Annotated in this window: 178 protein-coding genes, 7 tRNA genes, 3 pseudogenes and 2 riboswitches; of the genes and pseudogenes, 109 read left to right on the top strand and 79 right to left on the bottom strand. The window is 65.1% G+C overall.

The window, feature by feature from the left end; genetic code table 11:
- Positions 1 to 53 precede the first annotated feature (53 nt).
- The 5 genes from DESPIGER_RS09240 (at position 54) to DESPIGER_RS09220 (ending at position 3,217) form a co-directional block, all read left to right on the top strand.
- Positions 54 to 129 (top strand) — tRNA-Val (locus tag DESPIGER_RS09240).
- 4 nt (positions 130 to 133) lie between these two features.
- Positions 134 to 210: transfer RNA gene (locus DESPIGER_RS09235), tRNA-Asp, on the top strand.
- 79 nt (positions 211 to 289) lie between these two features.
- Positions 290 to 366 (top strand) — tRNA-Asp (locus DESPIGER_RS09230).
- 153 nt (positions 367 to 519) lie between these two features.
- The gene (locus DESPIGER_RS09225) at positions 520 to 981 is read left to right on the top strand and encodes a CesT family type III secretion system chaperone (protein ID WP_072335901.1); all 462 of its coding nucleotides are present in this window, start codon (positions 520 to 522) and stop codon (positions 979 to 981) included.
- A gap of 25 nt (positions 982 to 1,006) precedes the next feature.
- Positions 1,007 to 3,217, top strand: coding sequence for a hypothetical protein (locus DESPIGER_RS09220; protein WP_072335898.1), 2,211 nt, complete (start codon positions 1,007 to 1,009; stop codon positions 3,215 to 3,217).
- A 198-nt stretch (positions 3,218 to 3,415) separates the two neighbouring features.
- Here DESPIGER_RS09220 and DESPIGER_RS09215 read toward each other — a convergent pair.
- Positions 3,416 to 3,492, bottom strand: a tRNA-Arg gene (locus DESPIGER_RS09215).
- Positions 3,493 to 3,808: 316 nt separating this feature from the next.
- Here DESPIGER_RS09215 and DESPIGER_RS09210 point away from each other — a divergent pair.
- A complete protein-coding gene (locus DESPIGER_RS09210; RefSeq protein WP_072335896.1) occupies positions 3,809 to 4,492 on the top strand; it encodes a metal-dependent hydrolase in 684 nt (227 codons plus the stop codon).
- Between the two features lie 171 nt (positions 4,493 to 4,663).
- On the opposite strand, the gene DESPIGER_RS09205 is transcribed toward DESPIGER_RS09210, so the two are convergent.
- The 3 genes from DESPIGER_RS09205 to DESPIGER_RS09195 all read right to left on the bottom strand — a co-directional run bounded on the left by DESPIGER_RS09205 (position 4,664) and on the right by DESPIGER_RS09195 (position 9,265).
- The gene (locus DESPIGER_RS09205; RefSeq protein ID WP_072335893.1) at positions 4,664 to 7,030 is read right to left on the bottom strand and encodes a long-chain-fatty-acid--CoA ligase; all 2,367 of its coding nucleotides are present in this window, start codon (positions 7,028 to 7,030) and stop codon (positions 4,664 to 4,666) included.
- Positions 7,031 to 7,165: 135 nt separating this feature from the next.
- On the bottom strand, positions 7,166 to 8,530 hold the full coding sequence (gene rimO, locus DESPIGER_RS09200; protein ID WP_269456889.1) for a 30S ribosomal protein S12 methylthiotransferase RimO: 1,365 nt from the start codon (positions 8,528 to 8,530) through the stop codon (positions 7,166 to 7,168).
- Between the two features lie 150 nt (positions 8,531 to 8,680).
- Positions 8,681 to 9,265: a hypothetical protein gene (locus tag DESPIGER_RS09195; protein WP_072335890.1), complete on the bottom strand. Its 585-nt coding sequence runs from the start codon at positions 9,263 to 9,265 to the stop codon at positions 8,681 to 8,683.
- Between the two features lie 171 nt (positions 9,266 to 9,436).
- Between DESPIGER_RS09195 and panC the strand changes: the two genes are divergently transcribed.
- The 6 genes from panC (at position 9,437) to DESPIGER_RS09165 (ending at position 17,975) form a co-directional block, all read left to right on the top strand.
- On the top strand, positions 9,437 to 10,285 hold the full coding sequence (gene panC / locus DESPIGER_RS09190) for a pantoate--beta-alanine ligase (protein ID WP_072335887.1): 849 nt from the start codon (positions 9,437 to 9,439) through the stop codon (positions 10,283 to 10,285).
- Between the two features lie 145 nt (positions 10,286 to 10,430).
- On the top strand, positions 10,431 to 11,603 hold the full coding sequence (gene metK, locus DESPIGER_RS09185; protein WP_072335884.1) for a methionine adenosyltransferase: 1,173 nt from the start codon (positions 10,431 to 10,433) through the stop codon (positions 11,601 to 11,603).
- Positions 11,604 to 11,937: 334 nt separating this feature from the next.
- A complete protein-coding gene (locus tag DESPIGER_RS09180) occupies positions 11,938 to 13,338 on the top strand; it encodes a Na+/H+ antiporter NhaC family protein (RefSeq protein WP_072335882.1) in 1,401 nt (466 codons plus the stop codon).
- Between the two features lies 1 nt (position 13,339).
- The gene (gene aroC / locus DESPIGER_RS09175) at positions 13,340 to 14,437 is read left to right on the top strand and encodes a chorismate synthase (RefSeq protein WP_072335879.1); all 1,098 of its coding nucleotides are present in this window, start codon (positions 13,340 to 13,342) and stop codon (positions 14,435 to 14,437) included.
- A gap of 95 nt (positions 14,438 to 14,532) precedes the next feature.
- The gene (locus DESPIGER_RS09170) at positions 14,533 to 16,830 is read left to right on the top strand and encodes an ATP-dependent RecD-like DNA helicase (protein ID WP_072335876.1); all 2,298 of its coding nucleotides are present in this window, start codon (positions 14,533 to 14,535) and stop codon (positions 16,828 to 16,830) included.
- 95 nt (positions 16,831 to 16,925) lie between these two features.
- Positions 16,926 to 17,975 carry an acyltransferase family protein gene (locus DESPIGER_RS09165; protein WP_072335873.1) on the top strand — a complete coding sequence of 350 codons (1,050 nt, stop codon included), beginning with the start codon at positions 16,926 to 16,928 and terminating at the stop codon, positions 17,973 to 17,975.
- Between the two features lie 543 nt (positions 17,976 to 18,518).
- On the opposite strand, the gene DESPIGER_RS09160 is transcribed toward DESPIGER_RS09165, so the two are convergent.
- On the bottom strand, positions 18,519 to 19,163 hold the full coding sequence (locus tag DESPIGER_RS09160) for a class I SAM-dependent methyltransferase (RefSeq protein WP_072335870.1): 645 nt from the start codon (positions 19,161 to 19,163) through the stop codon (positions 18,519 to 18,521).
- A gap of 106 nt (positions 19,164 to 19,269) precedes the next feature.
- On the opposite strand from DESPIGER_RS09160, the gene DESPIGER_RS09155 reads away from it, so the two are divergent.
- From DESPIGER_RS09155 to DESPIGER_RS09145, 3 genes are all read left to right on the top strand, one after another.
- Positions 19,270 to 20,262, top strand: a complete 993-nt coding sequence (locus DESPIGER_RS09155; RefSeq protein WP_072335867.1) for an ATP-binding protein — start codon at positions 19,270 to 19,272, stop codon at positions 20,260 to 20,262.
- Positions 20,263 to 20,465: 203 nt separating this feature from the next.
- The gene (locus tag DESPIGER_RS09150) at positions 20,466 to 21,827 is read left to right on the top strand and encodes a DUF2201 family putative metallopeptidase (protein ID WP_072335864.1); all 1,362 of its coding nucleotides are present in this window, start codon (positions 20,466 to 20,468) and stop codon (positions 21,825 to 21,827) included.
- A gap of 16 nt (positions 21,828 to 21,843) precedes the next feature.
- On the top strand, positions 21,844 to 22,365 hold the full coding sequence (locus DESPIGER_RS09145; protein WP_072335861.1) for a hypothetical protein: 522 nt from the start codon (positions 21,844 to 21,846) through the stop codon (positions 22,363 to 22,365).
- Between the two features lie 172 nt (positions 22,366 to 22,537).
- On the opposite strand, the gene DESPIGER_RS09140 is transcribed toward DESPIGER_RS09145, so the two are convergent.
- Entirely contained in the window at positions 22,538 to 23,446 is a 909-nt protein-coding gene (locus DESPIGER_RS09140; protein ID WP_072335859.1) for a LysR family transcriptional regulator, read from the bottom strand.
- A gap of 129 nt (positions 23,447 to 23,575) precedes the next feature.
- On the opposite strand from DESPIGER_RS09140, the gene DESPIGER_RS09135 reads away from it, so the two are divergent.
- Entirely contained in the window at positions 23,576 to 24,550 is a 975-nt protein-coding gene (locus DESPIGER_RS09135; RefSeq protein ID WP_072335856.1) for a DMT family transporter, read from the top strand.
- 198 nt (positions 24,551 to 24,748) lie between these two features.
- Here the strand turns inward: DESPIGER_RS09135 and ribB are convergent, their stop codons facing one another.
- Positions 24,749 to 25,405 (bottom strand): 3,4-dihydroxy-2-butanone-4-phosphate synthase, encoded by a 657-nt coding sequence (gene ribB / locus DESPIGER_RS09130; RefSeq protein WP_072335854.1) that lies wholly within the window; start codon positions 25,403 to 25,405, stop codon positions 24,749 to 24,751.
- Between the two features lie 120 nt (positions 25,406 to 25,525).
- Positions 25,526 to 25,680: riboswitch (FMN riboswitch) on the bottom strand.
- Positions 25,681 to 25,877: 197 nt separating this feature from the next.
- On the opposite strand from ribB, the gene DESPIGER_RS09125 reads away from it, so the two are divergent.
- Positions 25,878 to 26,414, top strand: coding sequence for an Hsp20/alpha crystallin family protein (locus DESPIGER_RS09125; RefSeq protein WP_072335851.1), 537 nt, complete (start codon positions 25,878 to 25,880; stop codon positions 26,412 to 26,414).
- A gap of 368 nt (positions 26,415 to 26,782) precedes the next feature.
- On the opposite strand, the gene serS is transcribed toward DESPIGER_RS09125, so the two are convergent.
- On the bottom strand, positions 26,783 to 28,060 hold the full coding sequence (gene serS / locus DESPIGER_RS09120; protein ID WP_072335848.1) for a serine--tRNA ligase: 1,278 nt from the start codon (positions 28,058 to 28,060) through the stop codon (positions 26,783 to 26,785).
- Positions 28,061 to 28,191: 131 nt separating this feature from the next.
- Between serS and DESPIGER_RS09115 the strand changes: the two genes are divergently transcribed.
- From DESPIGER_RS09115 to DESPIGER_RS09105, 3 genes are all read left to right on the top strand, one after another.
- Positions 28,192 to 28,794 (top strand): hypothetical protein, encoded by a 603-nt coding sequence (locus tag DESPIGER_RS09115; protein ID WP_072335845.1) that lies wholly within the window; start codon positions 28,192 to 28,194, stop codon positions 28,792 to 28,794.
- Positions 28,795 to 28,963: 169 nt separating this feature from the next.
- Positions 28,964 to 29,305, top strand: coding sequence for a hypothetical protein (locus DESPIGER_RS09110; protein ID WP_072337692.1), 342 nt, complete (start codon positions 28,964 to 28,966; stop codon positions 29,303 to 29,305).
- A 45-nt stretch (positions 29,306 to 29,350) separates the two neighbouring features.
- Positions 29,351 to 29,863, top strand: coding sequence for an adenine phosphoribosyltransferase (locus DESPIGER_RS09105; protein WP_072335842.1), 513 nt, complete (start codon positions 29,351 to 29,353; stop codon positions 29,861 to 29,863).
- 375 nt (positions 29,864 to 30,238) lie between these two features.
- Here DESPIGER_RS09105 and DESPIGER_RS09100 read toward each other — a convergent pair whose 3' ends face one another.
- Positions 30,239 to 31,261: an SDR family oxidoreductase gene (locus DESPIGER_RS09100; protein WP_072335839.1), complete on the bottom strand. Its 1,023-nt coding sequence runs from the start codon at positions 31,259 to 31,261 to the stop codon at positions 30,239 to 30,241.
- Between the two features lie 388 nt (positions 31,262 to 31,649).
- On the opposite strand from DESPIGER_RS09100, the gene DESPIGER_RS09095 reads away from it, so the two are divergent.
- On the top strand, positions 31,650 to 32,843 hold the full coding sequence (locus tag DESPIGER_RS09095; protein WP_072337690.1) for a glycosyltransferase family 4 protein: 1,194 nt from the start codon (positions 31,650 to 31,652) through the stop codon (positions 32,841 to 32,843).
- Between the two features lie 145 nt (positions 32,844 to 32,988).
- Positions 32,989 to 34,338, top strand: coding sequence for a sugar transferase (locus DESPIGER_RS09090; protein WP_072335836.1), 1,350 nt, complete (start codon positions 32,989 to 32,991; stop codon positions 34,336 to 34,338).
- A gap of 106 nt (positions 34,339 to 34,444) precedes the next feature.
- Here DESPIGER_RS09090 and DESPIGER_RS09085 read toward each other — a convergent pair whose 3' ends face one another.
- Positions 34,445 to 34,894 (bottom strand): Cd(II)/Pb(II)-responsive transcriptional regulator, encoded by a 450-nt coding sequence (locus DESPIGER_RS09085; protein ID WP_072335833.1) that lies wholly within the window; start codon positions 34,892 to 34,894, stop codon positions 34,445 to 34,447.
- Between the two features lie 547 nt (positions 34,895 to 35,441).
- Here DESPIGER_RS09085 and DESPIGER_RS09080 point away from each other — a divergent pair.
- Both DESPIGER_RS09080 and DESPIGER_RS09075 read left to right on the top strand, forming a co-directional pair.
- Complete coding sequence (locus DESPIGER_RS09080; RefSeq protein WP_231927666.1) at positions 35,442 to 37,784, top strand: heavy metal translocating P-type ATPase; 2,343 nt, start codon at positions 35,442 to 35,444, stop codon at positions 37,782 to 37,784.
- A gap of 29 nt (positions 37,785 to 37,813) precedes the next feature.
- Positions 37,814 to 38,932: a hypothetical protein gene (locus tag DESPIGER_RS09075; protein ID WP_083575360.1), complete on the top strand. Its 1,119-nt coding sequence runs from the start codon at positions 37,814 to 37,816 to the stop codon at positions 38,930 to 38,932.
- Between the two features lie 218 nt (positions 38,933 to 39,150).
- Here the strand turns inward: DESPIGER_RS09075 and mutL are convergent, their stop codons facing one another.
- On the bottom strand, positions 39,151 to 41,331 hold the full coding sequence (mutL, locus tag DESPIGER_RS09070; protein ID WP_072335828.1) for a DNA mismatch repair endonuclease MutL: 2,181 nt from the start codon (positions 41,329 to 41,331) through the stop codon (positions 39,151 to 39,153).
- Here mutL and DESPIGER_RS13350 point away from each other — a divergent pair.
- Positions 41,311 to 41,730 carry a hypothetical protein gene (locus DESPIGER_RS13350; RefSeq protein WP_231927557.1) on the top strand — a complete coding sequence of 140 codons (420 nt, stop codon included), beginning with the start codon at positions 41,311 to 41,313 and terminating at the stop codon, positions 41,728 to 41,730. The genes mutL and DESPIGER_RS13350 overlap by 21 nt on opposite strands.
- A gap of 334 nt (positions 41,731 to 42,064) precedes the next feature.
- Here DESPIGER_RS13350 and DESPIGER_RS09060 read toward each other — a convergent pair whose 3' ends face one another.
- Positions 42,065 to 42,979 carry a DMT family transporter gene (locus DESPIGER_RS09060; RefSeq protein WP_072335825.1) on the bottom strand — a complete coding sequence of 305 codons (915 nt, stop codon included), beginning with the start codon at positions 42,977 to 42,979 and terminating at the stop codon, positions 42,065 to 42,067.
- Between the two features lie 277 nt (positions 42,980 to 43,256).
- Here DESPIGER_RS09060 and DESPIGER_RS09055 point away from each other — a divergent pair, with 277 nt between their 5' ends.
- Together DESPIGER_RS09055 and DESPIGER_RS09045 are read left to right on the top strand one after the other, a co-directional pair.
- On the top strand, positions 43,257 to 44,399 hold the full coding sequence (locus DESPIGER_RS09055) for a DegT/DnrJ/EryC1/StrS family aminotransferase (RefSeq protein ID WP_072335822.1): 1,143 nt from the start codon (positions 43,257 to 43,259) through the stop codon (positions 44,397 to 44,399).
- Positions 44,400 to 44,493: 94 nt separating this feature from the next.
- Complete coding sequence (locus tag DESPIGER_RS09045; protein ID WP_162273860.1) at positions 44,494 to 45,948, top strand: glycosyltransferase family 2 protein; 1,455 nt, start codon at positions 44,494 to 44,496, stop codon at positions 45,946 to 45,948.
- 318 nt (positions 45,949 to 46,266) lie between these two features.
- Here DESPIGER_RS09045 and DESPIGER_RS09040 read toward each other — a convergent pair whose 3' ends face one another.
- From DESPIGER_RS09040 to DESPIGER_RS09030, 3 genes are all read right to left on the bottom strand, one after another.
- On the bottom strand, positions 46,267 to 46,527 hold the full coding sequence (locus DESPIGER_RS09040) for a hypothetical protein (RefSeq protein WP_006006945.1): 261 nt from the start codon (positions 46,525 to 46,527) through the stop codon (positions 46,267 to 46,269).
- A 110-nt stretch (positions 46,528 to 46,637) separates the two neighbouring features.
- Positions 46,638 to 48,077 (bottom strand): sigma-54-dependent transcriptional regulator, encoded by a 1,440-nt coding sequence (locus DESPIGER_RS09035; RefSeq protein WP_072335819.1) that lies wholly within the window; start codon positions 48,075 to 48,077, stop codon positions 46,638 to 46,640.
- Positions 48,078 to 48,366: 289 nt separating this feature from the next.
- Complete coding sequence (locus tag DESPIGER_RS09030; protein ID WP_072335816.1) at positions 48,367 to 50,709, bottom strand: hybrid sensor histidine kinase/response regulator; 2,343 nt, start codon at positions 50,707 to 50,709, stop codon at positions 48,367 to 48,369.
- Between the two features lie 314 nt (positions 50,710 to 51,023).
- Here DESPIGER_RS09030 and DESPIGER_RS09025 point away from each other — a divergent pair, with 314 nt between their 5' ends.
- The 3 genes from DESPIGER_RS09025 (at position 51,024) to DESPIGER_RS09015 (ending at position 54,002) form a co-directional block, all read left to right on the top strand.
- Positions 51,024 to 51,491 carry a NapC/NirT family cytochrome c gene (locus tag DESPIGER_RS09025; protein ID WP_072335813.1) on the top strand — a complete coding sequence of 156 codons (468 nt, stop codon included), beginning with the start codon at positions 51,024 to 51,026 and terminating at the stop codon, positions 51,489 to 51,491.
- A complete protein-coding gene (locus DESPIGER_RS09020) occupies positions 51,484 to 53,046 on the top strand; it encodes an ammonia-forming cytochrome c nitrite reductase subunit c552 (RefSeq protein ID WP_072335810.1) in 1,563 nt (520 codons plus the stop codon). The genes DESPIGER_RS09025 and DESPIGER_RS09020 overlap by 8 nt, the downstream gene beginning before the upstream one ends.
- Before the next feature lie 473 nt (positions 53,047 to 53,519).
- Positions 53,520 to 54,002 carry a C40 family peptidase gene (locus DESPIGER_RS09015; RefSeq protein ID WP_072335807.1) on the top strand — a complete coding sequence of 161 codons (483 nt, stop codon included), beginning with the start codon at positions 53,520 to 53,522 and terminating at the stop codon, positions 54,000 to 54,002.
- Positions 54,003 to 54,650: 648 nt separating this feature from the next.
- On the opposite strand, the gene DESPIGER_RS09010 is transcribed toward DESPIGER_RS09015, so the two are convergent.
- A complete protein-coding gene (locus DESPIGER_RS09010) occupies positions 54,651 to 55,466 on the bottom strand; it encodes a DsbA family protein (RefSeq protein WP_072335805.1) in 816 nt (271 codons plus the stop codon).
- 9 nt (positions 55,467 to 55,475) lie between these two features.
- Positions 55,476 to 55,877, bottom strand: coding sequence for a response regulator (locus DESPIGER_RS09005; RefSeq protein WP_072335802.1), 402 nt, complete (start codon positions 55,875 to 55,877; stop codon positions 55,476 to 55,478).
- Between the two features lie 277 nt (positions 55,878 to 56,154).
- Between DESPIGER_RS09005 and DESPIGER_RS09000 the strand changes: the two genes are divergently transcribed.
- On the top strand, positions 56,155 to 56,940 hold the full coding sequence (locus DESPIGER_RS09000) for a ParA family protein (RefSeq protein WP_072335800.1): 786 nt from the start codon (positions 56,155 to 56,157) through the stop codon (positions 56,938 to 56,940).
- A 128-nt stretch (positions 56,941 to 57,068) separates the two neighbouring features.
- Here DESPIGER_RS09000 and DESPIGER_RS08995 read toward each other — a convergent pair whose 3' ends face one another.
- Positions 57,069 to 57,470, bottom strand: a complete 402-nt coding sequence (locus tag DESPIGER_RS08995) for a hypothetical protein (protein ID WP_006006916.1) — start codon at positions 57,468 to 57,470, stop codon at positions 57,069 to 57,071.
- An 80-nt stretch (positions 57,471 to 57,550) separates the two neighbouring features.
- On the opposite strand from DESPIGER_RS08995, the gene DESPIGER_RS08990 reads away from it, so the two are divergent.
- The gene (locus DESPIGER_RS08990) at positions 57,551 to 58,564 is read left to right on the top strand and encodes a ParB/RepB/Spo0J family partition protein (protein WP_072335797.1); all 1,014 of its coding nucleotides are present in this window, start codon (positions 57,551 to 57,553) and stop codon (positions 58,562 to 58,564) included.
- A gap of 500 nt (positions 58,565 to 59,064) precedes the next feature.
- Here the strand turns inward: DESPIGER_RS08990 and DESPIGER_RS08985 are convergent, their stop codons facing one another.
- Both DESPIGER_RS08985 and DESPIGER_RS08980 read right to left on the bottom strand, forming a co-directional pair.
- Positions 59,065 to 60,582 carry a transcription antitermination factor NusB gene (locus DESPIGER_RS08985; RefSeq protein ID WP_083575356.1) on the bottom strand — a complete coding sequence of 506 codons (1,518 nt, stop codon included), beginning with the start codon at positions 60,580 to 60,582 and terminating at the stop codon, positions 59,065 to 59,067.
- A 5-nt stretch (positions 60,583 to 60,587) separates the two neighbouring features.
- Positions 60,588 to 61,433, bottom strand: a complete 846-nt coding sequence (locus tag DESPIGER_RS08980) for a DUF116 domain-containing protein (protein WP_072335794.1) — start codon at positions 61,431 to 61,433, stop codon at positions 60,588 to 60,590.
- A gap of 594 nt (positions 61,434 to 62,027) precedes the next feature.
- Between DESPIGER_RS08980 and DESPIGER_RS08975 the strand changes: the two genes are divergently transcribed.
- Positions 62,028 to 62,303, top strand: a complete 276-nt coding sequence (locus tag DESPIGER_RS08975) for a metal-sensing transcriptional repressor (protein ID WP_072335792.1) — start codon at positions 62,028 to 62,030, stop codon at positions 62,301 to 62,303.
- 184 nt (positions 62,304 to 62,487) lie between these two features.
- The gene (locus tag DESPIGER_RS08970; RefSeq protein ID WP_072335789.1) at positions 62,488 to 64,356 is read left to right on the top strand and encodes a heavy metal translocating P-type ATPase; all 1,869 of its coding nucleotides are present in this window, start codon (positions 62,488 to 62,490) and stop codon (positions 64,354 to 64,356) included.
- Positions 64,357 to 64,734: 378 nt separating this feature from the next.
- Here DESPIGER_RS08970 and fmt read toward each other — a convergent pair whose 3' ends face one another.
- The 11 genes from fmt to DESPIGER_RS08915 form a co-directional block, all read right to left on the bottom strand.
- Positions 64,735 to 65,724, bottom strand: coding sequence for a methionyl-tRNA formyltransferase (gene fmt, locus DESPIGER_RS08965; protein ID WP_072335786.1), 990 nt, complete (start codon positions 65,722 to 65,724; stop codon positions 64,735 to 64,737).
- Entirely contained in the window at positions 65,703 to 66,215 is a 513-nt protein-coding gene (def, locus tag DESPIGER_RS08960) for a peptide deformylase (RefSeq protein WP_072335783.1), read from the bottom strand. Before def ends, fmt begins: the two co-directional genes overlap by 22 nt.
- Positions 66,216 to 66,227: 12 nt before the next feature.
- Positions 66,228 to 68,084 carry an aspartate--tRNA ligase gene (aspS, locus tag DESPIGER_RS08955; protein ID WP_072335780.1) on the bottom strand — a complete coding sequence of 619 codons (1,857 nt, stop codon included), beginning with the start codon at positions 68,082 to 68,084 and terminating at the stop codon, positions 66,228 to 66,230.
- Positions 68,084 to 69,355 carry a histidine--tRNA ligase gene (hisS, locus tag DESPIGER_RS08950; RefSeq protein WP_072335777.1) on the bottom strand — a complete coding sequence of 424 codons (1,272 nt, stop codon included), beginning with the start codon at positions 69,353 to 69,355 and terminating at the stop codon, positions 68,084 to 68,086. The genes aspS and hisS overlap by 1 nt, the downstream gene beginning before the upstream one ends.
- A 15-nt stretch (positions 69,356 to 69,370) precedes the next feature.
- Positions 69,371 to 70,780: an amidophosphoribosyltransferase gene (purF, locus tag DESPIGER_RS08945; RefSeq protein WP_072335774.1), complete on the bottom strand. Its 1,410-nt coding sequence runs from the start codon at positions 70,778 to 70,780 to the stop codon at positions 69,371 to 69,373.
- Positions 70,781 to 71,116: 336 nt separating this feature from the next.
- Positions 71,117 to 73,672 carry a DNA gyrase subunit A gene (gyrA, locus tag DESPIGER_RS08940; RefSeq protein ID WP_072335771.1) on the bottom strand — a complete coding sequence of 852 codons (2,556 nt, stop codon included), beginning with the start codon at positions 73,670 to 73,672 and terminating at the stop codon, positions 71,117 to 71,119.
- A 102-nt stretch (positions 73,673 to 73,774) separates the two neighbouring features.
- Entirely contained in the window at positions 73,775 to 74,086 is a 312-nt protein-coding gene (locus tag DESPIGER_RS08935) for a hypothetical protein (protein WP_072335768.1), read from the bottom strand.
- Between the two features lie 18 nt (positions 74,087 to 74,104).
- Positions 74,105 to 76,504, bottom strand: coding sequence for a DNA topoisomerase (ATP-hydrolyzing) subunit B (gene gyrB / locus DESPIGER_RS08930; RefSeq protein WP_072335765.1), 2,400 nt, complete (start codon positions 76,502 to 76,504; stop codon positions 74,105 to 74,107).
- On the bottom strand, positions 76,504 to 77,658 hold the full coding sequence (dnaN, locus tag DESPIGER_RS08925) for a DNA polymerase III subunit beta (protein WP_072335763.1): 1,155 nt from the start codon (positions 77,656 to 77,658) through the stop codon (positions 76,504 to 76,506). The genes gyrB and dnaN overlap by 1 nt, the downstream gene beginning before the upstream one ends.
- A 102-nt stretch (positions 77,659 to 77,760) precedes the next feature.
- Positions 77,761 to 79,113: a helix-turn-helix domain-containing protein gene (locus DESPIGER_RS08920; protein WP_072335760.1), complete on the bottom strand. Its 1,353-nt coding sequence runs from the start codon at positions 79,111 to 79,113 to the stop codon at positions 77,761 to 77,763.
- A 287-nt stretch (positions 79,114 to 79,400) separates the two neighbouring features.
- A complete protein-coding gene (locus DESPIGER_RS08915; protein ID WP_162273859.1) occupies positions 79,401 to 80,636 on the bottom strand; it encodes an MFS transporter in 1,236 nt (411 codons plus the stop codon).
- 272 nt (positions 80,637 to 80,908) lie between these two features.
- Here DESPIGER_RS08915 and DESPIGER_RS08910 point away from each other — a divergent pair, with 272 nt between their 5' ends.
- On the top strand, positions 80,909 to 82,345 hold the full coding sequence (locus tag DESPIGER_RS08910; protein WP_072335752.1) for a M23 family metallopeptidase: 1,437 nt from the start codon (positions 80,909 to 80,911) through the stop codon (positions 82,343 to 82,345).
- A 280-nt stretch (positions 82,346 to 82,625) separates the two neighbouring features.
- On the opposite strand, the gene DESPIGER_RS08905 is transcribed toward DESPIGER_RS08910, so the two are convergent.
- From DESPIGER_RS08905 to larB, 3 genes are all read right to left on the bottom strand, one after another.
- The gene (locus DESPIGER_RS08905) at positions 82,626 to 85,166 is read right to left on the bottom strand and encodes a hypothetical protein (RefSeq protein ID WP_156831677.1); all 2,541 of its coding nucleotides are present in this window, start codon (positions 85,164 to 85,166) and stop codon (positions 82,626 to 82,628) included.
- A gap of 236 nt (positions 85,167 to 85,402) precedes the next feature.
- The gene (locus tag DESPIGER_RS08900) at positions 85,403 to 85,804 is read right to left on the bottom strand and encodes a type III secretion system chaperone (protein ID WP_072335746.1); all 402 of its coding nucleotides are present in this window, start codon (positions 85,802 to 85,804) and stop codon (positions 85,403 to 85,405) included.
- 340 nt (positions 85,805 to 86,144) lie between these two features.
- Entirely contained in the window at positions 86,145 to 86,921 is a 777-nt protein-coding gene (gene larB / locus DESPIGER_RS08895) for a nickel pincer cofactor biosynthesis protein LarB (protein WP_083575352.1), read from the bottom strand.
- A 154-nt stretch (positions 86,922 to 87,075) separates the two neighbouring features.
- On the opposite strand from larB, the gene DESPIGER_RS08890 reads away from it, so the two are divergent.
- The 4 genes from DESPIGER_RS08890 (at position 87,076) to DESPIGER_RS08875 (ending at position 95,538) form a co-directional block, all read left to right on the top strand.
- Entirely contained in the window at positions 87,076 to 89,028 is a 1,953-nt protein-coding gene (locus DESPIGER_RS08890) for a SurA N-terminal domain-containing protein (RefSeq protein ID WP_072335742.1), read from the top strand.
- A gap of 626 nt (positions 89,029 to 89,654) precedes the next feature.
- Positions 89,655 to 91,481: a glutamine--fructose-6-phosphate transaminase (isomerizing) gene (glmS, locus tag DESPIGER_RS08885; protein WP_072335739.1), complete on the top strand. Its 1,827-nt coding sequence runs from the start codon at positions 89,655 to 89,657 to the stop codon at positions 91,479 to 91,481.
- Between the two features lie 409 nt (positions 91,482 to 91,890).
- Positions 91,891 to 94,194, top strand: coding sequence for a hydratase (locus tag DESPIGER_RS08880; RefSeq protein ID WP_072335736.1), 2,304 nt, complete (start codon positions 91,891 to 91,893; stop codon positions 94,192 to 94,194).
- Positions 94,195 to 94,503: 309 nt separating this feature from the next.
- Positions 94,504 to 95,538 carry a PGN_0703 family putative restriction endonuclease gene (locus DESPIGER_RS08875; RefSeq protein WP_072335733.1) on the top strand — a complete coding sequence of 345 codons (1,035 nt, stop codon included), beginning with the start codon at positions 94,504 to 94,506 and terminating at the stop codon, positions 95,536 to 95,538.
- 83 nt (positions 95,539 to 95,621) lie between these two features.
- Here DESPIGER_RS08875 and gap read toward each other — a convergent pair whose 3' ends face one another.
- From gap to surE, 3 genes are all read right to left on the bottom strand, one after another.
- Complete coding sequence (gap, locus tag DESPIGER_RS08870; protein WP_072335730.1) at positions 95,622 to 96,623, bottom strand: type I glyceraldehyde-3-phosphate dehydrogenase; 1,002 nt, start codon at positions 96,621 to 96,623, stop codon at positions 95,622 to 95,624.
- A 68-nt stretch (positions 96,624 to 96,691) separates the two neighbouring features.
- On the bottom strand, positions 96,692 to 97,618 hold the full coding sequence (gene fba / locus DESPIGER_RS08865; RefSeq protein WP_072335727.1) for a class II fructose-1,6-bisphosphate aldolase: 927 nt from the start codon (positions 97,616 to 97,618) through the stop codon (positions 96,692 to 96,694).
- Positions 97,619 to 97,887: 269 nt separating this feature from the next.
- Positions 97,888 to 98,646, bottom strand: coding sequence for a 5'/3'-nucleotidase SurE (gene surE, locus DESPIGER_RS08860; protein WP_072335724.1), 759 nt, complete (start codon positions 98,644 to 98,646; stop codon positions 97,888 to 97,890).
- Positions 98,647 to 98,769: 123 nt separating this feature from the next.
- Between surE and DESPIGER_RS08855 the strand changes: the two genes are divergently transcribed.
- From DESPIGER_RS08855 to DESPIGER_RS08840, 4 genes are read left to right on the top strand one after another with little or no spacing between them, the layout of a single operon-like run.
- A complete protein-coding gene (locus tag DESPIGER_RS08855; RefSeq protein WP_072335721.1) occupies positions 98,770 to 99,807 on the top strand; it encodes a 3'-5' exoribonuclease YhaM family protein in 1,038 nt (345 codons plus the stop codon).
- Between the two features lie 7 nt (positions 99,808 to 99,814).
- On the top strand, positions 99,815 to 100,468 hold the full coding sequence (tmk, locus tag DESPIGER_RS08850) for a dTMP kinase (protein WP_072335717.1): 654 nt from the start codon (positions 99,815 to 99,817) through the stop codon (positions 100,466 to 100,468).
- Positions 100,469 to 100,485: 17 nt separating this feature from the next.
- Positions 100,486 to 100,830 carry a hypothetical protein gene (locus tag DESPIGER_RS08845; RefSeq protein ID WP_072335714.1) on the top strand — a complete coding sequence of 115 codons (345 nt, stop codon included), beginning with the start codon at positions 100,486 to 100,488 and terminating at the stop codon, positions 100,828 to 100,830.
- The gene (locus tag DESPIGER_RS08840) at positions 100,823 to 102,151 is read left to right on the top strand and encodes a histone deacetylase (protein ID WP_072335711.1); all 1,329 of its coding nucleotides are present in this window, start codon (positions 100,823 to 100,825) and stop codon (positions 102,149 to 102,151) included. The genes DESPIGER_RS08845 and DESPIGER_RS08840 overlap by 8 nt, the downstream gene beginning before the upstream one ends.
- 124 nt (positions 102,152 to 102,275) lie before the next feature.
- Here the strand turns inward: DESPIGER_RS08840 and DESPIGER_RS08835 are convergent, their stop codons facing one another.
- Both DESPIGER_RS08835 and sfsA read right to left on the bottom strand, forming a co-directional pair.
- Positions 102,276 to 103,556 (bottom strand): phenylacetate--CoA ligase family protein, encoded by a 1,281-nt coding sequence (locus DESPIGER_RS08835; RefSeq protein WP_072335708.1) that lies wholly within the window; start codon positions 103,554 to 103,556, stop codon positions 102,276 to 102,278.
- A gap of 266 nt (positions 103,557 to 103,822) precedes the next feature.
- A complete protein-coding gene (sfsA, locus tag DESPIGER_RS08830) occupies positions 103,823 to 104,611 on the bottom strand; it encodes a DNA/RNA nuclease SfsA (protein WP_083575351.1) in 789 nt (262 codons plus the stop codon).
- A gap of 140 nt (positions 104,612 to 104,751) precedes the next feature.
- On the opposite strand from sfsA, the gene DESPIGER_RS08825 reads away from it, so the two are divergent.
- Positions 104,752 to 105,930: a pyridoxal phosphate-dependent aminotransferase gene (locus DESPIGER_RS08825; protein ID WP_072335700.1), complete on the top strand. Its 1,179-nt coding sequence runs from the start codon at positions 104,752 to 104,754 to the stop codon at positions 105,928 to 105,930.
- Between the two features lie 131 nt (positions 105,931 to 106,061).
- Here DESPIGER_RS08825 and DESPIGER_RS12955 read toward each other — a convergent pair whose 3' ends face one another.
- The 4 genes from DESPIGER_RS12955 to DESPIGER_RS08820 form a co-directional block, all read right to left on the bottom strand.
- Positions 106,062 to 106,979: a hypothetical protein gene (locus tag DESPIGER_RS12955; RefSeq protein WP_156831676.1), complete on the bottom strand. Its 918-nt coding sequence runs from the start codon at positions 106,977 to 106,979 to the stop codon at positions 106,062 to 106,064.
- A 19-nt stretch (positions 106,980 to 106,998) separates the two neighbouring features.
- A complete protein-coding gene (locus DESPIGER_RS12950; RefSeq protein ID WP_156831675.1) occupies positions 106,999 to 107,541 on the bottom strand; it encodes a hypothetical protein in 543 nt (180 codons plus the stop codon).
- Positions 107,542 to 107,552: 11 nt separating this feature from the next.
- Complete coding sequence (locus DESPIGER_RS12945; RefSeq protein ID WP_156831674.1) at positions 107,553 to 108,170, bottom strand: hypothetical protein; 618 nt, start codon at positions 108,168 to 108,170, stop codon at positions 107,553 to 107,555.
- 387 nt (positions 108,171 to 108,557) lie between these two features.
- Entirely contained in the window at positions 108,558 to 110,669 is a 2,112-nt protein-coding gene (locus tag DESPIGER_RS08820; RefSeq protein ID WP_083575350.1) for an SNF2-related protein, read from the bottom strand.
- 205 nt (positions 110,670 to 110,874) lie between these two features.
- On the opposite strand from DESPIGER_RS08820, the gene thrC reads away from it, so the two are divergent.
- Complete coding sequence (thrC, locus tag DESPIGER_RS08815) at positions 110,875 to 112,284, top strand: threonine synthase (protein WP_072337681.1); 1,410 nt, start codon at positions 110,875 to 110,877, stop codon at positions 112,282 to 112,284.
- 77 nt (positions 112,285 to 112,361) lie between these two features.
- Here thrC and DESPIGER_RS08810 read toward each other — a convergent pair whose 3' ends face one another.
- Together DESPIGER_RS08810 and DESPIGER_RS08805 are read right to left on the bottom strand one after the other, a co-directional pair.
- Positions 112,362 to 114,062, bottom strand: a complete 1,701-nt coding sequence (locus DESPIGER_RS08810) for an AMP-binding protein (protein ID WP_072335694.1) — start codon at positions 114,060 to 114,062, stop codon at positions 112,362 to 112,364.
- A 68-nt stretch (positions 114,063 to 114,130) separates the two neighbouring features.
- The gene (locus DESPIGER_RS08805) at positions 114,131 to 114,703 is read right to left on the bottom strand and encodes a cupin domain-containing protein (protein WP_072335691.1); all 573 of its coding nucleotides are present in this window, start codon (positions 114,701 to 114,703) and stop codon (positions 114,131 to 114,133) included.
- Positions 114,704 to 114,838: 135 nt separating this feature from the next.
- On the opposite strand from DESPIGER_RS08805, the gene hypF reads away from it, so the two are divergent.
- The 9 genes from hypF to DESPIGER_RS08760 all read left to right on the top strand — a co-directional run bounded on the left by hypF (position 114,839) and on the right by DESPIGER_RS08760 (position 126,555).
- A complete protein-coding gene (gene hypF / locus DESPIGER_RS08800) occupies positions 114,839 to 117,379 on the top strand; it encodes a carbamoyltransferase HypF (RefSeq protein ID WP_072335688.1) in 2,541 nt (846 codons plus the stop codon).
- A gap of 164 nt (positions 117,380 to 117,543) precedes the next feature.
- Positions 117,544 to 117,619: transfer RNA gene (locus DESPIGER_RS08795), tRNA-Ala, on the top strand.
- 210 nt (positions 117,620 to 117,829) lie between these two features.
- Entirely contained in the window at positions 117,830 to 118,729 is a 900-nt protein-coding gene (locus tag DESPIGER_RS08790) for a hypothetical protein (RefSeq protein WP_231927556.1), read from the top strand.
- A gap of 122 nt (positions 118,730 to 118,851) precedes the next feature.
- Entirely contained in the window at positions 118,852 to 120,009 is a 1,158-nt protein-coding gene (locus DESPIGER_RS08785; protein ID WP_072337679.1) for an MFS transporter, read from the top strand.
- Positions 120,009 to 120,518, top strand: a complete 510-nt coding sequence (locus DESPIGER_RS08780) for a methylated-DNA--[protein]-cysteine S-methyltransferase (protein WP_072335683.1) — start codon at positions 120,009 to 120,011, stop codon at positions 120,516 to 120,518. Before DESPIGER_RS08785 ends, DESPIGER_RS08780 begins: the two co-directional genes overlap by 1 nt.
- Positions 120,519 to 120,682: 164 nt before the next feature.
- The gene (locus tag DESPIGER_RS08775) at positions 120,683 to 121,447 is read left to right on the top strand and encodes a response regulator transcription factor (RefSeq protein ID WP_083575349.1); all 765 of its coding nucleotides are present in this window, start codon (positions 120,683 to 120,685) and stop codon (positions 121,445 to 121,447) included.
- A 4-nt stretch (positions 121,448 to 121,451) separates the two neighbouring features.
- A complete protein-coding gene (locus DESPIGER_RS08770; protein WP_072335678.1) occupies positions 121,452 to 122,876 on the top strand; it encodes an ATP-binding protein in 1,425 nt (474 codons plus the stop codon).
- A 314-nt stretch (positions 122,877 to 123,190) separates the two neighbouring features.
- Complete coding sequence (gene glp / locus DESPIGER_RS08765; protein WP_072335675.1) at positions 123,191 to 124,471, top strand: gephyrin-like molybdotransferase Glp; 1,281 nt, start codon at positions 123,191 to 123,193, stop codon at positions 124,469 to 124,471.
- A gap of 131 nt (positions 124,472 to 124,602) precedes the next feature.
- Positions 124,603 to 126,555 carry a molybdopterin biosynthesis protein gene (locus tag DESPIGER_RS08760; protein WP_072335671.1) on the top strand — a complete coding sequence of 651 codons (1,953 nt, stop codon included), beginning with the start codon at positions 124,603 to 124,605 and terminating at the stop codon, positions 126,553 to 126,555.
- A gap of 115 nt (positions 126,556 to 126,670) precedes the next feature.
- Here DESPIGER_RS08760 and DESPIGER_RS08755 read toward each other — a convergent pair whose 3' ends face one another.
- From DESPIGER_RS08755 to DESPIGER_RS08730, 6 genes are read right to left on the bottom strand one after another with little or no spacing between them, the layout of a single operon-like run.
- Complete coding sequence (locus tag DESPIGER_RS08755; RefSeq protein WP_072335669.1) at positions 126,671 to 127,669, bottom strand: TRAP transporter substrate-binding protein; 999 nt, start codon at positions 127,667 to 127,669, stop codon at positions 126,671 to 126,673.
- Between the two features lie 17 nt (positions 127,670 to 127,686).
- The gene (locus DESPIGER_RS08750) at positions 127,687 to 128,985 is read right to left on the bottom strand and encodes a TRAP transporter large permease (RefSeq protein WP_072335666.1); all 1,299 of its coding nucleotides are present in this window, start codon (positions 128,983 to 128,985) and stop codon (positions 127,687 to 127,689) included.
- Positions 128,978 to 129,487, bottom strand: a complete 510-nt coding sequence (locus DESPIGER_RS08745) for a TRAP transporter small permease (protein ID WP_072335663.1) — start codon at positions 129,485 to 129,487, stop codon at positions 128,978 to 128,980. The genes DESPIGER_RS08750 and DESPIGER_RS08745 overlap by 8 nt, the downstream gene beginning before the upstream one ends.
- A gap of 51 nt (positions 129,488 to 129,538) precedes the next feature.
- Positions 129,539 to 131,842 carry a xanthine dehydrogenase family protein molybdopterin-binding subunit gene (locus DESPIGER_RS08740; RefSeq protein WP_072335661.1) on the bottom strand — a complete coding sequence of 768 codons (2,304 nt, stop codon included), beginning with the start codon at positions 131,840 to 131,842 and terminating at the stop codon, positions 129,539 to 129,541.
- Positions 131,843 to 131,844: 2 nt separating this feature from the next.
- On the bottom strand, positions 131,845 to 132,327 hold the full coding sequence (locus tag DESPIGER_RS08735) for a (2Fe-2S)-binding protein (RefSeq protein ID WP_072335658.1): 483 nt from the start codon (positions 132,325 to 132,327) through the stop codon (positions 131,845 to 131,847).
- A complete protein-coding gene (locus tag DESPIGER_RS08730) occupies positions 132,327 to 133,196 on the bottom strand; it encodes an FAD binding domain-containing protein (protein ID WP_083575348.1) in 870 nt (289 codons plus the stop codon). The genes DESPIGER_RS08735 and DESPIGER_RS08730 overlap by 1 nt, the downstream gene beginning before the upstream one ends.
- Positions 133,197 to 133,511: 315 nt before the next feature.
- On the opposite strand from DESPIGER_RS08730, the gene DESPIGER_RS08725 reads away from it, so the two are divergent.
- The 3 genes from DESPIGER_RS08725 to DESPIGER_RS08715 all read left to right on the top strand — a co-directional run bounded on the left by DESPIGER_RS08725 (position 133,512) and on the right by DESPIGER_RS08715 (position 135,355).
- Entirely contained in the window at positions 133,512 to 134,198 is a 687-nt protein-coding gene (locus tag DESPIGER_RS08725; RefSeq protein WP_072335655.1) for a FadR/GntR family transcriptional regulator, read from the top strand.
- 54 nt (positions 134,199 to 134,252) lie between these two features.
- On the top strand, positions 134,253 to 134,846 hold the full coding sequence (locus DESPIGER_RS08720; RefSeq protein ID WP_072335651.1) for a flavodoxin family protein: 594 nt from the start codon (positions 134,253 to 134,255) through the stop codon (positions 134,844 to 134,846).
- 62 nt (positions 134,847 to 134,908) lie between these two features.
- Positions 134,909 to 135,355, top strand: coding sequence for a YqaA family protein (locus tag DESPIGER_RS08715; protein ID WP_083575441.1), 447 nt, complete (start codon positions 134,909 to 134,911; stop codon positions 135,353 to 135,355).
- A 333-nt stretch (positions 135,356 to 135,688) separates the two neighbouring features.
- Here the strand turns inward: DESPIGER_RS08715 and DESPIGER_RS08710 are convergent, their stop codons facing one another.
- Positions 135,689 to 136,576, bottom strand: coding sequence for a sirohydrochlorin cobaltochelatase (locus DESPIGER_RS08710; protein ID WP_072335648.1), 888 nt, complete (start codon positions 136,574 to 136,576; stop codon positions 135,689 to 135,691).
- An 18-nt stretch (positions 136,577 to 136,594) separates the two neighbouring features.
- Positions 136,595 to 136,795, bottom strand: a riboswitch (cobalamin riboswitch).
- Positions 136,796 to 137,421: 626 nt separating this feature from the next.
- Between DESPIGER_RS08710 and DESPIGER_RS08705 the strand changes: the two genes are divergently transcribed.
- The 3 genes from DESPIGER_RS08705 (at position 137,422) to DESPIGER_RS08695 (ending at position 142,622) form a co-directional block, all read left to right on the top strand.
- Complete coding sequence (locus DESPIGER_RS08705; RefSeq protein ID WP_072337673.1) at positions 137,422 to 138,294, top strand: SAM-dependent methyltransferase; 873 nt, start codon at positions 137,422 to 137,424, stop codon at positions 138,292 to 138,294.
- 398 nt (positions 138,295 to 138,692) lie between these two features.
- Complete coding sequence (locus DESPIGER_RS08700; RefSeq protein WP_156831672.1) at positions 138,693 to 140,396, top strand: 30S ribosomal protein S1; 1,704 nt, start codon at positions 138,693 to 138,695, stop codon at positions 140,394 to 140,396.
- A gap of 222 nt (positions 140,397 to 140,618) precedes the next feature.
- Positions 140,619 to 142,622, top strand: coding sequence for an AsmA family protein (locus DESPIGER_RS08695; RefSeq protein ID WP_072335645.1), 2,004 nt, complete (start codon positions 140,619 to 140,621; stop codon positions 142,620 to 142,622).
- 400 nt (positions 142,623 to 143,022) lie between these two features.
- On the opposite strand, the gene plsY is transcribed toward DESPIGER_RS08695, so the two are convergent.
- Together plsY and DESPIGER_RS08685 are read right to left on the bottom strand one after the other, a co-directional pair.
- Positions 143,023 to 143,616 (bottom strand): glycerol-3-phosphate 1-O-acyltransferase PlsY, encoded by a 594-nt coding sequence (plsY, locus tag DESPIGER_RS08690; RefSeq protein WP_072335643.1) that lies wholly within the window; start codon positions 143,614 to 143,616, stop codon positions 143,023 to 143,025.
- Between the two features lie 212 nt (positions 143,617 to 143,828).
- A complete protein-coding gene (locus tag DESPIGER_RS08685) occupies positions 143,829 to 145,958 on the bottom strand; it encodes a ribonuclease catalytic domain-containing protein (RefSeq protein ID WP_072335640.1) in 2,130 nt (709 codons plus the stop codon).
- Between the two features lie 193 nt (positions 145,959 to 146,151).
- Here DESPIGER_RS08685 and DESPIGER_RS08680 point away from each other — a divergent pair, with 193 nt between their 5' ends.
- From DESPIGER_RS08680 to DESPIGER_RS12940, 16 genes and pseudogenes are all read left to right on the top strand, one after another.
- Complete coding sequence (locus DESPIGER_RS08680) at positions 146,152 to 147,978, top strand: cache domain-containing protein (RefSeq protein WP_072335638.1); 1,827 nt, start codon at positions 146,152 to 146,154, stop codon at positions 147,976 to 147,978.
- 97 nt (positions 147,979 to 148,075) lie between these two features.
- The gene (gene icd / locus DESPIGER_RS08675; RefSeq protein ID WP_072335635.1) at positions 148,076 to 149,218 is read left to right on the top strand and encodes an NADP-dependent isocitrate dehydrogenase; all 1,143 of its coding nucleotides are present in this window, start codon (positions 148,076 to 148,078) and stop codon (positions 149,216 to 149,218) included.
- Positions 149,219 to 149,350: 132 nt separating this feature from the next.
- On the top strand, positions 149,351 to 150,001 hold the full coding sequence (locus DESPIGER_RS08670; RefSeq protein WP_083575347.1) for a LysE family translocator: 651 nt from the start codon (positions 149,351 to 149,353) through the stop codon (positions 149,999 to 150,001).
- 36 nt (positions 150,002 to 150,037) lie between these two features.
- Entirely contained in the window at positions 150,038 to 150,910 is an 873-nt protein-coding gene (locus DESPIGER_RS08665; RefSeq protein ID WP_072335632.1) for a pyridoxamine kinase, read from the top strand.
- Between the two features lie 247 nt (positions 150,911 to 151,157).
- Positions 151,158 to 151,574, top strand: a complete 417-nt coding sequence (locus DESPIGER_RS08660; protein WP_072335629.1) for a DUF6981 domain-containing protein — start codon at positions 151,158 to 151,160, stop codon at positions 151,572 to 151,574.
- 28 nt (positions 151,575 to 151,602) lie between these two features.
- Positions 151,603 to 153,063, top strand: a complete 1,461-nt coding sequence (locus DESPIGER_RS08655; RefSeq protein WP_072335627.1) for a DUF6630 family protein — start codon at positions 151,603 to 151,605, stop codon at positions 153,061 to 153,063.
- A 573-nt stretch (positions 153,064 to 153,636) separates the two neighbouring features.
- Entirely contained in the window at positions 153,637 to 154,800 is a 1,164-nt protein-coding gene (locus DESPIGER_RS08650) for a tyrosine-type recombinase/integrase (protein WP_231927555.1), read from the top strand.
- Positions 154,801 to 154,867: 67 nt separating this feature from the next.
- Positions 154,868 to 156,328 (top strand): RNA-binding domain-containing protein, encoded by a 1,461-nt coding sequence (locus DESPIGER_RS08645; RefSeq protein WP_072335620.1) that lies wholly within the window; start codon positions 154,868 to 154,870, stop codon positions 156,326 to 156,328.
- Positions 156,325 to 157,206: a hypothetical protein gene (locus DESPIGER_RS08640; RefSeq protein WP_072335618.1), complete on the top strand. Its 882-nt coding sequence runs from the start codon at positions 156,325 to 156,327 to the stop codon at positions 157,204 to 157,206. The genes DESPIGER_RS08645 and DESPIGER_RS08640 overlap by 4 nt, the downstream gene beginning before the upstream one ends.
- 235 nt (positions 157,207 to 157,441) lie before the next feature.
- Positions 157,442 to 157,651, top strand: coding sequence for a helix-turn-helix transcriptional regulator (locus DESPIGER_RS08635; protein ID WP_072335615.1), 210 nt, complete (start codon positions 157,442 to 157,444; stop codon positions 157,649 to 157,651).
- Complete coding sequence (locus DESPIGER_RS08630) at positions 157,651 to 160,281, top strand: DUF927 domain-containing protein (RefSeq protein ID WP_072335612.1); 2,631 nt, start codon at positions 157,651 to 157,653, stop codon at positions 160,279 to 160,281. The genes DESPIGER_RS08635 and DESPIGER_RS08630 overlap by 1 nt, the downstream gene beginning before the upstream one ends.
- A 190-nt stretch (positions 160,282 to 160,471) precedes the next feature.
- Complete coding sequence (gene mobV / locus DESPIGER_RS08625) at positions 160,472 to 161,638, top strand: MobV family relaxase (protein WP_231927554.1); 1,167 nt, start codon at positions 160,472 to 160,474, stop codon at positions 161,636 to 161,638.
- 145 nt (positions 161,639 to 161,783) lie between these two features.
- A complete protein-coding gene (locus DESPIGER_RS08620; RefSeq protein ID WP_072335606.1) occupies positions 161,784 to 162,137 on the top strand; it encodes a protein MobC in 354 nt (117 codons plus the stop codon).
- A gap of 29 nt (positions 162,138 to 162,166) precedes the next feature.
- On the top strand, positions 162,167 to 162,781 hold the full coding sequence (locus DESPIGER_RS08615; RefSeq protein ID WP_072335603.1) for a recombinase family protein: 615 nt from the start codon (positions 162,167 to 162,169) through the stop codon (positions 162,779 to 162,781).
- 3 nt (positions 162,782 to 162,784) lie between these two features.
- Positions 162,785 to 163,138 (top strand): annotated as a pseudogene (locus tag DESPIGER_RS08610) (IS5 family transposase); the annotation flags it as partial.
- Positions 163,139 to 163,157: 19 nt separating this feature from the next.
- The gene (locus DESPIGER_RS12940; protein WP_144277378.1) at positions 163,158 to 163,292 is read left to right on the top strand and encodes an amidohydrolase family protein; all 135 of its coding nucleotides are present in this window, start codon (positions 163,158 to 163,160) and stop codon (positions 163,290 to 163,292) included.
- A 310-nt stretch (positions 163,293 to 163,602) separates the two neighbouring features.
- On the opposite strand, the gene DESPIGER_RS08600 is transcribed toward DESPIGER_RS12940, so the two are convergent.
- Positions 163,603 to 163,929, bottom strand: coding sequence for a DMT family transporter (locus DESPIGER_RS08600; RefSeq protein WP_072335596.1), 327 nt, complete (start codon positions 163,927 to 163,929; stop codon positions 163,603 to 163,605).
- 147 nt (positions 163,930 to 164,076) lie between these two features.
- On the bottom strand, positions 164,077 to 164,412 hold the full coding sequence (locus DESPIGER_RS13430; protein WP_072335593.1) for a transposase: 336 nt from the start codon (positions 164,410 to 164,412) through the stop codon (positions 164,077 to 164,079).
- Between the two features lie 48 nt (positions 164,413 to 164,460).
- On the opposite strand from DESPIGER_RS13430, the pseudogene DESPIGER_RS12650 reads away from it, so the two are divergent.
- Positions 164,461 to 165,211, top strand: a pseudogene (locus DESPIGER_RS12650) (IS5 family transposase).
- A 15-nt stretch (positions 165,212 to 165,226) separates the two neighbouring features.
- Here DESPIGER_RS12650 and DESPIGER_RS13340 read toward each other — a convergent pair.
- The 4 genes and pseudogenes from DESPIGER_RS13340 to DESPIGER_RS08565 form a co-directional block, all read right to left on the bottom strand.
- Positions 165,227 to 165,340 (bottom strand): annotated as a pseudogene (locus tag DESPIGER_RS13340) (IS5/IS1182 family transposase); the annotation flags it as partial.
- Positions 165,341 to 165,597: 257 nt separating this feature from the next.
- Positions 165,598 to 165,674, bottom strand: a tRNA-Met gene (locus tag DESPIGER_RS08575).
- A 158-nt stretch (positions 165,675 to 165,832) separates the two neighbouring features.
- Positions 165,833 to 167,074, bottom strand: a complete 1,242-nt coding sequence (locus DESPIGER_RS08570; RefSeq protein ID WP_072335590.1) for an MFS transporter — start codon at positions 167,072 to 167,074, stop codon at positions 165,833 to 165,835.
- Between the two features lie 22 nt (positions 167,075 to 167,096).
- Positions 167,097 to 168,455, bottom strand: coding sequence for an amidohydrolase (locus DESPIGER_RS08565; protein ID WP_072335587.1), 1,359 nt, complete (start codon positions 168,453 to 168,455; stop codon positions 167,097 to 167,099).
- A 119-nt stretch (positions 168,456 to 168,574) separates the two neighbouring features.
- On the opposite strand from DESPIGER_RS08565, the gene DESPIGER_RS08560 reads away from it, so the two are divergent.
- Positions 168,575 to 169,654 (top strand): CNNM domain-containing protein, encoded by a 1,080-nt coding sequence (locus DESPIGER_RS08560; protein WP_072335584.1) that lies wholly within the window; start codon positions 168,575 to 168,577, stop codon positions 169,652 to 169,654.
- A gap of 452 nt (positions 169,655 to 170,106) precedes the next feature.
- On the opposite strand, the gene cls is transcribed toward DESPIGER_RS08560, so the two are convergent.
- From cls to DESPIGER_RS08530, 6 genes are all read right to left on the bottom strand, one after another.
- On the bottom strand, positions 170,107 to 171,504 hold the full coding sequence (cls, locus tag DESPIGER_RS08555; RefSeq protein ID WP_156831669.1) for a cardiolipin synthase: 1,398 nt from the start codon (positions 171,502 to 171,504) through the stop codon (positions 170,107 to 170,109).
- Between the two features lie 36 nt (positions 171,505 to 171,540).
- Complete coding sequence (locus DESPIGER_RS08550) at positions 171,541 to 171,966, bottom strand: universal stress protein (RefSeq protein WP_173783294.1); 426 nt, start codon at positions 171,964 to 171,966, stop codon at positions 171,541 to 171,543.
- 155 nt (positions 171,967 to 172,121) lie between these two features.
- Positions 172,122 to 172,544, bottom strand: coding sequence for a universal stress protein (locus DESPIGER_RS08545; protein ID WP_072335578.1), 423 nt, complete (start codon positions 172,542 to 172,544; stop codon positions 172,122 to 172,124).
- 148 nt (positions 172,545 to 172,692) lie between these two features.
- Positions 172,693 to 177,894: a 7TM diverse intracellular signaling domain-containing protein gene (locus tag DESPIGER_RS08540; RefSeq protein ID WP_072335575.1), complete on the bottom strand. Its 5,202-nt coding sequence runs from the start codon at positions 177,892 to 177,894 to the stop codon at positions 172,693 to 172,695.
- A gap of 162 nt (positions 177,895 to 178,056) precedes the next feature.
- Positions 178,057 to 178,773: a tetratricopeptide repeat protein gene (locus DESPIGER_RS08535; RefSeq protein ID WP_072335572.1), complete on the bottom strand. Its 717-nt coding sequence runs from the start codon at positions 178,771 to 178,773 to the stop codon at positions 178,057 to 178,059.
- A gap of 156 nt (positions 178,774 to 178,929) precedes the next feature.
- Positions 178,930 to 180,273, bottom strand: coding sequence for an RNA methyltransferase (locus tag DESPIGER_RS08530; protein WP_072335569.1), 1,344 nt, complete (start codon positions 180,271 to 180,273; stop codon positions 178,930 to 178,932).
- Between the two features lie 245 nt (positions 180,274 to 180,518).
- Between DESPIGER_RS08530 and DESPIGER_RS08525 the strand changes: the two genes are divergently transcribed.
- The 3 genes from DESPIGER_RS08525 to purE all read left to right on the top strand — a co-directional run bounded on the left by DESPIGER_RS08525 (position 180,519) and on the right by purE (position 184,095).
- Entirely contained in the window at positions 180,519 to 182,147 is a 1,629-nt protein-coding gene (locus DESPIGER_RS08525) for an FG-GAP repeat domain-containing protein (RefSeq protein WP_072335566.1), read from the top strand.
- A gap of 111 nt (positions 182,148 to 182,258) precedes the next feature.
- Positions 182,259 to 183,560 (top strand): phosphoribosylamine--glycine ligase, encoded by a 1,302-nt coding sequence (gene purD / locus DESPIGER_RS08520; protein ID WP_072335563.1) that lies wholly within the window; start codon positions 182,259 to 182,261, stop codon positions 183,558 to 183,560.
- 34 nt (positions 183,561 to 183,594) lie between these two features.
- Complete coding sequence (purE, locus tag DESPIGER_RS08515) at positions 183,595 to 184,095, top strand: 5-(carboxyamino)imidazole ribonucleotide mutase (protein WP_072335560.1); 501 nt, start codon at positions 183,595 to 183,597, stop codon at positions 184,093 to 184,095.
- 553 nt (positions 184,096 to 184,648) lie between these two features.
- Here the strand turns inward: purE and DESPIGER_RS08510 are convergent.
- Complete coding sequence (locus tag DESPIGER_RS08510) at positions 184,649 to 185,362, bottom strand: DsbA family protein (protein WP_072337666.1); 714 nt, start codon at positions 185,360 to 185,362, stop codon at positions 184,649 to 184,651.
- Between the two features lie 155 nt (positions 185,363 to 185,517).
- Between DESPIGER_RS08510 and DESPIGER_RS08505 the strand changes: the two genes are divergently transcribed.
- A tRNA-Ala gene (locus DESPIGER_RS08505) sits at positions 185,518 to 185,593 on the top strand.
- Here DESPIGER_RS08505 and DESPIGER_RS13335 read toward each other — a convergent pair.
- A complete protein-coding gene (locus tag DESPIGER_RS13335; RefSeq protein WP_231927553.1) occupies positions 185,572 to 185,757 on the bottom strand; it encodes a hypothetical protein in 186 nt (61 codons plus the stop codon). The genes DESPIGER_RS08505 and DESPIGER_RS13335 overlap by 22 nt on opposite strands.
- Positions 185,758 to 186,188: 431 nt before the next feature.
- Between DESPIGER_RS13335 and DESPIGER_RS08500 the strand changes: the two genes are divergently transcribed.
- The 11 genes from DESPIGER_RS08500 to DESPIGER_RS08450 all read left to right on the top strand — a co-directional run bounded on the left by DESPIGER_RS08500 (position 186,189) and on the right by DESPIGER_RS08450 (position 195,273).
- Positions 186,189 to 186,602 (top strand): cytochrome c maturation protein CcmE, encoded by a 414-nt coding sequence (locus tag DESPIGER_RS08500; RefSeq protein ID WP_072335557.1) that lies wholly within the window; start codon positions 186,189 to 186,191, stop codon positions 186,600 to 186,602.
- A 110-nt stretch (positions 186,603 to 186,712) separates the two neighbouring features.
- Positions 186,713 to 188,656, top strand: coding sequence for a heme lyase CcmF/NrfE family subunit (locus DESPIGER_RS08495; RefSeq protein ID WP_072335554.1), 1,944 nt, complete (start codon positions 186,713 to 186,715; stop codon positions 188,654 to 188,656).
- 7 nt (positions 188,657 to 188,663) lie between these two features.
- Entirely contained in the window at positions 188,664 to 189,389 is a 726-nt protein-coding gene (ccmA, locus tag DESPIGER_RS08490) for a heme ABC exporter ATP-binding protein CcmA (RefSeq protein WP_072335551.1), read from the top strand.
- Complete coding sequence (locus DESPIGER_RS08485) at positions 189,386 to 190,063, top strand: heme exporter protein CcmB (RefSeq protein WP_072335549.1); 678 nt, start codon at positions 189,386 to 189,388, stop codon at positions 190,061 to 190,063. Before ccmA ends, DESPIGER_RS08485 begins: the two co-directional genes overlap by 4 nt.
- Positions 190,060 to 190,746, top strand: coding sequence for a cytochrome c biogenesis protein CcsA (gene ccsA, locus DESPIGER_RS08480; RefSeq protein ID WP_083575345.1), 687 nt, complete (start codon positions 190,060 to 190,062; stop codon positions 190,744 to 190,746). Before DESPIGER_RS08485 ends, ccsA begins: the two co-directional genes overlap by 4 nt.
- Positions 190,747 to 190,906: 160 nt before the next feature.
- On the top strand, positions 190,907 to 191,044 hold the full coding sequence (locus DESPIGER_RS08475; protein WP_006006716.1) for a CcmD family protein: 138 nt from the start codon (positions 190,907 to 190,909) through the stop codon (positions 191,042 to 191,044).
- On the top strand, positions 191,037 to 191,591 hold the full coding sequence (locus tag DESPIGER_RS08470) for a tetratricopeptide repeat protein (protein WP_072335543.1): 555 nt from the start codon (positions 191,037 to 191,039) through the stop codon (positions 191,589 to 191,591). Before DESPIGER_RS08475 ends, DESPIGER_RS08470 begins: the two co-directional genes overlap by 8 nt.
- 366 nt (positions 191,592 to 191,957) lie before the next feature.
- On the top strand, positions 191,958 to 192,944 hold the full coding sequence (locus DESPIGER_RS08465; RefSeq protein WP_072335540.1) for a TOBE domain-containing protein: 987 nt from the start codon (positions 191,958 to 191,960) through the stop codon (positions 192,942 to 192,944).
- Positions 192,945 to 193,010: 66 nt separating this feature from the next.
- Positions 193,011 to 193,832, top strand: coding sequence for a substrate-binding domain-containing protein (locus DESPIGER_RS08460; protein WP_072335537.1), 822 nt, complete (start codon positions 193,011 to 193,013; stop codon positions 193,830 to 193,832).
- A 98-nt stretch (positions 193,833 to 193,930) separates the two neighbouring features.
- Positions 193,931 to 194,626, top strand: a complete 696-nt coding sequence (locus tag DESPIGER_RS08455; RefSeq protein ID WP_072335534.1) for an ABC transporter permease — start codon at positions 193,931 to 193,933, stop codon at positions 194,624 to 194,626.
- Positions 194,623 to 195,273 (top strand): ATP-binding cassette domain-containing protein, encoded by a 651-nt coding sequence (locus DESPIGER_RS08450; protein WP_072335532.1) that lies wholly within the window; start codon positions 194,623 to 194,625, stop codon positions 195,271 to 195,273. Before DESPIGER_RS08455 ends, DESPIGER_RS08450 begins: the two co-directional genes overlap by 4 nt.
- A 340-nt stretch (positions 195,274 to 195,613) precedes the next feature.
- Here the strand turns inward: DESPIGER_RS08450 and DESPIGER_RS08445 are convergent, their stop codons facing one another.
- The 5 genes from DESPIGER_RS08445 to DESPIGER_RS08425 form a co-directional block, all read right to left on the bottom strand.
- Positions 195,614 to 198,607, bottom strand: a complete 2,994-nt coding sequence (locus tag DESPIGER_RS08445) for a hypothetical protein (RefSeq protein WP_072335530.1) — start codon at positions 198,605 to 198,607, stop codon at positions 195,614 to 195,616.
- A gap of 882 nt (positions 198,608 to 199,489) precedes the next feature.
- Complete coding sequence (locus DESPIGER_RS13425) at positions 199,490 to 199,948, bottom strand: IS5 family transposase (RefSeq protein WP_072335528.1); 459 nt, start codon at positions 199,946 to 199,948, stop codon at positions 199,490 to 199,492.
- Between the two features lie 53 nt (positions 199,949 to 200,001).
- Positions 200,002 to 201,372, bottom strand: a complete 1,371-nt coding sequence (locus DESPIGER_RS08435) for an autotransporter outer membrane beta-barrel domain-containing protein (RefSeq protein ID WP_072335526.1) — start codon at positions 201,370 to 201,372, stop codon at positions 200,002 to 200,004.
- Between the two features lie 451 nt (positions 201,373 to 201,823).
- Positions 201,824 to 202,045: a helix-turn-helix domain-containing protein gene (locus DESPIGER_RS08430; RefSeq protein WP_072335524.1), complete on the bottom strand. Its 222-nt coding sequence runs from the start codon at positions 202,043 to 202,045 to the stop codon at positions 201,824 to 201,826.
- 257 nt (positions 202,046 to 202,302) lie between these two features.
- Positions 202,303 to 202,908: a recombinase family protein gene (locus DESPIGER_RS08425; protein ID WP_072335521.1), complete on the bottom strand. Its 606-nt coding sequence runs from the start codon at positions 202,906 to 202,908 to the stop codon at positions 202,303 to 202,305.
- A 718-nt stretch (positions 202,909 to 203,626) separates the two neighbouring features.
- On the opposite strand from DESPIGER_RS08425, the gene DESPIGER_RS08420 reads away from it, so the two are divergent.
- The 3 genes from DESPIGER_RS08420 (at position 203,627) to DESPIGER_RS08410 (ending at position 206,653) form a co-directional block, all read left to right on the top strand.
- Positions 203,627 to 205,369, top strand: a complete 1,743-nt coding sequence (locus tag DESPIGER_RS08420; protein WP_072335518.1) for an aldehyde ferredoxin oxidoreductase C-terminal domain-containing protein — start codon at positions 203,627 to 203,629, stop codon at positions 205,367 to 205,369.
- 86 nt (positions 205,370 to 205,455) lie between these two features.
- A complete protein-coding gene (locus DESPIGER_RS08415; RefSeq protein ID WP_006006681.1) occupies positions 205,456 to 205,695 on the top strand; it encodes a MoaD/ThiS family protein in 240 nt (79 codons plus the stop codon).
- Positions 205,696 to 205,708: 13 nt separating this feature from the next.
- Positions 205,709 to 206,653: a HesA/MoeB/ThiF family protein gene (locus DESPIGER_RS08410; RefSeq protein WP_083575343.1), complete on the top strand. Its 945-nt coding sequence runs from the start codon at positions 205,709 to 205,711 to the stop codon at positions 206,651 to 206,653.
- A gap of 597 nt (positions 206,654 to 207,250) precedes the next feature.
- On the opposite strand, the gene DESPIGER_RS08405 is transcribed toward DESPIGER_RS08410, so the two are convergent.
- The 3 genes from DESPIGER_RS08405 to DESPIGER_RS08395 are packed head-to-tail and all read right to left on the bottom strand — an operon-like array spanning position 207,251 to position 210,653.
- Positions 207,251 to 208,474, bottom strand: coding sequence for a DNA polymerase IV (locus DESPIGER_RS08405; RefSeq protein ID WP_173783293.1), 1,224 nt, complete (start codon positions 208,472 to 208,474; stop codon positions 207,251 to 207,253).
- A gap of 41 nt (positions 208,475 to 208,515) precedes the next feature.
- Positions 208,516 to 210,234, bottom strand: coding sequence for a cation:proton antiporter (locus tag DESPIGER_RS08400; RefSeq protein ID WP_083575342.1), 1,719 nt, complete (start codon positions 210,232 to 210,234; stop codon positions 208,516 to 208,518).
- Positions 210,231 to 210,653: a secondary thiamine-phosphate synthase enzyme YjbQ gene (locus DESPIGER_RS08395; RefSeq protein WP_072335512.1), complete on the bottom strand. Its 423-nt coding sequence runs from the start codon at positions 210,651 to 210,653 to the stop codon at positions 210,231 to 210,233. Before DESPIGER_RS08395 ends, DESPIGER_RS08400 begins: the two co-directional genes overlap by 4 nt.
- A 263-nt stretch (positions 210,654 to 210,916) precedes the next feature.
- Between DESPIGER_RS08395 and sppA the strand changes: the two genes are divergently transcribed.
- Positions 210,917 to 212,011, top strand: a complete 1,095-nt coding sequence (gene sppA / locus DESPIGER_RS08390; RefSeq protein WP_083575341.1) for a signal peptide peptidase SppA — start codon at positions 210,917 to 210,919, stop codon at positions 212,009 to 212,011.
- 269 nt (positions 212,012 to 212,280) lie between these two features.
- Here sppA and DESPIGER_RS08385 read toward each other — a convergent pair whose 3' ends face one another.
- A complete protein-coding gene (locus DESPIGER_RS08385) occupies positions 212,281 to 213,051 on the bottom strand; it encodes a TlyA family RNA methyltransferase (RefSeq protein WP_072335509.1) in 771 nt (256 codons plus the stop codon).
- Positions 213,052 to 213,457: 406 nt separating this feature from the next.
- Between DESPIGER_RS08385 and rpmE the strand changes: the two genes are divergently transcribed.
- The 8 genes from rpmE (at position 213,458) to DESPIGER_RS08350 (ending at position 223,256) form a co-directional block, all read left to right on the top strand.
- Positions 213,458 to 213,670 (top strand): 50S ribosomal protein L31, encoded by a 213-nt coding sequence (rpmE, locus tag DESPIGER_RS08380; RefSeq protein WP_040369638.1) that lies wholly within the window; start codon positions 213,458 to 213,460, stop codon positions 213,668 to 213,670.
- A gap of 129 nt (positions 213,671 to 213,799) precedes the next feature.
- Positions 213,800 to 214,786, top strand: coding sequence for a DUF1385 domain-containing protein (locus DESPIGER_RS08375; protein WP_072335506.1), 987 nt, complete (start codon positions 213,800 to 213,802; stop codon positions 214,784 to 214,786).
- Positions 214,787 to 214,822: 36 nt separating this feature from the next.
- Positions 214,823 to 215,893, top strand: coding sequence for a peptide chain release factor 1 (prfA, locus tag DESPIGER_RS08370; protein ID WP_072335503.1), 1,071 nt, complete (start codon positions 214,823 to 214,825; stop codon positions 215,891 to 215,893).
- Positions 215,894 to 216,226: 333 nt separating this feature from the next.
- Positions 216,227 to 216,481, top strand: a complete 255-nt coding sequence (locus tag DESPIGER_RS12935) for a hypothetical protein (RefSeq protein ID WP_156831667.1) — start codon at positions 216,227 to 216,229, stop codon at positions 216,479 to 216,481.
- Entirely contained in the window at positions 216,474 to 218,114 is a 1,641-nt protein-coding gene (locus tag DESPIGER_RS08365; protein ID WP_072335500.1) for an FAD-binding protein, read from the top strand. The genes DESPIGER_RS12935 and DESPIGER_RS08365 overlap by 8 nt, the downstream gene beginning before the upstream one ends.
- Before the next feature lie 47 nt (positions 218,115 to 218,161).
- Complete coding sequence (locus DESPIGER_RS08360) at positions 218,162 to 219,847, top strand: FAD-dependent oxidoreductase (RefSeq protein WP_072335497.1); 1,686 nt, start codon at positions 218,162 to 218,164, stop codon at positions 219,845 to 219,847.
- A gap of 467 nt (positions 219,848 to 220,314) precedes the next feature.
- A complete protein-coding gene (locus tag DESPIGER_RS08355; RefSeq protein ID WP_072335493.1) occupies positions 220,315 to 221,613 on the top strand; it encodes an SLC13 family permease in 1,299 nt (432 codons plus the stop codon).
- A gap of 119 nt (positions 221,614 to 221,732) precedes the next feature.
- Positions 221,733 to 223,256, top strand: coding sequence for an outer membrane homotrimeric porin (locus DESPIGER_RS08350; RefSeq protein ID WP_072335490.1), 1,524 nt, complete (start codon positions 221,733 to 221,735; stop codon positions 223,254 to 223,256).
- Between the two features lie 48 nt (positions 223,257 to 223,304).
- On the opposite strand, the gene DESPIGER_RS08345 is transcribed toward DESPIGER_RS08350, so the two are convergent.
- Positions 223,305 to 224,210 carry a LysR family transcriptional regulator gene (locus tag DESPIGER_RS08345; RefSeq protein WP_331712409.1) on the bottom strand — a complete coding sequence of 302 codons (906 nt, stop codon included), beginning with the start codon at positions 224,208 to 224,210 and terminating at the stop codon, positions 223,305 to 223,307.
- 196 nt (positions 224,211 to 224,406) lie between these two features.
- Here DESPIGER_RS08345 and truB point away from each other — a divergent pair, with 196 nt between their 5' ends.
- The 4 genes from truB (at position 224,407) to DESPIGER_RS08325 (ending at position 229,031) form a co-directional block, all read left to right on the top strand.
- On the top strand, positions 224,407 to 225,333 hold the full coding sequence (gene truB, locus DESPIGER_RS08340) for a tRNA pseudouridine(55) synthase TruB (protein WP_072335487.1): 927 nt from the start codon (positions 224,407 to 224,409) through the stop codon (positions 225,331 to 225,333).
- Positions 225,334 to 225,358: 25 nt separating this feature from the next.
- On the top strand, positions 225,359 to 225,628 hold the full coding sequence (gene rpsO, locus DESPIGER_RS08335; protein WP_040369636.1) for a 30S ribosomal protein S15: 270 nt from the start codon (positions 225,359 to 225,361) through the stop codon (positions 225,626 to 225,628).
- Positions 225,629 to 225,800: 172 nt separating this feature from the next.
- Positions 225,801 to 228,026, top strand: a complete 2,226-nt coding sequence (pnp, locus tag DESPIGER_RS08330) for a polyribonucleotide nucleotidyltransferase (RefSeq protein ID WP_072335484.1) — start codon at positions 225,801 to 225,803, stop codon at positions 228,024 to 228,026.
- A 15-nt stretch (positions 228,027 to 228,041) separates the two neighbouring features.
- The gene (locus DESPIGER_RS08325) at positions 228,042 to 229,031 is read left to right on the top strand and encodes a hypothetical protein (RefSeq protein WP_072335482.1); all 990 of its coding nucleotides are present in this window, start codon (positions 228,042 to 228,044) and stop codon (positions 229,029 to 229,031) included.
- A 439-nt stretch (positions 229,032 to 229,470) separates the two neighbouring features.
- Here DESPIGER_RS08325 and DESPIGER_RS08320 read toward each other — a convergent pair whose 3' ends face one another.
- Positions 229,471 to 229,698: a hypothetical protein gene (locus DESPIGER_RS08320; RefSeq protein WP_072335479.1), complete on the bottom strand. Its 228-nt coding sequence runs from the start codon at positions 229,696 to 229,698 to the stop codon at positions 229,471 to 229,473.
- Positions 229,699 to 229,744: the final 46 nt, after the last annotated feature.

Here is a 229,744-nt window from a genome sequence, read left to right as displayed (position 1 = left end):
TTGACCCTGAGGGGAGTTTCCCGTACAAACACTTTTGTTCGAGAGGACAACACGGACAGTTAGCTCAGCTGGTAGAGCACCGCCTTCACACGGCGGGGGTCACAGGTTCAAGTCCTGTACTGTCCACCACTACGGAGCGGTAGTTAAGACGGTTATAACGCCGGCCTGTCACGCCGGAGGCCGAGGGTTCGAGTCCCTTCCGCTCCGCCATAATTGCGAGAAAAGCGCACTGTGCAAACGGTGCGCTTTTTTTGAGAAGAATACGGGATACTTTCCCGACTCCATATCTGGAGCGGTAGTTAAGACGGTTATAACGCCGGCCTGTCACGCCGGAGGCCGAGGGTTCGAGTCCCTTCCGCTCCGCCATAATCGCCCAAGGCGCCCTGCACATGCAGGGCGCCTTTTTTTGTTCCCGCCGCTCCGGCACGGCCGCCTGGCCGCGCGCGTCGGGCACGCCGCATGGACAGGGACAGCCTCCTGGTCTACCTTTTGCTATACCAGTAACAAAAAGGAGAGCATATGCATCCCATTGCCCATATCATTGCAAAATTTGGTGCCACTATCGGCATGGACGGCCTTGAGACCGAGAACGGCGTTTGCACGCTCCGTTTCGATGACGTGACGGTCACCCTGGAATGCGCCGAAAACGACGGCGCCCTGTACCTGTACAGCCGGGTATGCGGCCTGCCGGAAAGCGATGCCGACAAGCTGGCGCTCTATGGCCTGCTGCTGGAACTGGACAGCTTTTTCAAGGGCACGGACGGCGGCGTGCTGGGCATCGAGCCCCTGCTCGACGCCGTGACCTATACCCGCCGCCTGCCGCTGGAACAGCTGGACGAGAGCCTCCTCGACCGCCAGCTCGGCCGTCATGTGGACACGGTGGAGTCCCTGCGCGCTTCCATCGCGCAACTGAAGGAAGAGGCTGCCACGCCCCGGGCCGCCGGGGAAACAGACTGGAACGACGGCATGTTGAGAATCTGAAAGCTGCTGCCATAAAGGATTCGCCATGAAGATCAATGACCTGAACATCATCGCCCAACGGCTGGGTGCCTTCGGCAAGGAACATCTGGGAATCGATCACCGGGGACATACCGTCCCCACCACCTCCTCGCTGGGAGGCCGCATCGCCAGCTGGATACGCTCGCGCCACAGCGACACGGCCGCCCAGGCCAACCGTGACGTCATGACCGGGATCATCAATACCATCCGGCAGACCGACGATCTGGGCGACCGCTTCGCGGCCATCGCCCGGAAGAGCCTGGAAAGCAGGCTGGCTGCCGGGCGCCCCCTGAGCGGGCGTGACGCGGCCCGGGTGCTGCAGGACGTCATCCGCATCAAGACGACGGAAGACCAGGCCCGTCTGGAGACCCGGCTCATCAATGCCCGGGACCAGTTCCAGAAGCTCTGCGCCCCCCATGCCGACGGCTCGCCCTCGGATCTGGAAACGCAGATGGCCATGCGGCGGCAGCGCTTCGGCCTGCCCCCGGCCACGGCGGAGCAGCTCCAGGGCTACCGGGACGCCGCCCTGCGCGACCTGGAAGCCGGGGCCCGGCGCGCCGACCATTCGCTGACAGCGGCCGAAAGCCTGGACGCCCTTGGCGAGAGCGTCCGCATGCAGACCCTGAAGGAAGCCAAGGCCGGCATCGCGGCCATGGCGGAGCAGGTCGGCGGCGAGGGCCCCCACGGCTTCACGGCCCGTCTGGGCGCCGCCATGCGGACCAGGGGCCTTGTTGGCGACATCAGTCCCGCCACCCGCGATGTCCTGGTCCAGACCATCCATGACAAGCTCAGCGCCCGCTGCCTGAATGACAGCAACAACATGCACCAGCCCACGCTGGCGGAAGCCGCCACCGTGGCCGACAACATCATCAACAGTTTCGTGGCGGCCCTGGATACGGTGGAGCACGCCCGGGCCCTGCCCCGGGAGGCCAAGCGCATCCTGCAGGATGCGATCCTGCACGCCCCCCAGCCCGTGAACGCGGCCATGGCGCAGGCCATGTGCGATACCCTACAGGATACGGGCCAGTTCCTGCGCACCCTGACGCGGGGCGATGCCAGCCCCGCCGGACTGAAGAGGGACTTCGATGCCTACGCCCGGACCATGCACGCCGCCCTCACACAGGCTGACGGCAGTCTGCGTCCCGGCATCGGGGGCGGGCCGGAAGCCGGTCTGGTCCGCATCCTGACGGCTCAGGCAGCGTGCAGGATGCTGGATCTCGGCAATCTGGCCCCCCTGAGCAAGGACGAACTGGAGCATGTCCGGGAGCTCGACAAGCAGGGCCAGCCCCTTCCGCCTGATCTGGCCGGGCGCATCGCTGCCCGCAATGCCGCCGACTATGCGGTCCGCCGTGCCCTGGGCGGAGGTTCCCCCCTGCATGCCCTGCGCCGGGAACTTGCCGGGGAGGCCGACGCTGACCTGCGTTCCCGCAACAATCTCCTGCTCATGAACGCCCTGAATACCCTGGTCCATGCCACGGAAAACAGGGACTACGAGGATCTCCTCATCCGCGCTCCCGGCCTCGGCCAGATGCGCATGGCCGAGGCGCGCCGTTTCGTGCCCCAGGGCCTGGGCCTGACCCTGCCCGGGGGGCAGACCTTCGACATGGCCGCCGCCCGGCGGCAGGTGCTGGACGGCCTCAACGCCACCGTCCGGTCCACCCCTCCGGGCAACGGGGCTTCCGCCCTGTCCAGGCTGGATGAAGCCTCGCCCGAGCTCATCCGCAAGTGCAACTTCTTCTCCGACCAGTTCCTCAAGGACTTCGCCCGCAGCGGCATCACCGTCAACGGCCACAGGATCGGCGGCGGAGGCATCAGCCAGTATCCGCAACGGCTGGAACAGGAGCTGGACGCCCTCATCGCCATGTTCCCCTCCGCCGAAGAAGCCGGACGCGTCTGCAGCCCGCTGCATCAGGCCAGCGGCGCCGACATCCTGATGCTCCTCATGTCCGACCCGGCCACCGCCGCCGAGACCGTCCGCATCAACACCCTCCAGGGCAGGTCCCTCGCCAACAGCCTGCCCATCGAGGTCATCCGGCACCCTGACGGCTCGTACCGCGTCAACATCGAGTTCTGCTTCCAGAAGGCCGATGAGGGCCTGGGTCCCCTTGCCTCCTCCGGCATCAACGCGAGCGCCTCCTTCCTGCTGCCCAACGGCCGGGAACCGCTGCAGTTCCGCATCGAGGATCTCGACGTGCTGTTCAACACCCAGCTGGGCTAGCGGCACACATACCGGTGCCCGCACCGGGGCTGCCAACCTGCCCGCCTGAAAACGGAACGGGGCATCCACAAGCGGATGCCCCGTTTTTTGCCGGTCTGTGACGCTGCCTGCGGAGGAGCCCTGCTCCGGCCTGTGAGGCCCGGCCCGCAGGCACGAAAAAAGCCCCCGCGAGACATTCTCGTGAGGGCCTGAAATCTGTGGCGCGCCCGGCGAGATTCGAACTCACGGCCTTTGGCTCCGGAGGCCAACGCTCTATCCGACTGAGCTACGGGCGCACACGTGTCTTTCTAGGCAAAGGGCGTGCCGCTGTCAAGTCCCGCCCCGGGCCGTCCGCCGGGGCGACACCAGCGGCCGAGCCCCGTGCCCCGGCCTGTCAGGAAAAACGAAAAAGGAACCTCCCGCGCAGCGCCTCCGGGGGACGCATCCCGCCTCCCTTCCGCCGTCCGCCGGAGACAGCGCGGCGCCTGCCGGAAGCGGCAGCGCCACGGCGGTCCGCTTTTTCCGCGTGACAATCTCCTAGTCTGGCCCTATACTTTTGCTCCCGTTCCGGGCTTTCCGCCGCCCTGCGGCCCCCAAACAAGGAGAACAACCATGAGTCAGATCCTCTGGTACGGCCACTCGGCCTTCAATATCAGCTGTGGCGACACGCACGTCGTCGTGGACCCCTTCCTGACGCCCGCTTCCGGTGTCACCGCCGGCAGCATCGGCCCGGTGGATGTGGTGCTGGTCACCCATGACCATGCCGACCATGTGGGCGATACCGTCAGCATCTGCCAGAACACCAAGGCCATGCTGGGCGCCATCGTGGGCACGGCCCAGAAACTGGTGGACCTCGGCGTGCCGCCGTCCCGCCTGCTCAACGGCATCGGCTTCAACATGGGCGGCACCGTGGCCCATGCGGGCTTCGAGTTCACCATGACCCAGGCCTACCATTCCAGCGAGTCGGGCTCCCCGGCCGGCTACATCATCCGCACGCCTGACGGCAAGCACATCTATCATGCGGGCGATACCTGCATCTTCGCGGGCATGGAGCTGTGGGGCCGCCTCTACCCCCTCGACGTGGCCCTGCTGCCCATGGGCGGCGTCTTCACCATGGACGCCCGCCAGGCGGCCCTGGCCTGCAAGCTGCTGGGCTGCAAGCAGGTCATCCCCATGCACTGGGGCACCTTCCCGGTGCTGGCCAAGGACACGGAAGCCTTCAAGGCCGAGCTGGCCCGCGTGGCCCCCGGCTGCACCTGCATCGATCTGCTGCCCGGCCAGTCCGTGCAGATCTAGCGCTTCTTTTTTTGGGGGGGAGCCCCAGGGCCCCTTCCCCGGCGCGTCCCATCGGACAGAACAGCCCTTCCTGCCACGGCAGGAAGGGCTGTTCGCTTTTCCCAAAGCCGGGAACCGGACGTATCCGCCCGCAGGGATGCAGGGCGGGCCGCCTCCCGGCCATATCGCTTTTTACTTTTTCCCGTCGTCGCCCCTGCCGCGGGCCTTGTCCAGCAGTTCTCCGGCCTGCTGGCCCAGCTCACCGGCTTTGTCGCAGGCCTCATGCAGCAGCTCTCCGGCCTTCTGACGGGCCCCGCCCACCACTGCACCGCTCTGGCGGCGCAGCTCTCCGGCCTTCTGGCGGGCTTCCTCCACCATCTCTTCGGCCTGGCCGCGCAGGGAACCCATCTTTTCCCGGGCGTCTTCCAGCAGCTCGCCCGCCTGCTGGCCCAGTTCGCCCGCCCTGTCGCGCGCCTTGTCCACCATCTCGCCGCTCTGGCGGCGCAGTTCACCGGCTTTCTGGCGCGCTTCCTCCATCATCTCCCCGGCCTTGCCGCGAGCCTCGTCCAGCAGTTCGCCGGCCTTCTGGCGGGCCCCGCCCACCACTGCACCGCTCTGGCGGCGCAGCTCTCCGGCTTTCTGGCGGGCTTCCTCCACCATCTCTCCGGCCTGGCCGCGCAGGGAGCCCATCTTTTCCCGGGCGTCTTCCAGCAGCTCGCCCGCCTGCCGGCCCAGGGCCTGGGCACGGGTGGGCACCGCGGCGGGCCGGTCCGGCGTGGGCAGCAGGCGGTCCTCGTCGCCCTGCCCCCGGGCCACGCGCACGGCTTCCTCGTCACGCAGGATACGGCGCAGCACCTTGCCGATGAGGCTCTTGGGCAGTTCCTCGCGGAACTCGAAGAACTTGGGCACCTTGTAATTGGCCAGATGCGTCCGGCAGTGGGCCGTCAGCTCGGCCGTGGTCAGGGTCTCGCCGGGGCGGGGCACCACATAGGCCTTGAGCACTTCGCCGCGGGTGGGATGCTTGACGCCCACGGCCACGGCCTCGGCCACCTTGGGATGTTCGTACAGGACCTCGTCCACTTCGCGGGGGTAGACATTGTAGCCCCCCACGATGACCAGGTCCTTCTTGCGGTCCACGATGTAGTAATAGCCCTCTTCGTCATAATAGGCGATGTCGCCCGTATGCAGCCAGCCGTCGGCCAGGGTGGCGGCCGTCTCCTCGGGGCGGTTCCAGTAGCCCTGCATGACCTGCGGGCCGCGCACCAGCATCTCGCCTTCCTCATGGGGGCCCAGGACGCGGCTGCTGTCGTTGATGTCCACGATGCGGATCTCGGTATGGGGGAAGGCCACGCCGATGGAGCCTTCCTTCTGCGGGCCGTCCAGCGGATTGGCCGTGACGCAGGGCGAGGCTTCGGTCAGACCGAAACCTTCGGTGATGCTGGCATGGGTCATGCTCACCCAGCGGCGCAGGGCCTCGGTGGGGAACGGCGCCGAGCCGGAGACGCAGATCTCGATGCAGGTGAGGTCGTATTTCGTGATGTCCTTCTGCTGCATGAGCGACATGTAGACCGAAGGCGCTCCCACGAAGAAGGTGGGGCGGAAGCGGGCGATGGTCCGCAGCAGGTCGGCGGGCGTGTAGCGCGGCACCGGGATGGTGGTGGCCGCCAGGGCCGTGGGCAGGATGATGTTGCCCACCAGGCCGAAGACGTGGAAGAAGGGCATGATGCTCAGGAAGGACATGGGCTTGCAGTTTTCCCAGTCCATGTGCAGGATGGCCAGCAGCTGCTGCATCTGGGCCGAGAGGCAGGCATGGCCCAGCATGGCGCCCTTGGGCTGGCCGGAGGTGCCGCCCGTGTACTGGAGCAGGGCCAGGGCGTCACCGGGGTCCTCGTCGGTGGGCACGCTGAAGCGGCCGCGGACCTTGATGAAATCCTTCCAGCGCAGCACGTCCTGCCCGTAGGGCACCTGCGGCACCTGGCCCTCACGGCGGGCCTTGAGGCGGTACAGCCAGTTGAGCGGGAAGGCCAGGCCGTCGGCGATGCCCGTGACCACGACCAGGCGCAGGGGCAGGCGGTTGCGCAGGGGCTCGAGCTTGGCCCAGAGCAGATCCAGGGTCACCAGCACTTCGGCCCCGGCATCATTGAAATGGTGCAGCAGCTCCTTTTCCATGTAGAGCGGATTGGTCATCACCGCCACGGCCCCGGCCTTCATGATGCCCCAGAAGGCGATGACGGTCTGCGGGATGTTGGGCAGCATGACGGCCACCCGCTGGCCGGGCTTGACGCCGCGCAGGCGCAGGGCCTCGGCAAAGCGCTCCGCCGCCTCGTGCAGACGGCGGTAGGTCATCTGGAAATTCTGGAAACGGATGGCCAGACGGTCGCCGTGCGTCCGGGCGGCCCTGTCCAGCAGCGAGGCCAGATGCATGGGCCGGATGACGCATTCCGTGTCCTCGTGCCCCGCAAAATGCCGCCACCAGCCGGGGCGTTGTCCGTCGTCCAGGATATTTTCCGTGGCGCCGTCCAGGGGGCGGGCCGTTTCCGTCTGCGAAGGGGTAGTCATGCGCTGCTCCAGATGCATGCTGCAAGGGTTGGGCGTGGCGCACGGCGCCCACGTCGTCCTCCCCGGCCCGGAGACCGGGGGCCGTCATCGGCAGGGGCGCCGAAGCGCCCCTGCCGGACACCATTCAAAAAGGGATCAGGCCAGGGCTGTCAGATCGTAGGTGCTGCTCTCCACGATGTCGCCCTGCACCAGCGCACCGGGGGCCACACCCGGGCCGCTCACATAGGTGATGCCGTCCACTTCGGGCGCCTGGAACCAGACGCGGCCCACATGCAGGCCCGGCCATTCGTCATGGGGCGCGTCCACCAGCACCGGCATGGTCCGGCCCACCACTTCCTGCAACTGCTGCTCGCTGATGCCGGCCTGTATCTCCATGAGCGCGGCGCGGCGTTCCTCGCGTACTTCCACGGGCACCTGGTCGGGCATGGCCGCCGCGGGCGTGCCCTCCTCGGCCTGATAGGCGAAGACCCCCAGATGGCGGAAGCGTGTCTCCTCCACGAAACGGCACAGGGCCTGGAAATGTTCCTCGGTCTCGCCGGGATAGCCCACGATGAAGGTAGTGCGCAGGGCGGCCCCGGGCAGGGCCTCGCGCACGCGGTCCACCACGCGGCGGGGATCATGGGCGAAGGGGCGGCCCATGCGGGTCAGCACCTCGGGATGGGCGTGCTGCAGGGGGATGTCGAAGTAGGGCAGCAGCTGCGGCCCGGCCTCGCGCATGTAGCGCAGCAGTTCGGGCGTGACGCCGCTGGGGTAGAGGTAGAGCAGGCGCAGCCAGGTCAGGCGGTCCAGGGGCAGCAGCTCGTCCAGCAGTCGGGGCAGGCTCTGGGGCGTGTCGAAGTCGCTGCCCCACGAGGTCAGGTCCTGGGCCACCAGGACCAGTTCGCGCACCCCGCCGGCCAGCAGGCCGCGGGCCTCCTCGCGCAGGTCGGCGGCGGGCACCGAGCGCAGCGGGCCCCTGATGGAAGGGATGGTGCAGAAGGCGCACTTGTGGCGGCAGCCCTCGCCCACCTTGAGCCAGGCATAGGACGGGCCCGTGGAGAGCAGGCGGCCCGGCGCCGCGGGCGCGGCGGGCAGGCCCAGGGCCTCGCGCACCATGCCGGGCCAGTGCTCCAGCTCGCTGGTGGGCAGCCACAGGTCCACCTCGGGCAGGTCGGCGGCCAGATCCCTGACGCCGTAGCGCCCCACCATGCAGCCGGCCACGGCCAGCAGGGGGCGGCGCTTGCAGCGGCCCAGGCGCTCCACGGCATCGAGGACGGAGCGGATGGACTCGCGCACGGCAGGTTCGATGAAACCGCAGGTATTGATGAAGACCAGGCGTGCCCGGCCCATGTGTTCCACGCTGCGCACGGGCATGCCCAGCGAGCCCAGCAGATGCTCGGTATCCACACGGTTCTTGGGACAGCCCAGGCTCAGGGACCACACCGGCAAAGAGCCGGACGCACGGGCGCGCGTCAGGGGCGCGGCCGCTCCGGCTGCGGAAGAAAAGGAATGGACGGTCATGGGGACAGCCTATCCGTCTCTGTTTTTTTTGTCATCACAAATTGCGCGACAGGATTGCGCAGGCAACGGGACAGGCGGTGGCCCGGCAGGAGGCTCGCCGCCGTGAGGACGGCAGTGCCCCGGGGCCGGGAGCGGAGGGGGCGCGGCGGCTCAGAAGGCGTGGGCACGCCACGGCAGGGCCAGGAAGCGCAGGCTGTGCGGCTGGATGACCAGCAGCCTGCCCTGCTGCACGTCGGCACTGCGGGTCACGAAGCTCCCGCGCGGGATCAGCGTCACGGCCTCGTCTTCGTGGCTGCAGTCGAAAAGGTGCAGCAGGTCCCCCTCCATGCGGTCGGCGCAGGTCCAGTGCCGGTTCATGGGCGGCGTCTCGGGCGTCAGGTGCCGCAAAAAGCGGAACAGGATGCAACGTCCCTCGCCCGGGGCCAGCCAGGCCCGGCAGGCCTCCCACAGGGCCTCGGGCGCAACGGCCACGCCCTCGGCAAAGGGCTTTTCGATGCGCAGCGGGTAGCGCTGCCGGCGGGCCTGGAGCATGTCGTCCACCAGCTGCATGTAGTCCGTGTCCTGCTCCAGCACGGCCCGCAGGGCATCGGGCTTCCCGGCCAGGGAAAGCAGGGTCTCGTTGAGGATGTCGCGCGCCTTGAGCGTCTGGATGCCGTGGGTCAGGCGCAGGGCGTTGAGCACGGCATAGATGGCGCAAAACGTATCCAGTTTCCCCTGGAAAAAAGGTTTGGGCATACGAACCTCCGCATGCTGTTATGCCTGTTCCCCCCGGGCAAGGCAACCGGAAACGCCGGACAGGACAGAAGTTTTTTCGTCCCGGCCCGCCTGCGGGGCTTTTGCGGCTTTACAAGGCCTGCCGCAGCAGGTATAAGGGAATCCCCACTAACTATATCACCATACCTTGATATGCAGATATTCACCACTCCCCAAGATCTGGCGGCCCAGTGCCGCTCCTGGCACGCGGCCGGCGAGGACATCGCCCTTGTGCCCACCATGGGCTATTACCATGCCGGTCACGAGGCGCTCATGGACCAGGGCCGCGGCCTTGCCAAGCGTCTTGTGGTCAGCCTTTTCGTGAACCCCGCCCAGTTCGGCCCCAATGAAGACCTTGCGGCCTATCCGCGCGACATCGAGCGCGACACGCGGATCGCCGCCGCCCACGGCGCGGACGCCATCTTCATCCCCGAGCCCGCGTCCATGTACGCGGAAGACCACGCCACCTGGGTGGAGGTCCCGGCCCTTTCCCGCATCATGTGCGGCCTGAGCCGTCCCACCCATTTCCGCGGTGTGTGCACGGTGGTGCTGAAGCTGTTCATGCTCACCCAGGCCGACGTGGCCGTCTTCGGCCAGAAGGACTGGCAGCAGCAGGCCATCCTGCGCCGCATGGTGCGCGACCTCAACGTGCCGGTGCGTATCGAGACCTGTCCCATCGTGCGCGAGGAAGACGGCCTGGCCCTCTCCTCCCGCAATGTCTACCTCACCGAGGAAGAACGCCGCCAGGCCCCGTGGATCCACCGCGGCCTGCAGCTGGCCCGCGACATGGCCCAGAAGGGGCAGACCCACGCCAAGATCCTGCGCGAGGCCGCCCTCTGCACCTGGGCGGACCACCTGACCCTGGGCCGTCTGGACTATCTCAGCGTGGTGGACCCCGTGTCCATGGAGCCCCTGGACACCGTGGACGGCCCGGCCCTCATGGCCTGTGCCATCCGCATGGGCAAGGCCCGCCTGATCGACAACATCCTGCTCAGGGACTAGCGGACAGGCCAGCATGTTTTTTCGGCAGGGGCCGGCGCTGCTGCCTGGGCCCGGCTCCCTCATGCCTGCCGCCCCCACGGGCGGTGCAGGCGACCTGCGGCCCCAAGACGGCCGCGGGCCATACTGAACCATGGAGAACAGACCAATGCAAACCAAGGGCAAATATTTCTTCACCTCCGAGTCCGTGACCGAAGGCCATCCCGACAAGGTGGCGGACCAGATCTCCGACGCCGTCCTGGACACCCTGCTGGCCCAGGACCCCGATGCCCATGTGGCCTGCGAGACCCTGGTGACCACCGGCATGGCGGTCATCGCCGGCGAGATCAGCACCACGGGCTACGCCGACCTGCCCCACGTGGTGCGCGAGACCATCCGCGAGATCGGCTACACCAGCTCCGACATGGGCTTCGACGCCGACACCTGCGCCGTGATCTCCTCCATCGACCACCAGTCCCCGGACATCGCCCAGGGCGTGCTGCGTGCCGCTCCCGAAGACCAGGGCGCCGGTGACCAGGGCATGATGTTCGGCTTTGCCTGCAGCGAGACCCCCACCCTCATGCCCGCCCCCATCTTCTGGGCCCACCAGCTCTCCCAGCAGCTGACCAGGGTGCGCAAGGACGGCACCGTGCCCTTCTTCCGCCCCGACGGCAAGACCCAGGTCTCCTTCGAATACATGGACGGCAAGCCCGTGCGCATCAACAACGTGGTGGTCTCCACCCAGCACGCCGCCTCCGCCTCCCAGGCCGACATCATCGAAGCCGTGAAGAAGCACGTGATCCGTCCCGTGCTGGAGCCCTCCGGCTACTTTGATGAAAAGGACTGCGAGATCTTCATCAACACCACCGGCCGCTTCGTGGTGGGCGGCCCCATGGGCGACTGCGGCCTCACCGGCCGCAAGATCATCCAGGACACCTACGGCGGCAGCGGCCATCACGGCGGCGGCGCCTTCTCCGGCAAGGACCCCTCCAAGGTGGACCGTTCCGGCGCCTACATGGGCCGCTACATCGCCAAGAACGTGGTGGCCGCCGGTCTGGCCCCGGTGTGCGAAGTCCAGATCGCCTACTGCATCGGCGTGGCCGATCCGGTGAGCGTGCTGGTCTCCTCCCAGGGCACCAGCGACATCCCCGACGAAGTGCTGACCAGGGCCGTGCGTGAAGTCTTCGACATGCGCCCCTACTTCATCACCAAGCGTCTGGACCTCAAGCGTCCCATCTACTCCAAGACCTCCTGCTACGGCCACTTCGGCCGCGAGCTGCCCGAGTTCACCTGGGAAAAGACCGACGCCGTGGCCGACCTGCGCACCGCCGCCAAGGTCTAGTCCGCACGACTGATCCGAGATCGAAGGCCGGGGCTTCCCCGGCCTTTTTTGTATCCGCCGCCCGGTGTCCCGCCCTCCCGGGGCGGCCCATCCCGCGGCAGCTGCCGTGACGGCCGGGGAGCATGCACGCCCCGCCGCACCGCGCGCCGGGGCAGGCCGTGCCCTGTCCGGCCTGCAACTTGCAAGCCCTGTACGGATCACGTATATTGAGCGATTACGGATACCGTGACATCCGCCGCCGCGCCCGGCGCGCGGCACAGCCACCGACCCCCAAGGCAGGCGGGGCCCGCGGGCCTGCCGCCATCCCATCCACCTTTCCGCGTGCCGAGGCATCATGAACCCGCAAACCCACACGGCCCCGCAGGAACAGCCGGAAGCGCCGGCTTCCTTTGCCGCCATCCTGCCCCTGCTGCTCTTTTTGCTCATCTTCATCGGCACGGGCGTCAGCCTGAGCCTGACCGGCGTGGACATGGCCTTCTACCAGCTCTCCGCCACCGTGGCCATCCTGCCCGCCATCGCCCTGGCCCTGATGCAGGGCCGGGCCCGTCTGGCCAAGAAGATCACCATCTTCCTCACCGGCGTGGGCGAGATCAACATCATCACCATGTGCATGATCTACCTGCTGGCGGGCGGTTTCGCCGCCACGGCCACGGCCATCGGCAGTGTCGACGCCACGGTGAATTTCGGCCTTTCGCTGGTGCCCCCGGCCTTCATCCTGCCCGGCCTGTTCCTCATCGGCGCCTTCGTGTCCACGGCCATGGGCACCAGCATGGGCACCGTGGCCGCCATCACGCCCATCGCCCTGGGCGTGGCCGCCCAGACCAGCATCGAGGTGCCCGTGCTCATGGGCGTGGTGCTGGGCGGGGCCATGTTCGGCGACAACCTGTCCATGATCTCGGACACCACCATCGCCGCCACCCGCACCCAGGGCTGCGAGATGGGCGACAAGTTCCGCATGAACTTCCTCATCGTCCTGCCCGCCGCCCTGCTCACCGTGGCCCTGCTCTGGTTCTCGGCCTCGGGCGGCACCGAAGTGGCCCTGCACGACTTCGAGCTGGTCCGCGTCCTGCCCTACATGGCCGTGCTGGTGCTGGCCCTGACCGGGCTCAACGCCTTCATCGTCCTGGCCGCGGGCATTTTGCTCAGCGGTCTGGTGGGCCTGTTCTGCGGCATCCCCGGCGCTGAAGGCCAGATCGTGCCCTACAGCCTGCTCCGCTGGGGGCAGGACATCTACAAGGGCTTCACCGGCATGAACGAGATCATGGTCCTGTCCATGCTCATCGGCGGCCTGGGCGAGCTCATCCGCTACCACGGCGGCATCGCCTGGCTGCTGGCCCGCGTGGACGGCCTGGCCCGGCGCCTGGCCGGGAAAGACGGCCGCAAGGGCTCCTCACGGGTGGGGGAATCCTGCATCGCCCTGCTGGCCAGCCTGGCCGACATCTGCACGGCCAACAACACCGTGGCCATCATCCTCACCGGCGGCCTGGCCCGCGAGATCGCCCTCAAGAACGGCATCGACCCGCGCCGCAGCGCCAGCCTGCTGGACATCTTTTCCTGCGTCTTCCAGGGCCTGATCCCCTGGGCCGCCCAGCTGCTGCTGGCCGGTTCCCTGTCCAGGATCTCGCCGCTGGAGATCACCATCAACAACTGGTACTGCATGCTGCTGGCCGTGGCCGGCACCCTGGCCATCATCCTGGGCCTGCCCCGCGTCAAGGCCCGCAGTACGGAGGTCTGATATGGCGGGCAATTCCTTCGGGCGCATCCTGCGCCTCACTTCTTACGGCGAATCCCACGGGCCCGGCCTGGGCGGCGTGCTGGACGGCTGCCCCGCGGGCCTGCCCCTGGGCGAGGAAGACCTGCAGCGCGAGCTGGACCTGCGCAAGCCCGGACAGGGCGCCACGGCCACCAAACGCAAGGAATCCGATACCGTCCGCATCCTTTCCGGCGTGTTCCAGGGCCTGACCACGGGCACGCCCATCGCCTTCCACATCGCCAACGAGGACCAGCGCTCCCGCGATTACGGCAACCTGGCCCAGGTCTTCCGTCCCGGGCACGCGGACTGGGGCTTCTTCAAGAAGTTCCACGGCATCCGCGACTATCGCGGCGGCGGCCGCTCCTCCGGGCGCGAGACCGTGGCCCGCGTGGCGGCCGGGGCCATCGCCAAAAAGCTGCTGGCCACGCGCGGCATCCGGATCGTGGCCGGGGCCGTGGAGCTGGGCGGCATCGCCGTGCCCCCCGCAGCGTACGACCTGGACGCGGCCCTGTCCCGTCCTTTCTTCGCCGCCGCCGACAGCGTGGTCCCGCTCTGGGAAGAGCGCGTCGCCACGGCCCGTGCCGCCGGGGACACCCTGGGCGGCGTGGTGCAGGTGGTGGCCCGCAACGTGCCCGCCGGTCTGGGCGAGCCCTGCTTCGACAAGCTGGACGCCCGGCTGGCCTACGCCCTCATGGGCGTGGGCGCGGTCAAGGCCGTGGAGGTGGGCGAAGGCTTTGCCGCCGCGCGCCTCACCGGCTCGCAGAACAATGATCCCATGCTGCCCGGCGGCCGCTTTGCCAGCAACCATGCGGGCGGCATCCTGGGCGGCATCTCCAGCGGCCAGGACATCGTGCTGCGCGTGGGGGTCAAACCCATCGCCTCCATCGCGCAGGAACAGCGGACCATCGACGTCCACGACCAGCCCGCCACGGTGCGCATCGGCGGCCGTCACGACCTGGCGGCCATCCCGCGCATCGTGCCCGTGCTCACGGCCATGACCGCCCTGGTGCTGGCCGACGCCCTGCTGCTGCAGGAGCGCATGGCCGTCCTGCCCGTGCCCGACGGCGTGGACTGGTTTTGACCTGTGGCGGGGGCGGGAGCCCTTTTTCCCGCGGTAAAACGGTCTCCCTTCCCCCGCAAGCTCCCCATCCCTCCAAAAACCGCTTCCGGGCTGCCATGTCTGACGAACTCCCCCTGCTGCGCGATCCCGATGCCGCCGAACTCACCGGCACGCTGGAACGGGTGGTCTTCCACAACGAAGAGAACGGCTATACCGTGCTGCGCCTGCTGCCCGACAGGGCCCTGCCCGTGGAGGCCAGGGTCAAGGGCGCGCCCAGCCGCACGGTGAGCCGCGATCCCGTGACCTGCGTGGGCCACATGGTCAACCCGCAGGCCGGGGTGCAGCTGCGGGTCAGCGGCCGCTGGGTCAACAACGCGCGCTTCGGCCGCCAGCTGGCCTTCGACATGGCCGAGGAGATGCTGCCCGCCACCAGCGAGGGCATCCGCCTGTACCTGGCCTCGGGCCTCATCAAGGGCGTGGGCGAGGAGATGGCCGGGCGCATCGTGGCCGCCTTCGGCACGGACACCATCCGCGTGCTGGACGAAGAGCCAGAACGCCTGCTCAAGATCAAGGGCGTGGGCAAGAAGAGCTTCGAGAAGATCAGGGACAGCTGGGCCGAGCACCGGGGCATCCGCGACCTGCTGCTCTTTTTGCAGCCCCACGGCATCACGCCCGCCTATGCCGTGCGCATCTACCGCGCCTACGGCGGCGAGGCCCTCAACGTGGTGCGCGAGAACCCCTACCGTCTGGCCATGGACATCCGGGGCATCGGCTTCGTGACGGCCGACGCCGCGGCCCGCAAGCTGGGCTTTGCCGAGGATCATCCCCTGCGCATCCAGGCCGGGCTGCTCTATGTGCTGCAAAAGGCCACGGACGACGGCAACGTCTTCCTGCCCGAGGAGGAACTGCTGGACCAGGCCTGCCGGCAGCTGGACGTGGACCGCGACCTGGCCCGGCAGGCCGTGCTGGCCCTGGAGCAGGAAGAGCGCGTGGTGCGCGAGAGCCTGGACGAACTGCCCGGGCGCCTGCCCGCGGTCTTCCGCGAGGACGGCGACGAGGCGGAAGCGCCGGAAGTGGCCGTCTACCTGCGCCGCTACCATCATTATGAATCCAGGACGGCCTTCTATCTGCACCGTCTGCTGCACTCGCCCAAGGCCGTGCGCTTTGCCGAGCCCGACGCCCTGGTGGAGAAGGTCACGGAATCCCTGTCCATCAGCCTGGCCCCGGAACAGCTGGAGGCCGTGCGCACCGCGGCGCGCAGCAAGGTCATGGTGCTCACCGGCGGCCCCGGCACGGGCAAGACCACCATCATCAACGCCATCATCCGCCTGTTCGCCGAGGTCAAGGCCAGGATCCTGCTGGCCGCGCCCACGGGCCGCGCCGCCAAGCGCATGAGCGAGACCTCGGGCCGCGAGGCCCGCACCATCCACCGCCTGCTGGAATACAGCCCGCAGGAGGACGGCTTTGCCCGCAACGAGGACAACCCGCTGGCCTGCGGCCTGCTGGTGGTGGACGAGGCCTCCATGATGGACACCCTGCTCTTCTACCACCTGCTCAAGGCCGTGCCCCTGGGCGCCACCGTGGTGCTGGTGGGCGACGTGCACCAGCTGCCCTCCGTGGGGCCGGGCAACGTGCTGGCCGACATCATCGCCTCCGGGGCGGTGCCCGTGGTGGAGCTGACCGAGATCTTCCGCCAGTCGGCGGAAAGCGAGATCATCTGCAACGCCCACCTCATCAATAAGGGGCAGGTGCCCTCGCTGGAATCCAGCAGGGACAGGCTCTCGGATTTCTATTTCATCCACCAGAACGACCCGGAACGCGCCGCCGACATGGTGGTGGATCTGGTGCGCAACCACATCCCGCGCCGCTTCGGCCTGGACCCGGTCAACGACATCCAGGTGCTCACGCCCATGCACAAGGGGGCCGTGGGCGCGGCGCAGCTCAACCTGCGCCTGCAGGCCAGCCTCAACCCCAACGGGCTGGAAGTGCGGCGCGGCGACCGCAGCTTCCGCCTGCACGACAAGGTCATGCAGATCCGCAACAACTACGACAAGGACGTCTTCAACGGCGACGTGGGCCGCATCGTCTTCCTGGACGGCAAGGAACGGACCCTGAGCGTGCGCTATGACGACCGTGTGGTGCCCTATGACTTCGATGAGCTGGACGAGCTGACGCCCGCCTACGCCATCTCCATCCACAAGTCGCAGGGCTCGGAATACCCCGCCGTGGTCATCCCGCTGATGATGCAGCATTATGTGCTGCTGCAGCGCAACCTGGTCTACACCGGCGTCACGCGCGGCAAAAAGCTGGTGGTGCTGGTGGGCGAGAGCCGCGCCCTGCACATGGCCGTCAAGAACAACAGGACCCGCACCCGCCACACCCGCCTTGCCCTGCGCCTGCAGCCGTTGACATAGCCCGCCATCCGGTTTAGGAGGCAATAATCCTTATCTGCACGATAAGAATTTTCGCCACGCCTGCGCCGGGTATCCGGCCGGATCAAAGGTACTGCATGACGCAAAAGCACTATGACCTGACCTTCCACTATTTCAGGGCCTTCGCCATCGTCTCCGTCATGCTCACCCACATGTGGGTGGGCCCCGTCCTCGCGGGCAGCGAGGACGCCGCCAGGCTCCAGGACAGCCTGCGGTTATGCCTTTTCCACTCCGCCACCATCTACTTCGTGTTCATCTCCGGCTACCTGTTCGACTTCGTGAACCGCCGGAAAGGCCCGTTCTCCCCCCTGCGCTTCTACAAGTCCAAGATCGTCAACGTCTTCTGCCCCTATCTCGTCCTTTCGCTGCTCCTGCTGGCCGCGGGCTGGGTGTCCCACCACTGGTTCGGCTACGACATCCCCTTCATCAACGACGGCACGCCCGTGGCCTCCCCGGGGGACGTGCTGCGCTGTCTGGCCTACGGGTCGGCCAGTCTGGTGCCCTACTGGTACATCCCCTTCATCATGACCGTGTTCAGCGCCGGGCCGCTCATCTTCCATCTGCCCACCGGGCTGCTGCAAAAGATCCTGCTCCCGGCCGCCGTGCTGCCCCTGCTGGTGCCGCGCCTGCTGGTCTCGCCCCTGCGCAACCTCTGCTTTTTCGTGCCCATCTTCCTCATGGGCGTGTACTGCGCCCGCAACCGTGACGCCTGCATGGCCTTCATCCGCCGCCACCTCGGCGCCATCCGCGTGACGGCCGTCATGAGTTCCCTGCTCATCGTGGCCGACCATTACTTCGGCAGCTTCATGCCCAATATCGAAGGCGCCTACTATGTGCAGAAACTCTGCATCGGCTCCTGGGTGCTGGACCTGCTGGAAGGCATGGACAGAGAAGTGCCGGTCCTGGACTTCCTGGCCCGCTACAGCTTCCCGCTCTTCTTCCTGCACGCCATCTTCCAGGGCATCTTCCAGGCGCCCCTGTTCCAGGTGCTCGGCGCCGCGCTGCCCGGACAGGTCTTCACCATCGCCAACCTCACCGTGAGCGTGGAGATCGCCCTCTGCATCCTCTGCATCCTGGCCATCAAGAAAGTCATGGGCAAACGCTCGCGCTACCTCATCGGCGGCTAGGACACGAGCGCGCCCGCCACGGCCGCGGTACCGCGGGACGGCGCCCGCAACGCCGGAGCCACCGGAAGGGCGGGCCCGGCCCCCGTTTCCCGGCCATCACGGCACCGGCGACGGACACAAAAAGGGGGGACACTGTCCCCCCGCGCCGTTGCGTGTCGCGGCCAGCCCGCCGCGGCGCGGCCGCCATTTTCCCTGCGGCGGCCTCACGGCATGGGCCCCGGCGCCTCCTTCCCTATGCCGGGCGGATGCCGCCGGAAAGCTCCCATACCGCCGGGAACCGGACACCGGACGACCCGCAGGGCCCGTCCCCGTCTGTCTGCATCCCCTGCGGACAGCCGCCCGTGAAGGGGGCTTGCCGCAGCCGCGCCCATCTGAAAAAGCGCAGCGGGGAAGGATGGGACCTGGAGGGGAAAACCCTCTCGCGCGGGCGGCGACCAAAGGCGGCCGCAGGCCGTCCCCGTTAACGACGAAGGCGCGTTACGGGTACCGCAGCAAAGATGAGGGGGCCTTCCCCTGCCAAGCTGCGGCTCATGTCGGCACTCGCTAGCAGGCCTGGGCCCAGCCCGCCGGGAACACGTCCAGGGGCACGGGACGGCACAGATCGCAGGCGGGCTGCAGCCAGTGCAGGAGCACGCGGCCCTTGCCCCGCAAACGCAGGGGCGGCAGGCACAGCAGCCCGGCCCTGTCCGCCAGGGCGTTGAGCGTCTCCGCCGTGTGTCCGGCCGGTACGGGACCGCCGCTTTCCCGGCCGCCCGCGCACACCAGCACGCACTGGCCGCCGGGGCGCAGCAGGCGCCGGACCTCGCGCAGGCAGGCGGGCAGGTCCCCTGCCCAGAACGCGGGCTCGAACGCGGTGATGACGTGGAACATGGCCTCGGGGAACGGCAGGGCGGGGAGCGTGCCCCGGCAAACATGGACCCTGCCCCGGGCCACGTCATGGCGGTTGCGCGATATGGCCGCCCATACCGCCGCCGCGCTGGTGTCCACACCGTGGACCGTCCCCGCATACAGGGCCAGCTGGGCCAGGGCATGGCCGCCACCGCCCAGGTCCAGGACCACGTCGCGCGTCCGCAGCCGCAGGGAACGCGCGACCTCCCGGTGCACGGCAGCGTGGCCGCCCTGCTTCAGGTACAGCGAAAAACGCTCCCAGACGCCCCCGGGATGGATGATATGCCGCCGGATATCCATGCTTGCTGCTCCTTGCATGCGCCGCCCCGGAAAAGACTTGCCTTGCATGCCCTCCCCGTATATCCTAATTGAAAATGAAATTCAATTTATTTAAAAGGACCCCCGTATGAGACCCAGCCATGTCCGCGAGGCGCTGCACCATCTGGTGCGTATCCGTCAACCCGTGTTCCTCTGGGGCCCGCCCGGTGTGGGCAAGAGCCGGCTGGTGGCCGACGTGGCCCGCCGCCAGGGCCGCAGGCTCCACGACCTGCGCGCCGTGCTGCTGGACCCCGTGGACCTGCGCGGCCTGCCCCGCATCAGCGACGAGGGCATCACCTCCTGGTGCGTGCCGGAATTCCTGCCCCATCCGCAGGACACGGACGAAGGCATCCTCTTCCTGGACGAGCTCAACGCCGCGCCCCCGCTGGTACAGGCCGCCTGCTACCAGCTTGTCCTCGACCGGCGCGTGGGCCAGTACCGCCTGCCCGACGGCTGGGCCGTGGTGGCCGCCGGCAACCGCGAGAGCGACCGGGCCGTGACCTGCCGCATGCCCTCGGCCCTGGCCAACCGCATGGTGCATCTGGATGTGGAATGCCATGTGGACGACTGGCTGGACTGGGCCCGTGACAACGGCATCCGCGAGGACATCCAGGCTTTTTTGCGTTTCCGGCCGCGCCTGCTGCTCGACTTCGATCCCCGCTCGTCGGACAGGGCCTTCGCCTCGCCGCGCTCCTGGGAATTCGCCTCGCGCATCCTCGATGCCGCCCCGGAAGGCCCGCTGGAAGAAGAGCTGCTGGCCGGGACCATTGGCCAGGCGGCCGCGGCGGAGCTGAGCGGCTTTTTGCGGGAATGGCGCCATCTGCCCAGTGTGGAGAGCGTCCTCAGCGCTCCCGAAGAAGCCCCCGTGCCCGCTGACCCGGCCTCCCTCTACGCCCTGTGCGAGGCCCTGGCCCTGCGCACCGCGCCCGCCACCCTGGAGGCCCTGGCCGTCTATGCCGGACGTCTGCCCGCCGAGTTCGGCGTGCTGCTCATGCGCGATGCCGTCCGTCAGGATCCCGCCGTGGTGGAGAGCGAGCCCTTTGCCCGCTGGGCCCGCGACAACGCCGAGGTCCTGATGTGAACAGGGACGATCTTCCTGCCCTGCACCGAGCCCCCCTCTCCCGGGGCGTGCGTGTCCCCTCCTCCGTCAGCCGCCGGGATGCCGTCCCGACGACCGAAGACACCCGCTCCAAACCAGACGCCGCGGTATGCCCGCCTTCCCCGGAAACGCCCGGGACAGCAGGGCAGGGACCCCGGCCGGAACGCCCGTCCGCACCACAAGGTATGCGCCACGGCCTTGCGGCGGACGTTCCGACCACCCCTCTGGAACAGCGAGCCCTCACGGCCATGATCCGGGCCCGGGCGGCACTGGTGCTCCGGCAGCCCTTTTTCGGCTCCCTGGTCCTGCATCTGGACCTGAAAGCGGACAGCTCCTGCCGCCACCTCTGGACCGACGGCCGCACGCTGGCCTTCAACCCCGCCTGGGCGGCCACCCTGCCCCATGAACGGCTGGTGGGGGCCCAGGCCCACGAGGTCATGCATCTGGCCTGCGCCCACCATGTCCGGCGCGGCGGGCGCGATGCCCGGCTCTGGAACGAGGCCTGCGATGTGGTGGTGGATGCCCTGCTGCTCGATGCCGGCTTCCGGCTGCCGCAGGGCCATCTGGAACATCCCGAATACGCGGGGCTCAGCGTGGACGAGGTCTATGCCCGCCTGGCCGCCCTGCAGGACACGCCCCTGCACGGCGGCGCGCAGCAGCAGGCCGCCGGACGCAGGCCCCGGGAAAAGGGCTCCGGCCGGCAGGAGCATGACGGCCGGGAGCGGCAGGACGCCCCTCCTGCGGCCGCCCCCTCCCGTGAAGGGACGGCGGACGAGGCCGCCCCGGAAGCCGCGGGCAAGGCCCGTCCCGCCGGGCGCAAGCCGGAAAAAGGGCAGCCTGTCCCGTATTTTTCCGGTGAGGTCCGCGACCATCCCCTGCTGGAGGACGGCCAGGGAGACGCGCGCCACAAGGCGGAACAGGAGGCCGAACTGCGTCTGGAGCAGGCCCTGCAACGGGCGCGGCACATGGGACGCGAGCCCGCGGGCTTCAGCCGCCTGCTGCGCGGCGGCCGCCACGACGGCGGCACGGACTGGCGCGGCCTGTTGCGCCGCTTTCTGGAGAATTGCGCCCTCAACGACTACACCTGGAGCGCGCCCAACCGGCGTTACCTGCACCACGGCATCTACCTGCCCGGGCGGCAGGAACAGCGCATCCCGCAGCTGGCCGTGGCCGTGGACTGCTCGGGCTCGGTGGACGATGCCGCCCTGTCCCTGTTCTGCGAAGAACTGTCGTCCATCCTCGCGGCCTACGAGACGGAACTGGTGGTCATCTTCCACGACAGCCGCGTGCAGGCCGTGCAGACCTTCCGGCGGCAGGACCTGCCCCTGCACCTGCGCCCCGTGGGCGGCGGCGGCACGGACTTTAAGCCCGTGGGCCGCTGGCTGGACGACAACGGCCTGCGCCCGGCCTGCCTGCTCTGGTTCACGGATCTGGAATGTTCGTCCTTCCCCGACGAGCCCGCCTGCCCCCTGCTCTGGGCCGTCTGGGGACAGGGAGGGGAACGGCCCCCCTTCGGCGAGCTGCTGCGCCTGCCCGCCGGAGCCTGACCATCAAGGAGCCTGTATGCGGATCACCTGGAAAATAGAAAAAAAGCGCGGCAACCTGCGCCCTGTCCTGACCTATACCGTCACCCTGGAAGACTTTGAACGCGCGCTGGCCACACCGCCGCTGAGCATCACCTCGCTCATCCCCGAGCCGCCGGAATCCTGGCAGGAACACTGCTGGCCCGGGCAGCACGAACGGGCCGGGCGGGACGGCAGCGATGACCGGCCGCACTACCAGCTCTCCATCCCGTCCCACAAGGGGCGGCACGGCAGCCAGAGCCTGCGCCTGCCCTGGCGCGAGGACAACAGCTATCCCGAGGTGGAGGCCTCCTTCCGCCTGCTGCGCGAGGCCTTCGCCAGGGAAGTGGAACGGGCCGGGGCCAGCCGCCCCATGCATGAGGAGAACAGCCTTGAGCTGGGCGGCACCACTCTGCGCACCGTGGCCCCGGCCATCCTCGGCCAGCGCTTCCTGGAAGCCGCGGGCAAGGCCCAGGCAGGGGCTTGCACCGGCCAGGACAGGCGGATGCCGCACCGGCCGTGAAAGGCCTTCCCGGGGGACGGCCTTTCGCCATGCGGGCCCGCGTCCCGCCCGGACGCACACCACGGCCGGGGGCTCTGCGCCCTGTCCCGCGCCCCGCGCGGGCGGAAAGGCCCCCTGCCGGCCGGAAGGCACGAAGGCCCGCCCGGGACGGCGGCCCCGGCCGTCCCGGAGCTCAGGCCGCGTCCCCGGCCGTCGCCTCCTGGATGAGCATGTCGCGCAGGCGGCGTGCGGCCAGGCTCAGGGTGTGGCCGTCATATTCCAGCAGGCTGATGCTGCGCGGCGGGATCGTTCCCGTGATCCGCAGGGCGAACACCTCGCCGGCGTCCAGTGCCGCCCTGGCGGCCGGTTCCGGCAAAAAGCCGATGCCCAGGCCGTGCCGGGCCAGCTCCAGCACCAGGCCCGTGGTATCGGGTTCCATGGCCGGGACAAAATCCACGCCCCGCGCCTTGCACAGGCTTTCCAGAAATTCAAAGGTAAGGCTGCCCTGCTTGTGGCAGATGAACGGATGCCGCATCACCTCGTCCAGGGGCACGTCCCTGCCGCGCAGCCGGCCGAAGGCCGGCGAGGCCACGAAAACGTCCCGCAGCGGGCACAGGCATGTCTCCTTCAGGGCCCGGAAACCGCCGCCGGGCACGGCGGCCACGGCGAAGTCGATGGCCCCGGACTTGAGCTCCTCGATGGCCTGACGGGACGTACCGCCGAACAGCCGGAGCCGCACCCCCGGATACTGGGCATGAAAGCGGTCCAGCCGCGGCAGCAGCCAGTGGCGCAGCGCCGTCTCGCTGGCCCCCAGGGCGATGCTGCCCGACTGCAGGCCCACGGCCTGCTCCAGCTCTTCCCGGCCCCGGCGGAACTGCTCGCAGCCCGCCTCCACATGGGCATAGAACACGCGGCCTTCGGGCGTGAGCTCCACGCCGCGCCGGTTGCGGATGAACAGGCGGCAGCCCAGCTCGCGTTCCAGGGCCGCCATGGAGCGCGATACCGCGGGCTGGCTGGTGAACAGCATGGCCGCCGCCCGGCTGAAATTGCGGCAGCGCGCCACCTGGTAGAATATCCGGCAAAGCTCCCAGTTCAGCTCCATGCGCTCTCCTGTCATGCATTTTTGATATGGCTATGATATCAATTAAGCATTTTACCGTATCAGGACACCCTGCTATAGGCAAGCGCAGCACTTCTCCCGCAACCGTTTTCCAACCAGGGATCTTGAACGATGAACCGCGGATACATTTTCATTCTGCTTGCCACCGTCTTCTTCAGCTCCATGGAAGTGGCCCTGAAGACCGTGGCCCATGATTTCAACCCCATGCAGCTCACCTGCACCCGCTTCCTCGTGGGCGGGCTGCTGCTCATCCCCTTTGCCCTGCGCGGCCTGCGCCAGCACGGGGCACGGGTCACCGCCGCCGCGTGGAAAGGCTTTGCCGGGCTCGGCTTCGTGGGCCTGGTGGTGAGCATGATGCTCTACCAGATGTCCATCCTCTACGCCCCGGCCTCGGTGGTCAGCGTGCTGTTCAGCTGCAACCCCGTGCTGGTGCTGGCGTTTGCCTATCTCATCCTGCGCTCCGACATCCGGCCCCAGCACATCATGGCCCTGGTGGTGGAAGTGGCGGCCGCCGTCATCATCATCGACCCGCTGCACACCACGCTGGACCCCGCGGGCATCATCCTGGTGCTGCTCTCGGCCGCCACCTTCGCCCTGTATGCCGTGCTGGGCAAAAAACAGTGCGCCCGGTATTCCGGCGTGGCCGTCACCTGCTTCAGCTGTCTGGCCGCCAGCGCCGAGATGATCGTCCTCATGCTCGTCAGCCACATCCCCGCCGTGGCCGACGCCCTCCGGGCCGCCGGCCTGCCCATGTTCGCCGCCATGCCCTTCTTCAGCGGCTACACCACGGCCAACATCCTCAATGTGCTCTACATCTGCGTTTTCATCACCGCGGGCGGCTATGCCTGCTACTTCATGGGCATGGAGGCCACCTCCGCCATGCAGGGCTCGCTGGTCTTCTTCCTGAAGCCGGTGCTGGCGCCCATCCTTGCCATGCTGCTCCTCGGCGAGGAGATCCCCTGGAACATGTGGGCCGGCATCAGCCTCATGCTCGCGGCTTCCATCATCTCCATGATCCCCACATGGGAGGCCCTCATGGCCCTGCGCCCCTTCCTCCTGGACCGTCTCCTGCACCATCAGCACTGATCCGGCGGAGGCGATCCTCCTCCGTCCCGCCGCCATCCCGGGCCCGGGCATGAAAAAAGGACGCTGCACAGCGTCCTTTTTTTTCATACTTGCCCGGCCGGCCGCCGGCAGCGTTCTTTCCTGGTATGCATCGACTCCGGCCGGCGGCCACGGCAAGCCCTGTCCCGGGACAGGAAAAGGGGATCAGACGGCTGGGGCTCAGGCCCGGCCCTCCTGCCGTTCACGCCAGCGCACGATGTCCGCCACGGCCAGCAGGGGCAGGTCATGGGCACGGGCAAAGTCCGCCACCTGCGGCAGGCGCGCCATGGTGCCGTCATCGTTGGTCAGCTCGCACAGCACGCCGCAGGGCGGCAGGCCCGCCAGGGACATCAGGTCCACGGTGGCCTCGGTATGGCCGCGCCGCTCCAGCACGCCGCCGGGGCGGGCCCGCAGCGGGAACACATGGCCGGGATGGCGCAGGTCCCCGGGACGCGCGTCCTCGGCCACGGCGGCCTTGACGGTGGTCACCCTGTCGGCGGCGGAAACGCCGGTGGTCACGCCCTCGGCGGCCTCGATGGAGATGGTGAAAGCGGTCTGCTGGGTATTGGTGTTGCGGGCCACCATGGGCGGCAGGTCCAGGCGGGTGGCGCGCTCGTCAGTGAGGCACAGGCACACGATGCCGCTGCAATGCCGGATGAGGCGGGCCATCTGCGCGTTGGTCAGGCTGTGGGCGGGATAGATGAGGTCGCCTTCGTTCTCGCGGTCCTCGTCGTCCACCACCAGGACGCCCCGGCCCGCGCGCACGGATGCCAGGGCGCGTTCCATACGCGTTTCCCAATCACCAAAAGAAGCCAGGATATCGGGGGACTGATGCATCATCGTCTCCTTGGTCGGCCCGGACGGGCCGGAAGATGTGCATCAGGGCACGGCTGCCGTGCGCGCTGCGGGGCGGCCGCCAAGACCGTCCTTTTTTGCGCCCCACACGGCAGAAAAACGAACCGTTCTCTTTCATCCGGACTGTTACCGTCGGCTCCGGGATCTCACCGGTATCTGCTGACCCGCACCACGTTGCATGGTACGGCGCTCGCGGGCTCATGCGGAAAACCGCCATCACCGCCGGTGGGGACTTGCACCCCGCCCTGAGAATGCAGCCACCATACGCCCGCCTCCGGGGTTTGGCAATCCCCGGCCATGCGGGCCGGAGATCCTCTCCGTCTGCCGGGAGCGGGCCGAAGCGCGCGATGGCGTCTTTTCCCCGTTTGCTGAAAAAAGTTTTCCACAGCCTGTTGACAACAAGCCGTCCCATCTTACTTCTATGGCAACAAGAAAAATATCAGGAGGCATTGAAATGAGCCTTATCCGTGTATATCCCCAGCATTGGTTCTCTCCCCGCAACGCCCAGCAGCCCGAACAGAGCTTCCAGCCCCTGGATCGCCTGCATCATGATATCGACCGTCTGTTCAATGGTTTCTTCACCCCCGGCTGGCCGACCAGCCTGATGGACAAGCCGCAGGCCGACATCCGTCCCAGCCTGGACATCCACAGCGACGACAAGGCCTACACCATCCACATGGAAGTGCCCGGTGTGGATCCCGATGAAGTCAAGGTCGAAGTCCGTGACGGCATGCTGACCGTTGAAGGCGAAAAGAAGATGGAAAGCTGCGCCGCCCCCGCCGCCGAAGGCGAAAAGGCGGAAGCCAAGGAACCCGTCTGCCATGTGCAGGAACGCGTCTACGGCTCCTTCTGCCGCCAGATCGGCCTGGCGGAAGATGCTGATGTGGACAACATCAGCGCCAGCCACAAGAACGGCGTGCTGACCATCGTCATCCCCCGCAAACAGCCCGAAGCTCCTGCTGCCCGTTCCATCACGGTGCAGAAACAGTAATCCCCCCTCTTGAGGAACCCTCCACCGGCTCCCACTCCTCGGGGAGCCGGCCCGCCCGCAACGGGCGGGGCTCCACGGCCTGCCGCGCATGCGGCAGGCCGCTTTTTTTATGCGCGCGCCCACGGCTGGACGGGCATCCCCCTCCCATACTCCGGCGCCGGGCACGGCAGCCGGCAGGCCCGAAGCGCCAGACGGCCTTCCCCGCCGGGGCCCGGGCAGCGCCCCTTTCCCGCCCATCCCGGCCCCTTCGCAGGGCACGGCTGCCCGCTCCCCGAACACGCCCTCTGTGTTTTCCACGGCACGGGCACGAAAAAAGGCGGCATCCCGCGCAGGGACACCGCCTTGTCAGATTCGCTGTCGACTGTGGATCACTTCCTGCCCGCAGGCTCGATGACTTCCACGCCGTCCATGTAGGGCACCAGGGCCCTGGGCAGCACGATGCTGCCGTCCTTCTGCTGGCCGTTCTCCAGGATGGCGGCCATGGCGCGGCCGGTGGGCAGGCCGGAGCCGTTGAGGGTGTGGCAGTAGGCGCTCTTGCCGCCCCTGGGCTTGAAGCGGATGTCCGCACGGCGGGCCTGGAAATCGATGCAGTTGGAGCAGGAGGAGATCTCGCGGTAGGTGTTCTGGGCGGGCAGCCAGACTTCCAGGTCATAGGTCTTGGCGGAACCGAAGCCCATGTCGCCCGTGCACAGGGTGATGACGCGGTAGGGCAGCTCCAGCTTTTCCAGCAGGGTGCGGGCATGGCCCACCATGATCTCCAGCTGGTTGAAGCTGTCGTCAGGATGGGCGAAGCGCACCATCTCCACCTTGGTGAACTGGTGCAGGCGGATCAGGCCGCGCGTGTCCTTGCCAGCGGCGCCGGCCTCGGAACGGAAGCAGGGCGTGGCGGCACAGTAGGCGCGGGGCAGGTCGGCCTCGTCCAGCACCTCGCCGGCGTGGATGTTGGTCAGGGGCACCTCGGCGGTGGGGATGAGGTAGTAGTCCCAGGCGGGCATCTTGAAGAGGTCTTCCTCGAACTTGGGCAGCTGGCCCGTGCCGATCATGGTGGCGCGGTTGACCATGAAGGGAGGACAGACTTCGATGTAGTCCTCGTGCTTCACATGCTGGTCCAGGAAGAAATTGACCAGGGCGCGGTCCAGACGGGCGGCCCAGCCCATGTACAGGGCAAAGCGGCTGCCGGCCAGACGGGTGGCGCGCTCGAAATCCAGGGCGCCGCCGCCCAGCTCCCAGTGCTGGCGGATCTCGAAATCGAACTGGCGCGGCGTGCCCCAGCGGAGCACCTCCACGTTCTCGGTCTCGTCCTTGCCCACGGGCACGCTGGCGTCCGGGATGTTGGGCACGCCCATGAGCCAGTTTTCCACAGCGGCCTTGGCTTCGGCGGTCTGCACGTCCAGGGCCTTGATGCGGGCCGACAGGGCGCCCAGCTCTTCCATCATGTGGGAGGCGTCCCCGCCTTCACGCTTGATCTGGGCCACCTGGCGGGAGGCGGCGTTCTGCTGCTGTTTCAGGCTTTCCACTTCGGCCAGCAGCGCACGACGGCGGCCGTCCAGTTCGAGGAACTCGTCCACTTTCAGCGGCGACTGCCGGTCGGCCAGGGCCTTGGCCAGCACTTCGGGCTGTTTTTGCACCAGTTTGAGGTCGATCATAAAAACTCCTGCATAGCATGCGCAATGTGGAGGCCACGCTACCACGAGCCCCCAGACCTTGCAAGACAAGGACATTGCGTATATAAAAAGTCTCAAAACTTTTTAAAACATCTTTCCTGCGAGACCTTGCCATGAAATCCGCCCGTATCACACGCCTCCTCCCCCTGTCGCTGGCGCTCATGCTGGCCATGTTCCTGACTGCCTGCGGTCCCAGCAACACCGTGCGCCTGCTTTCGCCCGCGCCCGCGGTCAATCCCGTGCTGCCCGCCCCCAACGCCCCGCGCGTGACCGTGGTGCCCTTCACCGACAACCGCCAGGATACCACCAACCTCGGCGTGCGCCGTGACGGCAGCGCCTTCGTGGCCAGCGACGACGTGGCCCAGTGGGTGAGCCGCGGCCTGGCCGACGAGCTGCGCCGCCAGGGCGTGCAGGTCTCCTATGCCCTGGACGAGAACCAGGCCCGCAGCGGCAACCCCGACTACATCGTCACCGGTACCGTGGAACAGGCCTGGCTGCGTGAGGTCTCCGCCACCGAACTGGCCACCTCCATGCGCGCCACCTACCGCCTGGCCAGCCGTGACGGGAAGAAGATCAGCAAAGAGACCCTCAACTCCAGCCAGACCCGCAGCGGCATCCCCTCCAGCGGCGCCGCCGAAGAGATCATGATCAGCAGCCTGCGCGATCTGGTGCAGCCCATGGCCCGCAAGATCAAGGCCATCGTGGACGGCAAGTAAACAGGATATCCCGCGGGGCCCCTCCGGGGGCCCTTTGCGTTCCGGGCCCCGCCGCGCGCGGGGCCTTTCCTTTTTGGGGCACTTGTTCCAGAATGGATGCCTGTTCCGGCCGCCGGACGAACGCGCCCCTCCCGTCCGCCTGCCGCAATCCCTTTCCCCGGAGCCTGCTGTGCGCGATCCCCTGGTCAAGGCCTACGGCCATGTCTACCCTGTGACGCCCGCCCTGTACGCGGCGCTGGAGTCGGCCCTGCGCGACGCCCTCAACGAGGACGAGGACGTGCCCCTGCTCTGCCAGGAAGGCGACATGGCCCGCATCTCCATGGAAGGCGCCTACTTTCCCGAAGACGAGGTGGTGGCGGCCTTCCGCACCCATCTGACACCGGACATGCAGGGCAAGCTGGACGTGCTCGATATGGACGGCTGGCGCCTGACCCGGCATGTGTTCGCCGGCGGTCAGGTCAAAAGCAGCAGCGCGCCCCTGAACAATGTCCTGGACTATTCCGGCCATTGATGCCGGACATCCCCTTTTTTCCCGCTTTCCCCGCAAGGAGCCCGCATGGATATCGCCGCCTTCATCCGTCATGTCCCCGACTACCCCAAGCCCGGCATCCTGTTCTATGACATCACGCCCCTGCTGGCCTCGCCCGAGGCCTTCGGGGAGGTCATCGGACGAATGGCCGACGCGGCCCGGCCCCTGCGGCCCACCCGCGTCGTGGCTGCCGAAGCGCGGGGCTTTCTGTTCGCGGCGCCACTGGCCCAGCGTCTGGGCGTGGGCCTGGCCCCGGTGCGCAAGCCCGGCAAGCTGCCCTGTGCGGCCTTCGAGGTCAGCTATGACCTGGAATACGGTTCCAACACCCTGTGCCTGCACAAGGACGCCCTGGCCCCGGCAGACCGTGTCCTCATCGTGGATGACGTGCTGGCCACCGGCGGCACCGTGGACGCCATGATCCGTCTGGTGGGCCGGAGCGGCGCCACCGTGGCGGGCTGCTGCATGCTCATGGAGCTGGATGCCCTGGGCGGCCGCACGGTGCTGGGCGACATCCCCCTGTCCGTGCTGCTGCACGTGTAGCCGGGAGCTTTGTTTTTTTGTGGCAGCGTTGCTGCCTGACACAAGACCTTTATTTGAGGGGGCCCCCCCTCAGCATAGCTGCCGATGCCCGTAGCTTCCTCCATCGCAACGGGCACGGCCTGCGGCCGCCATCCGGTCGCTGCGGGCGCGAGAGGGGCTCCCCCCCTCAAACTCCCCCTCCCCAGCGTGCTTTATCCGACGTCCAGGCCCTTCTGCCCTGGCAGGAGGGCCTGGACGTTTCACATGGAACAGAAAAGGACGGCAGAGGGAGAAGATGCGGGGGCCCCTCCCCGCACGATCCATCCCCTGGAAGACAAAAGGCCCCCGACGCGAAAAACGCGTCGGGGGCCTTTGTCTCAAAAACGGAAGGAACGCCTACAGGTTGGCGGCGTACCAGTCGCCGGCCAGGCGCAGGCCGGTGCGCACGTCGAACTGGGGCTCATAGCCCAGCAGGGTGCGGGCGCGGGTGATGTCGGCCAGGGAGTGGCGCACGTCACCGGCACGGAAGTCGCGGTGCGTGGCCGTGGCCGTGGCGGCTTCGGGCATGTGGCGCACCACTTCCTCGCGGATGAGGTCGAACAGTTCGTTCAGGGTCGTGCGCTGGCCAAAGGCCACGTTGTAGACCTTGTTGCGGGCTTCGGCCGTGGCGAAGCTGGCCAGCAGGTTGGCCTGCACCACGTTGTCGATATAGCAGAAGTCGCGGCTGGTCTCGCCGTCGCCGTTGACGAAGACGGTCTCTTTCTTCAGCAGGCTGGCGAACCACTGGGGGATGACGGCGGCATAGGCGCCGTAGGGATCCTGACGCTGGCCGAAGACGTTGAAGTAACGCAGGCCCACGGTGGTGAAGCCATAGCAGCGGGCGAACACGTCGGCATAGAGCTCGTCCACGTACTTGGTCACGGCATAGGGCGACAGGGGATGGCCGATCTTGTCCTCCACCTTGGGCAGTTCGGGGGAATCGCCGTAGGTGGAGGAGGAGGCGGCGTAGACGAAGCTTTTCACGCCCGCATCACGCGCGGCCACCAGCATGTTGAGGTAACCGGTGATGTTGCAGCTGTTGGACAGGATGGGATCGTCGATGGAGCGCGGCACGGAACCCAGGGCGGCCTCGTGCAGCACATGATCCACGCCTTCGCAGGCCTTGCGGCAGGTATCCAGGTCACGGATGTCGCCTTCGATGAAGGTGAAGCGGCTCCAGGCTTCGGGGCCCACCAGGGCTTCCACCATGTCCAGGTTCTTCTGGTAGCCGGTGAGGAAGTTGTCCAGCCCCACCACGGTCTGCCCCAGCTTGAGCAGATGTTCCAGCAGGTTGGAGCCGATGAAGCCGGCAACGCCGGTCACCAGCCAGGTGGAGGGTTCGGCACGCATCTTTTCGCACAGTTGGATATAGGCGCTCATATAGCCTTCCTTAATAGAGGTCGTGATTGCCCGCCGGGAGGCCGCGAAAACGGGCGGGCCCGCCTTCGCGGCACAGACGGCGTGCTTTCCTTGTACGCTGTGCCGACGCCGCTGTCAAAAGACGGCGCCCGGCCCCCGGCAGGGGCTTTTTTCCGCATCCTGCCGGAATTGCGTTTTTTCGGCCGCATCCCGTGGCCGCCCGCAGGGCCCCTTTGCCTCTTTTCAGCGGCAAGGGATGCTGGTATAGCCCGTGAAGAGCCCACCAAACAGGAGGGCACCCCCAGAGGGCCCCTTCCGGCCCGGACAGGCGGGGATGCCGTTTTCCCCCAGGTCAGACAGCGCCCCATCACGGAGCGCGCCCGCCGGACAGATGGGCAAAGGATATGCCGTGAAAATATTCGTCCTGGGCAATCAGGCCCGCTCCACTTCCAATTTCTGGACCGTCCTCATGCGCCGGATGCGTGCCGCCGGGCATGAGGTGCTCTGCGCCGTGCCCGCGGGCGACGACGCCGCCGACGCCGCCATCCGCGCCATAGGGGAGGAGGATCCCTCCTTCCAGAAAGGTCCGGCCGTGCGCCTGTGCCATTATCCCCTGGACCGCAAGGGCCTCAACCCCCTGCGCGACATGGCCACCATGCACGCCCTGTACCGCCTGTTCAGGCAGGAAAAGCCGGACCTGCTCTTCGCCACCACCATCAAGCCCGTCATCTACGGCTGCATGGCGGCGCGTCTGGCGCGGGTGCCGCACATCTACGCCACCATCACCGGCCTGGGCTACGCCTTCGAGGCGGACACCTTTTTCAAGAAATGCGTCAACCGCCTGAGCATCGGCCTGTACCACTGCGCCCTTGCCGGGGCTGAAGGCGTGTTTTTCCAGAACCGCGACGACGCCGAGCTCTTCCGCACGGTCGGCATCCTGCGCCACGGCGCACGCGTGCTCATGGCGCGCGGCGGCACCGGTGTGGACATCCGCCGCTTTGCCGAAGCGCCCCTGCCGCCCCTGCCCGCCGGGGACTGCGCCCCCCAGGCGCGGGAGATCATCTTCCTGCTGGTGGGCCGCCTGCTGGAGGGCAAGGGCCTGCACGAATACGCCGCCGCGGCCAGGGAGCTGAAAACGCAGTACCCCGCCGCCCGCTTCCAGCTGCTGGGCCCGCCGGAACAGGGCCTGGGCAGTGTGGACCTGGCCCAGGTGCGCCGCTGGCAGGACGAAGGCAGCATCGAATATCTGGGCGAGACCCGCGACGTGCGCCCCTATGTGGCGGCCTGCCATGCGCTGGTGCTGCCCTCGTGGCGGGAAGGCACGCCCACGTCCATCATGGAGGGCATGAGCATGGGCCGTGCCGCCGTGGTCACGGACGTGCCCGGCTGCCGTGAAGTGATGGAAGACGGCGTGAACGGCTTCCTCTGCGCCGCCCACGATCCCCGTTCGCTGGCCGCCGCCATGCGCCGCTTTCTGGACGATCCCGGGCTGCTGGCCAGCATGGGGGCCGCCGGCCGGGAGCTGGCCTGCCGCGAATTCGACGCCGAGGTCGTGGCCGAAAAGATCCTGGTGGACATGCGCGTGCCCCGCGCAGCCGGATAACCGGGGAAACCACAGCGGGCCCGGAGCGGCCCGCTCCTGTCCCGGCCCTGCCGCCGGGACGGCTCGCGCCCACGGGGACAGCCCGCCCGCCGCATGCGGGCCGCACGGGCCTGTCCCGTCCCCTGTATGAAACAATGGAGAAACTATGATCAGCCGTTACCGCATGGCATTGATGCAGGTGGTGGACCTGTGCTGCATCCTGCTGGCCCTGGCCGTTTCGGGCATGGTGACCATCGCGCCCGACCTGAGCGTCTTTGACGACTATACCGGCGCGTCCCTGTTCACCATCTTCTTCTACCTGCTGTTCTTCTACATCCTCGATGCCTACAGCGTGGGCATGGAGGACTTCAAGGACACCCTGGGCCGCATCCTGGTGGCCTGCGTGCTGGGCATCATCAGCTCGGCCACGGCCTCCTTCGCCCTGGAGAACTGGCGCTTCGACCGCGTGACCGTGCTCCTGCTCTTCGCGCTCTCCTTCGTGTTCTGCCTGGGCTGGCGCTTCCTCTACTACCTCAATGCCGACAAGCTGACCCATCCCCTGCGCGTCCTGCTGGTGGGCGTGGACCGCGGCGGCAAGGTGCGCAAGCTGCTGGCCGAAGGCCTGCCCAAGGCCCGCATCCTGGGCTATGTGGGCGAAAAGGACCAGGATCCCGACGCCGGTGAATGCTTCGGCCCGCCCTTCATGGCCCTGGAAGCCGCCAGGCAGCACAATGCGACCATGATCGTGCTGCTGCCCGACGCCCCCATCGACGACGACATCGCCCACGACCTGCTGGAAGCCAAGCTGCACGGCGCCATGGTGGTGGACATCCGCACCTTCTACGAGCATGTGGTGCAGCGCCTGCCCCTTTCCCAGATCACCGAGGAATGGCTGCTGCAGACCGAAGGTTTCTCGCTCAACACCCGCGGCAGCCTGCGCCGCCTGAAGCGCGCCTTCGACCTGTTCCTGTCCCTGATGCTGCTCATCCCGGCCGCGCCCGTCATGCTCATCACCGCCCTGCTCATCCGTCTGGAATCGCCGGGCCCGGTCATCTACCGCCAGGACCGCGTGGGCCTGTATGAAAAGGAATTCACGGTCTACAAGTTCCGCTCCATGCGCACCGATGCCGAAAAGAACGGCGCCGTCTGGGCCGCCGCCAACGATGCCCGCGTGACCCGCGTGGGCAAGTTCATCCGCAAGGTGCGCATCGACGAGCTGCCCCAGATCTGGAACATCATCAAGGGCGACATGAGCTTCATCGGCCCCCGCCCCGAACGCATGACCTTCGTGAAACAGCTCAAGGAACACATCCCCTATTACAGCCTGCGCCATACCGTGAAGCCCGGCCTCACCGGCTGGGCCCAGGTCTGCTACCCCTACGGCGCCAATGAGGAAGATGCCCGCCACAAGCTGGAATACGACCTGTTCTATGTGAAGAACATCTCCATCCTGCTGGACATCCACATCATCTTCAAGACCGTGGGCGTGGTGCTCTTCCCCAAGGGCGCGCGCTAGGCCGGGCATCCCGGTACAAGGATGACGGGGCGGACCAGCGGCTGGTCCGCCCCGTTTTTTTCTTCCCGTCCGAATGCAGAGGGGCCGAAAGACGGCCCCGCGGGACTCAGGGATGCTCCTGCCCCGCGCGCCGCTGCCGCGCCTGGCAGTACAGGCAGTTCCCGCCGTCGATGAGGCTCTTCAGGATGCCGCAGCCCCCTTCCCGGCTGCCGTCGCATGTGTGGTACAGGGATTCAAGATGCGCCTTGAGGTGCTCAAGGTCCCGTATCTGCTGCTCCACCGCTTCGATATGCTTGCGGATGAGCGCGTTGATCCACTCGCAGCTGCCCGTGGGGTGGTCGCTGTACACCAGCAGGGTGCGGATCTCGTCCAGGCTCATGCCGTGCTGGCGGCAATGCCGGATGAAGCGCAGCCGCGCCATGTCCTCCTCCCCGTAGAGACGATAGTTCCGTTCCGTGCGTTCCGGGCGCTTCAGCAGCCCCTCCTTCTCATAGTAGCGGATGGTGACCACCTGGCAGCCGGTCATCTTTGCCAGCTCGCCTATCTTCACTTTCATGCGCGTCCTCCCTGTCCGATCTGTCCGGCCTGTCCGGGCCATGCCGGCAGCGGCCGGAAAAATTTTTTTCCCCGGGGCTTCCTTTCCTCTTGACCCTATAGCGACTATAGACCTTATGGTCCAGGTATAGCAAGAACGACAAGAGGACGCCGGACACCGGCATCCCCGTGGAGGAACGACCATGAGCAGTGACGCACTGTTTTTATGCCCCTGCGGTGCCTGGCACCCGCAAGGCTTCGTATGTGACAAGGTGGCCCGCGCCACCCCGCCCGCCGGTCACGAACACGCCGCCCGCGACGGCCACGGACATGAGTGCCACGGCCACAGCCATGCATGCTGCGACCATGACCACGGGCATGACGACCACGGGCACGACGGCTACCCGCCTGCCCATGCGGCAGACTGCCACGCGCACGAACACGAAAACGGCGGCCACGATGCGCACGCGCATGACGGCTGCTGCTGCGGCCATGACGCGCCCCAGGCCGTGGACTGGAGCACGCTGGCGGCCCCTTCCGCCACGCGTGCCGTGTACCGCATCCTCAACATGGACTGCCCCATGGAAGAGGCGCTCATCAGAAAAAAACTGGCCACCGTCCCGGGCATCACCGGGCTCGGCTTCAACCTCATGCAGCGTGTGCTCACCGTGGAGCACGAGCTCCCGTCCACGGCGTCCATCGAGGCTGCCCTGAAGGCCATCGACATGACGCCGGAACCGCTGGATGCCGCCGGCGGCGCCACGGCCGTCTTTTCGGTGGACGGCATGGACTGCCCCACGGAAGAACGCCTCATCCGCAAGGCCCTGGACGGCCTGCCGGGAGTGCTCGGCCTTGAGGTCGACCTGATGCAGCGCCATGTGCGCGTGCGGCACGAGCCCGCGGCCCTCCCGGCCATCACCGCCGCCCTGGAAGGCCTGGACATGGGCGCCCGGCTGCTGGAAGGGACGGCACGGCCCCAGGACGCCATCCCGGTCCCCCGCATCCCCTGGAAGCGGCTGGCCGTGGCCGGCGGCTTTGCCGCCCTGGCCGAGATCCTGGAGCTCATCCAGCACTGGGGGGCGCGGCCCTTTGGGCTCGACCCGGCCACCTGGAGCGTGGGCGGCTGGCCCGTGCTGACGCTCCTGCCCCTGTGCTGCGCCCTCATCGCCATCCTGCTGAGCGGCCTGACCACCTACCGCAAGGGCTGGCTGGCCGTCTCCAACCTCGACCTGAACATCAACGCCCTCATGTCCGTGGCCGTCACCGGGGCCGTGCTCATCGGGCAGTTCCCGGAAGCCGCCATGGTCATGGTGCTGTTCAATGTCTCGGAAGCCATCGAGGCCAAGGCCCTGGACAGGGCCCGCAACGCCATCAAGGACCTGCTGGCCCTGGCGCCCGATACGGCCACGGTGCTGCGTGAGGACGGCAGCTGGCAGGAAGCCGACATCCGCACGGTGGCCGTGGGCAGCCGCGTGCGCGTGCGCCCCGGCGAAAAGATCGCCCTGGACGGTCTGGTGCTGGACGGCCGTTCCCTGGTGGACCAGTCGCCCATCACCGGCGAGAGCATGCCGGTGGAAAAGAAGGCCGGGGACACGGTCTACGCCGGGACCCTCAACACCTCCGGCTCCTTCGAGTTCCAGGTGACCGCCGCGGCCACGGACACCACGCTGGCCCGCATCATCCATGCCGTGGAAGAGGCCCAGGGCAGCCGCGCCCCCATGCAGCGCTTTGTGGACACCTTCGCGCGCTATTACACCCCGGCCGTCTTCCTGGTGGCCCTGCTGGCCGCCGTGGTGCCGCCCCTGTTCCTGGGCAGCGCCTGGACGGACGCCATCTATACCGCCCTGGTCATCCTGGTCATCGGCTGCCCCTGCGCCCTGGTCATCTCCACGCCGGTGAGCATCGTCAGCGGCATGGCCGCCGCCACCCGCTACGGCATCCTCATCAAGGGCGGCATGTTCCTGGAACAGGGCAGACGCCTGGACTGCCTGGCCCTGGACAAGACCGGCACCCTCACCCACGGCAAGCCGCGCCAGACCGACTGCCTGTGCACCGGGCAGGAAGATGAGGCGGAAGTCCGCTCGCTGGCGGCCAGCCTGGCGGCCCGTTCCGACCATCCGGTTTCCGGCGCCATCGCCCAGGCCGCGGCGGAAGACCATATCCCCCTGCGGGACGTGGACGACTTCACGGCCCTGCCCGGTCAGGGCGTCAGCGGCGTCATGGACGGCCGGCGCTGGTACCTGGGCAACCGCCGCCTTGCGGCATCGCTGGGCCGGTGCCCGGCAGAGGTCGGGGAGCAGATCTCCCGGCTGGAACGGCAGGGCAAGACCGTGGTCGCGCTCGTGGGCGACGACGGCATCCAGGCCCTGCTGGCCGTGGCCGACACGCTCAAGGAAAGCAGCCTGGAAGCCGTCAGGGAACTGAAAAAACTGGGTGTGACCACGGTCATGCTCACCGGTGACAACGAACACACGGCGGCGGCCATCGCCCGCCAGGTGGGCGTGGACAGCTTCAAGGCCGGTCTGCTCCCGGCGGACAAGCTCGCCGTCATCGAGGAACTGGAAGCCCGGGGACACACGGTGGGCATGGTGGGCGACGGCATCAACGACGCCCCGGCGCTGGCCCGGGCCCATGTCGGTTTCGCCATGGCCGGCAACGGCACGGACACGGCCATCGAGACCGCCGACGTGGCGCTCATGGACGACGACCTGCGCAAGATCCCCCGCTTCATCCGCCTGTCCCGGGCCACCTTTGCCATCCTGGTGCAGAACATCACGCTGGCGCTGGGCGTCAAGGCGCTGTTCTTCGCCCTGACCTTCACCGGTCACGCCACCATGTGGATGGCCGTCTTCGCCGACGTGGGCACGGCCCTGCTGGTGGTGGCCAACGGCCTGCGGGCCATGCGGCAATAACCCCTCTCCCTTCATCAAGGAGCATAACCATGTCCCAACAAAAAACAGGTCTCATGTACGTTCCCGCCTCCGCCGCTTACAAGGCTGGCGATGGCTATCTCTGTATCCCTGCGGAATATTCTCCCTGGATAAGCACCACTGACTATTACGATACCCCGGAACGGGTGACGGAGGCCCATGCTTTGCTGGAGCGGTCTGGGCTTCTGGCAAAACTTGTCCCCATCGCACCCCGTCCGGCCACCCCGGAAGAGCTTACAGGCTTCCATTCCGCTGCCTATATCGAGAAGCTGCAACGCCTCAGTGCCGGTGAAGGCGGCCTTGTGGGCGAATATTGCCGGATCGGCCACGGCGGACTAGATGTCATAGCCCAGGCAGTGGGCGGCGACCTCGTGGCACTGGATGAGGTCATGGCGCGCCATGTCCGCAACGCCTTCTGCCTCCAGCGTCCTCCGGGAGCCCATGCGGAACGCGAAAGCGGCTTCGGCTTCTGCGTAGTGAACGATTTCAATATCCTCATCCAGCGCGCACGCGAAAAGTATGGCCTGAAACGGATCATGCTCATCGACTTCGACAATCACTACAAAAACGGTATTGAACAGGCCTGGTACGATACGGATGAAGTCCTCTACGCAGAAACGCACCAGAGTGGCGCCATGGCCGAAAATTGTGCGGCCGATAAAAACGCCGACCATATCGGCGAGGGAGCGGGACAAGGCTACAATGTGGTCATCCCCATGCCTTCCGGCTCCGGTGATGCCGCCTACATCAAGGCCTTTGAAGAAATCATCGTCCCTGTCGCCGACCAGTACAAACCGGAACTTGTCGTCCTTATCGCCGGCTTCGCGTCCAATATCTTCGACCCGCTGGGGCGTCAGCAAATAACCGCCAGAGGTTACGGCAAGCTGACGAAACTGGTGTGCGGCATCGCCGACCGCCACGCCGACGGGCGTCTGGTGGCTGTCCTGGAGGGCGGCAAAGGCAACTATATGTCCTTCTGCATCCTGAACGTGCTGGAGGCCATGAGCGGCGAAAAAACGGACGTTCCGGATCCCGTTGAGGGCCTGATCGTCCGTAACCATCTTACTCACGACCAGAACGTGGCCATAGAAAACGTCAAACATCTCCTGGCGCCCCACTGGCACCTGTGATGCCCGAGGCTCCCGCATGCATGACAGACCGGGACAGCCCCCTGAGGGACTGTCCCGGTCTTTTTCTTATCATATGGCACCTGGATGCCTGTTTTTACGGCACGGCCAGAAAGCTGCCGGGCGGGGACGAACCTGCCGTGCGGCGGGAGGCCGTCAGCACAGGAACGTGGCGTTCCCGCAGGTACGGGAGCGCTGCCGCGCACACAGGCCCGGAAGCCTCACTGCCGCCGCTTGAACAGTTTCTCCAGCGCCACGGCATCCCAGCGCAGGATGCTGGGACGGCCGTGGGGGCAGTATTCCCGCTCCGGCGTATGCAGCCACTGGCGCAGCAGGGCCGCGGCCTCGTCATCGGCCAGACGCTGCCCGGCCTTGATGGCGCCCTTGCAGGACAGGGAAATGAACATGGCACGGATGTCGTCCTTGCGGCCGGCCAGCACCTCGCGCAGGAATTCCCCGGCCTCGCTGCGGGACAGGGAGGGCGGGATGCCCCGGGCCAGCAGACGGCCGCCGGAGCAGGAGACATCGAAGCCCATGCGCTCCAGATTGTCCCGTACTTCCAGAAAGCGTTCCTCTTCCACCGGCTGCAGGGCCAGTTCCAGCGGCAGGGCCAGGCACTGGGCCGTGCCCGCGAAGGCCCCCTTGCGCAAGCGTTCGTAGAGCACACGCTCGTGCGCCGCGTGCTGGTCCAGCAGCATCAGGGCGCCGGAAGCATCACGCAGCACGAGGTAGGTCCCGGCCACCTGGCCCAGATAGGTCAGGTCGCCCACCACCAGCTCATGCCGTCCGGCGGCGCTCTCGTCCGTCACGTCGGTGCCGGTCCCGCAGACGGCATCCCCGGTCCCCGGCAGGCCCTCCGGCCCGCCCGTCTCCGGCACAGGGGCATGTTCCGCCAGGTTTTCGTCCGTGCTCTCCGGGGCCGTCACGGTCGCCGCATGTCCGGGCGGCATGGCCGAGCGGGCCGTCTGCCGGGCGCTCTCGAAAAATTCCTGCCTGTCGGCGGACAAGCGCCCCGTCCCCTCCGCATCCTCCGCGAAGGACGCGGCCGAAAACGCAGAAGGGGCCACGGCTTCCCGCAGGCCCGCGGGGGCCGTGCGCCCGGAAGCGAAGGCCGCCGCACTGCCGGGCGGTGACGGCATGACCGGGGCATCCGCCGTGTAGCCCGTGCCCGTCATGGCCCCGGGGACCGTGCTGCCGTCCGCATCGGGCCGCCGCACCTGCCACTGCCCCTCGTCTTCCCGCGTCCCGTCCTCCACATGCCGCATCAGGGGCGCGGCATCGGCACTGCCCCAGAAGCCCTGCGGGCGCGGGGGCAGGTCGTCCCACAGGCGGGACTGCGCCGCCACCGGACGGGCATCGTCGGCTTCGCGGGCCGCGTCCAGCACGCTTTCCACATCGCTGACCAGGGCCCCCTGCACGGCATGGAGCACGGCGGAAAAGACCGAGGACTCGTCCCGGAAACGGACTTCGCTCTTGGCCGGATGCACGTTGACATCCACCATATCGGGCGGCATATCCACAAAGAGCACCACCTGCGGGTAGTCCCGGCTGGTGATGCGGCCCTTGTAGGCCTCGCGCACGGCGGCCAGCAGGCGCTTGTCGCTGACGCTGCGGCCGTTGACATACAGCAGGATGCGGTCCCCGCGCTGCTGGCTCACCGACGGCAGGGCCGCCAGACCGCGGGCCCGGATGCCGTGGCGTTCGGCATCGAACGGCCGCAGGGCCTCCACCACCAGGCGCGGCCACAGCTGGGCCAGCCGGTCACGCAGGCCCTGTCCGGGCAAAAAGCGCAGGGCCTCGCGTTCCCCGGCCCTGAGGCTGAAGCCCACGTCGCAGCGGGCCAGGGCCAGACGCACCAGCCATTCCTGGGCCCGTTTGAGCTCCGTGGCCGGGGTCTTCAAAAACTTGAGCCGTGCGGGTATATTGGTGAACAGATCGCGCACTTCCACGATGGTGCCCCGGTGCAGGGCCGAAGGCTCCACCGCCAGCAGGCGGCCGAATTCCACCACGATGCGGCTGGCCTCCGTCGCGCCGTCGGCTCCGGCCACGGCGGACTCCATGCTGAAGCGGGCCACCGAGGCGATGCTCGGCAGGGCCTCGCCGCGGAACCCGTAGGACGCGATATGTTCCAGATCGTCCATGCTGGCGATCTTGCTGGTGGCGTGACGGGTCACGGCCAGCTCCAGTTCGCCGGGGGCGATGCCCGCACCGTCGTCCTGCACGCGGATGCAGCTCTGCCCGCCGTTCTCCAGGAACACGTCCACCCGTGTGGCCCCGGCATCCAGGCTGTTTTCCACCAGCTCCTTGACCACACTGGCCGGACGCTCCACCACCTCGCCGGCGGCGATCTGATTGCGCAACTCAGGCGGTAACAAACGAATATGACGAGATACTCCAGACATGCGGCCACTCTATCCGGCCGCCAGACGCAAGGCAAGCGCGCCCTCCGGCGCCCCCTCAACCGCAGACGTCCCCTGCTGCACGGCAGCCGTTCCCTGACCGCGCGGCAGGAAGACCCCCATACGGTCAACGTGCCCGTGCTGCCGCAGCCGGAAGCCTTCGACCCCGACATGCTCTATGTGGAGTGCGGCCATTGCGGCGCGCCCATCGTCTGGGAAAAGGGCCGTACCCGCCGCCTGCTGGCGGCCGTGGGCATCGACCCGCTGGAACTGGACGCCAGCTGCGTGCTCATCACCGATTCCTGCCCCCTGTGCGGCGGCAAGGGACGCTACACCATCCAGATCTACCGCATCAGCGCGGCCCGCAGCGGCCGTCACGTGTTCTACGCGGGCAATGCCTGATCCCTGTCACAGCCCCAAAACAGGACGCCCGTCTCCCCCGGGAGGCGGGCGTCCTGTCGTCCGGGTTTCCGGCGTGCGGGCCGCCTTGCCGCCCACCTGGCGATAACATGATCCTGCTGCCGGGATTCCTTCCTGCTGCCGCAGGCACACCACGCCCCCGCATCCCCGGCCTCACCGCAGTCCTGTCAAAGGGATGGGGGCTTTTGGGCCCCCCCTCGCGTCAGCAGCGGCCGAATAGCGGCCCAAAGGGCCGTGCCCGTCAGCGACGAAGGAGCGTTACGGGCATCGACAGCAGAGATGAGGGGGCCCCCTTCCCTCCAAATCCGAACAGCCCCTAACACCCCTCGCGCCGGCCTTTCCGGCCGCCCCACTGGCTGAGCAGCACCCCGGCCACCACCAGCCCCGAGGCCAGGTACTGGCCGGGCAGGAAGACCTCGCGCAGCAGGATGACGCCGCCGGCCAGGGTCAGGATGGGGATGAGGTTGGTATAGGCGGCGGCACCGGCGGCCGACAGGCGGCTGACCCCCACGTTGTAGAGCCCGTAGCCCCCCAGCGAGACCACCCCGCCCAGATAGGCCACGCTGGCCCAGGGGGCCCAGTCCGGCACCTCCACATGCAGCAGCACGGGCGTGTGATCCAGGGGCGCCAGCGCCAGCAGCCCGGCGAAAAAGCTCATGCCCACGAAGGACTGCACGGCCGTGATCTGCAGGGGCGCATAGGCGGCGGAAAGACGCCGGGCCAGCACGGTATACAGCGCGGCGCAGACCATGGCCAGCCCCTCGAGGAAATTGCCCAGCACGGGCGCCGTGGCGGTCTCGTCCACGGCCGACTGCAGGGAGAGCCAGACCACCCCGGCCACGGCCAGGGCAAAGCCTGCCCAGCCGCGCAGGCTGACCCGTTCCCCCAGCAGGCGCCAGGCCACCACGGCGGTGATGAGCGGCAGCAGGGAGATGACCATGCCCGCCTGCGAGGCCGTGGTCAGGCACAGGGCGCGGGTCTCCAGCAAAAAGTAGCAGCAGGGTTCGGCAAAGGCCATGAGCAGGAGCCAGCGCCACTGGCCCTTGCGGCGCAGGTCGCGCAGCAGCGTGCCCCACAGCGGCAGGAACAGCAGCGTGGCCACGCCCATGCGCCCGGCCATGACCGTGAACGGATCCAGCGCGCTGAGCGCGATGCGCAGGGCCACATAGGACGTGCTCCAGAAAACCATGGCCAGCAGCAGGGCCAGATGCGGCCAGATGCGAACCCACATGACGATATCTCCTTCTCGGTGGCCGCCGGAGGCGCGGCCTGTCCGGGCCTCCGTGCGTCGCCGCAGCATGCCAAAGCCGGGGCAAAAGGTCGAGCGAAAGGGCGGCCTGTCCGCGCGCATAGACAGGGTATCGCCCTGACAGCGACAGGCCGGGCAAGCCGCGCGCCGTGCACGGGAGCCCTCCACGCCTTGCTTGCCCCGCCGTACGATAGGGCGTATTGCAGAGTTCCGGGCTGCCCCTGCCCGTTACTTTTTCCATGAAACATGAGGATATGCCATGAGCATGCGTCTTTCCCGTTCCATCGTGGGCGAAGCCGAGGCCGAAGCCGTCCGTCGCGTCATCGTCGAGGACGGCTATCTGGGCATGGGACACGAGACCTGCCTGTTCGAGCAGGAACTGGCCGCCTATCTGGGCGTGGCGCCCGGACAGGTGGTGACCACCAACACGGGCACCGCCGCCCTGACCCTGGCCGTGGACGCCATCGCCCCGCGCGATGCCGCCCGCAAGCCGCAGATCCTGGTACCGTCCCTGACCTTCGTGGCCTCCTTCCAGGCCATCGTGGCCGCCGGCTGCGAACCCGTGGCCTGCGACGTGCTGGCCGGGACCGGCACCATCGACCTCGGGGACGCCGCCCGCCGCATCACGCCCGACACCCTGGCCATCATGCCCGTCCATTATGCCAGCAACCCCTGGCATCTGGACGAGGTCCATGCCTTCGCCAGGGAACACGGCCTGCGCGTCATCGAAGACGCCGCCCATGCCTTCGGCTGCCTGCATCACGGCCGCAAGATCGGCAGCTTCGGGGACGTGGTCTGTTTCAGCTTTGACGGCATCAAGAACATCACCTCCGGCGAGGGCGGCTGCGCCGTCTTCTTCAACGCCACGGAAGCCGGATATGCCGCCGATGCCCGCCTGCTCTCCGTGGAGGGCGACACCCGCTCCCGCTTTGCCGGTACCCGCACCTGGGACCCGGACGTGAAGCGCATCGGCTGGCGTTTCCACATGAGCAACATCATGGCCGCCATCGGCCGCGTGCAGCTTTCGCGTCTGGACGGGGAATTCATCCCGGCCCGCCGCGCCCTGGGCGACATCTACCGGCGGCGTCTGGCGGGACTTGAGGGCCTGCGCCTTCTGCAGACCGACCCGCAGGATTTCGTGGTGCCGCACATCGTCTGCGTGCGCGTGCTCGACGGCCGCAAGGACGAGCTCAAGGCCGCCCTCACCGCCGCGGGCATCCCGGTGGGCGTCCATTACAAGCCCAACCATCTGTTGAGCCTGTTCCGCCCCGCTCCGGGCTCCCTGCCCCTGCCCGTGACGGAGCAGCTCTACGGCGAACTGGTGACCCTGCCCATGCATCCCGGCCTGAGCGCCGCCGATGTGGAACACATCTGCGACGTCATCACGGCCACCCTGGCCTGACCTTTTCCGGTAACGGAGCCGCCGCAGGCGGCTCCGCCCGTCCGACCCCCTGCCGGTACAGGGCCATGCCCGGCGCATGCCATCCAAACATGCCATGACGATACTGTCCGAGACCACGGCCTTTGCCCGCAGCCTGCTGTCCCGTCCCCTGCTCCGTTTCGGCATGGTGGGCAGCAGCGCCACCCTCTGCTATCTCTGGGCCGGCCATCTGCTCGTCAGCTGGGCCCACTGGCCCGCCCCGGCGGCCCATGCCCTTGCCGGGCTGCTGGCCCTGCTGGCCGCCTATGCGGGGCATTGCTTCTGGACGTTCGACATCAGGGGCGGCGACCACGCCCGCATGCTGCCCCGCTTCGTTCTGGTACAGGGCGCGGGCCTCTGGCTGGGCGACCTGTTCGCCCGGGGGCTCGGCTGGTGCGGCGTCCCCCGCGGTCCAGCCCTGTCCGCCGCCTCCCTGGCGGCCCCGCTTTTCCTCTATCTGGCATGCCGACTCTGGGTCTTCCGGCCCGTACGCTCCATGAACCTGTCGTCCCCGTCATCACGAGGTACATCCATGCATCATGTCCCCACGTCCGAGGCCCCCGTGGTCTCCGTCATCATGAACTGCCTGAACAGCGCCGAACACCTGCAGGAGGCCCTGGACAGCCTGGCCGCCCAGACCTTCACCGATTTCGAGGTCATCTTCTGGGACAACGGCTCCACGGACAGCAGCCCGCGGATAGCCCGGGGCCATGCCGGGCTGGCCGGGCGACTGCGCTACTTTCGCGGTGAAGAGACCGTGCCCCTGGGCGCGGCCCGCAACCTGGCCATCGCGCAGAGCCGGGGGCGCCATGTGGCCTTCCTGGACTGCGACGACCTGTGGCGGCCCGAAAAACTGGCCCGTCAGGTGGCCTGCTTCGACGCCGATCCGCATGTGGGCCTGGTCTGCACCGATACCGAGATCTTCGACGGCAAGCATGTGCTGAAGCGCCTGTTCGCCGAATCCCGCCCCCAGCGCGGCAGGGCCTTTGCCGCCCTCATGGAACGGCAGTGGATCTCCATGTCCTCGGCTATGCTTTCCCGCACCGCCCTGGACAGCGTGGTCTGCCCGCCCGCCCGGGAGGGCGGCGCGCCGGTCTGGTTCGACGAGGGCCTCAACGTCTGCGAGGAGGCCGACCTCTTCTACCGCGTGGCCCACGACTGGGAACTGGACCATGTGGACGCGCCCCTGACCCTGTGGCGGGTGCACGGCAACAACACCACCTTCCGCAAATTCGGCCAGTTCGCGGACGAGACCCTGTACATCCTGGAAAAGCACCGCCGTCTCTGGCCCGGCTATGATGCGGCGCATCCCGAGCTGGTCAGCCTGCTGACGCGCCGCGCCGCCTTCCAGAAGGCCGTGAGCCTGTGGCGCGAAGGACGCGGCAGCGAGGCCCGCGCCGTCATCCGGCCCTGGCGTGACGGCTCGCGCAAATACCGTCTGTTCTGGTGGGCCAGCCATCTGCCCGGGGCCTGCTTCGACCTGGCCGCACGGCTGTATTTCGCCCTGCCGTCCGTGATCCGCCGCCGCTAGGGGCCATCTGAGACATCAGGCCCACCCGCCATGCGGGTGGGCCTTCGTTCCGGGCCGTAGCGCCCAGCAGGCCGACGCCCATAAAAAAAGACGGCGGGAACGCATCACGCGTTCCCGCCGTCTCCACATCGTACGGAAACAGATGGGGCCTGCCGCACACCCGGCTCCCACGGGACTTTTCCGGGGACGCACCCCCAGACCCGCACGCCTGTCATGCAGCGGACATGACGGCCATGCCGTCCTGTGCGGTGACCGGGAAACAGCGCGCCAACGCCCGCCGCCGGTCAGCGCCGGCCCGGCGTGCGTCCCGTGAAAACGCTATTCGTCGTCGTCCCAGGAAGACGTATCATCCACCAGCGTATAACCGCGGACCTGGATGTAGTTGACCTCGTCCACCTGCTCCAGCAGGCCGGTCACTTCCACGAGGGCGCTCACCTCATCGGCCAGATCGGCACCGGCGCCACGAGGGATGATGCGATATTCCACATCGTCCTGCACCACAGCCACACTGGCCTGCCGCGCATCGGCGGCACGGGGCACGGAACAGACATAGCCTTTCACGGTAATGGGATTGCTCATGCCTAGGTAATCCTTTCTCACAAAGCTGGGAAATGTCCCTTCTCCCCTTGTATCCGCTTTCCCGGCCTGCCGCAAGCCTTCGCGCGCCTTGCGGGCAGCCGCCTGCGGGCCTAGAAGCCGTATTTTTTCAGCAGCTCGTACCAGTGCCCGCGGGAGACCCCGGCCATGCGCGCCGCCGCCCTGGCGTCATCACCGCACAGGGCCCGTACCCTGGCCACATAATGCCGTTCCGCCTCCTGCCGCCAGCTGCGCAACGAGGGGAAGGCCCTCCCCTCCTCCGGCATGGGAGGGAAAAGGCTCCCGGCCGGCGCAGCGGCGGCGGGCAGCACTGAAGGGGCCTCCCCGCCGCCGGGCTCGTCCCCCGCCCCGCGCCCGCGTCCGGCCCGGCTGCGGGCCACGGCCACCCGCAGGCCCGTGGTCAGGTGCGCGGGCAGCAGCAGGGGCGCATGTTCCGCCGCAAGACAGGCCCGCTCCAGCGTGTGGAACAGCTCGCGCACATTGCCCGGCCAGTCGTATTCGCCCAGCATCTCCAGCAGCAGGGGGGAAAGCTCCTTCTCTTCCATGCCGTTGCGACGACAGCAGCGGGTGACCGCCTGCCGCGCCAGCAGGGGGATCTCGTCCCGGCGCCGGCGCAGGGGCGGGATCACGATGGTCATGCCCTGCAGGCGGTAGAGCAGGTCCTTGCGGAAGCGCCCGTCCTCGCTCATGGCCTCCAGATCCTGGTTGGTGGCCGCCACCAGGCGGAAATCGCTCTCCACCTCGCGCACCTCCCCCACGGGCCGGAAGCGGCGCAGTTCCAGCGCCCGCAAAAAAGCCCCCTGTATGCCCTGCGGCAGGTCGCCCACCTCGTCCAGGAAGAGCGTGCCCAGATGCGCCGCCCGCAACAGGCCCTCACTGGCCCGTTCCGCACCGGTGAAGGCCCCCCGGGCATGGCCGAACAGATGGCTCTCCACCAGCGTTTCCGGCAGGGAGGCGCAGTCCACGGCCACGAAAGGCCGCGAGGCCCTGTGGCTGTTGCGGTAGAGGGTACGGGCGAACAGCTCCTTGCCCACGCCGGTCTCGCCCAGCAGCAGGACGTTGACGTCGCTGTGCGCCGCCTGTTCCAGCTGGGCCAGCGCCGCCTGCATGGCCGGGCCGCGCCCCGCCACATGTCCCGGTTCCAGTTCCAGGCCCCTGCGCGAGCGCCGCCGGTCACGGGCCTCCAGCACATGGCTCAGGGTCTCTTCCACATCGCGCACCCGCACCGGCTTCATGAGAAAATCCCAGACACCGCCGCGCAGGGCCTTTTCCGCCGCATCGCCGTCGCCGTAGCCCGTGATGACCACGATGTCCGGCGCGTCGGGCAGGGAGGCCAGCTCCTGCTGCGCGTCCAGACCGTTGCCGTCGGGCAGGAGCATGTCCAGCAGGATGACGTCCACGCCCGCGGCCGCCAGACGCCGTCCTTCCTCCAGCGTGGCCGCGCACAGGGCCTCGTGCCCCAGACGGCGGCAGGCCACCTCCACCATGGTGCGCATCAGGTTCTCGTCATCCACTACCAGCACACGGGCCATCGTCGCCTCCCTGACCGGGCCTGTGGTCCCGGGCCTTCCCCTGTTGTCATCACTCCCGGGCACGGCGCAGGGGCGCGCCTGCTGCCCGGCATATCGTTGCCGCATCCCTGGGGTCCCCGGCCAGCGGGCCGGAGAAAGCAGCCTTCCGGCCTGCTGCCGCCCTGCTCCCCCGCCCGGACCGGCGCGCCCGGAAGCAGGCGGCCCGGGGCGATCCTCCGCCCGGCACGGCCGCCGCACATCCGCCCGCAGGCCGGACAGGGCGGCATCGTCCATCACGCAGGCCGCCGCATCACTCCTTTTCCCGCCGCAGGGCGTCCCCGGCGCGGGCCAGGGCCGCGGCACAGGCCGCCGCCAGAGGCTCCAGTCCCTCCGCGTTGTCCGGCGTGCCCGCCAGCACCTGGCGGGCCGCCTGTTCCAGGGCCGCCGCCCGAAGACGCAATTCCCCAAGGCAGAGCGTGGCCGCGGAATTCTTCAGGGCATGGGCCGCCCGGCGCAGGGCCTCCGCCGTCTGCGCCGCCGGGACCGCAGGATCGGCGGCCATTTTCCGGGCAGCGGCCAGATCCCCTTCCAGACGCGGCAGATCGTCCCGCAGGGCCGTGACCAGGGTACGCAGCAGCTCCCCGTCCTGATCCGCGGCCGCCAGCGCGGCCGCCCTGTCCCAGATGACGGGGGCGTCCTCCTCCGCGCCGCAGGGCAGCAGCGGCTCCTGCCGCCCGCCGCCGGGACAGCCGCGGGACACGTCCCGCAACGCGGCCAGCAGCATGGCCGGGGGCACCGGCTTGTCCAGCAGGGCCCGCACGCCCAAAGAGCGGAAGCGTGCCTCCTCGCCGGGGGCCAGACCGGCGGAATGGACGATCACCGCCTGTCGCCGGGGCGCGGCGCTCTGCCCGGCGCGGATGCGCTCCAGCACGGTCAGGCCGTCCATGCGGGGCATGCCGGCATCCAGCAGGATGACGTCCCAGGGCGCGGCGGCCAGCATGTCCAGGACCTGTTCCCCGTCGGCGGCCAGCCCCACGGTGCAGCCCCGCTCCCGCAAGCGCACCTCGAGCAGATAGCGGCCCGCGGCGTCATCATCGGCCACCAGCACGCGCAGGCCCCGCAACGGCCCTGCCGCGGCCGCCGGGGCCGTGGTGTCCCCCTTCGGCGGACAGGGGGCCCCGGATCGCGGGCCGGGGCCGCCATCCGCCATCTCCAGCCGCGCTTCCAGCGTGAACGTGCAGCCCTGCCCGGGACAGGAGCGCACCCGCACGTCCCCGCCCATGCGGCGGGCGATGGTGCGCACGATGTTCAGGCCCAGACCGGTGCCGGGCTTGCCGCCGGCGGCACTGCCCCGCCGGAAGCTCTCAAAGACCGTCTTTTCCTCGCCGGGCTCCAGCCCGGGCCCGCTGTCCCGGACGTCCAGCCGCAGCAGGAAGGCGCCGGAGGCCAGACGTTCCCCGCCCGCCTCCACCTCTATGCGGCCCTGTTCCGTGAATTTGACGGCATTGCTCACCAGATTGCCCAGGGCCTGCCGCAGGCGGAAGCTGTCACCGCGGACCTGCCGGGGCAGCTGCGGCGCCAGATGCAGCGCCAGCTCCAGCCCCTTGCCCTCCGCCGCCGGCCTGTACAGATCCGCGCAGGCCCGCAGGCAGGCGGGCAGGTCGAAGGTCCGGCAGCGCAGGCGCACCTCCCCCTGCTCCAGCGAGGCGTGGTCGGTGATGTCGTCCACCATTTCCAGCAGGGCCCCGCAGGCCCGGCGCAGATAGGCCAGGGCCGTCTGCCGCTGCGCCGTCCCGCAGTCCCGGCGGCCGAGCAGGTCGCCCATGCCCAGCATGGCCGCCAGCGGGGTGCGCATGTCGTGGCTGAGGCGCCCCATGAAGGCGCTCTTGAGGCGGCTCTTCTCCTCGGCCCGCAGACGCCGCAGGGTCAGGTTGCTGGTGATGCCGCCCACGGCCAGCACCCCGGTCAGGGCCAGCAGGCCGTAGAGCAGGCCCAGCTCCCGCTGCTTCCGCTCCAGATCCCGCACATAGGCGGCGGCATCCATGCTGATGCTGATGCCGCCCAGCATGTCCCCTTCCCTGTGGCCCTGATGGCAGCGCAGGCAGCTCTCCTGCGCGGCCAGCGTCCTGAGCAGGCGCAGACGGCCCTGCGGCAGGCAGTCCTCGCCGCTGAAGAAGACCTGCCCGCCCCGCGTGGCCGTGGCCAGTATCCGCCGCTCCCAGTCATCGGCCCGGTTGCCCGGCCGCAGGGGGGCCTGGCCCACGATGGCCAGCCGGAAGCCTGGCTCGGTGAGACGTTCGGCCATCTGGCGGCTCATGTAGGCGGGATTCATGAGCACCAGCGTCCGCCCGTCGGCGGTCTGCAGGGTCCTGTCCTTTTCCGGCAGCCAGGGATTGGGCTCGCCGTACGCGCTCAGGGGCACATAGACTCCGCCGTGGCCCGCGTTCCAGTCACGGGCATCCATGAGCTGGTGGGCCGTGGCCGCCAGGCGGGTATGGCAGAGCTCCAGCAGATGGGCCTGCTCGCCCCGGATGGCGTGGCGGTACAGGCCAAGGGTCAGGACCAGCCAGGCGGCACTGGCCAGCACGGGCAAGAGCCAGCGCCGCCAGCAGCCGGGCCCGCCGGACGGCAGGGCGCGCACGGGGTCGGACATGCTTCCTCCGCCGGCCCGCCCGGGCACGCCGGTGCATCCCGACGGCGGAAACAGGGCCGGAGTTGTCATATTTTTCTGAAAATCTGTCTTTTTTTTCTGAAAACCACAAGCCCCCTGCCAGGAACAGAAAATAACGATTTTTTATAACATAGCGGTAAAAAAGGAAAAATATAAATATCCCCGCACCGCTCCACACTGGCACGGCCCTTGCTCTTTTTGGAACAAACGCCGGAGGGGACCGGCGTCAAGCTCACGATCGTCTCCCCTGCTCCCTGGTGCGGGACAGGGGACGATGCCAACGAAGGAGGCTCTTTATGGGTACACCCCGCACAGGACCCTGGCTCAAAGTCTTTCTGGGTGGTCTGGCAGCGGGCGCGGCACTGCTGGCCGTGATGGCCTTTGCCATGGTCTCGACGGACCAGCGGCCGTTCTGCGCCAGCTGCCACATCATGCAGGAGGCCGCCGTGACGCACAAGCTGTCCACGCATGCCAGGCTCGCCTGCAACGAATGCCACGCCCCGCACAACCTGCTGGCCAAGCTGCCGTTCAAGGCACAGGAAGGACTGCGCGACTTCATGGGCAACGTGTCCGGCAAGGACATCCCCCGCCCGCTCAGCGCGCGCACCCGCGACGTGGTCAACGAAAATTGCAAGGCCTGCCACTTTGCCACCAACAGCGAGGTGGCCAGCATGGACGCCAAGCCCTATTGCGTGGACTGCCACCGCAACATGGCCCACATGCGCCACAAGCCCATCAGCACAAGGACGGTTGCTTATGACTAATCGACTCTTCGGCCTCACCCTTGCGGTCGCGGCCCTGCTGGCGCTGCCCCTGCTGGGCGGCTGCCAGGACGTGGACACCGAACTGAAGGCCCCGGAATACAAGACCGGCCTGCCCGCGGGCGAGACCCGCATCTCGGCCTACAAGGAGGCCTTCCCGCATCAGTACGCCTCGTACCAGAAAAACAACGAGACGTCCGTCATGACCGAGTACAAGGGTTCGGTGCCCTTCCACAAGAACGACGACGTGAACCCCCTGCCCAAGGGCTACAAGCACGCCCAGCCCTATCTGAAGAACCTCTGGCTGGGCTATCCCTTCATGTACGAATACAACGAGGCCCGCGGCCACACCTACGCCGTCAAGGACTTCGTCAACATCGACCGCATCAACCGCTATGCGGAAAAGGGCGGCCTGCCCGCCACCTGCTGGAACTGCAAGACCCCCAAGATGATGGAGTGGATCGGCAAGTACGGTGACGCCTTCTGGAGCAAGGACGTGAACACCTTCCGCGGCAAGGACGCCATCAGCGAGATGGACGAGACCATCGGCTGCAGCAACTGCCACGATCCGGCCACCATGGAACTGCGCCCCTACTCCGAACCGCTCAAGGACTGGCTGAAGCGCTCCGGCAAGGACTGGAACAAGCTCTCCCGCAACGAGAAGCGCAGCCTGGTCTGCGCCCAGTGCCATGTGGAATACTACTTCACCCACAAGGACAACGGGCCCGCGGGCCGTCCCGTCTTCCCCTGGGACAAGGGCTTCGGCCCCGGCGACATGTATGAATACTACAAGAGCCACGGTCCCAAGCAGGCCGACGGCAGCAGCGCGCCCTTCACCGACTGGGTGCACGCGGCCTCCAAGGTGCCCATGATCAAGATGCAGCACCCCGAGTACGAGACCTTCATCGACGGCCCCCACGGCGCCGCCGGCGTCTCCTGCGCGGACTGCCACATGCCCTACCAGCGTGTGGACGGCAAGAAGGTCTCCAGCCACTGGATGACCTCGCCCCTCAAGGATCCCGAGCTGCGCGCCTGCCGCCAGTGCCATGCCGACAAGACCGCCGACTACCTGCGCGGCCGCGTGCTCTACACCCAGGAGAAGACCTTCAGGCAGCTGCTCAAGGCCCAGGAAGAATCCGTGCGCGCCCACGAGGCCGTGCGCCTGGCCAACGCGGTGCCCGCCGAACAGCGCGCCGCCAACTATGACAGCCTCATGGCCGAGGCCCGCGAGATGGTCCGCAAGGGCCAGCTCTACTGGGACTATGTGTCCGCCGAGAACAGCGTGGGCTTCCATAACCCCGCCAAGGCCCTGGACACCCTCATGAGCTCCGTGGAGTTCAGCAACAAGGCCGTGGCCCTGGCCGAACAGGCCACCGGCTACAGCATCAGCCCCGCCCTGGCCGGGGACATCAAGCAGATCGTGCCGCCCATCCTGAACATGAGCCGCAAGCTGCAGCAGGATGCCGACTTCCTGCAGCAGCATCCCTGGACGCGGCTCCTGCCCGTGCTGCCCAAGGCCGAGCAGGTGTGGGACGGTCAGGAACGGATCGCCCGCTAACAGGGCACGCCCCGGGCGGGGCCCCGCAGCGCGCCCCGTGCCCGTGCCGCCTGACGGCATGGGGGCACACCCTCCACAGGACAGCCACCGGGAACGCCGGGGAGCCCCGCTCCCCGGCATATCCGGCGGCACATGCCCCCGCCATGCACGCCCGGCACAGCCGGACCATCCTCCCCATCGGGGCCCCGCAAGGGGCCCCTTTTTTTATCCCCTGCCACAGCCATATGGCGGCCCGATGGCGTGGAAACTTTGACGCCCGCCCCATTTCATGCGAAAAGGATGACAGTTTTTTGTCTGCTTCGGCGGGACTCCATGATGTTCCTTTGAATGACATCCACCTGTTTTTTCTTGCTATTTATAAAATTTCCCCAAAGAGTGCTTTTCTGGCCCGGTATTTGCTTTGCATCTGGAAAACAGTGTTTCCGACGGCCATCTCCACGCCGTGACTTTCAAACTTTCAGGCAGAGCGGATCATGAGAACCTATCGCCGTCTTCTTCAGATATTCTTTCTGGCCCTGATCCTGGGCAGCGCATCGGGCTGTGCCATGTTCCAGCCGGCCGATCCCGGCTACAACAATCCCCAGCGGGCCCAGAACATCGTGCGCACGGCCTCCAGCCAGGAAGGCAAGCAATACCGCATGGGCGGGGCCTCCCCTTCCCGCGGGTTCGACTGCTCGGGCCTCATCTGGTGGGCCTACCGCCAGAACGGCCTCAAGGTCCCGCGCGTGACCGTGGACCAGGCGCGGGCCGGGTATGCCGTGCCCAAGAGCGCGCCCCGGCCCGGCGACATCATGGTCTTCAGGACCAGCAGCGGCCCCCGCGGTCTGCACACCGGCATCTATGCGGGCAACAATACCTTCATCCACAGCCCCAGCCGCGGCAAGACCGTACGCCGGGAGAACATGGAGCCCTACTGGGGCGACAGGCTCATCGCGGTACGCCGCATCGTCATCTGAGCCCCTTTTGCGGGAAAGGATGCCAAAAAGCGCGGTCGCCCGCGCTTTTTTCATGCCATTTTTCCGGGCAACGGCCCGGCAGGCCCATTTTTTCCACAGGCCCGCCGTTTTCCCCCTGCGGACACGCGGGCCGGCATCTTGCCATCAGCGTTTTTTTGACGTAGCGTTGCAGTGAGATTTCCCCCTTCCAGCACAGCTGATCTTGACGGGCGTTTCGCCACGCCCGGCCTTCACATAAAGGGCAGCCTCCGGGCTGTCCTTTGCCTTGTCCGCCCCTGTGCATCTGCCGCCCGTCCTTTGTCCTGTCCCGGCCGTTCCGGTCGCGCCGCGGCGGCACGCGCTGCCCGCCCGCCGCAATGAGGGCGATATCCCGGGCCGCGACAAGGCGGACCTTCCTGCCGTCGCATTCCCCCAGGCCCCGCCCCGGCAAAAGACGGCCGCCGCATGCGGGAGCGTGCCATCCTCCTGTCCTTCCTGCGGGGCGGACACGTCCCGGCACCGGCACCCGGGCCGACGCCCAGGGATCCCCCCGCAGCGGATGGCCCTCCGTCCCGCGCCTCAGGCGCTCAACCGGCTAGAGCCATGGATAAAAAAAGACCGGCGGCGGGGCATCCCGCAACCGGTCTTCGTACAGTCTCGCGACCAGAACTAGCGTGTCGCTTCCAGGGCGATGTCCACAGCCGCTTCGAACAAAGGCTCGGACAGGGCGCCCCGCACCATCAGGCCGTTGACCAGGAAACAGGGCGTGCCGTCGATCTTCAGCTTTTTGGCATCGTCCAGATCCTGGGCGATGATCCGGGCCGTCTTGTCGCTGGCGGCGTCCTTTTTCAGACGAGCCTTGTCCAGGCCCAGCCTGTCGCAGACCTCGTCCACGAACTTCTGGCCTTCCAGCAGCAGCCGGTCGCGGTCGGCGTACATGGCGTCATAGAACTTCCAGGCCTTGCTTTCGCTCTGCGCGGCCACGGCCACGAAGTAGCGGGCGGCCAGCATGCCCGGGCCCTGCTCGTCCAGCGGCATGTGCTTGTAGACCAGGCTGACGTTCTTGCCGTATTTTTTCATGACCTCGTCCAGCACGCGCGTGGCCTGCTGGCAATAATGGCAGGTGAAGTCCGAAAAGGCCACGATGCGCACCGGTGCCGCCGCATTGCCCTTGACCGGGCGGCCCGCCAGCGAGATCTGCTTTTGCGGCGTGTTCTTCACTTCCTTGTGCCACTGGGCTTCTAGGGCGGCCTTGCGGCGCGCATTGGCCCCCGCCTGGGCGATGTCCAGCACGTCTTCGCTATGGGAGCGCAGCACGTCCAGGACGATCTCGGGATGTTCGCGCAGCAGATCCTCCAGCATCTGCTTCAGGTTGGCGTCGGTGACGGTAGCGGCTCGGGCGGGCGTCGCGGGCATGACGGGGACCAGGCCCGCCGCCAGCAAAAGGACACCGCCCAGCACCAGAGGACGGAACAGTTTCTTCATGCAAAGATCCTATCGCGCCATGTCGCTTTCCGGCCCTTCCAGCCGGCTCTGCATGGCGGCATCTTCGATTTTGAACAGGAGTTCATCAAAATCGACAGGTTTCATCAGGTAGCCGAAAGCGCCTTCGCTCATGGCCTGCACGGCAAGCTGCATGTCCGCATGGCCGGAAAGCAGGATCACCTGGGCGGTGGGCCACTGCTCCACGATGACCTTCAGGGCGGCGATGCCGTCCATATTGGGCATCTTCACGTCCATGACGACGATGGGGAAAGGCTGTTCGCGCATGGCGTCCACGGCCTGCTGGCCGTCCGCCGCCGTGGCGCACTGGTAGCCGCGCCGTACAAGACGCTTGGCCAGCAGGGCCGTCACTTCCTTTTCGTCATCCACCAGAAGAATGCGCGTATCAGCCATGGAACCAACTCCTTGTTGCAATGCGGCGCTGATTTTAGCCAGAAACGGAATCCGGGGCAAGAACCCTGCCCCGGACGGCACGGGGCGCGCCGGACGCCGCCATGCTGCCGGCCATGCCGGCATTTTTTTGTCACGGACGGTTCATGTCTTCCCATTTGCCGGGCTTTTCTTTATTTTGTTCCGCAGATGGCGGCCCCGGCAGAGGGGCCACACGTTTTGTTTGTTTCCCGTGAAACAGCTCCTCCTGTTTCCCGTGAAACACAGCCCGGAGGACAGCATGGCGCGCATCATTTCCATAGCCAACCAAAAAGGCGGCGTCGGCAAGACGACAACCGCCATCAACCTTTCCGCCGCACTGGCCGTCATGGAAAAGCGCGTGCTGCTGGTGGACTGTGACCCCCAGGCCAACAGCACCAGCGGTATCGGTATCGCCCAGGAAGACCTGCACCACGACCTCTACTCCACCTTCTACACGCCGGAGAACATCCACGAGAGCATCAGCAGCACCCGCACGCCCTTCCTTGACGTGCTGCCCGCCAGCACCAACCTGGTGGCCGTGGAACTGGAACTGGTGGACAAGATGGCCCGCGAGTTCTACCTGCGTGACTGCCTCGAACCGCTGGGCGCGGAGTACGATTACATCATCATCGACTGCCCGCCGTCCCTGGGCCTGCTGACCCTCAACGCCCTCTGCGCCTCGCAGGAACTGCTCATCCCCCTGCAGTGCGAATTTTTCGCCCTGGAAGGCATCGTCAAACTGCTGCAGACCTTCGAGCTGGTCAAAAAGCGGCTCAATCCCGGGCTGAACCTGCTGGGCGTGGTGCTGACCATGTACGATGCCCGCAACCGCCTGACCCGCGAAGTGCGCGACGAAGTGCAGCGCTGCTTCCCCGATCACCTCTTCGGGACGGTCATCCCGCGCAATGTGCGCCTTTCCGAAGCGCCCAGCCACGGCAAGTCCATCATCCACTACGACATCAAGTCCAAGGGCGCCGACGCCTACCTCAACCTTGCCAAGGAAGTGGCCCTGCGCGATCCCGCCCGCATGCCGCAGCCGCGCTAGACGGCCATGACGGCCGGTCTTTCCTGAAAAGCCGGGAGGCCCGCCGTCATGACCGGTATACGGGCATAAAAAAAGCCGGGCACAGCCCGGCAAAAAAACAGCGGCAACAAAAAGCACCGCCGGCAAAGCTAGTCAGGATTGTACGGCGTGCACTCCACAGCCATATGGTCGCGGAAATGCTTCTGGCGCACCGTGGACTGGCAGCTCTTGCAGCGGAAGACCAGCAGGCCGCCCAGATTGGCCGTGGTCAGATGGAACGGATGCGCGGGGTCGTTGCGCCAGTCGGCGGTATGGGCGCCGCAATGCGGACAGGTGACCTCGGGGCTGTACGGATAACGGAAATCCCAGAACTGGAGCAGGCGCTCGAAATCCGCCACAGGCTCGTCGTTCAGGTGTTCCAGGGGGGGCTCCATGGCCTTCAGGGCCTTGACGACGGCCGCCTCGCAATGCGACCACAGGGCGGCAGAAAGCTGCACCCCTTCCAGATTTCCCTGACGGTCGGTCAGGTACAGAAGATGCTTGTTGGACATGGTTTCCTCTGGTCAAAAGGTTTGGGGCAATCACTGTCGTAAAAAGTGCCGCCAGCACGGCATGATGTCAAGGAGAGAGCATGAGTAGCAAAGGTCTCGGCCGCGGCCTGGACGCCCTGTTGCGCCGTACGGACATGGGCGCCGCCCGGCAGGAAAAGAACGATACGCCGGAAAAAGAGACGGGAACGGAACACGCTCCCCTCCTGCTGCCCCTGTCCCATCTGCATGCCAATCCCAGCCAGCCGCGCCAGACCTTCGATGCCGAATCCCTGGCCGAACTGGCGGCCTCCATCCGTGAACAGGGCATCATCCAGCCCCTGCTGGTGCGCCCCCTGGCCGGCAGGCCCGGCCACTACCAGATCGTGGCCGGCGAACGCCGCTGGCGGGCCGCCCGTCAGGCGGGCCTCGGGCAGGTGCCCGTGCACGTGCGCGAGATGAGCGATGCCGAAGTCATGGCCGCCGCCCTCATCGAGAACCTGCAGCGCGAGGACCTCAACCCCCTGGAAGAGGCCCGGGCCCTGCAGCAGCTGCGCGAGACCCTCAAGCTGACGCAGGAGGCCCTGGCCGCCCGCCTGGGCAAGAGCCGCCCGGCCATCGCCAATGCCCTGCGCCTGCTCCAGCTCTCCCCCGCCGCGCAGGACGACCTCCATCACGGCCGCCTCAGCGCCGGCCATGCCCGCTGCCTGCTGGCCCTGGGCAACGACGACCATGCCCTGGCCGCCGCCGAGGTGCTGCGCAGCCATATCATCAGCGAGTCCCTGAGCGTGCGCCAGGCCGAAGAGGCCGTGGCCCTCTGGCGCGAAGAACAGCGCCTGCCCTGGACCGCCGCCAGCGGAGCCGCCCCGCAGCGGCCCGCCCCCTGCACGCGCAAAAAGCTGCCCCAGATCGCCGCCCTGCAAAAGCATCTTTGCGCCGCCCTGTCCTGCAAGGCCCGCGTCAGCGGCGACATGGAAAGCGGCCGCATCACCCTGCGCTACACCAGCCCCCAGGAGCTGGAGGCCCTGCTGGACCGCCTGCACTGCCGCATCCCCGAAGACGGGCCCGCCGGGGAAGCCATCGCGGCCCCGGTGGATGCCAAGACCCCCCGGCAGTAAGCCGGGAGGTAAAGAAAGATAATGGCGAGAGGGGAAGGGGCGTTTTTTGTAAAAACTGCCCCTTCCCCTCTCGCGCTCTCCCCATCCCTGAAAAAACTTTTCTTCTGGTCTGGTCGGAGGGTCCCCGCCGTTGTCTGAAAGACAGTGATTCCCTCCCTGTAAAAATGGGCAGGAACTCTTCCCACCAGAATGACCAAAAATAACAGGGGGCACGGTGTATCCGCTCAAGATACACCGTGCCCCCTGTTCGTAGCTTCCAGGTCAATCACACTGGAGATCCAGAATCCCCCCGGAGACCGGCAGCCAGGAGATACCCTGAGCGTTACCGGACTCCATCATCCCCCCTGATAAAGCGCGTTGGGAGGGGGATGGGGGGACTCTTGTGCGCTAGCCAGCGACCGAATAGCGGCCCCTTGGGGCCGTGCCCGTTGCGACGAAGGAAGCTACGGGCATCAACAGCAGAGATAGGGTCCCCCCTTCCCCCTCAAGAATCTTCTCTCCTACCCACGCCGCCGCAGGCGCGCGGCGAACATGCCTTCCAGCCAGGGGTGGTCGTGGGGCGTCTGCCACTGCACGAGGCGCTCCAGGCCGCTGTCTTCCGCCAGCAGCCAGTCCACGGCCTGCTCGTTCTCCAGCGGATGCAGGGTGCAGGTGATGTAGGCCAGCTCGGCGCCGGGCTCCAGACGCGCGGCCAGCGCCTTGAGGATGGCCCGTTGCAGCTCGGCGTGCCCGGCAAGGGCCGTCCGGGGGCGGCGGCGCAGGTCGGGACGGCGGGCCAGCACGCCCAGCCCGCTGCACGGCACATCGGCGATGATGCCGCCCTGCCAGCGGGAGACCGGCGGCCGGGAGGCATCGGCCAGGGCCAGATGCGGCAAAACAAGGCCCAGGCGGCGGCAATGGCCCGGCACCTGCCGCAGACGGGAGAAACTGCGGTCCGTGCACAGGCGCACATCGCCGCCCTGCTCCAGCAATTGCACGCTCTTGCCGCCATAACCGGCGCAGGCGTCCCAGACGGGCCGGCCACGGCCCAGCCAGTCTTCCAGGCCCAGCGCGGCCATCACTTCCTGCGAGGCCGCCGCCTGCTGCGAAAGGGCCCCCTGCTCCAGCAGCCGGGCCAGCGGCTCGCCCTGCACGGCGGCAGGCGTCTGCCCGGGCGCGAAGGCCACGCCCCAGCGCCCCACGGCCTGCGGCGCGGGACCGTCCGCCGGGACACAGGCCAGCAAGGCCTGTTTCAGGGCCCCGGCCTGCGGACGCGAGGCATTGACGCGCAACGCCTGCCAGGGACGCGCCCCGGAACGGGCCAGCAGAGCCCGGCAGGCCTCGTCACCATAGGCCTGCTGCCACAGGACCACCAGCCAGCGCGGCACGGCATGGAAGCGGGCCAGCCGCAGCTCTTCTTCCGGCAGGGGCAGGCCGCGCAGCTTGCGGGCCGCGGCCGCATCCTCGGCAAAAAACATCTCTTCATCCGCAGGCCCGGCATAGAAATCCGGCGCCTGGACGGCATCGCCCAGACGCTGCACGGAACGCAGGCTGCCGTTGACCACCCTGGCCAGCCCCGACCCGTAGAGCTGCCGGGCCAGATCCACGGCCGTATGCAGGACGGCATGGGCAGGCAGACGATCCAGAAACAGCAGGCCATAGGCCGCCACCGCCAGCAGACGCCGCAACGGCAGGGGCAGCTTGAGCGGCTGCCGCAGCACCTTGCCCAGCACGAAGGCCAGACGGTTCTCCATGCGCAGGGTGCCGTAAGCCAGCTCCGCCGCCAGATGCCGGTCACGCTCGGCAAGGCCGCCTTCCTGCCGCCGGGCCGTGTCCTCCAGCACCTGCTGCAGGGCCGCCTGTATGGTACAGCCCGCACTGAAGGCGCCGTCCAGCAGGCACAGGGCCCGCAGGGCCAGGGCCGGTGCCGCGGGCGGGAGCTGCCGCAGACGGCGGCTTTCCGTAAAATGGCCGCTGCCTTCCGCGGCAAAGACCTGAGCGGCCGTATCCCGGCCTGCTTTCCTTGTTGTTCCTATCATAAGTATCACTTTGAAATAAAATGATTATTTTTAGCATTATTTCCGGTCTCAGCACTGTCCTCAAGCCCCAGGAACAGGCGCACGGCCCCCTCCACGGCCGCAAGGGACACCAGCGTGTCCAGACAGGGGCCGCAGGGGCGCTGGTTGAGGATGCCGAAGACCGGCAGGGGGTAGCTGTCCTGGATGCCGGAGGTGAGGTCGCGTTCGCAGGCCACGGCGATGATCATGCGGGGCCGCGTCTGGACCACGATGCGACGGGCGATGGTACCGCCGGTGGCCAGTGCCAGATGGAAGCCGTAACGGTCCCTCAGCCGCAGCAGGCCGCCCACGGGGCATTGCCCGCAACGGCGGCACAGGTCCACATTATGGTTGAGCCGGTGCGGGCAGGCGCTGCGCTGGATGCAGTGCGGCAGCAGCAGGAGCAGGCGCTCCGGCCGCACGCGCGGACGGTCGGCCAGCACCAGCTCGTTGTTGACCTTGATGAAGGAATGCCGCACCCGCCTGCGCTCCATGCGCACCACCTTGGCCAGCAGCTCCATGAGCGGGAAGAACAGGCGGATGGTCACATGGCGCACGCTGCCCACCCCGGGGAGATAGCGCCCCGTGTAGACATGCCAGACAAGCGTGCCGCACATCCAGAGCAGGGCCAGGATGCCCGCCCCGCCCACCAGCATGCACAGCAGCGGCAGCCAGGTGAGGGTCTGGCCGTAGTCCGACCAGGGCAGGATGAGGAAGAAGGCCAGGGCCAGACAGGCCACACAGCAGGAAGCCAGCATGAGGCCGATGAAGATGCGCTTGCGCCCGCCGCCGTACTGGCTGGCGGGCAGGGAATAGGGAGACTTTCGCAGCATAGGACTCCAGTGCGAGCCCAAAACGGCCATACCGTCGAAATGGCCCGCAGATGCCCTGTACGGCATTTTTGCATATCAGCCATGCCGGGCATCAAAAAAAGAAAAAAAAGCGCTCATATGGCCCGCCATGACAGGGACCTTCAGGTCCTCCCCAAAAGGCTCGCCCTCACGGCGCGCAGCACTGCCATCCTACACCAAAGCCCGCCGGGACAACAGATGCCCCTTGCCGCCCCTCCCGGTGATGGACGCGGCCTGTCCCTGCCGCCATCCGTTCAGGGCAGGCGCGGCTCTTGTCCCCGGCCGCTCCCGGGGGATGGAGGTGCCTTCGAGCGACGCCCGGCCGGAGGCGTCCATGCAGCCCCTCAGGTTCCCGCACACAGAGGGGGAGGAACAGGCCCGGCGGCGGCCATGAGGGAAAAAGAGGCCATGCCGGACGCTCCCCGCCCCAGACGCATGGCCGCAGCCGGCGGCCTCGGGATGCGGACGGCAGGAACGTCGCAACAGGTCGGGAGCCGGAGCATGCCCCGGCCCCGTATCCGCCCTCCTCTTGACAGACGGCCCGCAATAATGTCCCCTGCCCTGAAAGGAGGACGTATGCGACAATGCATGGATGCGGAAAACCTGCACCGCCGGATGAGGAAGCTCATGGGCCAGTTGCAGGCCATCGACCAGATGATCGACAAGGATGTGCCCTGCGAGGACATCCTCATCCAGATCAACGCGGTCAAGGGCGCCCTGCACCGGGTGGGCCAGATCGTGCTGGAAGGCCATTTGCAGCACTGTGTGCGCGACGGCATCGAACACGGGGATGCCGACGCCACCATCGCGGCCTTTGCCAAGGCCGTGGAACATTTTTCCCGCCGCAGCTAGCCGGGCCCGCCCGGCTTTTTTTTGGGCCCCCGCTTGACTACCTATACCCCTATAGGTATTTTAGGGGCCAGTTCACTACCTTTCCACATCCCTCTGTCCCCGCGCCCCGTCCGCCGCTGCGTGCTCCACATCCCCTGCCCGGCCGCGGATTGCCCATGACGCCCCGGACAGACAAGGAGGCCCCATGCTGGCAGACGTCAAGGAATGGCTCAGGGAAGAACCCCGGCAGGCACTGGCCCTGGGCATCTCGGCAGTGGCCCTGATCCTGAGTTTTCTGGAAGTTGTCCCCGGTCCTGTGGACCCGGCCTGGCTGGCCGTGCTGCTGTGCGGCGTGCCCATCATCAAGGAAGGCGCCGAAGGCCTGTTCACGCGCTTCGACATCAAGGCCGACGTGCTGGTCTCCATGGCCCTGCTGGCGTCCGTCATCATCGGCGAGATCTTCGCCGCCGGTGAGGTGGCCTTCATCATGCAGCTGGGCGCCCTGCTGGAGGAACGCACCGTGGCCAAGGCCCGGGCGGGCATCGAGCGGCTGGTGCACCTGACCCCGCGCACGGCCCGGCGCCTGGACGGCACGGCCGAGAGCATCATCCCCGCCGAAGAAGTGCGCGTGGACGACCTGCTGCGCGTGCTGCCCGGCGAGACCATCCCCGTGGACGGCATCATCGTCAGCGGCCAGACGGCCATCGACCAGTCGGTCATGACCGGCGAGTCCCTGCCCGTGGACAAGGGCCCCGGCGATGCGGTGTCCAGCGGCACGGTGAACCAGTTCGGGGCTTTCGACATGCGCGCCGTCAAGGTGGGCGAGGACAGCTCCCTGCAGCGCATGATCCGCCTCGTGCAGTCCGCCGACGCGGGCAAGGCCCGCATCGTGAGCCTGGCCGACCGCTGGGCCACCTGGATCGTGGTCACGGCCCTGACCGCCGCTGCGGGCACCTGGATCGTGACAGGCGAAGTGCTGCGCGCCGTGACCATCCTGGTGGTCTTCTGCCCCTGCGCCCTGGTGCTGGCCACGCCCACGGCCATCATGGCTGCCATCGGCAATGCTACCCGCCACGGCGTGCTGGTCAAGGAAGGGGACGCGCTGGAGCGTCTGGCCCGCGTCAGGGTCGTGGCCTTCGACAAGACCGGTACCCTGACCCGGGGCACCCCCGGCGTGGTCCATGTGCACAGCGCCCTGCCCGAACTCGCGCCGCAGCGGCTGCATGTCCTGACCGCGGCCGCGGAGCGGCGCTCCGAACACCCGCTGGGCAAGGCCATCGTGCGGGACGCGGGCACCCGGGACATCCCCGAAGCCGAGGATTTCCGCATGCTGCCCGGGCGCGGTGTCTCCGCCCGTGTGGACGGCCATGCGCTGCTGGCGGGCAACCCTGCCCTGCTGCAGGACAACGGCATCGACCTGTCCCCCACGGACAGGGACGCGGCGCAGCGCGCCCTGGATGCGGGCCAGAGCCTCGTCTATGTGGCCCTGGACGGACGCTTTGCCGGTTTCATCGCCCTGGCCGACAGCCTGCGTGGCACGGCCGCCGCCACCCTGCAGGGACTGCGGGACGCGGGCGTGTCCACCATGCTGCTGACCGGCGACAACGAGGCCGCCGCCCGCAGCGTCAGCGCGGGACTGGCCCTGGACGGCGTGCGTGCCAACTGCCTGCCCGCCGACAAGCTGGCATGGATCGCGGACAGCCAGCGTCAGGAGCGGCCCGTCTGCATGATCGGTGACGGCATCAATGACGCGCCCGCCCTGAAGAAGGCCTTCGTGGGCGTGGCCATGGGCGGCATCGGCAGCGACATCGCCGTGGATGCCGCCGACATGGCCCTGGTGCATGACGACATCAGGGAACTGCCGCACATCTTCGCCCTGTCCCGGCGCATGATGCGCACCATCACCCTCAATCTGTCCTTCTCCATGATCCTCAATTTCGCGGCCATCTTCCTGGCCATGGGCGGCCTGCTCTCGCCGGTGCTGGGCGCCCTCGTCCACAATGCCGGTTCGGTGCTGGTCATCATCAATTCAGCACTGCTCCTGAACTGGCGGCACAAGACGGCCGGAAGGTAGGACTGGCACTGCTTTTCAGGGGGAAGGGGAACCCCTCTGCCAACGCGAGAGGGGTTCCCCTTCCCCCTGCCCCCATCCCTTCCCCAGCGCGTTTTATTCAGGGAAATATGATCCAAGGGGTGCCGCATCCTCCGCTGACGATCCACTCCCAAAATCCAGAGGTGGCTGCCGCAGACAGCAGCCACCCGCAGAAAAAACAGAAAGGCCGCTCCATCAGGAGCGGCCTTTCCTCTCTCTTTTCGGTCCATGTGCGCTGTCACTGCCCGCCGGTCAACGGCGGGGACGGGTGGCATCACCTGGATAACGTTTTTTCGGGGTTGGGGGCGTGGGGGAAGGGGCAGTTTTTACAAAAAACGCCCCTTCCCCCACAGAAAATATCTACTCGGCAAAAGGCACGGCCATGCCGCACACGCCATGCCGCGCCGGGCGCAGATGGCCGTTGACGAAGGCCGCGGCCTCCATGTCCTTGCGGCCCTGGGGGCGCACCACCAGCAGGCGGTACCAGCGGTCGGCACAGGCCACGCACAGCCCCTTCTTGTCCGTGCGCAAACTGCCGGGCCGCACACCGTCGCAGGGTTCGTCCACGCGGCCGGGCTGGAGCAGCAGGGGCAGCAGCTCGTCCTGCCCGTCGAAACGGGCCTGGAGCCGCGCGCCGGGCCAGGGCGTCACGCCGCGGATGCGGGCGTGGACCTCGGCGGCCGGACGATCCCAGTCGATATAGCCGTCTTCCTTGGTCAGCTTGGCGGCATAGGTGACGCGGCTCTCGTCCTGTTCCCGGGGCTGGGCGCTGCCGTCGCGGAGCTTATCCAGTACCGTGACCAGCAGCTCGCCCCCGGCTTCGGCCAGGGCGTCATGCAGGCTGCCCGCCGTATGCTCGCCGATGGGCACCTCGCACTGGGCATAGACCGGCCCGGCGTCGAGGGCAGGCACGATGCGCATGATGGACACGCCCGTCACGTCCCCGGGCTGCCAGTTCTCCATGACGGCGCGCTGGATGGGCGCGGCGCCGCGGTAACGCGGCAGCAGGGAGGTGTGGACGTTGAGGGTGTCCACCGTGGGGATGTCCAGCACGGCCTGCGGCAGGATGAGGCCGTAGGCGGCCACCACCAGCAGGTCGGGTTTGAGGGCGGCCAGCTCGTCCACCGCGCCTTCCTGACGGAAATTCAGGGGCTGGTGCACGGGCAGGCCCAGCTCCAGGGCCAGCTTTTTCACCGGCGAGGGCGTCAGCTTGTGGCCCCGGCCGGCGGGCCGGTCAGGCTGGGTATAGACGGCCACCACGTCGCCGCCGGGCCACCGGACCAGCCGCCGCAGCACGGCGGCGGCCAGGTCCGGGGTCCCCATGAAGACTATCCTTTGCGCTTGAGCCATTTCTTCACCCGGGTGTCGTACAGGGAACGGCGCAGGCGGCCGATGCGGTCGATGAAGAGGGTGCCGTCCAGATGGTCGGCCTCATGCTGGATGACGATGGCCGCAAAGCCGTCCAGGTCCTCTTCCACGATCTTGCCGTCCAGATCCATGTAACGCAGGTGCACGCGCTCGGCGCGCTGCACGTCGGCCCGGTAGTTGAGGGGCACGGAGAGGCAGCCTTCCTGACGGCTGAGCACGGTCTCCTCGCTCAGGGTCAGTTCGGGGTTGATGACGACCCGGGGCTGCTTCTCCTCGTCCTGCGCGGCGGGATCCATGACCAGCATGCGGATATTACGGCCCACCTGCGGCGCGGCCAGCCCCACGCCGGGGGCCTCGTACATGGTCTCCAGCATGTCGGCGGCCAGCTGGCGGATCTCGTCGGTGATCTCCGTCACGGGCACGCATTTTTCCTTCAGGCTGGCAGCGGGATAGGTCACAATATCCAGAATCATGGCATCCTCCCGCTAGGCCTGGGCGTTCTCGGCGGGTTTGGCGGCTTCCCTATCGGTCTCGCGCAGGCGCAGGCCCAGTTCACGCAGCTGACGCGCGGACACCGTGGAGGGCGCCTCGGTCATCAGGCAGGTGGCCTTCTGGGTCTTGGGGAAGGCGATGACGTCGCGGATGCTGGGCGCGCCGGAAAGCAGCATGACCAGACGGTCCAGACCAAAGGCCAGACCACCGTGCGGCGGCGCACCGTGCTCCAGGGCCTGGATGAGGAAGCCGAACTGGGCCTCGGCCTGCTCGGGCGTGAAGCCCAGGGCCTGGAACATGTGGCGCTGCACTTCGGCGGAGTGGATGCGGATGGAACCGCCGCCCACTTCGTTGCCGTTGAGCACCATGTCGTAGGCACGGGCCAGGGCGCGGGCCGGGTCGCTGTTCATGATCTCCAGATGACCGGGCGCGGGCGAGGTGAAGGGATGGTGGCAGGCCACATAGCGCTTTTCTTCCTCGCTGTATTCGAACAGCGGGAATTCCGTCACCCACAGGAAGTTGAAGGTGTTCTCGGGGATCAGGCCCAGCTGGTTGCCCAGGTGCACGCGCAGGTTGCCCAGGGCGGCGTTGACCATGGCGGGCTCGCCGGCCTGGAAGAAGACGATGTCGCCCACCTGGAGGTCCAGGGCCTCACGGATGCCGGCGCGTTCTTCTTCGGACAGGAACTTGGCGATGGGCGACTGCCACTCGTTTTCCTTGATCTTGATCCAGGCCAGGCCCATGGCGCCGTAGATCTTGACGAACTCGGTGTAGGCATCGATCTCCTTGCGGGTCATGGATTCGCCGCCGGGCACTTTCATGGCCTTGACCAGCTTGGCCTGGGCAAAGAGCTTGAAGCCGGAACCGCGCACAATGTCGGTGATGTCCACCAGCTCCAGACCGAAGCGGGTATCGGGCTTGTCCACACCGTAGCGGCGCATGGCTTCTTCGTACTTCATGCGCGGGAAGGGACGGGGGATGTCCATGCCCATGACGTCGTGGAACACGCGGGCCATGAGGTTTTCGGCCATGGTCATGACCTTTTCCTCGTCCACGAAGCTCATCTCGATATCCACCTGGGTGAATTCGGGCTGGCGGTCGGCGCGCAGGTCTTCGTCACGGAAGCAGCGCACGATCTGGAAGTAGCGGTCGAAACCGCCCACCATGAGCAGCTGCTTGAACAGCTGGGGCGACTGCGGCAGGGCGTAGAACTGGCCGGGGTTGAGACGGCTGGGCACCAGGAAGTCGCGGGCGCCTTCGGGCGTGGACTTGGTGAGCACCGGGGTCTCCACTTCCAGGAAGCCGTCGTCGTCCAGCTGGCGGCGGATGGCCTGGGCCACCTTGTGGCGCAGGCGCAGGTTGGCCTGCATGCGCGGACGGCGCAGGTCCAGATAACGCCAGGCCAGGCGCAGGTTCTCACCGGCGTCGCAGCGATCTTCGATGGCGAAGGGCGGGGTCTTGGAGGTGTTGAGCAGTTTCCACTCGTGCACCACCACTTCGATGGCACCGGTGACCAGGTTGGGGTTGGTCATGCCCTCGGGACGGGGACGCACCACGCCCTTGATGGCCAGCACGTATTCGGAACGCAGGATGTGCGCGTTCTCGTGCGCGGCGGGAGCGATATCAGGGCTGAAAACCACCTGGGTCAGGCCTTCACGGTCACGCAGGTCCACGAAGATGAGGCCGCCGTGGTCGCGGCGGTATTGCACCCAGCCCATGAGGCAGACCGTCTGTCCATCGTTGTCCAGGGTCAGCTGGCCGCAGGTGTGGCTGCGGGTCCAGTCGCCGAGGTCTTCGATGAACTTCTGGTGCTCCTGCTGCACGTCCAGGCTTTGCGTCTGTTCAGTCATTATTTTTTCCCATTGTCAGAATTGGCAGCAAGGAAGTCCGCCGCGGCATCCAGGGACAGGGTCTGCTGCTCACCGCTGTCCATGTCCTTGACGACCACGGCGCCGGCGGCCGCTTCATCGGGGCCCATGATGCAGCAGAAACGGGCATTGGACTTGCCCGCCTGGCGCATCAGGCCCTTGAAACCGGCGTCGCTGAAATTCATCTCGCCCGTGAGGCCCAGGCCGCGCAGGCGCTGCACCAGGCCGAAGCTCAGGTCGCGGCTCTGCGCGTCCATGGCCACGGCATAGAAATCCGGGCGGGGGGCTTCTTCGTCCCCGAGCATGAGGGCCAGGCGCTCCATGCCGCAGGCAAAGCCCACGCCGGGCACGTCTGGGCCGCCCACGCTCCTGACCAGGCCGTCATAACGGCCGCCACCGGCCACGGCGGCCTGCGCGCCGATGCTTCCGCTTACCACCTCGAAGGTGGTGCGGCAATAGTAGTCCAGACCGCGCACCAGACGGTGGTCGATCTCGTACGTGACCCCGGCGGCGTCCAGCAGGCGCAGCACGGTGTCGAAGTGTTCCTTGCACTCGGGGCAGTTGTAGTCCAGCAGGCGGGGCGCCGCGTCGGTGACGCAGCGGCATTTTTCCTGCTTGCAGTCCAGCACGCGCAGGGGGTTGGTCTCCATGCGGCGGGTGCAGTCCTCGCACAGCTGGTCACAGCAGTCCTGACGGTGCAGATAGTCCACCAGGGCCTGCTTGAACAGCGGGCGGCAGTGGGCGCAGCCCAGGGAGTTGAGCTTGAGCGTCAGGTCCTTGAGGCCCAGCGCGGTGAGGAAGCGCGTGAGCATGATGATCAGGTCCGCGTCGGCATAGGGGCTGTGGGAGCCCAGGCATTCGCAGTTGATCTGGTGGAACTGGCGCATGCGGCCCTTCTGGGGACGCTCGTAGCGGAACATGGGGCCGGTGGTGAACAGGCGGCTCACGGACTCGCGGCTGTAGCGGGCGTCTTCCACATAGGCGCGCATGACGCCGGCCGTGGCTTCGGGGCGCATGGTCATCATGCGGCCCTTGCGGTCCGGGAAGGTGAACATCTCTTTCTGCACCACATCGGTCTCTTCACCGATGGAGCGCTTGAACAGGTCGGTGTATTCCAGCACGGGGGTGCGCAGCTCCACGAAGCCGTAACGGCTGAAGATCTCGCGCGCGGTATTCTCCATGCGGGTGAACAGCGTGCTCTGCGGCGGATACATGTCCGCAAAGCCCTTGATACGATTAGCGATAACAGCCATGTGAAAAACCTCGGACTAACGGCTGCCGCAGCAGCCGCCGCATTCCAGACGGAGTTTGCCCGACTCGCGGCAGGGCACGGGATACTTGCCGTCGAAGCAGGCCAGGCAGTAGCTGTCGGACTGCATGACGGAGCGCAGCAGGCCGTCGATGCTCAGGTAATGCAGGGAATCCACGTCCAGCATCCTGGTGATCTCGGGCAGGCTGTATTTGGCCGCGATGAGCTCCCCGCGCGAGGCGAAGTCGATGCCGTAGAAGCAGGGGAACTTCACCGGCGGGCAGCTGATGCGGATGTGCACTTCCTTGGCGCCCAGCTCGCGCAGCTTCTTGACGCGGGTGATCATGGTGGTGCCGCGCACGATGGAGTCGTCCACGATGCAGATCTTTTTGCCTTCGATCATGGAGCGCACGGGATTGATCTTCACGCGCACGCCGAAGTTGCGCATGCTCTGCGTGGGCTGGATGAAGGTGCGGCCCACGTAGTGGTTGCGGATCATGGCGTGCTCGTAGGGCAGCTCGGCGCACTGGGCGAAGCCCACGGCCGAATAGACGCCGGAATCGGGGAAGGGCATGATGAAGTCCACGTCGGGGGTGGACTCGTGGGCCAGCTGCCAGCCCATCTGCTTGCGGCACTGGTAGACCTGCTCGCCGAAGACGAAGGAGTCGGGACGGGCGAAGTAGACCAGCTCGAAGATGCACTGGCGGGGACGTTCCGGCAGGGGGCCGCGCAGCTGTTCGCTGCGTTCGCCCTTGCCGTCCATGATCAGCATCTCGCCGGGCTGGATGGGCCGCTCGTAGTCGGCTTCCAGCAGGTCGAAGGCACAGGTCTCGGAGGCCAGCACCGGCGCGCCGTCCAGACGGCCCAGGGCCAGGGGATGGAAACCGTAGGGGTCGCGCACGGCCACCATGGTGCCGCCGGCGTAGACCAGCAGGCAGTAGGCGCCGCGCACGCGGGCGCAGGCTTCGCGGATGGCGTCCACCAGGTCATGCCCGCGCAGGGCGCGCACGATGAGGTGCATGAAGACTTCGGTATCGTTGGTGGTGCTGAAGATGGCGCCGTCGTTCTCCAGTTCCTCGCGCAGCTCCATGGTGTTCACCAGGTTGCCGTTGTGGGCGATGGCGATGTCCAGCCCCTTGTAGTGGGCCACGAAGGGCTGGGCGTTGCGTGCCGCGGAACGGCCCGTGGTGGAGTAACGCACATGGCCCAGAGCGATGGTGCCCGGCAGGGCCTGCAGGTTGGCTTCGGCGAAGACATCGGGCACCAGGCCCATGCCCTTGTGCTCGTGCAGCAGGCCTTTCTCGTCGATGGTGACGATGCCCGCGCTCTCCTGTCCGCGATGCTGCTGGGCGTACAGACCGAAATAGGTCAGGCGCGCCGCTTCCTCATGACCGTAGATACCCAAAAGACCACACTCGTGGCGAATCATAGCGTTTCCTCACTGCCAGCGCAAAATGCGTTGTTGTCTCCTCCGCCCTGCGGCGGGACCGTCTTCCCTCCCACCGCTCCGGGGCCGGCCTTGCAGCCAAGGCGGCCGGCCGGCGCACGGCGGTACAAAGGGCGTGTCATATAACGGCGGGCCGCGCAATGCAAGTCCGCGCCCGCGCCGCTCCTCCCCTGACGCCTGCCCTGTCCCGGACAGGGCCCCCGGAAGACGCGCGGCCGGGCCTCCCCCGCCTCGTGCCTGGCCGGGGCCGCTCCGGCGGCTGCCGCCGGGGACCGGAACCAAAGGGCGCGGCACCCCCGGGGGCGCCGCGCCGCATGTCTATTCGTTGCCGTCATCCGCTCCCGCTTCCGCAGGAGCGCTCTCCCGGGCTGCCGCCGCGCTTTCGGGCGCGTCGTCCCCCTCTTCCAGATCATCCATGCGGCTGCCGGTCTGGCCGCCTTCGTCCACACGGTCGAAGCCCACCACATGCGCGCCTTCGTCCAGGCGCACCAGCATGACGCCCATGGTGGCCCGCCCCTTGCTGCGCACATCGTCCACGCTGATGCGCACCACCTTGTTGGCCGAGGTCAGCATGATGAGGCCGTCATTGTCACGCACGGGCATGGCGCCCACCACGGGACCGGTCTTGGACGTGACCTTGAAGTTGATGATGCCCTTGCCGCCGCGCGACTGGAGGCGGTAGAGGTCCACGCGGGTGCGCTTGCCGAAGCCGTTGGCGGAAATGGACATGATCTCCGTGGTCTGGTCGTTCTCCTTGAGGATGACGCCGGCCACCACCACGTCCTGGCGGCGCAGGGCGATGCCCTTGACGCCCGTGGCCACGCGGCCCATGGGGCGCACGTCCTTGCAGGCGAAGCGGATGGAATAGCCGTCGGCCGTGGCCAGCACGATGTGGCTGTCCTCACGGATGGGCCGCACCACCACCAGCTCGTCGTCCTCGCGCAGGCCCACGGCCATGAGGCCGCTCTTGCGGCAGCGGGCATAGAGCGAGGCCGAGGAGCGCTTGACCATGCCGCGCCTGGTCACGAAGAGGAAGTACTTGTCCTCGGCGAACTCGCGCACGGCCAGCACCGTGGTGACCCACTCCCCTTCCTCCAGGGGCAGCAGGTTGTTGATGTGCACGCCCTTGGCCGTGCGGCTGCCCTCGGGCACCTGATGCACCTTGAGCTGGTGCATGCGGCCCTTGTTGGTGAACAGGCACAGGTACTGGTGGTTGGTGGTGGTCAAGAACTCCTGCACATAGTCGTCATCGGAGGTGTGCAGGGCCGCGATGCCCTTGCCGCCGCGCTTCTGCTGCTGGTAGTTCTCCAGGCTGGTGCGCTTCATGTAGCCGCGGCGCGACAGGGTGATGACCACTTCCTCGTCGGGGATGAGGTCCTCGATGTCGATGCCGCCCAGGGCGTCGGTGAGCACCTCGGTACGGCGCGGCGTGGCGAAGGTCTCGCGGATCTCGCGGATCTCGCGCTTGAGCTCGGAGCGCAGCACCTCGGGGTTCTCCAGCACGGACTTGAAGAACTCGATCTTTTCCAGCAGCTCGCGGTATTCGGCCATGAGCTCCTCGCGCTGCAGGCCGGTCAGGCGCTGCAGGCGCATGTCCAGGATGGCGCGGGCCTGCACCTCGGTGAGCTCGAAGCGCCGCATGAGGCCGGCGCGGGCCTCGTCCGGGCTGGCGGAGGCACGGATCAGGGCCACCACCTCGTCGATGTGGTCGATGGCGATGCGCAGGCCTTCCAGGATATGGGCGCGGGCCTCGGCCTTCTGCAGGTCGTAGCGGGTGCGGCGGATGACCACCTCGCGGCGGTGGTCCACGAAGCAGGACAGGGCCGTCTTGAGGTTGAGCAGCACGGGACGGTTGTCCACCACGGCCAGCATGTTGATGCCGAAGCTGGTCTCCAGCGGCGTGTACTTGTACAGGCTGTTGATGACGATGTCCGGGATGGTGCCGCGCTTCAGGTCGATGACCACGCGGATGCCCTTGCGGTCGGACTCGTCGCGCAGGTCGGAGATGCCGTCGATCTTGTGCTCATTGACCAGGCCGGCGATCTTCTCCACCAGCGAGGACTTGTTGAGGCCGAAGGGGATCTCGCGGATGACGATGGCCTGCAGGCCCTTCTTGCGCTCTTCCACTTCCAGGCGGCCGCGCACCTTCACGGTGCCGCGACCGGTGTGGTAGGCGTCGGACAGGCCCTTGCCCGCGTAGACGAAGCCGCGCGTGGGGAAGTCCGGGCCCTTGACCACGTCCATGAGGTCCGAGATGGTGCACTGGGGATCGTCCAGCAGCATCTGCAGGGCGTCGCACAGCTCGCCCAGGTTGTGGGGCGGGATGTTGGTGGCCATGCCCACGGCGATGCCCGACGAACCGTTGAGCAGCAGGTTGGGCACCTTGGTGGGCAGCACCGAGGGCTCCTGCAGGGTGTTGTCGTAGTTGGGCCGGAAGTCCACGGTCTCCTTGTCGATGTCGGCCAGGAACTCGCCGGCCAGGCGCGACATGCGCACTTCCGTGTAACGCATGGCGGCCGCGGCGTCGCCGTCGATGGAGCCGAAGTTGCCCTGCCCGTCCACCAGCGGGTCGCGCATGGAGAAATCCTGGGCCAGACGCACCAGGGCATCGTACACGGCGCTGTCGCCGTGGGGGTGGTACTTACCGATGACGTCACCGACGATGCGCGCCGATTTTTTGTGCGGACGGTTGTAACTGTTGGCCAGCTCGTACTGGGCGTACATGATGCGCCGGTGCACGGGCTTGAGGCCGTCGCGCGCGTCGGGGATGGCGCGCCCGATGATGACCGAAAGGGAATACTCCAGATAGGATTTGCGGAGTTCCTTCTCAATGCTGACTTGCGGCTGCTGTGTGCCGCTGTTCTGTTCAGACACGTTTGCCTCGCAGGTAAAATATCAGGTCGGGAGCGGGTCCCGTGTTCTTTCCCAAAGGGTGTGCCGGGGGAGCCGCCGGGCGGCCCCCGCCGGGGAACGTCCTCAGGCGGCCAGCCAGTACCTGCCCCAGAGCCAGACCAGCAGCAGCATGGTCCCCTCACCGAAGCAGACACGGATCACGGCGGGCAGGAGACGGCGCACGTCCCCCGCGCAGCGGGAGCTGGTGAAGATGAAAACGAAGATGTTGCTGAACAGCACCGCCATGGCCGCCGGATAGGCCAGGCTGTAGGCCCGGGGATAGCCTTCCAGCGAGATGGTCAGCCACAGGCACATGGCCGCGCAGACCAGCCAGCCGCAGACGGCGATGATGGAGCAGCCCAGGCAGCTCTTCCTTTCCTTGCCGGTATCCTGCATGCGTCGTCCCTCCGGCGGCTAGATGTCCAGATCCTGCACGCTCAGGGCGTTGCGTTCGATGAATTCGCGGCGGGGCTCCACCCGGTCGCCCATGAGTTCCTCGAAGGCATCCGACGCCTCGTTGGCGTCCTCCACCGAGACCTGCAGCAGCACGCGGTTCTCGGGGTTCATGGTGGTCACCCAGAGCTGCTCGGGGTTCATTTCGCCAAGACCCTTGTAGCGCTGGATGTTGATGCCCTTGCGGGCCTCGTCCAGGGTCATCTGCATGAGACCGAACACGTCGCCGGCCTGGCTGCTGCTGTCCTTGCGGCGCAGGCTGAAGTCCAGCCCGCCGCACTGTTCGCGCAGGTCGCTGAACAGCTGCCAGGTCTGCCGGTACAGGCGGGAGGCGAAAAACTCCATGCCCCGGCGGGTGTGGTGGCTGCCCGTGTTCTCGAACACGGCGAACACGCGGCCTTCGTCCTCGTCCTCGCTGTGTTCCCTCTCCAGGCTCAGGACGTAGTCGTGCTTCTCCAGCCAGGCCAGGAAAGCGGCATCGCGGGCCTCCAGCAGCTCGCGGTCCACGGCGCGGGGATAGGTGGCCAGGGCCAGGAACAGGGGCCGGGGCATGCCGGTGCTCTCGGCATCGGCCACGCGCAGCTCGATCTTCTCGATGGTCTCCATGAGGCGGATCAGGTCGCGGCCCGTGTATTCCCGCCCGTTGGCGGCCACCACGGCCACGTCCTCGCTCACGCGGTTGAGCAGGAACTCGTTGAGCTCGGCGTCGTCCTTGATGAACTTTTCCATGCGCGCGTTGTGCACACGGTACAGGGGCGGCTGCGCGATGTAGACGTAGCCCTTTTCCACCATCTCCTGATACTGCCGGAAGAAGAAGGTCAGCAGCAGGGTGCGGATGTGGGCGCCGTCCACGTCGGCGTCGGTCATGATGATGATCTTGTGGTAGCGCAGCTTGTCGAGGTCGGTGTCCTCCTCGCCGATGCCCGCGCCCATGGCCGTGATGAGGGCCTTCACTTCCTTGTTGGCCAGCATCTTGTCGAAGCGGGTGCGCTCGGTGTTCAGGATCTTGCCGCGCAGGGGCAGGATGGCCTGGTTGCGCGGGTTGCGTCCCTGCTTGGCGGAGCCGCCTGCGGAGTCGCCTTCCACGATGAACAGTTCGGATTCCGCGGGGTCCTTGCTCTGGCAGTCGGCCAGCTTGCCGGGCAGGGAATTGTCCGAGAGCGCGCCCTTGCGGCGCACCAGTTCCTTGGCGCGGCGGGCGGCGTCGCGGGCGCGGGCGGCGTCCACGGCCTTGTCGATGATCAGGCGGATGTCCTTGGGGTTCTCCTCGAAGTAGACCGTGAGCCTGTCATAGACCATGCCGGCCACCATGCCGGCCACTTCGCTGTTGCCGAGCTTGGTCTTGGTCTGGCCTTCGAACTGGGGCTGGGGCAGCTTGACGCTGATGACGGCCGTGAGGCCCTCGCGCACGTCGTCGCCCGACAGGGCCGTGCCCTTGAGCTTCTTGGTCAGGTCCGGCTGGTTCTTCACATAGCCGTTGATGGCGCGGGTGAGCGCCGTGCGGAAGCCCACCAGGTGCGTGCCGCCTTCCTTGGTATGGATGTTGTTGGCGAAGGTGAGGATGGTCTCCTTGTAGCCGGCGTTGTACTGGAGGGCGAAGTCGATGGTCACATTGTCCACCACGCCTTCGGCCGTGATGATGGGGTGGATGCCCTGCTGGCCGGAGTTGAGGTCGCTCACGAACTGGCGGATGCCCCCCTCGGCGTGGAAGACGTGGGTCTCGCTGGTGCGCTCGTCGATGCATTCGATGTACAGGCCCTTGTTGAGGTAGGCCAGCTCCTCGAAGCGCTTCTTGAGGGTGTCGTAGGAGAACTCCAGCACCTCGAAGATCTGTTCGTCGGGCTGGAAGCGCACCGTGGTGCCGTGGCCGTCGGCCTCGCCGATGACCGTCAGCTGGTCCTGCGGCACGCCGCGGGAATAGTGCTGGCGGTAGCGCTTGCCGTCGCGGCGCACCGTGACCGTCAGCCACTCGGACAGGGCGTTGACGCAGGACACGCCCACGCCGTGCAGGCCGCCGGAGACCTTGTAGCTGTTGTTGTCGAACTTGCCGCCGGCGTGCAGTTTGGTCATGACCACCTGCACCGCGGGCACGCCTTCCTTGGGATGGATGTCCACGGGGATGCCGCGGCCGTCGTCGCGCACGGTGACGCTGTTGTCGGCGTGCAGGATGACGGTGATGTGGGTGCAGAAGCCGGCCATGGCCTCGTCGATGGAGTTGTCCACCACTTCGTACACCAGGTGGTGCAGGCCGCGCACGTCGGTGGAACCGATGTACATGGCCGGGCGCTTGCGCACCGCGGACAGCCCTTCGAGAATGGTAATGGATGAGGCGTCGTAGCTGGAGGCCATGTCAGGAGCCATTAAACATCTTCCTCGCTATAATAGGTGGATTCGGAAATCTTCATGGGCATGATGATGACCGTGTACTCGTTGTCTTCGGCACCGCGGATGCCGCAGGGGCCCTCGGCGCCGGTCAGGATCATGTCCACGCTGGGCGAGGTGAAATGGCCCAGCACGTCCATGAGGTTGCGGGTGGGGAAGGCGATGCGGCTGATGTCGCCACGGTAGGTCACTTCCAGGCTCTCGTTGGCCGAGCCGGTGTCCTGTCCCTGGGCGGAGAGGCGCACTTCGTTGTCGCCCAGGTCGAGGTAGGCGCAGCGGTCGCTGTCGGTATTGAAGATCTGGATGCGGCCCAGGGCCTCGATGGCTTCCTTGCGGTTGACGGTGAGCAGGCTCACGCCGTCGCCTTCCAGGCGGCTCATGAACACCGTGTAGTCGGGATAGTCATGCCCGGCACGCGGCACGGACAGGCTCTCGGCACCGTCCAGGGTGCGCAGGTACAGGCGCTTGTCGGTGATGTTGAGCTCGATCTCGTCCACGCCCAGCCATTTCTTCATGTCCTGCAGGTACTTCTTCTGGATCAGCACGCCTTCTTCGGGCAGCCGGGCGGCCAGGTCGTCATGGGTGAAGGAGACCAGGGCGAACTGGTGGCCGTTGAGGCCGCAGACGTCGATACGGCCGTTGCCGCAGGGCTTCATGTACAGGCAGGTGATGGCGTCGGTGGCGTCGTCGTCGCTGATGCAGAAGACCACGCGGTCCAGCACGTCCTGCAGGAAGTCCCCCGACCAGGTCACCGGGGTCTCGGCCGGGAATTCGGAAAAGTTCTGGAACCACTCGGCCCCGCTTACGGGCAGCTTGTAGGTACGGCGGCCCTGTTCCAGCAGCAGGTTGCCGGTGCCCTCGTCTAGGGTGAGCTGGAGCACGCCCGCGGGCAGCTGGCGCACCAGATCCACGAAGGCACGGCCCTGCACGCCGATGAGTCCCGGCTGCTTCACTTCGGCGGGGTAACGGCCGGTGAACTCGATGTTGGCATCCGTAGCCATGATGGACAGGCTGCCCTGCTCGGCCTTGAGCCAGATGGAACGCAGGTAGGCGGCTCCTGCCTTGGCAGGGATGATGGCCGCCGCCTTCTGCAGGCCTTCGATGATCTGTTCTTTATTAACAGAAAGTTTCATAAAAGAATCCTTGTAATAATTGATGCCTGTGCTTTTGTGCAGAACCTATGCAACAAGCTGTTTTCCTTTGATTTTTTAAGCATGCCTTTAAGCACTGCCCGTCTACGTCCTGAACAGTCCGTCCCCGGAGGGGCTGTCCGGCTGTTCCTGATGTGCGCATTTCTCCAGTCTGGCGACAAGGCGTTGCACATCTTTGTTACTTTCCAGCATTTTTCCAATCTTTTTGACCGCATGGATGACGGTACTGTGGTCGCGTCCGCCAAAGGCCCGTCCCAGTTCGGGGTAGGAGAGGCCCAGATGACGGCGACAGACGTACATGGCCGCCTGCCGCGCCATGACCAGGCGTGCGTGGCGCCCCGTGCCCGTGATGTCGGCGGGGGCGGCGTCACAGCAGCGCGCGGCCTCGGCCAGGATCTGTTCGTGTCCGGCATGGCAGGCCTGCACCGGGCCCGTACGGGCCAGACGCTCCAGATCGTCCAGGCTGGGGCGTGCGGCGGCGCCCTCTCCCCAGGCGGCCTTGACCCGGAGCAGCAGGGAACGCAGCCCCCGGAAATGGGCCGCGCGGCGTGCCATGAGGCGCAGGTGTTCGCGGGGCAGGTCCAGGGCGTTCTCCCGGCAGCACTGCTGCAGGTAGCGCATACGGGCTTCCATGTCCGGCGGGGTCAGCTCGGCGGAGAGCAGCCGCCGGACGCTGGCGGCGGGGCCGGGCTCCCACGTTCCAAGCACATGGGGGCCGCCCTCCAGGGCCAGGACCGCCGGGGCCGCGTCGGGGCGGTGCGCCAGCAGGGCCGCCAGCAGGCGCTGGGCACGGGGCTGCCCGTCCAGGGCCTGGATATCGTCCAGGAACAGGGCATCGGCCTGTTGCCAGAACAGGAGCGCCGTCTGTTCCCCCGGCGGACAGTGCCGAAAAAAGCGGGCCGCCGGGGCCAGGATGACCCGCAGGCCCTGCCGGGCAAGGGCAGCGGCCATATGGTGCAGCAGATGGCTCTTGCCCGTGCCTTTTTCACCATGCAGCAGAAAGGGGCTGTGTCCGGGCTCCCGCAGGACGACGGCCCTGGCCAGGGCCAGGGGAAAGGCATTGCGGGCGCCGCTGGGCAGCGGCGCGTCGTCCCCGCTGCCGCCGGCATGGAGGAACAGGATGTCCGGGATGCGGAACGGGGCCGCCTGCGGCGCCGGGCGCCAGGGCAGGGGCTGCCCGTGCAGGACATATTCCAGCCGGGGGGCCACGTCATCCGGCCAGGCGGCGTTCACGGCTGCCGAAAAATCCGTTTCGTGCGGCGTGAACCAGCGGGCGAAGTAGATGTGGGGAAAGGTGATCCGCAACACATTGCCGGACGGGAGGTGTTCCATGACCAGGCCGTCCAGCCAGGGCGCTCCCCCGCCATCCGGGCCGCCGGGCAGATGCCGGCGCAGACGGCGGCGAAAATCCTGAAGGGAAACATGTGCATCTGTCATGGGCGGCCCCTTGCGATCCGGGACCATCTTCCGGTCGTCGCAAAGATGTTTTGATAGCATAAAAACGTCAGCTAAACAAGTGTGCGTATGGTTCTCCGGCACGACGGATGGGTCAGGAAGGCGTGCATTTGGACGGTAAGCTTTTTTGCCTCCTTCTGTGTGGGGGGATACGGCTGCGCAGGACAAAAGCCCCCAGCAGCCTGCCTGTACAGACTGCCGGGGGCGGGGACACAAGTAGTGTCACTTATGACACCTTTGTGCGTATCTTTTGTAACATGTTGTATAAATTACTTTTTATCAACGAATGTCTCGGGCAGGAGCCAGGCGGCCAGCGCGCTGACGGCGGCCAGGAGCGCCAGCGGGGCAAAGGCCCATGTCCAGGGATGGGGCAGGCCCGCCTGCTGGGCGCAGGAGAGCAGCGCCCCGGAGAGCAGCTGGAGCAGGGCCCCGCCCACGAAGACCGATGAAGCCAGGATGCCACTCAGGCTGCCCACCATGCGGTCGCCGAAGCGCTCCCGGCCGGTGGCGTAGCCCACGGGGCAGGGACCGTTGGCCGCGATGCCCAGGCCCAGGGAGACGGCGAACAGCAGGGGCACGCCCAGGCTGTCGCTGCCCAGGCTCAGGGCCGCGGCGGAGACGCAGGCCAGCAGACTGGCCAGGACCAGGGTCTTGCGGCGCGACTTGAGGCGCTTCTCGCTGATCCAGGTCAAAAGCGGCGTCCCGGCGATGAAGCCCACGGCGCCCATGGCCAGGATGTTGCCGATGAGGCTGGGCGAAAGGCCGAAGGTCCCGCCCAGGTAGACCGCGCCCCAGAGGCCGTGGAACACGAAGTACTGCGACGGCAGGGACAGATACCAGACGATCATCTTCCAGAAGTCGGGCTGCTTCGCCATGGCGGCCACGTCCCGCAGCACGTCGGCCAGGCGGATGCCGTTGCCGGTGGCGGCCAGATGGGGCGGCCAGTCCCGCACCACGGCATGGATGATGACGGTCAGGGAACAGGTCAGCACGGAAAGTGCCAGGAAGACCAGCCGCCAGCCCACCCAGTGGTTGGCCAGGGAAAGCGGCGTGGTGGCCAGCAGGCCGCCCATGCCGCCCGCGATGAAGAACAGGGTGCAGAGACGGGAGAAGGTCTCGGGCGCGAACCAGCGGCTGAACAGGGTGAAGGACGAGGACATGACCCCCGCCATGCCCAGACCGTTGAGCAGGCGCCCGGCCACGGCCTGGGGCAGACTGTGGGCCGTGGCGAACAGGAAGCCGCCCAGGGCCGCCACCAGGAACTGGCAGCTCAGCAGGCGCCGCGGGCCGAAACGGGTGGAGAGGATGCCGGAAAAGACCTGGGTGAGGGCATAGGCGTACAGGTAGGCGGAACCCAGCAGGCCCATGTCGCCGGAGGAGAGCCCGAGGTCCTGCATGACATCGGGAGTGACGACGGTGATGGCCACATTCTGGATGAAAACGACCAGATAGGCTGAGGAAAGGACGAAGAACAGCCATTTTTTGTAGGAGAGATGCAAAGACACGAAAGGCTCCACGAAAGCGTCCTGCGGCGCTGCTGTGATGAGATTGTTTGTTGCGTGAGCAACATCTATACGGCAGCCGCAAGAAAATCAAGAGAAGGTGTTTTAATTATTTTTTTATTTTTCAGCAAGTTATCATATTTTTGCACATATTGACACAACGAACATCCCTCCGGGGGGCCCGGCAGGGGCCCCGCTGTCCTCGCCGGCCGGGCCCCTTGCTGGACAACTGACGGGCGCGCAGGATATATGCCATACTGTTTGGAGTGTACCGCATGAAAAAAACAGGACTCGCAGTCTTTTTCGTCCTCGTGATCCTCCTCGGCCTGCTGGCAGGGCAGCTGGGCATCGCCCACCTGCCCGGGAGCACGAAGGATGCAGATACGGCGCCCGGCCCGGCCGTGACGGAACAGGCCGCGGAGGCCCCGGCCCGGGATGGGGAGGCGGAGCTCCCCGAGGCGGGGACGGAGGGCGCCGGGCAGGAAAATGCTCCCGCCGCTCCCGATGGAGAGGCCGCGGCGGACCAGGAGGTCCAGCCCGCGGTGCCCCTGCCCGAAGGGGCAGAGATCATCAACGGCGAGGCCGTGGTCCACGGTACGGTGGAAAAGGGCGACACCGTCAGCAAGATCATCGAAGGCAACACCGCCTCCGGCTCCCATCCCTATGTGAGCGCCGCCCGGCAGGTCTTTTCCATGCGGGCCTTCCGCACCGGCCAGCCCTACACCATCGTGGTGGACCCCGCTTCCGGCCAGCTCAAGCGCTTCGAGTACGAGATCGACGCCCGCCGCCGTCTGGTGGTGGAAGGGGTGGAAGAGCCCGTGGCCCGCGTGGAGGCCATCGAATATGTGACCACCCTCGCCCAGGTGGAAGCCTCCATCGACGACAACCTGTTCCAGGCCGTGGCCGACATCGGCGAAAGCCCGCAACTGGCCCTGGCCCTGGGCAACCTGTTCGGCTCGGAGATCAACTTCATCCGCGACCTCCAGCCCGGCGACAGCTTCAAGGTGCTGGTGGAAAAGCGCTACCGCGACGGCGAGTACAAGGGCTACGGCCGTGTGCTGGCCGCCCACTTCACCAACAAGGGCACCACCTATGAGGCCTATCTGTTCCACGACGGCACGAACCGGCCGCAGCATTACAACGCCAGGGGCGAGAACCTGCGCAAGACCCTGCTCCAGGCGCCGCTGGCCTTCACCCGCGTGACGTCCCGTTTTTCGCACAACCGCAAGCATCCCATCCTGGGCTACAGCCGTCCGCATCTGGGCGTGGACTACGGCGCGCCCACCGGCACGCCGGTCAAGGCCGTGGGCGACGGCGTGGTCACCCGGCGCAGCTGGGCCGGCGGCTACGGCAACCAGGTCATCATCAAGCATTCGGCCGGGCTGGAGTCCATGTATTCCCATCTGTCCGGCTATGCCCGCGGCCTGCGCAACGGCCAGCGCGTGCGCCAGGGCCAGGTCATCGGCTTCGTGGGCAGCACGGGCCTTTCCTCCGGGCCGCATCTGGATTTCCGCCTGCGGCAGAACGGCAAGTTCGTCAATCCGGCCAAGGCCATCAACCCGCGCGGCGAAGGCGTGCGCAAGGCCTCCCTGGGCAGGTTCCGCAAGACCGTGGAAAAGGAACGCGCCCTGCTGCTGGGCCATACGTCCCTGCTGGAATATGATGTGGACAGCATCGTGCCCCCGGACGATGTGGCGCCTTCCGCCAGGTAGCGGCCACGATGCTTTTTGGGCAGTACGCCGGCAGGAACGCCCCGTGCCATGCACGGGGCGTTCGTTTTTGGGGGGAAGGTCCCCCCTTTGACCAGTGCCCAAAGGGGGGACCTTCCTCCCGGGCCCCCATCCCCCTCCAAATGTACTTTCTCCGGGGGCCTGTCCCGCTCCTGAAAAGCAAAAGCCCCTGTGAAGGGGCTGTGTGCTGGGGCAGGGGGCCGTAGCCGCAACGGTGGCAGAAACCCGGGGAGGAAGTCTTCCCCGGGACGGTTTCATGCGGTTACTGCCCGTCTCCGGGAAGACTGAGATCATAGGGGATGCCGGAGAAATAGCGCGTCAGCAGCTGGTGGAGCTGCGGATAGAAGACGGTGCGGTTGTCCCCGGCGTCCAGCAGCTGGTCCAGGCGGTGCACGCCGGTGGAGACGCCCGGCCGGAGCTGGTCCGGCGGCGGCAGGGTGATCCAGCGGGTGCCCTGGAGCTTCCGGCTGCCGCCAAGGCCCTGTCTGTCGGTATTGATGAGCATGTGGATGCTGCCGTCGAAGCCCATGTAGACATCGTGCGGGGTGAAGGCTCCGGACAGGCGGTCGGCGAGGAAGCGCAGCAGCCGGCTCTGTCCCCGGCTTTCCTGCACAGGGCGCAGGGCCGCCAGGAACGCGTCGATGGCGGCCTTTGCCTCGCCGTGCTTGCCCCTGGTCCAGCGGTCGCCTTCCAGCAGGCCGTGCAGGGCCGTGGCGGCATCGTCCCGGCCGGATTCCAGGCAGACGGCCAGCTGTTCCGCCACATGCGTTTCCTTGTGGATGGCGTTGTCAAGGAGCCTGCCGCAGGCCACGGCCGCGTCCCTGCCCTTTTCCAGCAGCCGCAGGCCGTCCCGCAGGGCCGCGCGTGCCACCACGCCGCCTTCCTGGTCCGCCAGACCGTCCAGGATGCGTTCCACGCTCTGCCGCATCAGGTCGAGGCCCTCCCGGGCGCCGCTGGTGTCCAGCCCCCGCGCTTCGGGCTGGGCGCTGTGCACGGTGGGGTTCTCGGTCTGCATCCGGGCCAGGGTCAGGTTGGCCATGAAACGGGCCACGGACGTGCGCAGCTCCGTGACGGCCTGCTGCCGGTGTTCCGGCTCGCGCGGGCCGCCGGTACGCAGGCGCAGGGCCAGACGGCTGATCTGGAGCCCCTGGGAGATGAGGCTGTCCGCCTGCGGCAGCCGGGCACGCTGCAACAGCGCTCCCGCGTGGCCCACCACCTGATGCAGGGCGCGTGCCTGTTCAAGGGCGTCCAGGCGGCTTTGGGCCTGGCCTGTCCCGGCCAGCTGGAAGACGGGGCGGTCCATGGCCGGTTCGAGATGGCGCAGCAGACCGGCCCGCCCTTCCTGGAAGCGCCGGCGCACGTCTTCCGACATCCGGTCATCTCCTGTCCTCCGGTCGAGGACGGACAGGGCGTCCCTGACGGCCCAGGCATCCGTGGCGGGAGAGCGCAGGGCCTCGATGAGCGTGTCACAGGCCCGGCCCCATTCCTGCCGGTCCATGTCCGGGGGCAGGTCGGTTTCGGCCAGCCCGTGCAGCAGCAGGCAGGCCCGGCAGCGGCTGTCCCGCTGCGCCAGCTCGTCCAGACCTTCGGTCAGCTGGCCGTACAGGCGGGAGATGTCCCGTATCTGGCGGCGTGCCTGCCGGATGCCCTGCCGGAACGGGTCCGCGTCGGGGATGGCCGCATCCGCCGGGGCGCTGTCCCCGGTGGCGGGCCGCTGGCCGCGTTCAAGGGCGGCCAGTTCCTGCCGGACGAAGTCCGCGTCGATGCGGCGGAAATCCTGCCCCTCCTGTCCCGCGCTCTCCGACGTGTCCAGATGACGCAGGGCCAGCGCGCAGACATCGTCCAGGGCGCAGCGGATGGCCCGGCGCATCTGTTCGTCCACCTGATGCTGGACATGGGCAAAGCTGTCCGCATCGGCCGCCAGCCTGTCCTGCAGGACGGCGTCCACGGCTTCCAGGGCCGCTTGCAGGGTGTCCCGGGCCTCGCCCGTGAAACGGGCCAGCGTGGCCTGGCGTTCCTGCAGGGCCTGCCGCGCTTCTGCCTTGAAGTCCAAGCGGCCCAGGAAGAAGTCCCGCAGGGCGGCGGGGCTGAAACGGGAGCGGTAGGGCTGCGGGGCCGTTGGGGGCGCCGTGACATCGAGCGGTGCGGCGGGAGCCGTTCCCAGGTCGGTGGCCCGGGCCTCCACGCGGGCGGCCATGTCGTCCGCGCCGGTGTGCAGGGCATCCCGGATCAGGGCCAGGTCGGCGGCCATGTCCGCCTGCCCGGCATCGAGGTCGGCGATGACCGCATCCAGCAGGCCGCTCGCCTGCAATTGCCGCAACTCCTGGGCCCGCTGCGGGTCTTCCTCGCGCAGGATGGCCATGTTGCGGCGCACACGGGTCTGGAGCAGTCCGGCATAGTCCGCGCCCCGGCTGGTCATGGGGCGGGCTGTCCGGCGCAGCCCGGCCAGCTCCCGCAGGGCCGCTTCCAGATCCTCCCGGCGCCGGGGATCGTCGGGCGCACCGGCAGCGGCATTGCGCAGATGGCCCAGGATCCTGCCCGTTTGGGCGCTGAAGTCTTCCAGCCCGCGACGGAACTTGCCCTGGGCACGCCAGCTGGCCGGGGTGAGGCTGTCCAGCAGCTTGGCGAACCAGCGCCCCACCGTCCTGGGCGGGCCCGGGATGCGGCCGGTCTGCCGTGTGCCCGGCTCCAGCACTTCCATGCTGTGCCTGCCCAGACGGCCCATGCCGCCCAGGGCGTCATAGCCGAAATCCGTATCAAGACTGATGTAGCGCGTCTGCGGTGCCTGCACTGGTCCTGGCATGGCGTCCCCCTTTCTTCGTGATGATGGCGGGCAGTGGTGTGGCGGGCCCGGCCGCTGCTGCCGGGCAGACAGCCGTGGGGCTTCCTGCGGCTGCCTGTGGTTCTGGTCCGGCTTCCATCCGCGGAGTCCCGGGCCCCGCACGGCCCCTTGAGCGGAGATCCCGCCGGAAGATGCCCCGCGACCCGCACGCGGAGCCCCGGCCGGGGCCCTCCGGCATCCGGCGCCGGAACACGGCGTCAGGGCGCCGGCCAGCGGCCCTGCTGGAGCTCGTCGGCCCAGTGGGCCAGGACATCCAGAAAATCTTCCAGCGCGGTGAAGAGCGTGTCCTCACCGGCCCCGGCCGCCGCCACGCGGGCAAAGGCCATGAGCTCTTCGCCGTCCAGACCGAAGAGCGTGTTGCCGCTCTCCCGGCCCAGACAGTGGGCCCGCATCATCCGCTCCATCAGCGCCCTGCCCGGCTCCCCGGCCGGGAGCGGCCCCAGACGGGCATAAAGCCAGATGGCGTCCTCTTCGTCCGCGACTTCAAGGTCCACGATGAAGCGGCCGTCAAAGCGCAGGCGGCACAGGCCGTCCCCGTTGAAGGACAGGGCTGCCCCGGTCCGGCGTGAAAGCGCGTCCAGCATCTCGTGCGGTGTCATGGTCTGCTCCGGTCGTTGAAGGTCATGAAGGTTCTGCCCGGACTGTCCGTATGCCTGTGCGGGCAGATGCATCAACAGTGCCAGCGGCCCCTGACAGAGGAAAGGCCCGACGGGCCGGGCGACCCGGGCAGCCGGGCCGGAAGGGGTGGGAACGGGGGTGGGAAAAACGCTGTCCTGTCCGTCCGCTGCCGTGAACGCTGTTGGCATCCCGGCCGGGACGGCAGGTCCGCCGCCTTTGCCGGGAAGGCTGTCCTCCCGTCAGGGAGAGGAACGTACTGATAGTTATTCTTTTTATTAAAAACAGGATGTTGCGTATGTTGCGCACATCCCCGGGCCTGCATCAGGCGTGGCGCAGCAATTTGGCGGCAAAGGCCGCGGCGCCGAAGCCGTTATCTATATTGAGGACGGCCAGGCCGGGCACGCAGGAGCAGAGCATGCTGTGGAGGGCGGCCATGCCGCCCGCGCCCACGCCGTAGCCCACCGAGGTGGGGACGGCCAGCACCGGGCAGGGCACCAGACCGGCCAGCACGCCGGGCAGGGCGCCTTCCATGCCGGCCACGGCGATGATGAGGCGGGCGGCGCGCAGATCCCGGATGTGCGGGGCAAGGCGGTGCAGACCGGCCACGCCCACATCGGTGAGGAAGCCGCAGTCGTGGCCCCAGAAGCGCAGCGCTCCGTAGGCTTCGGCGCCCACGGGGATGTCGGCCGCCCCGGCCGTGACCACCATGATCTCGCCCCTGCCGGGCCACGGCGGGCCCAGTTCCGGCACGTCCCGCCCCTCGCCCCCCAGGCAGAAGAGACGGCATGACGCCCAGTAGCGGCCCGTGGGGAATTCGTGTTGCAGCAGGGCCCCCTGCGCCTCCGAGGCGCGGCTGACCAGCACGGGGGCGCCGTGCTGGCTGAGGCCGCGCACGGCCCCCACCAGGGCCCCGTCGGTCTTGCCCTGGGCGAAGACGACCTCGCCCAGGCCGGTGCGCAGGGCGCGTTCATGATCCAGATGCAGGCCCTGCAGGCTGTCGGCCGCAGTGGCGTCTCCCAGATGCCGCAGGGCCTGTTCCGGCGGGATGTCCCCCCGGGCCACGGCCTGCAGCAGGCATTCGATAGCGGTATGATCCATCCCCTGCATATAGGGCAAAGGGCAGCGCTTGTCAGCAGCGGGATGGAGGGGCCGTTTTCCTGCCCTTCTTGAGTTTCTGCCGGAATGCCCCTATAGTTTCCCGTTGCCCGGATTCCTGCGGGCAATAAATTCCGTGCCTTTTTTCGGAGTGCCCATGCTTGATTATATCCGTTCCAATGCCCAGTCCTTTGGCGTCAAGGTCGCCTTCGCCATCATCATCCTCGTGTTCATGTTCTGGGGCGTCGGCAGCCTGACCGACGGCGGTTCCAGCAATGTGGTGGCCAAGGTCAACGGTGAGCCCATCACGGCCCAGCAGTTCGAGCAGGCCTACCAGCGGGCCGCCGAATACGCCATGCGCAACGATCCCTCCCTGACCCGTGAGGCCCTGGTGCAGCAGAAGCTGGGCCGCCAGGTGCTCAACGAGCTCATCAGCGCCCAGCTGATCCGCCAGGAAGCCGCCCGCGTGGGGATGACCGTGAGCCCTGAGGAGATGCATTATGTGGTCTCCAGGCTGCCCGCGTTCCAGGACGCCCAGGGCAAGTTCGATCCCGGGGCCTACAAGCGTGCCATCGAAGCCCAGCGCATGAGCGTGGCCGAATACGAACAGGGCCTGGCGGACAGCATCCTGCGCGACAAGGTGATGCGCACCGTGGCCGGCAGCGCCTGGGCCGCCGGTGATGAAGCCCGCAAGTACTATGATTTCCTCACCCAGCAGCGCACGGTGGAATACCTCTATCTGCCCGCGGCCGATTTTGCCGCTTCGGTGAAGCCCACCGGGGAAGAGATCAGCGCCTGGTACGAGGCCCACAAGGCCGAGCTGGCCAGCCAGCCCCGCGTGGAAGTGGAATACGTGGCCGTGGCGCCCGAGGCCCTGGTGCGTCCCGAGAGCGTGGATGCCGGGGCCGCCCGCAAGTGGTACGAAGCCAACCAGCAGCGCTTCCGCCAGCCCGAACAGGTCAAGGTGGCCCACATCCTGGTGCCCCTGGCGGAGAACGCCTCCGAGGCGGCCGTGAAGCAGGCCATGGAAAAGGCCGCCCGCATCCGCAGCGAGGCGGAAAAGGGCGACTTCGCCGCCGTGGCCGATGCCAACAACGGCCCCAATGCCGCCGGTCCCGGCGGCGAGCTGGGCTGGATCCAGCGCGGCCAGACCGTGAAGCCTTTCGAGGATGCCGCCTGGGCCCTGCAGCCCGGCCAGATCTCCGAACCCGTGCGCAGCCAGTTCGGCCTGCACATCATCAAGATGGAAGAGCGCAAGGATGCCAGCGTGCAGCCCTTTGCCGACGTGGAAGCCGAAGTGCGCGCCACCCTGGCCAAGCAGGAAGGCGTGGAAAAGGTCAACGACGTGCTGGACAGCCTGATCGGTGACAACATCAACAACCGTCCCCTGCAGGAAAGCGCGGCCCGCGCCGGCAGCTACAAGGATGCCGACGGCAGGGAACAGCCCCTGCTCAAGGCCGAGCGTACCGGTCTGGTGGGCCAGGCCGAACTGCAGAAGGCCCTGGGCGTCAGCGACGAGATGGCGGCCAGCCTGATGAAGGCCCCGGCCAACTCTCCTGTGGACACGGCCCTGGAAGCCGGTGACCGTTATCTGGTGGTGCGGGTGCTCGCCTCCGAGCCGTCCACCACGCCCAGCCTGGAGCAGGCCCGCGACCGCGTCATGAAGGCCCTGGTGGCGGAAAAGTCCCTGCAGGCCGCCATGGAAAAGGCCACCGCCATCCGCAAGGCCATGACCGGCGGCACGCTGCCCGCTGAAGACGCCGCCCGCGTGCGGAGCGCCGACCTGACCCGCGACGGCGCCCTGGCCGGCTTCGTGCCCAACCCGGCCATGAACCAGGTCATCTTCCGCGCCGCGCCGCAGACCTGGATAGACCAGGCCTTCAGCGTGTACGAGCAGGACGACAGCAGCAAGGGTGGTGCCCTGCTCTGCCGCGTGACCGCCGTGGAACAGCCCAAGGCCGACGGCTGGGCCGGCATGGCAAACCTGCTCACCGAGCTGGTGCAGCGCAAGCGTGTGGAAGGCATGTACCAGACCTTCATGCGCATGCTGGAACAGAAGGCCAAGATCGAAGTCTACAACAGCCGCGTGCTGGAAAGCGCCGGTATCTAGGAAAGATAACGGTTGGGGGAGGAAACCCCTTGCTTTGCTGTCGATGCCCGCAGCTTCCTTCGTCGCAACGGGCACGGCCCTGCAGCCGCCTTCGGTCGCTGCTAGCGGCAAAAAGGGGTTTCCTCCCCCAGCCCCCCAAAAAAACGTTCATCAGAGGCTGCCTGCAAAGGCAGTCTCTTTTTTATTGTATGACATTGCCGGGCATGGCCCGAAGTCACGGGACCATAAGCACTCGCGGACGGTTTGCCTTTTTTAGCCTGCGGGAACAGAAAGGCAGAACAGTCGTTGCCGGGCGGCCATGCCGGGTGGACCACGCTTTCTTTTTTCGTGGCTGCAGGGGCGGGTATCCGCCCTCCCGGCCTCCCCTTTTGGCGGATACTTGCCGGGCCGGGGCTTTACTGACAAAATAGTCGTTCCCTGAGGCATTTCTCCCTGCTTTTTTTCGGGCGCGGTGCGTCCCGTAGGCAGGGATTGCCCTGTGGGGCAAAACAGCATATGAGCGGTTTTTGGAAGGATGGGGGGAGTTTGAGGGGGGAAGGGAACCTTTTTTCCGCCAGGAAAAGGTTCCCTTCCCCCCTCGAAAAAAGCTCCCCTTTCCGCCATCCCTTATCGCATAGGAGGTCACCATGTGTGGCATTATCGGATATGCCGGGCACCGTCCGGCGGTGCCTGTGGTCATCGAGGGCCTGCGGCGCCTTGAATACCGCGGTTATGATTCCGCGGGCGTTGCCTGGGTGCAGCGCGGCGAGCTGTGCATCACCCGTGCCCAGGGCAAGCTCTCCGCCCTTGAGGAAAAGCTGGCCAAGGAGCCCGTTTCCCTGGCCACCTGCGCCATGGGCCATACCCGCTGGGCCACGCACGGCGTGCCCGCCGAGCGCAACGCCCATCCCCATGCTTCCAATGACGGCCGTCTGGCCATCGTGCATAACGGCATCATCGAGAATTATCAGGAACTGAAGGAAGAGCTGCTGCAAAAGGGCTATGTCTTCCATTCCGAGACCGACACGGAAGTGCTGGTCAACCTCATCGCCGACTGCCACACGCAGGAACCCGACCTGCTCAAGGCCTTTGCCGCGGCCCTGCGCCGGGCCCGCGGCGCCTATGCCGTCTGCCTCATGAGCCGGGAATACCCCGGTGAGATCTGGGCCGCGCGCATGTCCGCCCCGCTCATCTTCGGCATCGGCACGGGCGAGCACTTCGTGGCGTCGGACATCCCGGCCTTTTTGCCCTACACGCGCACGGTGGTCTTTCTGGAAGACGGCGAGATCGTGCACGCCACCAATACCGAATACGAGATCCTGCGCCTGGCCGACCTCTCCCCGGTGGAGCACGAGCCCCAGACCATCCAGTGGGACATGCAGGCGGCCCAGAAGGGCGGCTACCGCCACTTCATGCTCAAGGAGATCTTCGAGCAGCCCCAGGTCATCGTGGACGGCCTGAGCGGCCGCCTCAATGCCGCCCGTGACACGGTGCTCCTGCCCGAGCTGGATGCCCTGCCCGTGCCGCGCCGCTTGCATATCGTGGCCTGCGGCACGTCCTACCATTCCGGCCTCTGGGCGCGGCACCTCATCGAGCCCTGGGCCAAGGTGCCGGTGCAGCTGGAGATCGCTTCCGAGTTCCGCTACCGCGAGAGCCTGCCCCTGGACAAGGACGACATGGTGCTGGTCATCAGCCAGAGCGGCGAGACCGCCGATACCCTGGCCGCCCTGCGCATCGCCCGCGAACACGGCGTGCCGGTGCTGGGCCTGTGCAACGTGGTGGGTTCGTCCATCGCCCGCGAGTCCTCGGCCGTCATCTACACCCAGGCCGGGCCCGAGATCAGCGTGGCCTCCACCAAGGCCATGTGCAGCCAGATGCTCATGCTGGCGCTGGTGGCCCTGTACTGGGGCGGCCGTCAGGGCATCATGGACGCGGCGGCCCGCGCCCGCCAGATCGCCCTGCTGGAGTCCCTGCCCTCCCAGCTGGATGCCGCCCTGCCCGCCATGCATGAAAAGGCCCGCCAGCTGGCCCGTGCCTATGCCCAGGCCCGCAATTTCTTCTATCTGGGCCGCGGCCACTGCTACCCGCTGGCACTGGAAGGGGCGCTCAAGCTCAAGGAGCTTTCCTACATCCACGCCGAAGGCTATGCCGCCGGCGAGATGAAGCACGGCCCCATCGCCCTCATCGATCCGGCCTTCCCCACCTTTGCCCTGGCTCTGGACGATGCCCTCTTCCCCAAGGTGAAATCCAACATCGTGGAAGTGCAGGCCCGTCAGGGCAAGGTCATCGCCCTGACCAATGCGGGCATGGACCTGGCCGTGGACGATGTCTGGGAGATCCCCGCCCTGCCCGCTCCCCTGGCCGGTTTCATGGCCCTTCCCGCCCTGCAGCTGTTCAGCTACGAGATGGCCGATTATCTGGGCAAGGACGTGGACCAGCCCCGCAACCTGGCCAAGAGCGTGACCGTGGAATAGGTCCGCTCTTCCTTCCCTGACATATGAAAAAGGACGCCGTGAGGCGTCCTTTTTTGCGTCCGGCCCCATGCGCCCCCCGCCGGTGACGTCCGCCCCGGGGCTCAAGGGAACTTTTCCCCTGCCGGCGGGGCGGGTCCAGCTGGGGCCGTCAGCACAGAAAGATCACAGGTGCGGCGTCGCCTGCCACTCTTCAGGATAAAGCGCGTTTGAAGGAGGACGGGGGCCTTCCCCCAAAGAAGCACGCGCCCCTTCCGGGCATTGCCAAAGCATTTTGGCCTGTGGCATAGTCTCTGGTGCAAAATTTCACGCCCGCCGGATGCCCGCGCATCGCCCCGTCGCCGTGGACGGGAAAGGACGGGCCTGCCTTTCATCGCCATCACGGCACAGCACAGACTACGCAGGAAGCAAGATGATCCAACTGAGCGACAAACCGGTCATTGTGCAGGGCAACACCCTGATGGAACAGGAAGAAGCCGCGGCGCGCGGCATCGATTGCGCCGCTGCCCGTCAAAATACCCTGGCCTGGAACATCCTGGCCGCCCACAACACGACTGCCGGGGACGACCCCACCCTGCGCCTGCGTTTTGACGCCCTGGCCTCGCACGACATCACCTATGTGGGCATCATCCAGACGGCCCGCGCCAGCGGCCTGGAACGCTTCCCCATGCCCTACGCGCTCACCAACTGCCACAACAGCCTGTGCGCCGTGGGCGGCACCATCAATGAGGACGACCACCTCTTCGGCCTGACCGCCGCCCGCAAGTACGGCGGCATCTTCGTGCCGCCCCATCTGGCGGTCATCCACCAGTACGCCCGCGAGATGATGGCCGGTTGCGGCAAGATGATCCTGGGTTCCGACAGCCATACCCGCTACGGCGCCCTGGGCACCATGGCCGTGGGCGAAGGCGGCCCCGAGCTGGTCAAGCAGCTGCTGGGCAAGACCTATGACGTGGCCCGCCCCGAAGTGGTGCTGGTCTGGCTGGAGAACGCCCCCCGTCCCGGCGTGGGCCCGCAGGACATCGCCATCGCCCTCATCGGCGCGGTGTTCAAGAACGGCTTCGTCAAGAACCGGGTCATGGAATTCGCCGGTCCCGGTGTGGCGGGCCTTTCCGTGGAATACCGCTGCGGCATCGACGTCATGACCACCGAGACCACCTGCCTGTCCTCCATCTGGACCACGGACGACAAGGTGCGCGATTACCTGGCCCTGCACGGCCGTGCCGACGATTACACCGAGCTGCGCCACGACAAGCCCGCCTGCTTCGACCGCTGCATCCGCGTGGACCTGTCCACCATCGAGCCCATGATGGCCCTGCCCTTCCATCCCAGCAACGCCTATCCCGTGGCCGAGGTGGTGCGCCATGCCGACGAGCTGTTCGCCGCCGTGGAAGAAGAGGCCCGCAAGCAGTTCGGCAAGGCCGGGGAAGGCCTGCAGCTGCGCGCCAAGATCCATGACGGCGGCGTCTGGGTGGATCAGGGCATCATCGCCGGTTGCGCGGGCGGTTCGTTCGAGAACTGCTGTATGGCCGCTTCCATCCTGGACGGCCGGAGCACCGGCTGCGGCGAGTTCTCGCTCTCCGTCTACCCCGCCAGCGAACCCCAGGCCATCGCTCTGGTGCGCAACGGTGCAGCGGCCAAGCTCATGGCCGCCGGTGCGGTCATCAAGAACGCCTTCTGCGGTCCCTGCTTCGGCGCGGGCGACACGCCGGCCAACGGCGCCCTGTCCATCCGCCACTCCACCCGCAACTTCCCCAACCGCGAAGGCTCCAAGCCAGGCAACGGCCAGATCTCGGCCGTGGCCCTCATGGACGCCCGCTCCATCGCCGCCACCGCCGCCAACGGCGGCCGCCTGACCCCGGCCACGGAACTGGACTGGGACACGCTGGCCGTGGACACCACCTACACCTTCGATGCGGGCATCTACCAGCGCCGCGTCTACAACGGCTTCGGCAAGGCCGATGCCGCCGCGGAACTCAAGCGCGGCCCCAACATCGCCGACTGGCCGTCCATGAGCCCCCTGCCGGAAAACCTGGTGCTGCCGCTGGCTTCGGTCATCACCGACCCCGTGACCACCACCGACGAACTCATCCCCTCGGGCGAGACCTCGTCCCTGCGCTCCAACCCGCTCAAGCTTTCCGAGTTCACCCTGTCGCGCAAGGATCCCGCCTATGTGGGCCGCGCCAAGGACGTGCAGGCCATGGAAAAGGCCCGTCTGGCCGATCCCGCCGATGCCGCCCTGCTGGCGAAGCTGGAAGGCCTGCTGGCGCCCCTCAAGGCCGCGCAGCCCGAGGTCTATGCCGCGGTGCTGGGCTCCGGCCTGAAGGACACGGGCATCGGTTCCACCATCTTCGCCCTCAAGCCCGGTGACGGTTCCGCCCGCGAGCAGGCCGCCTCCTGCCAGAAGGTGCTGGGCGGCTGGGCCAACGTGGCCGCCGAATACGCCACCAAGCGTTACCGCTCCAATCTCATCAACTGGGGCATGCTGCCCCTGCTGGCCGATGCCTCCCTGGCGCAGAAACTCAGCGTGGGGGACTGCTTCGTCCTGCCCGGCATCCGCACCGCCGTGGAGAAGGATGCCGCCGGCATCACCGGCTGGCTGGTGGGCGCTGCCGGGACCGTGGAGCCCGTGGAACTGCGCCTGGGCGATCTGACCGCCGACGAACGCCAGATTATTCTGGACGGCTGCCTCATCAACTTCTACAACCACAAGTAACGCTGCGGTACACGACCGCCGCGTCGCCATCTGGAAAGGGGCCTCACCGGGAGGCCCCTTTTGCTGTGGGCGGCGTTCCCCCCGTTTTTCCGTGGCGTCCCCAGGATTCCATCAGCTGGAAGGTCCGCAGGGCACTATGGTTCCTGCCGCCGGGGCGCGTCCCTTGTCTGCCCTTCCCACACATATGCCAACACGGACAGAGGGCGGCCCCGCGGCCCCTGCGGCTGCCCGGCCTGACAGCCGCCACGGCGGGAGCTCCCTTGCGAGACGGGGAACTCCCGCCTCTTTTTTCTGGATGGAGGGAGCATCATGACATACAGGGAAGCACAGAAAGAACATCATCTGCGACAGCTTGCCAGTCTGTTCGAAGGGGACCCCGGTGGAGGGAAATACGGGAGGAATGTCTATCCGTTCGTCCTGCAGGCGCCTGAAAAAAATCTTCTGGCCTCTGTACGGGAAGAGGTCCTGCTCTATTTCAACGGCCATTTGCCGGGAGCGGAGGGCACGGTGCACTTCTGGAATCCCGGCGGGGAAAAGGTGGTCGTCGGTCATGTGTGCAGCCTGCCCACCGGGCATCTGCTTTCTTCGCAGGTGGCCTGCCTCAACCATCTTTTTCCGCTATGCCGTGACGGGAAGGCGTCCACGCTGCTGCTGCGGGAGCTGCACCCGGATATGGTGGAAGCCCTGCCTGTGGGCATCCACGCGCGTGACATGTTCGTGGAATTTGAGGTCACAGGGGGCGGAAGTTACCTCAACGAGGAACAGCGGGGCAGATCGCTGACCCGGGGCGCCAACGCCACATCCGTGGATGCGGTCATGAAAGGACGGGATGCCCGGGGGAACATCCGGCTGTTCCTCATCGAATGGAAATATACGGAAAATTACCATTCCAGGCGCAAAAAGGATCCCGACAGCGGGATGGATGCACAGCTCTGGCGTTACAGGAGTTTCTTCACCCGTGACGGCAGTCCCTTCACTTTCTGCAACAGTGACGTGGACACCACGTTTTTCAAGGAGCTTTTGATCGAGCCGTATTACCAGCTCATGCGCCAGACCCTGCTGGGCTGGAAGATGACGCAGGACCCGTCCCGCAACGGACAGGCCACGTCGTTCACGCATATCGTGGTCATCCCGCACGGCAATACGGCCCTTCGTTCAGGCTGTGCGGGCATCGCAGGGCGACAGGGGGATCTTGCCGGGGCCTGGAACGCACTTGTCCGGGAACCCGCACTCTTCCTTGCGCCCGGGGAGTTGCTGCATCCGTTGACGACGCAGCCGGACTATGCCCGGCTGCTGGACTATCTTTGCCGCCGTTACTGGCAGGACGGGCGCTCCTGTTCATAATCATCGGGGTACGGGCCGCCGGGCATGAAAAAAGGACGGTCCGCGAGGGCCGTCCTTGTCGTATCCGTTGCTGTGCGGCAGCCTTACAGGCTGGCGGCCACCTTGCGCAGCAGGCGGGCCAGCTGGTTGGTGAAGCCGGATTCATTGTCGTACCAGATGATGAGCTTGGCCATGGTGCCGTCCATGACCTGGGTGGACAGGGCGTCAACGACACCGCCGTAGGTGCTGCCCTTGAAGTCGATGGAGACCAGGGGCTCGTCGCAGTAGCCCATATTGTCGTGCAGGGCGCCGTCATGGGCGGCCTTGAGGGCGGCGTTGATCTCTTCGGCGGTGGCGGGCTTTTCCAGCTCGCAGGTCAGGTCCACCAGGGAGATGTCGGGGGTGGGCACGCGCACGGCCATGCCGTCCAGCTTGCCTTTCAGTTCGGGCACCACCAGGGCCAGGGCCTTGGCGGCACCGGTGGAGGTGGGGATCATGGACACGCAGGCGGCGCGGGCGCGGCGCAGGTCCTTGTGGGAGCCGTCCAGGATGCGCTGGCTCATGGTGTAGGAGTGGATGGTGGTCATCAGGCCGTGGCGGATGCCGAAGGCGTCGTTGAGGACCTTGGCCACCGGGGCCAGACAGTTGGTGGTACAGGAGGCGGCGGAAATCACGGTATGGGCGGCGGCATCGTAGATGCCGTCATTGACGCCCATGACGATGGTGGCGTCGGCTTCCTTGCAGGGGGCCGAGACCACGACCTTTTTGGCGCCGCACTGCAGGTGCTGGGCGGCATCTTCGCGTTTTTTCAGGGTACCGGTGGTCTCCACGGCGATGTCGATGCCGAGGCGGGCCCATTCCCATTCACCGGTCTTGCAGCGGGTGACTTCGATATGGCGGCCGTTGATGATGATGCCGTTGTCGTCATGGTCGACGGTGCCGGGGAAAATGCCGTACACCGAGTCGTATTTGAAAAGGTGGGCCAGCGAAGCATTGTCGGCGCGGGCGTTGATGGCGGTGATGCGGATGTCTTCCGAATCAGCCAGCAGACGCAGCAGATAGCGACCGATGCGGCCAAAGCCGTTCATCCCCAAAGATACGGACATGTTGCGCTCCTTCACGCGAGAGAGATGAAAACGCCGCCTCCCCGATGGAGGCGGCGTGAAAGACTGGTCTAGGCCTTGCCGGAAGATCCCATGACGTTGCGGATCTTGTGGGCGACCATATCCTTGACGGCCTGTCGCGCGGGCTTCAGGTACGCGCGGGGGTCGAAGGCTTCGGGGTGTTCCGCCAGATACTGGCGGATGGAGGCGGTCACGGCCAGACGGATGTCGGTATCCACGTTGATCTTGCACACGCCCATGCCGGCCGCCTTGCGCAGCATGTCTTCCGGCACGCCGCGGGCGCCGCCCACCTGGCCGCCGAACCTGTTGCAGGCCTCCACGAATTCCTGGGGCACGCTGGAGGCGCCGTGCAGCACCAGCGGATAGCCGGGCAGGCGCTTGCCGATCTCTTCCAGGCGGTCGAAGTCCAGCCTGGCTTCGCCCTTGAACTTGTAGGCCCCGTGGCTGGTGCCGATGGCCACGGCCAGGGAGTCGCAGCCCGTGCGTTCCACAAAGTCCACGGCCTGGGCGGGGTCGGTGTACACATGGTCGGCATTGCTCACATGCTCTTCCACCCCGGCCAGCTTGCCCAGTTCGGCCTCCACCCAGATGCCGCGCGGGTGGGCGTATTCCACCACCTGCCTGGTCAGGGCGATGTTTTCTTCATAGGGCAGGTGCGAGCCGTCGATCATCACGGAGGTGAAGCCGCCGTCGATGCAGTCGCGGCACAGCTCGAAGCTGGAGCCGTGGTCCAGGTGCACCACCACGGGCACGGACGGATCCTCGGCCAGGGCGGCCTCCACCAGCTTCATGAGGTATTTCTGCCCGGCATAGCTGCGCGCGCCCGAGGAGACCTGAAGGATCACGGGGGATTTTTCCTCCGAGGCGGCCTGCATGATGCCCTGCACGATTTCCATGTTGTTGACGTTGAACGCGCCCACAGCATACCGGCCCGCATAAGCGGCGGCGAACATTTCCTTAGGCCCGATAAGCGGCATGGATTCCTCCTGCACCACGTGCGATACGACACGGCGCGCACCGTGCGCGCGTGGGATGAAATGGGAAGGCGGACAGGAATGCCTGTCCGGCCGGCCTGTCTGCTGTATCGGCGGCCGCCGTGGGATCCGGCAGGGATGCGTGCCGGAGGGACTGCTGCCGGGCAGCCGCAACGAAGCAATTCATTGTACAAAAAAAAGCCCCAAAGGGAAATGACTTTGGGGCTGTTGTGGAAAAATTCATAAAATCGGCACCCGCAGGGGCCGTATGGTCAGGAAAGCAGCATGTCCTCCAGGCTGCGCAGGCTCTCGTGGTCCGTGAACTCGAAACGCAGGGGCGTCACGGTGATGTAGCCGCGGTTGAGCAGGTCCTTGTCCGAACCGGCATTGATGGTGTGCGGCGGGATCTCGCCTTCCAGCCACCAGTAGGGTTCGCCGCGCGGGTCCTTGCGTTCGGCGTAGGCGTTCTTCCACACGGCGCTGGTCTGCGGGCAGATGCGCAGGCCCTTGGCCTCGGAGAGCGGGCCGCGGGGATAGTTGACGTTGATGACGCGGCGATGGGGCACTTTTTTCCAGTCGATGCGCGCGGCCAGCTCCACGGCGTGGCGGGCGATGGCCTCCATGTCCGGGGTGCCGCCGCCGACATCGCAGGAGAGCGCCATGCTGGGCAGGTCTTCGTGGGCGGCTTCGGTGGCCGCGCCCACGGTGCCGGAATAGAGGATGTCCGGGCCCACGTTGCTGCCCGCGTTGATGCCCGAGATGACCATGTCGGGCCGTTTTTTCAGCAGGTTGCCCAGGGCCAGCTTCACGCAGTCCGTGGGGGTGCCGTACAGGCCCAGACCTTCGAAGTCGGGCTCCTCGATCTTGTGGGCACGCAGGGGGTCGAAAAAGGTCAGGGAATGGCCCACGCCGGACTGTTCGTGCATGGGCGCCACCACATGCACGGTATGCCCGGCTTCGCGCAGGGCCCGGTACATGGCACGCAGGCCCTCGGCCCGGATGCCGTCGTCGTTGGTCAGGAGCACTCGCATTTGACAATACCTCTGAAACAAGGGAATCTTTACGGATAAACAGGCCCCCGCGGATCCGCGGGGATGCCCGGGAACCTCAGGAACATGCAAGACAGGCGGTCCGTGGCCGCAGAGTCAGGATATATGCAAAAAGGCATCTTCGTCAAAGACATGACGGCCCCCAACGAGGCGGAGGGCATCTTCGTCATCACCCTGGCCGCGCAGGGCAGCTCGCGCAACGGACCTTACTGGCGGCTCGTGCTGGCCGACGCCAGCGGCAGCGTGGAGGCCAAGATCTGGTCGCCCCTGAGCGCCTCTTTTCCCGTCCTGCGCACGGGCGTCTTCTTCTACGCCCACGGCCGGGTGAGCACCTTCCGCGACCAGCTCCAGTTCACGGTGGAGGAAGGCCGCCTGCTCACGCCGGAAGAAGGCGCCGCCCTGGACCTGGCCGACTTCATGCCCGCCAGCCCCTACCCGCTGGATGCCATGATGGACGAGCTCATGGCCCTGGTCCGCGAGGAGTTCCGCCACAAGCCCTGGCGCAGGCTGGTGGACGGCGTGTTCAAAAATGAGGCGCTGCGCGAGGCCTTCCGCACCTGCCCGGCGGCCAAGGGCGTGCACCACGCCTACGCGGGCGGCCTGCTGGAACATACCCTGGGCGTCTTCAAGCTCTGCCGCCGCCTGGCCGACCAGTATCCCGAGCTGGACCGCCAGACCCTGCTGGCCGGGGCCCTGTTCCACGACTTCGGCAAGATCCGCGAATTTTCCGGCGGCATCGCCAACGATTATACCGACGAGGGCCGCCTGCTGGGGCACCTGGAGATCTGCGTGGAGATGCTGGCCCCCTATCTGGAAAAGTCGGGGCTGGAGCCCGAATTGCAGCGCCATCTCAAGCATCTGGTGCTGAGCCACCACGGCACGCTGGAGTTCGGGGCCGTGCGCGTGCCGCAGACCGCCGAGGCCCTGGCGCTGCACTATGCGGACAACATCGACGCTAAGATGGCCCAGTGCCGGGGCCTGTTCGCCCAGCTGGGCGAAGGCGAGAGCTGGACGCCCTATCAGGCCACTCTGGGCCGGGCCATGCACCGCTGCGCGCGGACGCCGGTGGAAGAAAAAGTCGAAAAGAAGTCCCGCGCTTCCCGGAAAAATCCCGGGGATGACGGGATGCTCTCCCTGCTGTGAGGCTGCCATGTTCATCACATTCGAAGGCATAGAAGGTTCCGGCAAGACCACGGCCCGGCAACTGCTGGCCCAGGAGCTGGAAAAGCGCGGCCATGACGTGCTGCTGACCCGCGAACCGGGCGGCTGCGGCCTGGGGCGCGCCCTGCGTCCCATCCTGCTGGACGCCCGCAATTCCGGCCTGTGCAACCGGGCCGAGCTCTATCTCTTTTTGGCCGACCGGGCCCAGCATGTGGCCGAGATCATCCGTCCGGCCCTGGAAGCCGGGCAGATCGTCATCTGCGACCGCTACACCGACTCCACCCTGGCCTACCAGGGCTACGGCCGCGGCCGCGACCCCGACCGCCTGCGCCGGGCCAACGATCTGGCCACCGGCGGCCTGCAACCGGATCTGACCCTGCTCTGCGACCTGCCCGTGTCCGCGGGGCTGGAGCGCGCGGGCCTGCGCAACCGGCGCGAGGGCACGGTGCTCTCCGAAGGCCGCTTCGACGGCGAGAGCCTCAATTTCCACGAACGCGTGCGCCAGGGCTATCTGGCCATCGCGGCCGAAGAGCCCGACCGCATCGCCATCATCGACGCATCGCAACCGCCCGAGGACGTGGTGCTGCAATGCCTCTCCGCCGTGGAGCGGCATTTGAAGCAGCGCGGCAGCGGGCTGGAATAAGACGTAAGGATAGTGCCATGAGCGAACTGTATACCGTCACCGCCGAGGAAGGCCGCCTGCGCTTCCTGCCCCGCACCGATGCCGCCCTGGAGCAGGCCGTGCTGGACGAGAGCCCCCTGCCCGGCTGCGGCTTCGTTTCCCGCCTGGGGGATCCCGGGCTGCTGCACTGCGTGGTCTTCCGCCATGAGCGGAAGCCCGGCGGCGTCTTCGTGGTGGAAGACGACAACGGCCTGCTCTTCGCGGCCGTGGCCGAGACCAACCTTGCCTATGCCGTGGCCCTGGGCCGCCTGGGCAAGATGATCTCCTATGCGCGCTACGGCGCCGACATCTTTGCCGAAAACATGCTGGACGACGATGACTGATCCCCTGAGAGCCCGCAACCGGCTGGGCGTGGTCTTTTTCCCCGCCTTCGACTGGGCCATCTCCGCCACCCATCCCGAGCGTGAGGAGCGCCTGCTCTACACCCGTGACCAGCTGGCGGAAGAAGGCCTGTTCGACATCCCCGGCATCACCGAGTACCGCCCGGAGCTCGCCACCGATGCCCAGGTGGAGCGCGTGCACTTCTGCCTACCCTCCACCGGCGCCGTGGTCACGGATTCGCACCGGGCCTCGGCGGGCGGAGCCATCACGGCCGCCCGTCTGGTCATGGAGAAGAAGGAAGACAAGGCCTTTGCCCTGGTGCGTCCCCCGGGCCACCACGCCATGCGCGTGACCCACGGCAACCGCGGTTTCTGCAACATCAACAACGAAGCCGTGATGGTGGAATACATCCGCGACCACTATCCGCATCCCACGGGGCGGCCCCTGCGCATCGCCATCGTGGATACGGACGTGCACCACGGCGACGGCAGCCAGGACATCTTCTGGAACGACCCGCACACCCTGTTCATCTCCCTGCACCAGGACGGCCGCACCCTCTATCCGGGCACGGGCTTCCCGCAGGAATGCGGCGGGCCGGGCGCGCTGGGCCGCACCATCAACATCCCCCTGCCGCCCGAGACCTCGGACGAGGGCTACCTCTACGCCATCGAGCACGCCGTGCTGCCCATGCTGGCGGACTTCAAGCCCGATCTGGTCATCAACTCCGCCGGGCAGGACAACCACTTCACGGATCCGCTGGCCAACATGAAGCTCTCGGCCCAGGGCTACGCGGCCCTCAACCGCGCCCTTGACCCGGACATCGCCGTGCTGGAAGGCGGCTACGCCATCCGCGGCGCCCTGCCCTATGTGAACCTGGGCATCTGCCTGGCGCTGGCCGGCCTGGACGCGGGCGACATCCGCGAGCCCCGGTGGCGGCCCGAGAGCACCCGCCAGAAACAGAAGATCAGCGACTACATCGCCCGCCTCTGCGACGGCCTGCTGGAGCTCTATCACGACCCGCCGTCGGTGCCGCAGGAAGGCGAGGAAGAGCACGGCTGGTGGACGCGGCGCAAGCATGTCTTCTACGATACGGACATGTTGCGCGAGAGCCAGCGCGAGAGCTGGCGCCTGTGCCCGGACTGCTCCGGCCTGGGCTGCTTCGAGACAAGCTCCGAGCGCGTGGCCCGCTCCCTGTGCCTGCTCATCCCCCGCCACGCCTGCCCCCGCTGCCGCGCCGAGGCCGAGGCCCGCGCCGCGGCGGCCCGCAAGGCCGGTCTCCACGCCCATGTGCTGGTACTGGACGGTGACGCCGCGCTGAGATAGATCGCGAAACGATGCCTATCGCCGGGTGCTGCCCGGTGCAATTTCGGAGGAAAAAAGGGGCGCCCCTTATAAGGGCGCCCCTTTTTTCCTCTAACACAACTAAAAAACTAAAATAACGCGCTCCCTAGCGCAAATCGGTGACGCGCTTGGACTTGCTGAAGGTACGGGGCAGGCTGGCGGGATCGGCAAGCTTTACGGCCACGCGGGCCAGCAGGGCCTTGTGCAGGCGCTGTTCCAGCGCGGCCGCCAGCTGGGCGTCGCCGCCGGAGGTGACGCCCTGGGCGCGTTCCACGGTCAGGGTCATGTGGTCCAGCGCCCGGTCGTCGCGGGTCAGCTCCACATGGTATTCGCCGCCCAGTTCGGGGAAGGCGCCGATGACGTCCATGATCTGGCCGGGATAGATGTTGACGCCGCGGTAGATGATCATGTCGTCGGAACGGCCGAGGATGCGGTCATGGCGGGGCATGCTGAGGCCGCAGGGACAGTCGCCGGGCAGCAGGCGGGAAAGGTCGTGGGTGCGGTAGCGCAGCAGGGGCACGGCCTCCTTGCGCAGGCTGGTGACCACCATCTCGCCCACTTCGCCTTCGGGCACGGGCTGCAGGGTCTCGGGATCGAGGATCTCGATGATGAACAGGTCGGCCCAGTAGTGCAGGCCGTTGTGCTCGTCGCAGTCGATGGCCGTCCCGGGGCCGTACATCTCGGTCATGCCCGCGATGTCATAGCTGCTTTCCAGGCCCAGCTTGCTCTCGATGGCCAGGCGCATCTTTTCGCTGCGGATTTCCGAGCCGCAGATGACCTTGCGCAGCCTGAGCTTGTCGCGGATACCGGCGCGCTCCACTTCTTCGGCCAGCAGCAGGGCCATGGAGGCCGTGGCGCCGAAACAGGTGGTGCCCATGTCGCGCAAAAGCTGCAAATGCATTTCGAGGTTGCCGGGGCCCACGGGGATGGTGAGCATGCCGAAGCGCTCGCTGCCCAGCTGGAAGCCCGCACCGGCCGTCCACAGGCCGTAGCCCACGGCCACCTGCATGCGGTCCAGGGGGGTCAGGCCCGCCATCTCGTAGCAGCGGGCCATCTGCAGGGTGAACGTGTCCACGTCATTGGCCGTGTAGGCCAGGATCTTGCGCTTGCCCGTGGTGCCGCTGGAGGCGTGGATGCGCACCACGTCCTCTTCGGGCACGCAGAGCAGGGGCAGGGGGTAGCCTTCGCGCAGGTCTTCCACGTCCACGGTGGGCAGACGGCGCAGATCGTCCAGCGAGGTGATGTCGTCGGGCGTGACGCCGCACGCTTCCAGACGTTTGCGGTACTGGGGGGACCTGAAAGCCTGGCGCACGGTGAAACGCAGGCCTTCCAGCTGCTGGCGGGCGATCTCTTCGGGAGAAAGCCGGGGGATGAAACGATGGGTCATGGAACTGTCTCCTTGAGATCATGGACCGTGGCAACAGGCACCGCAGGGAGCCGCCGGGACACATCGCCGCAAGGCGTTCCCTGCCCTGTGCCGGGAACGGCAGGGCGGCGGATGCTCCTTCCGGCCGGGAACGGCCCGCGGCACCTGCCACAGCTTGCCGCCCGCCATTGTGCGCGTTTTTGTCCCGATGGGCAACAGGGGGGACGGGCGCTCACGCTCTGTCGGGTGCGCCATATGAAAGCGCCCCTTCCCCCGACAGGAGGACGTCACAGCCCGGCGGGACGGGGCGCCACGGGCAGCAGGCCCTCCAGGTCGATACCGGCGGGGCTCACCGAGGCGCGGTAGGGAAAGACCTCCACCCCGGCATCCAGCGCCGCATAGAACAGGGCCGCGTAGGCGGGGTCCACCACGTCCGCCGGGCCGAAACAGTGGCCGTCCGGGCGCTGCACCAGGTAGAACATGGCCGCGCGCTCGCCGCAGCGCACGATGTCCATGAGCTCGCGCAGATGCTTCCGGCCGCGCTCCGTGGCCGCATCGGGAAAGCAGGCCACGCCGTCCTCCACCATGGTCACGTTCTTGCACTCCACCCACAACGGCGGCAGATCCGGCCCGGTGAGGCAGGCGTCCAGGCGGCTCTCGCCCCGTCTGGCCTCCCGGCGGCATTGCGTGTATCCGGCGGCAAAGTCCAGCCGTCCGGCATGGAAGGCGGCCTCTATCATGCGGTTGGGCACGCTGGTGTTGACGCCCACCCAAAAGCCCCGGCCCGGGGCGGGCCCGTCCGCTCCAGCCGTTCCGCCGGGCAGGGGCGGTACGGCCCGTTGGGCCAGCCAGACGGCTTCCTGCGTATAGGGCAGCTTGCGCGCCGGACTGGCCGCGGGCGAAGCCAGCAGGGGCACGCCGGCCTGGGTCAGGCCCAGCATGCTGCCGGAGTTGTTGCTGTGCACCCAGACGTTCCGCCCGTCCAGCAGCATCTCCACACTGAAGCGCTTGTAGCGCCTGATGAAACGCCCCACCACACAGCCCGGGGGAAGGGGCAGCAACGGTGATTTTTCCATGAACCGTCCTCGAAAAGGCATCCGGGGCACGGGGAGCGCCCCTCGTTTACAGTCAGATATGAACTTGTTATGCTGTTGCGCCGTGACCGGAGCGGGCGCGCCGCAGCCCGGCCACACCTATTCCAGGCAAGGAGCACCCTATGCAGATTTCCGAACGTGTGCGCACCATGAAGCCCTCGCTGACCCTCAGCGTCAATACCCGCGCCATGGAGTTGCGGGCCCAGGGCATACAAGTCACCAGCCTGGCCGTGGGCGAACCGGACTTCCCCACCCCCAAGCATATCTGTGAGGCCGCCAAGGCCGCCATCGACGCCAATTTCTGCCGTTACACGGCCGTGCCCGGCATCCCCGAGCTGCGGGCCGCCGTGGGCGGTTACTTCAAGAAATTCTACGGCGAGGACATCGCCCCCGAGTGCACCATCGTTTCCGCCGGCGGCAAGCATGCCCTGTACAACTTCATGCAGGCCTCCATCAACCCCGGTGACGAAGTGCTGCTGCCCGCCCCCTACTGGCTCAGCTATCCCTATATCATCCAGCTGGCCGGCGGCGTGCCCGTCATCGTGCAGGCCTCGCTGGAGCAGGGCTTCAAGATCACGCCGGAGATGCTGGACGCCAAATGCACCGGCAAGACCAGGCTGCTGGTGCTCAACACGCCCAGCAACCCCACGGGCGCCGTCTACAACGCCGAAGAGCTGGCCGCCATCCTGGACTGGGCCGACAGCCGCGACGTCTATGTGCTGACCGACGAGATCTATGACCAGCTGGTCTTCGCTCCGGCCAGGATGGCCAGTGCCGTGCACCACTTCGTCAAAAATCCCGAAAAGGTGGCCATCCTCAACGGCGTCTCCAAAAGTTTCGCCATGACCGGCTGGCGCGTGGGCTATGTGGTGGCCCATCCCGAGATCGTCAAAAAGATGTCCAGCCTGCAGGGCCACTGCACGTCCAACATCTGCTCCATCTCGCAAAAGGCCGCCCTGGCCGGCCTCACCGGGCCCCTGGACTTCCTGGCCGAGATGCGCCAGGCCTTCCAGCGCCGCCGCGATCTGGGCATGGACATCATCAGGGGCTGGGACTTTGCCTCCTGCCCCTGCCCGGACGGCGCCTTCTACCTGTTCGTGGACGTGCGCAAGTGCTTCGGCGGCACGGTCAGGAACTCCACCGAGCTCTGCACCTGGCTGCTGGACAAGGCCCGCGTGGCCGTGGTGCCCGGCGCCGCCTTCGGTGACGACAACTGCATCCGCTTCTCCTACGCCGTCAGCGACGACACCCTGCGCGACGCCCTGCAGCGCATCGGCGACGCCCTGTCCCAGCTGCGGTAAATAGAACTGGAATGAGGACGCCTTCGAGAGATGGAGCTATCCGGTAGCGTACGAGCAGGGCAAAAGTTCGCTAACACTGTAGCCTGCAAAATCAAATAACAGGAGGAGGGGCGGCAACCGTCCCTCCTCTTTTAATTAATAATTCCAGTTCCAGAACATCTGATACAATTTTTATTCAGTCCACCACATGAACATCTTTCTTTGTTCCCAGAACTGACTATTAACATTTTATTTTCAGAAGGGGATGAATAGGCTGCTAAATCGTCAAAAAGAAATGATAATCCATAAGCAACATAAAATCTTGAAATATGTTTTTTGCACTTTGATGGCAATTTTAAATCTTCAGGATAAGGCATTGACGTTACTATGGGATCGCTATTTTTTAAAGTATTCTTTTTAAATGCGTCCAGTACAGAAAGTCCATACGGACGAGATATATACCCTCCACCACTGAAGATAAACTTTGTTTTTTCCCGCAATGTTTCCTGCTTGCTCACGCCATGACCTTCAGGAAGACATCTTCGTGTGTCTTGTAATGTTTTTTCACTATCACTACGTACCTTATTAGAAACTTTATTTTTTGCAGCGGTAATGGTTTTATTTTCACTTCCACTTTCCTTTATCTTACGCCAGTACTCCATTTTTTGTATATCTATATTCTCACCGCAAGCGAATCTTTCTATAGAGCGAGAGCCATGTGGAAAAACATTCCCTGCAAAGTAATTTAATACACGTTCTTCTTGGCCTGCGTATGTAAATACACTTTGGTCAACAGTCCCTGCGCCTACATCTGTAAAAAAATAAATAGTGGTAGGATCAGGACTCGAGGCTGGCGACCGGATGAAAGCCTGAATATTAGCACTCACCTCAGGATATACCTGGCATAATTCATTTTCTGCAAAGCCATCATCGCTTAAAATAGAGATATATTCATTTAAGTCATCAATTTTTACAGGATCTTCAATTATAGACTCAGACTTTAACTCCCATGCAATAGTAAGCATAGAGCGAAACAGTTTGCGCACATTTTCATCACAAATATCAGCCACAGGTATTGCCATATTTACCCTAATCAGGATACTTGATAGTGATATCGGCAACGACTCTCTTTAACCATAGAGATAAAAAGAAAATGGTTGCCATTTTAGTTATTTCTGATGGGGAGTATTTGCAATCTTTACCGACGATATTTTTATATTCATGAAAAATTTCCGCATTTATTTCATTAAGCGCAACTTTTTCCAGTGCAACTTTTAGATGATAAAGCCCGTTTTCTGGATAAAGTGTATGGATAGTATCATGAATCGTAAATGTGTCCCCATCAAACAAAATAACGCTGGGAATGAGCAAGGAGGATAGATTGTCCTTCTCAAAATGTTTAAATACCCATGCCTTATCTTTATTAATATCACGGATAACTATTTTTGATGAAGATGTACCAAAATCGAAGCCTATTTGAAATATATAAGGATCACGTTGACTATTTTCCACAACAGAATCCTTTACAGATTTGATATGAGAAGAAATGCCACTATCTTTTTTTGTCCGTTTATCATCACCACGGAGTAAGCCAGAAAACAAGGATTTAATAACACTACCCAAAGTAGCCATAACCTTCCCCCTTAGTACACAACATTAAGAAGCCCCACAACGACTAAATTAAACTCAGGATCAACAATTCGCTTACTATTTAGAAGATCAATAGTATTTCTTTTTTGCTCTTCATTTTTAACAATAGTCGCCCGTGTCATTTTTATAACATTTTCCCCACGCTTATTTGCGATGAGAGTATCGAGCCGACTTTTGCTTTGGGCGATTTTTCTATCAAACAAACTTGTCCGACGTCTGATTTTTATTTGTATGATATTTTCATTTTCCATCCCAAATTCATCTATATCACTATCTATTTGATCATATATAAACTCTTCAAGCTGTGCATATCTATCTCCAATGCATTTTTTATCATATTCTTTATAGTCCCAATCTGTACCATATTTTAACATGTCTTGTACAATATCTTCAGCTTCTGATGAAGTAATGCAGGTTCCATCCGATAAAGAAATCAGCCCATATTTAAGAAGTTCTCTATCTATAACCCCCTTCATTTTCAATTTTTCAATTCTAAACAGGTATGTACCACTGGGAATTTTATCTATATTTAATTCTATAGAATATACCTTATATGTATTATAGGAATTATCAACATTTTCTTTTGTTATCCATCGGATAAAAGGAGACATATGGTTTGCAAAAACAATATTCTTCCTACGAACTTTCCCTACAATTTCGCGATCGAATGTGATGATAAATGTTTTTTGCCGAAAAAGAACAGAAGCAACGGTTCGTTCTCCATCAATATATTTTCGAAACGATTCACGTGCATCATCAGAAAGAGAAATCTGTAAACATCCAGGATAGGGAGTATTATAATTTATAATCGTGCCGAAATAATATCTTTCAAAAAAATTTTTAACATAGGCTTCAAGCTCTGATGGCTGAATATAGCGTCCTTTGCCACGATCCTCTTCTATCTTTTTTTGAACATAGTCAGAAAAAGCAACTAATCCTTCTCCAGATTCTTCCAGAAAAAGAATATCAAGCTGGCGCCTTTCTATTGCCTTTTGCGTTTATACGATACGCCTATTTTCTTCTTCTTCTGTCAAATTTTTGCTTAACAAATCCATCGTTAACTGTTTTATTTCATATCCAATAACCTCATCCAAATCTCCGAGGCTATTGCTAAATTTTTCAAGCTTTTGATGTAAACGGGTAAATATTCGTTCCTCAATCGTGTTTTCTATTTTAAAGTTAACAATAGAAAGACGATCCGCCTGCTGACCAACGCGGTCAATTCGACCTATACGTTGCTCAACGCGCATCGGGTTCCACGGAAGGTCATAATTTACAATGATTCTGCAAAATTGTAAGTCGATCCCTTCGCTACCAACCTCTGAGGAAAGAAGAATGCGTGCTCCTGCGACATCTCTAAAGTATTCAATTTCTTTCCAACGCTCTTCTGCAGAGATTCCTCCATGTATAATAGCGATTTTTTCACCATTTGATTCAAGCCTCTTTTTTAAATAATTCAAGGTACCTCTATAAAATGAAAAAATAATTATCTTCTCTTTATTTTCTATTTCAAGCAATCGAAGGAGACTTGCAAATTTTGAGTCATTTTTGATAAAATCATACTGAAGAAGATTAGAAATTTTCGGTAAAAAATCATCAGCTAACTGTGTACTCTCGCTTATTATATCATCGTCTCCAAAGGCTTCTGATAAAATTGATCCGGAAGGCTCCATAGATGAACTATTTATTTTCTCTACAAAAGCAGGCAAACAACTTGCCGCCATTAACTGCCATGTCATTACACGAAAAATATGAAACTCAGTATTATGCTTGGCGCAATATGTTTTTACTGCTACCAGTATCATCTGATATAAAGCCATTTCTTCTTTTGTGTATGACAAGTCAATAACTTTAGATACACGAATTGGACGTTTCTTTTGAACCTGTACTCGGCGCGTTCTGTTGACATAATTACCAAGAATATTCATTTTTTCTATAATATCTTGGCATTTTGCTATCAGCGCAACATCAGAAAAATCACATTTGTCAAGCTCTAATATATACTCAATAAATCTTTTAAAATATGGAGATTCAGCAGCAGGGCTATTGGCCATCATTTCCAAAGAATTTAAAAGTAGTTTTTTATTTATAGGATGACTACTAAGAGCATTTCCAGCTCTTACTGTCGGCCGATTTGCCTCCAATAATCCCTCAAAGCTATATTGAGTTGCAAAAAAATCCTCATCAATCAGGCGTAATAAGCTATGTAAATCCGTATTTTTATTATTTAAAGGTGTTGCAGAAACACACAGAATGCCACGTGCAGATGCAGATAGACATTCACCGAGTGAAAACGTTGTCGTTGAAGAATTTCTCATATAATGAGCTTCATCAAAAATAACGAGATCAAAAGGATAAAAGTCTTCTTCCCAAAAACGAATTTCTCGAAGCAACTGAACTTTGGGAGATATACTTTTCCCCTGGTCTAAAGGATTTCTCAGTTCATTTTGTAAATCCTTAGGGGGCCTTAGTCCAGTATAAGTACCGATTAAAACAAATTGATATCCTTGCCCATAGTTTTTAGTATTATCTATTTCACCCTTCAGATCTTCGAAGTTAACGATTTTTGCATCTATGAGAAACTTCTCTTCAAGTTCTATTTTCCATTTTGCAGATAGGCTTTTAGGGCAAATAATCAGTAGACGTTTTGCTTGATATCTCGCCTGCATTTCAAGCCAGATTAACGTCGCTTCTATTGTCTTACCAAGACCGACTTCATCTGCAAGAAGTAACCTTTCTGAAGGTGAATTAATAAATTTTATTACTGGCTTATACTGATAAGGATAAAAATCTATCTGTGCCGCTTCCATTGAATAAATAATGTCATGTAAACTTCCTTTTAATTTTTCATATGTGATGCATTGACGTAAATGCGAGGCCCCTTCAAATCGTTCCTGTTCGAGGAGATCAAAGGGATCTCGAAGGGCTTCCTCATTAACAGCTAAAATCTGGCTGATAGGTCTATATTTCATAAGCCCATTGGCAAAACGGATCTGAATCATTATAATACTACCTGTACAACGGCTTTTCCCCGTATATACAGCGATATCACTCGGGTGATTCTTATCAACAACTTTTTGATCCTTGACAAAAGGGATGTTCATATCCATCGAAGCACCTTAATTTTATATTTTTATATACAAACTAATATACTAAATATATTTTCCAATTTCAATATTGCTGAGCAGAAAAAGACTACTCATAGCCCTCTCGACAAGTCACGGGAGAGGATGGTAAAAAACGCCTTTCCTCATCCTGTCCCTGCAAGGAGATTATCCCGTGTGCCAGAGTGATTTTCCCGCCTATCGCGGTCAGATGGAATATGTGTGCCTGCACTGCGGCCAGCGCTACCCCGGTGACAGCCTGCTCTACACCTGCCCGTCCTGCGGCGGCGTGTTCCTGCTGGAAAACACCAGGTTCGACGAACTGAAACAGCGCAGCGGCGCGGAATGGCGCGAGATCTTCGACCGCCGCGCCTCCACCCGCAGCACGGCCCTGCGCGGCATCTTCCGTTATTACGAGCTTCTGGCGCCCCTGCTGGACGAGGAAGACATCGTCTACCTGGGCGAAGGCCTGACCCCCATCGTGGAAGCCGCTCCGGCCCTGCGCGACCGTGTGGGCGTGCCCTTTGCCTACAAGAACGACGGCCAGAACCCCAGCGCCTCCTTCAAGGACCGCGGCATGGCCTGTGCGTTCAGCTATCTGAAATGGCTCTGCCGCCGCCACCAGTGGGACGAGGTGCTGACCGTCTGCGCCTCCACCGGTGACACTTCCGCCGCCGCGGCCCTGTACGCCTCCTATGTGGGCGCGCCCCTCAAGAGCGTGGTGCTGCTGCCCCACGGCAAGGTGACCCCGCAGCAGCTCTCCCAGCCCCTGGGCAGCGGTGCCACGGTGCTGGAACTGCCGGGCGTGTTCGACGACTGCATGAAGGTGGTGGAGCATCTGGCCGAGAACTACCGCGTGGCCCTGCTCAACTCCAAGAACAGCTGGCGCATCCTGGGCCAGGAATCCTACGCCTATGAGGTGGCCCAGTGGTACGGCTGGGACGTGTCCGGCCTGTGCATCTTCGTGCCCATCGGCAACGCGGGCAACATCACGGCCGTCATGTCCGGCTTCCTCAAGATGCTGGAGCTGGGCATCATCACCAGCCTGCCGCGCGTCTTCGGCGTGCAGAGCGAACACGCCGACCCCGTGTACCGCTACTATGCCGCGCCCAGGGGCGCCCGTGTGTGGCAGCCCGTGACCGTCACCCCCAGCGTGGCCCAGGCCGCCATGATCGGCAACCCGGTCTCCTTCCCGCGTGTGCAGCGCCTGGCCGGGAAGTTCATGGAAAAGGGCGGCGAAAAGGCCTTCCAGGTGGTGCAGGTGACCGAACAGCAGATCATGGACGCCATGATCGTGGCCAACCGCCACGGCCACATCGCCTGCACCCAGGGCGGCGAATGCCTGGCCGGTCTGGTCAACGCCCGGGCGCTGGGCCTGGTGGGCGATGACGAGCACGCCGTGCTGGACGCCACGGCCCACGCCCTCAAGTTCTCGGGCTTCCAGGACATGTACTTCAACGACAGCTTCCCCGAAGCCTACGGCGTCAAGCCCCGGGCCGGGCTCTCCAACAAGCCCGAACTGCTGCTGCCCGAAAGCGCCCGCGAAGGCAAAGACGTGGCCACCTTCGCCCGCCTGGGCGCCGATGCCGTGGTGGCCCGCCTGGGCCTGAGCCGCAAGTAGGCGCCAGCGCCTCCCCCAATGTCAAAAGCCCCTTTCCTGCCGGGAACGGGGCTTTTTTCATGGCAGGCGGCCGTGCGCTATCCGGCGGCCTTGGGGTCCGGCTCGGCCATGGCCTCGGGCCAGCGCTCGGCGGCCATCTCGCGCAGCTTGAACTTCTGGATCTTGCCGCTGGCGGTCAGGGGAAAGCCGTCCACCACGGCGATGTAGCGCGGGATCTTGTACCAGGCGATCTTGCCGCGGCAGAAGGCGCGCACGTCCTCGGGAGCGATGGGCACATCGGGCCGGGCGATGATGAAGGCGCCCACTTCCTCGCCATATTTGCGGCTGGGCACGGCCACCACCTGGATATCCAGCACGCCGGGCATGCCCATGAGGAATTCCTCGATCTCGCGCGGGTAGACGTTCTCGCCGCCGCGGATGATCATGTCCTTGATGCGGCCGGTGACGCGCACATAGCCGTTTTCGTCCATGGTGCCCAGGTCGCCGGAGTGGAGCCAGCCCTCGGGGCTGATGGTGCGGGCCGTCTCTTCGGGCATGTTGTAGTAGCCCTTCATGACGTTGTAGCCCCGGCACAGGATCTCGCCCACCTGGCCGCGCGGCAGCTCCTCGCAGGTCTCGGGATCGCCGATGCGCACCTCGATGCCGGGCATGGCGCAGCCCACGGTCTCGCAGCGCAGAGGCAGGGGGTCGTCGGGGTCGGACTGGGTCATCACCGGCGAGCCCTCGGTGAGGCCGTAGCAGATGGTGATGTCCTTCATGTACATGTCTTCCACCACGCGCCGCATGAGCGGCTCGGGGCAGACGGAACCGGCCATGATGCCCGTGCGCAGGCTGGAGACGTCGAAACGCTTGAACATCTTGTGTTCCAGTTCGGCCAGGAACATGGTGGGCACGCCGTACAGGGCCGTGCAGCGTTCGCTGTCCACGGCGGCCAGCACGTGCAGGGGGTTGTAGGCCTCGAGGATGACCATGCAGGCCCCGTGGTTGACGCAGGCCGAGACCCCCAGCACGCAGCCGAAGCAGTGGAAGAGCGGCACGGGCAGGCAGACGCGGTCCTTGTCGGAAAAGCGCTGGTGACGGCCGATCCAGTAGCCGTTGAGGCCCACGCCCACATGGGTCAGCATGACGCCCTTGGGGAAGCCCGTGGTGCCGGAGGTGTACTGCATGTTGATGACGTCCCAGGGGTCCAGGCTGTCCTGCCGGGCCCGGTACTCGGCATCGTCGGTCATGACGGACATGGACAGGATCTCGGGCACGGAATACATGCCGCGGTGCTTCTCCGCGCCCAGGAAACAGACGCGCCGCAGATGCGGCAGGCGTTCGAAGCTGAGCCGGTCGCGGCTCTGGTAGCGCAGCTCGGGCGCCAGGGTGTAGAGCGTGTCGATGTAGTCATGGTCGCGCAGGCTGTCCATGATGAAGATGTTCTCGCACTCCGACTGGTTGAGCAGGTATTCCAGCTCGTGTTCGCGGTAATTGGTGTTGACCGTGATCAGGATGGCCCCGATCTTGGCCGTGGCGAACTGCAGGGCCACCCAGTAGGGCACGTTGCTGGCCCAGACGGCCACCTTTTCCCCTTTCTGCACGCCCAGCGCCATGAGTCCCTTGGCGAACAGGTCGACGGTATCGGCGAACTCGCGCCAGGTCTGGCGGTAGTTGCGGTCCGCATAGACGATGGCGTCCTTGTGGGGGATGCGGGCCACCGTCTCGTCCAGGACCTGGCCAAGGGTCTTTTCACGCAGTTCGAACAGTGCCTGGCGCTGGCGCACTTTCTCGTCCATGGATCATCCTTCATATGCCGCACGGGAGCGCGGGCTGTGTACGCAAAAGGGCAGGGACACGACGGGGGCTACGGCGTATAGGTCACGGCCAGCAGCTGGGCCGGATCATCGCCGTGCGCGCCCACGTAGTGGGGCACGATGGAGTTGTAGTAGATGGTCTCGCCGGCCTTCAGGTAATAGGTCTCGCGACCGTAGACCACCATCAGTTCGCCCTTGAGCACCAGGATGAACTCTTCGCCCTGATGCGAGATGGTCTTGCGCTCGTCGTCCTTGTCGGGATAGATCTCGATGAAAAAAGGCTCCATGTTGCGGTCGCTCTTGCCCTTGCCCAGCGCCTGGTAGATGTAGCTGGAGCGGGGGGTGCGGCCGGTGTGCAGGGCGGGGTCCACGCTGCCCAGCTGGTCTATGCGGGAAATGATGGGATCGCGGGTGAACTGGTCATCCAGGAAGGTGCCCAGCCGTACGCCCAGCGAACGGGCCACCTTCTGCAGGGGGCCGATGGTGGGATATATCTCGTCATTTTCCATGCGTTCCAGAAAATTGACGGTCAGCCCCGTGTTCTGGGAAAGGGTCTCAAGATCCACGTTCCTTTCCTCGCGGAACGTGCGGATGCGCTTTCCGACACTGCTTTTTCCGGCCATGTCTGTCTCCTGTTGCAGCCTGTGCAGAAAAACCAAGGGTAAAAAGTGTTCTGAAAAATATCATAAAGTCTCATGGCCCCGCAAGGCGGCAGGCCGCGCGTAGCGCAAACGCCAAAAAAAGGCTAGGTTCGTCCCATGACACAGCACAAACGTACGGCCGTGCTGGCCGCAGGACAGGTCCAGGGCGTGGGCTTCCGCCCCTTCATCTACCGGCTGGCCGTGGAAGGCGGCCTTTCCGGCAGCGTGGGCAACACCTCGGAGGGGGTGCGCATCGAGGTGCAGGGCGACCCGGCGCAGGTGGATGCCTTTGCCGTGCGCCTGCGCCGTGAGCTGCCGCCCCTGGCACGGCTCACCCGGCTGGAGGTCACGGAGCTGCCCCCGGTGGACGGCGAGACGGAATTCGTCATCGTGGCCAGCCACGGCCATGCCGGCCACAGCGTGCTGGTCAGCCCCGATGTGGGCATCTGCGAGGACTGCCTGCGCGACATGCGCACGCCCGGCGATCCGCGCTTCGGCTATGCCTTCACCAATTGCACCAATTGCGGGCCGCGCTACACCATCACCCGTTCCATCCCCTACGACCGCGCCACCACCAGCATGGCCTGCTTCCCCTTCTGTCCCCGCTGCGAGGCCGAATACCGCGATCCGCTGGACCGGCGCTTCCACGCCCAGCCCGTGGCCTGCCCGCAGTGCGGACCGCGCCTGTGGCTGGTGGACAACCCCCTGCTGCCGCCGGGCGGCACCCTGCCCCCGGACAGCGCCCCGGCGGACTGGCCCGGCCCGGAGACCCTGCCGACGGCAGCGTCCATGCGGGATGCCGTGGCGCGGGCGGCCCTCCTGCTGCGGGACGGCCGTCTGCTGGCCCTCAAGGGCCTGGGCGGTTTCCAGCTGGCCTGTGACGCCCGCTCCGCCCGCAGTGTGGCCCTGCTGCGCCTGCGCAAGCGGCGCCCGCACAAACCGCTGGCCCTGATGGTGCCGGATCTGGCCACGGCCCGGGAGCTGTGCCATCTTGCCCCGGAGCACGAGGCCCTGCTGCTCTGCCCGGAAAAGCCCATCGTGCTCTGTCCGGCCCGCAAGGGCTGCCTGCCCCCCGCCATCGCGCCGGATACCGCCGGCATCGGCCTCATGCTGCCCTACACGCCCCTGCACGTCGTCCTTTTCGACGAGCTGGGCCGTCTGGCCGCCGCGGCCGGAGACCCCGCGTCCGTGCTGGTCATGACCTCGGCCAATGCCAGCGGCGAGCCCATCTGCCTGGGCAACCGCGAGGCCCTGCGCCGCCTGGCGCATCTGGCCGATGCCTGGCTGCTGCACGACCGCGACATCCTGGTGCGCGTGGACGACAGCGTGGCCGGTGTGCGCCCCCTGCCCGCCGACGGGGACAGCACGGCCGCCGCGGTGCCCTTTTTCTACCGCCGGGCACGCGGCTATGTGCCCCGTCCGGTGATGCTGCCCGAAGCCTGGGGCACGGACCTGCCCTGCGTGCTGGGCGCGGGCGGCGAACTCAAGGCCACGCTCTGCCTGACGCGCGGCAACGAGGCCTTCGTCAGCCAGCATGTGGGCGATCTGGAGAACGCGCCCACCTTCAGCTTTTACGAGGAAGTGGCCCGCCACCTGCAGGATCTGCTGGAGGTGCGGCCCGCCGCCGTGGTCTGCGACCTGCACCCGGACTTCCTCTCCAGCCGCCATGCCGCGGAACGGGCCCGGCGCGAGGGCCTGCCCCTCTGGCGTTTGCAGCACCATGCGGCGCACGCGGCCTCCGTGCTCGCCGAGCACGGGCATACCGGCCCGGCCCTGGCCCTGGCCCTGGACGGCACCGGCCTGGGCACGGACAAGAGCATCTGGGGCGGGGAACTGCTGTTCATGGAGCTGGACGCGCCCCGCTGGCAGCGTCTGGGCCGCCTGGCGCCCTTCCGTCTGCCCGGCGGCGAGGCCGCCATCCGCGAGCCCTGGCGCATCGCCCTGGGACTGGCCCTGCAGACCGGCAGGGCCCCCGAAGCCCTGACAGCGGGCTGGACGGCCGGCGATGACGGCAGGGACGGGGTCCGCCGCGCCCCGCAGGCCCTGGCCGTCACGGCGGTCAGCGAGATGTGGCGCCGGGGCCTCAACTGCCCGCCCACGTCCAGTGCCGGGCGCCTGTTCGATGCCGTGTCCGCCGCGCTGGGCCTGTGCACGCACATCACCTATGAAGGGCAGGCCGCCATCCGTCTGGAAGATGCCGCCGCCCGCAGTGTCCTGCCGGGACAGTGGTGGCGCCTGGGGCCGGAAGGGCTGCGGGCCCCGCAGCCGGAGCACGGGCTGCTGCCCGCCCCGCCCCTGACGGAGGAGGAAGGCCTCCTGCAACTGGACGGCACGGCCCTGTTCGCCGCCGTGCTGGACCAGCGCGGCCGCCTGCCGGCGGAAGACCTGGCCGCCCGTTTCCACTGGCAGCTGGCACAGGGCTTCACGGCCCTGGCCGTCAGGGCCGCCGGGACCACGGGCGTGCGCGTGGTGGGCCTGTCCGGCGGTGTCATGCAGAACGCCCTGCTGGCCCGCCTGCTGCCGCTGCTGCTCGCGGCGCACGGCCTCACCCCCCTGTGCCAGCAGGACGTGCCGCCCGGTGACGGCGGCATCTCCCTGGGCCAGGCCGCCTGGGCGCAGGCCTGCCTGCGGGCCGGTCTGCCGTCGGAACTGGAATAGCCCGCTGCCGGTCCATGACGGCCCCGGAAAGCTCCGCTGCCGGGGCGGCCGCTGTGCGCTTCTTTTTCAATTTGTTGAAATCAAAGGATAAAAAAGAAAAATCACTTTTTTTGATTTTTCCGTTGACAGCCAGGGTCTTTTTGGGCAGTATGCATTTCTGCCGAGGGGCTGTAGCTCAGTTGGGAGAGCGCTTGAATGGCATTCAAGAGGTCAGGAGTTCAATTCTCCTCAGCTCCACCAAAAAGGAAATCAGGGTTTGCGGAAACGCAAGCCCTTTTTTCGTTTCCGGCTCCCGCCGTTTTCTTCTCGTCTTCCTCCCCCATCGCATGACGGCTCTGTGTCATTCTGTGACATTTCCGGGACGCCCGTCTTCCGGCCGTTGCTCTTTTTTCCGTAGCGCGCTACGAGGTGAAAAAGGACCTGTCATGATCCGCGGTCCAAAGGAGGAAGATGATGAAAGGACTGTTCGCTTTCCTGGCAATGCTCTGCGCCCTGTGCGTGGCCCTGCCCGCCGCCCAGGCCAAGCCCATCCCCGGTGCCAAGTATACCTATACCCTGAAAAGCGTCATGCCCGTGGCCGGTCGCCAGGGCGTGGCCTGCGACGGCAAGTTCATCTACGTGAGCTGCAGCAAGGCCCTGTACAAGTACGACATGAACGGAAAACTGGTGGCCGAGAACAAGAACCCCTTCGAAGGCTATTCCATCCCCTCCAACCACATCGGCGACATCGACGTCTACAACGGCGAGATCTATGTGGGCGCCGAAAACTTCATGGACGGCGTGGGCAAGGACATCCAGATCGCCATCCATGACGCCAATACCCTGAAATTCAAGCGCACGTTCAAGTTCGAGCCCAAGTCCGGCCAGGAGGAAGTGTCCGGCATCACCGTGGACCCGGTCAAGAAGACCGTGTGGATGTGCTCCTGGGTGGGCGAAGAAAGCGGCCGCCATCTCTATGAATACGACCTCAAGGGCAACTACCTGCGCAAGGTGCACCTGCAGCCCGTGCCGCAGTGGGTGCAGGGCGTGTTCTACTACAACGGTTCCCTGTTCATGACCGCTGACGACGGTACCGCCGACGACAACGAGCCCGACCACCTGTACCGCATCGACATCACCTCGGACAGCAACGCCCATGTGTACATGGAAAAGGTCTTCGATGAAGCCATCAGGCAGGGCGAGATCGAAGGTCTGTGCGTCGATCCCTCCACCGGCGACCTGCTGGTGCACATGAACCGCGGTGCCCGCATCGTGCTGGGCATGGGCAAGGGCTTCTACCCCGGTTACACCGAGGAAGTCCACGAGATCTACCGCTACAGCATGGAGCCCAAGCAGCCCCCGCGCCGCTAGGCATCGTGTCTGACCTGCCTTTCCGGGCCGCCTTCGGGCGGCCCTTTTTCGTGCCCGTCTCCCTTGACGCCGCCTGCCCCGCCCGCTATGCCCATGCCTCAGACATCCCGCAGGAGACAGGCATGGACCTTCGCAAAATACTGCTCATTTCCCTGGGGCACCTCAGCTGCGACCTCAACGGCGGCGCCCTGCCCTCGCTGATGCCCTATCTGGCCGCGGCCCACGGCTTCAACTATCAGGCCGCGGGCGCCCTGATGTTCGCCTATTCGGCCACCTCCTCCCTGGTGCAGCCCGTGTTCGGCTATCTGGCCGACAAACACGCCCGGTCCTGGTTCGTGCCGCTGGCCGTGCTGCTGGCGGGCGGCAGTCTGGGCCTGGTGGGCTTTCTGGACAGTTACTGGGCCATCTTCCTCACCCTCATGCTTTGCGGCGTGGGCGGCGCCCTGTTCCATCCCGAAGGGGCCCGCTATGCCAACCTCGTTTCCGGCAGCCGCAAGGGCGCGGGCATGAGCATCTTTTCCGTGGGCGGCAACAGCGGCTTCGTGGTGGGGCCGCTGCTGGTGGCCGGGGCCACCTGTGTGGCGGGCCTGCACGGCACGGCCGTGTTCCTGCTGCTGGCCCTGTGCACGGCCTCGTTCCTCTTTGTCCAGATGCGCGGCTGGCAGCAGGGGATGCCCCGAGGCCGGACGGCCGCCGGACAGGCCGAACCGCGCAACGACTGGCATGCCTTCGGCGTGCTGACCCTGGTCATCGCCTCGCGCTCTATCCTTTTCCTGGGCTTCAATACCTACATCCCCCTGTACTGGCATGACGTCTTCGGCCAGAGCAAGGAATTCGGCGCCATGATGCTGGCCTTCTTCTGCGTCTGCGGCGTCAGCAGCAACGTGCTGGGCGGCTTCCTGGCCGATAGGATCGGCTATGCCCGCATCATCCGCCTGTCGTGGTGGCTGGCCCTGCCCGCGGCCCTGGCCTTCGCCTGGGCGGACAGCATGTGGCTGGCGGCCCTGCTGCTGGCCCCGCTGGCCGTGGGCCTGTTCGCGCCCTTCAGCTCCATGGTGGTGCTGGGCCAGAAGCTGCTGGCCCGCAACATGGGCTTCGCCTCGGGCGTGACCCTGGGTCTGCCCATGACCCTGGGCGGCATGGCCATGCCCCTGCTGGGCTGGATCGCGGACCATTTCGGCGGTCTGGGCACGGCCATGGCCTGCCTGGTGCCCGTGGCGGCCCTGGGGGCGCTGGCCTCCCTGCGCCTGCGGGACGATGCCGCCGGGAGCCGCGCCTGATGCCGGTCGCCGGTCTGGAAAGCCCCGTGGGCCCGCTCTGGCTCACGGAAGAGGACGGGCATCTGGTGGCCCTGGACAGGACATGCCCGCTCCCGGCCCCGGACCTGTGCCCGCCCGGGGCCGTCTCCCTGCCGGGGCAGGCCGTGACGAGCCCCCTGCTGCACGCGGCCCGGGAACAGCTGGCGGCCTACTTCGCGGGCCGCCTGCGCCGCTTCGACCTGCCGCTGGCCCCGCGGGGCACGCCCTTCCAGCTGCGCGTCTGGCGGGCCCTGCAGGACATCCCCTACGGGCGGACCTGCTCCTACAGCGAACTGGCCGCGGCCGTGGGCGACCCGCGTGCCTGCCGCGCCGTGGGCCGGGCCAACGGCCGCAACCCCCTGATGATCGTCATCCCCTGCCACAGGGTCATCGCCGCCGGTGGCGGTCTGGGCGGCTACAGCGGCGGCCTGGCCGTCAAGCGCTTTTTGCTGCGCCTGGAGGCGGGGCTGCCCCTGCCGGCAGGTCACTGACGTCCGCCCCTGCCCCCTCTTGTGGTTGCCTCCTGCCGCGAGTGCAGGTACTATGGATAAGTGAGCATCTTTACTGTCATTTTTGATACAGTACCGCAACATGGCAGTAATAGTGTGTCATATTTTGTCACAATCCCCTGTCCCTCAGCCCAAGAGTGCGGACCATGAACACGATCCATACCATCTGTATCGTTGACGACGATGAAGAAATCCGCTCCTTGCTTTCCGACTATCTGCGCCGCAACGGCTTTTCCACCTGTACGGCGGGGAACGCGGCGGAGTTCCTCGAGATGCAGCGCCGTGTGCCCTGCAGCCTGATCGTCATGGACATCATGCTGCCCGGCATGAACGGGCTGGAACTGTTCCGCACCCTGCGCGCGGAGTCCACGGTGCCCGTCATCTTCCTCACCGCGCTGGGCGACATCACCGACCGCATCGTGGGCCTGGAGCTGGGCGCCGACGACTACCTGAGCAAGCCTTTCGAGCCCCGCGAGCTGCTGGCCCGCATCCGTACCGTGCTGCGCCGCACCGAGGGCGGCGCCCGCCGCGACCAGCCAGAGACCACGCCCCTGCAGTTCGCGGGCTGGCTGCTGGACCGCAGCGCCCGCCATCTGGTGGCGCCCGACGGGGTGGTGGTCTCCCTGAGCGGCACGGAATACCGCCTGCTGGAGATCTTTTTGCAGAACCCCCAGCGGGTGCTCAGCCGCGACGAGCTGCTGGAACGCACCCAGGGCCGCAATGCCGTGCCCTATGACCGCAGCATCGACGTGCAGATCAGCCGCCTGCGCACCCGCCTGCGCGACAACGGCCGCGAGCCCCAGCTCATCAAGACCGTCCGCGGCGACGGTTACGTGCTGGCCACGGACGTGCGCCCGCAGTTCGTGCGTCCGGCCCTGCCCGTGGATGCCCCCATCATGCCCGGGAAGTAGCGGCATGCCGGCCTTTCTTGCCCGTCTGCTGCGCAGCCTGACGCCCACCACGCTTTCCGCGCAGCTGGCGGGCATGCTCATCGGCGGCATCCTTTTGCTGCACGGTGTGGCCACTGTCACGGTCCAGCGGGTGGAGGAGCGGCAGGCGGCCCGGTCCGCCCTGCTGGAGCAGGCCAACAGCCTGGCCCTTTCCCTGCAGCTCCTGCATTCCGAGCCCTTCGAGTACAAGCGCTCCCTGCTGGAACGGCTGGAGCGGCTGGACGTGGTCCATCTGAGCCTGGGCGATGCCCCCAATCCGGCCCGGCAGGCGCAGGACGAACGCGCCCTGTACCTGCGCGACCGCCTGCGCAAGAACCTGAACAGCATCGAGACCGATCTGGATACCCGCGAGATGCTGACCGAGGTCCAGCGCGTGCATGTGGCCGACAGCATGAACCCCACCCTGCGCCGTCATGTGCCCTGGACCCATGTGTACGAAAGCCGGGTGAGCGTGCGCCTGGACGACGGCAAATGGCTGTGCGTGGTCATCAGCAGCGATGCCTATGACTTCTCCCCCAGCCAGGCATCCCTGGCCATGCTGCTGCTGGAAGCGGGCCTGCTGATCCTGCTCATCCTCGTGGTGGTGCATCGCATGGTGCGGCCCCTGCGGGTGCTCTCCGGCAAGGCCGAGAGCTTTGGCCGCAACCTCTACACCGCGCCCCTGCCCGAAGACGGGCCCACCGAAGTGCGCGAGGCCGCCCGGGCCTTCAACAAGATGCAGGAACGCATCCGCGCCGGTGTGGGCCAGCACGAACGCATCCTGGCCGCCGTGGCCCACGACCTGCGCACCCCCCTGACCCGCATCCGCCTGCGCGTGGAGGGCATGGACCCCGCCTCCCCCCTGCGGGCCAAGCTGCTGGGCGACATCGACATCCTGGGCGGCATCATGGCCAACAGCGCCGAGCTCACCCGCGGCAGCGCCCGCGACGAGGCCGCCGTGCGCATGGACATGAACGCCCTGCTGGACAGCCTGGTCTCCGACCGGCAGGACATGGGGCAGGACGTCATGCTCGAAGGCCATTGCCGCCAGCCCTGGACGGTGCGCCCCAACAGCCTCCGCCGCTGCCTCTCCAACCTGCTGGACAATGCCCTGCGCTATTCCGCCCGTGTGCGCATCCGTCTCCTCGAAAAGGCCGATGTCCTGCAGATCGACGTGCTGGACGACGGCCCCGGCATCCCTCCCGAGATGCTGGAGCAGGTCTTCGAGCCCTTCTTCCGCCTGGACGAGGCCCGCAGCCCCCATACCGGCGGCAGCGGCCTGGGCCTGAGCATCGCCCGCAGCATGGCCTGCCGCAACGGCGGGGAACTGAGCCTGCACAACCGGCCCGAAGGCGGCCTGTGCGCCCGCCTGTGCCTCTACCGTTCGGCCATGGAGGCGGAGAGCCTGTAGCCCGGCTGCCGGGCGGCACCGGCGGGAAAGGCGCCCGCACCGGCGCCGGCGGCCGGACTTCCCCGAAGGGCAGGCTTTTCCCCACACCGCCCGCGTCATGCCGCATCTCCGGGGCCCCGTCCCGCAACGGCCCGCGCGCCCGCGCCCCCTGTCCGCTGATGCCCGCACCGGGACATCTTCCCGCAAGGATGGCCGCGCGCCCCTGGCCGCTCCTTTCCTCCGTGGCGCAGGCAGCAAAGGCTTTGCACCCGGCGGGCATTGCGGTATGCTTTCCTGCCGTCCGGTCCGTACCGCCGGACGCACAAGGAGACGCCATGAAGAACTTTTTGACCCTGCAATCCGTGGAGACCGTGCTGGGGCACCTGCGCGCCCTGCCCGTCCTGCCCGCGGAGACCGTCCCCCTGACGGAAGCCCTGGGCCGCCGCCTGGCGGAAGCCCTGCACGCCCCTGCCGACCTGCCCGGTTTCGACCGTTCCACCGTGGACGGTTTCGCCGTGCGCGCCCGTGATGTCTTCGGCGCGCAGGAAGGTTCCCCCGCCCTGCTGGAATGCGTGGGCGACTGCCCCATGGGCGCCGTGCCGGACATCCGCCTCCAGCCCGGCCAGTGCGCGCGCATCCTCACGGGCGGCATGCTGCCCGAGGGCGCGGATTGCGTGGTCATGGTGGAATATTCCCGCCCGGCCGGCGGGAACATGGTGGAGCTCACCCGCACCCAGGCCCCCGGCGACCATGTGGTCATGCGCGACGAGGACGCCGCCGCCGGTGACTGCATCATCCCCGCGGGCCGCAGGCTGCGCCCGCAGGAGATCGGCCTGCTGGCCTCCTTTGGACAGAAGGAGGTGGCCGTGCGCCGTGCGCCCCGGGTGGCCGTCATCTCCACCGGTGACGAGGTGGTGCCCATCGAAAGCGAGCCCCGCCCCGGCCAGGTGCGGGACGTCAATTCCTACAGCCTTGCCGCCCTCTGCCGCAGTGCCGGTGCCGAGCCCACGCTGGCCGGTCTGGTGCGCGACGATGCCGAGGCCCTGCGCCGCACCGTGCTGGCCGCGCTGGACGGTGCCGACGTGGTGGTGGTCTCCGGCGGTTCCTCCGCCGGCATGCGCGACCATACCGTGGACGTCTTCACCTCCGTGCCCGGCAGCGAGCTGCTGACCCACGGCGTGGCCATCAGCCCCGGCAAGCCCTTCATCCTGGCCCGCAGCGGCGGCAAATGCCTCATGGGCCTGCCCGGCCATGTGAGCAGCGCCCTGGTCTGCGCCCGAGCCTTCCTCGTGCCCCTGCTGGAGCATCTGCAGGGCAGCGCCGGGGACGGGCCCGCCCCCTCCCTCACCGCCCGCCTGGCCCGCGCCGTGGCCTCGGCCCAGGGCCGTCGCGACTACATCCGCGTCAGACTGGTGCCCGTCAGCGCCGCGGCCATCGAGGCCGCCTGGCTGCCCCGGGGCCTAGACTGCTCCGATGTGGACTGGCTGGCCCAGCCGCTCATGAAGCCTTCCGGCGTGGTCTCCGGCCTGGTGGAGGCCGACGGCCTCGTCATCTGCGCCGAGAACCGCGAGGGCCTCACCGCCGGGGAACGGGTGCGCGTGGAGCTGCTGTCGTAGGTTTTTCTTGAGGGGAGGGAGGCCCCCTCGCCTGGCGCGAGAGGGGTCCCCCTCCCCAGCGCGCTTTATTTGAAACGATGCCGGCCGCACAAGATCTTTCCGGCCGCCATTCGAGATATTGGGAGATATTTATGCAACGCGAACGTCATACCTATCTGACTTTGCAGACCGTGGAGGCCGCCCGTCAGGGCTGGCTGGACCGCATCAGCGCCGAGGGCCGCGAACTGGCCACGGAGCATGTGCCCCTGTCGGCTGCCCTGCACCGCGTGCTGGCCGAGCCCGTGGCCGCGCGCCGCTCCTCCCCGGCCTTCCACGGCGCGGCCATGGACGGCATCGCCGTCAACGCCGAATCCACCTTCACCGCCTCCACCCGGCGGCCCCTGCGCCTGACCATCGGCACCGACGCCTTCTGGATCAATACCGGCCATCCCCTGCCCGCGGGCACCAATGCCGTGGTCATGGTGGAGAACGTCAACACCGAGCCCGACGGACAGCATGTGGTCATCGAGAAGGCCGCCTTCCCCTGGCAGCATGTGCGCAAGCTGGGCGAGGACATGGTGGCGTCCGAGATCATTTTGCCGCCCGGCGTCTGCATCGGCCCCTACGAGCTGGGCGCGCTGGCCGCGGGCGGCGTGCTGGAACCGCTGGTGTTCACAAAGCCCCGCGTGGGCATCATCCCCAGCGGGACAGAGATCGTGCCCCTCACCGAGGCCCGCGAGGAAGACCTGTGCGCGGGCCGCTGCCTGCCGGAGTTCAATTCCTACATCTTCTCGGCCATCGTGCAGGAGGCCGGGGGCGAGGCCTTTACCCTGCCCATCGTGCCCGACGATCCCGAAGCCATCGGCGCGGCCATCGACACGGCCATCGACCAGGGCGCGGATCTGGTGCTGCTCAACGCCGGTTCCTCGGCGGGCAGCCACGACTATTCCGCCGACGTCATCGCCCGCAAGGGCGAGCTGCTGACCCACGGCGTGGCCGTCATGCCCGGCAAGCCCACGGCCCTCGGCATGGTGCGCGGGGTGCCCGTCATCGGTTCGCCGGGCTATCCCGTCTCGGCCATCGTGGCCCTGGAAGAGTTCGTCCAGCCCCTGCTGGCCCTGCTCCAGAAGCGCTGCCTGGCCCGCCGCGAAACGGTCACGGCCCTGCCCGTCAACCCGCTGCCCTCCCGCCCCGGCATGGAAGAACGCATCCGCGTCAAGCTGGGCCGGGTGGACGACACCTTTTTTGCCGTGCCCCTGCCGCGCGGCGCGGGCACCGTCACCAGCCTGAGCCGTGCCGACGGCATCATCAGCGTGGCCCGCGACTGCGAGGGCATCGGCCGTGACGAGCCCGTGCAGGTGCAGCTGCTGCGCCCCCGCCAGCAGGTGGAAGGCACCCTGCTGGCCATCGGCAGCCACGACAACACCCTGGACCTCATCGACAGCTTTTTGCGCCGCGAGCATCCGCGTTTCCGTCTGGCCTCGGCCCATGTGGGCTCGCTGGGCGGGCTCATGGCCCTCAAGCGCCACCAGTGCCATCTGGCGGGCAGCCATCTGCTCAACGATGCCGACGGCGTCTACAACCGTCAGGCCCTGCGCGACAACCTCAAGGGCGAGCCCATGCTGCTGGTGCGCCTGGTGGACCGCGAACAGGGCCTCATCGTGGCCCCCGGCAATCCGCTGGGCATCCACGGCATCGCCGACCTGGCCCGCGAGGACGTGCGCTTCATCAACCGCCAGCGCGGCAGCGGCACCCGCGTGCTGCTGGACTACCGCCTGAAGCAGCTGGGCATCCGCCCGCAGCAGCTGGCCGGCTATGAGGACGAGGAATACACGCACATGAACGTGGCCGCCGCCGTGCTCTCCGGCCGCGCCCATACCGGCCTGGCCGTGCGCGCCGCGGCCTGCGCCCTGGGCCTGGACTTCGTGCCCGTGGGCGTGGAGGAATACGACCTGGTCATCCCGCAGCGCTACGCCGGGGACGAGCGCATCCTCGCCCTGCTGGACGTCATCCGCTCCGGGGCCTTCCGCAAGGAAGTGGCCGCCCTGGGCGGCTACGGTGTGGAAAAGACCGGTCAGGTCATCTGGGAATACGACGGCCGCTAGGAAAAGCCCCCTTGCTGCGGCACATGGCCCCTCCAGAAAAAAACCACCCGTCCGGGTGGTTTTTTTCTGGAGGAGACCGCCAGCGGCCCCCTCATGCATCGGCGGCAGCCGGCGCTTACCTGTTCTTGTCCACGATCCCGCGTACCGTATCAATGGCGGCCGTGCCGCCCACGGTATCCGCGAACTGCGTGTACACGCCCTGCACCGCATCCCGGAAGGGCTTCAGCTCAGGCCGGGAGACCTGGCAGCCCTTGTCTTCCCACTGCTTGAGCAGGCGGTCTTCTTCCTTGACGGAATAGTCCTGCCACCAGGTTTCCATCTCGTTGTTGGCCCTGACGATGGCGTCCTGGATCTCCTTGGGCAGTCTGGAGAACTTGCGGGCGTTCATGATGAAGCAGGTACCGGACAACTGGTGATAGGTGAGGGCGATATACTTCTGGACCTCAAAGTACTTCTGGGAGGTGGAAAAGTTCAGCGTGGCGTCCTGTCCGTCCACGACCCCCTGCTGCAAAGCGCTGAAGAGCTCTGGAGAGGGGATGGCCATGGCGCTGGCCCCCAGGGCCTCGCAGGTGGCTATCTGGATCTTGTTCTGGTTCATGCGCATCTTGAGGTCCCGCATGGATGCCGGTGACGTGATGGCATGCTTGTTGTTGGTGAAGTGGCGGAACGAAAAGCCGATGAACGCCATGACCTTGATGCCCGTCTTCTTTTCCATGTCAGACACCAGCGCCTTGTGGAAATCGCTGTGACGCGTGGCCACGAACGAGGAAAAGCTCGGGAACATGAACGGCATGGAATAGATGTCCATGGGCGGATAATAGGCCCCCAGCAGCTGCACGGCGACGATCTCCATATCGACACCGCCGTTCTGGACCTTCTTGACCACATTGAAATCGGAGCCCAGCTGGCCGCCGGGATAGATGATGACCGTGGCCTGCCCGTTACTGTACTTCTCCAGCAGTTCCCTGAACTTCAGGGAAGCAAGGTGGTAGTTGTTCTGCCCTTCGGGCTGGGCATGGGCAAGCTTGAAACGGTAGGCAGGGGCGGCCGTCGCCGTCACGGCAACAGCGACTGAAAGCAGCGCAGCCAGACAAAACAGACAGAGCTTTCTCATGGGGGACTCCTCGGGCGTTAGAGGGAGAGGAAGGTCTGCGGCAGCCAGAGCGAGATCTGCGGCAGCAGGATGAGGACGGCCATCATCAGGAACAGGAACAGGATGAAGGGGATGACGGCCCTTGATATCTCGCCAAGGGAACACTTGGCCTGGTCCATGGCGACGAACAGGTTCGTCCCCAGCGGCGGCGTCAGGAAGCCGATCTCCGCATTCAGGACGAAAATGATGGCAAAATGCACCAGATCTATGCCCACGGCCTGCACCACGGGAGCAAAGATGGGCGTGAAGATGATCACCTGCGACATGGAGTTCATGATGCACCCCATGAAGGTCAGGAAGATGCAGATCAGCAGCCAGATGACATAGGGGTTGCGCGTGATGGACATGAGCCATTCGCTGAGCATGGAGGGGATCTGGTACATGGCCATGACTTCCCCGTAGGCGGTGGAAACGGCCCAGATGATCCCCAGACGGCCGGTGATGCTCATGGTCTCCTTCACGGATTCCCAGAGCCCCCTGGGCGTCAGCTCCTTGTAGACGAACATGGCCACGATGATGCCGTAGACAGCCGCCACGACGGCACTTTCCGTGGGTGTGAAGATGCCGCTGTAGATGCCGCCCAGGATGATGATGGGCGCCAGGATGGCCAGGATGCCCCGGCGCACGCTCACCATCAGGTTCGCGAAGTTGAAGCGCGATTCCTCCGCATGCACGCCCTTGATCCTGCACATGATGTGCACGAAGAGGATCAGCCCCACGCCGATGAGCAGGCCCGGCAGCAGGGCCGCCATGAACAGGCCGGTGATGGAAACGCCGGTGATCACCCCGTACAGGATGAGCAGGATGCTCGGCGGGATCATGACCCCGAGGGTGCCCCCCGTGGCCACGATGGCCCCGGCGAAGCCCCGGGGATACTTGCGCTCCAGCAGGGACGGCACCATGACGCCGCCCACGGCGGCCGTCGTGGCGGGCCCCGAACCGGAAATGGCCGAGAAGAACATGGACGCCAGGATGGTGACCATGCCCAGCCCCCCGCGTATGCCGCCGATCATGGCCTCGGCCACGTCCACGAGCCTGCGGGAAAGCCCGCCGCGCTCCATGACGATCCCGGCCAGGAAGAACATGGGGACGGCGATGAGGGGGAAGGAATTGACGGAGTCATAATAACTCTGCGCCATGGTCAGCAGGCTGTCGCCCCCCACGATGTAGGCCGTCATGCCCGCCACGGCCAGCGAAAAACCAAGCGGTACGCGCAGCAGGATCAGGACTGCCAGCCCGCCGAACAGGATAAGGGCAATGGTGCTTTGGTCAGGCATGATCTTCTCCTTCCCCGCCGGACGGGTTCAGGACAGCGCGTATGCTGTCATATGTGAACAGCAGGAGGCGTACCGTCATGATGCCGAAGGCAATCGGGATGATGCTGTACACGATGCCCATTGAGATACCGGATATGGTCAGGGTGAAGCGGTATTCCATGGTCGACAGGACGAGCATCGTCCCGTAAACAGTCATGATGGCCGAAAAGGACAGGAAGATGACATTCGAGATGACATCTATCACCTTGAGCCACGATTTGGGGAAGATCATCGGCGCAATATCGACGACGATGTGGTTTTTCTGCCCTGTCACATACGATATCGACAGATAGATGAACCAGATGAAGCATTGTCCGGCTATCTCGGAATTAAGCGCGCTCGAGTGATGGAAAACATAGCGGCCGACAACCTCTATGAACAGAAGCAATGTCAGTATGCATAGGAATATGCATGACAGGAGACCGTCAAACGAGCGAAAGAAGTTTCTGACTCTGCTTTTCATGGTGATCTCCAGGAGTTCTCCACGGACATGCGTCCGTGGAGAAAGGCGGGACTACGTCCCCTGATGCTTTCTGATGGCCATGAGCACCTTTTCCGGCGTCATGGGAAGATGGGTCATCCATACGCCAACGGCATCATGCACGGCGTTGACGATGGCCGGCGGCGTACAGCCGGCCGCGGGTTCCCCCACCCCCTTTGCCCCGTATGGCGCAAAGGGATGTTCGGACTCCACGAGGATGGGCTCGATATGGCGCGGCATGTCCTTGCTGGTGGCTATCTTGTAGTCCAGCAGGGTATCGGTCAGCACGCGCCCGTCCTCCGCATAGCGGTACTCCTCGCCCAGCGCCATGGAGGAGCCCATGATGACGGAGCCTTCGATCTGCTGCACGCAATGCAGGGGATTGAGCGCCTTGCCCACATCATGGGCCGCCGCCAGGCGCAGGACCGTGATCTGGCCCGTCTCCAGGTCCACTTCCACTTCGGCCGCATGGGTGGAGAACATCCAGAAGGCCGAGCTCCACTTCTCGACACCGGGCCAGGCCTTGAGCATGTCCATCCCCGCCGGGGTGTACATGCTCTCGCCGATGATGTCCCCGCCGCGGGGCAGCACGGCATGCAGGGCCGCGGCAAGGGGCATGTCGACACTGCCGTCGGCGCTGCGCACACGGTCGTCAGCCACGGAAAAGGCGTCCGCGGGCAGGCCGAAGTGCGCCGAGAGCCTGGCATACAGGTCGGCAAGCAGCTTCTGGCAGGCCAGGATGACGGCATTCCCCATATGGAAGGTGCTGCCGCTGGACGTGGTGCCGAAGTCGAAGGGCGTATAGTCCGTATCCTGCTGGGGGACGCGGATACGCTCCAGGGACACCCCCAGGGTCTCGGCGGCCACCTGTGCCATGGCTGTCCGCTGTCCGGCGCCGATCTCCATGGTCCCCACATGCAGCAGGACACTGCCGTCCTGGCGCAGGGATGCCATGCAGTTGACGCAACGGGGCGTGTTGGTGCCCTTGATCATGCAGGCGATGCCCCGGCCGATGGCCTTGCCCGGACGTGCCTTGGGCCTGGGGCCGCCCCAGTCGATGGCGGCGGCCGCCTTTTCCAGGGTCTCTGGCAGGCCGACGCTGATCATGGTCTGACCATTTATGTACGAGCAGCCCTCCTTGTAGGCATGGCGCCGGCGCAGCTCCAGCGGATCAAGGCCCAGCGCCGCTGCGATCATGTCCATGTGCACTTCGCAGGCAAAGGCGGACTGGGTGGTCCCGAAGCCGCGGAACGACGTGCTGGGATAGTTGTTGGTGTAGACCAGCCGGGCCCGGATGGAGAGGTTGGGTATGGAATAGGGCCCCACCGAGGTCGTGGTGCCGCGGAAGGCCACTTCCGGGGACTTGGAGGAATAGGCCCCGTTGTCCCAGACCACGTCGGCGGAACGGGCGATGATGGTACCGTCGTTCATGACGCCGCTCTTGAGCCGGAGCCAGGCTCCCATGCGGGTGCCGCTCATGCTCAGGACCTCTTCACGGCTGAAGACATAGCGCACGGGGCGGCCCTTGGCGAACAGCGCGCCGGCCAGCGCCAGCACCTCGGAATACAGGCAGCCCTTGCCGCCGAAACCTCCGCCCTGGGCCGTGGTGATGATGCGGATGTTTTCCTGCCCCGTGTTGAAGATGGTCGCCAGTTCCCCCAGCCGCCGGTGCGGGGCGTCCGTGGTCGTCCAGAGGGTGAAACGGCCCGTGACGGCATCATAGCGCGCCACGCTGCCGAAGGGCTCCATGGCGCAGTGCGAGGTCGGATGGGAAAAGAAGCAATGCTCGAACACATGGTCCGCCCTGGCAAAGGCCTTTTCCACGTCCCCGAGTTCATAGCTCGTCTCGTTGCAGATATTGGTATGCTCCAGGGCGGGATAGCGGCCTGCGTCACGGCGGTAGGCGTGCTGGTCCTCATGCAGCAGGGGCGCGCCTTCCTTCATGGCCTCGAACACGTCGAAAACGGCCGGGAGATCCTCATACGAAGCTTCCACGGCATCCGCCGCCATCTGTGCTTCAAGCTCGCTTTCCGCGATGACGAGGGCGAGGGGTTCCCCATTATAGCGGACCCTGCCCCGGGCCAGGAACGGCTGGTCGGCGATCATGTTGCCGAACATATAGGGCAGCATGTCCCCCGTGATGACGGCACGCACGCCGGGAAAACGGCGCGCCTTTTCCGTGCGGACCTCCTTGAGCAGGGCATGCGCATGGCTGGAACGCGCCACGGCGCCATACAGCATGTCGGAAAACTGGATGTCAGGAGCGTAGACCGCCTTGCCCGTGACCCGCTCGGGGCCGTCGATGCGGACGACACTTTGGCCAACGTACTTACCCATATCTAGCCTCCATTGCGCATGGTCTGCGCGGCATCCATGACGGCGGCGATGGTGCGCGGATAGGTGCCGCAACGGCAGATGACGCCCGACAGCCCTTCCCGGACGGATTCCTCCGTAAGCGGGACACCGCTGTCGATGAGCGCCTTCGCGCTCAGGATCATGCCGGAAGAGCAGTAACCGCACTGCACGGCCCCTTCTTTCAGGAAGGCCTTCTGCAGGGGGTGCAGCTCGCCGTTCTCTCCGGCCAGGCCCTCGACCGTGGTGACGGTGACGCCGTCAAGATCGCCGGCGAGCACCAGGCAGGAATTGACGAGCTTGCCGTCCATGATGACGAGGCAGGCCCCGCAATCCCCATGCCCGCAGCCTTCCTTGACGCCGGTCAGGAACAGCCGGTCACGCAGGATCTCCAGCAGGCTTTCCCGGGCGGGGACCGTCAGGCTGTGGGTTTCACCGTTCACCGTCATTGTCACATGTACGTCTTGCATCAGCAGCTCCTTCTCTCCTGCGCGGCGAGGGAACGCAGGGTCTTTGTCAACAAGCCCCGGACAAGTTCTTTCCTGTAGGCGGCACTGGCCCGCAGGTCCGTGATGGGGCGGGCATCCCGCGCCGCGGCCTCAGCTGCGGCACGGATGGTCTCTTCATCAAGGCGCGCGCCCCGCAGCACATTTTCGGCCCCGGCGGAACGCAGACAGGTGGGCCCCACGGAGGTCATGGCCACCCTGGGCTCCGTGACGGCGTCCCCGTCCCAGCAGAAGGAGACGCCGACCCCGGCCAGGGCGCAGTCCGCGCCCCGGATGCGCCCGGCCTTCCAGTAGGCGCCCACCCTGCCTGCATGCGGCGGCAGCTCGACGGCGGTGATGAACTCGCCGGGGCGGCTGTCCAGCCGGCCCGGGCCCTGGAGCAGTTGTCCCAGGGGGACGCGCCGGCTTTCCCGGGCGCTTTCAAGGATGACGACGGCATCGAGGCTCAGCAGGGCCGGGATGACGTCGGAAGCGGGCGAGGCCCGGCCCACATTGCCGCCCAGTGTGGCCAGATTGCGGACGGCGGGCGTGCCCAGACTGTTGCAGGCGATGCGCAGGACCGCATGCTCGGGGGCGGTGAGGACGCGCCCCATATGCCCCACGGTCACGAGCGCCCCCAGGCGGAGGCCGCCGTCCTCCAGCTTCTGGATACTGTCCAGGCCGGGGATCTTTTTGAGGTTGACCAGCATGACGTCGTCCATGGGCTTGCGCCGCAACATGACCGTGATGTCCGTACCACCGGCAAGCGCCAGGGCTCCCGGGGCGGAAAGCATCGCCGAAGCTTCCGGAACAGAGGACGGCTCTTCGTAGAAAAATGGTCTAATATGTTTCATCAAAAGCCCCCTTTTTAGTGAAAAATTTTTATAACTATCTTAAATATATCGTATAATGAATATCACCATTTGGTACGATTTCAGGTTAAAAAAATTTTTCACAAATAACAACCAAAAGCTTGGAATAAATCCTCCCCTGAAAAAATTTTTTTAAAAAATATAAATATAGTAATATGTTACATTAGAAATTTTTTTCACGATTTTGTCCCGCTTCTTGCGGTTTAAGTGAAATTGGTCTAATCAATTTGAAAAAGGAGGCGCTGAGGGAATCTTTATGCTATCTTGGTGCACCTTCACACTCAGCAAGGATAGCACATGATGACGGAGCAAAACGGGCGCCGCCCTTTGTATGCGGTCGTTTCAGAAAAAATCATCGCCATGATCAAGTCAGGCGAACTCCCGGATGGGGCCCGCCTCCCTGCCGAACGCGTTCTCGCGGAACAGATGGGGGTCTCAAGGACAAGCGTCAGGGAAGCCATCCGCCTGCTGTCCCTGAGCGGCATGCTCACAAGCCAGCAGGGGTCCGGGACGTTCGTCAACGCTTCTGTTCCCGGTCTTGCGGGAGACGAACTGCGGTTCATGTCGGACGTGTATTATGAACAGGACCATCTGAACGAATTCAGGAAATACATAGAGTGCAATGTCATCGAAATCGCGGCACACAGGGCCACGAAAGAGGATATCAACGCACTTAAATCCATAGTTTACGATCAATACAAATCAAGGTGTGAACACAAGAATGAAACATTCTACATCAAGGAATTCCACCTTGCTCTTGCCAAGGCCACACATAACCCCATATTCATTTCACTGATGAGGATCATCAATTCCCTGTTCGACCAGAGAAGGAACGATTCCGTTACCCATAATTTGAAAAGAAGATCTGAATCCATCTATTGGCATAACAAAATCATAGAAGCATTGGAGAGTCGCGATATCCAAAAATGCCGTGCCGTCATGGAACAGCATATGCGTTCAAATGCGAATATGATACATGACTAATAGGTTCCTGACGCGGCAAGTACCTGTAACAACCTGTCATGAAGGAGAGGTCCCATGCATGTAGCGGTGTTCAACGGCAGCCCCAGGCGTAACGGCAACACGGCCCGACTGTGCAAACTCTTTTGTGAAACGCTTGCTGCGGAAGACATTTCTTCGGAGATCATCCAGGTGGGCGGTGTCAGGGTCCACGGATGCCTGGAATGCAACCATTGCCGGCGTAGCGGCGAAGAGGTCTGCGTCCAGAAGGATGATCCCTTCAATGAATGGTTCGAAAAGATGCGGGCGGCCGACGGCATCGTGCTGGCGACACCCGTATTCGTGGGCAATGTCACATCGGAGATGAAGGCCCTGATCGACAGGGCATGTTACATCTCCCGCATGCGTGTGCGCGTGCAGGGGCAGGACAACATCTTCAAGCACAAAGTGGCTGCGCCCCTGATAGCCGTCCGTCGTGCCGGGGCCATGCAGGCCTATTTCAACATCATGTCCTGGTTCGCCATCAGTGACATGATCGTGCCCACATCAAGCTATTTCAATTTTGCCTTCGGCCTTGACCCCGGTGATGTGGACAGCGATGCCGAGGGCATCCGAACGGTGAAGGACCTGGCCGCCAATATGGCCTGGCTCCTCAAGAAACTTGCCGCTTAGATCCCGCCCCACAAGGAGCCGCCGCAGCGCCTGATGCCTTGCGGCGGCTTTCCGTGCCGCCCATGACTGCCCTGAGCCTTTTTTCCCTGTACGGAGGCCTGTTCCTCACCGCGCTGGTGGCGGCCACCCTGCTGCCCGCGCAGTCGGAACTGCTGCTGGCCACCCTGCTGGTGCAGAGCGGAGAACCCGCCTGGGCCCTCATCGCCGTGGCCACCCTGGGCAACAGCGCGGGCTCGGCCGTCAACTGGTGGCTGGGCCGTTCGCTCACGCGCTTCCAGGGCCGCCGCTGGTTCCCCTTCTCGCCGGAATCCCTGCGCAAGGCCGAAGGCTGGTACCACCGCTACGGCCGCTGGAGCCTGCTGTGCAGCTGGATGCCCGTCATCGGCGACCCCCTGACCCTGGTGGCCGGTACCCTGCGCGAGCCCCTGCCCTCCTTCCTTCTGCTGGTGGTGCTGGCCAAACTGGGCCGCTATCTGGTGGTGGCCGGCGTGGCGCTGGCGCTCTGGTGACGCTGCCATAAAAAAGGACGCCCGAAGGCGTCCTTTTTTCGTGCGATGATCCCTTTCCACAGGGCGACAGGTCGTGCAGGAACGGTGCGGACCGCACGCTTTTTTCCCTTGTGTCTCCTCCTGCCCGGGGGCAAGGGGCGGCTGGCCCGTGCCGCAGCGGCAAGGGCGGCGGCTCCCATGACCTGCCGACCGGGAAAGAGGTCCGGCCCTGGCCGACTGCCGGGGACCGCGGGAAAGGGGGCGCCCTGTCCGCCTTGCAGGGCATGTGACGCCCGGCCGGAGGAGGGAGCCCCTTCTTCCCTTGGCAGCATTTCTCCTACTTCTTCGGCAGGTCTACTTCTTCAGCAGGTCGTCCCGGCTGTCGCGGGCATGGCGCACGAAGACGGCGCGCACGCCGGGCAGCTCGCCCAGGCCGGTGAGCACGGGGCGGGGGGTGAGGCCCAGGGCGCGGATCCGCGAGGCCCAGGAATCGGGCTCGTCACCGGCCAGGTCGTTGCGGGCATGGTCCCCGGCCACCACCATGAAGGGCTGGAGCCAGATGACGGACGCGCGGCTGGTCTTGATGGCGGCAAGCACCTGGTCGAAGCCGCGCGAGCCTTCCACCGTGGCCAGCACGGCCAGGTTGTCGGCATAGGAGAGGGTGGCGCGCATGCCTTCGATGACCATGTCGCCCCGGCCGTGGCTCTGGCCGTGGCCCATGAGGGCCAGCAGCTCGCCGGGCTTGCGCCTGCCTTCGGTGGCGCCGAGGACGGCGCGGCAGACATCTTCGGCATCCTGCCGGGATTCCAGCAGCGGGCGGCCCAGATAGACGGCCTTGAAACTGTCGGGATGGCGGGCCAGCCAGCTGACGAGCAGGCGCTCCATCTCGCTGAATTCCTCACCGGCCACCACATGCAGGGACTGGACGCGCACCACGTCCACCTTTTGCCGGGCCAGTTCTTCCAGACCGGCGGCCACGTCACCGATGTGCACGCCCTTCTTTTCCAGCTTGGCCCGGATGATGCTGGAGGTATAGGCCCAGATCACGGGACTGTGGGGAAAGGCGGCCTTGAACTCCTTGTCGATGGCGGTGAGGGCGGGCTGGGCCTCGGGCACGCTGGTGCCGAAAGCCACCAGCAGCAGGCCTTCCTTCTGGGCCGCCAGGGCAGGCAGGGCCAGACAGAGGGTGAGCAGCAGGGCCGGCAGCGCGGAGCGCAGGAATGTTGTGGGGATGTGGCGCATGGAACCTCCTCAATGACGCGTTGAAAGGTTAGGGATGGCGGGTATTCGGACTTGAGGGAATGGGGAGGCATGCCTCCGGGCCTTTACTTCGCCTTCACCGGGACGGCTGGCTGTCGTGGCGTGTCGCCAAAGAAGCTCCGTACCCTCTCACCGCAGCGCGACTGTTTCCGATTCGCACGGAATTCCCCGCATGGATGCGCCATCAGAAACGGTTTGGGGCACAAAAGTCAAGCCGGGACGGGCAACGATGTCCCGTGGGGATGCGCAAGATGAGTCCCCGCCGTGGCAGGCGGGCCGCCACAGCGCGGGCCGGCGGGGCGCGCTGTCCCTGTGTTTTTTCGCCGGACGCGCCGTTGCCGGGCGCCGGGGAGGGCCGGCGGATGCTTGGCCTTGGCCGGGCTTTGGGCTATGCTGGCCGCATGAGTACGCACAGTCGATCATTTCCCGCGCCGCGCCGCGGCGCCGTCCATGAGGAGCAGGCCCCGCAGGAAGCCGACAGGGAAGAGGAAAAACGTTCAGCGCCCCGCCGTCGCGGCGGGGACAAGGCCAGCCCGGAGCAGGGCGCGGACAGGCAAGGCCCGTCCCGCCGTTCCGGGCGTCGTGTTTCCGGGGAGCCGGCAGCGCAGGCTCCCGCCCGGGCCCGGACAGGCCGGAGCAGGAAGACGGAACAGCCGGAAGCCGCCGGGGAGGCCCACGTCCTGCCCCGCTGGCGGCAGGAGCGCCGGGAACAGCGGCGCGAGGCACGGCAGCAGGAGCAGGTGCATCTGGCCCGTCGCTGGCCCGACCTGCCCCGTTCGGCCCTGCCCAGGGAAGATTTCAGCGTGCAGGTGGCGGCGCGCGACTACATGCAGCCCCTGCTGGAAGAGCTGGGGGACCGCGTCATCACCGTGCGCGGCCGTCTGGTGCTGGCCCGGGGCACGGAACCCGCGGCCTGGGCCCAGAACGTCTGGACGGAGCCGCGCTGGATCCCCATCACCTCCATCGGCAACGGGGCGCGCCAGCTCTCGGCCCTGCAGCGCAACTGGCGGGCGCACATCCCCACCATCGGCGGGCATGTGCGGCGCCTGCGCCTCATGCAGGAGCAGCTGCCCTATGTGGCGGCACGGCCCCTGCATTTCGGCACGCCCGCCCCGTCCGCGCCGCTGGGGGCCTTCACCCTGTGGGAGAAAGACCTGATGCTGGCCTCGCCGCGCACCACCTCGCCCTTTGCCGACGGGGAGGTGCAGTTCGTGGAGAACCGCGAGGACCCGCCGGGCCGCGCCTACCTCAAGCTGTGGGAAGTCTTCACCCTGACCGGGCGCACGCCCGCGCCGGGGGAACTGTGCATCGACCTGGGCGCCGCGCCGGGCGGCTGGACCTGGGTGCTGGGGCGGCTGGGCTGCCGCGTGTTCAGCGTGGACAAGGCCGGGCTGGCGCCCCAGGTGGCGGCCATGCCCGGCGTCAACCACTGCCTGGGCAGCGGCTTCGGCCTTGAGCCGCGCCATGTGGGCCAGGTGGACTGGCTGTTCTCGGACATGATCTGCTACCCTGACCGCCTGCTGGAGACCGTGCGGGAATGGCTGGCCGCCGATGCCTGCCGCAACGTGGTCTGCACGCTCAAGTTCCAGGCCCGGACCGACCACGAGACGGCGCGGGCCTTTGCGGCCATCCCGGGCGGCCGTCTGCTGCATCTTTCCTGCAACAAGCATGAGCTGACCTTCGTGAAGCTGGCCGGCTAGGCCGGAAACGCTCCCGTCATCAGGATGCGGGCATGCCGTCGCCGGGCGGTGTGCCCGCGTTGCGTTTTTCCGGCTGCCGCATGGCGTGCGGGCAGCGATGGGCATACCGCGATGACAGGCAGGGGACGGAAGCCCTGCCGTCTGCGGCCGCCCGGGACGACGGGGCCCTGCATGGCGGTGCGCACTCCCTTTTTCTTTTCAGGAACAATTATCAGGAGTGGGGGACTCTTTTCCCTGTCCTTTCACGGCCTTCGGCCGCTGCCCCGCTGCGGGAAAAAGGCCGCTTTGCCCGCCCTGACCCGCATCCGGGCCATTTTCGCCTTGTGCTTTGCCTCTCCTTTTGCTACTTTCTTTCACCCCCGCACAGGGGACAAATTATGTTTGGAGGCATGTCAAGCATGGCAGACAAGGAAACCGGGCACGAAAACGAAATGAGTTTCGAAAGCGCCCTTGAAAACTATCTCAATCCCGACTTCGGCGACCTCGAAGAAGGCTCTATCACCAAGGGCGAGATCGTTCGCGTGGATGACGACAATGTTCTGGTGGACGTGAACTTCAAGTCCGAGGGCCAGATCCCGGCCAGCGAGTTCCGTGACGCCGCCGGCAACATGACCGTCAGCGTGGGCGACCGTGTGGATGTCTATGTCGTTCGCAAGAACGAGATGGAAGGCACCATCACGCTGTCCTTTGAGAAGGCCAAGCGCATGCAGGTCTTTGACCAGCTCGAAGACGTGCAGGAAAACAACCGGGTCATCAAGGGCCACATCGTGCGCCGCATCAAGGGCGGCTACACCGTGGACATCGGCGGGGTTGAAGCTTTTCTGCCTGGCTCGCATGTGGACCTGCGTCCCGTGCCCGACATGGACGCCCTGGTCAACCAGGAATTCGAATTCCGCGTGCTGAAGATCAACCGCCGCCGCAGCAACGTGATCGTTTCCCGCCGCGTGCTGCTGGAAGAAGAGCGTGATTCCAAGCGTCAGGATCTGCTGCGCACCCTGGAAGAAGGCCAGATCGTGCACGGCAAGGCCAAGAACATCACCGAATACGGCGTGTTCGTGGACCTGGGCGGTCTGGACGGCCTGCTGCACATCACCGACATGAGCTGGAAGCGCATCCGCCATCCCAAGGAAATGATCACCATGGGTCAGGACCTGACCCTGAAGGTGCTCTCCTTCGACCGCGAGAACAACAAGGTCTCCCTGGGCCTCAAGCAGCTGGTGCCCGATCCGTGGCAGGACATCTCCGCCCGCTTCCCCGAGGGTGCCAAGTGCACCGGCAAGGTCACCAACCTGGTGGACTACGGCGCGTTCGTGGAACTGGAACCCGGCGTGGAAGGCCTGGTGCACATCTCCGAAATGTCCTGGACCCGCAAGCTGCGCCATCCTTCCCAGATGGTGCATACCGGTGACGAAGTCGAAGTGGTCATCCTGGGCGTGGACGGCGAGAAGAAGCGCATCAGCCTGGGCATGAAGCAGGTCCGTCCCAATCCCTGGGAACTGGTGGCCGAAAAGTATCCTGAAGGCACCATCCTCGAAGGCGTCATCAAGAACATCACCGAATTCGGCATGTTCATCGGTATCGAAGACGGCATCGACGGCCTCATCCACGTGTCCGACATCAGCTGGACCAAGAAGGTGCGTCATCCCAACGAGATCTACAAGGTGGGCGACACCGTGCAGGCCAAGGTGCTGACCGTTGACCAGGAAAACGAAAAGTTCACCCTGGGCATCAAGCAGCTGGTCGATGATCCGTGGGGCCATGTGCCCAGCACCTACCCCGTGGGCTGCACCGTGAAGGGCGTGGTGACCAACATCACCGACTTCGGCCTGTTCGTGGAAGTGGAAGAAGGCATCGAAGGTCTGGTGCACGTTTCCGAACTTTCCAACAAGAAGATCAAGAGCCCCGCCGAGCTCTACAAGGAAGGCCAGGAGATCCAGGCCAAGGTCATCCACGTGAGCGCCGAAGAACGCCGTCTGGGCCTGTCCATCAAGCAGATCAAGGACGACGAAGACCGCCGCAAGCCCAAGGAATTCCATGCTGGTCCCCAGGAAGCCGGTCAGAGCCTCGGCGACCTGCTGAAGGCCGCCCAGGAAAACAGCTAGTCCTCACGGACCGGTCTGCGAATATGAGGGGGAGCCGCAAGGCTCCCCCTTTTTGCGTCTGCGGCCAGCCGGGGCTATGGCCTGCCATCCCCGCGGGACGTCCCCGCCTGCCACAGGCAGGGGGCCTGCGGCAGGCGGAGGGGCCGCTTGCCTCGGGACTGGCGATGCCCTACAGTTGTCCTGTAGTCCGGCCACAGGACAGACAGGCCATCGGAGGCAGACATGAAGCGTGCACTTTGCTGGATCGGAGGTATCGTTCTGGTACTGGCGGCGGTACTGGCCATAGTGGTCAGTCAGCTGGATACCGGATTCATCAGCGACCAGATCTCGGCCGCGGTGGCAAAAGCCACAGGCACGCCCGTGCGCTTCGCCAGCCCGCCCGAGCTTTCCCTGCTGCCGCCCGGGGCCAAATTCGCCGCCGTCAGCTGGGACGGCGTGCAGGACGGGCAGGGCATGCGCTTCACGGCCAGGGGCGGCGAGGCCCATCTGGAGCTGGAACCGCTGCTGCACGGGGAACTGGTCATCGGGGAAGTCCGTCTGGACAGCCCTTCGCTGAGCCTGCTGCTGCCGGAAGGCAAGGCCGCGGCACCGGCGGGGCCGGCCTCCGGGACAGAGGCTGCCGCGAACAGGCCCGGCGGCGACGTGCTCCTGCCGCTGGAGCTGGGCCGCCTGACCCTGAGCAAGGGCAGCCTGCATGTGGAGAAGGGCGGCGAGCGCTACGACCTGCGCGACATCAACCTTTCCGTGGAGAACCTGCGCAACGGCCAGGATGCCGTCCTGCGCTGCGATTTCACCTATGATCTGCTCACCGCCGGGCGTGCGCTGGCCGGGACCCTGGCCCTGGATGCCCAGGCCGGGCTTTTCGGCATGGCCCCGCGTGTGCAGAACCTTTCCCTGACCATCACGCCTTCCCGCCGGGGCCTCCTGCCCGCGGGCCTGGGGCCCGTGCAGCTGCAGGGCGATGCCTCGCTGGACACGGCGGCCCGGCAGCTGCATCTGTCCCGCCTGAGCCTTTCCGTGCCGCACGGCCGTGTGGGCCTCACCGGCACGCTGGGCCTGGACGGCCCGGCCTTCACGGGCTCCGCCCTGCTGGAAGGCTCGCCGCGCAAGCTGGCCTCGGCCCTGGGCGTGCAGCTCAAGCCCCACGCGCAGGACGCGCTGCTGTTCAAGGGCTCCGTGACCTGGGAGGGCGACACGCTGGCGCTTTCCCAGTGCAAGGGCAAGCTGGACGCCACGCCCCTGCGGGCGGAGCTGCGCCTGCATTTCCGGGACGTGCTGGCCATGGAAGGTTCCCTGAGCCTGGGCAAGCTGCAGCTGGATGAATATCTGCCCCTGCCCGGGAGCGGCAAGGACGCCGCCGCGGGCAAGACCGGGGAAGGCAAGGCCGTGGCGGCCGCGGACCAGGAGAGCGCCACCAGCTGGCCCACGCTCAACGTGCGTCTGGCCATGTCGTCCCTGGGCTGGAAGAAGATGCACCTGCGCGACATCTCCCTGGCCCTGAGCGGCAGCAAGGGCGATTACCGTCTGACCTCCTTCCAGGGCGTGCTGGAAAGCGGCGGACGCCTGTCCGCCGGCGGCCGTGCCGACCTCCAGAGCCACAAGTATGCGCTGGATCTGGATGCGGCCGAAGTGGCCCTGGGCCCCCTGCAGGAAGCTCTGGAAAAGCCCCGCTCCGTGGAAGGGCTGGCGGCCCTCAAGGCATCCTGCACCACGGGCGGCACCGGTGCCGACGCCATGCTGGCCGCCCTTTCCGGTTCGGGCGACCTGCGGCTGCGCAACATGCACGTCCCGGCCCTGACATCCCTGCTGCATTCGGTGCCCGGCCTCAAGGGTGCCGTTTCCGATACCTTCGAACAGGTGCACGTGCCCTTCGTGCTGCGCAAGGGCGAGGCCGACATGGATCCCATGACGGCCACCTCGCCCAAGCTCCAGGCCAGAGGACAGGCCCATGCCAGCCTGCCGCGCCAGCACCTCAAGGGCACGGCCACCATCACCACGCTGGGCCTGAACATCCCCGTGAACTATGAAGGGCCCTTCGACAACCTTTCGTTTTCGCTGGACTCCAGGTTCGCGCTGGACGCGGTCAAGGGGCTCGGCAGCAACCTGCTGGAAGGCGGCAGGAAGGCCGGCAGCGCGGCCGGGGATACGGCCCGCGAGGCGGGCAGCGGCATCGGCGGTGCCGTGCGCGACGCCGGCGGCGCCATCCGGGGCCTGCTCGGCCGTTAGGAGGGGATGTTTTTCGGGGGGAAGGGCTCCTTGTGTTGCTGTTGATGCCCGCACGTTTTTTATTGTTGAGGGGGGACCCCCTCATCTCTGCTGTCGATGCCCGTAGCTTCCTGCGTCGCAACGGGCACGGCCCTGCGGGCCGCCATCCGGTCGCTGCCAGCGCGAGAGGGGTTCCCCCCTCAAACTCCCCCCTCCCCAAGCGCGCTTTATTCTGGAGAAGAAGGGATGCACAGGCCTTGCCTGTTGTTTTGGAGGCAGGCGTACGGCAGGGGGGCGCCATCTTTCCGGGGCGTGTCCTGCCGGGCAGGGCTGGTGGGGCAAGATCCTGTGCAATGAAATATGAAAAAAGGCCTCTTTCCCGCAGGGGAAAGAGGCCTTTTGCTGTCGTTGCCGCGTCGTCCTACTTCTGGCGGCTCTTGAGCCAGCTCTTTTCGGTACCGGCGCGCAGGCGGGCGATGTTTTCCTTGTGCTTCCAGACCACCAGGGCCCAGATGCACAGCGACAGGGGCACCCAGGCGTACTGGGTGGCAGCCAGCAGGGCAAAGGGCAGCACCGTGACCAGGGTCAGGGAGCCCAGCGAGACGAAGCCGCTGCGCCAGATGACCAGCACGCAGGCCGCGCAGGAGAAGAGCAGGGGGAAGAAGGCCAGGGGCAGGAACACGCCGATGCTGGTGGCCACGGCCTTGCCGCCGCGGAAGCCCATGAAGCAGGAGAACACATGGCCCAGCACGCAGGCCAGGGCCACGCAGGTCACCGGCAGGGGCGAAAGGCCCAGCCACAGGGCCAGGGCCACGGGCAGGGCGCCCTTGCCCAGGTCGCAGGCCAGGGTCAGCACGCCCCAGCGGAAACCGCACAGGCGGGCCACGTTGGTGGCGCCGGTGTTGCGACTGCCGTCGTTGCGGGGATCGATGCCGCAGAAGGTGCGGGCGATGACCAGCCCCCACGGGGCGGAACCCAGCACATAGCCCAGAACGATACACAAAAAGGCCGTCATATTCCTCCTCCTTGAACCGGGGCTGTCCTTGCCCCGCCACAGCGGCTGCCGTGGCGCTGTTTATCCCTGTCAGTGTCCCGTTCCCGTATGGCCCGTTTCCCCTGATGAAGCGCATTTGGGGGAGGATGGGGGGCCTGGGGGGAAGGGACCCCCTTTGGGCGCTGGTTAAAGGGGGTCCCTTCCCCCCGGGAATATCTCCTCAGGATCCCGCATCAGCCGTCCATGCTGACGGCTTCGAGGATCTGGATTTCGTTGTACAGCGGGTGCACGCGGCCGATGCGCACCTGCACGGCCATGCCGGGGCAGGTGCGCTCGTCGAACATGCGGCGTTTGCCGCGCACATACATGCCCTGTGCGGGCAGGCTCACGTTGACGAACATGTCATTCTCTTCGGTGACCACGCCGTCCCACCAGACCTTGTCGCCCTGCTGGCGGAAGTAGAGCAGCTTCCAGTAGCGCGGGCGGAAGCGCTGCACCTGCCCGGCGGCATCCAGCACGGCATTGAGGCTGACCAGCAGGGTGGACAGGGCCTCGCTGTCCCAGCGGGGCGTGCCGTGGGTGAGCCAGTGCAGCAGCTGGGCCTCGTTGATGAGGTCGGGATAGCGGCGCAGGGGCGAGGTCATGGGCGTGTAGCGCGCCAGGCCCAGGGCGGCGTGCGGCCGGGCCTGCACTTCGAGGCTGGAGGGGATCAGGGCGCGCATGATGCGCGTCATGTCCTGGGGTTCCTTCCAGACACCGGCGTATTCCCTGGGCAGGGCCACGTCCTGGGTGCGGTGCAGCATGGGGATCTCGCGCTCCGCCGCCCACTGGGCCACGGCGGCGCTGGCCAGGATCATCATCTCGGCCACCAGCGGCTGGGAGTCCGGGGTCTCGTGGCCGGGCTCGATGGAGACGCGCGTCTGCGCGCCCTGGCCTTCCAGCACGATGGACGGTTCGGGCCGGTCCATGATGACGGCCCCGCGCGCGATGCGGGCCTTTTGCCAGACGTGGGCGAAGTCGTTGCCGCAGGCCAGCATGGCGGCCCAGGGCGCGGCGGGGTTGTCCGCCTGCGGGGCCTCGCCGGAGGCCAGGGCGTCGAGGACGGCCTGGGTGTCGTCGTAGGTCAGGTTGGCGGCCAGGCGCACCCGCGCGGCCCGGGGCTCGCAGGAAAGGATCTCGCCCGCGGCCGAGATGCGCGTCTTCACGCAGAAGGCCGGGCGGTCCTGACCGGCCAGCAGGGAAAAGGCGTCCGTGCCCAGGACTTCGGGCATCATGTGGCTGTCGCCCTCGGGCAGGTAGATGCTGGTGCCGCGACGGAACACGGCCTTGTCCAGGGGCTCGCCGAAAGGCCAGCAGGCGGCCGGGCAGGCCAGGGCCAGGGTCAGCTCGAAGCCGCCGTCGTCCGTGGGCAGGATGTGGAAGGCGTCGTCCACGTCGCGGGTGGTGGCGCTGTCGATGCTGATGAAGGGCAGGTCGCAGACGGGCAGTTCCACCTGGCGGGCGGCCCGCTGCAGGGCCTCCACGGCCGGGGCCAGGGGGCGCCACCAGTCGTCGCCGGGGGCGTAGCCCGCGCGGTCATACCAGAAATTGTAGTGGGCGGGCACCTGCTCCCAGGCCATGAGCAGCTGCACGGGCAGGTGCGGCACATCGGGCAGGCCCTTGGAGAGCATGCGCCACAGTTCGTCGTATTCCTGGTTCTCGGGGTCGGCCATGCGGGCGAACAGGATCTGCTTCAGGCGTTCGGCCACTTCGGGGGCCGGCCATTCGGACATGCCCCGGCAGTCTCCGCCGGGCCGGGGCGGCAGCGCGCGTTTTTTGCAGGCCACGTCCCAGAGCAGGCGGAAAAAGCTGTTGCCGCCCAGCACCAGGGCCTCGCGGGCGGCGCGTTCCTGCTGTTCCCTGAGGCGTTTTTCCACCATCCCGGCGGAAAAGATCTGGAAGACGGGCGGCTGGAAGCGGAAGTGGCTCTTGCAGGCCAGCAGGGCGCGCCCGCAGGCGGCGACGCTGTCGGCGTCCCCGGCCTGCCCGGCCAGTTCGGCGAACCACTGGGCCGAGGCTTCCGGCACTTCGCCCTGGCTCATCTCCCACAGTTCCAGCACGGGCAGGGCCGCGGCCAGTTCCTCGCGGCGGGCACGGTGCTGCTCCAGCAGGCGGGCGGACTCGTCCTTGCCGGGCACGGAGCCCAGCGCGGGCCCGGCCCAGGGCAGCAGGCGCGACGTGGTGAGACGCGTCTCGCGCCGGTTGGGCAGCAAAAGACGCAGTTTGCCGCCGGATTCCTCGGTGACCAGCGCGATCTGGACGGCATTGCCTTCAAGATATTCCACAATGCAGCCCGCCGAGGGGTACTGCACACAAACCGACATAAAAGCTCCTTCAACCGGAGGATGGCTCCGATAGGCGGTACAATCCGCCATTTTGCCTGTTCTGGCAAGTCCCGGCGGCAGGGACGTGATGCCGGCCGGGGCCGGAGCGCCGTCCGTGCGCCCTTTGACGCGCCCTCGCTAACAGGATATGTTCCTTGCCTTGTATGTCACTTTTCAGGCCGGACGGAGTGTCATGAGCAGCATCATCCACCAGACGGGCAGCATTCGCCCGCTTTCGCTTCAGGAACGGGAACAGCCCCAGCTGTACCGCGAGCTTTTTCCCTACACCAGCATCTGCCGCACGACCTTCGACGAGGTGCTCCTTGCCCCGCGTCCCGCCGAACAGATGCGCATCACGGACACCACCTTCCGTGACGGCCAGCAGGCCCGGCCGCCGTATACGGTCAAGCAGGTGGCCAAGATGTTCGATTTCCTGCACCGCATGGGCGGCAAAACGGGCCTCATCACGGCGTCGGAGTTTTTCCTGTACTCGGCCAAGGACCGCAAGTGCATCGATGTCTGCCGGGCGCGCGGCTACCGCTTCCCGCGCGTGACCGCCTGGATCCGCGCCAACAAGGAAGACCTCAAGCTGGCCCGGGACATGGAGTTCGACGAGACCGGCATGCTGACCAGCGTGTCGGACTACCACATCTATCTCAAGCTGGGGAAGACCCGCCAGCAGGCCATGGACATGTATCTGGACCTGGCCCGGCAGGCCCTGGAATGGGGCATCATCCCGCGCTGCCATTTCGAGGACGTCACCCGTGCCGACATCTACGGCTTCTGCCTGCCCTTCGCCCAGAAGCTCATGGAGCTGAGCCAGCAGAGCGGCATGCCGGTCAAGATCCGCCTGTGCGACACCATGGGCTACGGCGTGCCCTATCCCGGCGCGGCCCTGCCCCGCTCGGTGCAGCGCATCGTGCGCGCCTTCACCGATGAGGCCGGTGTGCCCGGCGAATGGCTGGAATGGCACGGCCACAACGATTTCCACAAGGTGCTGGTCAACGGTGTCACGGCCTGGCTCAACGGCTGCGGCGCGGTCAACAGCACGCTGTTCGGCTTTGGCGAGCGCACGGGCAACACGCCGCTGGAGGCCCTGATCATCGAATACATCTCGCTCACCGGTGACGATGCCGCCGCCGATACCACCATCCTGAGCGAAGTGGCCGAGTTCTTCGAAAAGGAACTGCACTACAACATCCCCCACAACTATCCCTTCGTGGGCCGCGACTTCAATGCCACCAGCGCCGGCGTGCATGCCGACGGCCTGGCCAAGAACGAAGAGATCTACAACATTTTCGACACCAAGCACCTGCTGGGCCGTCCCGTGCCCATCATCATCACCGACAAGACCGGCCGTGCCGGGGTGGCCTACTGGATCAACGTCAACCTCAAGCTGCCCGAGGGCAAGCAGATCTCCAAGAAGCACCCCGCCGTGGGCCAGATCTACGAGGCCATCGTGGCCATCTACGACACCGGCCGCACCACGCACCTGTCGCATGACGAGATGGCGGCCCTGGTGCAGCGCTACATGCCGGAGCTGTTCGAGACCGAGTTCGACCACATGAAGGAACTGGCCGACGAGCTGGCCGCCCATCTCATCGTCCGCCTGGCCCAGAACGCGGACCTGCGGGACTTCGGCAAGCATGCCTGCGCCCGTCTGGACAGCTTCTCGCGCGAGTACCCCTTCATCCAGTACCTCTACCTTACGGATACCAAGGGCAGCCTCAAGTGCGCGGCCATCACCGACCCCGCCTACCGTGAAAAGTACGAGGCCCTGCCCATCGGCTTCGACTTCTCGCAGCGCGAATGGTTCAAGATGCCCATGCAGACCGGCGACATGCACATCATGGACGTGTACCAGTCCCAGTTCACGGGCAAGCTGGTCATCACCGTGTCCTGCCCGGTGACGGACGATGACGACAACATCGTGGGCGTCATCGGTGTGGACATCCAGCTTGAGCAGCTGCTCAAGCGTTCGCAGGCCCTGCAGCAGGAAGCCCGCGCAGCCGAAGACTAGACGCATGGCGGCGTGCCGGTGCCCCCGGCGCGCCGTTTTTTGCCTACAGGCCCGCCCCCGGCGGCCGCAACCAGGAATACAGAAAAGGATGCAGACAATGAGCAGCAAACGAGTTTACTGGATCGAAGGCGACGGCATCGGCCCCGAAATCTGGCGCGCCGCCCGCCCTGTCATCGACGCCGCGCTGGCCAAGGAATCGGACATGCGCATCGAGTGGGTGGAACTGCTGGCCGGTGAAAAGGCCACGGCCGAGACCGGCTCCCCCCTGCCCGAGGAGACCATGAACGCCCTGCGCACCGCCGATTTCGCCATGAAGGGCCCCCTGGGCACCCCCGTGGGCACCGGCATCCGCAGCCTCAACGTGGCCCTGCGCCAGACGCTGGACCTGTACGCCTGCATCCGTCCCGTGCGTCACTTCGAAGGCCTGGAAACGCCGGTCAAGCATCCCGAGCGCGTGAACATGGTCATCTTCCGCGAGAACACCGAGGACGTGTACGCGGGCATCGAATACGCCGCCCGGACCCCGGAGGCCAAGAAGCTCATCGCCTTCCTGCGTGAGGAGTTCGGCGTGACCAAGATCCGCGAGGAAGCCGCCGTGGGCATCAAGCCCATGAGCGAGTTCGGCTCCAAGCGCCTGGTGCGCCGCGCCCTGCGCTTTGCCCTGGATACCGGCAGCAAGAGCCTGACCCTGGTGCACAAGGGCAACATCATGAAGTTCACCGAAGGCGGCTTCCGCCAGTGGGGCTACGATGTGGCCGCCCAGGAATTCGGCGACCTGACCTGCACCGAGAAGGAGCCCGTGGAAGGCCGTCTGGTGGTCAAGGACCGCATCGCCGACGCCATGTTCCAGGAGGCCCTGCTGCGTCCCGAGCAGTACCAGATCCTGGCCACCCCCAACCTCAACGGCGACTACATCTCCGATGCCCTGGCCGCGCAGGTGGGCGGTCTGGGCCTGGCCCCGGGCGTCAACATGTCCGACTCCCTGGCCTTCTATGAAGCCACCCACGGCACCGCTCCCACCATCGCCGGCCAGGACAAGGCCAACCCCGGCAGCGTGATCCTGTGCGGCGCCCTGATGCTGGAACAGATGGGCGTGCCCGCGGCCGCCGAGCGCATCCGCAACGCCATGAGCAAGGCCATCGCCGGCCGCGCCGTCACCGTGGACCTGGCCGCCCAGGTGGAAGGCGCCCGCGTGGTGGGCTGCCAGGAATTCGGCGAGATCATCGGCGCCTGCCTGTAGACGACGGCCGCCGCGTCCCGCACGATCTCCGTACATCCTCCGTACATCCGGGAGGAAGGGCGCATCCCCGCAGGCCCTTCCTCCCTTTGTTTCCCGCGCTGCCCGCAGCGGTGCGGTCTTCAGGAAGGGCGCATGGTCCCGCTGGAAAACCTGCTCCTCTATATCCCGCTGGCGGTCCTGCTGGCCATGCTGCCCGGCCCGGATTTCGCCCTCATCACGCGCATCTCCCTCACCGAGGGGCGCGGTTCCGGTCAGGCCGCGGCCTGCGGCGTGGCGCTGGGCATCATGGTCCACACCTCGGCCGCCATGCTGGGCATCAGCGCGGTCATCGCCCAGTCCATCACCCTGTTCACGCTGTTGCGCTATGCCGGGGCCGCCTATCTGTGCTGGATGGGCTTCCATGCCCTGCGGGCCGGGCGCCAGGTCACGGCCGCCGTGGTGCGTCACGGCGGGCAGGAGGCGGGGGCGCAGCCCGTCCGCGGCCTGCGGGGCCGGGCCTTCCGGCAGGGCTTTCTGACCAATGCCCTCAATCCCAAGGCCGTGCTCTTTTTCCTGACCATGCTGCCGCAATTCCTGGACCCGCACGCGGCCCTGTGGCCGCAATTCCTGGAGCTGGGCGGCATCATGGCCTTTTTCTGCCTGGGCTGGTTCGTGCTGCTGGCCAGCCTGCTGCACCGCATCCGCCGCCTGTTCGTCCGGCCCGCTTTCCAGGCCTGGCTGCACCGGCTCACGGGCCTCATCTTCATTGGCTTCGCCTTCCGGCTGGCACTGGAGAAGCTCTAGGCGCTTTCCTCCCAACTCCTTCCCGCCGAGGTGCCCATGCACGAGATCCCCCTGCAACGCGTCGCCGCCATCCACGATCTTTCCGGTTTCGGGCGCGCCTCGCTGACCGTGGTCATCCCCATCCTTGCCGGCATGGGCGTCCAGACCTGTCCCCTGCCCACGGCGGTGCTGTCTTCCCAGACATCCGGCGTGGAGGGCTTCACCTTTCATGACCTGACCGCCGAGATGGGCCCCATGCTGGATCACTGGCAGCAGCTGGGCCTGACCTTCGATGCCGTCTATTCCGGCTTTCTGGGCAATCCGCACCAGCTGGAGGTCGCGGCCCGCTGCATCGGCCATTTCCTCAAGCCCGGCGGTTTCGCCCTGGTGGACCCGGTGCTGGGCGACAACGGCACCCTGGACCCCACCCAGACGCCGGAGATGGTGGAGGCCATGCGCCAGCTCATCGGCCACGCCCACGTCATCACGCCCAACCTCACCGAAGCGGCCTTTCTGCTGGGCGAGCCCTACCGGCCGGACATCCCGCCCGACGCCCTCAAGGAGCAGCTGCGACGCCTGGCGGCCATGGGGCCGGACAGGGTGGTCATCACCAGCGCCCCGGCGGCCCGCCCCGGCCATTGCGCGGCCGTGGCCTATGACCGCAGGCAGGGGCGCTTCTGGAAGATGGAGTCGCCCTATATCCCGGCCTTCTATCCCGGCACGGGCGATACCTTCTCCAGCGTGCTGGTGGGGGCGTTCCTCCAGGGGGACAGCCTGCCCGTGGCCCTGGAGCGCGCGGTGCGCTTCGTGACCCTGGGCATCCGCGTCACCTACGGCTACGACACCCGCCACAGCGACGGCGTCTTGCTGGAGCGCACCCTGCCCGCCTTGCAGGACCGCTGCTCCATCGGGGAGTACGAGGCCTTCTAGGCCACGGGCCCGGTTCCGGGCCCGCACAGCATGTCCCGGCACTGCCGCATGGCGCGACGTGAGAGGCCGATCCTTGTCCGTGTGGTATGGGGCCGCTCCCAGTCGCGGACAACGGACAGGGCCCGCCGGGGGCAGCGCTCGGCCGGGGCATGACCCAAAAGGTCCCGCAGCCCGTATCAAGTCCACTGGTGCCGCAGTTCGCGGCGATATCCTGCAACCCCCATCCCCCTGTCTGGCCGGAGGTGCCATGAAGAAGCTCTTTTTCCTGCTCCTGGTCGCGTGCGTCCTTTCCGTTGCCGTGCCCGGCATGTCCCTGTCTGCGGAGACGCGGACGGATACCGCTACGGAGAGCGGCGATGCCGAAGTTTTCGTGGACGACAGTGACCGTTTCACCGCTTTTGAGGAAGAACTGCTGTCCCGTTATGCCGGCAGGGGGATCAGGTCCGTGGAGGTCGCCGCCTATGCCAAGGGCATCGACATCATCTTCGTCGCGGCCGACCGGAAGATGACGCGGGCGGAGTTCACGGCCATGGCTTCCCGCAGCGTCCGGGAATTCAAGGGACGTTTCGGCATCGACCGGGCCATGCCCGTCGGGGCCGTCCTTGACTATCAGAAGGATGCGGCGAGCGATACCCGGACGCGCTTCGTGCTGAAGCTGCGCTAGCGGCAGGGAGAGAGGGCCTTTCCGCGGGATGAAGAAGGAGCCAGAACGTAAAATCCCTTACGGTAAATGCCGTAAGGGATTTTACGTTCTGGCCGCGGGGGCGGAATCTGAAGGCATGGCCGCCAAGGTCGCCGCGATCCGCGAACATCTGGAGTGCGTTGGCCCCATCCGTTCCGGCGTGTACCGGATGCTGGCCGTCTTCGGCCCGGATGATGCCGCAGGCGAGCCGTTTTTGCGGGTATCCGGCAGGCACTTCAAAAACGGGCTGGCCGGATGCATGCCGCGCAGCCCACGGATGCCCGTCATTCTTGAGGGGACGCGCATTCCCGGCTATGCTCGGCCAGGCGGGTGGACACAAGCAGGCAGCGGCAGCATGGGCATGGGCATGGACGAGCGGCCTCGCTATGAGCGTCGCTCTGGCGGGGAATGCGTCCCGGAGGAATGCGATACCTATTTGCCGTGTGCAGAGTCCCTTGCTGCCTGTTTTTCAAGATCGCCGTTTTTCAAAAAGCAATCATGCATCAGGAAGAGAGCCATGCATATCTATTATACGACCAGGGGATTGCGAGGCAGGCCCTATCACAGCGACATCATAAATACAGACCTGTTCGCATTTTTTCAGGGAAAAAGATTACGCACCATCCCTTCCGCAGAAACGTTGCGCGCTGTTAACGCCTTTCCCCAATGCGATATCGATATGGGGGAAGACACGGATTCCGAATATGTGTGCGAGAAAGGGACGTTCTATATCCCAAAAAGCATCTGCATGGGGGAAGTCGTCAACGCCGGCTGGGCCGTTGATTATTACTTCGTGGTGCGTTGCGATGATGCGGTGGAACTGCGCCATGTGCGCTGGGACTGTCCGTGGTATGAGACGGTGGGACGGGATACCGAAGTCACTGATCCTGCCGTCATAGCCAAAATGGAGCGCACGCTGGCAATGCTCCTGGATGCGAATAAGCCCAGGATACCGAAGCCTGTGCCCATATCGCGCCCGGCCCTGCTCACGTTCCTTACCTTGCTCGGCGTTGCCGATGCCGAAGCGCTGGCGGACAAGATCCACGCCGCCGCCACGACACCGGCACAGTGCGCCGCGCTCTGTGAGGAATTCGGTATGGAAGAAGTCTACACCGGCTGGCATGTTACGTTGATGCGATTGGCCCTACGGGACCGGAAACGCCTGGACTGGGTGGACTGGAAGGAAGCGCCGGAAGAAGTTTTCGCCTCCCTGTGCTGCCTCTTGCCGCCGGGGGCAAAGGAACACCTGCCCCCCTGCGACGATGAAGACGCGTACCCCGAGGAGGTGCTCCGCGCTTGCAGCCCCGTCTTGCATGACCGCTATGGCCTGACGATCCTGCTGTGGGATACGGGCGGTGATGAATATGTCTTTATGGTCGTACCGAGCGGCAAGGTCGCGGAAGCGTTCGCGGCGGCCTCTGAGCTGGGCATTCCCCTGCAACGTGTCGAGGATCTGTTCAAGCAGGTGTAAACGGCGGCAAAAGAACAGGAGCGGCACACCATACAGGATGATCATCCGGCTGTCTTTTCTTTTTCGGCAGGGCATTTTCGTCAACGCTGTCTGCGCGGGAGGCCGTCCGGTTGCCCCAGGCCGGCTTCCCATGCCGTAGTGCCGGAGCGCGTCACCGGCAAAAACGGGGGACAGCGGAACAGGACGAGATGCCTTCCGCCGGAGCGTGCCGGTGACATCTGCGCGGCCTGGCAGATGCGCGGAGTCCCGGCGGACAGATGGATATTTGGATAGTGGGGAGAGGATGAGGGGGAAAAGATCCCGTTTACGAAAAAAGGCTTCCGATGAGAATCGGAAGCCTTTGATCTTTCTGGTTGCGGGGGCAGGATTTGAACCTACGACCTTCGGGTTATGAGCCCTTTTTGACTGAACTTGAAAGAGTTAGACACAGCTGGATAGACTTTGATTTATTTTTATTTTCAATAAGTTATCAAAAATAAGACTTTGCCGCGCATTGACCTGAATGGTTAGAAATTGACGGTGTGGTTAGAAATAGGTTAGAAAAATTTTGCCGGTTAAAACCTGCTCCCGCGTATGAACCACAACCCAAGGCAGTTCATGGCTACCCAAAAACGGCGATACCACCCAAAAAAATGGGCTGGCGTTTATGTGTACGAAACGTCAGAAATGTATAATGGCGCGCCTGACCTGTGTTTCTACATCACGTTTAAATCCGGCCGCCGCCTCATCTGGGAAAAGGTAGGCAAAATTTCCGAAGGATACGGGCCGGACGTGGCGGCGGAAATTCGCGCTGATCGGATAAAGGCCATCAGACATGGCGAAGAAGTCAAAACCGCCAAAGAACTCCGCCGCGAACAGGCGGAGAAAGACAAGCCCTTTGCCGAAATTGCGGATGCATATTTTGACATCAAGGGGCCGACCCTCAAAGGGTTGACCACGGATCGCAACCGTTACCTCAAACACCTCAAACCGCTGTTCGGCAAGCGAAGCGTCTCGGAAATCACGCCCCAGATGGTGGAGGAGCTGCGCAAATCCCTGAGCGAACGCAAACCGGCCACTCTCTGGAATACTCTTGAGCTTCTGCGGCGCATCATCAATTTTGGCGTCAAGACCAACCGCTGCCCCAATCTTGCCTTTCAGATCGAAATGCCCGTTAAGGACAATGAGGTTATTGAGCATCTGACGCCGGAAGAAACTCGCCGCTTTCTGGATTGCGCCCGCACATGGCCAGCCCGCGATGTGGGCAATATGCTCCTGCTGGCCTTTTTTACCGGTATGCGGCGCGGGGAGATGTTCAAACTGCAAGATGAGGACGTGGCCTTTGACCTCAAGCTCATTCGTTTGCGCGATCCCAAGGGCAGAAAAACCCTCTCCATCGGCATGAGTTCCCTGGTGGAAGAACTGTTACAAGAACAAATGGCATGGCGTGACGAACATTTTCCCGGCAGCCCCTATGTTTTCCCCGGCAAAACCGGCGAGATGCGCAAAGACTGCACAGCGGTTGACCGCTTCCGCAAGGCGGCGGGCCTGCCGCCCAAGTTCCGGCCCTTCCACGGGCTGCGGCATCACTTTGCCGTAAGCCTCGCCAACAGCGGCAAATTCAGCATGGACATGATCTCGGAAATGCTGACACACAAAAATGTGGATTTCACCAAAAAGAAGTATGCCCAATTCCTGCCGGAGACCTTGGCCGCTGCCAGCAACGCGGCGGCGGACATTCTCTCCGGCCAACGGTAGCTTTTGCGGCTGTTCCGATTATCGTGTACACATGGTGAGGAAAAAGATAGTATTGTAAGGAGCAGGCATGGCATTCACACTTCAAACGCTCAGGGAACAGGCCGCCGCAGGCGAGGACAGCACACGTCAGTTCAAGTCCCGAATCGACAATGCGGATTCTCTGGCTGCGGAAATGGCCGCCTTCGCCAATGCCAACGGCGGCGTAATTTTTATCGGCGTGCAGGATGATGGAACACTGTCCGGCATAACATCCCGAGAATTGCATGATGCGAACCAGTTGATCGGCAACGCCGCCAGCCAGCATGTCCGCAGCCCGCTTGTGGTGCAGACGCAGAACATTCTTCTTGAAAATGGAAATGTGGTTATCGCCCTGACCGTTCCTGCAGGAATGGACAAACCCTACTTTGACAGGAAAGGCGTTATCTGGCTGAAAGCCGGGGCGGACAAGCGACGTATCAATTCTAAAGAGGAACTGCGCCGTCTTTTTCAGTATACCAGCCAATTCCATGCCGATGAATTGCCCACAAAGGCGGGCATTAACAAACTGGACAAGCTGCTGTTCCGGGATTTTTTGAAAAAGCGGTATGACAGTGACTTCCCGGATACCCACGCAGAACAACTGCGCCTGCTGCAAAATCTGAACCTCGCCGCTGGCGATGGCAATCTCAATCTGGCCGGAGTGCTGCTTTTTGCCGAACAGCCGGAGCTGATTTTTCCGCAGTTCGTGGCAAAAGGCGTCCGCTTTCCGGGAATTGCCGTTCATGCTGACAGCTACGATGACACCGAAGATTTTGAAGGTCCGTTGAGCAGACTTTTCAAGGACGCCCTGGCTTTTGTCATGCGCAACCTGCACAAGGTACAGGGCAAGAATGGCGTCAACTCACCGGGTACGCCGGAAATACCGGAACAGGTTTTTGAGGAACTGCTGGTCAACGCCCTTGTACACAGGGATTATCTTGTCAGCGCGCCCATCCGCATTTTCATTTTTGATGACCGCGTGGAAATCATCAGCCCCGGCACGTTGCCGAACAATCTGACCATAGCCAATATCAAAGCCGGCAATTCCAATATCCGCAACCCTATTCTGATTTCTTACGCCGCCAAGGGGCTTTTGCCCTACCACGGCATCGGCTCCGGCATTCTGCGCGCTCTTAAGGCATGGCCGGATATTGATTTTGAAGACGATCGGGAGAGTTCGCTGTTCAAGGCCATTGTACGCAGAACCCACCGGCCTGCGGAAAACACTGGGGTACTTGCACCAGAACTTGCATCAAAAACACAAAATTTGCACCAGAAACAAGGGCTTTCTGATGCAACTCTGCGCGATATTGCACCGGAAATTGCACCAGAACTTTTTGCGCTCCTTGAGCACATCTCCGCCAATCCGCGCATAACCACAACCGAACTCGCTACTGTTCTAAACGTGAGCCGACGCACGATTCTTTACAGAACAACCATGCTCAAGAAAAAGGGCATCTTGCGCCGCATCGGTCCCAGCAAGGGCGGACAATGGGAGATTCTCCCATGAAGTTTGTTCCCAACGGTTCGATTATCAAATTTCTGCTGATTGCTGTTCTGGGCTGTGGCCTTGCCTTTCTCATGGCATGGCTGACAACCATGTTTACCGTTATTAAAATTACGCAAGGCGTTTCACTTGCAGGAGTAGCGCTGATACTGCTCTGGTGCGTCGTGATCGGCGGGGCCGCTGTTTGGAGCATCTGCGCCTTTTGTGCGCTTTATGTGGGAACATGGCGCAAACATCACGTTGATCACGCAATCCGTCTGAGTGAAGCCATGCTCATGCTGCATGCTTCCACGAACCATGAACAGTTGGAAGCGCTTCGCCATTATCGTATCCGGGTGTTCAAAAGTCATGAAGCAATCCCGGCGGGAGGAAAACTCGGCGTGGATTGCCGTGAAGTTTCCAACTTTCTTTCTCCCATGCTCTTTGGGTTCAATAAGTTTTTTGCTCTCGGATCGCCCGAATATTGTTGCGATGCCACACAACTTTCCGCAATTGTGGAGGAAAATCAGACGCGCTGGTGTGGCGAAAGCAGTGTAGCTCCAAGCTGTGATGCCGCAAAACTCAACAGGGAGATTGAAGAGCTGAAAAAGAAATACAAGGAAATGACGGAGAAATATACCAGCGCAGCGGGACGAGAAGGCAAATTAAAAAACGAAATCGAACAAATAGAAGCACATATACACATTCTTGTCATATTAGCGAATAAGGTTACCAGAGAATTCACCCACCCACTCGCCAAACACGAAATTATGCGCCAATACAAGGAAATCGGCAAGACGTTGGGGGTTGAAAACGCTCCGGGCAATTACATAGAAATTTTTCGCAAGGCAATGCCGAAAGAGTATATCAACCACGGCGGAGCGCCTATTCAAAATCCCTGAAAGGCAAGAAACCTGACCTGCTCAGGTTCGCAGCCCTCAACTTGTCCCCGTTATAACATAGTAAAATAACATAAAAATTATCAACCTCCCTTTCTTAGGCCTAAGAAAGGGAGGTTTTGTTTCGCCTTTGCTAACACCCCGTCTGTTCAGCGTTTTCCTCTGGGCATAGGGTGTGTTCTCTCCAGATGCTTCTGGATGGATTCATACACTTCAGCCTGAATACAGGGAGATGCTGATGGCGACCAAAAAATTATCACCGCAAGAAGTTGCCGACATGTACGGCGTGAAGACATGCACACTGGCCCGCTGGCGCTGTAAAAAAGTTGGCCCGCGCTACGCCAAGCTCGGCAGCCGTGTCATGTACGACATAGAAGACCTTGAAGACTGGTTTGCGTCACGCTGCGTCCATACCAGAGATTCCGCCCCTCAATTGAGGAAGCGATAATGAGCGCCGACATTCTGCACAGTTTTGCCGAGTGTCTGCGTGCAGCGGGGCTGGAGATCGAGGTCGTGCAGGCCGACGGCCTCCTGCACCGCTGTGGCACAGCGGACCGGCCCCATCGCAGGGACGGCGCGTACAAGGCGTTTCTGGATACTCCGGCCTCCATCTGGTGGAAAAACTGGCGCACCGGCGATGAAGGTACATGGACATACAAGCCAGAAAAAGAACTGACCGCCGCCGAACGGGATGCCCTGCGTGAACGCATCCGGGCCATCAAAGCGCACAAGGAAACCGAGCAGAACCGCCGCTGGCAGGCCGCCGCCAAACTGGCCGCGAGCATCTGGAACTGTTCCCGAAACGCCGGGGACGACCATCCCTACCTGCAACGGAAGGGAGTCCCGGCCATCGGATTGCGCCGGACAAAAGACGGGCGTCTGATTATCCCTGTTCTGAACCAGTCCGGCAGGATACAAAGTCTGCAATTCATCCTGCCGGAACAAACTGCCGAGGGTACGGACAAGTTCTTTCTCAAGGGAGGACGCACGGCGGGAGGCTTCTTTTCCTTTTCCACCGAAGACAGGAAGAAAGACGGTCCCCTGCTGATTGCCGAGGGGTATGCTACAGCGATCAGTCTTCATCTGGCGACCGGTTATGCATGTCTTGTGGCCTTCAACGCCGGGAATCTGAAAGCCGTGGCCGTCATGGCCAGAGAGAGGTATGCAAAGCGTGAAATCATCCTCTGTGCCGATAACGACACGGAGACACAAGGGAATCCCGGCAAGAAGATGGCCTCTCTGGCGGCTCAGGCCGTGGGCGGCAAGCTGGCCGTCTGCCCGGTTCATGAAGGCAAGGCGACGGACTTCAACGACCTGCACCGGCTGCGTTCTCTTGAGGCTGTCCGGGCCGTTGTGGAAGAAGCGCGAAAGCGGGATGACGACTGCCCCATGCCGGAAGGCTTTTTTCTGGTGAAGGAAGGCAGACGCGCCGGGCTGTACAAGCTGGAGACCAGATCGGACGGAGACAGTCAGGAAATCCGGCTTGGTCCTCCGCTTCTGGTCAAAGGCATGACGCGGGGAGCTGACGGCAACGAATGGGGTCTGATGCTGGAATGGATTGACCCGGATGGCAACAAGCACGCATGGGCCATGCCCGTGGAAATGCTGTTCCGGCAGGGAAACGACTGGTACAGCATACTGGCCTCCGGCGGGTGGTTCGGCAATCCGTCCACCCGGTCGAAGCTGGCGGCATTTCTGTCCACGGTCCGGCCCCTCCGACGGATACGCTGTGTTTTGCGCACGGGCTGGCATGAATCCGTCTACGTGCTTCCCGATACCGTTTACGGCGTAACAGAAGAAGACACCGTGCTGCAATCCTCGCAGCATGGCGGCTTGTACCGTACATCTGGAACGATGGAAGGCTGGCGGGAGATAGCGGAATTGTGCGTCGGCAACTCCCGTCTCAGTTTCGCGTTATGCGCGGCCTTCGCCGGGCCTTTGCTTCGCCCGGCCGGTCTGGAAGGCGGCGGCTTCAGTTTTGAGGGAGGCTCATCCTCCGGCAAGACCACGGCCCTTCAGATCGCCGCCTCCGTCTGGGGCGGTCATGAACATGTCCGAAGCTGGCGGGCTACGGACAACGGGCTTGAAGGCATCGCCGCCCTGCACAACGACAATGTGCTGATTCTGGATGAAATGGGGCAGGTCAACGGACGTGTTCTTGCCGAATGCGCCTACATGCTGGCCAACGGACAGGGCAAAGGCCGCTCGAACCGTGAAGGCGGAATTCGCCGTTCCCAGAACTGGCGTCTGCTCTTTCTCTCCAGCGGCGAACTGGGGCTTTCCGACAAGCTGGCCGAGAACGGTCTGAAATCCAGAGGCGGGCAGGAAGTGCGTTTCGTGGGGCTGCCTGTGGACTCGTCCATGCTCACCAGCCTGCATGGTCTTCCCGATGCCGGAGCCGTGGCCAATCGTATCAAGTTGCTTGCTTCCGAACATTACGGTCATGCGGGGCATGATTTTCTGCAAAAGCTGACGAAGGTCGAAACCCTGAACGCCGTCCGGGCGGAAATCGGCCCGGCAATGGCCGATGCCGTCAGGCATCTTGTCCCCGAAGGCGCTGACGGACAGGTACGACGTGTGGCCATGCGCTTCGCCCTGTGCGGCATGGCCGGAATGCTGGCCCTGCGGCTGGGCATCCTTCCCGAAAAGCTGGACGTATTGAACTGCATCGAAATCTGCTTCCGGGACTGGCTCACGGCAAGAGGCGGAACCGGAGCTTCCGAGGATACCGCCATCCTTTCCACGGTACGGCTGTTCATCGAACGGCACGGCGCAAGCCGCTTTCAGGATTTGGATACGCAAATGTCCACCTGCATCAACCGGGTGGGATTTCAGCGTACTCGCAACGGCACGACCGAGTATCTGATACTTCCGGAGAGTTTTCGGGCCGAAGTCGTCAGGGGATACGCAGAGGCAAGAGCTGTGCGTGTTCTGCGTGAAGCTGGATGGTTACGCACTCCTTCTAAAAACAGACTGAAACATCAGGAAAGGCTTCCTGGTCTAGGGCGCGTGCGTGTCTACATTGTTTGTTTGCCTGATGACCCGGATGAAGAAACTGCTCCTGCCTTGCCTGATTGAGCGGTGACAGTGGTGACAATGGTGACAAACCTACAGCCGCAAGGGGTTACGCCTGTCACCACTGTCACCATTGCATATTTGAGTGGTGACAGCCGAAAAGCATTGCCATTGCTCGATTGTCACCACTGTCACCGTTGTCACCACTGAAAATGAGTAAAGGGAAAAAACCATGTCCTACCTCGTACTCCACATGGACAAATTCAAGAAGGAGGCCATACGCGGCATCCAGAGTCACAACCGGCGGGAACGGGAGAGCCACAGCAACCCCGATATTGACTACGACAGGAGCGCGGCGAACTACGAGCTGCACGAAGTCGCCTCATCGAACTATGCCGAGGCCATTCAGAACCGCATTGACGATCTCCTGCTGGTCAAGGCCGTGAGAAAGGACGCCGTGCGCATGTGCGGGCTTATCGTCACCTCGGACAAGGCGTTTTTTGATGCTCTCACGCCGGAGGAAACAAGGCGTTTCTTTGAGGAGAGCAAAGCCTTTCTCACGGAATTTGTGGGCGCGGAGAATGTCGTTTCCGCAATGGTTCACATGGATGAAAAGACGCCGCACATGCACTTCCTTCATGTGCCGGTGACGCCGGACGGAAGGCTCAACGCCAACAAAATCTATACCCGTCAGAGTCTGCGGAAACTGCAAGCCGGGCTTCCCGCCCATCTGCAAAGCCGGGGCTTCGTCATTGAACGCGGCGTGGAACAGACACCCGGTTCCGCGAAAAGGCATCTGGATACCCGCGAGTTCAAGCAGCAACAGGAAGCTTTGGAAAAATTGATTCAGGAATCCGAAGAGACTTCCCGAAATTCACGGCAGCTTATCAACGCATTGGAACAGCGTGAGGAAGAGTTGAGAAAGAGCATTGAAGAGTATGAGCGGCAGGCTGAGGAAGCGGAAAAGGTGCTTCGGGAGGAGACCGAACTACCGAAAGCCTCTTTTCTCAATTATCCGTCCGTGCTGAAAAAAGCCTCTTCCCTCATTGAAGAACTGAAAAAGGCGCTTGCCGTCAAACACCTTGTCCAGACGGAGAAGGAAATCCTGCAACGGGAAGTGGATACCCTTCGCGGAAAACTGACGCGGCTTGAAGCGGGATACACGGCCCACAGAAAACAAAGCCATGAGGAAAAAAAGGAGCTGGAGAATCAGTTGAAGAAAATGAAGAGAATCATGGCGGGCTATCGGGAGTTTTTGCTTCTGCCGGAAATCCGGCCGCTGCATATCGAGTTCGTGGAGCGCAGGCGCGCCGAACAGCTCCAACGTCAGCAGGAAGAGGAACGGCAGCGGCAGGAGCAGGAAGCGCGGGACAGGGAGCGTCGGCAGGCGCACTCCACCCGTGGCATGAGAATGAGGTGAGGCGTCGGGGGGAAATCTTCGCACAGGCCGAAGATATAGCCCACTATGCTTCACTTGCGTGAAGCGTGGGCGACCGTCCCGCTCGACCGGAAAGACAAATCATCAATCCGGGGCATGGCCCCGGCGAAACACTGGAGGAAGCTTCATGACCATCACCGTCACGCAGCTGAAGGAAATCAGACAGGAGTTTGCGACACTCAAACCCGCTTCTGTCACGCTGGACGGGAATCGAACCATGTCCATGAAGGAAGCCGTCTTCGCTCTGGCCCCGACGCTGGAGCGAATGAAGAAGCGCGGCTTCGACACACAGGAGATTGTCGAGCGCTTGCACGAAAAGGGTATTGAGGTGAAACCCCAAACCCTGACCAAGTATCTGACCGAAGCCAGACGGCAACGGGAAGGACGAAAGGCAAAGAGGCAAGACACACCCCCGCCGCCTCCGAAACGCGAACAACGCTCCAGCTTCATTACTCCTGATATACCCGATGATGAACTGTGAACAAGAATCCATTGAGAGGAGAAACCATTATGGCAGGAGCTTACGGATATATTCGCGTATCCAGTACGGATCAGAACGAAAGCCGTCAGCGCATCGCCCTTGAGCGGCAGGCCATCCGGTCAGACCGCATTTTCATGGACAAACTGTCGGGCAAGGATTTTCAGCGCCCGCAGTATCAGGCCATGCTCAAAAAGCTCAGAGCCGGGGATCTGCTCTGCATTACGAGCATTGACCGGCTGGGCAGAAACTATGAGGAAATTCTGGAACAGTGGCGGATAATTACCAAAGAGAAGCGCGTGGATATCCTCGTTCTGGACATGCCTCTGCTTGACACCCGGCGCGACAAAAACCTGCTCGGTACCTTTATTGCCGATCTTGTTTTGCAGGTACTTTCCTTTGTGGCTCAGAACGAACGGGAGAATATCCGTAGCAGGCAGGCCGAAGGTATCGCTGCAGCCAAAGGGCGCGGTGTGCGTTTTGGACGCAAAATCAAACCCCTGCCGGACAACTTTCTGGAAAATTGCGACCTCTGGCGCAATGGCCAAATCTCAGGGCTGGAAGCGGCCAAAAGATGCCGAATGCCTCAAAGCACCTTTTACCGGAAAGCTGGACGGCTTCGGGAAAATGACGCTAATAGTGTCTAACACGGACGTCCGATTCGGACATTGCTGACAGCCGGAACCATCAGTGATTATGGCGGTGCGGCATATCTCTTGCCAACTTTGCCTTCAACTCGAATGCTTCTTGCTGACAGGTGCTATGATGCCGGATGGATTCGCAGTTTTTTGAAAAATCGGGGTTGCACTCCCTGCATTCCTTCTCGGAAAAATGCCAAGAGTCAGGAATATTACGACAAAAAACAATATCGCCAGCGTCACAAGATAGAAAATATGTTTTCCCGGCTGAAGGATTGGCGTCGCATAGCCACGCGCTATGATTGCTGTGCTCACACATTCCTTTCAGCAATTCACCTTGCGGCTATCGTTATTTTTTACCTTTAATGAGTCCTGAGCCTACAAGATGGCCGCCATTCTGGACAAGTTCCCGAAGCTCCGGGTTTGCGCCGCGCATCTGGGGGGCTTCCGGCAAAGGAAGTACGCGCTGGACGTGCTGGCCGACCGCAACGTCTGGATGGACACGTCCTCCTGCATGTAGGAGATCGACGACGACACCCTGCGCGCCATCCTGCGGCGGCACCCGCGCGAAAGGCTGGTCTTCGGCACGGATTACCCCATCATGGACCCGCAGGACGAGATCGACGCCCTCCAGCGCCGCACCCGCTTCACGGACAGCGAGCTTGACGAGCTGCTCATGAACGGATCGGCCATGCTTTTTGGCTGAGCCCGGCCCCTGCGCTTTCGTCCACGGGCGGTTGCGCGGGAGGGGCCCGGCCCCGTGGACGGCAAGGCCCCGTTTCCTGCCGGGAACGGGGCCTTGTTCTGCGCGCCTTGCGGAGAAGGGGGGATCAGTCCTGCGGGGCTGCGAGGCGGGCGCCGATGCAGCCCACGAGGATCAGCAGCATGAAGCCGGCCTGGGGCAGGGAGATGCGGTCTTGAAAGAAGAGCATGCCGCCCACGGCCACGCCGATGGAGCCGAGGCCGGTCCACAGCGCGTAGGACAGGCCAGCGGGCAGGAAGCGCATGGCGTAAGACAGCAGGCCCATGTTGAGGAAGCTCAGGACAATGGGGATGAGGGCGGCAACAAGGGGACGGGAGGTCGTGGGAGCCCATTTGAGGCTCAGGCCCCAGATAATTTCCGTGACGACTGCGGTGCACAAGGCAAGCCAGGGCATGGGGATACTCCTTGCGGCTTACGTGGTGAGCGCGGGCATGCGGAAGCCTGAAGATCATGCCCGCGTTCCTCCGCAAGGAGGGCGCATGTCGGCTTTCTACCATCCGGGGCATCCCGTGGCAAGTCCTAGGGGCTGTTTCTAAAAAGTTTATTGCAGCCAAATCAGACAGGCCGCTAACATGACATTTGCCCGGAATGTCGCGGCCAATTTTTCATAGCGGGTTGCAATGCGTCGAAATGACTTGAGCTTTGCAAAAAAGCATTCGACCAGATGACGCTCCTTGTACACATGGGCATCATACTCCCGCTGATGACGTCTGCATTTTCGGGAGGGAATAACCGCTTCCATCTTTTGTTGCCGTGCCTGCTCCAGCACTGCATCGCTGTCATAGGCACGATCTGCAAGGAGCTTGTCCGCGGACAAATCCACAAGCAATTCTCCGGCGGGTACCGTATCGTTTACGTTGCTAGGCTCAGGACTCATTATTTCCAACGACGTCAAAAAAGGATAAGTATGGATATGGAGGTTTCTATGTCCACTCTTTTTTACCTTTCTTCCGCTCAGATGGATGTCATTCGCCCTTTCTTTCCTCGTTCAAGAGACATTCCCAGAAGGGACGATCAAAAAATTATCAGTGAATTATCCATGTTCTCAAGTTCGGTCTCCGATGGAAGGATGCTCCAAAAGAATACGGCCCCTATAAAACTCTTTATAACCGTTTTGTCAGATGGAGTAACATGGGCGTCTTCGAAAAGATTTTTACGGCTCTTTCCGAAAGTACCCAGGACACATCCCTTCTCATGATTGATGCTACCTGTCTGAAAGCTCACAGAACTGCCGCAAGTTTGAGAAAAAAGGGCTTCCTCTCGCTGTATCGGACGCACAAAAGGAGGATTGAACACCAAATTACATGTAGTCTGCGACTTCGACGGACGTTCAATTCGGACATTGCTGACAGCCGGAACCATCAGTGATTATGGCGGTGCGGCATGTCTCTTGCCAACTCTGCCTTCAACCCGAATACTTCTTGCTGACAGGGGCTATGATGCCGGATGGATTCGCAGTTTTTTGAAAAATCGAGGTTGCACTCCCTGCATTCCTTCTCGGAAAAATACAAGAGTCATGAGTATTGCAACAAGAAACAATATCTCCAGCATCACAAGATAGAACACATGTTTTCCCGGTGAATGACTGGCGTCACATAGCCATGCGCTATGATCGCTGTGCTCATACATTCCTTTCAGCAATTCACCTTGCGGCTATCGTTATTTTTTACCTTTAATGAGTCCTGAGCCTAGATAATGCCGCTGACGACACGCCTGTCATCGACTCTCGGAATGCCATGGGAACGAGGAAAGTAGCATTTGATACGAGCAATCTGTTCATGAGAAAGATAAAAAAGTTCCTTCATGGCATCCTCCCTATGCCGACAATAAGGACTTCTTATTTTTTTGGCAATTAATGAGTCCTGAACCTAGGAATGGGGTAAGACGCGCCCTCAAGTGAGTTACTGTCTCAGCGAGAAGAGCACAGCCCGGAATACCCCTCCGGTATGTTTCCATTGGACGCACCGCAAGCGTCAGCACTTATCTTCCCCTTTTGGTTAGAAATAGGTTAGAAAAATGAAAAGGCACTTACGGTTAGAAAACTGTAAGTGCCTGATTTTCTTGGTTGCGGGGGCAGGATTTGAACCTACGACCTTCGGGTTATGAGCCCGACGAGCTACCGAGCTGCTCCACCCCGCGACGCGGTAGCATTCGCACGTCATCCGTGCGAGAAGTCCTTTTTAGCTAAAAGCACCCTGCCTGTCAACAAAAAAATTATTTTTCGGCAATTTTTTTTTGCCGTTCTTCGCCGCTCTGCCTGAAAGACGTCGCATCTTCATGAAATAGCTCATATTTTTTCATGAGTGTGCCCTTGTCGCCTCTCTGCGCATCCAGAGCGGCAGCAGGCAGAGCAGCAGGGCCGCTGCCGTAAGGTAGGCCGCATCCATGCCCCAGAGGCCCTGCACGCCATAGGCCAGCACCGGGCCCGCGGCCGCGCCGCAATCCACGATGAAGGCATAGGAGGCCAGCGTGTGCGTGGGATGGCCGTGCTGCTCGGCCGTGTCCGAAGCGGCGGCATCGGAGAGGGTGCCCAGGCCCGTGGCGCAGAGCTGCGAGCAGAGCAGCAGCGGCAGCCACAACGGGGCGGGCAGGGACAGGGCCACCAGGGCCAGCGCGCAGGCGCCGCCGCCAAGGCAGGCGCACAGCACCGGGCCCCGGCCGCGCGGGCCGTCGGAAAGGCGGCCGAACCACGGCGCCAGCCAGGGTTCCCAGAGCCAGCGCAGGGCCTGCAGCGTGCCGGCCAGGGTGGCGCAGCCCATGACGAGGCCGCCGGCCAGGGCCAGTTCGCCCACATGCAGGGCCACCATGCGGCTCAGGGTGGCGGCGTAGATGCCCTGGAAGACCAGGGCCACCAGCAGCCCCGTGATGAAGATGCGCCGCATGCCGGGCTGGCGCAGGTGCAGTCCCGACAGCAGGGATGTGGCCGCCCGGCTCGCCGCTCCGGTGGCGCGGCTGCTGCGGGGGATGCGGGTCAGGGCCAGCGGCAGGCCCGTCAGGGTCAGGGCCCCGAAGAGCAGGGCCACGGTGGGGAAGCCCAGCAAATCGGCCAGGAGGCCGCCGCCGATCATGCCCAGCAGGCTGCCCAGGCGCACGAGGCCGTTGTAACTGCCCATGAGATAGCCGCGATTGTCCTTGCGCGAGGCCGCCATCAGGGCGAACAGGGAGCCGAGGCGCAGGAGCGTCCAGGCCAGTCCCCAGAGGCAGCGCAGCAGCAGCCAGAGAGCGAAGCATCGGGCCACGCCGTACAGCAGGGTGGTCGAGGCGGCCAGCACCACGGCCAGGGCCATGCCGGTGCGCTGGTCGATGCGGGTGTAGAGCAGGCGCACCAGCGGGTTGAGCGGCAGACGCACCAGGCGGTTGACGGCCAGCAGCACGCCCACCTGCCAGAGCGCGGTCAGGCCGCATTCCTGCCAGAACAGGGGCAGGGCGATGTAGAGCATGGTATCGCCGGTCAGGCAAAAGGCCGAGACCACGGCCATGCTGCGGGCCAGGCGCCGGGCCGCGGCGTCATCGGGGCAGGACGGGGAGGGGGCGTTCATGGGCCTGTCCTGTGGCGCGGGCTCAGTCCGGGCGCCGTGCCAGTACGGCCACGGCCAGCCGTGCCAGCAGTTCCAGGCCCCGGGGCAGGACGCGCTCGTCAAAGGTGAAATGGCTGGTGTGGTGCCCGTCGGGCCTGTCGGCGCCCAGTTGCAGATAGGCCGCCAGGCCGCCGTCCTCCTGCACCTTGTTCATGAACCAGCCAAAGTCCTCCGAGGCCCAGAAGTCGGCCTTGCGGCGCACCTCGCGGAAGGTGCCCATGTCCCGGGCCGTGCGTTCCACCAGATCCACCAGCTCGGGGCTGGACATGGCGCCCGGGCAGTGGCTCTGGCAAAGAAAGCGGCTGCGGCAGCCGTGCATGCGCGCCGCGCCGTCCACCACGCGCCGGGCCTCGGCCAGCATGTAGCCGTTGATGTCCCCGTTCTCGCCGCGGGTCTCGCCGCGCAGCCAGGCCCGGGCCGGGATGATGTTGGGGGTCTCGCTGACGTGCATCTCGCCCACGTTGATGCGCGAGGCGCCCTGACCGTGGCGGGCGATGGCCAGCAGATTGGTCACGGCCGTACAGGCGGCCAGCAGGGCGTTGCGCCCCTCGTGCGGGGCCAGCCCGGCATGGGCGCTCTGGCCGGTGAAGAAGACTTCGAAATTGGTGGTGGCCAGGAACTTGTCCGTACCGCAGACCAGATCGCCGCTGCGGCTGGCCTGCATGCTCAGGTGCAGGCCGAACAGGGCCCGGACGCCGTCCACGGCCCCGGCGGCCACCATGCCGGGCGCGCCCTCGCCCTCTTCCTCGGCAGGCTGGAAGATTAGGCGGATGCGGCCGCTCAGGCTGCGGGACAGCTCGTTCCGCAGGCCGCCCAGCAGCCGGGCCAGCTCCATGCCCAGGGCCACATGGCCGTCGTGGCCGCAGGCATGCATGCAGCCTGCATGACAGGAGGCGAAGCCCTGCGCCGCGGGGACGTGATCCGGGTCCGCGGCTTCGGTGATGCCGGTATTGGCGTCCATGTCGAAACGGAAGGCCACCAGCGGGCCGCGTTCGTCTTCGGGGGTGCCGGGAGCGTCCAGATCCAGATCGCCCCACAGGCCCGTGAGGCCCCCGGCCATGCAGGCCACCAGACCGGGATCGGCGCCCTCGTTGAGGGCCCGGCCGCTCTGGGCCGCGCAGAAGGCCGCCTCGGGCTGGCGGGGGCGGGCCGAGGGGCGCAGGGCGTTGGCCCCCAGGGTGAGCCGGAAACCGGCTTCCCGCAGGGCACGGGCCGCCATCGAGGCGGTCAGGTATTCGCCCCAGGCCGGTTCAGGATGGCGGTGCAGATGGCGGCGCAGGGCCGTCAGTCGCGGGCCGGCTTCCCCGGCCTTTCGTCGGATCTCCTCCGCAAGACGTTCCATGGGCATCTCCTTTGACGCGGCGCATTGCCAAGGTCGCCCGCACAGGATATATGCCGGAGATACGTTCATGCAAGCCGCCGGATGCCTCATGGCGGTTTTCCATTTTTCACGAGGGACCTATGCTCACCCTGATTCTCGCTATCGGTGTCGCTGTCGTCATCTCCTTCACCTGCTCCCTGACGGAGGCGGCCCTGTACGCCGTGCCCTGGTCGGCCATCGAGAAGATACGCAACGACGGCAGGCCCGTGGGGGAAGTGCTCTTCCGTCTGCGCAGCAATGTGGAAAAACCCATCGCCGCCATCCTGACCCTGAACACCGTGGCCAACACCGCGGGCTCCGCCGTGGCGGGCGCGGCCTTCATGGCGGCTTTCGGCGCCGAATACATGGCCCTGTTCGCCGCCGGGTTCACGGTGCTCATCCTGGCCTTCGGCGAGATCGTGCCCAAGACCCTGGGCGTGGCCTATGCCACCTCCATCGCCGTGGTGCTGGCCCGGCCGCTGGAAGTGGCGGTCAAGCTGCTGACCCCGGTCATCTGGCTGACGGGCCTGCTGACCCGTTTGCTGACCCCGCCGTCCAACGGCCCGGACATCTCCGAGGACGACATCCGCGCCGTCACCAGCCTGTCGCGCCAGGCCGGGCAGATCAAGGCCTATGAGGAGGCCTACATCCGCAACATCCTGGCCCTGGACCAGAAGCGGGTCTACGACATCATGACCCCGCGCACCGTGGTCTTCTCCCTGCCCGAAGACATGACCGCCGCCGAGGCCTACAAGAACCCGCGCCTGTGGCATGTGAGCCGCATCCCCGTCTACGGCGAGGACAACGAGGATCTGGTGGGCCTGGTGGACCGCCGCACCATCCTCCACTGCCTGCTGGAAGAAAAAGGCGAGACGCCGCTTTCCGCCATCATGAAGCCCCTGCACTTCGTGCTGGAGAGCCAGACCCTGGACAAGCTGCTCAAGGAGCTGCTGCACTCGCGTTCGCACCTGTTCGCCGTGCTCGACGAATACGGCGGCCTTGCCGGCGTGGTGACGCTGGAGGACGTGTTCGAGGAGATGCTTGGCAGCGAGATCATGGACGAGAGCGACAGCGTGGCCGACCTGCGCCAGATGGCCCGGCAGCGGCGCCAGGCCCTGCGCGCCGCCGGTCTGCTGGAACAGCAGAAAAAGGAAAAACAGGCGGGACAGCCCCGGTCATGACCGGGCGGATAACGCCTTTGTTCTCCTGATGGATTGATGTGATGACGAAGCCCCGGCCCCGCCGGGGCTTCGGGCGTTTGGGGCAAAAAGGGCTTGAGGGGAGGGAGGACCCCTCTGCTGGCGCGAGAGCGGTCCTCCCTCCCCTCAAACTCCCCGCCCTCTCCCCAGCGCGCTTTGCCAGGGGATGGGGATGAAGGCGTGGGACGCGCGGAGGATACGTTCCGCATGCCTGTGTCAGAGAGGGAAAGGGCAGGGAAACGCTGTCTTCGGGCATCGCCAGCAACGCGCGACCGAATGGCGGCCAGGCCGTGCCCGTTACGACGAAGGAAGTTACGGGCATCGCCAGCAACGTGCGACCGGATGGCGGCCAGGCCGTGCCCGTTACGACGAAGGAAGTTACGGGCATCGCCAGCAACGCGCGACCGAATGGCAGCCAGGCCGTGCCCCGTCTTTTACAGATACGGCGAGAACAGCCAGCAGGCGGCGTCACGCAGCTTGAGGATCAGGGGGCGCTGCTTCAGGTCCTTCAGGGTCACTTCGCGGCTGCGGGCCATGGTCATGTCCATGTGCAGGGCCATGGCGGTATGGAATTCGGGGTCGAAGACCTCCATGTTCAGCTCGAAGTTCAGGCGCATGCTGCGGGCGTCCAGGTTGGCGGAACCTATCTGGCAGTAATAGCCGTCCACAGCCAGCAGCTTGGTGTGGGCAAAGGGCGGCGGCTGGAACCATACGCGCACGCCCGCTTCCAGCAGGACGGGCAGCAGGCGGAAGGTGGCCCAGTGGACGAAGGGCAGGTTGTTCTTGCCGGGCAGGACCACCCGCACGCTGACGCCCCGCTGGGCCGCGCTGCGCAGGGCGGCGATGAGCTCGTGCGACGGCAAAAAATAGGGCGTCATGATGCGCACCGTATGCTGGGCGCTGCCGATGATCCCGCAGTACAGGTCATTGAGCGGGTCGGCCTCGGTGCCGGGGCCGTCCAGCACCATGCGGCACAGGCTGTCCCCGGACATGATGTTGCTGCTGGGCGGCAGGTCGCGCTGGTCGAATTCGCCGGTGGCGAAGCCCCAGTCCAGCAGGAAGGCCCGGCGCAGCTGGTCCACGATGGGGCCCTCACAGCGGAAATGCAGGTCCTGCACGCCGCCGGGATGTTTGCCGAGGACGTGGTTGTCGGCGATGTTCATGCCGCCGGTGAAGGCCGTATCGTCGCAGACGAGCAGCTTGCGGTGGTTGCGCAGGTTGATGCTGAGGCTGGGCGGGAACAGGCGGGGCGGCAGGAAGCGCGCCAGCTTGCCGCCGGCCCTGGGGATGCGCTTCCAGGGCTTGCGCAGCGAATAGACGGCACCGCCGAAGCCGTCCACCAGCAGGCGCACGTCCACGCCGCGCCGGGCGGCATGGCACAGGGCCTCGGTGAAGCTTTCGCCCACGCTGCCGCCGCGGAAGATGTAGGTGGAGAGGAAGACCTGCCTGCTGGCCCGGTTGATGGCGCGCAGCATGGCCGGGTAGGCCTCGTTGCCGTTACGCAGGGGCAGGATGCCGTTGCCGTTGCACAGGGTCTGGCCCGTCAGGCGGCGCCCCAGGACCTCCAGGGGCCACTCCTGCGGCGGCGCGATGGCCGTGCGGTGGCAGACGACCTCGGGATGGTGGGCGTAGTCGGGTTCGATGGCGGCCATTTTGCGCATGAGGCGGGCCGCCAGGCTTTCGGCACGGCTGATGCCGAACAGGCAGTACAGCACGATGCCGACGCCCGGCAAAAAAAGGACCGTCACGATCCAGCCCAGCGCCGAGCGCGGATCGCGCTTGTGGAGCAGGGCATGGCAGACGGCCCCCCAGGACAGAAGGTGCGCTGTCACAAGGCCTAATGTTCCCAGTGTCAGCACGGCGGATCGCTAGCGGCGCACAGCCAGCAGCGGGATGTCGGTATTGCGCAGCACGCGCTCGGTGATGGAACCGATGAGCATGTCGGCCAGGCCGTCACGGCCGTCGGTATACATGACGATCATGTCCACGCCTTCTTCATGGCCCACGGTGACGATGGTATCGGCGGGCAGGCCTTCACGCACGATGCAGCGGCAGGCCACGCCGTCCTGTTTCAGCGCTTCAGCCAGCGGCGCCAGCAGGGTCTCGCCCCTGGCGGCATCGGAGCGTTCCAGTTCGGTATGGGCGGCACCGCCCACCAGCTTGGGCAGGGCTTCGGTCACATGCAGCAGGATGATCTCGCCGGAGCACAGGGTCCTGGCATGGCGCAGGGCCCTGGAAGCGCGTTCGCCGGAATTTTTGCCGCTCACGGGCACGAGGACACGTTGGTAGATCATGTGGGCTCCTTGGATTGGGATGATTGCCCAGGAGGGCATTTCAAAGAAGCATTTTCGCACGACAGGACGATTTGTGCAAGGTCTGCCGGGATGCGGCCGCAAAAAAGCCTGTTCCGGGGGAACAGGCTTTGTGGAGGCGATGGTGCGGCAACGGCCTACTGGCGGACGACCAGCACGGGCAGCGGCGTGCTGCGCAGCACATGCTCGGTGATGGAGCCGAACAGCTTGTCGGCCAGGTCGTCATGCCCGTCCGAGAACATGACGATGGCTTCGGCGTCCATTTCCCTGGCGGTCTTGACGATGGTCTCGACGGGCAGGCCGTGAAGGATGACGGTCTGATGGGCGATGCCGGCATGGTCCAGTTCAGCCGCAAGAGGCGCCAGGAGGGCTTCGGCCTTGACGGTGACGTCCTGCTTGTCGCTCGTGAGGTTGGGCATGGGGGAGCCCACGCTGGGCGCCACAGCATGCAGCAGGATGATCTCCCTGGGATCCAGCTTCCTGGCCTGGCTCAGGGCCTTGAGGGCACGTTCTCCGGAATGCTTGCCGCTCACGGGCAGAAGGACACGTTCGTAACTCATGTGGACTCCTTGCATAAAATAAGAGATGGCCCTTGTGGGCGTGGAAGGTCCAGTCTGGCACGACTTGTCCCTTTGTGCAAGAGGGGCTGTCACCGCCTTTCGCGCCGGGGCCGGGAGGCAGCCAGGCCGGCCCGCGGGACCGGCCCCGTCAGGACCCCAGGGAGATGCGGTGGCGTTCCACCGCCGTGGCCAGTTCGGGCAGCAGGTCGGTCACGGCCTGCAGGTCCTTGGCGCGTCCGGCGCTCTCCACACAGCGCGCCATGCGGCCCAGTACCCGGAAACCGTAGCTTTCGGCCTCGGCGGCCAGACGCCCGGCGGCATCGGCCACCAGATGCAGGCGGCGCTGTTCCAGGGCATAGCCGGCCTCCGCCAGATATTTGTCCATGCGCCACATGAGGGCGGGCAGCGGATCCTCGGGATCGTCCGGCGGCTGGGGCCGCTGGGGCATGGGCGGCACGGGCACGCGCGGCGCGGGGGCCGCGGGCCGGGGAGCTGTCCGGCGTTCGATCCAGGGGTTGGCCGCGGTCGGGATCTCTGCCGCGGCCTCGGGCGACTTTTGCTGCGGTCCTTCCTTTTTGGGGATGGGACGCGGGGTGCCCTGCCGTTCCTGCACGGTCGCGGCAGGGGCCTGCGGGCCCTTGTCCTCCTCCCTGTCGTCCCGGGGCTGGCTGCTCCCCGTGTGGAAACGGGAAAGGAAGCGCATCAGGGTATTGGCCGCCGCCCTGGTCCGGCTGGTCTCCTCCCGGCCGCTGGCAAGGAGGGTGGTGCTGTCCGGCGTCATGTCCGGCAGGCTGGAAACGTCCTTGCTGCCGGGCACGGCATGGGGCGCCTCTTCCACAGGAGCGCCGGGGAAGGCGGGCTGCGTGCCGGCGGCCGGGCCGGAGCCGGGGCCCTTGCGGGGCGGCGGCGTGATGAGGGCCGATTTGTCCGTGGGCACCAGACTGGGCTTGCCCAGTTTGCGGGCGATCTCGTCCGGGCTGACGTCCCGTCGCAGGGGACGGACCGTGACCACGGTCTCCACCGGGGCGGACGCCGCTTCCTCCCGCCGGGGGACAGGACGGCTGACCGGTGTGCCGATGGGCATGGGCTCGCCCACCCATTCACCGGCATGGCGCAGGCTGGGGCTCACATAGCCGCTGGCAAGGGGACGCGCCGCATCGGCTGAAGGGAAGGCCGGAGCGGGCCGGGGAGCCTCGGCGGCTTCGTCCTGCGCGGGGCTCGGCATGTCAGCGTCGGCCCCTGTTTCCGCAACGGCTTCCTCCGTGCTGTCCGCTGCGTCAGAGGAGGCAGCGGGGCCATCGGCCGGAGCGGCGGCATCCGCCGTTCCCTGCTGCGGCAGGGCCTCTTCCTGCGGCGCTTCGGCCGTCGGAGCTTCTTCTTTTTCTTCCTCCAGCGGGGCTTCCTGTGTCGCCGCGTCATCCATTGCCGCCACCGGCACGGACGGGAAGTCCGGTGCCGTGGGCGCGGGGGCCGGGCCGTCGTCTTCGGCCGCTTCGGGAGCGGCGCCGTTTTCCTGCACAGGGCTGTCCGCGGGCGCAGGCGCCACCGGCTGCGCATCATCGGCCGCCGATGCTTTGGCAGCTTCCGCACGCACATCGCGGTTCTGTCGGTCGTCAGCGGGCAGGGGCTGTTCGGCCTCAGCCTCCTGGGCCGGGGCCGGGAAGGCCGGAGCGCTCGGAGGCACCTCGGCGGCTTCGTCCTGCGCGGGGCCCGGCATGTCAGCGTCGGCCCCTGTTTCCGCAACGGCTTCTTCCGTGCTGTCCGCTGCGCCAGAGGGGACAGCGGGGCCATCGGCCGGAGCGGCGGCATCCGCCGTTCCTTGCTGCGGCAGGGCCTCTTCCTGCGGTGCTTCGGCCGTTGGAGCTCCTTCTTTTTCTTCCTCCAGCGGGGCTTCCTGCGTCGCCGCGTCATCCATTGCCGCCACCGGCACGGACGGGAAGTACGGTGCCGTGGGCGCGGGGGCCGGGCCGTCGTCTTCGGCCGCCTCGGGAGCGGCGTCGTTTTCCTGCACAGGGCTGTCCGCGGGCGCAGGCGCCACCGGCTGCGCATCATCGGCCGCCGATGCTTCGGCAGCATCGGCACGCACATCGCGGTTCTGTCGGTCGTCAGCGGGCAGGGGCTGTTCGGCCTCAACCTCCTGGGCCGGGGCCGGGAAGGCCGGAGCGCTCGGAGGCACCTCGGCGGCTTCGTCCTGCGCGGGGCCCGGCATGTCAGCGTCGGCCCCTGTTTCCGCAACGGCTTCTTCCGTGCTGTCCGCTGCGTCAGAGGAGGCAGCGGGGCTATCGGCCGGAGCGGCGGCATCCGCCGTTCCCTGCTGCGGCAGGGCCTCTTCCTGCGGCGCTTCGGCCGCCGGAGCTTCTTCTTTTTCTTCCTCCAGCGGGGCTTCCGGCGTCGTCGCATCATCCATTGTCGCCACCGGCACGGACGGGAAGTCCGGTGCCGTGGGCGCGGGGGCCGGGCCGCCGTCTTCGGCCGCTTCGGGAGCGGCGTCGTTTTCCTGCACAGGGCTGTCCGCGGGCGCAGGCGCCACCGGCTGCGCATCATCGGCCGCCGATGCTTCGGCAGCTTCCGCACGCACAGCGCCGGACTGTTCGTCATCAGCGGGCAGGGGCTGTTCGGCCTCAGGACGGGCGGTCTGCGCGACAGGGGCGACAGGGGCATCACGGCGCATGTCGTCCGTCAGGCTGAGGGGCGCCGCCGGAGCCGCCTCCGCCCCGGCAGATGCCGGAGCAGCGAACAGATCCGGCAGGTCTCCGCCTGTCGCGGCCTGTGCGGCCGGGACCGTCCGCTCCGGCATGTCATCGGTGGACAGGAGCAGGTCGGGCATGCCCTGGTCTGCCTGGGGGGCGGCCACAGGGCCGAACAGGTCGGGCAGAGGGGCGTCGGCCTGCCTGGTCTCGGGCAGGGGCGCGCCGAGGTCGGCCACATCGTCATGGCTGCCCAGGATCTCCAGCACGGTCTCGCGCAGGGCGTCTTCCGAGACGGGCAGGGTCAGGGCATGGCTGAAACCGGCGTTGGCCAGCTCATCCCACTGGCTCTGGTCGGGGGTCAGGGCCACGGCCCCGAAGGGGCCTGTCCTTTCGGCAAGGCCGTGATAACGGCGCAGCATCGGCGCGGCTTCCACAGAGGCCTCGGGACCGCAGACCAGCAGCACCGTGGCCGGTGTCCCGCCCCTGCGGGCCCCGGCGGCCAGTCCGTGGGCCAGGGTGCCTGTCTCGCGGCAGGTGCAGGGCAGGTCGCGCAGCATGGCGCCCAGCTCGCGACGGGTGGCGGCATCGGGAGCGCAGACCAGGACCGTGGGCAGGTCGTCGGCAGACGCTTCCGGGAGCTGCAGCTGCAGGGTGAAGATGACGGACGTGCCGCGGGGGCCGCTCTCCACGCCCAGGAAGCCGCCGTGGGCCGAGGAGAGTTCCCAGATGCGGGCCAGGAGCGGCGCGGAGCGCTGTTCCGGGGGCAGGCCCGTGCCCGTGTCGCGCACCTGGAAGAGCAGATGCCCGGGATGTTTGCTGTCCGGTACATGGCGCACGGCAAAATGGACCTTGCCGCCCTTGCTGGCCCGCACGGCATCCTCCAGCAGCAGACGGAGCGTCTCCTCCAGGTCCCCGGCGGGGCCTTCGTAGCGCTGTTCGAGGTCGGACGGGACATGCCAGCCCAGGGCGATGCCGGATTTTTCGGCCAGCGCGCGGCAGTGTTCATGCGTTTTTTGCAGCATCCGGCGCAGGTCGAAGGCGCGCGTTGCGGCGCGGGCGCCGTCCGTGGGGGCCGGTGCCGCAGGCGCGGCGGCATCACCGGCCGGGTCGTGCAGCAGACGCAGGGCCTGCCGGGCGCGGCGTCCCATGCCCTCCACACGGGAACGGACATCATGCGGCAGGGAGCATTGCTCCAGCTGGCGGTTCTGTTCCACGAGCTCGCGCAGGGGCACGGCAAGGGCCTGTTCCAGACGCCGGATGGCCGTGGCGGAGGCGCTGTCGGCCTCCACGGTGGCCGGCGCGGGAGCAGGCTGGCTGAGGCCGGTCATGAGCGGCAGGGTGTTGCCCTCGGTATCCAGCAGGCGCAGGTTGGGATCCGTGATGGTCTGGCTCTGGGCGGAGCGGTCCGGTGCCGGGGGATCGGCGGGCCCGGCGGCGGCCGTCTCCGTTTCGCGGCCGGGGGCGCTCATGCCCGCGATGATCAGGGCGCTGAGGGCCGTCCCCCACAGGGGCAGGGTGCCCTGGACGAAGGGCGGGAGCAGGGTCCCGAAATCGAGGACGGCCAGACCGGCCCCCAGCGCGGCCACAAGGCAGCCCAGCAGGAAGCGGCGGGCGCCCGGTACGCCCATGAGCCAGGCACCGAGCGTGGTGGGCACGAAGATCAGGGCCAGCATGGGCCAGAGCGGCAGATAGCGGCCCATCCAGCTGAAGTCGGGCCAGAGGGGCAGCAGGGCCAGCACGGCGCCGGGCAGGGAGAGCAGCAGGTACTGGATGTCCAGCAGACGGGAATGGCTGGGGGTCTGCATCAGGTGCCGGGCCAGATGGGCCAGGAACATGAGGGCCAGGCCGGGGGTCATGGCGCTGACGGCGTCGGCGGGCGTGATGTTGCCGGCCCCCAGATCCGGCCCGCCCAGCACGGCATGGGTCAGGGCGGCGCCCACATACAGGGCCGTCCAGAAGCGCCACTGGCCGCGCTCGGTGATGCCGCGCAGCAGGGCCAGCAGCATGACCACGGCCAGGGCCAGCATGACGCCGGGGCCGAGCAGGCTTTCCGGCGCGTCCGCCAGATTGTCCAGGCTGCGCAGGGTGGGCGCGAACCAGAGGGGCGGCTGCCCGTCCAGGCGGATATAGCAGATCTGCGGCGTTTCGCCGGGCAGGGGCAGGCAGAGCAGGTTGCGCCAGTTGGCCCGGTCCTCCTGCCAGGTTGTCTGGCGGGAAAGGGGGTCGATGCCGGGCGTGTAGAGGACGGCCCCGGCCGGGACGCCCTGGCCGAGGTCGAGCACCAGGGGGGCGGGACGTCCCGCCCCGGCGGCGGGGATCTCCAGCCGCAGCCAGGTCACGCCGCTGCTGCGGGGCAGGGTCCTGGGATGCAGGGGCCGGAAGGAGGACAGCATGCCCGGTGCGGCCACTTCTTCCACGCTCCTGTCACCGTCCGTATCCAGAAAAGCCGAAAGGTAGGGCAGGATGTCCAGCTGTCCCGCTGCGCTGCCCCGGGGCGTGGCGGAAAGGTCCGCGGGCAGGGCGGGCGTGGGCGCGGATGCCGGGGGCGGTGTCGGGACCGCCGGACAGGTGGCGGCCAGGGACAGGACGAGCAGGAGCGGGATGACGATCAGGGCCAGCCGGCGGGAGGCGGCCTGCGTGGGAAGAAGAGGGTGCGTCATGCTTTTTTACCTTGAGGGGCGCCTCCGTCACGGGAGGAGGCGGCCCCGGGAAATGCCGGCACAGCGGCGGGAACAGGAAGGCCGGACCGGCGGTCTGCGCGCCACGGGGCCACAGGGCCGGCGGGCTGCCCGGTCCCGGGGGACGGGGCAGCCGGAGCCGGATCAGTGCAGGTGCTTGATCAGCTCCGAGACGGGCGTCCCGTCAGGGGCGTGGGCGTTGGGATCGGCGGCCAGCAGCCTGCGCCAGGCGGCTTCGGCCTCGTCTTTGCGCTTGAGGTCGTAATAAAGGACGATGCCCTGGTTGAACAGGGCGTTCCTGTGCCCGGGCTGGACGCGCTCGGCCTCGCGGAAGGCCTTGAGGGCGTCGTCGAAGCGGTGGAGCTCGCGGTACATGATGCCCAGGTCGGTCAGGACGTTGGCATTGCCGGGCTGCAGGCGCAGGGCGTTCTCATAGGCCGTGACGGCCGCGGCGGGGTTCTGGTTGTCGAACTGGAAGTTGCCCAGTTTGATCCAGTTCTCCGCCTTGCCGGGTTCCTTGACCACGGCTTCCTGCAGCTTGAGCAGGGCGCTGTTCAGTTCGGGAGAAAGGGCGGTCTTGGCCTGCTGCGGGGGCGCCGCCTGCTGCTGCGGGGCGGGCTGCTGGGCCGCAGCGGCCGCCTGGGGACGGGGAGCGGGGGCCTGGCGGCTCTCCATGAAGCCCGGCAGCATGCTGCCGATGCACAGGCCCAGGGCAAGGGCCACCACCACGCTGACCAGGCAGGTGGTGAGGGAAACGGTGGTGACGCGGGCCGGGGCCGTCGCCCGGGCCTGATCCTGTGCGGGGGCCTGGGCTTGGGGCCTGGCGGGCGCGGGCTGCTGGGAAGTCTTCTTTTTGGCCATGATCGCTCCTCTGCGTGCGCGGGGCGGCCGCCGTCACGGCGGCTTTGCCCTGTGCGCTGTTCCTTGGGCTGTGAAAGTGGGGGCAAGAGTAGCCGCAGGCAGGTAAAGAGGCAAGCCTGCCCCTGCCTGCGGCCCTGTCCGGCATTGGTGCCGGGCCTAGCTGAAACTGAGGGTGGCCCGGCCCTGCTTGAGCATCATCCGGGCCAGCGGCAGGTCGCGCCACCACAGGGCGGCCTCGTTGCCCGCAAGGCCGGTCTGGCGGCTCTGGCCGCTGAGCAGGGCCGTGATGTCGCTGATGTCGTCCAGCACCAGGCTGTGCGCCGGGTCGGGGACGGCGGGCAGCAGGCAGCGCAGGCGGGGCGCCATGTGCAGGCGGCCGCCCGCCATGCGGCCCAGCAGGGCCCCCTGCCAGGTGAAGCCCGGCGGCAGCAGCACGTCGGCATGGGCCGGGATGAAGCGCACCTGCTCGCCGTAGATGCGGGCCTCGCCGGCGGGCAGGCGGCCGGGATCGCAGCAGGGCCCGGCCAGGGCGCTGCGGGGCACCACTTGGCCCAGGGGCAGGGCCGGACGGGCGTCGCGACGGTTGCGGCCGCGGGCCGCGTTGCGGGCGGCCGTGCGCGCATCGGGCCCGGCCGGGACGGGCGGCAGTTCGGGCAGGGGGGCGTCCGCTGGCTTGCGCAGCAGGGCCACATAAAAGCCCTGGGCCGCCGAGCGTTCCCCGTCCACGCGCAGGGTGCCCTCGCCGCCGGGGCGCTGTTCCCAGACGAAGCCCTCGAACGGCGTCAGGGGCTCGCGCACCAGGCCCAGTTCCTCTTCGGCAAAGCGCACCTGCGCTTCGTTCTCGTCATCGTTGGTGGTGCAGGTGGAGAAGACCACCCGGCCGCCGGGACGCAGCAGACGCGCGGCATGGGCCAGCAGCAGCCGTTGCAGGCCCACCAGTCCCTTGAGCTTGTCGCCCTGCCAGAGCTTGAGGACCTGGGGGTTCTTTTCCACCGTGCCCCAGCCGGAGCAGGGGGGATCCAGCTGGATGGCGTCCCAGGTGCCGGGCGTCAGGGGCAGGGCCTGGCCCTCGAAGGAACAGGTGCCCACATGCGGCAGGTTGCAGGCATGCAGGTTGGCCCGCAGGGTGGCCAGGCGGGCGCGGGAAAGCTCGTTGCCCAGCACGAAGCCGTCCGGGCCGGTGAGCTGGCCCAGAAAACCCGTCTTGCTGCCCGGGCTCGCGCACATGTCCAGCACGGCCTCGCCCTGCCGGGGCGCCAGGGCCAGGGGCGGCAGCATGGAAGACCTGTCCTGGATGTAGATGTAGCCGAAAAAGGCGGCCAGCGAGGAGCCCAGGGGCCGCGGTTCGCACAGCAGACGACGGCAGAAGGGCGAGAAGGGCTCGGGTTCGAACGCATAGCCCTGGGCGTGCAGCAGGTTCTCCACCTGCGGCATCTGCTCCGGCGGGCAGACCAGACGGAAGGAACGCCCCGAGGGGCGGGAAGGATTGGCGGTGCTCATGGGCCTTTCTTATCTGTTCCGTCTGGAGGGGGCAAGAGCGTCCGCCGCAGGGCCCGGCAGGGAGCGGGCCCGCAGCGGGGCGGCGGATACGGCTTTCAAGTTGCGCGGCAGGCCAAGTGTCGCTATAGTTCCGGTGCCGCAGGCTGTACGGTCCCCGCCGCGACAGCGGCAGATCCTCCGGCCCGGGCGAGCCCTCCCTTCGCGAGGGCGGTCGACGTACGCAGAGAACTGCAAGGAGATTTTGAATGAAATTTGCCATGAAGCTGGCGTTTGCCGCCTGCCTGATGCTGGTGATGGGCCTCCAGGCCCAGGCTGCCCAGGCCAAGTCCTTCGTACTGCTGCCGTTTGAGGTGCACGCGCCCCAGAACTACAGCTACCTGTCCAAGGCTGTGCCTTCCACGCTCATGGGCCGCCTCAGCGCCACGGGTGCCACGGGCAGCATGGGCCCCCGCGCGGCCGGCTCCGCTGCCGAGGCCCGCAAGTTCATCGGCGGCGCCGACTACGCCCTGTGGGGCACGGTGAGCGTCATGGGCAATGACTGCACCATCGTCCTCAACAGCGTGGACAAGAAGGGCGCCACCTGGAGCCAGACGGCCCAGGGCCCCATGAGCGGCCTGAACGCCACCGTGCAGCGCCTTGCCGGCGCCTTTTCTTCCGAAGTGCTGGGCGTCGCCGGCGCCGCCGCTGCCGGCCGCGCCGGCCGTTCGGACATCATCCGCAACGAGACCGGCCAGACCGAATCCTACCTGAACCCCCAGTTCCGCTATCAGGGCAACTCCGCTGACGGTTCCCGCATCCGCAGCCAGCGCCTCAAGGACGAGATGGTGGACATGGCCGTGGCCGACTTCAACGGTGACGGCCGCAACGAGATCGCCATCCTGCATGACCACCGTCTGGTCATCTACAAGTGGGGCAACGACGGCCGCCTGGGCAAGCTGGGCGAGATCACCATCTCGCGCAGCAACCTGAACTTCTCCATGCGTGCCATCGACCTCAACCGTGACGGTGCCAAGGACCTGGTGGTGGCCACCTTCGAAGAAGAGAGCAACCGCCCCTACTCCTACTTCTACAGCTTCCGCGGCAACAAGTTCACGGAAGTGGCCAAGCGCTGCTCCTATTTCGTCAGCGTCATCAACCTGCCGCCTTCCTACCAGCCCACGCTGGTGGGCCAGGGCTGGGACTCCATCAAGCTCTTCGCCCCCGGCGTGTACATGATGGTCAAGCAGAACGGCACCTATGTCCTGGGCCAGCGCATCAACCTGCCCAGCGGGGCCAATGTCTTCAACGTGGCCTGGATCCCCGGCAAGAACGGCGACCAGCTGGTCATGCTGACCGATGACGAGCGCCTGAAGATCTTCCAGGGCGCCAACCAGACCCTGATCCACACCACCATGGAACGCTTCTCCGGTTCCGCCACCGGCATGGAGCACTACAAGGGCATGCCGGGCCTGGGCGTGGACCGCAACTACCAGATGCCCAGCAAGTACTTTGCCCCCATGCGTCTCATCGTGGCCGACATCGGCCATACGGGCGAATATACCCTGCTGGTCAACAAGCCCATCTCCACGGCGGCCCAGATTTTCGACCGCTACCGCTACTTCCCCCAGGGCGAGATCCATGCCCTGTTCTGGGACGGCGTGGGCCTGGGCCTGAAGTGGAAGACCCGCCGCATCCGCGGCTCCGTGGCGGCCGTGGATCTGGCCGACTTCAACAACGACGGCACCCTGGACCTGGTGGTGGGCCTGAACACCTCGCCCGACCTGGGTGTGGGCAGCCGCCAGTGCCTGGTCACCGCCTATCCGCTGGACGTGTCGCAGATGAACCCCAACGCGCCTGCCGACCTCAGCGACTTTGAAGTGACCCCCAACTACTAAAACAAGAGGATACAGCCCCGTTCCGTGTCGCTGCGGCGCGGGGCGGGGTTTTTTCAGCAGCTCCGGCTGCCGGAAAGTGTTCCGTATGTCTATTTTCAGGGAGGAGAGGTTGTGCGCATCCTGGTTATCGGTTCCGGCGGGCGTGAGCACGCCCTGGTGTGGAAGCTCAAGCAGAGCCCTCGGGTAAGTGAAGTGTTTGTGGCCCCCGGCAACGGCGGTACGGCCCGTGAGGGCGCCATCAACGTGGCGGTGGACGCCGGAGACCTGGACGGCCTGGTGGAACTGGCCCGCAAGGAAAAGATCGACCTGGTGGTGCCCGGTCCCGAGCTGCCCCTGACCGGGGGCATCACCGACCGCATGCGCGAGGCCGGCATCCCCTGCTTCGGCCCGGATGCCTACTGTGCCCGGCTGGAAGGCAGCAAGGCCTTCGCCAAGGACGTCATGAACCGTGCCGGGGTGCCCACGGCCCGCAGCCAGGTCTTCACCGATCCCGACAAGGCCAAGAACGCCGTGGTCAAACTGGGCGCGCCCCTGGTGGTCAAGGCCGACGGCCTGGCCGCGGGCAAGGGCGTGGTGGTGGCCAGGACCACCCAGGAGGCCCTGGATGCCGTGGATGACATCATGTGCAAGCGCGCGCACGGTGCCGCCGGGGCCAAGCTCGTCATCGAGGAGTTCCTCGTGGGCGAGGAGGCCTCCTTCCTCTGCCTGTGCGACGGCAAAACGGCCGTGCCCCTGCCTTCCGCCCAGGACCACAAGGCCGCCTATGACGGCGACCAGGGCCCCAACACCGGCGGCATGGGCGCCTACAGCCCCGCCCCCATCCTGCCCTACGACCAGGCCGAAGCCATGGCCGACATGGTCATCCGTCCCATCCTGGCCGCGCTTGCCAGGGACGGCCATCCCTTCGTGGGCGTGCTCTATGCCGGTCTGATGATGACCGGGAACGGCCCCAAGGTGCTGGAATACAACACCCGTTTCGGTGACCCCGAATGCCAGCCCCTGCTGATGCGCCTGGAAGGCGATCTGGTGCAGATCATGCTGGACTGCATCGAGGGCAGGCTCCGTCCCGAGAGCCTTTCCCACACTTCCCAGACCGCCCTGGGCGTGGTGGTGGCCGCCGAAGGCTATCCGCACGCCTATCCCAAGGGCATGGTCATCGAGGGCCTGGACGAAGCCGACGCCCTGCCCGGCGTCAAGGTCTTCCACAGCGGCACCAGCATGGACGGCGACAAGATCCTCTCCAGCGGCGGCCGCGTGCTGTGCGTGACCGCGCTGGGCGATACCCTGGCCGACGCCCAGGCCCGTGCCTATGAGGGCGTGAAGGCCATCCGCATGGACAAGAGCTTCCACCGCAGCGACATCGGCCAGAAGGGCATCCGCCGTCTGGAACAGCTGGCGCAGGAAGAAAAGTAAGCAACCGCGGCCCCGTGCCGCCAAAGGAACATCTATGGCTCAAGTCGTCATCATGATGGGCTCCAAGTCCGATGAAGAAAAGGTCAGCCCCTGCGTGGATGTGCTGCGTTCGCTGGGCATCTCCTATCTCTTCACGGTCAGCTCCGCCCACCGTACCCCCGAGCGCACGGAAAAGATCCTGCGCGAACAGGAAGCCGCCGGCGCCAGGGTCTTCATCTGCGCCGCCGGCATGGCCGCGCACCTGGCCGGTGCCGTGGCCGCCCGCACCACCCGTCCCGTCATCGGCATCCCGGTCTCCGGCGGTCTGATGGGCGGCATGGACGCCATGCTCGCCACGGTGCAGATGCCTCCCGGATTCCCCGTGGCCACCGTGGCCATGGACAAGGCCGGTGCCCGCAACGCCGCCTGGCTGGCCGCCCAGATCCTGGCCGTGGCCGACCCCGCGCTGGATGAAAAGATCCGCGCCGCCCGCGCCAGGATGCAGGCCGGTGTGGAAGAGGCCGCCGCCGAGATCGAAGCCAGGTACGGCTGCTAGTTCGCAGATAAAGCGAAAAGTTGAAGGGAAGGGAGCCCCTTTTGAAACAGGGGCTCCCTTCCCCCTCATCCCCCCCTGAAACTTTTCTTCAGGTCTGTATGGCCGGTCCCTGCCGTTGGCTGGCGGGGCGTGTCCTCCGGGACGGACCGGGGATGGCGCTTCCGGTGTTTTTCCCGTTGTCGGAACGTGTGTTGTGCGCCCGAGAACGTCAGAGGCCGCCTTTCACAAGAAAGGCGGCCTCTGACGTTCTTGCAGATGGCATCCGGGAAAGCCCGGGACAGGGTACGACAAAGGGATGAGGGCGTTTTTGCCTCCAGCGCCCTTCTTTTTCACGGCATAAATCTTCCGGGGGCGTCCGCTGCCGGGGCATCCGCACGACGAACCGGCGGGAGGACGGCCTGCCGGCCGCAGCGGGATGGCGGCTCCCTTGAGCCGGCGACGGGGACCGTCCGGCCAGACCGGAAAAGGTGTTTTCGGGGTGGGGAGAGGTGGAGAGGGGAGGCGCAGTTTTGCCCCCCAAACGCCTCTTCCCTCTCAGCGAAACATCATGGCCCTAAAAGCAGCACTTGCTGTCCAGGCCGCAGGCCGCGCCCTGAACGACGGGGCTTTCCCGGATACCGCGCAGGGCATCGTCCAGTTTGGCCCGGACGCTGTCGTAGTCACTGTAGCCGCGGGCCAGCAGGGTGCGCCGGCCGTCGTGCTCCAGATACAGGGTCGGATAAAGGAGGAATTCGCCCATGATCTCCTCGGCTTCGGCGGCGTCATGCCGTGCGGCCTCCCGGACGGCGGGATCCGCCATGACGGCGGCCAGGGCGCCGGGGGCAGCGCCGGCAGGCAGCCAGGCGGCGGCGATGGCCTCCTGTTCACCGGCAGCCATGACATCACGGCCCTGGGCGTAGAAGGCCATCTGGAAGGCCTCCATCTGTTCCAGCTGGTGCCCGGGGGACAGCTGGCGCAGGGCGGCCAGGGGCAGGTTCATGGCCGGGGAATGCATGAGCAGGTCCGGGCCCGTCCCGGCCGCGGCCTGTTCCAGGGCCAGGCGGAACTGTTCCGTGGTCTGGCCGGTGGTCTCCTGCAGACGGACGAAGAACTCCCGGATGGTGGGGTATTCTTCCAGCATGCCGGTGAGGGTCTGGGGCTCGGCCATGAGGTTGCCGCCCAGCACGCGCACGGGCAGTTCGGGATGTTCCGCGGCCAGGCGGCGCATGACCGGCGCGAAGCCGTAGCACCAGGGACAAAAGACATCGGTGAGATAGAGGAAGTTCATGGCCGCAGCATACGCTTTTGGCCGGGGAAGGGAAGGCCCGGCCGGGGCGCGGCACGGCAGGAAGGGGATGGCCGCCGCCCGCATGGGGAAAGGAAAACTTTTTGATTTTCCTGTTGACAGGAGGTCCGCTTTGGGGCAATGTCCTTTCTTGCCGAGGGGCTGTAGCTCAGTTGGGAGAGCGCTTGAATGGCATTCAAGAGGTCAGGAGTTCAATTCTCCTCAGCTCCACCAAAAAAGGAAATCAGGGTTTGCGGAAATGCAGACCCTTTTTTCGTTTCTGGCGCAGAAACACGGACGGCAAAAGCCGGAGCTCTGACGAGCCCCGGCTTTTTTCGTATCCGGCTGGAGGTGCGGGCGGTGAGGAAGACTGCCATGTGGCGCACACGGTGCACCATATGGCAACGGCGTTTGCCCTGGCGGCCACCGGCGCGGGCGTCGCCCTGGCCGGACGTTTTTCCGTCCTGCCGGCCGGGGGCTTCGGCCTTGTGGCCACTCCGGCCTGTCCGGTGCTCCGGCGCGCCATGCTCCTGTACCGGCCGGCGCAGCAGCTGCTGCCGTCCCCGGCGGAGCTCTTCGTCAGCTTCACGCAGGAGTATGCCCGCCGTCACTGCCTGGACTCCCTGCCCTACGATTCCCTGACGGCTCTGGCCAATACCGCCGGCCAGTCCGGCTGGAGGGGCCGGAGTGTGCGTGCGCGCACACTTGATTCATGCGGCTTTGCTGGCCTATCAGGAGCGATTCTTACTTGTCAAAAAAACAGGGCTGTGCTAGGGTATGCAGCAGCTTCGTGCCGGGAAAGGCACGTTCTTTCATGCAAGGAGAGCCCATGCCCCGCAAGAAAAACACCTGTATGTATCTCGTGGCCGCCCTGCTGTTCCTGGGTGGTCTGGGCTATCTGGTCTTTTCCGGCCTGTCGGAGAATACCGTCTATTTCCTCAACGTCTCCGAAGCCAGGGCCGCCACGGCCGACAAGCTGCAGGCGGCCCGCCTGTTCGGCACCGTGGCCCCCGACAACCTGCTCAAGAACGTGGACGGCCCCGGGGCCAGCTTTTTGCTGCAGGACAAGGACGATGCGGGCCTGACCCTGCCCGTGGTCTACAAGGGCGCCGTGCCGGACACCTTCAAGGCGGGCGCCGAGGTCATCGTGGAAGGGGGCCTGCAGCCCGACGGCCGCTTCATGGCCAGGACCCTCATGACCAAGTGTCCTTCCAAGTACCAGAAGGAAAACCGCAAGAGTTAGGGCGGCGCAGGCCGCACCCTTCCTGGCGCACGGCGGGGCCTTAGGGGCCGGTCGTGTCCTCACCGGAAATGCGCCGCCACGGCGGGCCGTGGCGTGCCCAAAGGAGCCCCATGTATTTCATTGCCTATGCCATGCAGCTGCTGACCCTGATCTGTGCTCTGGGCGGCAGCGCGCTGGCGCTCCTGCAGCTCTGGCAGCAGCGCGGCGACGCCCTGGCGCTCATCGAAAAGGTCCACTGGGCCATCACCGGCGCCCTGTCCCTGGCGGCGGCCCTGCTGCTGCACGCCCTGTTCTGGAACGACTTCAGCCTGGTCTATGTGGCCAGCTACACGGACCGTGTGCTGCCCGCCTTCTACCGCCTGACGGCCTTCTGGGCCGGACAGCCGGGCTCCATGCTGTTCTGGGCCTTCTCCGTGGCCATCAGCGGCAGCATCTTTGCCCTGACGCCCGCCTACAGGCGCCTGACGCCCGCCACGCGGCTCTGGTACTGGGGCTTCTTCTACGCCATCATGGCCTTCTTCGCCCTGATCCTTTCCTGCTGGAGCAATCCTTTCGAGATGCAGTCGCCCGTGCCGCCGGACGGCAACGGCCTCAATCCCCTGCTGCAGAACCCCGGCATGATCTTCCATCCGCCGCTGCTCTTCCTGGGCTACGGCGGCTTCACCGTGCCCGCCTGTCTGGCCCTGGCCCAGAGCCTTTCCGGCGGTGAGGGCGAGGACGGCTGGCACCGCGTGACCCGTCCCGTGACCCTGCTGGCCTGGGCCTTTCTGACCGCGGGCATCATCCTGGGCATGTGGTGGGCCTACATGGAACTGGGCTGGGGCGGCTACTGGGCCTGGGACCCGGTGGAGAACGCCTCCCTCATCCCCTGGCTCATCAGCACGGCGGCCCTGCACACCCTCATCGTGCAGGAGCGCCGCAACAAGCTGCACCGCGTGAACGTGGCCCTGATGTGCCTGACCACCATCTCCGCCTTTTTCGCCACCTATCTGGTGCGCAGCGGCGTGGTGCAGTCCGTGCATGCCTTCGGCGACGGCAGCGTGGGCACGCCCCTGACGGTCTTCGTGCTGGGGGGCCTGCTGATCTCCTTCTGGGCGGCCTTTGCCGTGCCCGCGCGCGGGCGCGAGCTGGCGGGCATCGTCAGCCGCGAAGGTTTTTTGGTGATGGTCTGCTGGCTGCTGCTGGCCCTTTCGGTCATCATCCTCGTGGGCACCATGTGGCCGGTCATCAGCCTGCTCTGGACGCCGGAGCCCCACGGCCTGGACGCCAATTTCTACAACCGTGTCTGCGTGCCCCTGGGCATGCTGGTCATGCTGCTGCTCATGGTCTGCCCCTGGCTGCGCTGGGACGGCGGCCTGCGTGACGCGCCGCGCTTCTGGCTGGCTCTGGGGGCCTTCGTGGCCTCGGGCGCGGCCTTCTTCTTCCTGGGTTACCGCCAGCCCGTGGCCCTGCTGGCCGCGGCGGGCTCCGTGGCCTGTCTGGCCTGTCTGGCCGGGCTGCTGGCCAGCCTGCCCTCCCTGCCGGGCAAGGGCGGCTGGCGCGCCGTGGGCGCCGTAGGCCTGCATGCGGGCCTGGCGGTGCTGGTGCTGGGCATGGCCTTTTCCGGCCCCTACAAACAGGAATACGATCTGCTCTTCCAGAACGGCAAGGGCGTGCAGCAGGCCGGCGCCTACCGCGTGGAGCTGCTGGAGGCCCGGCAGGGCCGCGCCGTGGACCATGACTATCTGGAAGCGCGTCTCAAGATCTATGAAGGCGACACGCTGCTGGGCGAGCTCACGCCGCAGCGCCGCATGTACGACAAGTTCGGCACCATGCAGTTCTCCGAAGTGGACGTGGTCCCCGGCCTGGGCAACGAGCTGTACGCCTCCTTCCTGGGCCTGGACGAGAACGCCTCGGTGCTGATCCGCTTCAGCGTGGAGCCCCTGGTCAACTGGATGTGGATAGGCGGCACGCTCATGTGCCTGTTCCCCCTCCTCATGCTGGCCCGCGGCCGCAAAAAGCAGACGCCCGCAGCGGGGGGCGGCGCGCCCGCCGACGACGGGCCGCAGGCCTGAGGCCGCCATGCTGCGTCTTGAGAACCTGGCCAAGCTCTACGGCCTCAAGGTGGTCTTCAAGGGGGTGAGCTGCCGCTTCACGGCGGGCAGCATCACCCTGCTGGCCGGAGGTAACGGCGCGGGCAAGAGCACGCTGCTGCGCATCGTCGCCGGTCTGTCCCGGCCCTCGGCGGGCGAGGTCGTCTTTGACGGTACGGGGGCGGGCGGCATCGCCCGGGAGGACGGGCCGCGCCTGGCCTATCTGGGGCACGCCACCTTCGTCTATCCGGGCCTGAGCGCGCTGGAGAACCTGCAGTTCTGGGCCCGGGCCCACGGCCTGCGCCCCTCGCGGGCGGAGCTCCTGGCCCTGCTGGAGCATGTGGGGCTGGCCGCCCATGCCGAAGAGCGGGCCGGGGTGTTCTCGCGCGGCATGGCCCAGCGCCTGAACCTGGCGCGGGTGCTGCTGCTGGACGCGGACCTTGTGCTGCTGGACGAGCCCGGCACCGGGCTGGACGTCACTTCCATGGCCCTGGTGCGGCGCGAGATGCTGGCCGCCCGGGAGCGCGGGGCCTGCGTCATCGTGGTCAGCCACGATCTGGCGGGCGACAGCCCCCTGGCCGACCGCCTGCTGCTGCTGGAGGACCGCCGCCTGGCCTATGACGGGCCGCCGCAGGGCCTTGCCGCCGTGGATTCCGTGCTCAACGCGGCCACGGGGAGCGTGAAGGCTTCCGACGCCGGGGAGGTGCCCGCATGATCTCCTTTGCCTTGACCGTGGCCCGCAAGGACCTGCTGCTGACCTTCACCCGCGGCAGCGGGCTGGTGCAGGGCCTGCTGCTGGGCCTGCTGCTGCTGTTCGTGTTCAGCCTGTCGCAGGGCGTGGGCGAACGCATGAGCCCGCAGGGCGCGGGCGCCGTGTTCTGGCTGGGCTCGGCCTTCTGTCAGGTGCTCATCTTCAATACGCTCTATGCGCTGGAAGAGGCCAACGGCGCGCGTCTGGGCCTGTTGCTGGCCCCGGCCCCCGTACAGGCCGTGTGGCTGGGCAAGGCCCTGGCCGGGCTGCTGCTGTTGCTGGTGGCCCAGATGTTCTTCCTGCCCGCCGCGGTGGTCTTCCTGTCGCAGGAGATCGGCGCGCTCTGGCCCGTGGGCCTCGGCACGCTGCTGCTGGTGGACGTGGGCATGTGCGCCCTGGGGTCGCTGCTGGGCGCGCTCTCGCAGGGCGGCGCGGCGCGCGAGTCCCTGCTGAGCATCGTGCTCTTCCCCCTGCTGGTGCCCCTGCTGCTGGCGGGGATCGGCGTGGCGGCCCAGGTCTTCGGCGCGCCCGCGCCTGATGGCCCGGCCTCGTGGATAGGGCTGGCCGCCGCCTTCGACGGTGTCTTTCTGGCTGCCGGACTGTTGCTGTTCGGCTTCATGTATTCGGGAGACGAATGATGCAACGCGCCTTTTCCGTGTGGCCCCTGCTGCTGGTGCTGCTGGGCGGTGCGGCCCTGGCCGTGTGCCAGTGGCTGATCTATTTCTATGCCCCTGTGGAAGCCCAGCTGGGCCTGATGCAGAAGGTCTTCTATACCCATCTGCCGCTGGCCTGGTGGGCGCTCATCAGCTTTCTGGTGGTCTTCGTGGCTTCCATCGTCTACCTGCTCCGGCGTTCCCCGGCCGCTGACCGCGTCTGCGCGGCCGCTGCCGAAGTGGGCGTGCTGCTGGCCGGTCTGGCCCTGGTCACGGGCATGATCTGGGCCCGCCGTTCCTGGGGCGTCTGGTGGACGTGGGATCCCCGCCTGACCACCACGCTGGTCATGTGGTTCATCTATGCGGGCTATCTGGTGCTGCGCGGCCTGGACCTGCCGCCCCAGCGCAAGCGCATGATCTGCGCCGTGGTGGGCGTGGTGGCCTTTCTGGACGTGCCGCTGGTCTTTCTTTCGGCCCGGCTGTGGCGTTCCATCCATCCGGCGGTGTTCGCCTCCAAGGGGGGCGGGCTGGAGCCGGAGATGAAGCTGACCGCCATCGCCTGCGTGGCGGGCATGGGCCTGTTCTGGGCGGGCCTGGTGTGGCTGCGCACCCGCCAGCTGGGCCTGCGCGACCGTCTGGACAGCCTGCGCCTGCGGGCGGAGGACTGATTTTCGGATCCCGGCAGGTCCCTGCCGCCGTGCGGCGGGATGACGGCCGTGGACGTGCCGCTCCCGGGGAGCGGCAGAGGCGGAGCATGGCTCCGTCCGGGCCTGGTGAGCCCTGTTTTCAACGGATACAAGCGGGATCCCCGCTTTCAAGGAGTGCCCTATGGACAGCAATTTCCTGTGGCTGGTGGCGGCCGGTGCCGCCGTCTGGCTGGGTCTGGCCGCGTACCTGGTCTTCATGGGCTGTGCCCAGCGGCGTCTGGATGCCCGTCTGCGCCAGATGGAGATCCTGCATGACTGATAGCCGTCTTTCCTTCACCGCCCGCGCCATCATCCTGCTGCTGGGCCTGAGCCTGCTGGTCATGCTGGGCGTCACCGTCAAGGAACGCATCAGCAATCCGCATCTGGTGACCGAACGTCCCGCGGCCCCGCAGGGCATGGGACAGGAACAGAGCCTGCTGGCCAGCCTGATGCAGAAGGTGGCCGCCGAGCCCACCAACAAGGATGCCCTGATGCATCTGGCCGAACATCTCATGGCCACCCAGGAATGGGACGCCGCGGCCACCTTTGCCCAGCGTGCCGTGGCTCTGGACGTCAACGATCCCCAGCCCCTCTACATGCTGGGCGTCATCCTGCACAACCAGGGCAAGCCGCAGGAAGCGGCCACGACCCTGGAAAAGGTGGTGGTCCTGCGGGACGACGCCACGGTGCGTTACAGCCTGGGGGTGCTCTACAGCTACTTCCTGCAGCAGAAGGACAAGGGACGCGCCCACTGGGAGGCCGGCCTCAAGGATCCGAAGATCTCGCCCGAGATGCGGCAGGCCATCGAAGAAGAACTGAAAAAATAATCTTTCCCCGACAAAACAGCAGAAGGGCGCCCAAGGGCGCCCTTTTTTCTGGCCCGCGGCCGGCGGGGAGGGCGCCGCGCCGGGGGCCTTTCCGCCGGCGGGCATCCGGCCTTGCGATGTCCGCCCGTGCCTGCGGACGGGCCCCGGCCGTCACGGCGCGCCCTTGCCGCCATCCGGCGGCCCCCCCGGATTCCCCGCCCGCTCCCGCCTGGCGGCATCGCCCCGTTTTCGGCGGCCGGGGAGCATGGTCACCAAAACATGGAAAAATCATTCCTGATTCTGCCGAAAACGTGACAAGAGCGGGGAAATGTCGTATGCCTTGCCCAGTCTTCGGAAGACGTTCAGCCCGTAAAGAGAGCCGCCGCAGTGTCCCATCTGACCCGAGAAAAACTGGAAGCCCTTTCCCGCTGCTGGGAGCAGTGGGAGGCCGAGGCCGCCACGCCCCAGCGCAAGGTGGCGCGTGCCCGGCTGCATCTCTTGTTCCTGCTGCTGCGCTACGGCGGCCTGCGTCTGGGCGAGGCGCTGGAGCTGGACGCCCGCAAGGATGTGGACACCGTGACCGGCATGGTGCATGTGCCGGGCCCCAACAGCCGGGACGTGCTGCTGCCCCTGAGCGCCATGCGCCATGTGCGCCGCATCCTGAGCCTGCCCGAGGCCGAGAGCATGGGCAGGGACTTTTTGCGCTTCGACCAAGGCTTCATCCGCAAGAGCTTCTATGCCGTGGCCCGGCCGCTGGGGCTGGACAGGGCCATGGTGGGGCCGCGCGCCATCCGCTACGCCCGCGGGCTGGAGCTTTTGGACCTGCATGTGCCGGTCAACCTGGTGCAGAAGTTTTTGGGCCAGCAGAAGCCCTCGCAGATCGCGGCCTTCCTCAACTTTTCCGACGGCGCCGCGCGGCGCATGGTCCAGAGCAAGACCCTGGGGCCCTCGTCCGGCACGGATCCGCTCTGCAATTCCTTTCTGGGCATCGTGGAGGACATCTCCGTGGGCATGCGCATGGCCGCGGTGAGCGTGCGCACCTTTGGCGACATGCGCCTGGGCGTGCAGTGCAGCACGCGCCAGTTCGTGCATATGGAGATCCACGCCAACCAGGTGGTCACCGTGCTGGTGGACCCGGAGCAGATAGTGCTCTCGCGCGGGCGGGCCACCCTCAGCATGGGCAACTGCCTGCCCTGCACGGTGCAGAGCATCCACCAGGACCAGGTGGAGTCCTTCGTCTCGCTGGAACTGGGCGACGGCTCGCGCCTGTGCGCCACGGTGGAGACGCCGGGCCTGCTCCGGGTGGGCATCTACGAGGGCCAGAAAGTCTACGCCCATTTCCCGTCACGGGCCGCGCGCCTGTGTCTGGACTGATATTTCCCGCAAGGGGCCGCCGTTCCGAACCGGCGGCGCATCATCAACCGATCAAGGAGTCGCATCATGAAAAACCTGAAGAAACTGTTCCTGCCCGTGCTGGCCGCCGCCTTCCTGGCCGCTCCGGCCCAGGCTGCCGACACGCTGATGATGGCCACCACCACCAGCACCCAGGATACCGGCCTGCTGGAATTCCTGGCCCCCACCTTCCAGAAAGAGACCGGCATCGAGCTGAAATGGGTGGCCGTGGGTACCGGCAAGGCCCTGGAGATCGCCAAGAACTGTGACGCCGACGTGCTGCTGGTGCACGCCCCCGCCGCTGAAAAGGAATTCGTCAAGGCCGGTCACGGCATCGACCGCCGCCAGGTGATGTACAACGACTTCGTGGTGGTGGGCCCCAAGGCCGACCCCGCGGGCGTCAAGGGCAAGGACACCGCCGCCGCCCTCAAGACCATCGCCGACAAGAAGGCCTCTTTCGTGAGCCGCGGCGACCAGTCCGGCACCCACAAGGCCGAGCAGAAGCTGTGGAAGCAGTCCGGCCTCAACCCCGACAAGGAAGCCTTCTACATCTCCGCCGGCCAGGGCATGATGGCCACCCTGAACATGGCCGCCGAAAAGGGCGCCTACACCCTGACCGACCGCGGAACCTGGATCAAGTTCAACGCCCAGCAGGGCGCCAAGAACCCCCTGGCCATCGTGGTGGAAGGTGACAAGGCCCTGTTCAACCAGTACAGCGTCATCACCGTGAACCCCAAGCAGTGCCCCAAGACCAAGGCCGACCTGGGCAAGAAGTTTGAAGACTGGTGGGTGGCCCCCTCCACCCAGAAGCGCATCGCCGAGTTCAAGCTGGAAGGCAAGCAGCTCTTCTTCCCCAACGCCGGCAAGTAGCGTTTTTCCGTCCGTTGGCGGGGACGGTCTCCGGGCCGTCCCCGTTTCGTTTTTCGACCTCCCTCCACGGATTCCCTCCGTCGCGTTCCTGGTGATCTATGGACTATCTGGTCAACGGCTTCTGGGCGGCCTTCGCCCTGCTGGCCAACATGGACGACGCCACCTTCTCGGCCATCACGGCCACGCTGGTGTCCACGTCCTACGCCATGGCGGCCTCGCTGCTCATGGGCCTGCCCGCGGGCTTTGCCCTGGGCTATTGTGATTTTCCCGGCAAAAAGGTTTTGCGCCTCATCTCCGACACCCTGCTGGCCTTCCCCACCGTGCTCATCGGCCTGCTGGTCTACGCCTTCATCACCTATCGCGGCCCGCTGGGCGAATGGGGCCTGCTCTTCACCCTGCCGGGCATGGCCATCGGCCAGACCCTGCTGGCCCTGCCCATCGTGGTCTCGTGGGTGGCCCAGGCCGTGGAGGGCCTCGACCCCCGCTGCCGCCAGACCCTGCTGACCCTGGGCGCCCGGCCCCTGCAACTGGCCTGGCTGAGCCTGTGCGAGGTGCGTTTCGCCATCGCCATGGTCTGCCTGACCGCCTTCGGCCGCGTCATCACCGAGGTGGGCATCGCCATGATGCTGGGCGGCAACGTGCGCTACCACACCCGCACCATGACCACGGCCATCGCCCTGGAGACCAGCAAGGGCGAGTTCGCCCAGGGCATCGCGCTGGGCCTGGTGCTGCTGTTCATGGCCTTTGCCATCAACGTGCTCATGACCTTCATCAAGCACCGGGGGCGCATATGAGCCTGTTGTACGAAGCCAGCGGGCTGGTGCGCCGTTACGGCCGCGTGACAGCGCTGGACCTGCCCGCCCTGGGCGTGGACGAGCTGCGCATCCACAGCGGCCGGGTGCTGACCCTGGTGGGCTACAACGGCAGCGGCAAGTCCACCCTGCTGCGCCTGCTGGCCTTTCTGGAAGAGCCCGACGAGGGCCGCATCATCTACCACGGCGGCGAGGACCCGCGCCGCGAGGTGAGCCTGCTGCTCCAGGAGCCCTATCTGCTCAAGACCACCGTGTTCGAGAACGTGGTGCTGGGCCTGAAGCTGCGCGGCCGCCGGGACGGTCTGGAGGAAGCCTATCAGGCCGCCATGCGGCAGGTGGGCTTTGATGATCCCGATGCCATGCGCCGCCGCGGGCCCAATGCCCTTTCCGGCGGGGAGCGCCAGCGCGTGGCCCTGGCCTCGCGCCTGGTGCTGCGTCCGCGCGCCCTGCTGCTGGACGAGCCCACCTCCAACGTGGACGTGCGCAGCGCCCGCGCCATCGCCGCCGCCGTGGCCCGGTGCCGGGCCGAAGGCGCGGCCATCATCTGCTCCACCCACGACCCCGCGCTCATGCGGGCCCTGGGCGGGGAGCAGCTCAAACTGGGCCAGGGCTGGAGCCTGGAAGGATAGGGGCGGACACGGGGCCCCGGCTGCCTGAAGAAGATCGTTTTTGCGGGGCTTTCTCGTCTGGTTGCCCGCTGCCGGTCAACAGCCGGCAGATGGACGGCGACGTTCAGGACGCTTTTGCGGGACGGGTGTTCCTGCAAGGAAAGTTGCCGGAGAGCAGCAAAGACGGAGCCCGCACAGGGACCAGGGCGGGCCGGCGGGCCGCTGGCCCCGGCGGCGGACAGGCGCAGGACAAAGAAGGGCGGCGGCCCCTGCGGACCACCGCCCCGAATCTGCCCGGCACCGCGGAAGCGGGAAACCTTGTGCCTTCCCGCTCCTCCTTCCGGTTGCCGGTACGCAGAAGTTATACTCCTGTGGCCTCCCCGATGGTCAGGGTGTTCCCGTCAAGGCTGAGACTGCTGCCGTCGTCGACACCAGACAGATGGACTTTCCAGCTACCGTCAGCACTGCTGCCTGTAATGGTGTCGCCGTCGAGCATTATATTCGTCCCTTGGAACACGATTGCGCTGATATTCTCAAGTGAGGAAAGGTTAATGGCATGGTCACTCGTCGTCCCGATATCCAGCTTCAGCGTGGAGCTTGGCTCTTTGGCGCTAAGCTGGAAATTAACATCTTGATTCAACCCCGGTTCCGTGAAACCGATGACCAGATCACCATGGATCCCCTCTATGGTTCCGGAAGACATCAGCATCAGGGTCACAGGGTTCTCAGCAGCTCCCAGCGAGGAGGCGTCTATCTGCAAGTTGTTGGACGAATTCCCCTTGTTGAGGATGATGGTTTCAAAGCCCTCAATGTGGTCAAAGAGATTGGTAGCATTCAGCTTTTCCAGCGTATGGCCCTCATTCCCCTTGGGAGCGAACCAGGTCAGCATCAGGGTGTCGTTACCGGTGCCGCCATTAAGATCTAAGTCTTGATGGGTAGTGAAGGTAACAGTGTTATTATCCTCGTTGACAGTCAGCGTGCCGATGTCCGCCAGATCGAGCGAGAAGGAATCGTCCCCGCTGCTGCCAGTGACTGCGGCAAGCTGGCCGTCCGCGAAGCCCTTGTCATTATACCAGTTGTCGGAAGATCCGACCCATGCAACGGTGTCGACCTTGACGCCCTCTGTCGCGTCAGCGGCGTCGATCTTTACATCGCCCTTGCCGATGATGATCAGATCGTTGGCCTGCTCGGCATTGATGGTCAGCGTGGCACCCTCCGCCACAGAAAGGGGGGCGTTGAGCTTAAGGCCGGAGATGCCGCTCAAGTCAAGATCCCCAGTCACGGAGGACGCTGTCGTGGTCGTGAAATTGTCCCAGGTGATGGTGTATGACCCGCCCGTAAATACCTGGTCTACAGTCGCGTACGTCACATCATCCGCTGTGTTCTTCTCTAAGGCATAGCTGTATCCCTGCAAATAGACTGTGGACAGGGGCAGTGTTGACTCTTCATCGATGGGAGTCGAGCCCAGGACTTCACCATCGATGGAGTAGGCATACATATCATTGGCGACCTGGATGCCCAGTGTGTGGGTACCCAGATTTTTGATTTCCTGCATGAGGGAAAGCTCTCCTGTCACCGTATCCCAGGCATAGAAGCCCAGCTTGCTCTCCCCGTTATCATTTTTCCTGACCGCAACATCAATGAGCGGGTAGTCTTCACCAGATTCCCCGCCCCGTCCCCAGAAGCCGGCCAGACGGATGGCGGCGGCATCTTCAGGGACCTCAAGGGCCAACCACTCCTCCGGGATCGTCAGATCAATGGACATGCTGGAGACATTCGCCCCCAGATCATCAAATTTGTATCCTTGCACGCCGAGGAACGTCTTTGCATCCGCCCCATCAGCTGGCGCTCCGATGACTTGCTGGAGCTGTCCGTCGATGACCTTAAATCCTTCAGGCTTTGCCCGGTCTATCTCCCAGCCATCCAGCATAGAATTTTCTGCGAACTCATTGGTCGTGATGTTTTCACCAGGCAGCCTGCCCTCCACAGTCCCGCCGGTCACCGTGAGCCCATCCAGGTCAGCAAGGTCGGCCGTGAGCGTTTGGCCGTTCTCCAAGTTAATGGGCCTGCCCGTAATGTCCACTCCCGAGACAACAGCATTACCACTCGTAAACGTGGCTTTGCCGTCCTGCACGCTCAGGGAGATGCTGTTGTCCGTCACGCCCGTGAAGGAGATGCCATCCCCAGTCTCATTCACCGAGAAGGAGGGCTCTGAGGGCGATGTACCGCCGCCAGGGGTGCCCGGTTCGGGCTCGGGCTCGGGTTCGGCGTCGGGAAGGACCAGCAGACCGCTGTCCGGATCGGTTTCCGGCACCACGGGGGCCTCATTGGTATCCACCGTACCGGGCGTAGGGGCCACATAGGCGTCATCTCCAGGCACGGCCACAGGGGCCTCGGGCGGCACGACGCCGGGCGAGATGCTTTCCGCTGCCAGGCCACCCATGTCCGCCGGTTTGGTCACCGGTGCGGCCTCGGCCGCGTCAGGGCCGGGGGTGGGGTCGTTGTAGTTGGAGGGCACGTTCTGGCCCAGGTCGTTACGCAGGGGGTCATTGCTCACGCGCTGTTCCGAGGGGACGGTCTGCACCAGGGCCACCCCGGCGGCATTGGCCTCGTCGGCGCCATACTGCACATAGTGGCTCACGGGCGACAGAGAGGCGTCTTCCAGGGCCGCCAGCACGTCGGCCGGGCTCTTGTCCGCCCAAGCGGTCTGTTCCTCGCTGCTGCCGGTGGTCTGCAACTGGTACAGCTTGGCCGCCACATAGGCGTTGGCGTCAAAGGCATTGGAAGGGTTGATCAGGGTGCCGTCCGCGTTGGTCTCCGCATGGCCGAACTGCTCATAATGCTCCAGCGGGGTCATGCCAGCATCGCTGATGGCCTGCCGCAGGCTGGCCAGCGTGTAAGGATCGCCATTGGCATCCGTTTCGCCCGTGCTGTGCAGCTGGGCCAGCTTGGCGTTCAGGTATTCGCTTTCGTTGAACCAGGCATTGGGGTTGAGGCCCTCGTCCCGGCCGAACTGCAGGTAATGTTGCAGGGGAGACATGCCCTGGGCAGCCAGGGTAGCCGTCAGGGACGCCATGGTATAGGCATTGCCGTCGGCATCCACTTCGCCCGTGCTGCGCAGCTGGGCCAGCTTGGATGCCAGATAGTAGGACTGGTCAAAGGTGGAAGAGGGATCCAGCCCTTCCCGGCAGCCGTACTGGGTGTAGTGGCTGTACGGTGTCAGCCCGGCATCGCTGATGGCCTTGACAAGGGACTCCATGGTGTAGGGCTTGCCGCTAGCATCCATTTCCCCTTTGGCATGGAGCTGCTCAAGCTTGGCATTGAGGTAATAGCTTTCGTCAAATAACAGGGCCATAGATCCTCCTGCATTGTTGGCCTTTTTGTCGGCGTTTACGTAAAAAAGGCAGGCCGGCGTGCATAGCGGTAGAGCGGTCGTTCCGGGCCGAAAGCTTTCATGCGGGGAAAGGCCGCCTTCCTTGCCCGGCAGGGACAGTACAGAGCTGACGCTTTCATTCGCCTTTATAGAATATACGATATAATAGAATTTTATTTAATGTAAATATAATAAATATGCTGGTTAATAAAATGTTTTCATTGAAATATTTATGCCTGAATATAACTATCATAAATTATATATTATTTTTATTTTACATCACGGTAATATGCGTTGAATTGATTAAAATAAAGTGTATGTGGATCATAATAATGAGATAAAGACATTTTTTGTTTTTTAGGTATAGGATTGCGTCCTTAGTGGTACAGTAGTATATCGGACTACGGCGTAGCACTCTATGAGAGGTAGATAATTTTTTATGTATTTTCTTTATATTGCTATATTGCATTGCAAAAAATGGAGTCGGTAGGCCAAAAAAGAAGTGTAATGTCGTTGGTTGGAATAATGCTTTGATGGTGTTTTTTATTCGTCGGCAAAATGTGGGTAGGGGGGCGGACCGTTTCCATGCCTGTAGAAAAAACGTGCCCTAGTAGGCGGCATCCTGTGGAGATGTCCCCCGGTAGTGCGCAGGTACGGTCATATGGAAACAGGGCGTTCGTCGGCGCTGCTGCCGCCCGTCATGACATGCTCCGCTGCGCCCGCGGCGGGGGCGGCAGCGGAGCATGCTGTCCAGCGCGGAGGCGGGGGCACTTCCCGCTGGACAGGCCTGCCGTCCCCAGGGCCGGGACGTTGCCGGGTGGGAGCCCCGTGGGGGAGGCGGCAGGCCTTTCCCTGGAGGTAAGATCACTGCCTGCTGGTGAGCAGCTGCGGCATTGCCTGCAAAAGGTACTCGGACTGGCACACCATGCGCATCCACGGCCAGCGGTAGCGGGTGGCGGCATGGTGTTTCATCTGCCGGGGAGCAGGGAGAAAAACAGCGCCGCCGCGATGCTCCCCGCAGGGGCCGGTGTCGACGATGAGCCACGCGAAGTCCGGGTCGTCAATCAGTATTTCGAGCAACTTCTCCCATAACCGTTTGTCTCTCCAGCGGATGAAACGGTGGTGCACTGTGCCCCACTTCCCGTATTCCTCCGGCAGCTTTCGCCAGGGGGCACCGGTTCGCAGTACCCACAGGACGGCATCGATGAACAGGCGGTTATCCCTGGCTATCCCTCCCCACTGCCCCTTTTGTCCAGGCAGGTGCGGCTGGATACGTCTCCACGTGATATCCGAGATGTGATATTGAGGTTGCGGTTTGTCCATAAAGCGGAACTCCCGGGCTGACCACCCGTGCGGCGGAACAGGTCGTTGGTGTTTTAAAAGTCTATCCGCAGCCCGGCGCTCACGCTCCAGGGCGTGGAGGCCTTGTGTCCGTCTTCACGTTCAAATTCCGCGTAGAACCGGGCATTGGGGGCGAACTGCACATCAAAGCCCGTACCGTAGTAGAGACGGGTCCCGCGCAGGTCGTCCGAAAAGGCGATGCCATTGACCGTGACCTTCTGGTCGCCCATGAACTCATGGTTCACACCGCCCTTGAGATAGGGCTGGAAGTAGCGGTCTTCGGACAGATCCCACTTTTTGCCCAGCACCAGACCGGCGCGACCGGTCAGGGCGCAGGCATCGTCCTGCTCCACCTTCATGCCGTTGCTGGTCGTGAAGTCCATGCCTTTCATCCAGTACCAGGAGAGCTGGAACTGGGGCTCGATGAAGCATCCGTCGCCGAAGCGGAACATGCGCCCCACTTCCTGGCTGATGCCGCCGGCATAGGTATGGTAGGAACCGTGCACCCGGGTGCCGTCCAGCATGCGGGTCTTGAGGTTCTGGTCATACCAGTCCCAGGTCAGCACGGTGTCGGCGTACCAGCCGTCCGCATGCTGCCAGGTGGCATACGCCCCGATGCCGTAGGAGCGGCTGTCACCGGAGCCGCCATGCAGGCCGTCGATCTCTTGTTCGCCCCTGGTGAGCTGGCCGCGCAGGCCGAACAGCCACCTGTTGGCGTCGTCCTGCTTCACGAGCCTGTCATAACCGAAGGACGTGCCGTAGAAATTCTGGCTGAAGTCGATGCCCGCCAGGCCGGACAGCCTGTTCTTTTCCGTGAAGCCCCGCACCCACAGGCCGTCCGTGCCGTTACCGTAACGGATCTCGCCCAGGCGCTCGCGCAGGTCGGAAAGCTGCCCCATCCACATGGCATAGGCGGAGGCCATGCCCGAAAGCCCCAGAACGGTCTCGGCCGTGGGGGATTTTTCGTCCCCGACACGCCGCAGATACCATTCCAGGGGAGGTTCGGGCGCCACGGCGATATAGAAAGATACATCAGAGTCAGGATCATCGGGCATGGGCAGCTCCCTGCGGGCGAGCTCGTAGACGTAGACCCCTGCATCTATCTTGCCGCCGGGATTGGCCAGCGCACAGTTGGCCTCGTTCCCCGACTCCAGATGGACGAGGAAGTCCGTCTCGGCGATACCGGGCTCTGCGCCTGTGGGCGTCACATGGATGCTGAACTGCCCTTGCCAGTCCGGCCATTCGATGATGAGCTGATCCGTCTTGCCGCTGGCCAGATCCGCTTTGAGCCTGATGGTGCTGCCGTCTTCGATCCAGTCCCTGCGCATCGTGTTAAATCCCGGCTGTGATGCCAGGTCGATCTCTTTTTTGCCGGTATGGCGATGGCTGATGAACAGGGTGTCCAAGGAAGGACACCGTGGGGGCAGTGGGAGAATTAATATTAGTTTTCTACTATGATTTTTTTATGGGATATGTCTTGAAATCCTACACCTGAAAACCATTAAAAAGCAAATACTAATTATTTTTGTTTACATATATTCCGGCGTCATTACAGCGGTACCAGCGGAAGAGAAAAGAGGGCATGCGCTGGCAACGGCCGTTCCGTGCACATGACCGTTATGTCCAATACATTCAATACATTGAAATGCTGTACGTTCTTGAGCCATATGGCATGGAGGGCGGGGATAGGGGAAACCGTTTTCGCCTCGTAGTAACGGGTAAAAGCGGGTTTCCTTTCCTGGCAGGGCGTGGTCTGGTCTTTGGTCCGGGGGAATGGACCGGGACGTGCCGGGGACTGCCCCGGGCGGGCATGGGACCAGGGAGCCTTCGGGAAGTGGAGGGGCGTGCTTCCGGGGGCTAGGAGCGGGGCGGCTGCAACAGGTCGATGACCGTGCAGCCGTACAGGTCGGCGAATTGTTGCAGGCGTCTCAGGCTGGCAGGGTTGTGGCCTTTTTCCATGCGGCAGATGGTCTCGGTCTTCAGCCCCAGCAGACGGGCCACCTTCCTTTGGGTGAGGCCGGCCTTTTGGCGCCGTTGCTGCAGGTTGCGGGCTGCGATCATGATAATGTCTTCGGACATGGGGGCTCCTGTCTGGTCGGAAAGGCTGGGGCTGCCCCGTGGCGGGAAACGGAGCGTATGCCTGGGGCGCCTGCCCGGGCCGTGCGGGAGCGGCAGGAGAAGGACAGGCGCCGCGGAAGGCGCTGGCGGAAAAGTGTACCTTTTCACCAGCAGGGCAGCGCATCCTCACCATAGGATGGCGTGTTTACAGAATAATATTTTTTACTATAGTGTAATGGTCAGTTCAGACATGGTGAAAAAGTACACTTTTTCGCCACTTACCGGCTGTTTTTCCTGATGGATTCTGCCCGGTAGCGGAACGTCGAGCGGGCCATGCCGCAGCGTTTTGCCGCCTCCGTGGCCGGGATGGCGCCCGCCTTCCAGAGCTCGTAGATCTCGATGAAGTTGCGGGGCAGGGGCCTGGGTTCCCGGCCGAAGCGTATGCCCCGCAGGCGTGCCGCCGCGATGCCTTCCGCCTGCCGCCGCCGGATGGTCTCCCGCTCGTTCTGGGCGATGAACGAAAGCACCTGCAGGACAAGGTCGGCGATGAACGTCCCCAGCAGGTCCCTGTCCCTCCGTGTGTCCAGCAGCGGCATGTCCAGCACAAGGATGTCCACGCCCATTTCCCGGGTGAGGATGCGCCACTGCTGTTGTATCTCTTCGTAATTCCTGCCAAGCCTGTCGATGCTCGTGATGCAGAGCAGGTCCCCGGGCCGGAGCCTCGCCAGGAGCGCCCTGTACTGCGGCCGCTGGAAGTCCTTGCCGGACAGCCTGTCCGTGAAGACACGCTCCCGGGGGATGCCCCGCTCCTGCAGGGCCAGATGTTGCCTGTCCGTGTGCTGGTCCGTGCTGGAGACCCGGGCATAGCCGTAGGTGGTGTTCATGGTATCCTCCTTGTGCAGTGCTGCCGCCGGACGGCAGCGGTGGACGGGGGCCCTGTCGCATCACGGGGGCCGCCGGACGGTGCGGGGCGGACATGGCAGGGATTGCCCGGCATGACTGTGTGCCTGAGGCTTTATCATGCTGAAAAAGGAAAGGTCGCGGAGCCCCCCGCAAAAGGATGGCGGGGCATCTGCCCCGTGATGCGGGGACAGGCCGCCGGCACGGATGCCCGGGCGGAAACGGCACGGGCCCGTGGAGGCAGGCGGAAGGCGCAGGCGCAGCGGTATTGGGGACCGGTCGGCCCGCGTGCCCGCAGTCTTTTAAGTTTCTGGTATCCGGTTGCATCAATGGGTCGGCCCGCGTGCCGCGGGGAGGTCGGCCAGGCCCTGCGTACGGCGGGGGCCCGCAAGGGGCGCGGAAGGGACTGCCGGGGACAGCGGGAGCGGAGGAACGCCATAAAAAAACACGCTTTTGCCCGTGGCTGGGATATCACCGGGCAAAAGCGTGTTTTTTGTCGTGTTTTATGAAATTTTTTTAAGGATCAGCGCCCAAAGGACGCATCCCTGCCGGAAGCGTGTCCGTTTTGGGGAGGGGCAGGGCCGGAAGCGTGTCTGTTTTTCCGTTTTCTTGACCAAATTTTTTTCACGGGACTAAGGTGGGGCAAACTGGATGGATGTACTGCTGAACTGCCTTGTTTCGCATCAATCAAAGGAGAGTCTCATGTTCCGTTTCCTGCGGGTCAACATGGCCACCAAGACCTGTGTGTTTGAAGATATCCCCGAAGAATACGCCGGTCTGGGCGGTCGTGCCCTGACCTCCACCATCGTGGCGCGCGAAGTCAACCCCATCTGTACGCCGCTGGGCCCCCACAACAAGCTGGTGTTCGCCCCCGGCCTGCTGGGCGCCACCAACAGCCCCAACGGCAACCGTATTTCCGTGGGCTGCAAGAGCCCCCTCACCGAAGGCATCAAGGAAGCCAACTCCGGCGGCCAGCCCGGCGGCCATCTGGCCAAGCTGGGCATCATGGCCATCATCGTGGAAGACATGGCCACCGAAGGTGAATGGTGGCAGCTGGAACTGGGCAAGGACTCCGCCAGACTGGTGCCCTCCACCGTGGCCGGCCTCAACAACTTCGATGCCGTGGCCAAGCTGGTGGAGACCTACGGCGACAAGTGCAGCTATGTGACCATCGGCCGCGCCGGTGAGTTCAAGCTGACCGCCGCCAGCATCGCGTTCACCGACCGCGAGCTGCGCCCCATGCGTCATGCCGGCCGCGGCGGCGTGGGCGCCGTCATGGGGTCCAAGGGCCTCAAGGCCATCATCATCAACCCCGAGGGCGGCAAGAACCATCCTCTGGTGGATGAAAAGGCCTTCCGCGAGGCTTCCAAGCGCTTCGCCAAGGCTCTGACCGAGCATCCCATCACCGGCAAGGGCCTGGCCGAATACGGCACCGGCGTGCTGGTGAACATCCTGCACGAAGCCGGCGGCCTGCCCACCGCCAACTTCACCATCGGCCAGTTCGACGGTCATGAAGGCGTGTCCGGCGAGACCATGAACCGCCTGACCAAGGAACGCGGCGGCGAAGGTGCCGTGGCCCACGGCTGCATGAGCGGCTGCATCATCCGCTGCTCCGGCCTGTTCCCCGACAAGCAGGGCAAGTTCCAGAGCAAGTGGCCCGAATACGAGACCCTGTGGTCCTTCGGTCCCCACAGCGGCATCAGCGACATCGACGCCGTGAGCCGCTTCGACTACATGTGTGACGACATCGGCGTGGACACCATCGACGTGGGCGTGGCCGTGGGCGTTGCCATGGCCGGCGGCGGCATCCCCTACGGTGACGTGGAAGCCGTGAAGGCCGCCATGCAGGGCATCAGCGACGGTACCCCCCTGGGCCGCATCATCGGCTGCGGTACCGCCACCACCGGCCGCGTGTTCGGCGTGCGCCGCGTGCCCTGCGTCAAGGGCCAGAGCCTGCCCGCGTACGATCCGCGCGCCGTCAAGGGCGTGGGCGTGACCTACGCCACCACCCCCATGGGCGCCGACCATACCGCCGGTTACGCCGTGACCGCCAACATCCTGAGCTGCGGCGGCAAGGTGGATCCGCTGAAGCCCGAAGGCCAGATCGAACTTTCCCGCAACCTGCAGATCGCCACGGCCTCCGTGGACTCCGTGGGCCTGTGCCTGTTCACCGCCTTCGCCATCCTGGACATCCCGGATGCCCTGGCCGCCATCGTGGACATGCTCAACGCCAAGTACGGCTGGCAGCTCACCGGTGACGACGTGGTCACCCTGGGCCAGCGCATCCTTTCCACCGAGATCGACTTCAACCGTCGTGCCGGCATCACCGAAGCCGCCGACCACCTGCCCGATTTCTTCGTGGACGAGCCCGTGGCCCCGCACAACACCACCTTCGACATCCCGCACGAAGAGCTGAAGACGGTCTTCAACTGGATCAAGAAGTAGCATAGACTGACACCGGGCCCGCTTTCGGGCGGGCCCGGGATGTCACACATTTTCTTGACCGGCGGACGCCATCATCGGAGGCCAGCATGAGCATACTCGTCAAACTGAGCACGACCCTGCGGGACTATGTCCCGGGATATGACCCGGAAGCGGGGATAACGCTTGATGCGCCCGAAGACGCCACGGCTGCCGATGTGGCAAGGATGGTGGGACTGCCGCTGGAAGAGATAAAAATCGTCATGATCAACGGGCGTCAAAAAGAGGTCCAGAGCAAGATATGCGACGGTGCTCGTGTGGCCTTTTTTCCTGCTGTCGGAGGAGGTTAGACGCCCGTTGATCATGACACCCATCACATCGCCATCCCCTGATGGGGGAGGATGCGCCGCGGCGTTCCTGCCCTGGACGGCGTCCGGGAGGCGGGAGCGCCTCGGCGCGTTCCTGCGCGGCGGCTCTCTGGCCGCATGGGCCGGGCCGCATGTGCTGCGCCGGGCAGCGGACGGCACGGCCTTCGTCGGCGGCGCCGCCATCCGGCAGCTGGCCGCGGGGGCCGTCCTTCCCGAACGGGAGGTGATGGTCGCGCTCCTGCAAGACGGCATCTGGCCGGAACGCTTCCGTAGAAACTACGGCGTTTTTTCCGCCGATGCAATGGTCCGTCTGTTGCAAACCCGTGTCTTCGTGCTGGGCTGCGGCGGCCTGGGGGGACATGTGGCCTCCCTGCTGGCGCGTCTGGGCGTGGGGGGCCTGCGGCTGTGCGACAGCGACATCTTCGAGGAGAGCAACCTCAATCGTCAGTATTTCTGCACGGAAAGCACGCTGGGACAGCCCAAGGCCGCGGTCACGGCGCGCGGCCTGCACGACATGGCGGGCCATCTGGCCCTGGACGTGCGGCATGTGGAAGCGGATGAAAAAAATTTGCCGGACATGCTGCAAGGTATGGATGCGGCCCTGGACTGTCTGGACGACCTTGCGCTGAAAATGTTACTGGAAGAACGTTCCGCCGCGGCGGGGGTGCCGTTCGTGCACGGCTCCGTGCTGCGGGCCGAGGGTTTCGCACGCGCGGCCCGTTCCGGGCGCCTGCACCTGCGGGAACTCTACGCCTCCGGGCTGACCGGCGAGGAAGCGGGCAGCGCCCGCCACGAAGGCGTCATCGCCACGGCCCCGGCCGGGGTGGCCTGCCTGATGGTCTCCCTGTGCCTGCGCCTGCTGCTGCGGCCCGATGCCGGGGATTCGGCCCTGTTCCATGCCGATCTTTCCGTGCCGGAACTGGAACGCTTCGAATTTTAGGCGATGCGCCCTGCCGGGCAGCCCTTTGCGGATGGGGCCCGACAGCGGCAGCCTGCCTCTTTCTCCACAGCCGACTACCTGCGCCCGACGCACAGGCGGGCAGGCAGTGCGGGGCTGCCTTGGGGGGCGGCCCGGCCGGAAGAATTCTTTTTCTTCCGGCCTTTTTTGTTTTTTGTGGGGGAAGGGGCGGGTCGCCTGCGCGGCGGGCGGCAAGGGGCCGGGGCTTGGGCAGCCCCAGGCCCCCTGCACCCCCGTGCCCCGCCTTGGTCCCCGGTGCCGTGACGGCGCGCCGTAGGCGGGGCAGCACAGCGCCTTCGGCGCACGCCGCCCAAGCGGCGCGCTCAATACACGCGAAGACAGCCTGCAGGCGGCAAGGATCGCAGTGCACAGGGGCCAGACAGTCCACATGCGTAGGGCAACAGTTACTGGATTCTGGGCCGCTGTGAGATCCTGCAGGCACACTATGTCTTATAGGAATGTCCCGGAGAACGACGCATGACAGGCCGCCTCGTCAGGGGCGGCCTGTCTGGTAAAGCGCGCTGGGGAAGGGGAGGGGAGTTTGAGGGGAGGGGGAACCCCTCCCCTCAAAACATCATCCTAATCATCCTCGCCATCATCGCGTGGACGGAACAGGCGGCCGCGCTGGACGGCCTGTTTGCCGAATCTGTCCCGCAGGCTGTCCAGGGCGGCGTCCAGACGGCGGCGCCGGGCCTCCCGCTCGGGGTCGCGGCCCTGCACGCCGCGGAACACGCCGGGCAGCAGTTCCTGGGTGGGGGCGCTGCCGAAGCCGGACACGCCCAGGCCGATGAGCCGCACCGGCTGGGGCAGGGCCTGGGCCTCCAGCAGGGCGGTGCCGGTCTCGTAGATGGTCTCGGTGCTGTCCGTGGCGTCGGGCAGGGTGCGGGAGCGGGTGATCTGGCGGAAATCCGCGAACTTGATCTTGAGGGTCACGGTGCGGCCGCGCAGGCCGTGGCGGCGCAGCGAGGCCCCCACGCGCTCGGCATGGCCGAGGAGCATGGTCTTGAGGAACTCCCGGTCGCGGGTGTCGCGGGCAAAGGTGGTCTCGGCGCTCTCGCTCTTGGCCTCGTGTTCGGGCACCACCGGCCTGGGGTCGATGCCCCGGGCCCGGGCGTGCAGCTCCCGTCCCCATTTGCCGAAGCGCTGTTCCAGCAGTTCCGGGCTGTAGCGGCGCAGCTGCTCCACGCGGCGGATGCCCAGGGCCTCCAGCTCGGCCACCATGCGCCTGCCCACTCCGGGCAGACGGCGCACGTCCAGCCCGCCCAGAAAGCCGTCCACGTCTTCCGGCCGCAGGATGCAGATGCCGTCGGGCTTGTTGATATCCGAACAGATCTTGGCCAGGAACTTGACCGGCGCCGCGCCCACGGAACAGGTCAGGCCGCCGGTGACCTCGCGCACCCGGGCCTTGATGGCCGGGACGAGCCGCTCCACAGGGCCGAACAGGCGTTCCAGGCCGGTGGCGTCCAGATAGGCCTCGTCGATGCTGGCCGGTTCCACCAGCGGCGAGAAATCCTGCAGGGCGGCCATGATGCGGCCGGATAGCTCCGCATAGCGCCGCCGGTTGCCGCGCACGAAGACGGCCTGCGGGCACAGCCGCCGGGCCGTGGTCACGGGCATGGCCGAATGCACGCCGAAGCGCCGCGCCTCATAGGAGGCGGTGGAGACCACACCGCGCGTCCCGCCGCCGATGATGACCGGCTTGCCGCGCCATTCCGGGTGATCCATCTGCTCCACGGAGGCGAAGAAGGCATCCATGTCCAGATGCAGGATGATGCGCGGGAAAGGATCAGGCAAAGACCGCATGGGGCATCCTTTGCCGGGCCGCCGGGGCGGCCCGGCGGCCGTCAGCGTTGTTGCGTCGCGGGGCCTTCGTCGAAGACTTCGCGCACACGCTCCAGTTCCGCTTCCAGACCGGTGCGGCCCACGCCCAGATCGTCCAGCAGGAAGCGGGACATGCTCAGGGCCACCTCGCGCTCGCCGCTGAAGGCGCCGTCCACGCCCATGCGGCGCAGGCTGTCGGCCTCGCTGGCGAAGGGCGTGTTGACGAAGATGCGCAGATCCGGGTTGATGGCGCGGGCGATGGGCACCACCTCCCGGGCCGGGATGCCCGGCGCCGAGAGCAGCAGGGCCTGCGCCTGCTCCAGGCCGGCTTCGCGCAGCACTTCGGCCTGGGTGGCGTCGCCGTGCACGGCCGGGCGTCCCAGACCGCGCAGGCGGCGGACCGTATCGATATTGGCCTCCACCACCACGGGCAGCATGCCGTGCGCCCGGGCGATGCGGCACAGGCTGCGGCCCACGGGGCCGTATCCCACCACCACCACGCGCGGCAGGCCGTCGGCATCGGCCTGCCCGTGTTCCATGCGGGGCAGGCGGGCGCCCAGGCCCAGGCGGCCCAGCAGGCGGGCCAGGGCCCCCACACGCCGGAAGATCAGGGGATTGAGCGTGATGGAGAGCAGGGCCGCCGGGATGACGGCATTGCTGATGCTGCTGTCGAACAGGCCGAAGCTGACCCCCAGGGCGATGAGGATGAAGGTGAATTCGCCTATCTGGCCCAGCGACAGGCCCACGGAAACGGCCAGACGCAGCGGCTTGCGGGCCGCGAGGCAGACCAGGAAGGCCAGCAGGGGCTTGAGCAGCACGATGACGCCCAGGGCCAGCAGGAAGAGGGGCCATTGCTCCAGCAGGGCGGCGGGATCGAAAAGCATGCCCACGGACACGAAGAACAGCACGGCGAAGGCATCACGCAGGGGCAGGGCCTCGGCGGTGGCGCGGGCGCTGAAATCGGACTGCCCCACCACCATGCCCGCCAGGAAGGCCCCGAAGGCCATGGACGCGTCGAAGAACAGGGCCGAGCCCACGGCGATGCCCAGGGCCAGCACGATGACCGCCAGCGTGAACAGGTCGCGGGTGCCCGTGCGCGCCACATAGCCCAGCAGGGCGGGGATCAGGCGCTGTCCGGCCACGAGGGTGAAGGCCGTGAGCGCGGCCAGCTTGAGCAGGGTCTTGCCCAGTATCCACCAGATGTTGCCTTCGCCGGCGCCCAGGACCACGGGCAGGAGCACCAGCAGCAGGATGGTGAACAGGTCTTCCACCACCAGCCAGCCCAGGGCCACATGGCCGGTGGGGGTGTGCAGCACATGATTGTCGGCCAGGACGCGGGTGAGCACCACCGTGCTCGCCACGGAGACCGACATGCCGAAGACCGCGCCCGCCCAGAGGGAGAAGCCCCAGAACTGGAGCAGGAACATGCAGGAAAGGGTCGTGAGCGTGATCTGCACCGCGGCCCCGCCCAGGGCGATTCCGCGCACGGCCAGCAGGTCCTTGAGGTGGAAATGCAGGCCCACGCCGAACATGAGCAGGATGATGCCGATCTCGGCCAGCTGCGAGGCCAGCCCCGCGTCGGCCACGAAGCCCGGCGAATGCGGCCCCACCAGGATGCCCGCCAGCAGATAGCCCACCAGCGGCGACAAACGGAGCTTCTGGGTCACGAAACCCAGGACGAGGGCCGCGCCCAGGCCGCCGGTGAGGGTCAGGATCAGGGAGATGTCGTGCGGCATGCTCATGGGCGTGCATCCTCCGCGCCGGGGAGCCACCGGGCCCAGAGCGTGCGCTGCCGGGGTCCGTCGCCCTCGCAAAGGTAGATGGACTGCCAGCGGCCCAGCTGCAACTGGCCGTCCTCCACGATGAGCATGAGGCTGGGGCCGTGCAGGGTGGTCTTGATGTGGGCGTCGCTGTTGCCCTCGGCATGATCGAAGCCCGCATCCTGCGGCACCAGGGCGCTGAAAAAGCGCACCATGTCGCGGCGCACGTCGGGGTCCGCCCCTTCGTTGATGGTCAGGCCGCAGGTGGTGTGCGGCGAGAAAAGCAGCAGGGCCCCGTTGCGGCGGCCCTGCCGGCGGCCGCGGGCCACCAGCTCCTGCACCTGGGCGGTGATGTCGCGCATTTCACAGCGGCTGCGCGTGGCCACGGACAATGTTTCCATGAAGGCTCCTTGTCTTTCCTGAGGGATGGGCTTAGGGTCTGGACGCATCAACGCCTGCCGCCGGCGCCTTTCGCCGTGCGGCGGCCCCACCGGCAAAAAGCCTGGCGGCACGCCTGTCCGGCTCCGTCCGTCTTTTTCCCTGATGCCGTACCGCGCGCAGCGCTCCGGTGCTTCGCGGGCGGCGCGTCCCTGGAGCCTGTCCCGCTGGGGACAGGGGCCGCTCTTCCGGCGGCCATACCGGCACTTTTTACCCGAACAGCCCCATGCAAATCAATGATCCCGAACGTACCCGGCAGGCCGCTGCCCCCGAACTGCGCCTGGATGCTCCCGAAGCCGACGACTTCACGGAACATCCCCTGAGCATGAACGGCGAGGCCCCGGCCGGCAAAAGCGCCCGCGGCGGCACGGGCGCCACGGCTGCGGCCCCCTCCTTTTCCTGCGCCGCGTCCTGCCCGCTTTCCCATGTGCCGCAAAAGGCCTGGCTGCACCTTTTCCGGGTGCCTTTCCGCAAACGGCATCCCGTCATCTTCTGGGGCCTGCTGCTCCTGCTGCTGGGCGGTCTGGCGGCCTTCATGGTCTTCCGGGCCACCGGTCTGGGCAGCGAGCGCATCGCCCTGGTGCGCGTGACCGGCCCCATCATGGACATCGATGCCCAGCTGCGCTGGATCGACGAGCTGGGCCGCATGCCCGGCGTCAAGGGCGTGCTGGTGCGCGTGGATTCCCCCGGCGGCGGTGCCGCCGCCTCGCAGGAACTGTATGAGGCCCTGGCCCGCCTGGGCAAGGACAAGCCCGTCGCCGTCAGCATGGGCAGCACGGCGGCCTCCGGCGGCCTGATGGTCAGCATGGCGGGCAGGCGCGTCTTCGCCAATGCCTCCACCGTGACCGGCTCCATCGGCGTGCGCATGGACATCCCCCAGATCCGGGGCCTGCTGGACAAGCTGGGCCTTGGCCGCCAGACCCTGACCACCGCGCCCTACAAGGACGCCGGTTCCATGCTGGAACCGCTCACCGCGGAAGAAAAGGCCTATTTCCAGGGCGTGCTCAAGGACATGCACGAGCAGTTCGTGGACATCGTGGCCCAGGGCCGCCACATGGACCGCGCCCGCGCCGCGCGTCTGGCCACGGGCAAGATCTTCACCGGCCGTGAAGCCGTGGAGCTGGGCCTTGTGGACGAGCTGGGCGGCCAGCAGACCGCGCACCGCTGGCTGGCCGATGTCTGCAAGGTGCCTGTGGACCGGCCCCTGCTGACGCCCCCCAGCGAAGACGAATGGTGGGAAAAAAGCCTCAGGACCTGGTTCGGCCTTGATGCCGATGCCCTGCTGGGCCGCGAGGCCCCGGCCTTCCTGTACAGCTTTTAGGGAAAACAGGACGGTGGCAAGGCCTCGGAAAAGCTCTGCTGCCTGCCGATAGTCCGGTAAATATAAAAAGCCCTGCCTTCAACAAAGGCAGGGCTTTTATCGTTTGTAGCGGTCGTCATGGAGCCTTGCTGATGTCAGAGGGCGTCCCTGCTTTCCCCATTCCCCAATAAAACGCGCTGGGGAAGGGGAGGGGAGTTTGAGGGGAGGGGGACCCCCTCTCGCGTTAGTAGAGGGGGTCCCCCTCCCCTCAAAAAAACTCACCGCTCCGGTCAGGGCCGGGCGAAAAGGGCCATGTATTCCTGGTTGCCCTTGGGCCCCTTGATGGCGGCGGGCAGCACGCCCCGGTTCTCCAGGCGCAGGTTCCCGGTACAGAAGCGGACGATCTTGTCCACGGCGCGCTGGCGGGCGGCCTCGTCGCGCACCACGCCCTTGACGGTCTCGCCGGGGCCCAGTTCGAACTGGGGCTTGATGAGCACGGCGGCCAGACCGCCGGGCTTGAGCCAGGTCATGCAGGGCGGCAGGATGAGCGTCAGGGAGATGAAGGACACGTCGGCCACCACCAGGTCCACGGGCTCGGGGATGAGCTCGGGAGCGGCGGCGCGCAGGTTGACGCCTTCGAGGTTGATGACGCGCCCGTCGGCACGCAGTTTCTCGTGCAGCTGGTTCTTGCCCACGTCCACGGCGTAGACGCGCGCGGCGCCGTGCTGGAGCAGGCAGTCCGTGAAGCCGCCGGTGGAGGCACCGGCGTCCAGGCAGACCATGCCGCCCACATCGAGCCTGAAATTGTCCAGGATGGTCAGCAGCTTGTAGGCGCCGCGGCTGACGAAGCGCTCCTGCCCCAGCAGTTCGAAGACCGTGCCTTCGGGATAGGGATGCCCGGGCTTGTCCACCTTTTGGGGCGGGGCGCCGGGGGGCAGTCCTGCGGAGGAGAGCGCCACCTTGCCGGCCATGATGAGACGGCGGGCCTGTTCACGGCTTTCGGCCAGGCCCTGCATGAAGACCAGTTGATCCGCGCGCTGGCGGGCGATTTTTGCACACATGGCCGCACTGTAGCCTGTCGGCCCGGCGCTGGCAACCGGCCCGGCGGGCGGCGGGCACAGGCATCTGCCCCGCGCGGGCATGGCCGGGTCTTCGTGTCCGCCTTGCGGCGGGCCTTGCCGACGGAAGGCTCCCGCCGCCGGTACCCCATGCCGTGGGGAGCGGCCCTTTGCCTGTTGCCCGCCGTCCGCCGGGCCCGTATCTCCGGCGCCTGCCGTGAAGGGCGGCCCGGTCCGGGCGGAGCGGTCCGGGCGGAGCGGGAAAAATCTCCGGGAAAACGGCCTTCCGCCGGGGCGGGGGGCTTGCCAAAGCTGCGTTTATGGGCTATTGGTTTGGGCCCTGATGCGCAAAAGCCGCGCAGAAGACGACTATTGACGGCATATGCCGTTGCCATACGAGGTAAGGATCATGAAGAAAGATATCCATCCCAAGGTGTTCAACGCCACCATTACCTGCGCTTGCGGTAATCAGGAACAGGTGCTCTCCACGAAGGGCGAAGAAGTGCACGTCGAAGTGTGCTCCGCCTGCCATCCCTTCTTCACCGGCAAGCAGCGCTTCCTGGATACGGCCGGCCGTATCGACCGCTTCCGCAAGAAGTACGCCAAATTTGAAAAGAAGTAGGCGCTGCCGCGCAAGCGGTGTGCTGCCCCGCGTCTGCCGGACGCGAACGTTATCCCACCTCTGGCGGAGGCGTTGGAATCTTTGGTTTCACGCTCCCGCCGGAGGCTTGGCGTTTTTTTGAGGGAGTCTATGCCCCTTTCCCGTCTTGTTTCCCTGATGCTGACGGCCGGCTGCCCCACCGTGGGCGGGCAGGCCGTTCTGGAAGGCGTCATGATGCGCAATGGTGACGCCTACGCGCTGGCCCTGCGCCGCCCCGACGGCGAGATCGTGGCCCGGCGCCTGCCCTGGTTCTCGCTGACACGGCATCCCTGGCTGAAAAAGCCTTTCGTGCGCGGCTTCCCCGTGCTCATCGAGACCCTGGTCAACGGCATCAAGGCGCTCAACCGTTCCGCGGAGCAGCAGGCCGAAGGCAGTGAAGAGGAGCTCAAGGGCTGGCATCTGGTGCTGACCCTGCTGCTTTCCCTGGCCGTGGCCGTGGGCCTGTTCGTGGTCGTGCCGCACCTGCTGTCGCTGCTCATGCAGTGGCTGGATCTGGGCGGCGGGGTGGAAGGGCTCACCTTCCATCTGTGGGACGGTCTGTTCAAGTGCCTGATCTTCATGGGCTATATCTGGGCCATCTCCTTCGTGCCCGATATCCGGCGCGTGTTCCAGTATCACGGCGCGGAGCACAAGGTCATCCATGCCTTCGAGGCCGGGGGCGACGTGGACGCCGCCACGGCGGCCCGCATGAGCCGCCTGCACCCCCGCTGCGGCACCACGTTCCTGCTGTTCGTCATCGGCATCTCCATCATCCTGCATGCGGTGCTGGTGCCCCTGCTGCTGTTCTTCTACTGCCCGGAAGGGGCGGTGGCCAAGCAGGCATTGACCATCGTGTTCAAACTGCTGCTCATGGTGCCCATCAGCGCGCTGGCCTATGAGCTGATCCGTTACGCTGCCCGCATGCCCGACGGCTTCATGGCCACGCTGCTGCGGGCCCCCGGCCTGACCCTGCAGCGCATGACCACGGCCGAGCCCGACGAGCGCCAGCTCGACGTGGCGGTGGTGGCCCTGCGCGAGGCCCTGGGCGCCCAGGCGGGCGACAATATCATCACGGCTCCCTACCGGCGCGACGCCTAGTCGCCCCGGCGGGACCATACATTTTCTGGAGTTCGCATGTTTGCCAAGCTGGAAGGTCTTGAAAAAAAGTATATGGAGCTTGAACAGGCGCTTGCCCAGCCTGAGGTCTATAACGACCAGGATCAGTACCGCAAGTTGACCAAGGCGCATGCGGACCTGCACGATGTGGTGGAGCTGTTCCGCCGCCATCGCAGCCTCACGCAGGAGATGGAAGAGAACAAGCAGCTCCTGCACGACAGCGACCCCGACATCAAGGCCATGGCGCAGGAAGAGATCGCCGCCGCCGAAGCCGAGCTGCCCGAGCTGGAGCACAAGATCAAGGTGCTGCTGCTGCCCAAGGACCCCCTGGACGAAAAGAACACCATCCTTGAAATCCGCGCCGGTACCGGCGGTGAGGAAGCGGCCCTGTTCGCCGCCGACCTTTTCCGCATGTACACCCGCTATGCCGAGATCAAGGGCTGGAAGGTGGAGATCATGAGCGAATCCCCTTCCGACAGCGGCGGCTACAAGGAAATCATCTGCCTCATCTCCGGTGACCGCGTGTACAGCCACCTCAAGTTCGAGGCCGGTACCCACCGCGTGCAGCGCGTGCCCGCCACCGAGACCCAGGGCCGCATCCATACTTCCGCCGCCACCGTGGCCGTGATGCCCGAAGCCGAGGAAGTGGACGTGGAGATCCGCCCCGAAGACCTGCGCATCGACATCTACCGCGCTTCCGGTGCCGGCGGCCAGCACGTCAACAAGACCGAGTCCGCCGTGCGCATCACCCACATCCCCACCGGTACCGTGGTGACCTGCCAGGACGAACGCTCGCAGCACAAGAACAAGGCCCGCGCCATGAAGGTGCTGGCCTCCCGCATCCTGGCCGCCGAGCGCGAGCGCCAGAACAGCGAACTTTCCGCCGACCGCAAGGCCCAGGTGGGCTCCGGTGACCGCTCCGAGCGCATCCGTACCTACAACTTCCCCCAGGGCCGCTGCACGGACCACCGCATCAACCTGACCCTGTACTCTCTGGACCGCATCATGGAAGGTGAAGTGGATCCCCTGTTCGAGGCCCTGGCCACCGCCGCCCAGACCGAGGCCCTCAAGGCCGAGGCCGACGCCTAGACCGGCAGACGATTTTCCGAAAAGAGAGGACGGCCCGTCGGATGCTTTCCGGCGGGCCGTTTTTTACGGCAGACAGTGTGCCGGGTTGTCCCGGCGTATCGGGATGCCGGATGACTGCTGCGAATGTCCGGTCTAGCGGCAAATACCGAGGCCGAAGCCCATACTTTTTTTCACAGCACCGCAAGGCGGGCCGGGGAATTTCCCGGTCCGCCTTTTTTTGTACCTGCCGGCAGCGGGAACTTTCCCGTCGCCACATCCTTTCTGTCTTTTCCTGCACGAGCCTTTTGGTCATCCCTCGGACACATTGGGCCTTGCGGATGTCCGCTCCACCTTGTGGACAGCCATCTTGTGCCGTGCGTCAAAGCAGGCGTTGCCGCTAGCTTCCGGCCGGTCGCTCCTGTTCCGGACAGTGCTTTGCTGTCAGCTAATGCATTCTTTTTTGATATGCAAAATAGATTTTTAAAGTATTTTATAGAATGGAGAAAAACTACTAGTGAAAAAAAATACGAAGTGACCGGAAGCGGGGCGACCCCTCCGGGAGAAAGATATTTTTTGCGGGCAACCGCCATAGGAGAAGTGGATGGATAGCGAACGCAAGATCGTGACCCTGGAAACCGACCTGCTCGTCCTCGGTACCGGTGCAGCCGGCTGCGGCGCGGCTCTGGCCGCCCGCCGGGCGGGCATCCGCACACTGATGGTGGATAAGGGCAAGTTGGAGAGCTCCGGCTGTCTGGGCGGCGGCAACGACCATTTTCTGGCAGTGCTGGGGACGAACGACCCGGATGACACTGTGGATGACCTGGTCCGTTTCTATCTTAAACCGTGCAGCGGTTTCAGCGAGAGCATGCTGCGGGGCTGGGGCAGGACCATGCCCCTGATGGTGAACTTTCTCGAGGGGCTGGGCGTAAAGCTGCTGCATCGTGCTGACGGCGGCTATCTGCGTACGGCCGGTCGCGGTGAACCGGCCTGGCACATCAACATTGCGGAAGGCCAGCGCATCAAGCGTCTTGTGGCCGGGCACCTCAGGTCCCTTGGGACGGATGTACTGGATCATGTGATGATCACCCGTCTGCTGGTCCGTGATGGCCGGGCAGCCGGGGCCGTGGGATACAACGTACTGGATGGTACCTGTTACGTCATCTCGGCGGCTGCGGTGATCATGGCGCTGGGCAACAGCTGCAACCGTGCCACCGCCAACTCTACGGGCAATCCCTACAATACCTGGCACAGCCCCTTCAATACCGGCAGCCAGTACGTGCTGGCCTACGAGGCCGGTGCCACCATCATCAACATGGACCTCAAGCAGCAGGCCACCCTGGTACCCAAGGGCTTCGGCTGTGCGGGCATGAACGGCATCAACGGTGCCGGCGCTCATGAGCTCAATGCCCTGGGCGAGCGCTTCATGCCCAAGTATCACCCCCAGATGGAAAACTGTCCCCGCCAGTTCCAGATCGGCGGCACGTATCAGGAACAGATCGAGGGCAATGGCCCGCCATTCGTCATGGAGATGCGCCATATCGACGCCGAGAGCCTGCACCACCTGCAGTATGTGCTCATGCCCGGCGACAAGGCGACATTCCTGGATTATTGCGCGCAGCGCGGTGTGGATTTTGCCAAGGCGCCCATGGAAGTGGAAATCGGCGAGATCGAGTTCAGCGGCATGCTGGCTACGGACGATGCTTTCATGAGCAGCCTGCCCGGTCTGTACAACGGCTGTGTGTTCTACACTTTCTCCGGTTCCATGTGCAGCGGTTATCTGGCTGGTGAATCGGCTGCTGCCAACCTGGGCAAGGCCCCGGGGCTGAAAGGACTGGAGGACGAGATCGACCGTGAATGCGAACGGATCTTCACGCCCCTGACACCGCTGGAAGATGCTGTGCCCCAGGCCATGTTCGAATCTTCGGTACGCCAGGTCATGTCGTACTACATGGGCTTCGTGCGCAACGAGAAAGGGATCGACGTGGCTTTGGATCGCCTGGCCTTCCTGTCCGGTTATGCGGACAAGGTCCGTGCGGGCAACATGCATGAGCTCATGATGACCCACGAGGCACTGCATCTGCTGGAAAGCTGCCGTCTGTCCACGCTCTGTACCCGCGAACGGAAGGAGAGCGGGCGCAGCATCTACCGTCGCAGCGACTACCCTGAAAAGGATCCCGCCTACGAAAAGATCCTTGCCGTCCGCAAGGGTACGGCAGGGCCTGAGGTGTTCTGGCTGCAGTAGCAGGCCACGGACGGATTTGCATTCACAGCCAACAACAAGGAAAAGTCATGCCTCCCATTTATAGCAAGGAATGGAAAAAAGCCGTCGTCAACATGCGCGGCAGCATCCGGCAGAATCGTACGTCCCCCTGTGAGATCACCTGCCCTGCCGGCAACAACATCCAGCGCATGCACAGTCTTCTGGCCGAAGGCCGTGTGGACGAGGCCCTGTTGTCCCTGCATACCAAGAATCCTTTTCCCGGCATCACCGGTCGGGTCTGTCCGCATCCCTGCGAAGGCAAGTGCAACCGCTGCGGCTACGATGAGGCCGTGGCCATCCACAGTCTGGAGCGTTACGCAGCGGATAATGGTCATGCCCCCAGACTGCGCCCTCTGCCCGATTCGGGCAAGCGGGTGGCCGTCATTGGTGCCGGACCTGCCGGTCTGACCGCGGCCTGTTTTGCCCGCCTGCTGGGCCATGAGGTCAGCGTCTACGAAGGTTCGGCCGTCATGGGCGGTCTGATGCGCCACTCCATCCCGGACTTCCGCCTGCCCAAGGACGTGGTGGACCGCGAGACCGGGGCCGTGGCGGATCTTGGCGTGCGCGTGCATACCAATGTGCAGGTGGGGCGCGACATCTCCCTGCAGGATCTGCTGGACAGCCACGATGCCTGTGTGCTGGCCGTGGGCCTGTGGAAGGAACGCTTGCTGGATATCCCGGGCAAGGAACATCTGCAGCCTGCTGTAAGCTGGATGAAGCGCTCCACGCTGGAGCGCCGCAGCCTGGAAGGTCAGGAGGTGGTCATCCTGGGCGGCGGCGGGGTTGCTTTCGACTGCGCCTTCACGGCCCGTCGCCTGGGGGCTGCCAGTGTACGCATGGTTTGCCTGGAGGCCGAAGGAGCCATGCATGCCCCTGAAGCGGAAGTGCTCCAGGCCCGCGATGAAGGCATCAGCATCGCCAACAGCATGCAGACCACTGCGGTCACCTGTTCGGCCGACGGCATGTTCCAGGTCACGGCCAGACCCATATCGTCATTTTCCTTCGATGCCGCCGGCGAGCTCCATACGGAAGTTGCTGCCGGGGCAGAAGCGACATTTGCCGCCCATCTGGTCATTTGCGCCAGTGGCCTGCAGGCTGACCTGACGGCTCTGGCCGGTCTGGACGTCGCCCTGACGCCCCGTGGCTGCGTGGCCGTCGATGCTGCGGGCATGACGAGCATCCGGGGGCTGTTTGCCGCTGGTGACGTGGCAACCGGACCTGGTCTCGTCTCGTCGGCCATCGGCAGCGGCCGGAACGTGGCGCTGGGCCTGCATGCCTATCTTGCCGGCCTTCCTGCCGGCAGCAATATCGATGCCTGGTTCGAGGATGACGGCAGCATGGCTCTGGCTGTGCGTCCGGCCCTGGATGCTGCCCATGTGGTGGAGCTGGAGGAGATCATGCATGTGGATTATCACCCGCATGCGCCCCGGGCTGTGGTCCCGGCCAGTGAAGCCCGGCCCCGTCTGGCCTTTGCCGAGCTGGAAGGCGGCCTGCCGGACAAGGCCGCACGTAGCGAAGCCGGACGCTGCCTCCATTGTGGGCACTGCATCTCCTGCGGTTCGTGTGTGGAGAGCTGCCCCGGCCATATCCTGACCATGACGGAGGATGGGCCTGCTGTGGCCTATCCCGAACAGTGCTGGCATTGCGGCTGCTGCCGCATCGCCTGCAGCACCGGTTCCGTGGCCTATCGCTTCCCGTTGACTATGATGCTGTAGTAATTGCCTGTCCCCGTACCCTGAGCACGGTACGGGGACAGAAAATGCAGGGATCGCGGGCGGAGAAGCATGGAGCAAGACCACAGATGCTGCGATGGACAGCCTTGTCCGGCTTTGCCGTACTAAAAAACGATGGTGAAGGGATTGTCCCGGCTGTGGGCTGGTCCTGATCGCCCTGCCTGCGTACCCCTGTTGACGGCGAAGTCATAGATACAGCCATCTGCATGTCCTTCTGGTTTTCCCACATGACCAGTCCGGAACATCTCCAATGATCCTCTTAAAGGGGAGACTTCCCGTTTACGCCCCTGCTCAAGAATACATTCCAGACCGTCACTCTTGTACCGGATGGATTGGAAGCTGTTCCAGGAAAGAGTGCATTAGCCGTACTTCCCGTGGCCGATCCGGCCATAGGGAAATAGCGGCATAGTACTCAAAAACAAACGTGCCTGTTTAATCTGGAGAGAGCAATGAGCGCAGAAATGCTGTTTTTGATATCCCTTGTACTGGCTCTTGTCCTTGGGTTCCTGTTCAAAACGAATATCGGCTATTTTGCTTTGACGTTTGCTTTCGTGAACGGTGTGTTCATCTATGATATGTCGGTAAAAAAAGTTGCAGGTCTATGGCCGATATATCTATTTTTGATGCTGTTCATCGTCACGGCATTTTATGGCTTTGCCATATCGAACGGGACCCTCGTGAAGCTGGCAGAAAAGATTATCTACAGTAGCCGCAATAGGCCAGCACTGTTGCCCATCGTCCTGTTCTTCATCTGCATGATGTTTGCCGGGACTGGCGCAGGGGCACCTGCCACATTTGCATTCCTGTCTCCCCTGGTGATGACGATCTGCATAAAATCGAAGATTTCCAGGGTGCTGGCTACGGTACTTATCTTCTGTGGCTCGACCATCGGCTCCCAGTTTCCCTTCAGTGTCGGCGGCATAATCATCCAGCAGGTGGCTGAGAATAGCGGTTTCCATAATGAAGGTATGGCCATGTGCATGAACGTGCTCATGAATTCCCTGGTAACCATGTCCATATTTTTTGTCATCACTTACTTTGTCACAGGCGGTCATAGGACAAAGAAAGTTGAGATAAACAAACCTGAGCCCTTCACTGCAGTTCAGAAAAGGACCTTGTGGATAGTTGGCCTGGTCTTTCTCTGCACCGTTATCCCGGCCATGCTCAAGGTTGCCATGCCTGATGTCGCGACAGTCAAAAAAGTCGCCTCCTTTTGCGACATCACCGTCATCTGTACCGTAGGCATCATACTGTGCAGCATTTGCAAGGTGGCCAAAGAAAAAGATGCCATAGCCAAGGTGCCATTCTCCATCATAATCATGATCTGTGCCATGGGTACGCTGATCGGTACGGCTGTTTCGGGCGGCCTTGTCAGCAGTCTTTCCTCGTGGGTGCAGGTCAATGTGACCAGTGCCGCGGCCCCCTACATCCTGCTGGCGGCGGCCTGCACCATGAGCTTCTTTGTTGCCACGCTGGGCGTGGTTATCCCCACGCTGGCCCTGCTGGTCGCGCCCCTTGCTTCCAGCACGGGTGTCGCGCCCATCATCCTGTTCTCGCTGATCTCGGTAGGCGGGTTCTACACAGGTTCTTCCCCCTTCTCTACCTGTGGCGCTATGGCCCTTGCAGGGCTTGAGGATCAGCGCGAGGCAGATGTCCTGTTCAAGAAACTGTTATTCCTGCCTGTGGCCGGGCTCGTCTGGCTGGAGTTCTGTCTGTACACGGGACTGTTGCGGAACTGGATCGGATAACCCGGCCCCATGCCGGAGGATATCACGTAACAACGCTGTCCTCCGGTGGAAAAAGCTCCCCGATGAATCTTACACGACAGGTCCCCTGCAGATGGCAGGGGGCCTCATGAGGGACCGCCATGAACAGGATACTGTCTTTGCTGTGCCTGCTGAGCCTGGCGCTCTGCCATCCCTTCACGGTCCAGGCCGTGGACTTCAAGATGAAGGGACAGTGGCAGTTTGCCTTTAGCGCAGGTGACAACAATCTGGTAGATACTGTCGGTGACCGCAAGGCTGACAGTGAAGATACCTTCCATGCCCGGCAGCGTCTGCGTCTGCAGATGGATGCGGTGGCTTCACCAGCCCTTTCAGGAACGGTTTTTTTCGAGATCGGCCAGCTCATGTGGGGCAAAAACAGTAGTGGTGCTGCCCTGGGAGCAGACCAGACAGTGGTCAAGCTGCGTCAGGCCTATACGGACTGGACCGTACCGGGCATGCCGCTACGGGTTCGCATGGGCATCCAGAACATCAATCTGCCCAAAAAAGCTGGTGGTGGCATGGTCATGGACAATATGGATGCCGCCGCCGTGACAGCCTCCTGGTGTTTCAATGATGCTGTGTCCCTGACCGGCCTGTGGGTCCGTCCCTTCAATGACAATGCCACTGCCGCCAGTGGCGACGGCACGATCTCCTATCTGGACAACATGGATCTGTTCGCCCTGATCCTGCCGGTAAGGCAGGACGGGTGGGACATGTCGCCGTGGGTCATGTTTGGCCTGCGGGGCAAAAATACGTTCCCCAGTACTGCTGACGGCCGTGCCGTGAAGATATGGAAGGACGGCATGCCCCACTATACGCTAAGCAGCGATCCTTTTGGGGGCGCCCATCTGGTAGGGGAGACGGACAAGGCGTGGGGCAGCATGTTCTGGGCCGGCCTGCCTGTGGGGATCAGCGCCTTTGCACCCTGGAATTTCGAGCTGGACATCAACTATGGCTATGTGGAGGCCATGGGCCGCTATGACATACCCGTGCGCGGCGGGCAACGCATGGACAGGGCCAGTACCCGGCGTGAGGGATGGCTGGCCATGGCTTTGGCAGAATACCGGCTGGACTGGGGCACGCCCGGTATTTTCGGCTGGTATGCTTCGGGCGATGACGGCAGCCTGAAGAACGGTTCCGAGCGTATGCCGTCCATCGACCCCTGGAGCAAGTTCACCAGCTTCATGGGCGCGGCCAATCCCTATCCTACAGGATACAACGATCTGGGCAGCAACTATGCCGGTACATGGGGCATCGGCGTACGCCTGAAAGACATGTCGTTTTTGCCCGACCTCAAGCATATCCTGCGAGTGGCCTACTGGAACGGCACCAACAGCACCGGGATGGTCAAGTATGCACAGGCCCGTGATGCCTGGAACTACGGATTCGACAGCAATCCCAACAAGGCGGGCATGTACCTGACCACGGCGGATCATTTGCTGGAATTCAATCTCGACAGCTACTGGAAAGTGTACGAAAACCTGACGGCGGGCCTGGAGCTGGGCTATATCGTCAACGGGTTCGACAAGGATACCTGGCAGAAGGACGGACGTGACTGGCTGGGGCCTTCCATGAGCCGTCAGGACGCCTGGCACGCCACGCTCTATTTTGGCTATAGCTTCTGAGTTGGCCGTTTCTGCCGTCTGCTGTACGGAACGACCGGCAGCAGAGGGTCAGAAACGGGCCGCAAAGCAGTCCATGACTTTCTGGGCCAGGAGGCTGGTATAGGCATTCTCCAGGCTTATCAGGGCCGGGGCCAAGGTGAGGTCTGCCACGTCAAGCCGGGCCGTGGGGAATTGATCCAGCGGGAGCCGCTCGAGTTCGTATTCGTTAAGGATGGCCACGGCAGGGAAGCCTTCCAGCAGAAGGGCCTGCAGGAAACTGGAATCCTGAGTCTCCAGCACGACATGGGCCTGTCTGTTCTGCCTCTGGAAGGCCTTCATGAGGACGGCATTGATACCTGCACTGTCCCGGCGGTGCTGCACGATCAGCGGCAGCCCGGCCAGGTCTTCGACACCTATGATATCGGCTTTGGGCTGCGGCATGCCCTTGCCGAAAACAGCATAGTAGGGTTTTGCCTGCAGGCTGCGGATGGCATAGTTCCTCCCTTTGACCGGAAGGAGGACGAGCGCAAAATCCAGATGGCTTTCCTGCAGGTGGCGCTCCAGAGACTGGTTGTCCATGACCCAGACGCGGAATTGCAAGCGGGGATGGCTCTTGCCGAGGTCAGAGATGACATGGGCGGCCATCTGGCGGCAGGGCGGGCAGACTCCGAATTTGATCCGGCCGTGGAGCTCGCCTGCGATGCTGGCTATATCGTTTTTTACCCCTTCCATGTAGGAAAGGATGAACTGGGCCTTGCGATAGAGCATCCTGCCTTCCGGCGTTACCTGCCACGCCTTTCCTTGCCGGTGGATGAGAGTCACGCCCAGCTCGTCTTCCAGCTCCTTGAGACGCATGCTGAGGGGCGGCTGTGAGATGTGAAGAGACTGGGCCGCCTTGCTTATCTGTCCTTTTTCGATGAGAAATATTCCAGACGCTTCAGGTCCATGTAGATCTCCTTGCCGTACTGCCGCCACGGGCAGATGGATGCTCTTGGTCCCGGTGACTATAAACGTGCAACGGGAACGATGCAAACAGCAGAGAGAAAACGCTGCCTGTCTTGCGGGATTAGGGAAAACGCTTGACCTTTGGCCCGCAACAGGCTATTGCCTGCCGCCATATGCCTGCGCTTTTGACTTCATGCCGCAGGCCTGCTATCATTATTTGTTGCGTATGACCGAACAGACTTCCCCTGCCGCACGCAAAGCGGCGCCGCTGCCCCAGCTGGACGGCGTCCTGGTGCTCAACAAGCCTTCCGGCCCCACGTCGGCCCGCTGCCTCTCGGCGCTCAAGCGCCTGGGCCAGCGCAAGATCGGCCACGCGGGCACCCTGGACCCCATGGCTTCCGGCGTGCTGCTGGTGCTGCTGGGACAGGGCACCAAGATCGCCTCGCACCTCTTGGCCGATGGCGGCAAGGTCTACAGCGGCCAGCTGCGCCTGGGCCTCACCACCGATACCTGGGACATCCAGGGCGAGGTGCTGGCGGAATCCCCGTGGCAGCAGGTGACCGAAGCCGATGTGCGCGCCGAAGTGGCCCGCTGGCTGACCCTGCACGAGCAGGAAGTGCCCGCCTATTCCGCGGCCAAGCACGAGGGCCAGTCCCTCTACAAGCTGGCGCGCAAGGGCAAGGAAGTGCCCAAGAAGGTCAAAAGCATGGAAATTTCGCAAGCGGACGTGCTCGAAGTGGCGCTGCCGTTTGTACGCTTTCGGGTCGCATGCAGTTCCGGCACCTATATACGCTCCCTGGCCCACAGCTTGGGGATGCGACTGGGATGCGGAGCCGTGCTCACGGAACTGACCCGGGAGTACAGTCACCCCTTCGGTCTCGAAGTGGCCTGCGGACTGGACGAACTGTCGGCCGATCCGGGCCTGCTGGTGAAGCATCTGCGCCCCCTTGCCGAGGCGCTGCCCCACTGGCCGGTGCTGGAGCTGGACGAAGCCGCCGAGGCCCGCATCCGTAACGGCATGGCCATCCCCTGCCGCGACGATGTGGGCGACAAGGCGCTTTTGCAGCGTCAGGGCATGCCCCTGGCCCTGGCCCGCCGTTCCGACACGCCCCAGGGCCCCTGCTGGACCGTGCTGCGGGGCCTCTGGAATTAACTTACATCCGTAAAGGAGAACTGCTGTGGCTATGGACGCTGAACAGAAGAAAGTGGTTATCGACGCTCACGCCAAACACGAAGGCGACACCGGCTCCCCGGAAGTGCAGGTGGCCCTGCTGACCGCCCGCATCGAAGGCCTCACCGGCCACTTCAAGGTGCACAAGAAGGACTTCCACTCCCGCACCGGTCTGCTGAAGCTGGTGGGCCAGCGCCGCAAGCTGCTGAACTACCTGAAGAAGAAGGACATTCAGCGTTACCGTGCGCTGATCGCCAAGCTCGGCCTGCGCAAGTAATGACGATGGTTTGAGAGGGGGGGCCAAGCCCCCCCTTTTTGCAATCCACTACCTCACGACAACATCTAGCAGGAAGGGGGGTCCGGGAAGACCGGGCAGCACCCGTGGCCCCAGGCCCGCGGCGGGGCGCTGTTGCCCGTTTTTGCCGGAATCCCCTTCATACGAGGTCCACATGAACCAGGATATCTTCAATCCTACCCGCGTCACGGCCACCGTGGGCGGCAAGGAAATCATTTTCGAGACCGGCCGTCTGGCCAACCAGGCCCACGGCGCCGTCTGGATGCAGTGCGGCGGCACGGTGGTGCTGGTGACCGTCTGCTCCCAGGCTCTGGAGTTCGACAAGGGATTCTTCCCCCTCACCGTGGAATATTCCGAAAAGATGTACGCCGCCGGCCGCATCCCCGGCAGCTTCTTCCGCCGCGAGATCGGCCGTCCCTCCGAGCGTGAGACCCTGGTCTCCCGCCTCATCGACCGTCCCATCCGTCCCCTGTTCCCCAAGGGCCTGAACGAAGACGTGCAGGTGCTGGCCAGCGTCATCTCCGCCGACCAGGAGAACGAATCCGACGTGCTGGCCCTGACCGGCGCTTCCGCCGCCGTCATGCTCTCGCCCCTGCCGTTCGAAGGCCCGGTGGCCGGTGGCCGCATCGGCCGCATCGACGGCCGGTTCGTGCTCAACCCCACCTTCGAGGAGCAGGCGCGCAGCGACCTGAACATCGTGTTCGCCGCTTCCCGCGATGCCCTGACCATGGTGGAAGGCGAGGCCACCTTCGTGCCCGAGGACGTCATCATCGACGCCCTGGAATGGGGCCGCAAGGAGATCCAGCCGCTCATCGACGCCCAGCTCAAGCTGCGCGAACTGGCCGGCAAGGAAAAGATGCCCTTCACCCCCCATCAGGACGATCCGGTGCTGGTGGCCCGCGTGCAGGAACTGGCCCGCGAGGCCGGCCTTGAGGAGGCCATGCGCGTGCCCGAGAAGCTGGCCCGCAAGGACGCCCGCAAGGCCGTCAAGGACAAGGTCATGGAAGCCCTGCTCAATGACCCCGCCTGGGCCGAGAGCGACGCCCTGAAGGAAGTGGGCGAGATCATCGGCGATCTGGAAAAGAAGATCGTGCGTGCCCGCATCGTCAACGAAGGCGTGCGCATCGACGGCCGCGACACCAGGACCGTGCGCCCCATCCAGATCCAGACCAGCGTGCTGCCCCGCGCCCACGGCTCGGCCATCTTCCGCCGCGGCGAGACCAAGTCCCTGGTGGTGACCACCCTGGGTTCCTCCACCGATGAACAGCGCATGGACAGCCTGAGCGGCGACGTGACCAAGCGCTTCATGCTGCATTACAACTTCCCGCCCTTCAGCGTGGGCGAGGTGAAGCCCGTGCGCGTCTCCCGCCGCGAGATCGGCCACGGCGCCCTGGCCGAAAAGTCCCTGCGGCCCGTCATGCCGGCCGACGCCGACTTCCCCTTCACCGTGCGCGTGGTCTCCGAGACCGTGGAATCCAACGGCTCCTCTTCCATGGCTGCCGTGTGCGGCGGCTGCCTCTCCCTCATGGATGCGGGCATCCCCATCAGCGCCCCGGTGGCCGGTGTGGCCATGGGCCTCATCAAGGAAGGCGACAAGTTCATCGTGCTCACCGACATCCTGGGCGATGAAGACGCCCTGGGCGACATGGACTTCAAGATCGCCGGTACCGCGGAAGGCGTCACCGGCGTGCAGATGGACATCAAGATCACCGGCCTGACCACTGACATCATGCGCCAGGCCATGCAGCAGGCCCACGAAGGCCGCCTGCACATCCTGGCCGAGATGGCCAAGGCCCTGCCCGAGCCGCGCAAGGAACTGTCGCGCTACGCGCCCCAGCATGCCGAGATCTTCGTCAATCCCGACATCATCCGCCTGATCATCGGCCCCGGTGGCAAGAACATCAAGGCCATCACCACCGCCACCGGCGCTTCCGTGGACATCGAAGATTCCGGCCGCGTGTCCATCTTCGCCCCCACGGCCGATGCCCTGGAAAAGGCCCGCGAGATGGTCACCTACTATGACCAGCGTCCCGAACTGGGCAAGAACTACACCGCCAAGGTCAAGAAGATCATGGAGATCGGCGTCATCGTGGAAGTGCTGCCCAATGTGGAAGCCCTGGTGCACGTCTCCCAGCTGGACGTGAACCGCGTGGAGCAGCCCGGCGATGTGGCCCATCTGGGTGAAGACATGGTGGTCAAGGTCATCGAGATCAACGGTGACCGTATCCGCGCCAGCCGCAAGGCCGTGCTGCTGGAAGAACAGGGCCATCCCTGGAACCCCGAAGAGACCGCCCGTCCCCAGCGCGACCGCGGCAATCGCGGTGACCGCGGCGGCCGTCGTGACCGCGGCGACCGCGGCGGCAGGGGCGACCGTCGTTAACCGGAGGCACGAGCCATGACCAAGAAGAGCAAGGCTGAACAGGTCGAGAAAAAAGTGCAGGACACTGCTCCCGCCGCCCAGCAGGCGGAACAGATGGAAAGCGCCGACGCTGCCCGCCAGCCCTCGGAAGAAGAGCTGAAGGCCATGCTGCGCGGCGAGAACCGCCAGCACGACGAGGCCCTGGGCGATGCCTGGGCCGTGCTGCTGGGACAGAACCCCATGACCGTCATGCCGCAGGTGGTGGGCACGGTGCTGCACAATGGCGGCACCCGTCCTGCCTGGCAGTGGAAGCGCGGCGGCAAGGAATATGTGCTCATGGCCTGGCCCAAGGACCAGCCGTCGCGCGCTGCCGTGCTCATGCAGGCTGACGAAGGGGAAAAGTTCAAGCCCCTGTCCGCCGTTCCTTTCCTGGAAGGCCTGCCCAACGACCTGACCGTGGAAAGCATCCACCCCTGGAGCCAGGGGGGCGGCGCCAACGTGGCCGTGAGCATGATCGAGGGCAAGAACCCCATGTGGTTCTATGACCCCCTGTATCTGCGCGACAAGGACGACCTGACCCCCGGCGTCACCCAGACCTTCCTGCTGTCCGCTCTGGCCATCGCCCTGCGCAAGGCCCTGCTGGATGACGTGAACATCACCCAGGGGCCCCAGTACGAAGCCTGGGCCGCCCAGTGGCTGGCCGAGAATCCCGGCAAGACCCGCCTGGACGTGCCGCCCCTGAAGATCTCCATGACCGGCCGCCAGCTCATCATGCCCGGCCGCCGCTTTGCCGAGTATCAGGTGCGCACCAGGGTGGAGCGCGTGGACGACGTGAAGCTGGAAAAGATGGACATCAAGGTCCTCTATGTGCGCTTCCCCTTCGACCAGCGCCCGGACATGGTGCTGCCCATCTACGCCAGCAAGATGGTCCTGCGGGATTACGAACCCCAGGAAGGCGACGAAGTGGACGCCTATGTCTGGCTGCAGGGCCGTGTCATCGACATGGATGAAAGCCCCGCGCAATAGATCCTGCCTTGTAGAAACTGATGAAGGCGCCCTGTCGTACGGCAGGGCGCCTTTTCCATATGGCCGAAAGTGCCCGGAAAAACTGTGATATCGTCAAAAAATCCATGTGTTCCAGTGGGTTTGCAGTGCTTCGGGGGCAATGTCGCACAGGTCAGGATATAAGGGGCCTGGGAAACTCAGCCGGGGCGGCTGTCCATACAGGCAGGATACGGGGGGCCTGTGGCAGCAGGGGGCTTTGTGGCTGTGGCCGCGCCTCCCCGGCAGCCGGAAGGGGGCTGCTGCACTGGTGCGGGCTTTTGCCGGCGGGCCTTCCGCTGCTTGCAGAAGGCTTGGGACTTGTATCATATCATGATGTTTTTATTTACTTTATCTGTACTGTAACAGGATCGCATGAAAAATGGCATGAAATGCTTTACATTTTGTGGGGGAAGAAGTATCGTCACAGAAAGCTGGTTGAAAAACAGAGCCACCATATGACGCGGGAGCGCCTTTTCGACGGTTCGGCAGCATTTTTTTGATTTTTTGCGGGAAAATGCTTGACGGTGGGGTCGAAAAGGCGCATAAAGCCGTTCGCGCCAACGAACTGGCCATGTCCGCAAGGGCGGCAGGAAAGGAAATTTTCCCGGATGGCAAAAAAGTTCTTGACGCGGGTTTGAAAATGAGACATACGTCTCCTTCGCGCCAACGAGTTGCCCCGGCGGGGCCGCGAAAAA

Source organism: Desulfovibrio piger (assembly GCF_900116045.1).
GTDB classification, from domain to species: domain Bacteria; phylum Desulfobacterota; class Desulfovibrionia; order Desulfovibrionales; family Desulfovibrionaceae; genus Desulfovibrio; species Desulfovibrio piger_A.
Note: the sequence above shows the minus strand (reverse complement) of the source record. Positions and strands in the feature narration are given on the sequence as shown.

What these genes read in the sequence shown, in the direction of transcription:
- DESPIGER_RS09225 (WP_072335901.1), top strand. Translation starts at nt 520, where the DNA reads ATGCATCCCATTGCCCATATCATTGCAAAATTTGGTGCCACTATCGGC.
- DESPIGER_RS09220 (WP_072335898.1), top strand. Translation starts at nt 1,007, where the DNA reads ATGAAGATCAATGACCTGAACATCATCGCCCAACGGCTGGGTGCCTTC.
- DESPIGER_RS09210 (WP_072335896.1), top strand. Translation starts at nt 3,809, where the DNA reads ATGAGTCAGATCCTCTGGTACGGCCACTCGGCCTTCAATATCAGCTGT.
- DESPIGER_RS09205 (WP_072335893.1), bottom strand. Translation starts at nt 7,030, where the DNA reads ATGACTACCCCTTCGCAGACGGAAACGGCCCGCCCCCTGGACGGCGCC.
- rimO (WP_269456889.1), bottom strand. Translation starts at nt 8,530, where the DNA reads ATGACCGTCCATTCCTTTTCTTCCGCAGCCGGAGCGGCCGCGCCCCTG.
- DESPIGER_RS09195 (WP_072335890.1), bottom strand. Translation starts at nt 9,265, where the DNA reads ATGCCCAAACCTTTTTTCCAGGGGAAACTGGATACGTTTTGCGCCATC.
- panC (WP_072335887.1), top strand. Translation starts at nt 9,437, where the DNA reads ATGCAGATATTCACCACTCCCCAAGATCTGGCGGCCCAGTGCCGCTCC.
- metK (WP_072335884.1), top strand. Translation starts at nt 10,431, where the DNA reads ATGCAAACCAAGGGCAAATATTTCTTCACCTCCGAGTCCGTGACCGAA.
- DESPIGER_RS09180 (WP_072335882.1), top strand. Translation starts at nt 11,938, where the DNA reads ATGAACCCGCAAACCCACACGGCCCCGCAGGAACAGCCGGAAGCGCCG.
- aroC (WP_072335879.1), top strand. Translation starts at nt 13,340, where the DNA reads ATGGCGGGCAATTCCTTCGGGCGCATCCTGCGCCTCACTTCTTACGGC.
- DESPIGER_RS09170 (WP_072335876.1), top strand. Translation starts at nt 14,533, where the DNA reads ATGTCTGACGAACTCCCCCTGCTGCGCGATCCCGATGCCGCCGAACTC.
- DESPIGER_RS09165 (WP_072335873.1), top strand. Translation starts at nt 16,926, where the DNA reads ATGACGCAAAAGCACTATGACCTGACCTTCCACTATTTCAGGGCCTTC.
- DESPIGER_RS09160 (WP_072335870.1), bottom strand. Translation starts at nt 19,163, where the DNA reads ATGGATATCCGGCGGCATATCATCCATCCCGGGGGCGTCTGGGAGCGT.
- DESPIGER_RS09155 (WP_072335867.1), top strand. Translation starts at nt 19,270, where the DNA reads ATGAGACCCAGCCATGTCCGCGAGGCGCTGCACCATCTGGTGCGTATC.
- DESPIGER_RS09150 (WP_072335864.1), top strand. Translation starts at nt 20,466, where the DNA reads ATGCGCCACGGCCTTGCGGCGGACGTTCCGACCACCCCTCTGGAACAG.
- DESPIGER_RS09145 (WP_072335861.1), top strand. Translation starts at nt 21,844, where the DNA reads ATGCGGATCACCTGGAAAATAGAAAAAAAGCGCGGCAACCTGCGCCCT.
- DESPIGER_RS09140 (WP_072335859.1), bottom strand. Translation starts at nt 23,446, where the DNA reads ATGGAGCTGAACTGGGAGCTTTGCCGGATATTCTACCAGGTGGCGCGC.
- DESPIGER_RS09135 (WP_072335856.1), top strand. Translation starts at nt 23,576, where the DNA reads ATGAACCGCGGATACATTTTCATTCTGCTTGCCACCGTCTTCTTCAGC.
- ribB (WP_072335854.1), bottom strand. Translation starts at nt 25,405, where the DNA reads ATGCATCAGTCCCCCGATATCCTGGCTTCTTTTGGTGATTGGGAAACG.
- DESPIGER_RS09125 (WP_072335851.1), top strand. Translation starts at nt 25,878, where the DNA reads ATGAGCCTTATCCGTGTATATCCCCAGCATTGGTTCTCTCCCCGCAAC.
- serS (WP_072335848.1), bottom strand. Translation starts at nt 28,060, where the DNA reads ATGATCGACCTCAAACTGGTGCAAAAACAGCCCGAAGTGCTGGCCAAG.
- DESPIGER_RS09115 (WP_072335845.1), top strand. Translation starts at nt 28,192, where the DNA reads ATGAAATCCGCCCGTATCACACGCCTCCTCCCCCTGTCGCTGGCGCTC.
- DESPIGER_RS09105 (WP_072335842.1), top strand. Translation starts at nt 29,351, where the DNA reads ATGGATATCGCCGCCTTCATCCGTCATGTCCCCGACTACCCCAAGCCC.
- DESPIGER_RS09100 (WP_072335839.1), bottom strand. Translation starts at nt 31,261, where the DNA reads ATGAGCGCCTATATCCAACTGTGCGAAAAGATGCGTGCCGAACCCTCC.
- DESPIGER_RS09090 (WP_072335836.1), top strand. Translation starts at nt 32,989, where the DNA reads ATGATCAGCCGTTACCGCATGGCATTGATGCAGGTGGTGGACCTGTGC.
- DESPIGER_RS09085 (WP_072335833.1), bottom strand. Translation starts at nt 34,894, where the DNA reads ATGAAAGTGAAGATAGGCGAGCTGGCAAAGATGACCGGCTGCCAGGTG.
- DESPIGER_RS09080 (WP_231927666.1), top strand. Translation starts at nt 35,442, where the DNA reads ATGGACTGCCCCATGGAAGAGGCGCTCATCAGAAAAAAACTGGCCACC.
- DESPIGER_RS09075 (WP_083575360.1), top strand. Translation starts at nt 37,814, where the DNA reads ATGTCCCAACAAAAAACAGGTCTCATGTACGTTCCCGCCTCCGCCGCT.
- DESPIGER_RS13350 (WP_231927557.1), top strand. Translation starts at nt 41,311, where the DNA reads ATGACGAGATACTCCAGACATGCGGCCACTCTATCCGGCCGCCAGACG.
- mutL (WP_072335828.1), bottom strand. Translation starts at nt 41,331, where the DNA reads ATGTCTGGAGTATCTCGTCATATTCGTTTGTTACCGCCTGAGTTGCGC.
- DESPIGER_RS09060 (WP_072335825.1), bottom strand. Translation starts at nt 42,979, where the DNA reads ATGTGGGTTCGCATCTGGCCGCATCTGGCCCTGCTGCTGGCCATGGTT.
- DESPIGER_RS09055 (WP_072335822.1), top strand. Translation starts at nt 43,257, where the DNA reads ATGAGCATGCGTCTTTCCCGTTCCATCGTGGGCGAAGCCGAGGCCGAA.
- DESPIGER_RS09045 (WP_162273860.1), top strand. Translation starts at nt 44,494, where the DNA reads ATGACGATACTGTCCGAGACCACGGCCTTTGCCCGCAGCCTGCTGTCC.
- DESPIGER_RS09040 (WP_006006945.1), bottom strand. Translation starts at nt 46,527, where the DNA reads ATGAGCAATCCCATTACCGTGAAAGGCTATGTCTGTTCCGTGCCCCGT.
- DESPIGER_RS09035 (WP_072335819.1), bottom strand. Translation starts at nt 48,077, where the DNA reads ATGGCCCGTGTGCTGGTAGTGGATGACGAGAACCTGATGCGCACCATG.
- DESPIGER_RS09030 (WP_072335816.1), bottom strand. Translation starts at nt 50,709, where the DNA reads ATGTCCGACCCCGTGCGCGCCCTGCCGTCCGGCGGGCCCGGCTGCTGG.
- DESPIGER_RS09025 (WP_072335813.1), top strand. Translation starts at nt 51,024, where the DNA reads ATGGGTACACCCCGCACAGGACCCTGGCTCAAAGTCTTTCTGGGTGGT.
- DESPIGER_RS09020 (WP_072335810.1), top strand. Translation starts at nt 51,484, where the DNA reads ATGACTAATCGACTCTTCGGCCTCACCCTTGCGGTCGCGGCCCTGCTG.
- DESPIGER_RS09015 (WP_072335807.1), top strand. Translation starts at nt 53,520, where the DNA reads ATGAGAACCTATCGCCGTCTTCTTCAGATATTCTTTCTGGCCCTGATC.
- DESPIGER_RS09010 (WP_072335805.1), bottom strand. Translation starts at nt 55,466, where the DNA reads ATGAAGAAACTGTTCCGTCCTCTGGTGCTGGGCGGTGTCCTTTTGCTG.
- DESPIGER_RS09005 (WP_072335802.1), bottom strand. Translation starts at nt 55,877, where the DNA reads ATGGCTGATACGCGCATTCTTCTGGTGGATGACGAAAAGGAAGTGACG.
- DESPIGER_RS09000 (WP_072335800.1), top strand. Translation starts at nt 56,155, where the DNA reads ATGGCGCGCATCATTTCCATAGCCAACCAAAAAGGCGGCGTCGGCAAG.
- DESPIGER_RS08995 (WP_006006916.1), bottom strand. Translation starts at nt 57,470, where the DNA reads ATGTCCAACAAGCATCTTCTGTACCTGACCGACCGTCAGGGAAATCTG.
- DESPIGER_RS08990 (WP_072335797.1), top strand. Translation starts at nt 57,551, where the DNA reads ATGAGTAGCAAAGGTCTCGGCCGCGGCCTGGACGCCCTGTTGCGCCGT.
- DESPIGER_RS08985 (WP_083575356.1), bottom strand. Translation starts at nt 60,582, where the DNA reads ATGATAGGAACAACAAGGAAAGCAGGCCGGGATACGGCCGCTCAGGTC.
- DESPIGER_RS08980 (WP_072335794.1), bottom strand. Translation starts at nt 61,433, where the DNA reads ATGCTGCGAAAGTCTCCCTATTCCCTGCCCGCCAGCCAGTACGGCGGC.
- DESPIGER_RS08975 (WP_072335792.1), top strand. Translation starts at nt 62,028, where the DNA reads ATGCGACAATGCATGGATGCGGAAAACCTGCACCGCCGGATGAGGAAG.
- DESPIGER_RS08970 (WP_072335789.1), top strand. Translation starts at nt 62,488, where the DNA reads ATGCTGGCAGACGTCAAGGAATGGCTCAGGGAAGAACCCCGGCAGGCA.
- fmt (WP_072335786.1), bottom strand. Translation starts at nt 65,724, where the DNA reads ATGGCTCAAGCGCAAAGGATAGTCTTCATGGGGACCCCGGACCTGGCC.
- def (WP_072335783.1), bottom strand. Translation starts at nt 66,215, where the DNA reads ATGATTCTGGATATTGTGACCTATCCCGCTGCCAGCCTGAAGGAAAAA.
- aspS (WP_072335780.1), bottom strand. Translation starts at nt 68,084, where the DNA reads ATGACTGAACAGACGCAAAGCCTGGACGTGCAGCAGGAGCACCAGAAG.
- hisS (WP_072335777.1), bottom strand. Translation starts at nt 69,355, where the DNA reads ATGGCTGTTATCGCTAATCGTATCAAGGGCTTTGCGGACATGTATCCG.
- purF (WP_072335774.1), bottom strand. Translation starts at nt 70,780, where the DNA reads ATGATTCGCCACGAGTGTGGTCTTTTGGGTATCTACGGTCATGAGGAA.
- DESPIGER_RS08935 (WP_072335768.1), bottom strand. Translation starts at nt 74,086, where the DNA reads ATGCAGGATACCGGCAAGGAAAGGAAGAGCTGCCTGGGCTGCTCCATC.
- gyrB (WP_072335765.1), bottom strand. Translation starts at nt 76,504, where the DNA reads ATGGCTCCTGACATGGCCTCCAGCTACGACGCCTCATCCATTACCATT.
- dnaN (WP_072335763.1), bottom strand. Translation starts at nt 77,658, where the DNA reads ATGAAACTTTCTGTTAATAAAGAACAGATCATCGAAGGCCTGCAGAAG.
- DESPIGER_RS08920 (WP_072335760.1), bottom strand. Translation starts at nt 79,113, where the DNA reads ATGACAGATGCACATGTTTCCCTTCAGGATTTTCGCCGCCGTCTGCGC.
- DESPIGER_RS08910 (WP_072335752.1), top strand. Translation starts at nt 80,909, where the DNA reads ATGAAAAAAACAGGACTCGCAGTCTTTTTCGTCCTCGTGATCCTCCTC.
- DESPIGER_RS08905 (WP_156831677.1), bottom strand. Translation starts at nt 85,166, where the DNA reads ATGCCAGGACCAGTGCAGGCACCGCAGACGCGCTACATCAGTCTTGAT.
- DESPIGER_RS08900 (WP_072335746.1), bottom strand. Translation starts at nt 85,804, where the DNA reads ATGACACCGCACGAGATGCTGGACGCGCTTTCACGCCGGACCGGGGCA.
- larB (WP_083575352.1), bottom strand. Translation starts at nt 86,921, where the DNA reads ATGGATCATACCGCTATCGAATGCCTGCTGCAGGCCGTGGCCCGGGGG.
- DESPIGER_RS08890 (WP_072335742.1), top strand. Translation starts at nt 87,076, where the DNA reads ATGCTTGATTATATCCGTTCCAATGCCCAGTCCTTTGGCGTCAAGGTC.
- glmS (WP_072335739.1), top strand. Translation starts at nt 89,655, where the DNA reads ATGTGTGGCATTATCGGATATGCCGGGCACCGTCCGGCGGTGCCTGTG.
- DESPIGER_RS08880 (WP_072335736.1), top strand. Translation starts at nt 91,891, where the DNA reads ATGATCCAACTGAGCGACAAACCGGTCATTGTGCAGGGCAACACCCTG.
- DESPIGER_RS08875 (WP_072335733.1), top strand. Translation starts at nt 94,504, where the DNA reads ATGACATACAGGGAAGCACAGAAAGAACATCATCTGCGACAGCTTGCC.
- gap (WP_072335730.1), bottom strand. Translation starts at nt 96,623, where the DNA reads ATGTCCGTATCTTTGGGGATGAACGGCTTTGGCCGCATCGGTCGCTAT.
- fba (WP_072335727.1), bottom strand. Translation starts at nt 97,618, where the DNA reads ATGCCGCTTATCGGGCCTAAGGAAATGTTCGCCGCCGCTTATGCGGGC.
- surE (WP_072335724.1), bottom strand. Translation starts at nt 98,646, where the DNA reads ATGCGAGTGCTCCTGACCAACGACGACGGCATCCGGGCCGAGGGCCTG.
- DESPIGER_RS08855 (WP_072335721.1), top strand. Translation starts at nt 98,770, where the DNA reads ATGCAAAAAGGCATCTTCGTCAAAGACATGACGGCCCCCAACGAGGCG.
- tmk (WP_072335717.1), top strand. Translation starts at nt 99,815, where the DNA reads ATGTTCATCACATTCGAAGGCATAGAAGGTTCCGGCAAGACCACGGCC.
- DESPIGER_RS08845 (WP_072335714.1), top strand. Translation starts at nt 100,486, where the DNA reads ATGAGCGAACTGTATACCGTCACCGCCGAGGAAGGCCGCCTGCGCTTC.
- DESPIGER_RS08840 (WP_072335711.1), top strand. Translation starts at nt 100,823, where the DNA reads ATGACTGATCCCCTGAGAGCCCGCAACCGGCTGGGCGTGGTCTTTTTC.
- DESPIGER_RS08835 (WP_072335708.1), bottom strand. Translation starts at nt 103,556, where the DNA reads ATGACCCATCGTTTCATCCCCCGGCTTTCTCCCGAAGAGATCGCCCGC.
- sfsA (WP_083575351.1), bottom strand. Translation starts at nt 104,611, where the DNA reads ATGGAAAAATCACCGTTGCTGCCCCTTCCCCCGGGCTGTGTGGTGGGG.
- DESPIGER_RS08825 (WP_072335700.1), top strand. Translation starts at nt 104,752, where the DNA reads ATGCAGATTTCCGAACGTGTGCGCACCATGAAGCCCTCGCTGACCCTC.
- DESPIGER_RS12950 (WP_156831675.1), bottom strand. Translation starts at nt 107,541, where the DNA reads ATGGCTACTTTGGGTAGTGTTATTAAATCCTTGTTTTCTGGCTTACTC.
- DESPIGER_RS12945 (WP_156831674.1), bottom strand. Translation starts at nt 108,170, where the DNA reads ATGTCTCCTTTTATCCGATGGATAACAAAAGAAAATGTTGATAATTCC.
- DESPIGER_RS08820 (WP_083575350.1), bottom strand. Translation starts at nt 110,669, where the DNA reads ATGGATATGAACATCCCTTTTGTCAAGGATCAAAAAGTTGTTGATAAG.
- thrC (WP_072337681.1), top strand. Translation starts at nt 110,875, where the DNA reads ATGGAATATGTGTGCCTGCACTGCGGCCAGCGCTACCCCGGTGACAGC.
- DESPIGER_RS08810 (WP_072335694.1), bottom strand. Translation starts at nt 114,062, where the DNA reads ATGGACGAGAAAGTGCGCCAGCGCCAGGCACTGTTCGAACTGCGTGAA.
- DESPIGER_RS08805 (WP_072335691.1), bottom strand. Translation starts at nt 114,703, where the DNA reads ATGGCCGGAAAAAGCAGTGTCGGAAAGCGCATCCGCACGTTCCGCGAG.
- hypF (WP_072335688.1), top strand. Translation starts at nt 114,839, where the DNA reads ATGACACAGCACAAACGTACGGCCGTGCTGGCCGCAGGACAGGTCCAG.
- DESPIGER_RS08790 (WP_231927556.1), top strand. Translation starts at nt 117,830, where the DNA reads ATGATGAAAGGACTGTTCGCTTTCCTGGCAATGCTCTGCGCCCTGTGC.
- DESPIGER_RS08785 (WP_072337679.1), top strand. Translation starts at nt 118,852, where the DNA reads ATGGACCTTCGCAAAATACTGCTCATTTCCCTGGGGCACCTCAGCTGC.
- DESPIGER_RS08780 (WP_072335683.1), top strand. Translation starts at nt 120,009, where the DNA reads ATGCCGGTCGCCGGTCTGGAAAGCCCCGTGGGCCCGCTCTGGCTCACG.
- DESPIGER_RS08775 (WP_083575349.1), top strand. Translation starts at nt 120,683, where the DNA reads ATGAACACGATCCATACCATCTGTATCGTTGACGACGATGAAGAAATC.
- DESPIGER_RS08770 (WP_072335678.1), top strand. Translation starts at nt 121,452, where the DNA reads ATGCCGGCCTTTCTTGCCCGTCTGCTGCGCAGCCTGACGCCCACCACG.
- glp (WP_072335675.1), top strand. Translation starts at nt 123,191, where the DNA reads ATGAAGAACTTTTTGACCCTGCAATCCGTGGAGACCGTGCTGGGGCAC.
- DESPIGER_RS08760 (WP_072335671.1), top strand. Translation starts at nt 124,603, where the DNA reads ATGCAACGCGAACGTCATACCTATCTGACTTTGCAGACCGTGGAGGCC.
- DESPIGER_RS08755 (WP_072335669.1), bottom strand. Translation starts at nt 127,669, where the DNA reads ATGAGAAAGCTCTGTCTGTTTTGTCTGGCTGCGCTGCTTTCAGTCGCT.
- DESPIGER_RS08750 (WP_072335666.1), bottom strand. Translation starts at nt 128,985, where the DNA reads ATGCCTGACCAAAGCACCATTGCCCTTATCCTGTTCGGCGGGCTGGCA.
- DESPIGER_RS08745 (WP_072335663.1), bottom strand. Translation starts at nt 129,487, where the DNA reads ATGAAAAGCAGAGTCAGAAACTTCTTTCGCTCGTTTGACGGTCTCCTG.
- DESPIGER_RS08740 (WP_072335661.1), bottom strand. Translation starts at nt 131,842, where the DNA reads ATGGGTAAGTACGTTGGCCAAAGTGTCGTCCGCATCGACGGCCCCGAG.
- DESPIGER_RS08735 (WP_072335658.1), bottom strand. Translation starts at nt 132,327, where the DNA reads ATGCAAGACGTACATGTGACAATGACGGTGAACGGTGAAACCCACAGC.
- DESPIGER_RS08730 (WP_083575348.1), bottom strand. Translation starts at nt 133,196, where the DNA reads ATGAAACATATTAGACCATTTTTCTACGAAGAGCCGTCCTCTGTTCCG.
- DESPIGER_RS08725 (WP_072335655.1), top strand. Translation starts at nt 133,512, where the DNA reads ATGATGACGGAGCAAAACGGGCGCCGCCCTTTGTATGCGGTCGTTTCA.
- DESPIGER_RS08720 (WP_072335651.1), top strand. Translation starts at nt 134,253, where the DNA reads ATGCATGTAGCGGTGTTCAACGGCAGCCCCAGGCGTAACGGCAACACG.
- DESPIGER_RS08715 (WP_083575441.1), top strand. Translation starts at nt 134,909, where the DNA reads ATGACTGCCCTGAGCCTTTTTTCCCTGTACGGAGGCCTGTTCCTCACC.
- DESPIGER_RS08710 (WP_072335648.1), bottom strand. Translation starts at nt 136,576, where the DNA reads ATGCGCCACATCCCCACAACATTCCTGCGCTCCGCGCTGCCGGCCCTG.
- DESPIGER_RS08705 (WP_072337673.1), top strand. Translation starts at nt 137,422, where the DNA reads ATGCAGCCCCTGCTGGAAGAGCTGGGGGACCGCGTCATCACCGTGCGC.
- DESPIGER_RS08700 (WP_156831672.1), top strand. Translation starts at nt 138,693, where the DNA reads ATGGCAGACAAGGAAACCGGGCACGAAAACGAAATGAGTTTCGAAAGC.
- DESPIGER_RS08695 (WP_072335645.1), top strand. Translation starts at nt 140,619, where the DNA reads ATGAAGCGTGCACTTTGCTGGATCGGAGGTATCGTTCTGGTACTGGCG.
- plsY (WP_072335643.1), bottom strand. Translation starts at nt 143,616, where the DNA reads ATGACGGCCTTTTTGTGTATCGTTCTGGGCTATGTGCTGGGTTCCGCC.
- DESPIGER_RS08685 (WP_072335640.1), bottom strand. Translation starts at nt 145,958, where the DNA reads ATGTCGGTTTGTGTGCAGTACCCCTCGGCGGGCTGCATTGTGGAATAT.
- DESPIGER_RS08680 (WP_072335638.1), top strand. Translation starts at nt 146,152, where the DNA reads ATGAGCAGCATCATCCACCAGACGGGCAGCATTCGCCCGCTTTCGCTT.
- icd (WP_072335635.1), top strand. Translation starts at nt 148,076, where the DNA reads ATGAGCAGCAAACGAGTTTACTGGATCGAAGGCGACGGCATCGGCCCC.
- DESPIGER_RS08670 (WP_083575347.1), top strand. Translation starts at nt 149,351, where the DNA reads ATGGTCCCGCTGGAAAACCTGCTCCTCTATATCCCGCTGGCGGTCCTG.
- DESPIGER_RS08665 (WP_072335632.1), top strand. Translation starts at nt 150,038, where the DNA reads ATGCACGAGATCCCCCTGCAACGCGTCGCCGCCATCCACGATCTTTCC.
- DESPIGER_RS08660 (WP_072335629.1), top strand. Translation starts at nt 151,158, where the DNA reads ATGAAGAAGCTCTTTTTCCTGCTCCTGGTCGCGTGCGTCCTTTCCGTT.
- DESPIGER_RS08655 (WP_072335627.1), top strand. Translation starts at nt 151,603, where the DNA reads ATGAAGAAGGAGCCAGAACGTAAAATCCCTTACGGTAAATGCCGTAAG.
- DESPIGER_RS08650 (WP_231927555.1), top strand. Translation starts at nt 153,637, where the DNA reads ATGAACCACAACCCAAGGCAGTTCATGGCTACCCAAAAACGGCGATAC.
- DESPIGER_RS08645 (WP_072335620.1), top strand. Translation starts at nt 154,868, where the DNA reads ATGGCATTCACACTTCAAACGCTCAGGGAACAGGCCGCCGCAGGCGAG.
- DESPIGER_RS08640 (WP_072335618.1), top strand. Translation starts at nt 156,325, where the DNA reads ATGAAGTTTGTTCCCAACGGTTCGATTATCAAATTTCTGCTGATTGCT.
- DESPIGER_RS08635 (WP_072335615.1), top strand. Translation starts at nt 157,442, where the DNA reads ATGGCGACCAAAAAATTATCACCGCAAGAAGTTGCCGACATGTACGGC.
- DESPIGER_RS08630 (WP_072335612.1), top strand. Translation starts at nt 157,651, where the DNA reads ATGAGCGCCGACATTCTGCACAGTTTTGCCGAGTGTCTGCGTGCAGCG.
- mobV (WP_231927554.1), top strand. Translation starts at nt 160,472, where the DNA reads ATGGACAAATTCAAGAAGGAGGCCATACGCGGCATCCAGAGTCACAAC.
- DESPIGER_RS08620 (WP_072335606.1), top strand. Translation starts at nt 161,784, where the DNA reads ATGACCATCACCGTCACGCAGCTGAAGGAAATCAGACAGGAGTTTGCG.
- DESPIGER_RS08615 (WP_072335603.1), top strand. Translation starts at nt 162,167, where the DNA reads ATGGCAGGAGCTTACGGATATATTCGCGTATCCAGTACGGATCAGAAC.
- DESPIGER_RS12940 (WP_144277378.1), top strand. Translation starts at nt 163,158, where the DNA reads ATGGCCGCCATTCTGGACAAGTTCCCGAAGCTCCGGGTTTGCGCCGCG.
- DESPIGER_RS08600 (WP_072335596.1), bottom strand. Translation starts at nt 163,929, where the DNA reads ATGCCCTGGCTTGCCTTGTGCACCGCAGTCGTCACGGAAATTATCTGG.
- DESPIGER_RS13430 (WP_072335593.1), bottom strand. Translation starts at nt 164,412, where the DNA reads ATGAGTCCTGAGCCTAGCAACGTAAACGATACGGTACCCGCCGGAGAA.
- DESPIGER_RS08570 (WP_072335590.1), bottom strand. Translation starts at nt 167,074, where the DNA reads ATGAACGCCCCCTCCCCGTCCTGCCCCGATGACGCCGCGGCCCGGCGC.
- DESPIGER_RS08565 (WP_072335587.1), bottom strand. Translation starts at nt 168,455, where the DNA reads ATGGAACGTCTTGCGGAGGAGATCCGACGAAAGGCCGGGGAAGCCGGC.
- DESPIGER_RS08560 (WP_072335584.1), top strand. Translation starts at nt 168,575, where the DNA reads ATGCTCACCCTGATTCTCGCTATCGGTGTCGCTGTCGTCATCTCCTTC.
- DESPIGER_RS08550 (WP_173783294.1), bottom strand. Translation starts at nt 171,966, where the DNA reads ATGATCTACCAACGTGTCCTCGTGCCCGTGAGCGGCAAAAATTCCGGC.
- DESPIGER_RS08545 (WP_072335578.1), bottom strand. Translation starts at nt 172,544, where the DNA reads ATGAGTTACGAACGTGTCCTTCTGCCCGTGAGCGGCAAGCATTCCGGA.
- DESPIGER_RS08540 (WP_072335575.1), bottom strand. Translation starts at nt 177,894, where the DNA reads ATGACGCACCCTCTTCTTCCCACGCAGGCCGCCTCCCGCCGGCTGGCC.
- DESPIGER_RS08535 (WP_072335572.1), bottom strand. Translation starts at nt 178,773, where the DNA reads ATGGCCAAAAAGAAGACTTCCCAGCAGCCCGCGCCCGCCAGGCCCCAA.
- DESPIGER_RS08530 (WP_072335569.1), bottom strand. Translation starts at nt 180,273, where the DNA reads ATGAGCACCGCCAATCCTTCCCGCCCCTCGGGGCGTTCCTTCCGTCTG.
- DESPIGER_RS08525 (WP_072335566.1), top strand. Translation starts at nt 180,519, where the DNA reads ATGAAATTTGCCATGAAGCTGGCGTTTGCCGCCTGCCTGATGCTGGTG.
- purE (WP_072335560.1), top strand. Translation starts at nt 183,595, where the DNA reads ATGGCTCAAGTCGTCATCATGATGGGCTCCAAGTCCGATGAAGAAAAG.
- DESPIGER_RS08510 (WP_072337666.1), bottom strand. Translation starts at nt 185,362, where the DNA reads ATGAACTTCCTCTATCTCACCGATGTCTTTTGTCCCTGGTGCTACGGC.
- DESPIGER_RS13335 (WP_231927553.1), bottom strand. Translation starts at nt 185,757, where the DNA reads ATGGTGCACCGTGTGCGCCACATGGCAGTCTTCCTCACCGCCCGCACC.
- DESPIGER_RS08500 (WP_072335557.1), top strand. Translation starts at nt 186,189, where the DNA reads ATGCCCCGCAAGAAAAACACCTGTATGTATCTCGTGGCCGCCCTGCTG.
- DESPIGER_RS08495 (WP_072335554.1), top strand. Translation starts at nt 186,713, where the DNA reads ATGTATTTCATTGCCTATGCCATGCAGCTGCTGACCCTGATCTGTGCT.
- ccmA (WP_072335551.1), top strand. Translation starts at nt 188,664, where the DNA reads ATGCTGCGTCTTGAGAACCTGGCCAAGCTCTACGGCCTCAAGGTGGTC.
- DESPIGER_RS08485 (WP_072335549.1), top strand. Translation starts at nt 189,386, where the DNA reads ATGATCTCCTTTGCCTTGACCGTGGCCCGCAAGGACCTGCTGCTGACC.
- ccsA (WP_083575345.1), top strand. Translation starts at nt 190,060, where the DNA reads ATGATGCAACGCGCCTTTTCCGTGTGGCCCCTGCTGCTGGTGCTGCTG.
- DESPIGER_RS08475 (WP_006006716.1), top strand. Translation starts at nt 190,907, where the DNA reads ATGGACAGCAATTTCCTGTGGCTGGTGGCGGCCGGTGCCGCCGTCTGG.
- DESPIGER_RS08470 (WP_072335543.1), top strand. Translation starts at nt 191,037, where the DNA reads ATGACTGATAGCCGTCTTTCCTTCACCGCCCGCGCCATCATCCTGCTG.
- DESPIGER_RS08460 (WP_072335537.1), top strand. Translation starts at nt 193,011, where the DNA reads ATGAAAAACCTGAAGAAACTGTTCCTGCCCGTGCTGGCCGCCGCCTTC.
- DESPIGER_RS08455 (WP_072335534.1), top strand. Translation starts at nt 193,931, where the DNA reads ATGGACTATCTGGTCAACGGCTTCTGGGCGGCCTTCGCCCTGCTGGCC.
- DESPIGER_RS08450 (WP_072335532.1), top strand. Translation starts at nt 194,623, where the DNA reads ATGAGCCTGTTGTACGAAGCCAGCGGGCTGGTGCGCCGTTACGGCCGC.
- DESPIGER_RS08445 (WP_072335530.1), bottom strand. Translation starts at nt 198,607, where the DNA reads ATGGCCCTGTTATTTGACGAAAGCTATTACCTCAATGCCAAGCTTGAG.
- DESPIGER_RS13425 (WP_072335528.1), bottom strand. Translation starts at nt 199,948, where the DNA reads ATGGACAAACCGCAACCTCAATATCACATCTCGGATATCACGTGGAGA.
- DESPIGER_RS08430 (WP_072335524.1), bottom strand. Translation starts at nt 202,045, where the DNA reads ATGTCCGAAGACATTATCATGATCGCAGCCCGCAACCTGCAGCAACGG.
- DESPIGER_RS08425 (WP_072335521.1), bottom strand. Translation starts at nt 202,908, where the DNA reads ATGAACACCACCTACGGCTATGCCCGGGTCTCCAGCACGGACCAGCAC.
- DESPIGER_RS08420 (WP_072335518.1), top strand. Translation starts at nt 203,627, where the DNA reads ATGTTCCGTTTCCTGCGGGTCAACATGGCCACCAAGACCTGTGTGTTT.
- DESPIGER_RS08415 (WP_006006681.1), top strand. Translation starts at nt 205,456, where the DNA reads ATGAGCATACTCGTCAAACTGAGCACGACCCTGCGGGACTATGTCCCG.
- DESPIGER_RS08410 (WP_083575343.1), top strand. Translation starts at nt 205,709, where the DNA reads ATGACACCCATCACATCGCCATCCCCTGATGGGGGAGGATGCGCCGCG.
- DESPIGER_RS08405 (WP_173783293.1), bottom strand. Translation starts at nt 208,474, where the DNA reads ATGCGGTCTTTGCCTGATCCTTTCCCGCGCATCATCCTGCATCTGGAC.
- DESPIGER_RS08400 (WP_083575342.1), bottom strand. Translation starts at nt 210,234, where the DNA reads ATGAGCATGCCGCACGACATCTCCCTGATCCTGACCCTCACCGGCGGC.
- DESPIGER_RS08395 (WP_072335512.1), bottom strand. Translation starts at nt 210,653, where the DNA reads ATGGAAACATTGTCCGTGGCCACGCGCAGCCGCTGTGAAATGCGCGAC.
- sppA (WP_083575341.1), top strand. Translation starts at nt 210,917, where the DNA reads ATGCAAATCAATGATCCCGAACGTACCCGGCAGGCCGCTGCCCCCGAA.
- DESPIGER_RS08385 (WP_072335509.1), bottom strand. Translation starts at nt 213,051, where the DNA reads ATGTGTGCAAAAATCGCCCGCCAGCGCGCGGATCAACTGGTCTTCATG.
- rpmE (WP_040369638.1), top strand. Translation starts at nt 213,458, where the DNA reads ATGAAGAAAGATATCCATCCCAAGGTGTTCAACGCCACCATTACCTGC.
- DESPIGER_RS08375 (WP_072335506.1), top strand. Translation starts at nt 213,800, where the DNA reads ATGCCCCTTTCCCGTCTTGTTTCCCTGATGCTGACGGCCGGCTGCCCC.
- prfA (WP_072335503.1), top strand. Translation starts at nt 214,823, where the DNA reads ATGTTTGCCAAGCTGGAAGGTCTTGAAAAAAAGTATATGGAGCTTGAA.
- DESPIGER_RS08365 (WP_072335500.1), top strand. Translation starts at nt 216,474, where the DNA reads ATGGATAGCGAACGCAAGATCGTGACCCTGGAAACCGACCTGCTCGTC.
- DESPIGER_RS08360 (WP_072335497.1), top strand. Translation starts at nt 218,162, where the DNA reads ATGCCTCCCATTTATAGCAAGGAATGGAAAAAAGCCGTCGTCAACATG.
- DESPIGER_RS08355 (WP_072335493.1), top strand. Translation starts at nt 220,315, where the DNA reads ATGAGCGCAGAAATGCTGTTTTTGATATCCCTTGTACTGGCTCTTGTC.
- DESPIGER_RS08350 (WP_072335490.1), top strand. Translation starts at nt 221,733, where the DNA reads ATGAACAGGATACTGTCTTTGCTGTGCCTGCTGAGCCTGGCGCTCTGC.
- truB (WP_072335487.1), top strand. Translation starts at nt 224,407, where the DNA reads ATGACCGAACAGACTTCCCCTGCCGCACGCAAAGCGGCGCCGCTGCCC.
- pnp (WP_072335484.1), top strand. Translation starts at nt 225,801, where the DNA reads ATGAACCAGGATATCTTCAATCCTACCCGCGTCACGGCCACCGTGGGC.
- DESPIGER_RS08325 (WP_072335482.1), top strand. Translation starts at nt 228,042, where the DNA reads ATGACCAAGAAGAGCAAGGCTGAACAGGTCGAGAAAAAAGTGCAGGAC.
- DESPIGER_RS08320 (WP_072335479.1), bottom strand. Translation starts at nt 229,698, where the DNA reads ATGTCTCATTTTCAAACCCGCGTCAAGAACTTTTTTGCCATCCGGGAA.